The sequence below is a fragment of the Stenotrophomonas sp. KH_029 genome (genome assembly GCF_057839765.1).
In genome coordinates this window covers 2,687,420-2,914,686 of sequence record NZ_CM174498.1, presented here as the reverse complement: position 1 = coordinate 2,914,686, position 227,267 = coordinate 2,687,420, and the positions used below count along the sequence as shown (strand labels likewise).

The 227,267-nt window shown below is 67.2% G+C and carries 197 protein-coding genes, 8 tRNA genes and 2 pseudogenes (2 of these 207 running past the window's edge); 133 read left to right on the top strand and 74 right to left on the bottom strand.

Annotated elements, in window-relative coordinates:
• The 3 genes in view from AC3ITM_RS13215 to AC3ITM_RS13205 are tightly spaced (at most 58 nt apart) and all read left to right on the top strand, a layout consistent with a single transcriptional unit that may run on beyond the window.
• Nucleotides 1–4,887, top strand: the 3' portion of a protein-coding gene (locus tag AC3ITM_RS13215; RefSeq protein ID WP_489265588.1) for a DNA repair ATPase. 450 nt of this gene lie to the left of the window's left edge; the window shows 4,887 of its 5,337 coding nt (coding positions 451–5,337); its start codon lies beyond the left edge, outside the window; its stop codon occupies nucleotides 4,885–4,887.
• Nucleotides 4,884–5,606 carry a hypothetical protein gene (locus AC3ITM_RS13210; RefSeq protein WP_489265586.1) on the top strand — a complete coding sequence of 241 codons (723 nt, stop codon included), beginning with the start codon at nucleotides 4,884–4,886 and terminating at the stop codon, nucleotides 5,604–5,606. The genes AC3ITM_RS13215 and AC3ITM_RS13210 overlap by 4 nt, the downstream gene beginning before the upstream one ends.
• Before the next feature lie 58 nt (nucleotides 5,607–5,664).
• Nucleotides 5,665–6,762 (top strand): toxic anion resistance protein, encoded by a 1,098-nt coding sequence (locus AC3ITM_RS13205; RefSeq protein WP_489265584.1) that lies wholly within the window; start codon nucleotides 5,665–5,667, stop codon nucleotides 6,760–6,762.
• Between the two features lie 154 nt (nucleotides 6,763–6,916).
• Here the strand turns inward: AC3ITM_RS13205 and AC3ITM_RS13200 are convergent, their stop codons facing one another.
• A complete protein-coding gene (locus tag AC3ITM_RS13200) occupies nucleotides 6,917–7,807 on the bottom strand; it encodes a LysR family transcriptional regulator (protein WP_489265583.1) in 891 nt (296 codons plus the stop codon).
• Between the two features lie 95 nt (nucleotides 7,808–7,902).
• On the opposite strand from AC3ITM_RS13200, the gene trpB reads away from it, so the two are divergent.
• From trpB to glmM, 5 genes are all read left to right on the top strand, one after another.
• Nucleotides 7,903–9,120: a tryptophan synthase subunit beta gene (gene trpB, locus AC3ITM_RS13195; RefSeq protein ID WP_489265581.1), complete on the top strand. Its 1,218-nt coding sequence runs from the start codon at nucleotides 7,903–7,905 to the stop codon at nucleotides 9,118–9,120.
• Nucleotides 9,117–9,800 carry a hypothetical protein gene (locus AC3ITM_RS13190; RefSeq protein ID WP_489265579.1) on the top strand — a complete coding sequence of 228 codons (684 nt, stop codon included), beginning with the start codon at nucleotides 9,117–9,119 and terminating at the stop codon, nucleotides 9,798–9,800. The genes trpB and AC3ITM_RS13190 overlap by 4 nt, the downstream gene beginning before the upstream one ends.
• 7 nt (nucleotides 9,801–9,807) lie before the next feature.
• A complete protein-coding gene (gene trpA, locus AC3ITM_RS13185) occupies nucleotides 9,808–10,614 on the top strand; it encodes a tryptophan synthase subunit alpha (protein WP_489270106.1) in 807 nt (268 codons plus the stop codon).
• Between the two features lie 522 nt (nucleotides 10,615–11,136).
• On the top strand, nucleotides 11,137–12,027 hold the full coding sequence (gene accD / locus AC3ITM_RS13180; protein WP_489265577.1) for an acetyl-CoA carboxylase, carboxyltransferase subunit beta: 891 nt from the start codon (nucleotides 11,137–11,139) through the stop codon (nucleotides 12,025–12,027).
• Complete coding sequence (gene glmM / locus AC3ITM_RS13175) at nucleotides 12,027–13,394, top strand: phosphoglucosamine mutase (protein ID WP_489265575.1); 1,368 nt, start codon at nucleotides 12,027–12,029, stop codon at nucleotides 13,392–13,394. The genes accD and glmM overlap by 1 nt, the downstream gene beginning before the upstream one ends.
• 791 nt (nucleotides 13,395–14,185) lie before the next feature.
• On the opposite strand, the gene AC3ITM_RS13170 is transcribed toward glmM, so the two are convergent.
• From AC3ITM_RS13170 to AC3ITM_RS13160, 3 genes are read right to left on the bottom strand one after another with little or no spacing between them, the layout of a single operon-like run.
• Entirely contained in the window at nucleotides 14,186–15,040 is an 855-nt protein-coding gene (locus AC3ITM_RS13170; RefSeq protein ID WP_489265573.1) for a polysaccharide deacetylase family protein, read from the bottom strand.
• The gene (locus AC3ITM_RS13165) at nucleotides 15,027–16,178 is read right to left on the bottom strand and encodes a glycosyltransferase family 4 protein (RefSeq protein ID WP_489265572.1); all 1,152 of its coding nucleotides are present in this window, start codon (nucleotides 16,176–16,178) and stop codon (nucleotides 15,027–15,029) included. Before AC3ITM_RS13165 ends, AC3ITM_RS13170 begins: the two co-directional genes overlap by 14 nt.
• A gap of 34 nt (nucleotides 16,179–16,212) precedes the next feature.
• The gene (locus AC3ITM_RS13160; RefSeq protein WP_489265570.1) at nucleotides 16,213–18,078 is read right to left on the bottom strand and encodes a DUF3413 domain-containing protein; all 1,866 of its coding nucleotides are present in this window, start codon (nucleotides 18,076–18,078) and stop codon (nucleotides 16,213–16,215) included.
• Nucleotides 18,079–18,212: 134 nt separating this feature from the next.
• Between AC3ITM_RS13160 and AC3ITM_RS13155 the strand changes: the two genes are divergently transcribed.
• The 27 genes from AC3ITM_RS13155 to pnp all read left to right on the top strand — a co-directional run bounded on the left by AC3ITM_RS13155 (nucleotide 18,213) and on the right by pnp (nucleotide 47,069).
• Nucleotides 18,213–19,205 (top strand): isopenicillin N synthase family dioxygenase, encoded by a 993-nt coding sequence (locus AC3ITM_RS13155; RefSeq protein ID WP_489265568.1) that lies wholly within the window; start codon nucleotides 18,213–18,215, stop codon nucleotides 19,203–19,205.
• A 619-nt stretch (nucleotides 19,206–19,824) separates the two neighbouring features.
• Complete coding sequence (gene tpiA, locus AC3ITM_RS13150) at nucleotides 19,825–20,601, top strand: triose-phosphate isomerase (protein ID WP_489265566.1); 777 nt, start codon at nucleotides 19,825–19,827, stop codon at nucleotides 20,599–20,601.
• 39 nt (nucleotides 20,602–20,640) lie between these two features.
• Nucleotides 20,641–21,081 carry a preprotein translocase subunit SecG gene (gene secG, locus AC3ITM_RS13145; RefSeq protein WP_228884379.1) on the top strand — a complete coding sequence of 147 codons (441 nt, stop codon included), beginning with the start codon at nucleotides 20,641–20,643 and terminating at the stop codon, nucleotides 21,079–21,081.
• Nucleotides 21,082–21,145: 64 nt separating this feature from the next.
• Nucleotides 21,146–21,230, top strand: a tRNA-Leu gene (locus AC3ITM_RS13140).
• A 112-nt stretch (nucleotides 21,231–21,342) separates the two neighbouring features.
• Nucleotides 21,343–21,699, top strand: coding sequence for an NADH-quinone oxidoreductase subunit A (locus AC3ITM_RS13135; protein ID WP_228884514.1), 357 nt, complete (start codon nucleotides 21,343–21,345; stop codon nucleotides 21,697–21,699).
• A complete protein-coding gene (locus tag AC3ITM_RS13130) occupies nucleotides 21,690–22,244 on the top strand; it encodes a NuoB/complex I 20 kDa subunit family protein (protein WP_019182677.1) in 555 nt (184 codons plus the stop codon). Before AC3ITM_RS13135 ends, AC3ITM_RS13130 begins: the two co-directional genes overlap by 10 nt.
• A 32-nt stretch (nucleotides 22,245–22,276) precedes the next feature.
• Entirely contained in the window at nucleotides 22,277–23,029 is a 753-nt protein-coding gene (locus AC3ITM_RS13125) for an NADH-quinone oxidoreductase subunit C (RefSeq protein ID WP_489265564.1), read from the top strand.
• A gap of 89 nt (nucleotides 23,030–23,118) precedes the next feature.
• Nucleotides 23,119–24,348 carry an NADH-quinone oxidoreductase subunit D gene (locus tag AC3ITM_RS13120; protein ID WP_489270105.1) on the top strand — a complete coding sequence of 410 codons (1,230 nt, stop codon included), beginning with the start codon at nucleotides 23,119–23,121 and terminating at the stop codon, nucleotides 24,346–24,348.
• A gap of 94 nt (nucleotides 24,349–24,442) precedes the next feature.
• Nucleotides 24,443–24,970: an NADH-quinone oxidoreductase subunit NuoE gene (gene nuoE / locus AC3ITM_RS13115; protein WP_121038421.1), complete on the top strand. Its 528-nt coding sequence runs from the start codon at nucleotides 24,443–24,445 to the stop codon at nucleotides 24,968–24,970.
• A gap of 3 nt (nucleotides 24,971–24,973) precedes the next feature.
• Nucleotides 24,974–26,314, top strand: a complete 1,341-nt coding sequence (nuoF, locus tag AC3ITM_RS13110) for an NADH-quinone oxidoreductase subunit NuoF (protein ID WP_489265562.1) — start codon at nucleotides 24,974–24,976, stop codon at nucleotides 26,312–26,314.
• A complete protein-coding gene (gene nuoG, locus AC3ITM_RS13105; RefSeq protein ID WP_489265561.1) occupies nucleotides 26,311–28,560 on the top strand; it encodes an NADH-quinone oxidoreductase subunit NuoG in 2,250 nt (749 codons plus the stop codon). Before nuoF ends, nuoG begins: the two co-directional genes overlap by 4 nt.
• A complete protein-coding gene (gene nuoH / locus AC3ITM_RS13100; protein WP_489265559.1) occupies nucleotides 28,557–29,648 on the top strand; it encodes an NADH-quinone oxidoreductase subunit NuoH in 1,092 nt (363 codons plus the stop codon). The genes nuoG and nuoH overlap by 4 nt, the downstream gene beginning before the upstream one ends.
• Nucleotides 29,649–29,651: 3 nt before the next feature.
• Entirely contained in the window at nucleotides 29,652–30,140 is a 489-nt protein-coding gene (nuoI, locus tag AC3ITM_RS13095) for an NADH-quinone oxidoreductase subunit NuoI (protein ID WP_228884384.1), read from the top strand.
• Between the two features lie 6 nt (nucleotides 30,141–30,146).
• Complete coding sequence (locus AC3ITM_RS13090) at nucleotides 30,147–30,806, top strand: NADH-quinone oxidoreductase subunit J (protein ID WP_489265557.1); 660 nt, start codon at nucleotides 30,147–30,149, stop codon at nucleotides 30,804–30,806.
• Nucleotides 30,803–31,108, top strand: coding sequence for an NADH-quinone oxidoreductase subunit NuoK (gene nuoK, locus AC3ITM_RS13085; RefSeq protein ID WP_228884386.1), 306 nt, complete (start codon nucleotides 30,803–30,805; stop codon nucleotides 31,106–31,108). The genes AC3ITM_RS13090 and nuoK overlap by 4 nt, the downstream gene beginning before the upstream one ends.
• Before the next feature lie 7 nt (nucleotides 31,109–31,115).
• Entirely contained in the window at nucleotides 31,116–33,320 is a 2,205-nt protein-coding gene (gene nuoL, locus AC3ITM_RS13080) for an NADH-quinone oxidoreductase subunit L (protein ID WP_489265555.1), read from the top strand.
• A 23-nt stretch (nucleotides 33,321–33,343) separates the two neighbouring features.
• Nucleotides 33,344–34,852, top strand: a complete 1,509-nt coding sequence (locus AC3ITM_RS13075; protein WP_489265553.1) for an NADH-quinone oxidoreductase subunit M — start codon at nucleotides 33,344–33,346, stop codon at nucleotides 34,850–34,852.
• A gap of 36 nt (nucleotides 34,853–34,888) precedes the next feature.
• On the top strand, nucleotides 34,889–36,349 hold the full coding sequence (gene nuoN, locus AC3ITM_RS13070) for an NADH-quinone oxidoreductase subunit NuoN (protein WP_489265552.1): 1,461 nt from the start codon (nucleotides 34,889–34,891) through the stop codon (nucleotides 36,347–36,349).
• Between the two features lie 127 nt (nucleotides 36,350–36,476).
• Nucleotides 36,477–36,553, top strand: a tRNA-Met gene (locus AC3ITM_RS13065).
• 239 nt (nucleotides 36,554–36,792) lie between these two features.
• A tRNA-Met gene (locus AC3ITM_RS13060) sits at nucleotides 36,793–36,869 on the top strand.
• Between the two features lie 1,098 nt (nucleotides 36,870–37,967).
• Nucleotides 37,968–38,558 carry a ribosome maturation factor RimP gene (gene rimP, locus AC3ITM_RS13055; protein WP_489265550.1) on the top strand — a complete coding sequence of 197 codons (591 nt, stop codon included), beginning with the start codon at nucleotides 37,968–37,970 and terminating at the stop codon, nucleotides 38,556–38,558.
• A gap of 4 nt (nucleotides 38,559–38,562) precedes the next feature.
• A complete protein-coding gene (gene nusA, locus AC3ITM_RS13050) occupies nucleotides 38,563–40,074 on the top strand; it encodes a transcription termination factor NusA (protein WP_228884391.1) in 1,512 nt (503 codons plus the stop codon).
• Between the two features lie 95 nt (nucleotides 40,075–40,169).
• Nucleotides 40,170–42,809 (top strand): translation initiation factor IF-2, encoded by a 2,640-nt coding sequence (infB, locus tag AC3ITM_RS13045; RefSeq protein ID WP_489265548.1) that lies wholly within the window; start codon nucleotides 40,170–40,172, stop codon nucleotides 42,807–42,809.
• Nucleotides 42,810–42,934: 125 nt separating this feature from the next.
• On the top strand, nucleotides 42,935–43,360 hold the full coding sequence (gene rbfA / locus AC3ITM_RS13040; RefSeq protein WP_489265546.1) for a 30S ribosome-binding factor RbfA: 426 nt from the start codon (nucleotides 42,935–42,937) through the stop codon (nucleotides 43,358–43,360).
• Between the two features lie 119 nt (nucleotides 43,361–43,479).
• Nucleotides 43,480–44,391: a tRNA pseudouridine(55) synthase TruB gene (truB, locus tag AC3ITM_RS13035; RefSeq protein WP_489265544.1), complete on the top strand. Its 912-nt coding sequence runs from the start codon at nucleotides 43,480–43,482 to the stop codon at nucleotides 44,389–44,391.
• A 161-nt stretch (nucleotides 44,392–44,552) separates the two neighbouring features.
• On the top strand, nucleotides 44,553–44,813 hold the full coding sequence (gene rpsO, locus AC3ITM_RS13030; protein WP_038687260.1) for a 30S ribosomal protein S15: 261 nt from the start codon (nucleotides 44,553–44,555) through the stop codon (nucleotides 44,811–44,813).
• A 147-nt stretch (nucleotides 44,814–44,960) separates the two neighbouring features.
• A complete protein-coding gene (gene pnp / locus AC3ITM_RS13025) occupies nucleotides 44,961–47,069 on the top strand; it encodes a polyribonucleotide nucleotidyltransferase (RefSeq protein WP_489265541.1) in 2,109 nt (702 codons plus the stop codon).
• A gap of 94 nt (nucleotides 47,070–47,163) precedes the next feature.
• Here pnp and AC3ITM_RS13020 read toward each other — a convergent pair whose 3' ends face one another.
• Nucleotides 47,164–48,198: a tetratricopeptide repeat protein gene (locus AC3ITM_RS13020; protein WP_489265539.1), complete on the bottom strand. Its 1,035-nt coding sequence runs from the start codon at nucleotides 48,196–48,198 to the stop codon at nucleotides 47,164–47,166.
• 330 nt (nucleotides 48,199–48,528) lie between these two features.
• On the opposite strand from AC3ITM_RS13020, the gene AC3ITM_RS13015 reads away from it, so the two are divergent.
• The 4 genes from AC3ITM_RS13015 (at nucleotide 48,529) to AC3ITM_RS13000 (ending at nucleotide 52,026) form a co-directional block, all read left to right on the top strand.
• Entirely contained in the window at nucleotides 48,529–48,879 is a 351-nt protein-coding gene (locus AC3ITM_RS13015) for a GIY-YIG nuclease family protein (protein WP_489265538.1), read from the top strand.
• A 78-nt stretch (nucleotides 48,880–48,957) separates the two neighbouring features.
• Nucleotides 48,958–49,554 carry a DUF2239 family protein gene (locus tag AC3ITM_RS13010; protein WP_489265536.1) on the top strand — a complete coding sequence of 199 codons (597 nt, stop codon included), beginning with the start codon at nucleotides 48,958–48,960 and terminating at the stop codon, nucleotides 49,552–49,554.
• A gap of 55 nt (nucleotides 49,555–49,609) precedes the next feature.
• Nucleotides 49,610–50,533 (top strand): alpha/beta fold hydrolase, encoded by a 924-nt coding sequence (locus AC3ITM_RS13005; protein WP_489265534.1) that lies wholly within the window; start codon nucleotides 49,610–49,612, stop codon nucleotides 50,531–50,533.
• 308 nt (nucleotides 50,534–50,841) lie between these two features.
• Nucleotides 50,842–52,026, top strand: a complete 1,185-nt coding sequence (locus AC3ITM_RS13000; protein WP_489265532.1) for a glycoside hydrolase family 18 protein — start codon at nucleotides 50,842–50,844, stop codon at nucleotides 52,024–52,026.
• On the opposite strand, the gene AC3ITM_RS12995 is transcribed toward AC3ITM_RS13000, so the two are convergent.
• The 4 genes from AC3ITM_RS12995 to AC3ITM_RS12980 all read right to left on the bottom strand — a co-directional run bounded on the left by AC3ITM_RS12995 (nucleotide 52,014) and on the right by AC3ITM_RS12980 (nucleotide 54,647).
• Nucleotides 52,014–52,397, bottom strand: coding sequence for a VOC family protein (locus AC3ITM_RS12995; protein WP_489270104.1), 384 nt, complete (start codon nucleotides 52,395–52,397; stop codon nucleotides 52,014–52,016). The two genes, AC3ITM_RS13000 and AC3ITM_RS12995, sit on opposite strands and share 13 nt — an antisense overlap.
• A gap of 96 nt (nucleotides 52,398–52,493) precedes the next feature.
• A complete protein-coding gene (locus tag AC3ITM_RS12990; protein WP_489265531.1) occupies nucleotides 52,494–54,074 on the bottom strand; it encodes a PepSY-associated TM helix domain-containing protein in 1,581 nt (526 codons plus the stop codon).
• 10 nt (nucleotides 54,075–54,084) lie between these two features.
• Nucleotides 54,085–54,348 (bottom strand): hypothetical protein, encoded by a 264-nt coding sequence (locus tag AC3ITM_RS12985; RefSeq protein ID WP_489265530.1) that lies wholly within the window; start codon nucleotides 54,346–54,348, stop codon nucleotides 54,085–54,087.
• Nucleotides 54,348–54,647 (bottom strand): hypothetical protein, encoded by a 300-nt coding sequence (locus tag AC3ITM_RS12980; protein ID WP_489265528.1) that lies wholly within the window; start codon nucleotides 54,645–54,647, stop codon nucleotides 54,348–54,350. The genes AC3ITM_RS12985 and AC3ITM_RS12980 overlap by 1 nt, the downstream gene beginning before the upstream one ends.
• Nucleotides 54,648–55,040: 393 nt before the next feature.
• Here AC3ITM_RS12980 and thrS point away from each other — a divergent pair, with 393 nt between their 5' ends.
• From thrS to AC3ITM_RS12935, 9 genes are all read left to right on the top strand, one after another.
• Complete coding sequence (thrS, locus tag AC3ITM_RS12975; protein WP_489265526.1) at nucleotides 55,041–56,945, top strand: threonine--tRNA ligase; 1,905 nt, start codon at nucleotides 55,041–55,043, stop codon at nucleotides 56,943–56,945.
• Nucleotides 56,946–56,993: 48 nt separating this feature from the next.
• Nucleotides 56,994–57,533, top strand: coding sequence for a translation initiation factor IF-3 (gene infC / locus AC3ITM_RS12970; protein WP_228884516.1), 540 nt, complete (start codon nucleotides 56,994–56,996; stop codon nucleotides 57,531–57,533).
• Nucleotides 57,534–57,999: 466 nt separating this feature from the next.
• Nucleotides 58,000–58,197: a 50S ribosomal protein L35 gene (rpmI, locus tag AC3ITM_RS12965; RefSeq protein ID WP_017355265.1), complete on the top strand. Its 198-nt coding sequence runs from the start codon at nucleotides 58,000–58,002 to the stop codon at nucleotides 58,195–58,197.
• Between the two features lie 10 nt (nucleotides 58,198–58,207).
• A complete protein-coding gene (gene rplT / locus AC3ITM_RS12960; RefSeq protein WP_017355264.1) occupies nucleotides 58,208–58,567 on the top strand; it encodes a 50S ribosomal protein L20 in 360 nt (119 codons plus the stop codon).
• Between the two features lie 192 nt (nucleotides 58,568–58,759).
• Nucleotides 58,760–59,755: a phenylalanine--tRNA ligase subunit alpha gene (locus AC3ITM_RS12955; protein ID WP_489265523.1), complete on the top strand. Its 996-nt coding sequence runs from the start codon at nucleotides 58,760–58,762 to the stop codon at nucleotides 59,753–59,755.
• 77 nt (nucleotides 59,756–59,832) lie between these two features.
• Nucleotides 59,833–62,214: a phenylalanine--tRNA ligase subunit beta gene (gene pheT / locus AC3ITM_RS12950; RefSeq protein WP_489265521.1), complete on the top strand. Its 2,382-nt coding sequence runs from the start codon at nucleotides 59,833–59,835 to the stop codon at nucleotides 62,212–62,214.
• A 26-nt stretch (nucleotides 62,215–62,240) separates the two neighbouring features.
• Nucleotides 62,241–62,540, top strand: a complete 300-nt coding sequence (locus tag AC3ITM_RS12945) for an integration host factor subunit alpha (protein ID WP_005410432.1) — start codon at nucleotides 62,241–62,243, stop codon at nucleotides 62,538–62,540.
• A complete protein-coding gene (locus tag AC3ITM_RS12940; RefSeq protein WP_038687283.1) occupies nucleotides 62,521–62,877 on the top strand; it encodes a MerR family transcriptional regulator in 357 nt (118 codons plus the stop codon). Before AC3ITM_RS12945 ends, AC3ITM_RS12940 begins: the two co-directional genes overlap by 20 nt.
• Before the next feature lie 67 nt (nucleotides 62,878–62,944).
• Nucleotides 62,945–63,021, top strand: a tRNA-Pro gene (locus AC3ITM_RS12935).
• A 231-nt stretch (nucleotides 63,022–63,252) separates the two neighbouring features.
• Here AC3ITM_RS12935 and AC3ITM_RS12930 read toward each other — a convergent pair.
• The 3 genes from AC3ITM_RS12930 to AC3ITM_RS12920 all read right to left on the bottom strand — a co-directional run bounded on the left by AC3ITM_RS12930 (nucleotide 63,253) and on the right by AC3ITM_RS12920 (nucleotide 67,201).
• The gene (locus AC3ITM_RS12930; protein ID WP_489265511.1) at nucleotides 63,253–63,573 is read right to left on the bottom strand and encodes a hypothetical protein; all 321 of its coding nucleotides are present in this window, start codon (nucleotides 63,571–63,573) and stop codon (nucleotides 63,253–63,255) included.
• A gap of 311 nt (nucleotides 63,574–63,884) precedes the next feature.
• Nucleotides 63,885–65,774, bottom strand: coding sequence for an autotransporter family protein (locus AC3ITM_RS12925; RefSeq protein WP_489265510.1), 1,890 nt, complete (start codon nucleotides 65,772–65,774; stop codon nucleotides 63,885–63,887).
• Nucleotides 65,775–66,529: 755 nt separating this feature from the next.
• Nucleotides 66,530–67,201: an ArsR/SmtB family transcription factor gene (locus AC3ITM_RS12920; RefSeq protein WP_489265509.1), complete on the bottom strand. Its 672-nt coding sequence runs from the start codon at nucleotides 67,199–67,201 to the stop codon at nucleotides 66,530–66,532.
• An 87-nt stretch (nucleotides 67,202–67,288) separates the two neighbouring features.
• Between AC3ITM_RS12920 and AC3ITM_RS12915 the strand changes: the two genes are divergently transcribed.
• From AC3ITM_RS12915 to panB, 3 genes are all read left to right on the top strand, one after another.
• Nucleotides 67,289–68,284 carry an alpha/beta hydrolase gene (locus AC3ITM_RS12915; RefSeq protein WP_489265507.1) on the top strand — a complete coding sequence of 332 codons (996 nt, stop codon included), beginning with the start codon at nucleotides 67,289–67,291 and terminating at the stop codon, nucleotides 68,282–68,284.
• Nucleotides 68,285–68,335: 51 nt separating this feature from the next.
• Nucleotides 68,336–68,647, top strand: coding sequence for a hypothetical protein (locus AC3ITM_RS12910; RefSeq protein WP_228884409.1), 312 nt, complete (start codon nucleotides 68,336–68,338; stop codon nucleotides 68,645–68,647).
• Nucleotides 68,648–68,752: 105 nt separating this feature from the next.
• Complete coding sequence (gene panB / locus AC3ITM_RS12905) at nucleotides 68,753–69,604, top strand: 3-methyl-2-oxobutanoate hydroxymethyltransferase (RefSeq protein ID WP_489265505.1); 852 nt, start codon at nucleotides 68,753–68,755, stop codon at nucleotides 69,602–69,604.
• 341 nt (nucleotides 69,605–69,945) lie between these two features.
• Here the strand turns inward: panB and AC3ITM_RS12900 are convergent, their stop codons facing one another.
• On the bottom strand, nucleotides 69,946–70,425 hold the full coding sequence (locus tag AC3ITM_RS12900; RefSeq protein ID WP_489265504.1) for a hypothetical protein: 480 nt from the start codon (nucleotides 70,423–70,425) through the stop codon (nucleotides 69,946–69,948).
• Nucleotides 70,426–70,512: 87 nt separating this feature from the next.
• On the opposite strand from AC3ITM_RS12900, the gene AC3ITM_RS12895 reads away from it, so the two are divergent.
• Nucleotides 70,513–70,998, top strand: a complete 486-nt coding sequence (locus tag AC3ITM_RS12895) for a GNAT family N-acetyltransferase (protein WP_489265502.1) — start codon at nucleotides 70,513–70,515, stop codon at nucleotides 70,996–70,998.
• Nucleotides 70,999–71,106: 108 nt separating this feature from the next.
• Complete coding sequence (locus AC3ITM_RS12890; protein WP_228884412.1) at nucleotides 71,107–71,280, top strand: DUF1328 family protein; 174 nt, start codon at nucleotides 71,107–71,109, stop codon at nucleotides 71,278–71,280.
• 183 nt (nucleotides 71,281–71,463) lie between these two features.
• Here AC3ITM_RS12890 and AC3ITM_RS12885 read toward each other — a convergent pair whose 3' ends face one another.
• The 4 genes from AC3ITM_RS12885 to AC3ITM_RS12870 form a co-directional block, all read right to left on the bottom strand.
• Nucleotides 71,464–72,234, bottom strand: a complete 771-nt coding sequence (locus AC3ITM_RS12885; RefSeq protein ID WP_489265500.1) for a transporter — start codon at nucleotides 72,232–72,234, stop codon at nucleotides 71,464–71,466.
• Nucleotides 72,235–72,306: 72 nt separating this feature from the next.
• Nucleotides 72,307–72,732, bottom strand: a complete 426-nt coding sequence (locus AC3ITM_RS12880; RefSeq protein WP_489265498.1) for a hypothetical protein — start codon at nucleotides 72,730–72,732, stop codon at nucleotides 72,307–72,309.
• 43 nt (nucleotides 72,733–72,775) lie between these two features.
• The gene (locus AC3ITM_RS12875) at nucleotides 72,776–73,009 is read right to left on the bottom strand and encodes a hypothetical protein (RefSeq protein WP_489265497.1); all 234 of its coding nucleotides are present in this window, start codon (nucleotides 73,007–73,009) and stop codon (nucleotides 72,776–72,778) included.
• A 2-nt stretch (nucleotides 73,010–73,011) separates the two neighbouring features.
• Complete coding sequence (locus AC3ITM_RS12870; RefSeq protein WP_489265495.1) at nucleotides 73,012–73,752, bottom strand: MipA/OmpV family protein; 741 nt, start codon at nucleotides 73,750–73,752, stop codon at nucleotides 73,012–73,014.
• 207 nt (nucleotides 73,753–73,959) lie between these two features.
• Between AC3ITM_RS12870 and AC3ITM_RS12865 the strand changes: the two genes are divergently transcribed.
• The 6 genes from AC3ITM_RS12865 to AC3ITM_RS12840 all read left to right on the top strand — a co-directional run bounded on the left by AC3ITM_RS12865 (nucleotide 73,960) and on the right by AC3ITM_RS12840 (nucleotide 77,922).
• Nucleotides 73,960–74,634 (top strand): response regulator transcription factor, encoded by a 675-nt coding sequence (locus AC3ITM_RS12865; RefSeq protein ID WP_489270103.1) that lies wholly within the window; start codon nucleotides 73,960–73,962, stop codon nucleotides 74,632–74,634.
• Nucleotides 74,631–75,989, top strand: a complete 1,359-nt coding sequence (locus AC3ITM_RS12860) for a sensor histidine kinase (protein WP_489265493.1) — start codon at nucleotides 74,631–74,633, stop codon at nucleotides 75,987–75,989. Before AC3ITM_RS12865 ends, AC3ITM_RS12860 begins: the two co-directional genes overlap by 4 nt.
• A gap of 98 nt (nucleotides 75,990–76,087) precedes the next feature.
• Entirely contained in the window at nucleotides 76,088–76,237 is a 150-nt protein-coding gene (locus AC3ITM_RS12855) for a hypothetical protein (RefSeq protein WP_489265491.1), read from the top strand.
• A 357-nt stretch (nucleotides 76,238–76,594) separates the two neighbouring features.
• Complete coding sequence (locus tag AC3ITM_RS12850) at nucleotides 76,595–76,798, top strand: hypothetical protein (RefSeq protein ID WP_489265489.1); 204 nt, start codon at nucleotides 76,595–76,597, stop codon at nucleotides 76,796–76,798.
• Between the two features lie 181 nt (nucleotides 76,799–76,979).
• Nucleotides 76,980–77,543 (top strand): DUF3011 domain-containing protein, encoded by a 564-nt coding sequence (locus AC3ITM_RS12845; protein ID WP_489265487.1) that lies wholly within the window; start codon nucleotides 76,980–76,982, stop codon nucleotides 77,541–77,543.
• Nucleotides 77,544–77,718: 175 nt separating this feature from the next.
• Nucleotides 77,719–77,922: a hypothetical protein gene (locus tag AC3ITM_RS12840; protein ID WP_228884424.1), complete on the top strand. Its 204-nt coding sequence runs from the start codon at nucleotides 77,719–77,721 to the stop codon at nucleotides 77,920–77,922.
• Nucleotides 77,923–78,037: 115 nt separating this feature from the next.
• Here the strand turns inward: AC3ITM_RS12840 and dxs are convergent, their stop codons facing one another.
• The 4 genes from dxs to AC3ITM_RS12820 form a co-directional block, all read right to left on the bottom strand.
• Nucleotides 78,038–79,948, bottom strand: coding sequence for a 1-deoxy-D-xylulose-5-phosphate synthase (gene dxs / locus AC3ITM_RS12835; RefSeq protein ID WP_228884425.1), 1,911 nt, complete (start codon nucleotides 79,946–79,948; stop codon nucleotides 78,038–78,040).
• 112 nt (nucleotides 79,949–80,060) lie between these two features.
• Nucleotides 80,061–80,720: an HNH endonuclease gene (locus tag AC3ITM_RS12830; RefSeq protein WP_489265485.1), complete on the bottom strand. Its 660-nt coding sequence runs from the start codon at nucleotides 80,718–80,720 to the stop codon at nucleotides 80,061–80,063.
• Nucleotides 80,721–80,921: 201 nt separating this feature from the next.
• Nucleotides 80,922–82,715 (bottom strand): acyl-CoA dehydrogenase C-terminal domain-containing protein, encoded by a 1,794-nt coding sequence (locus AC3ITM_RS12825; RefSeq protein ID WP_489265483.1) that lies wholly within the window; start codon nucleotides 82,713–82,715, stop codon nucleotides 80,922–80,924.
• Between the two features lie 45 nt (nucleotides 82,716–82,760).
• On the bottom strand, nucleotides 82,761–83,249 hold the full coding sequence (locus AC3ITM_RS12820; protein ID WP_489265481.1) for an LEA/WHy family protein: 489 nt from the start codon (nucleotides 83,247–83,249) through the stop codon (nucleotides 82,761–82,763).
• Between the two features lie 807 nt (nucleotides 83,250–84,056).
• Here AC3ITM_RS12820 and AC3ITM_RS12815 point away from each other — a divergent pair.
• From AC3ITM_RS12815 to AC3ITM_RS12795, 5 genes are all read left to right on the top strand, one after another.
• Nucleotides 84,057–87,410, top strand: coding sequence for a TonB-dependent receptor (locus tag AC3ITM_RS12815; protein ID WP_489265479.1), 3,354 nt, complete (start codon nucleotides 84,057–84,059; stop codon nucleotides 87,408–87,410).
• Between the two features lie 61 nt (nucleotides 87,411–87,471).
• On the top strand, nucleotides 87,472–88,056 hold the full coding sequence (locus AC3ITM_RS12810) for an RNA polymerase sigma factor (protein WP_489265477.1): 585 nt from the start codon (nucleotides 87,472–87,474) through the stop codon (nucleotides 88,054–88,056).
• Nucleotides 88,040–89,041 carry a FecR family protein gene (locus AC3ITM_RS12805; RefSeq protein WP_489265475.1) on the top strand — a complete coding sequence of 334 codons (1,002 nt, stop codon included), beginning with the start codon at nucleotides 88,040–88,042 and terminating at the stop codon, nucleotides 89,039–89,041. Before AC3ITM_RS12810 ends, AC3ITM_RS12805 begins: the two co-directional genes overlap by 17 nt.
• Nucleotides 89,042–89,055: 14 nt before the next feature.
• The gene (locus tag AC3ITM_RS12800; RefSeq protein ID WP_489265474.1) at nucleotides 89,056–90,852 is read left to right on the top strand and encodes an amidohydrolase family protein; all 1,797 of its coding nucleotides are present in this window, start codon (nucleotides 89,056–89,058) and stop codon (nucleotides 90,850–90,852) included.
• A 47-nt stretch (nucleotides 90,853–90,899) separates the two neighbouring features.
• Nucleotides 90,900–92,354, top strand: a complete 1,455-nt coding sequence (locus AC3ITM_RS12795) for an amidohydrolase (protein WP_489265472.1) — start codon at nucleotides 90,900–90,902, stop codon at nucleotides 92,352–92,354.
• 18 nt (nucleotides 92,355–92,372) lie between these two features.
• On the opposite strand, the gene AC3ITM_RS12790 is transcribed toward AC3ITM_RS12795, so the two are convergent.
• The 4 genes from AC3ITM_RS12790 to AC3ITM_RS12775 form a co-directional block, all read right to left on the bottom strand.
• Nucleotides 92,373–92,912: a lipocalin family protein gene (locus AC3ITM_RS12790; RefSeq protein ID WP_489265470.1), complete on the bottom strand. Its 540-nt coding sequence runs from the start codon at nucleotides 92,910–92,912 to the stop codon at nucleotides 92,373–92,375.
• A gap of 92 nt (nucleotides 92,913–93,004) precedes the next feature.
• Entirely contained in the window at nucleotides 93,005–93,436 is a 432-nt protein-coding gene (locus AC3ITM_RS12785) for a DUF1579 family protein (protein ID WP_489265468.1), read from the bottom strand.
• A gap of 274 nt (nucleotides 93,437–93,710) precedes the next feature.
• Nucleotides 93,711–93,786, bottom strand: a tRNA-Phe gene (locus tag AC3ITM_RS12780).
• Between the two features lie 186 nt (nucleotides 93,787–93,972).
• Entirely contained in the window at nucleotides 93,973–95,148 is a 1,176-nt protein-coding gene (locus AC3ITM_RS12775) for a YbfB/YjiJ family MFS transporter (RefSeq protein ID WP_489265466.1), read from the bottom strand.
• 78 nt (nucleotides 95,149–95,226) lie between these two features.
• Here AC3ITM_RS12775 and AC3ITM_RS12770 point away from each other — a divergent pair, with 78 nt between their 5' ends.
• On the top strand, nucleotides 95,227–96,048 hold the full coding sequence (locus AC3ITM_RS12770) for an AraC family transcriptional regulator (protein WP_489265465.1): 822 nt from the start codon (nucleotides 95,227–95,229) through the stop codon (nucleotides 96,046–96,048).
• Here the strand turns inward: AC3ITM_RS12770 and AC3ITM_RS12765 are convergent.
• A complete protein-coding gene (locus tag AC3ITM_RS12765; protein WP_489265463.1) occupies nucleotides 96,038–96,436 on the bottom strand; it encodes a hypothetical protein in 399 nt (132 codons plus the stop codon). The two genes, AC3ITM_RS12770 and AC3ITM_RS12765, sit on opposite strands and share 11 nt — an antisense overlap.
• Nucleotides 96,437–96,644: 208 nt before the next feature.
• Here AC3ITM_RS12765 and AC3ITM_RS12760 point away from each other — a divergent pair, with 208 nt between their 5' ends.
• From AC3ITM_RS12760 to AC3ITM_RS12735, 6 genes are all read left to right on the top strand, one after another.
• Nucleotides 96,645–97,667 (top strand): NADP-dependent oxidoreductase, encoded by a 1,023-nt coding sequence (locus AC3ITM_RS12760; RefSeq protein WP_489265461.1) that lies wholly within the window; start codon nucleotides 96,645–96,647, stop codon nucleotides 97,665–97,667.
• Nucleotides 97,668–97,781: 114 nt separating this feature from the next.
• Nucleotides 97,782–99,086, top strand: a complete 1,305-nt coding sequence (locus AC3ITM_RS12755; protein WP_489265460.1) for an MFS transporter — start codon at nucleotides 97,782–97,784, stop codon at nucleotides 99,084–99,086.
• A complete protein-coding gene (locus AC3ITM_RS12750) occupies nucleotides 99,070–100,311 on the top strand; it encodes a TetR family transcriptional regulator (RefSeq protein WP_489265458.1) in 1,242 nt (413 codons plus the stop codon). The genes AC3ITM_RS12755 and AC3ITM_RS12750 overlap by 17 nt, the downstream gene beginning before the upstream one ends.
• A gap of 130 nt (nucleotides 100,312–100,441) precedes the next feature.
• Nucleotides 100,442–102,721: a TonB-dependent receptor gene (locus AC3ITM_RS12745; protein WP_489265456.1), complete on the top strand. Its 2,280-nt coding sequence runs from the start codon at nucleotides 100,442–100,444 to the stop codon at nucleotides 102,719–102,721.
• A complete protein-coding gene (locus tag AC3ITM_RS12740; RefSeq protein ID WP_489265454.1) occupies nucleotides 102,718–103,896 on the top strand; it encodes a Ca2+-dependent phosphoinositide-specific phospholipase C in 1,179 nt (392 codons plus the stop codon). Before AC3ITM_RS12745 ends, AC3ITM_RS12740 begins: the two co-directional genes overlap by 4 nt.
• An 88-nt stretch (nucleotides 103,897–103,984) precedes the next feature.
• Nucleotides 103,985–104,149: a hypothetical protein gene (locus AC3ITM_RS12735; RefSeq protein ID WP_489265452.1), complete on the top strand. Its 165-nt coding sequence runs from the start codon at nucleotides 103,985–103,987 to the stop codon at nucleotides 104,147–104,149.
• A gap of 57 nt (nucleotides 104,150–104,206) precedes the next feature.
• Here the strand turns inward: AC3ITM_RS12735 and AC3ITM_RS12730 are convergent, their stop codons facing one another.
• Both AC3ITM_RS12730 and AC3ITM_RS12725 read right to left on the bottom strand, forming a co-directional pair.
• Nucleotides 104,207–104,758 (bottom strand): DUF3011 domain-containing protein, encoded by a 552-nt coding sequence (locus AC3ITM_RS12730; RefSeq protein WP_489265450.1) that lies wholly within the window; start codon nucleotides 104,756–104,758, stop codon nucleotides 104,207–104,209.
• A gap of 190 nt (nucleotides 104,759–104,948) precedes the next feature.
• Nucleotides 104,949–105,419 (bottom strand): hypothetical protein, encoded by a 471-nt coding sequence (locus AC3ITM_RS12725; RefSeq protein ID WP_489265449.1) that lies wholly within the window; start codon nucleotides 105,417–105,419, stop codon nucleotides 104,949–104,951.
• A gap of 191 nt (nucleotides 105,420–105,610) precedes the next feature.
• On the opposite strand from AC3ITM_RS12725, the gene AC3ITM_RS12720 reads away from it, so the two are divergent.
• Nucleotides 105,611–106,195 (top strand): hypothetical protein, encoded by a 585-nt coding sequence (locus AC3ITM_RS12720; protein ID WP_489265448.1) that lies wholly within the window; start codon nucleotides 105,611–105,613, stop codon nucleotides 106,193–106,195.
• A gap of 69 nt (nucleotides 106,196–106,264) precedes the next feature.
• A complete protein-coding gene (locus AC3ITM_RS12715; RefSeq protein ID WP_489265446.1) occupies nucleotides 106,265–107,557 on the top strand; it encodes an XVIPCD domain-containing protein in 1,293 nt (430 codons plus the stop codon).
• A gap of 54 nt (nucleotides 107,558–107,611) precedes the next feature.
• On the opposite strand, the gene AC3ITM_RS12710 is transcribed toward AC3ITM_RS12715, so the two are convergent.
• From AC3ITM_RS12710 to AC3ITM_RS12700, 3 genes are all read right to left on the bottom strand, one after another.
• Nucleotides 107,612–107,687, bottom strand: a tRNA-Ala gene (locus AC3ITM_RS12710).
• 94 nt (nucleotides 107,688–107,781) lie between these two features.
• On the bottom strand, nucleotides 107,782–109,107 hold the full coding sequence (locus AC3ITM_RS12705) for an acetamidase/formamidase family protein (protein ID WP_489265444.1): 1,326 nt from the start codon (nucleotides 109,105–109,107) through the stop codon (nucleotides 107,782–107,784).
• Between the two features lie 105 nt (nucleotides 109,108–109,212).
• Nucleotides 109,213–109,650, bottom strand: a complete 438-nt coding sequence (locus AC3ITM_RS12700) for a hypothetical protein (protein WP_489265443.1) — start codon at nucleotides 109,648–109,650, stop codon at nucleotides 109,213–109,215.
• Between the two features lie 379 nt (nucleotides 109,651–110,029).
• On the opposite strand from AC3ITM_RS12700, the pseudogene AC3ITM_RS12695 reads away from it, so the two are divergent.
• Nucleotides 110,030–112,297: pseudogene (locus AC3ITM_RS12695) on the top strand (TonB-dependent receptor); the annotation flags it as partial.
• Nucleotides 112,298–112,438: 141 nt separating this feature from the next.
• On the opposite strand, the gene AC3ITM_RS12690 reads toward AC3ITM_RS12695, so the two are convergent.
• Together AC3ITM_RS12690 and rnd are read right to left on the bottom strand one after the other, a co-directional pair.
• On the bottom strand, nucleotides 112,439–112,951 hold the full coding sequence (locus AC3ITM_RS12690; protein ID WP_489265441.1) for a hypothetical protein: 513 nt from the start codon (nucleotides 112,949–112,951) through the stop codon (nucleotides 112,439–112,441).
• Between the two features lie 186 nt (nucleotides 112,952–113,137).
• On the bottom strand, nucleotides 113,138–114,217 hold the full coding sequence (gene rnd, locus AC3ITM_RS12685; RefSeq protein WP_228884446.1) for a ribonuclease D: 1,080 nt from the start codon (nucleotides 114,215–114,217) through the stop codon (nucleotides 113,138–113,140).
• A gap of 162 nt (nucleotides 114,218–114,379) precedes the next feature.
• On the opposite strand from rnd, the gene AC3ITM_RS12680 reads away from it, so the two are divergent.
• Both AC3ITM_RS12680 and AC3ITM_RS12675 read left to right on the top strand, forming a co-directional pair.
• Nucleotides 114,380–116,290: a formylglycine-generating enzyme family protein gene (locus AC3ITM_RS12680; RefSeq protein ID WP_489265439.1), complete on the top strand. Its 1,911-nt coding sequence runs from the start codon at nucleotides 114,380–114,382 to the stop codon at nucleotides 116,288–116,290.
• A 99-nt stretch (nucleotides 116,291–116,389) separates the two neighbouring features.
• A complete protein-coding gene (locus tag AC3ITM_RS12675) occupies nucleotides 116,390–117,292 on the top strand; it encodes a M48 family metallopeptidase (RefSeq protein WP_489265437.1) in 903 nt (300 codons plus the stop codon).
• An 11-nt stretch (nucleotides 117,293–117,303) separates the two neighbouring features.
• Here AC3ITM_RS12675 and xseA read toward each other — a convergent pair whose 3' ends face one another.
• Both xseA and queG read right to left on the bottom strand, forming a co-directional pair.
• A complete protein-coding gene (gene xseA, locus AC3ITM_RS12670; RefSeq protein WP_489265436.1) occupies nucleotides 117,304–118,644 on the bottom strand; it encodes an exodeoxyribonuclease VII large subunit in 1,341 nt (446 codons plus the stop codon).
• Nucleotides 118,645–118,692: 48 nt separating this feature from the next.
• Complete coding sequence (queG, locus tag AC3ITM_RS12665) at nucleotides 118,693–119,778, bottom strand: tRNA epoxyqueuosine(34) reductase QueG (protein ID WP_489265435.1); 1,086 nt, start codon at nucleotides 119,776–119,778, stop codon at nucleotides 118,693–118,695.
• Nucleotides 119,779–119,801: 23 nt separating this feature from the next.
• Here queG and AC3ITM_RS12660 point away from each other — a divergent pair, with 23 nt between their 5' ends.
• From AC3ITM_RS12660 to AC3ITM_RS12635, 6 genes are all read left to right on the top strand, one after another.
• Nucleotides 119,802–121,280 carry an NAD(P)H-hydrate dehydratase gene (locus AC3ITM_RS12660; protein WP_489265433.1) on the top strand — a complete coding sequence of 493 codons (1,479 nt, stop codon included), beginning with the start codon at nucleotides 119,802–119,804 and terminating at the stop codon, nucleotides 121,278–121,280.
• A gap of 2 nt (nucleotides 121,281–121,282) precedes the next feature.
• Nucleotides 121,283–121,765, top strand: coding sequence for a tRNA (adenosine(37)-N6)-threonylcarbamoyltransferase complex ATPase subunit type 1 TsaE (gene tsaE / locus AC3ITM_RS12655; protein ID WP_489265431.1), 483 nt, complete (start codon nucleotides 121,283–121,285; stop codon nucleotides 121,763–121,765).
• Between the two features lie 82 nt (nucleotides 121,766–121,847).
• A complete protein-coding gene (locus AC3ITM_RS12650; protein WP_489265429.1) occupies nucleotides 121,848–123,386 on the top strand; it encodes an N-acetylmuramoyl-L-alanine amidase in 1,539 nt (512 codons plus the stop codon).
• A 212-nt stretch (nucleotides 123,387–123,598) separates the two neighbouring features.
• Nucleotides 123,599–125,449, top strand: coding sequence for a DNA mismatch repair endonuclease MutL (gene mutL / locus AC3ITM_RS12645; RefSeq protein WP_489265428.1), 1,851 nt, complete (start codon nucleotides 123,599–123,601; stop codon nucleotides 125,447–125,449).
• 17 nt (nucleotides 125,450–125,466) lie between these two features.
• The gene (locus AC3ITM_RS12640; RefSeq protein WP_489270102.1) at nucleotides 125,467–126,399 is read left to right on the top strand and encodes a DUF1684 domain-containing protein; all 933 of its coding nucleotides are present in this window, start codon (nucleotides 125,467–125,469) and stop codon (nucleotides 126,397–126,399) included.
• 3 nt (nucleotides 126,400–126,402) lie between these two features.
• Entirely contained in the window at nucleotides 126,403–127,353 is a 951-nt protein-coding gene (locus AC3ITM_RS12635; protein WP_489265427.1) for a TraB/GumN family protein, read from the top strand.
• Between the two features lie 76 nt (nucleotides 127,354–127,429).
• On the opposite strand, the gene phaR is transcribed toward AC3ITM_RS12635, so the two are convergent.
• The 3 genes from phaR to gluQRS all read right to left on the bottom strand — a co-directional run bounded on the left by phaR (nucleotide 127,430) and on the right by gluQRS (nucleotide 129,858).
• Complete coding sequence (gene phaR, locus AC3ITM_RS12630) at nucleotides 127,430–127,966, bottom strand: polyhydroxyalkanoate synthesis repressor PhaR (protein ID WP_489265425.1); 537 nt, start codon at nucleotides 127,964–127,966, stop codon at nucleotides 127,430–127,432.
• A gap of 193 nt (nucleotides 127,967–128,159) precedes the next feature.
• On the bottom strand, nucleotides 128,160–128,900 hold the full coding sequence (phbB, locus tag AC3ITM_RS12625; RefSeq protein WP_489265424.1) for an acetoacetyl-CoA reductase: 741 nt from the start codon (nucleotides 128,898–128,900) through the stop codon (nucleotides 128,160–128,162).
• Between the two features lie 61 nt (nucleotides 128,901–128,961).
• Nucleotides 128,962–129,858 carry a tRNA glutamyl-Q(34) synthetase GluQRS gene (gluQRS, locus tag AC3ITM_RS12620; protein ID WP_489265423.1) on the bottom strand — a complete coding sequence of 299 codons (897 nt, stop codon included), beginning with the start codon at nucleotides 129,856–129,858 and terminating at the stop codon, nucleotides 128,962–128,964.
• A gap of 92 nt (nucleotides 129,859–129,950) precedes the next feature.
• Between gluQRS and htpX the strand changes: the two genes are divergently transcribed.
• Nucleotides 129,951–130,823, top strand: coding sequence for a protease HtpX (gene htpX / locus AC3ITM_RS12615; protein WP_228884460.1), 873 nt, complete (start codon nucleotides 129,951–129,953; stop codon nucleotides 130,821–130,823).
• Nucleotides 130,824–131,150: 327 nt separating this feature from the next.
• On the opposite strand, the gene AC3ITM_RS12610 is transcribed toward htpX, so the two are convergent.
• Complete coding sequence (locus tag AC3ITM_RS12610; protein WP_489265422.1) at nucleotides 131,151–131,978, bottom strand: inositol monophosphatase family protein; 828 nt, start codon at nucleotides 131,976–131,978, stop codon at nucleotides 131,151–131,153.
• 120 nt (nucleotides 131,979–132,098) lie between these two features.
• Here AC3ITM_RS12610 and AC3ITM_RS12605 point away from each other — a divergent pair, with 120 nt between their 5' ends.
• Genes AC3ITM_RS12605 through AC3ITM_RS12595 form a run of 3 tightly spaced genes read left to right on the top strand, consistent with a single transcriptional unit; the run spans nucleotide 132,099 to nucleotide 135,973 of the window.
• Nucleotides 132,099–132,866: an RNA methyltransferase gene (locus tag AC3ITM_RS12605; RefSeq protein ID WP_489265420.1), complete on the top strand. Its 768-nt coding sequence runs from the start codon at nucleotides 132,099–132,101 to the stop codon at nucleotides 132,864–132,866.
• Nucleotides 132,867–132,926: 60 nt separating this feature from the next.
• Complete coding sequence (locus AC3ITM_RS12600; RefSeq protein WP_489265418.1) at nucleotides 132,927–133,850, top strand: phosphate/phosphite/phosphonate ABC transporter substrate-binding protein; 924 nt, start codon at nucleotides 132,927–132,929, stop codon at nucleotides 133,848–133,850.
• Complete coding sequence (locus AC3ITM_RS12595) at nucleotides 133,847–135,973, top strand: putative bifunctional diguanylate cyclase/phosphodiesterase (RefSeq protein ID WP_489265416.1); 2,127 nt, start codon at nucleotides 133,847–133,849, stop codon at nucleotides 135,971–135,973. Before AC3ITM_RS12600 ends, AC3ITM_RS12595 begins: the two co-directional genes overlap by 4 nt.
• Before the next feature lie 70 nt (nucleotides 135,974–136,043).
• Here the strand turns inward: AC3ITM_RS12595 and epmB are convergent, their stop codons facing one another.
• Nucleotides 136,044–137,048, bottom strand: a complete 1,005-nt coding sequence (gene epmB / locus AC3ITM_RS12590; protein ID WP_489265414.1) for an EF-P beta-lysylation protein EpmB — start codon at nucleotides 137,046–137,048, stop codon at nucleotides 136,044–136,046.
• A 124-nt stretch (nucleotides 137,049–137,172) separates the two neighbouring features.
• On the opposite strand from epmB, the gene efp reads away from it, so the two are divergent.
• From efp to AC3ITM_RS12565, 5 genes are all read left to right on the top strand, one after another.
• A complete protein-coding gene (gene efp, locus AC3ITM_RS12585) occupies nucleotides 137,173–137,742 on the top strand; it encodes an elongation factor P (RefSeq protein ID WP_489265412.1) in 570 nt (189 codons plus the stop codon).
• Between the two features lie 203 nt (nucleotides 137,743–137,945).
• Nucleotides 137,946–139,289, top strand: a complete 1,344-nt coding sequence (locus tag AC3ITM_RS12580) for a TRZ/ATZ family hydrolase (protein WP_489265411.1) — start codon at nucleotides 137,946–137,948, stop codon at nucleotides 139,287–139,289.
• Between the two features lie 16 nt (nucleotides 139,290–139,305).
• Nucleotides 139,306–140,037, top strand: a complete 732-nt coding sequence (gene ubiG, locus AC3ITM_RS12575; protein WP_489265410.1) for a bifunctional 2-polyprenyl-6-hydroxyphenol methylase/3-demethylubiquinol 3-O-methyltransferase UbiG — start codon at nucleotides 139,306–139,308, stop codon at nucleotides 140,035–140,037.
• Nucleotides 140,030–140,710, top strand: coding sequence for a phosphoglycolate phosphatase (locus AC3ITM_RS12570; protein WP_489265409.1), 681 nt, complete (start codon nucleotides 140,030–140,032; stop codon nucleotides 140,708–140,710). The genes ubiG and AC3ITM_RS12570 overlap by 8 nt, the downstream gene beginning before the upstream one ends.
• Nucleotides 140,711–140,842: 132 nt before the next feature.
• On the top strand, nucleotides 140,843–141,550 hold the full coding sequence (locus AC3ITM_RS12565; protein ID WP_489265408.1) for a squalene/phytoene synthase family protein: 708 nt from the start codon (nucleotides 140,843–140,845) through the stop codon (nucleotides 141,548–141,550).
• A 70-nt stretch (nucleotides 141,551–141,620) separates the two neighbouring features.
• Here the strand turns inward: AC3ITM_RS12565 and AC3ITM_RS12560 are convergent, their stop codons facing one another.
• Genes AC3ITM_RS12560 through yidD form a run of 3 tightly spaced genes read right to left on the bottom strand, consistent with a single transcriptional unit; the run spans nucleotide 141,621 to nucleotide 144,059 of the window.
• A complete protein-coding gene (locus AC3ITM_RS12560; RefSeq protein WP_489265406.1) occupies nucleotides 141,621–142,454 on the bottom strand; it encodes a M23 family metallopeptidase in 834 nt (277 codons plus the stop codon).
• 11 nt (nucleotides 142,455–142,465) lie between these two features.
• Nucleotides 142,466–143,812: a dihydroorotase gene (locus AC3ITM_RS12555; RefSeq protein WP_489265405.1), complete on the bottom strand. Its 1,347-nt coding sequence runs from the start codon at nucleotides 143,810–143,812 to the stop codon at nucleotides 142,466–142,468.
• Nucleotide 143,813: 1 nt separating this feature from the next.
• Complete coding sequence (yidD, locus tag AC3ITM_RS12550; protein ID WP_489265403.1) at nucleotides 143,814–144,059, bottom strand: membrane protein insertion efficiency factor YidD; 246 nt, start codon at nucleotides 144,057–144,059, stop codon at nucleotides 143,814–143,816.
• A gap of 284 nt (nucleotides 144,060–144,343) precedes the next feature.
• Between yidD and dksA the strand changes: the two genes are divergently transcribed.
• Nucleotides 144,344–145,591: an RNA polymerase-binding protein DksA gene (dksA, locus tag AC3ITM_RS12545; protein WP_489265401.1), complete on the top strand. Its 1,248-nt coding sequence runs from the start codon at nucleotides 144,344–144,346 to the stop codon at nucleotides 145,589–145,591.
• Between the two features lie 420 nt (nucleotides 145,592–146,011).
• Here the strand turns inward: dksA and AC3ITM_RS12540 are convergent, their stop codons facing one another.
• From AC3ITM_RS12540 to cysS, 3 genes are all read right to left on the bottom strand, one after another.
• Nucleotides 146,012–147,265: an MFS transporter gene (locus tag AC3ITM_RS12540; protein WP_489265399.1), complete on the bottom strand. Its 1,254-nt coding sequence runs from the start codon at nucleotides 147,263–147,265 to the stop codon at nucleotides 146,012–146,014.
• On the bottom strand, nucleotides 147,262–147,711 hold the full coding sequence (locus AC3ITM_RS12535) for a SufE family protein (RefSeq protein WP_489265398.1): 450 nt from the start codon (nucleotides 147,709–147,711) through the stop codon (nucleotides 147,262–147,264). The genes AC3ITM_RS12540 and AC3ITM_RS12535 overlap by 4 nt, the downstream gene beginning before the upstream one ends.
• A 94-nt stretch (nucleotides 147,712–147,805) precedes the next feature.
• Nucleotides 147,806–149,392 carry a cysteine--tRNA ligase gene (gene cysS / locus AC3ITM_RS12530; protein WP_489265397.1) on the bottom strand — a complete coding sequence of 529 codons (1,587 nt, stop codon included), beginning with the start codon at nucleotides 149,390–149,392 and terminating at the stop codon, nucleotides 147,806–147,808.
• Nucleotides 149,393–149,599: 207 nt separating this feature from the next.
• Here cysS and AC3ITM_RS12525 point away from each other — a divergent pair, with 207 nt between their 5' ends.
• From AC3ITM_RS12525 to AC3ITM_RS12475, 11 genes are all read left to right on the top strand, one after another.
• The gene (locus AC3ITM_RS12525; protein ID WP_228884478.1) at nucleotides 149,600–150,163 is read left to right on the top strand and encodes a hypothetical protein; all 564 of its coding nucleotides are present in this window, start codon (nucleotides 149,600–149,602) and stop codon (nucleotides 150,161–150,163) included.
• Between the two features lie 360 nt (nucleotides 150,164–150,523).
• Nucleotides 150,524–151,534: an N-acetylornithine carbamoyltransferase gene (locus AC3ITM_RS12520; RefSeq protein WP_489265396.1), complete on the top strand. Its 1,011-nt coding sequence runs from the start codon at nucleotides 150,524–150,526 to the stop codon at nucleotides 151,532–151,534.
• Nucleotides 151,535–151,663: 129 nt separating this feature from the next.
• Nucleotides 151,664–152,857, top strand: a complete 1,194-nt coding sequence (locus AC3ITM_RS12515; RefSeq protein ID WP_489265395.1) for an argininosuccinate synthase — start codon at nucleotides 151,664–151,666, stop codon at nucleotides 152,855–152,857.
• A 149-nt stretch (nucleotides 152,858–153,006) separates the two neighbouring features.
• Complete coding sequence (locus AC3ITM_RS12510; protein ID WP_489265393.1) at nucleotides 153,007–154,095, top strand: acetylornithine deacetylase; 1,089 nt, start codon at nucleotides 153,007–153,009, stop codon at nucleotides 154,093–154,095.
• A gap of 73 nt (nucleotides 154,096–154,168) precedes the next feature.
• On the top strand, nucleotides 154,169–155,494 hold the full coding sequence (locus AC3ITM_RS12505; RefSeq protein ID WP_489265391.1) for an acetylglutamate kinase: 1,326 nt from the start codon (nucleotides 154,169–154,171) through the stop codon (nucleotides 155,492–155,494).
• Nucleotides 155,495–155,498: 4 nt separating this feature from the next.
• A complete protein-coding gene (locus AC3ITM_RS12500) occupies nucleotides 155,499–156,098 on the top strand; it encodes a GNAT family N-acetyltransferase (RefSeq protein WP_489265390.1) in 600 nt (199 codons plus the stop codon).
• Nucleotides 156,095–157,051, top strand: coding sequence for an N-acetyl-gamma-glutamyl-phosphate reductase (gene argC, locus AC3ITM_RS12495; protein WP_489265389.1), 957 nt, complete (start codon nucleotides 156,095–156,097; stop codon nucleotides 157,049–157,051). Before AC3ITM_RS12500 ends, argC begins: the two co-directional genes overlap by 4 nt.
• Nucleotides 157,052–157,121: 70 nt before the next feature.
• Nucleotides 157,122–158,417 (top strand): argininosuccinate lyase, encoded by a 1,296-nt coding sequence (locus AC3ITM_RS12490; RefSeq protein WP_489265387.1) that lies wholly within the window; start codon nucleotides 157,122–157,124, stop codon nucleotides 158,415–158,417.
• Between the two features lie 80 nt (nucleotides 158,418–158,497).
• Nucleotides 158,498–158,758 (top strand): YciI family protein, encoded by a 261-nt coding sequence (locus AC3ITM_RS12485; RefSeq protein WP_489265385.1) that lies wholly within the window; start codon nucleotides 158,498–158,500, stop codon nucleotides 158,756–158,758.
• Nucleotides 158,759–158,772: 14 nt separating this feature from the next.
• Nucleotides 158,773–159,921, top strand: a complete 1,149-nt coding sequence (gene proB / locus AC3ITM_RS12480) for a glutamate 5-kinase (RefSeq protein ID WP_489270101.1) — start codon at nucleotides 158,773–158,775, stop codon at nucleotides 159,919–159,921.
• Between the two features lie 90 nt (nucleotides 159,922–160,011).
• Entirely contained in the window at nucleotides 160,012–161,274 is a 1,263-nt protein-coding gene (locus AC3ITM_RS12475; RefSeq protein WP_489265383.1) for a glutamate-5-semialdehyde dehydrogenase, read from the top strand.
• A gap of 73 nt (nucleotides 161,275–161,347) precedes the next feature.
• On the opposite strand, the gene pgaD is transcribed toward AC3ITM_RS12475, so the two are convergent.
• The 6 genes from pgaD to AC3ITM_RS12445 all read right to left on the bottom strand — a co-directional run bounded on the left by pgaD (nucleotide 161,348) and on the right by AC3ITM_RS12445 (nucleotide 169,610).
• A complete protein-coding gene (gene pgaD / locus AC3ITM_RS12470) occupies nucleotides 161,348–161,827 on the bottom strand; it encodes a poly-beta-1,6-N-acetyl-D-glucosamine biosynthesis protein PgaD (RefSeq protein WP_489265381.1) in 480 nt (159 codons plus the stop codon).
• Nucleotides 161,824–163,071, bottom strand: a complete 1,248-nt coding sequence (pgaC, locus tag AC3ITM_RS12465) for a poly-beta-1,6-N-acetyl-D-glucosamine synthase (protein WP_489265379.1) — start codon at nucleotides 163,069–163,071, stop codon at nucleotides 161,824–161,826. Before pgaC ends, pgaD begins: the two co-directional genes overlap by 4 nt.
• Nucleotides 163,072–163,078: 7 nt before the next feature.
• Entirely contained in the window at nucleotides 163,079–164,974 is a 1,896-nt protein-coding gene (gene pgaB / locus AC3ITM_RS12460) for a poly-beta-1,6-N-acetyl-D-glucosamine N-deacetylase PgaB (protein ID WP_489265377.1), read from the bottom strand.
• A gap of 10 nt (nucleotides 164,975–164,984) precedes the next feature.
• A complete protein-coding gene (gene pgaA, locus AC3ITM_RS12455) occupies nucleotides 164,985–167,021 on the bottom strand; it encodes a poly-beta-1,6 N-acetyl-D-glucosamine export porin PgaA (protein ID WP_489265375.1) in 2,037 nt (678 codons plus the stop codon).
• 333 nt (nucleotides 167,022–167,354) lie between these two features.
• Nucleotides 167,355–168,566 (bottom strand): CynX/NimT family MFS transporter, encoded by a 1,212-nt coding sequence (locus tag AC3ITM_RS12450; RefSeq protein ID WP_489265374.1) that lies wholly within the window; start codon nucleotides 168,564–168,566, stop codon nucleotides 167,355–167,357.
• A gap of 192 nt (nucleotides 168,567–168,758) precedes the next feature.
• Nucleotides 168,759–169,610, bottom strand: a complete 852-nt coding sequence (locus AC3ITM_RS12445; RefSeq protein WP_489265372.1) for a LysR substrate-binding domain-containing protein — start codon at nucleotides 169,608–169,610, stop codon at nucleotides 168,759–168,761.
• A 170-nt stretch (nucleotides 169,611–169,780) separates the two neighbouring features.
• Between AC3ITM_RS12445 and AC3ITM_RS12440 the strand changes: the two genes are divergently transcribed.
• Complete coding sequence (locus tag AC3ITM_RS12440) at nucleotides 169,781–171,304, top strand: MFS transporter (RefSeq protein WP_489265371.1); 1,524 nt, start codon at nucleotides 169,781–169,783, stop codon at nucleotides 171,302–171,304.
• Between the two features lie 65 nt (nucleotides 171,305–171,369).
• Here the strand turns inward: AC3ITM_RS12440 and AC3ITM_RS12435 are convergent.
• The 5 genes from AC3ITM_RS12435 to AC3ITM_RS12415 all read right to left on the bottom strand — a co-directional run bounded on the left by AC3ITM_RS12435 (nucleotide 171,370) and on the right by AC3ITM_RS12415 (nucleotide 174,643).
• Nucleotides 171,370–171,446 (bottom strand) — tRNA-Pro (locus tag AC3ITM_RS12435).
• Between the two features lie 137 nt (nucleotides 171,447–171,583).
• A tRNA-Pro gene (locus tag AC3ITM_RS12430) sits at nucleotides 171,584–171,660 on the bottom strand.
• 56 nt (nucleotides 171,661–171,716) lie between these two features.
• Nucleotides 171,717–171,830: a cytochrome bd-I oxidase subunit CydX gene (gene cydX, locus AC3ITM_RS12425; RefSeq protein WP_228886797.1), complete on the bottom strand. Its 114-nt coding sequence runs from the start codon at nucleotides 171,828–171,830 to the stop codon at nucleotides 171,717–171,719.
• A 59-nt stretch (nucleotides 171,831–171,889) separates the two neighbouring features.
• The gene (cydB, locus tag AC3ITM_RS12420; RefSeq protein ID WP_489265369.1) at nucleotides 171,890–173,044 is read right to left on the bottom strand and encodes a cytochrome d ubiquinol oxidase subunit II; all 1,155 of its coding nucleotides are present in this window, start codon (nucleotides 173,042–173,044) and stop codon (nucleotides 171,890–171,892) included.
• Nucleotides 173,045–173,059: 15 nt separating this feature from the next.
• Nucleotides 173,060–174,643 carry a cytochrome ubiquinol oxidase subunit I gene (locus tag AC3ITM_RS12415; protein ID WP_489265367.1) on the bottom strand — a complete coding sequence of 528 codons (1,584 nt, stop codon included), beginning with the start codon at nucleotides 174,641–174,643 and terminating at the stop codon, nucleotides 173,060–173,062.
• A 229-nt stretch (nucleotides 174,644–174,872) separates the two neighbouring features.
• Between AC3ITM_RS12415 and cydD the strand changes: the two genes are divergently transcribed.
• The 14 genes from cydD to AC3ITM_RS12345 all read left to right on the top strand — a co-directional run bounded on the left by cydD (nucleotide 174,873) and on the right by AC3ITM_RS12345 (nucleotide 194,985).
• The gene (gene cydD / locus AC3ITM_RS12410; RefSeq protein WP_489265365.1) at nucleotides 174,873–176,603 is read left to right on the top strand and encodes a thiol reductant ABC exporter subunit CydD; all 1,731 of its coding nucleotides are present in this window, start codon (nucleotides 174,873–174,875) and stop codon (nucleotides 176,601–176,603) included.
• Nucleotides 176,600–178,291, top strand: a complete 1,692-nt coding sequence (cydC, locus tag AC3ITM_RS12405) for a thiol reductant ABC exporter subunit CydC (RefSeq protein ID WP_489265364.1) — start codon at nucleotides 176,600–176,602, stop codon at nucleotides 178,289–178,291. The genes cydD and cydC overlap by 4 nt, the downstream gene beginning before the upstream one ends.
• 182 nt (nucleotides 178,292–178,473) lie before the next feature.
• The gene (locus tag AC3ITM_RS12400) at nucleotides 178,474–179,715 is read left to right on the top strand and encodes an N-6 DNA methylase (RefSeq protein WP_489265362.1); all 1,242 of its coding nucleotides are present in this window, start codon (nucleotides 178,474–178,476) and stop codon (nucleotides 179,713–179,715) included.
• An 18-nt stretch (nucleotides 179,716–179,733) separates the two neighbouring features.
• Nucleotides 179,734–181,434: a P-loop NTPase family protein gene (locus AC3ITM_RS12395; RefSeq protein WP_489265361.1), complete on the top strand. Its 1,701-nt coding sequence runs from the start codon at nucleotides 179,734–179,736 to the stop codon at nucleotides 181,432–181,434.
• On the top strand, nucleotides 181,434–182,291 hold the full coding sequence (locus AC3ITM_RS12390; protein ID WP_489265359.1) for a hypothetical protein: 858 nt from the start codon (nucleotides 181,434–181,436) through the stop codon (nucleotides 182,289–182,291). Before AC3ITM_RS12395 ends, AC3ITM_RS12390 begins: the two co-directional genes overlap by 1 nt.
• 446 nt (nucleotides 182,292–182,737) lie before the next feature.
• On the top strand, nucleotides 182,738–183,355 hold the full coding sequence (locus tag AC3ITM_RS12385; protein WP_489265358.1) for a TetR/AcrR family transcriptional regulator: 618 nt from the start codon (nucleotides 182,738–182,740) through the stop codon (nucleotides 183,353–183,355).
• Between the two features lie 82 nt (nucleotides 183,356–183,437).
• Nucleotides 183,438–184,556, top strand: coding sequence for an efflux RND transporter periplasmic adaptor subunit (locus AC3ITM_RS12380; RefSeq protein WP_489265356.1), 1,119 nt, complete (start codon nucleotides 183,438–183,440; stop codon nucleotides 184,554–184,556).
• On the top strand, nucleotides 184,553–187,621 hold the full coding sequence (locus tag AC3ITM_RS12375) for an efflux RND transporter permease subunit (RefSeq protein ID WP_489265354.1): 3,069 nt from the start codon (nucleotides 184,553–184,555) through the stop codon (nucleotides 187,619–187,621). Before AC3ITM_RS12380 ends, AC3ITM_RS12375 begins: the two co-directional genes overlap by 4 nt.
• Entirely contained in the window at nucleotides 187,621–188,901 is a 1,281-nt protein-coding gene (fabF, locus tag AC3ITM_RS12370) for a beta-ketoacyl-ACP synthase II (protein WP_489265353.1), read from the top strand. Before AC3ITM_RS12375 ends, fabF begins: the two co-directional genes overlap by 1 nt.
• Nucleotides 188,902–188,916: 15 nt before the next feature.
• Nucleotides 188,917–189,483 (top strand): TetR/AcrR family transcriptional regulator, encoded by a 567-nt coding sequence (locus tag AC3ITM_RS12365; RefSeq protein WP_489265351.1) that lies wholly within the window; start codon nucleotides 188,917–188,919, stop codon nucleotides 189,481–189,483.
• 125 nt (nucleotides 189,484–189,608) lie between these two features.
• On the top strand, nucleotides 189,609–189,938 hold the full coding sequence (locus AC3ITM_RS12360; RefSeq protein ID WP_489265350.1) for a hypothetical protein: 330 nt from the start codon (nucleotides 189,609–189,611) through the stop codon (nucleotides 189,936–189,938).
• A 308-nt stretch (nucleotides 189,939–190,246) separates the two neighbouring features.
• Entirely contained in the window at nucleotides 190,247–192,910 is a 2,664-nt protein-coding gene (locus AC3ITM_RS12355) for a hypothetical protein (RefSeq protein WP_489265349.1), read from the top strand.
• Nucleotides 192,911–192,963: 53 nt separating this feature from the next.
• Entirely contained in the window at nucleotides 192,964–193,227 is a 264-nt protein-coding gene (locus AC3ITM_RS12350; protein ID WP_489265347.1) for a hypothetical protein, read from the top strand.
• Nucleotides 193,228–193,653: 426 nt separating this feature from the next.
• The gene (locus AC3ITM_RS12345; RefSeq protein ID WP_489265346.1) at nucleotides 193,654–194,985 is read left to right on the top strand and encodes a S41 family peptidase; all 1,332 of its coding nucleotides are present in this window, start codon (nucleotides 193,654–193,656) and stop codon (nucleotides 194,983–194,985) included.
• Nucleotides 194,986–195,071: 86 nt separating this feature from the next.
• Here AC3ITM_RS12345 and AC3ITM_RS12340 read toward each other — a convergent pair whose 3' ends face one another.
• A complete protein-coding gene (locus AC3ITM_RS12340; RefSeq protein ID WP_489265344.1) occupies nucleotides 195,072–196,004 on the bottom strand; it encodes a LysR substrate-binding domain-containing protein in 933 nt (310 codons plus the stop codon).
• Nucleotides 196,005–196,140: 136 nt separating this feature from the next.
• Between AC3ITM_RS12340 and AC3ITM_RS12335 the strand changes: the two genes are divergently transcribed.
• Genes AC3ITM_RS12335 through AC3ITM_RS12325 form a run of 3 tightly spaced genes read left to right on the top strand, consistent with a single transcriptional unit; the run spans nucleotide 196,141 to nucleotide 197,881 of the window.
• Entirely contained in the window at nucleotides 196,141–196,701 is a 561-nt protein-coding gene (locus AC3ITM_RS12335; protein WP_489265342.1) for a hypothetical protein, read from the top strand.
• Entirely contained in the window at nucleotides 196,694–197,020 is a 327-nt protein-coding gene (locus AC3ITM_RS12330) for a hypothetical protein (RefSeq protein ID WP_489265340.1), read from the top strand. The genes AC3ITM_RS12335 and AC3ITM_RS12330 overlap by 8 nt, the downstream gene beginning before the upstream one ends.
• A 9-nt stretch (nucleotides 197,021–197,029) precedes the next feature.
• On the top strand, nucleotides 197,030–197,881 hold the full coding sequence (locus AC3ITM_RS12325; RefSeq protein WP_489265338.1) for an MBL fold metallo-hydrolase: 852 nt from the start codon (nucleotides 197,030–197,032) through the stop codon (nucleotides 197,879–197,881).
• Nucleotides 197,882–197,961: 80 nt separating this feature from the next.
• On the opposite strand, the gene AC3ITM_RS12320 is transcribed toward AC3ITM_RS12325, so the two are convergent.
• The 13 genes from AC3ITM_RS12320 to ccmA all read right to left on the bottom strand — a co-directional run bounded on the left by AC3ITM_RS12320 (nucleotide 197,962) and on the right by ccmA (nucleotide 208,238).
• Nucleotides 197,962–198,900, bottom strand: coding sequence for a CPBP family intramembrane glutamic endopeptidase (locus tag AC3ITM_RS12320; protein WP_489265337.1), 939 nt, complete (start codon nucleotides 198,898–198,900; stop codon nucleotides 197,962–197,964).
• Nucleotides 198,901–198,984: 84 nt separating this feature from the next.
• Nucleotides 198,985–199,752 carry a hypothetical protein gene (locus tag AC3ITM_RS12315; RefSeq protein ID WP_489265335.1) on the bottom strand — a complete coding sequence of 256 codons (768 nt, stop codon included), beginning with the start codon at nucleotides 199,750–199,752 and terminating at the stop codon, nucleotides 198,985–198,987.
• Between the two features lie 104 nt (nucleotides 199,753–199,856).
• Complete coding sequence (locus tag AC3ITM_RS12310; protein WP_489265333.1) at nucleotides 199,857–200,207, bottom strand: DUF1294 domain-containing protein; 351 nt, start codon at nucleotides 200,205–200,207, stop codon at nucleotides 199,857–199,859.
• Nucleotides 200,204–201,316: a homoserine O-acetyltransferase MetX gene (gene metX, locus AC3ITM_RS12305; protein WP_489265332.1), complete on the bottom strand. Its 1,113-nt coding sequence runs from the start codon at nucleotides 201,314–201,316 to the stop codon at nucleotides 200,204–200,206. Before metX ends, AC3ITM_RS12310 begins: the two co-directional genes overlap by 4 nt.
• A gap of 67 nt (nucleotides 201,317–201,383) precedes the next feature.
• The gene (locus AC3ITM_RS12300) at nucleotides 201,384–202,403 is read right to left on the bottom strand and encodes a tetratricopeptide repeat protein (protein ID WP_489270100.1); all 1,020 of its coding nucleotides are present in this window, start codon (nucleotides 202,401–202,403) and stop codon (nucleotides 201,384–201,386) included.
• Nucleotides 202,397–202,831: a cytochrome c-type biogenesis protein gene (locus AC3ITM_RS12295; RefSeq protein WP_429000395.1), complete on the bottom strand. Its 435-nt coding sequence runs from the start codon at nucleotides 202,829–202,831 to the stop codon at nucleotides 202,397–202,399. Before AC3ITM_RS12295 ends, AC3ITM_RS12300 begins: the two co-directional genes overlap by 7 nt.
• Nucleotides 202,832–202,844: 13 nt before the next feature.
• Complete coding sequence (locus AC3ITM_RS12290; RefSeq protein WP_429000396.1) at nucleotides 202,845–203,369, bottom strand: DsbE family thiol:disulfide interchange protein; 525 nt, start codon at nucleotides 203,367–203,369, stop codon at nucleotides 202,845–202,847.
• Between the two features lie 111 nt (nucleotides 203,370–203,480).
• Nucleotides 203,481–205,394: a heme lyase CcmF/NrfE family subunit gene (locus tag AC3ITM_RS12285; RefSeq protein ID WP_489265330.1), complete on the bottom strand. Its 1,914-nt coding sequence runs from the start codon at nucleotides 205,392–205,394 to the stop codon at nucleotides 203,481–203,483.
• Nucleotides 205,395–205,856 carry a cytochrome c maturation protein CcmE gene (gene ccmE / locus AC3ITM_RS12280; protein WP_228886822.1) on the bottom strand — a complete coding sequence of 154 codons (462 nt, stop codon included), beginning with the start codon at nucleotides 205,854–205,856 and terminating at the stop codon, nucleotides 205,395–205,397. It abuts the gene before it with no gap.
• Nucleotides 205,853–206,038 carry a heme exporter protein CcmD gene (locus tag AC3ITM_RS12275; RefSeq protein WP_489265328.1) on the bottom strand — a complete coding sequence of 62 codons (186 nt, stop codon included), beginning with the start codon at nucleotides 206,036–206,038 and terminating at the stop codon, nucleotides 205,853–205,855. Before AC3ITM_RS12275 ends, ccmE begins: the two co-directional genes overlap by 4 nt.
• Entirely contained in the window at nucleotides 206,035–206,811 is a 777-nt protein-coding gene (gene ccmC / locus AC3ITM_RS12270) for a heme ABC transporter permease CcmC (protein WP_489265326.1), read from the bottom strand. Before ccmC ends, AC3ITM_RS12275 begins: the two co-directional genes overlap by 4 nt.
• Before the next feature lie 96 nt (nucleotides 206,812–206,907).
• Nucleotides 206,908–207,603 (bottom strand): heme exporter protein CcmB, encoded by a 696-nt coding sequence (gene ccmB / locus AC3ITM_RS12265; RefSeq protein WP_489265324.1) that lies wholly within the window; start codon nucleotides 207,601–207,603, stop codon nucleotides 206,908–206,910.
• Complete coding sequence (gene ccmA, locus AC3ITM_RS12260; protein ID WP_489265322.1) at nucleotides 207,600–208,238, bottom strand: heme ABC exporter ATP-binding protein CcmA; 639 nt, start codon at nucleotides 208,236–208,238, stop codon at nucleotides 207,600–207,602. The genes ccmB and ccmA overlap by 4 nt, the downstream gene beginning before the upstream one ends.
• A 161-nt stretch (nucleotides 208,239–208,399) precedes the next feature.
• Here ccmA and AC3ITM_RS12255 point away from each other — a divergent pair, with 161 nt between their 5' ends.
• The 3 genes from AC3ITM_RS12255 to AC3ITM_RS12245 all read left to right on the top strand — a co-directional run bounded on the left by AC3ITM_RS12255 (nucleotide 208,400) and on the right by AC3ITM_RS12245 (nucleotide 210,908).
• Nucleotides 208,400–209,548: a pyridoxal phosphate-dependent aminotransferase gene (locus tag AC3ITM_RS12255; RefSeq protein ID WP_489265320.1), complete on the top strand. Its 1,149-nt coding sequence runs from the start codon at nucleotides 208,400–208,402 to the stop codon at nucleotides 209,546–209,548.
• Nucleotides 209,548–210,381, top strand: coding sequence for an amidohydrolase (locus AC3ITM_RS12250; RefSeq protein WP_489265318.1), 834 nt, complete (start codon nucleotides 209,548–209,550; stop codon nucleotides 210,379–210,381). Before AC3ITM_RS12255 ends, AC3ITM_RS12250 begins: the two co-directional genes overlap by 1 nt.
• Nucleotides 210,382–210,473: 92 nt before the next feature.
• Nucleotides 210,474–210,908 (top strand): hypothetical protein, encoded by a 435-nt coding sequence (locus AC3ITM_RS12245; protein ID WP_489265317.1) that lies wholly within the window; start codon nucleotides 210,474–210,476, stop codon nucleotides 210,906–210,908.
• A gap of 264 nt (nucleotides 210,909–211,172) precedes the next feature.
• On the opposite strand, the pseudogene AC3ITM_RS12240 reads toward AC3ITM_RS12245, so the two are convergent.
• The 3 genes and pseudogenes from AC3ITM_RS12240 to AC3ITM_RS12230 form a co-directional block, all read right to left on the bottom strand.
• A pseudogene (locus AC3ITM_RS12240) lies at nucleotides 211,173–212,915 on the bottom strand (pseudouridine synthase); the annotation flags it as partial.
• Complete coding sequence (gene scpB / locus AC3ITM_RS12235; protein ID WP_489265316.1) at nucleotides 212,908–213,939, bottom strand: SMC-Scp complex subunit ScpB; 1,032 nt, start codon at nucleotides 213,937–213,939, stop codon at nucleotides 212,908–212,910. The pseudogene AC3ITM_RS12240 and the gene scpB, both read right to left, overlap by 8 nt.
• A gap of 15 nt (nucleotides 213,940–213,954) precedes the next feature.
• Nucleotides 213,955–214,863 carry a segregation and condensation protein A gene (locus tag AC3ITM_RS12230; protein ID WP_489265314.1) on the bottom strand — a complete coding sequence of 303 codons (909 nt, stop codon included), beginning with the start codon at nucleotides 214,861–214,863 and terminating at the stop codon, nucleotides 213,955–213,957.
• Between the two features lie 346 nt (nucleotides 214,864–215,209).
• Here AC3ITM_RS12230 and AC3ITM_RS12225 point away from each other — a divergent pair, with 346 nt between their 5' ends.
• The 9 genes from AC3ITM_RS12225 to AC3ITM_RS12185 form a co-directional block, all read left to right on the top strand.
• A complete protein-coding gene (locus AC3ITM_RS12225; protein ID WP_489265312.1) occupies nucleotides 215,210–215,509 on the top strand; it encodes a YciI family protein in 300 nt (99 codons plus the stop codon).
• Nucleotides 215,506–215,775: a BolA family protein gene (locus tag AC3ITM_RS12220; protein WP_489265310.1), complete on the top strand. Its 270-nt coding sequence runs from the start codon at nucleotides 215,506–215,508 to the stop codon at nucleotides 215,773–215,775. Before AC3ITM_RS12225 ends, AC3ITM_RS12220 begins: the two co-directional genes overlap by 4 nt.
• Before the next feature lie 149 nt (nucleotides 215,776–215,924).
• Nucleotides 215,925–216,953 (top strand): LacI family DNA-binding transcriptional regulator, encoded by a 1,029-nt coding sequence (locus tag AC3ITM_RS12215; protein WP_228886835.1) that lies wholly within the window; start codon nucleotides 215,925–215,927, stop codon nucleotides 216,951–216,953.
• 126 nt (nucleotides 216,954–217,079) lie between these two features.
• Complete coding sequence (locus AC3ITM_RS12210; RefSeq protein WP_489265308.1) at nucleotides 217,080–220,139, top strand: TonB-dependent receptor; 3,060 nt, start codon at nucleotides 217,080–217,082, stop codon at nucleotides 220,137–220,139.
• A 247-nt stretch (nucleotides 220,140–220,386) separates the two neighbouring features.
• Nucleotides 220,387–222,021, top strand: coding sequence for a glucoamylase family protein (locus tag AC3ITM_RS12205; RefSeq protein ID WP_228886837.1), 1,635 nt, complete (start codon nucleotides 220,387–220,389; stop codon nucleotides 222,019–222,021).
• Between the two features lie 33 nt (nucleotides 222,022–222,054).
• Complete coding sequence (locus AC3ITM_RS12200) at nucleotides 222,055–223,356, top strand: sugar ABC transporter substrate-binding protein (protein ID WP_489270099.1); 1,302 nt, start codon at nucleotides 222,055–222,057, stop codon at nucleotides 223,354–223,356.
• Complete coding sequence (locus AC3ITM_RS12195) at nucleotides 223,353–224,234, top strand: carbohydrate ABC transporter permease (protein WP_228886838.1); 882 nt, start codon at nucleotides 223,353–223,355, stop codon at nucleotides 224,232–224,234. Before AC3ITM_RS12200 ends, AC3ITM_RS12195 begins: the two co-directional genes overlap by 4 nt.
• On the top strand, nucleotides 224,231–225,067 hold the full coding sequence (locus AC3ITM_RS12190; RefSeq protein WP_489265305.1) for a carbohydrate ABC transporter permease: 837 nt from the start codon (nucleotides 224,231–224,233) through the stop codon (nucleotides 225,065–225,067). The genes AC3ITM_RS12195 and AC3ITM_RS12190 overlap by 4 nt, the downstream gene beginning before the upstream one ends.
• Before the next feature lie 17 nt (nucleotides 225,068–225,084).
• Nucleotides 225,085–227,267, top strand: partial view of a discoidin domain-containing protein gene (locus AC3ITM_RS12185; RefSeq protein ID WP_489270098.1) — the 5' portion only. The gene runs 976 nt beyond the window's last position; the window shows 2,183 of its 3,159 coding nt (coding positions 1–2,183); its start codon is at nucleotides 225,085–225,087; its stop codon lies beyond the right edge, outside the window.

The following is a 227,267-nucleotide window of genomic DNA, read 5'->3' as shown; positions in this document are numbered from 1 at the left end:
CACGCACGCCTGCTGCAGCTGATCGTGATCGGCGACAAGCTGCTGGCCGCGTTCCAGATCGGCGAACGCAGCAGCGACGTGCGCGTGTTCCGCTGGGCGCTGGCCCGCGATGGCGCGTTGACCTACCTTGATGCCCGCGGCGAGCGCGATATCGCCCTGCCGCCGCCATTCGATTTCGAATGGACCCGGGCCACCCGCGACATGGCCGTCAACGGCCGCCATGCGCACCTGAACATCCTCGACACCCTGTTCGTGGAAACCACCGGTGGCGATCTCACCATCAAGGTCGAGAACAACACCGAAAGCGGGCAGGGCGTCTACAGCGAACCGGTCGAGGACAGCACCCAGTCGCTGGACGATGCGCAGTTCGACTTCGCCCGAGTCGGCTCGCTGATCCTGCTCAAGGTGCTGCCGTACCGCGAAACGGTCTGGCGCGGCCTGATCTACAACACGCTGACCGGCAACATCATCCGCAACGATGCGATCGTGCAGGCCTGCGTGCAGCTGCCCGAAGACCACGGCATCATCTTCCCGGGCGGCTACTACCTGCAGAGCGGCGAGCACAAGGCGTTCGACGCGGCAATGGACGGCATGCAGTTCAAGCGTGCCATCCGTTCGCCCAACGGCGAGGACATGCTGTACATCTTCTACGAGCGCGAAGGCGGGCGCTCGGCGCTGTTTGTCTACAACACCATCCAGCGGGTGCTGCAGAACCCGGTGTTCGGCCATGGCTATGCGTTCCTGCACGACGGGCGCATGGTGCTGTTCCATGCCGAAGGCAGCGAGCCTACCCGCATCCACGCCATGCAGGTCTGGCAGACCCCGTTCAGCAGCGACGAGTTCGCCGCCAGCCGGCCGCCCGGCAATACGTTCATGGGCCGGATCGGCAACGCCGAACTGGTCCGCGGCATCTCCAACCTGTTCGACCTGGCCCGCACCATCGAAGGCGACGACGTCTCGGTGCAGCGTTACCAACGCTTGGTGCAGGACACCCGGCGGCTGTTCGACGCCCACCATTGGCTGGACGATGCGCAGTGCGGCGGCGCGGTCAGCCTGTTGCGGCAGATCAGCAGCACCGGCGAATCGGTGCTGGACGAATACGAGAAAGTGCAGTCGATCCGGCAGCAGTCGGCGCAGGCCATGGCCCAGGCCCAGGTCGCGCAGAAGGCGCTGCTGACCCGACTGCAGCCGGAGAATTGGACCCAGGTGCAGGAATTCGTCGAGGCGCTCAATGCGATCTCGACCCAGCGCGGCCAGTTGCTGACCATCCGCGACTACCGCTACATCGACACCGGCCTGATCGATGCAATGACCGCCGCGCTGCAGCAGGCGCACGACAGCATCGGCGCGGCCACCGGTGCGTTCCTGGCCGGCGACGCCGCGCTGGCCCCGCTGGGCGAGCGCCTGCAGGCGCTGGACGCCGCTGCCCAGCAGGCCGGGAGCGCGCGCGTGCTGGACGAGCAGTTGGCCGGCATGCGCGCCATGTCGGCCGACCTGGACATGCTGTCCGAGCTGATGGCCGGGCTGAAGGTGGACGATGCCACCGCCCGCACCCGGGTGGTGGAAGCGATCTCGGCGGTGTATGCGCGGTTGAACCAGACCCGCGCGCGCGCCGAACAGCGCCGCCGCACGCTGGGCTCGGCCGAGGCGGTGGCCCAGTTCGCCGCGCAGTTCGCGCTGTTCTCCCAGGCCATCACCAGTGCGCTGGCGATGGCCACCGATCCCGAGCGAGCCGATGAACAGATGTCGCGCCTGCTGGTGCAACTGGAGGAGCTGGAAAGCCAGTTCGGCGAGCACGAGCAGTTCCTCGGCGACATCCTGGCCAAGCGCGAGGAGCTGATCGAGGCGTTCGAAGCGCACAAGCAGATGCTGCTGGACGAGCGCCAGCGCAAGGCCCGCTCGGTGCTGGATGCGGCCACCCGCATCCTGGACGGGCTGGCCAAGCGCACCGAGCGGTTCGGCAACAGCGACGAACTCAATGCGTTCTTCGCCGGCGACCCGCTGATCCTCAAGCTGCGCGAACTGGCGCAGCGCCTGCGCGACCTGCGCGATAGCGTCAAGGCCGATGACATCGAGTCGCGCCTGAAGGGCGTGCGCGACCAGGCCGTGCGCGCGCTGCGCGACCGCAGCGAGCTGTTCGAGGCCGGCGGCAACGTGGTGCGGCTGGGGCCGCGGCACCGCTTCAGCGTCAACACCCAGCCGCTGGACCTGACCCTGCTGCCGCGTGGCGATGAACTGGCCATCCACCTGACCGGCACCGACTTCCTGGAGACCCTGCAGGATCCCGAACTGACTGCGCTCAAGGCGTATTGGCACCTCAGCCTGGATTCGGAATCGTCGTCCCTGTACCGCGGCGAATACCTGGCCGGCAGCGTGCTGCAGGCGGCCATGGAGGGCCGCGACGGGCTGGACCTGGCCGCCCTGCAGCACGCCGCCGCCGAGCCGGAGGCGCTGGACCGCCAGGTGCGCGACTTCGCCGCGCCGCGGTACCGCGAAGGCTATGAGCGCGGCATCCACGACCATGATGCCGCCGCCATCCTGCGCGCGCTGCTGCCGCTGCAGCAGGCTGCCGGCACCCTCGTGCATGCCCCGCGTGCGCGCGCACTGGCCATGTTGTTCTGGGCTGCACAGCAGCGCCGCGATGACGTGCAGCAATGGCCGGCACGCCAGGCCGGTGCCGATGCGATCGCCCGCCTGTTCGATTCGCGCGAAGGCCAGCTGGCCCTGCGCGCGGAAATGGCCGCCGCGCTGGCCGCGTTCAACCAAGACAACCAGCTGCCGTTCAGCGCCGCCGACCACGCCGCCGCGGCGGCCTACCTGGGCGAGGAAATGGCCGCCGGTGAACCGGTGTTCGCCAGCAGCCGCTATGCCCTGGCCTTGATCGAGGCGCTGGGCCAGCAGTTGCAGGCCGCCGGCCAGCGCGAGGCGCTGGAACGCGCGCTGCTGCGCGAGCAGGACGGGTTGGCGGCGCGCTGGGCGCTGGCCGGGCAATGGCTGCGCGCACTGTGCCGCATGCCCGGCCTGCTCGACCACGCCGGTTATGCCGACGAAGCGGCCGCGCTGCTGCTGGTGCAGCGCGCATTGCGTACCCGCGCCAGCGACACCGCACTGCTGGTCACCGTCGAGGGCCTGCTTGGCGAACACCCGCGCATCGTGCAGGGGCGGCTGTCGCTGGCGCTGGATGATTTCCTGGCCCGCCTGCAGCAGCACACCGGCGTGTTCGTGCCAGCCTTCCACGCCTACCAGGCGGTCCGCCAGCGCATCGTCAGCCGTGAACGCGATGCGCTGCGGCTGTCCGAGTTCAAGGCCAGGCCGCTGTCCTCGTTCGTGCGCAACAAGCTGATCAACGACGTCTACCTGGGCGTGATCGGCGACAACCTGGCCAAGCAGATGGGCACGGTCGGCGAAAACAAGCGCAGCGACCTGATGGGCCTGCTGATGATGATCTCGCCGCCCGGCTACGGCAAAACCACCCTGATGGAATACGTGGCGCACCGGTTGGGCCTGGTCTTCATGAAGATCAACGGCCCGGCGCTGGGCCATGAGGTGCGCTCGCTGGATCCGGACCAGGCGCCGGATGCCACCTCGCGGCAGGAGCTGGAAAAGCTCAATCTGGCGCTGGAGATGGGCAACAACACCATGCTGTATGTCGATGACATCCAGCACACCCATCCCGAATTCCTGCAGAAGTTCATCTCGCTGTGCGACGGTACCCGCCGCATCGAAGGCGTGTGGCGCGGGCGCACCCGCACCTACGACATGCGCGGCAAGAAATTCTGCGTGGTGATGGCCGGCAACCCGTATACCGAATCCGGCGAAGTGTTCAAGATTCCGGACATGCTGGCCAACCGCGCCGACATCTACAACCTCGGCGACGTGCTTGGCGGCATGGAAGATGCCTTCACCCTGAGCTACATCGAAAACAGCCTGACCTCCAACCCGGTGCTGGCCCCACTGGCCACCCGCGACATGGCCGACCTGTACCTGCTGGTCGAGCGCGCGATGGGCAAGGAGGTCTCCACCAATGCGCTCAGCCACGCCTACAGCGGCGCGGAGATCAACGAGATCGTGGCCACCCTGCAGCGCATGCTGCGCGTGCGCGACGTGGTCTACCGGGTCAACCAGCAGTACATCGCCAGCGCCGCGCAGGATGACCGTTACCGCACCGAGCCGCCGTTCCGGCTGCAGGGCAGCTACCGCAACATGAACAAGCTGTCGGAGAAGATCTCGCCGGTGATGAACGAGGCCGAGCTGCAGCAGCTGGTATCGGACCATTACCAGGGCGAGGCGCAGCTGCTGACCACCGGTGCCGAAGAGAACCTGCTCAAGCTGGCTGAACTGCGTGGCCTGCTGCAGGGTGCCGAGCTGGAGCGGTGGCAGCAGATCAAGCGCGATTTCCTGCGCAACAAGGCGATGGGCGCCGACGACAGCGATGTCGGCGGGCGCGTGGTGGCGCAGCTGGCCGATATCGCCGGCGCGCTGCAGTTGCCACCGCCCACCCCCTTGGCCTCGCCCGAGCCGGCGCCCTGGCCGGCCTTGCTGGCCGCGCTGGAGCGCCTGTCGGCTGCCCGCGCCACGCCGGCGCCGGTGGCTGCCGCCGCACCTGCGCCGGCCGAGCCGCTGGCGGCCGGCCTGCAGGCCGGATTGGCGCCGCTGCTGCAGTTGCTGGGGCAATCTCACCAGCAGCAGGTGCGCACCGGTGAAACCCTGGCGTTGCTGGCCGGTTGGGTGCGCCAGCAGATGGACGCCGAGCCGGTGGCCCGCCAGCGCCCGCGCGCGCGGCGCGCGACCACGCCGGAAGAACGTGCACTGGATGAAGCCTTGATGCGCCACTTCTACGGCGAGGCGGCGGGCACCGACACGCCGGTTGGCGACGATCCCCGATGAGCACGACGCTGCCGCCACCGCCTGCAGCCGCGCAGGCCGGCGCGCAGCCGGTGGCGGCCCTGGCCGCCTATGGGCAGCCGTTGCTGCAGGCCATCGCACAGCAGGCAGGCGGGCAGGGCGTGGCGGGGCCGAGCAGCGCCGGCGAGTTGATCGCGGCACTGGCGTCGATTGCACTGGCCCTGCAGTCGGCCGATCCGGCGCGGTTGCGCCGGCAGACCGGCTGGTGGGGCCGGCTGCTTGGCCGCGATGTCGAACGCCAGCTCGACGCCGATGCGCTGCAACCGCAGCTGGGCGTGCTGCTGGTACGTACGCAGGACAGCGCCGTCCGCCTGCAGGCCGGCAGCGCGCAGCGCCAGGGCGCGATCGCCGCCAGCGAACAGGCCGCGTGGGTACTGGAGCAGTGGATCGCCGCCGGCAACGCGCTGCTGCCCGCAGTGGCCGATGCACAGGCGCAGGCCGTGCTCGCACAGCGCCTGGACCACCTGCGCCGATTGGCCGCCCTGCAGCGCAGCGAAGCGGCCCAATGGCAACTGCTGCAGGCGCAGGATGAGGCCCTGCTGGCGCGCTTCCGGCGCATCGCCGAAGTGTTGCTGCCGGCCTGGAAACAGGCGGCGCTGGCCCGGCACGCACAGGACCAGGCCGCCCGCGACCGGCAGGCCGCGCAGCTGCAGGCGCAGATCGCCGACGAGGTGGCCGCAGCGCAGGCTAGACTCCCGTGAACCACTTGCCCTTACCGGTGCGCCATCGTCGGCCGCCACCCAGCATGGAGATCCACCGATGAGCCAGGACCCGCAGGACCATCCGGCGTTGCCGGTCACCGTTGCCGATGCGCTGGACGACAGCGCGCTGCAGGCGCTCGGCCTGGGCCGCGAAGACCTGCCCCGGATCGCCGAGATCGGCCGCAGCCTGGAGGATATCCGCCCGGGCAACCTGCAGGTGTTCGGGCGCGAGGCAGCCTCCAAGACCGCCGCGTTCTCCAGCCAGCTGCTGGACCAGGTGCGCAATCGCGACCTGGATGCCAATGGCGACAAGCTCGGCGAAGTGGTGCGTATCGCCCGCTCGCTCAAGCTCGATGGCCTGTCCGAACGCTCCCGGGTGCCGGTGATCGGCGGCCTGATCGACAAGCTGCGCGCGTCCAAGGGCGAGCTGGTGCAGAAGTTCAGCGACACCAACCGTCAGATCGAACAGTTGATGGGCGATGTCGGCACCCAGCAGGCGCTGATGGGCCAGCGCGTGGGCGAGTTCGACCGCATGCACGAGATCGTGCGTACCGAGCGCCATGCGCTGGGCCTGCACATTGCCGCCGGCAAGCGCCGCATCACCGAGCTTCGTACCGAACAGCAGGCCGCGCTGGGCCAGGACGACCCGCAGCTGCGGATCCGCCTGGGCGAGCTGGACAATGCGATCCGCCTGCTCGACAAGCGCGTCGGCGATCTGCTGGTGATGCAGCATGCAGCCGACCAGTCGCTGCCGATGATCCGCCTGATCCAGGCCAATGCGATCCTGTTGATCGAAAAGTTCAACACGGTCCGCGACATCACCATTCCGTCGTGGAAGCGCCAGTTCGCCATCCAGCTGTCGCTCAGCGAGCAGAAGAACGCGGTGGCGTTGTCCAACGCCATCGACGATGCGACCAACGAGATGATGCGCCGCAATGCCGACCTGCTGCGCCAGACCACGGTGGAGACGGCCAAGGCCAACCAGCGTGCGGTGATCGACGTGGCCACCCTGCGCCATGTGCACGAGCAGCTGATTGCCACGGTGGAAGAAGTACGCAGCATCCACCACGAAGGCATGCAGCAGCGGCAGCAGGCCGAAGTGGAGCTGGCGCGGCTGCGCGACGACGTCCAGCAGCGCCTGGCGGCCGGTACGTAAGCGCATTCGCACTTACGTCCCATGGTGGGCTGCGCACACCATGGGCCCCGGTTCATCAGCACCCACACCCTGCGCCTGTCGGCGCGCCCCCTGACTCAGGGGGCGGGCTGCTCCCACGATCCGGTAGATCCACGCCATGCGTGGATGCTTGTGGTTACCCCGCCAACTGCTGCTGCAACCACCCGGCCAGCACATCCACCCGTGCATCCACCGCCCCGTCGGGCGTGGCCAGCACCCAGAACCCGCCGGTGGCGCCAAATCCCCACGGGGCCAACAGGCGGCCGGCGGCCAGCTCGTCGGCCACCAGCGGCTCGGGCGCGATCGCCACGCCCAGCCCGGCCACGGCGGCCTCCAGCAGGTAATACAGGTGCTCGAACCCACTACCCAGCTGCAGCTGCGCCGGGTCCAGCCCATGCGCCAGCGCCCACGCCGGCCACGCCTGCGGGCGCGAGGCGGTATGCAGCAATGCTTCGCCGAGCAGGGCCGACGGCGGCTGCCGGCGCAACCGCGCCGCCGCCGGGTGCTGCGGGCTCACCACCACGCCCACCCGCTCGGGCGCCAGCTCGCGCACCTGCCAACCACGTGGCCACGGCGGCTGGGCCAGCAGCAGCACCGCGTCCAGGCCGCGCTGGGCGTCGGTGAAGCTGCCGTCCTGGGCCGACCAATGCAACGCCAGCTGCGGCAGGTCGCGCTGCAGCGCCGGCAGGTGCGGAATCATCCAGCGCGCCAGGATGCTGCCGCTGCAGCCCAGCACCAGCGCGTCCGGCCGCTGCTGGCGCTTGAGCGCGCCCACCGCCTCGCGAATCTGCCCGAACGCGCCCTCGCAGGCACTCTGCAGCTCGGCGCCGGCCCGGGTCAGGCGCAGCCCGCGCCCATCGCGTTCGAACAGGGCCACGCCCAGGTGGTCCTCCAGCACCCGCAACTGCCGGCTGATCGCGCCATGGGTGACATGCAGGGCCTGCGCGGCGCGGCCGACCCCGCCCAGGCGGGCGGTGGCCTCGAAGCTGCGCAAGGCGTTGAGCGGGGGCAGGGGCTGGTCGCTCATGTGAGTTTTCCTGACGGGTCGTCGCAGATATTATCGATATTCCCGTCATGACATGTGCGTTAAATTGGCAGCCTGTCTCCACCGGCTGTCGCGCCATGTCCGCATCCCCGATTACCGATTTCCACGCCTACCCCGACGCCCAGGGCCATTTCGGCCGCTACGGCGGCAGTTTCGTCGCCGAAACCCTGATCGGGCCGCTGCAGGAACTGGCGGCAGCCTACGATGAAGCGCGCCGCGATCCGGCCTTCATCGCCGCCTACGACAAGGACCTGACCCACTACGTGGGCCGGCCCAGCCCGATCTATCACGCCGAGCGGCTCAGCCGGCAGGTCGGCGGTGCGCAGATCCTGCTCAAGCGCGAAGACCTCAACCACACCGGCGCGCACAAGATCAACAACACCATCGGCCAGGCCCTGCTGGCCGCGCGGATGGGCAAGACCCGCATCATCGCCGAGACCGGCGCCGGCCAGCATGGCGTGGCCAGCGCCACCGTGGCCGCACGGCTGGGCCTGGAATGCGTGGTGTACATGGGCGCCACCGACATCGAGCGGCAGAAGATCAACGTCTACCGGATGAAGCTGCTCGGCGCCACCGTGGTGCCGGTGACCTCCGGCTCGGCCACGCTCAAGGACGCGCTCAACGAGGCCATGCGCGACTGGGTCACCAACGTGCGCGACACCTTCTACATCATCGGCACCGTGGCCGGCCCGGACCCGTATCCGCGCATGGTGCGTGACTTCAACGCCATCGTCGGCCGCGAAGCGCGCGCGCAGATGTTCACCGACTACGGCCGCCTGCCCGATGCGATCACCGCCTGCGTCGGCGGCGGCAGCAATGCGATCGGCCTGTTCCATGCCTTCCTCAATGACCGCGACGTGCGCATCGTCGGTGCCGAAGCGGCCGGCGACGGCATCGAGACCGGCCGCCATGCCGCCTCCATCGCCGCCGGCCGCCCGGGCGTGCTGCATGGCAACCGCACCTATGTGATCTGCGACGACGACGGCCAGATCACCGAAACCCACTCGGTCTCGGCCGGCCTGGACTACCCCGGCGTGGGCCCCGAGCACGCGTTCCTGGCCGATGCCGGCCGCGCCGAATACGTGGGCATCACCGACGAGGAAGCCCTGGCGGCGTTCCACCAGCTGGCGCACAGCGAAGGCATCCTGGCCGCGCTGGAGTCCAGCCATGCGGTGGCCCAGGCGATCAAGCTCGCGCGCGAGCTGCCCCGCGACAACCTGGTGCTGTGCAATCTGTCCGGTCGTGGCGACAAGGACGTGCATACCATCGCCGCGCGCGAGGGCCTGATCCTGTGAATCCACTGCTGCGCCAGGGAAGTGCGCTGCTGATGGTGGTCGGCCTGGGCGGCTGCACGCCGCCGGATCCGCCGTTGCTGGCTGCCGCCCCGGCGGCGCCGGCCATCGCCCCGGCCCGGGCGCCGGCCGGCGACGATGACGACATCGCCAACCGCCCGATCCAAGACGACCCGGCGCCGGCGGCCATGGCCGCCACCGGCGAGGCGGCGCCGTCGGTGGTATCGGTGGCCCTGGACCATGCCGGCGATATCGTGATCGGGCAGCGTTTCACCGCCGCCGATGCCGACGCCCAGTGGCATTCGGCCGGCCTGGGCGAGGCCGGGCCGGGCAGCTGCGAGTACTACGAGCGCGGCAGCCTGCCCGAAGGGGTGTCGATGATGGTCGAAGACGACCACGTACAGCGTTTCGACCTGACCACGCTGGACGGCTCGGACGAAACCATCACCCAGGCCGGCCCGTTCGGGCTGCGCCTGGGCATGTCGCGCGCCGAAGCACTCAAACGCCTGCCCGGCGGCAGCACCGAGCGGCCGCACGCCTACGACCCGGAAACGGGCGTGTACCTGACCTGGCAGGACCCCGGTTCGGATCTGGCGATCCGGCTGGAGATCTTCGACGGGGTGATCTCCACCCTGTACTGGGGCGCCAGCGGCGCCGTTGAATTGATTGAAGGATGTGCCTGAGATGAGTGTGGACCGTATCGATGCCTGTTTCGCCCGCCTGCGCGCCTCCGGCCGCAAGGCACTGATCCCCTTCATCACCGCCGGCGACCCCGGGCTGGACGCCACCGTGCCGGTGATGCACGCACTCGCCGCCGCCGGCGCGGACGTGATCGAGCTCGGGGTGCCGTTCTCCGACCCGATGGCCGATGGCCCGACCATCCAGCGCAGCTCCGAGCGCGCGCTGGCGCGTGGGGCAGGGCTGCGCTATGTGTTGGACACCGTGGCCGCCTTCCGGCGTGACGATGCCACCACCCCGGTGGTGCTGATGGGCTACCTGAACCCGGTGGAGATCCACGGCACCGCACGTTTCGCCCAGACCGCGATCGCCGCCGGCGTGGACGGCGTGCTGCTGGTCGACCTGCCGCCGGAAGAGGCGGCCGAAACCCGCGCCATCTTCACCGCCGCCGGGCTGGCGCTGATCCTGCTGGCCTCCCCCACCACCGCCGATGCGCGCCTGGACACCTTGTCGGCCATGGCCCAGGGCTACCTGTACTACGTCAGCTTCGCCGGCGTCACCGGTGCCTCCGAGCGCCTGGATAGCAGCGCCGCCAGCGCCCGCCTGCGCGACCTGCGCAGCCGCTCGACCGTCCCGGTCGTAGCCGGCTTCGGCATCAAGGACGCCGCCAGCGCCGCGGCCATGGCCGTCGAAGCCGACGGCGTCGTAGTAGGCAGCGCCTTGGTCGCCGTACTGGGTGAATCGGCCGATGCAGGCGCTGCCGCACAGACGGCAACGTCCTTCCTCGCGCCGCTGCGTGCCGCGCTAGACCAGGCCTGATCAAGCGGCGCCCCCGCTCTCCGATCCGCATACGTGAAACTGTGCAGAGGCAGGCGGGCAGCCGCGCCCGGGACCGTTGGGCGCCATGGGCCCGGCGCATGCGCCGGGCGGGTTGGGCAGGAGGCCCAACCCAGGTCTTGCCGTTTGTGCAGGACTGCACAAACGAGCAAGGCGCCCACGAGCCCCCAGGGGTGAAAGCGCATTGCTTGCGAGGCACTGCCTCGCATGCGTTCGAACGCCCAGCCGCCGGCGGCTGGGCCGGACCGCGGAGCGGGGTTTACGTGCGTGTCCCGGGCGCGGCTGCCCGCCTGCCTCCCACCTGACGACAGAGGCGCTACCGTTGGCTTGAGGTGATCGCAACAGTGCAGGTAGATCGCGGTCAACTTCTCCTAAACATACGTCACAGCACGGTTTTGCCGTCCACCACCGCACCCGGCAGGGGGTGCACGGGCAGGGAGGGGCTGAGCTAGACTGTCCGCCTTTGCGGCTCCCGGGCCGCCCTGAACGGAAGTAGCATCCCGCATGAGTTGGCTCAGCAAGTTGATGCCGTCGGGCATCCGCACCGACAATGTCCCCAGCAAGAAACGCAGCGTCCCCGAGGGCCTGTGGGAAAAGTGCAGCAGCTGCGGCAGCGCGCTTTACGGTCCTGAGCTGGAAGAGAACCTGGAAGTCTGCCCCAAGTGCGGCCACCACATGGCCATCCGCGCGCGCGCGCGCCTGGCCGCACTGTTCGACGCCGACAGCACCACCGAGATCGCCGCCCGCCTGGGGCCCACCGATCTGCTCAAGTTCAAGGACCAGAAGAAATACAGCGAGCGCATCAAGGCCTCGCAGAAGAACACCGGCGAGTACGACGCACTGATCGCCATGCAGGGCCTGATGAAGGGCCGCCCGCTGGTCGCCTCGGCCTTCGACTTCGCCTTCATGGGCGGCTCGATGGGCTCGGTGGTGGGTGAGCGTTTCGCGCTGGCCGCCGAAAAGGCGCTGGAGATCGGCGCGCCCTACGTGTGCTTCTCCGCCAGCGGCGGGGCGCGCATGCAGGAAGGCTTGTTCTCGCTGATGCAGATGGCCAAGACCTCCGCCGCGCTGGGCCGCCTGCGCGCCGCCGGGCTGCCCTACATCTCGGTGCTGACCCATCCCACCACCGGTGGCGTGTCGGCTTCCTTTGCCATGCTGGGCGATATCAACATCGCCGAACCGCAGGCGCTGATCGGCTTCGCCGGCCCGCGCGTGATCGAACAGACCGTGCGCGAAAAGCTGCCCGAAGGATTCCAGCGTTCGGAGTTCCTGCTCGAGCACGGGGCGATCGACCAGATCTGCGACCGTCGTGAAATGCGCGACCGCCTGTCCGAGCTGCTGGCCATGCTCGCCCGCCAGCCGGCACCGGCGGCGGACGCGGACGCGGCGGCCTGATGGGCGCGCGCAAGTATTTCGGCACCGACGGCATCCGCGGCCGGGTCGGCGAGGGGGTGATTTCGGCCGATTTCGTGCTGCGCCTGGGCAATGCGCTCGGCCGCGTGCTGATCGAGCGCAATGGCCATCGCCCGGGCCACCGCCCGGTGGTGGTGATCGGCAAGGACACCCGCATCTCCGGCTACATGTTCGAGGCCGCGCTGGAAGCGGGGCTGGTCGCCGCCGGCACCGACGTGCAACTGCTCGGCCCGATGCCGACCCCGGCCGTCGCCTTCCTGACCCGCACCCTGGGCGCCGATGCCGGCATCGTGATCAGTGCCTCGCACAACCCGCACTACGACAACGGCATCAAGTTCTTCTCCGCCGATGGCGAGAAGCTCGACGATGCCACCGAGCTGGCGCTGGAAGCGGCGCTGGACAGCGCCTTCACCACCGCCGAGTCCGACCGCCTCGGCAAGGCGATGCGCGCGCGCGACGCGGTCGGCCGCTACATCGAATTCTGCAAGGCCAGTGTGCCGCGCAGCTTCGACCTGCGCGGGCTGAAGATCGTGCTGGACTGCGCGCATGGCGCCACCTACCACATCGCCCCGCTGCTGTTCCGCGAGCTGGGCGCCGAGGTGGTCACCATCGGTGCCGAGCCCAACGGGGTCAACATCAACGATGGCGTCGGTTCGATGCACATCGACAACCTGGCCGCCAAAGTACGCCAGGTGCAGGCTGACCTGGGCATCGCCTTCGACGGCGACGGCGACCGCGTGCTGATGGCCGACGACCAGGGCAATCCGGTCGACGGCGACGACCTGCTGTATGTGCTGGCGCCGTCGTGGCAGCGCAACGGTCGCCTGCGCGGCCCGGTGGTCGGCACGCTGATGACCAACTTCGGCCTGGAACAGGCGATGGAGCGGCTGGGCCTACCGTTCATGCGCAGCAATGTCGGCGACCGCTACGTGCACCAGGCCCTGGTGGAAGGCGGCGGCGTGCTCGGTGGCGAAGCCTCCGGCCACCTGCTGTGCCTGGACCGCGCCACCACCGGCGATGCCATCGTCAGTGCGTTGCAGATACTGGAAGTGCTGCGCCGTGAAGGCCGGACCCTGCGCGAATCGCTGGCCGGGCTGGTCCGGGTGCCGCAGAAGACGGTCAACGTGCGCCTGGCCGGGGTGTCGGCCAAGGCGATCGTGCAGTCCGATGGCGTGCAGGCCGCGCTGGCCGCCGCGCAACAGGCGGTGAAGGGCCGCGGCCGCGCGTTCCTCCGCCCGTCCGGCACCGAGCCGGTGGTGCGCGTCACCGTCGAGGCCGACACTGCCGAGTTGATGCAGTCCACCCTGGACAGCCTGTCCAGCGCGGTCAAGGCAGCCGCTGCCGCCTGACGCTCGTTCGGCACGACCGTCGAGTTTGCCGACAAAAAAAAGCGCCCCGGGTTTTCGGGGCGTTTTTTTATGGTTCTTCGCCTATTTCCGGGGCTACAGCCCGTCAAATGCTGTGGCATTGCGGGGGGCATGCCACCGAGTAGGGCCGGCCGTTGTCCGGTTGTTGCCGCTGCTGTTGCCGCTTCGCGGATAACTTCAAAAGCGTTTCGTGCCCCTGCGGGGCGCGAGTCACTTTCTTGCTCGTGCAAGAAAGTAACCAAAGAACACGCCCGCGCCTCCGTAACAACGAATTTCCGCAGTGAAGAACGCGTCGCAACGCGCCCGTTCCCGGACGCATGGGATCGCGATGCTCGGCTCGCTCCAAGGGGGAGGTAGATCAAGATCACGGGCAACAGCAACAGCAACAGCAACAGCAACAGCAACAGCAACAGTAATCCGACCGCGGTCTGACGTTGCTCCAGGTCCTGGCAACCCCAGCACAGGTAGGTCCGACCCGTGGTCGGACACGCATCGTCTCGGCATCACGCTGTCCAAACGTGGCTCGGACCTACGCTTTCCCGTGCGTGCCAGCCATGTGTGGAGGGTTGGCGCGGCTGGGTTGGCGGGACTGTCGAAAACATGGATGTTTTCGCCAAGCCCCCACGGATGGGTTTACGGCGTGTCCCGCCAACCCAGCCGCGCCAACCCAATCAGCGCATATGTCGGTCATTGCCTTTGATCTGGGGCTTTAGTGCGCAACTTACTCCCCGCAAATCGGCGAAGAACCTTTTTTATTGCCGGCACGCAAATGCCTACGGCCCGGGCACCATCTTTTTCTGCCTGGCCTTGAACCGGTTGAATACCGGCGCGATCAACGGGTGGTAACTCCACGCGATGCGCTTGCGCAGCCAACTGGCCGGGCGGTTGCGGATCGCGAAGCGGTAGATGTGCTCCGGATCGCCGCCCACCACGTTGCGCCCGAACGGGTGGGTGGTGTGCAGGTAACGGAAACCCTGCTCGCGGGCGATCGGCAGGTAATCGGCGTCGAAATCACCGTACGGCCAGCACAGCGTGTCCGACACCTCGCCCAGCTGCTGCTGCAGCACGTGCCGGGCCATCGACAGGTCGCGGGTGATGCCCTCGCGCTTCTGCTCACGGCTGATGTCCTGCTTCAACCAGCGCGTATGCGTATGGGTATGGCAGTGCACTTCGAACGTGCCGGCGGCAATCATCGCGCGCGCTTCGCTCCAGCGCATCATCACATCGTCGGTGCGGCCCTCGCGCAGGATCGCCGCCTCGCAGCCGCGATGGTCCGGGGTGGCCGGCAACACCGCGCCGGCCTGGCCGGCATGCGGCCGCAGCGGGCCTTCGCCCATCCAGCCGGTGACCACGAACACCACCGCATGCATGCCGTACTTGAGCAGGATCGGGTGCGCGTACACCCAGTTGTCCAGGTAGCCGTCATCGAAGGTGATCACGATCGACTTGCGCGGCACCGGCTTGCCGGCCAGGAAACCGGCGTACTGCTCCAGGGTCAACGAGGTCCAGCCATTGCCGGCCAGCCAGGCGATCTGGCTTTCGAAGTTTTCCGGCGACACGGTGATCATGCCCGGCGAGGGCGACACGTGGTGGTGCATCAGCACCGGCACCGATCTAGCGTTGGCCATGGCCCAGTTCCTTCAACCACTGGTGGTAATAGTGTTCGGTCGCTTCGGTATGCCCGGCCGGGGTGAAGCGTTGCGCGCTGCGCATCCATTCCCAGCCGGCCCGGCCCATGCGCCGGCGCTGTTCGGGCTGTTCGACCAGCGTCTGCAGGGCCAGGGTCAGCGCGGCCCGGTCGCCCAGCGGCGCGAGCATAGCATTGCTGCCTTCGAGCACCATTTCCGGCACGCCGCCCACCCGCGTGGCCACGATCGGCACGCCCACGTGGGCCGCTTCCAGGAACACCGTGCCGGCCGCTTCCTTGTGCGTGGCCAGGGCGAAGATATCGAAGCCGGCCATCAGCCGGCAGGCGCCGTGCCGGTAGCCGAGCAGATGCACCTGGGCTTCCACGCCCAGCTCGCGGCGCAGGGCGATCAGGCGGTCCATCACCGGCTGGCCATCGCCGACGATCACCAGTTGCAGGTGCCGGTGCTGACGGCACAGCGGCGCGATCGCGTGCAGCAGCTCGGTGTGGCCCTTGGGCTCGCGCAGCACCGCCACGCAGCCGACCACCACCTGGCTGTCATCGAAGCCCAGTTCGCGGCGTACCTCGGCACGGGTGTCGCGCAGGCATTGCCAGGGGTCCTCGCTGTGGGCCCGGGTCCACTGCGGCGGCACCGCGATCGGCGGCACGATGCCGATGTGCGCATCGGCGATGCCGCGCGCCACCAGCAGCTGCTTGACGAAGCTGCTCACCGTCATCACCCGGTGCGGCAGGCCGGTATAGGTCAGCAGCGAATTGACCGGGCTCATCAGGTGCCGCGAGCGCACCACCAGCGGGGTGCGGCCCAGCCGCGCGCCGGCGGCGGCGATCAGGCTGTCGCGACGGCTGGTGGTGTTGACCACGTCGTAGCCCTGCGCGCGCACCAGCCGCGCCACCGTCCAGATGCCACGCAGCAGGCGCAGCAGGCCCCCCATCTTCAACCGGTGCACGGTGAAGCCGGCTTCGTGCGCGATCTCGCCCAGGCGTGCGCCGGGCTGGCACAGCAGCGAAACATCGTGGCCGCGCTCGCGCATCGCCAGCATGTGGCGGTAGATGTAGATCTCCTGTCCGCCAAGTCCCTTGGCAGCTTCGGTATGCAGGATCTTCAGGGGTTTGTTCATCGATGAACGTTCCATGTGATGGGCCGGCCGCCGGTCAGTGGCGGCGGAAGTGCGTCAGCGCGCCCCAGGCCGTTTGCACGGCGGCCGGGTCGGGTTGTTGGTTGATCAGGGGCAGGTAGCGGTGGTCCAGCGCGGTGGCATTGCCGAACTTGTCGAACACGTAGGTGTGCCCGCCCTGGCGGATGCCGCGCTGGGACCAGCTCTCCACCAGCAGCGCACGGTTGCCCGCGGCCGGGGCGAACAGATCCTGGCCGGTGCTGAAATCGGCCAGCGCGTTTTCGCAGCCCAGGCCGTGGCGCAGCAGAGTGGGGACGAAGTCTTCGTGGCTGCTGGGGGCGCCGTGCCGGCCGGGCGCGCGGCCGGGCCAGTGCAGCACGAACGGCACGCGGACCTGATGGTCGGAGAAATTGCCGTTGTGGCCCCAGTAATTCAGGCCCAGGTCGTTGAATTCCTCGGCGTGGTCGCCGGTCACCAGCACGATGGTGTTGTCGGCCTGACCGCTGTCGCGCAGGGTGGCCAGCAGCTCGCCGATCAGCGCATCGGCGTAGTGCACCGAGGTCAGGTAACGGTTGCGTTCCGGGCGGGGGTCGTGGTCGGCGTCCAGGGCCAGGAAGTCGATATTGGCGGCCATCGGCGTGGCCAGCGGCCGATAGCCCGGCGGCAGGTGGTAGGGGGCGTGCGAACTGTCCAGGAACGCCAGGCCGAACCAGTGGCCGGCGCCGGCGCCGGCAATGTCGGCGCGCAGCGCGTCGATGACATGGCGGTCGCGCGCGGCCACCGGCAGTGCCGACGGGGCGGTGTGCAACTGGTCGCGGACCTGGGCGAAGGCGGTGCGGTCGAACTCCGGGCTGGACAACGGGGCACTGCCGTACAGGTGCAGGGCGTAGTTCTGGCGGCGCAGCACATCGAACAGCAGCGAGCCGCGCTGCTCATCGAGCATGCTCTGCCAATAACCGCCGGGCAGCCCGTAGAGCAGCCCGAACAGGCCGTAGCGGGTGGCGTTGCCGGAGCTGTAGTGCTGCTCGAACAGCGCCGACTGCCGGGCCAGTGCCCAGGTATTGGGCATGGTGGTGGCGTCGAGGGCATCGTGACGCAGCGATTCGAGCACCACCACCAGCACGTTGGGCTGGGTGTTGCTCTGGCAACGCAGCGGCTGCAGTGGGTATTGCAGCTGGCTGTGGCGCGGGTCGGGCAGGCTGGCCTGGGGCAGGCTGCGCACGCCCAGCTGCAGCATGTGGCGCTTGGCGGTGATCGGCTGGGCCCAGGGCAGATAGGCCCACTGGCTGGTCACGGCGCGCTCGCCGCGGGCATCGTAGTAGGCGGTGGCGAGCTGGCCGATGCCCATCAGGGCCAGGCCGGTGGCCCAGGCCAGCAGCAGCGGGCGGCGCCGCGCGCCGGCCGGCACCAGGCGCCAGCAGGCCCAGGCCAGCAAGCCCTCGGCCAGCAGCACCGTGGCCATCACCGCCGCCGACTGCAGCCAGGTCTGCCAGGACAGCGCCACCTGGTCGCGCAGGGCGCCGCCGAACACCATGTTGAGCACCATGGCATTGAGGTGGAAGCGGTACAGGGCGAACACCTTGGCATCCACCAGCAGCAGGCCCAGCCACAGCGCCTGCAGCACCACGGCGCTGGCGACCAGCGCGCGCGGCGAGCGCCGCCACAGGCCCAGCAGCAACGGCAGCAGCGATACCAGCGCGCCGAAGGCAAGGAAGTGGCCGGGCAGGGCCACGGCCAGATAGCCCAGGCCCAGGGCGCCGCCCGGGTTGTCGCCCACGGGGGTGTTGCCCAGCGCGATGGCGATCGCCACCCCGGCATTGACCGCAGTGAACAGGCTCAGCCACGCTAGGCGCTGCCAGCGCGCGGTCGGGGGCGGGGTGGAACAGGGAGGTGAAACGTCCATGGCGTGGATCGGCGGCGCAGGAGGGGGAGGGGACGTGGCGGCGGCTGCGTCGGAAGACCGCCGATAGGCGGTCGGCGCGCATTGTATCGGCTTGTATCAATGTGTCGGGAGTGCCGATGGTCGGATCTGGCACAATGTTCAGCCGGGCCACAGGCGTGGCCTCGACCCATCCGAACAAGCCAGGAACCGCTGTGAGCCAGATCCCGACCCTCGACATCACCCGTTTCGACAGCGACCGCGAGGCGTTCGTCGCCGAGCTGGGCGCGGCCTACCGCGAATGGGGCTTCGCGGGCATCCGCAACCACGGCATTGCGCAGGTCGACATCGACGGCGCCTACGAGGTCTTCAAGGCCTTCTTCGCGCTGCCCGAAGCGACCAAACGCCAGTACCACGTGCCCGGCAGCGGTGGCGCGCGCGGCTACACGGCCTTCGGCGTGGAAACGGCAAAGGGCTCCCAGCACTTCGACCTGAAGGAGTTCTGGCACATCGGCCGCGAAATCCCGGACGACTCCAGGTACCGGGATGTGATGGCCCCGAACCTGTGGCCGAGCGAGGTACCGGGCTTCCGCGAGCGCGGCTATGCCCTGTACCAGGCGCTGGACAATCTGGGCTCGCGGGTGCTGTCGGCATTGGCCCTGCACATCGGGCTGCCGGAGGATTTCTTCGCCGACAAGACCAACCACGGCAACTCGATCCTGCGCCCGATCCACTACCCGCCGATCACCGCCGAGAACATCCCCAACGTGCGCGCCGGCGCGCATGGCGACATCAACTTCATCACCCTGCTGGTGGGCGCCAGCGCGGCCGGGCTGGAGGTGCAGTCGCACGAGGGCAAGTGGGTGCCGTTCACTTCCGACGCGGACACCATCGTGGTCAACATCGGCGACATGCTGCAGCGCCTGACCAACCACGTGTACCCGTCCACCATCCACCGCGTGGTCAATCCCCCGGGCGAGCAGGCGCGCCAGCCGCGCTATTCAGTGCCGTTCTTCCTGCACCCCAACCCGGACTTCCTGATCGACGTGCTGCCCACCTGCATCACCCCGGAAAACCCGAGCCGCTACCCCGAGCCGATCACCGCCCACGGCTTCCTGGAAGAGCGCCTGCGCGAGATCAAGCTGAAGTAAGGGGGGTATCGGCCCCGTGCCGATCCCGCCTGGTGGATGCCGACCCGTGGGTCGGCATGCCTGCGAAGGCCGCCGAAAGGCGGCCTTCTTTATGGTGCTTCTCCCCTCTGAGGGGAGCGTCTTGTTGCAGGCAGTCGCAGAGTGAGCACGACGCTATGCGGGTGGCCGGGTGTGCAGGCGCCGTTTGGAGCGGCTGGCGTCTTCGTTTGGGTCTGTCGCGAGCGTCTGGGCCCCGTAGCAGCTGGTAGGCCCCTGGCGCAAATGTCCCCCGGCCGCATGGCGGCCTCCTCCTTTACTTTGCCCAGGGGCCTACCGGCCGCTACGGGGCTCGGCTTGCGGCAAGCAAGTGGACGCGCGGCTTTTCTTGCTGCAGTCGGTGGGTCGGGCGCTGGGCCCCCATGCCCTTGGAGGCGAAGTAAAGGAGGAGGCGCCGGCCCGCAGGCCGACGCCGGGGGACATTCGCCGGAAAGGGTATGGGGGCCCAGCGCCCGACCCACCGGAATGCCCCGCCGTTCGCAACGACCTCCAATATCCATTTGAAATGTAAGCGTTTTCGCAGCAACCCCGATGCGTTTCATCCGGTATCATTGCCGGCTGATACCCAAACGGAGCCCCGCCCATGCGTCGCAAGATCGTCGCCGGTAACTGGAAGCTGCACGGCAGCCGCCAATTCGCCACGGACCTGGTCAGCGACCTGGTCGCCAGCCTGCCGCGTGACGGCGTGGACGTGGTCATCCTGCCGCCGCTGCCCTACCTGGGCGAACTGGTCGAGGAGTTCGACGGGCGGCCGGTGTTCTTCGGCTCCCAGGACGTCAGCAGCAACGAAAAGGGCGCCTACACCGGCGAAGTCTCCGCCGCGATGCTGGCCGAAGTCGGTGCCCGCTATGGCCTGGTCGGCCATTCCGAGCGCCGCCAGTACCACAGCGAGAGCAGCGAGCTGGTCGCCCGCAAGTTCGCCGCCGCCGTCCATGCCGGCCTGGTTCCGGTGCTGTGCGTGGGCGAAACCCTGGAGCAGCGTGAAGCCGGCCAGACCGAGCAGGTCATCGCCGCCCAGCTGGCCCCGGTGCTGGCCCTGGCGGGCCCGGCCGGCTTCCAGCACGCCGTGGTCGCCTATGAGCCGGTCTGGGCCATCGGCACCGGCCGGACCGCGTCCAAGGAGCAGGCCCAGCAGGTCCATGCGTTCATCCGTGGCGAAGTGGCCAGGCTGGATGCTAGAATCGCCGATTCGTTGCCGATCCTGTATGGCGGCAGCGTGAAGCCCGACAACGCTGCCGAGCTGTTCGCACAGCCCGATGTCGACGGCGGGCTGGTGGGCGGCGCCTCGCTGGTGGCCGCGGATTTCCTGGCCATCGTCGATGCGGCGGCTAAACAGTTAAATAGTAATGTTGCCGGCTGACAGCCGGCACTACATGACATGTCCGAGGACGGATTCGAAATGCTGATGTTGATCCTCAATGTGGTCTACGTGCTGGTGGCCGTTGCCATGATCGCGCTCATCCTGATGCAGCGCGGTTCCGGCGCGGCCGCAGGGTCGGGTTTCGGCGCAGGTGCCTCGGGCACCGTGTTCGGCGCGCGTGGCGCGTCCAACTTCCTGTCCAAGTCGACCAAGTGGCTGGCCGTGGTGTTCTTCGGCATCAGCCTGTTCATGGCCTGGTACGCCAGCCATGGCTCGCGGCCCGCCGCGCAGCAGGACCTGGGCCTGATGTCGGCCCCGGTGGCCACCACCCCGGCCGCGCCGGCCGGTGAACTCCCGGCCGTGCCCAAGGCCCCGGAAACCGCTGTCCCGCAGCCGGTTCCGCAGGCCACTGTGCCGGCTCAGGCGGCAACGCCGAAATCTGGTGAAGAAAAGCCTGCCGAAGGCACCCAGACTCGCTGAAGACGGTTACAATATGCGGCGCGATGACGGAGGCCGAGAGGCAATCCCGTCATCGCGAACGTAAGCCCAGGTGGCGGAATTGGTAGACGCACTACCTTGAGGTGGTAGCGACGCAAGTCGTAGGGGTTCGAGTCCCCTCTTGGGCACCATTTGTTTGTAAGCGGATTCGTCCGGCGCGCAAAGCGCCGGGTCTCGATATCCGTCCACTCCCCCATGCCAACACGCCTGCAGGCGTTGCGGCAGAGGCAAGAGAGAATCGCTGTGCTGGCCGAATATTTGCCGTCTCTGCTGTTTCTGATCGTTGCCACCGGTATCGGCGTATCGCTGATGCTGGTTGGCCGATTCCTCGGTCCCCGACGTCCTGATCTGCAAAAGCTCTCGCCGTACGAGTGCGGCTTCGAGGCTTTCGAGGACGCGCGCATGAAGTTCGACGTGCGTTACTACCTGATCGCGATCCAGTTCATCGTATTTGACTTGGAAATCATCTTCATCGTGCCGTGGACCCAGGTCTTCATGGAGCTGGGCGCACGTTCGCTGGTCACGATGGGCCTGTTCGTGGGCATGCTTTTCCTCGGTTTCATTTACGTCTGGAAGAAGGGAGCGCTGGAATGGGAGTGATTCAGACGCTCGACGGCCTGATGAACAACCCGGTCCCGGAAGGGCGGGTCGACGACATCCTGCGCCCCGAAGGCGACAACCCGCTGCTTGAAAAGGGCTACGTGACCACCAGCGTCGATGCGCTGTTGAACTGGGCGCGTACCGGCTCGATGTGGCCGATGACCTTCGGTCTGGCCTGCTGCGCGGTGGAAATGATGCATGCCGGTGCCGCGCGCCTGGACCTGGACCGTTACGGCGTGGTGTTCCGCCCGTCGCCGCGCCAGTCCGACGTGATGATCGTGGCCGGCACCCTGGTCAACAAGATGGCCCCGGCGCTGCGCAAGGTCTACGACCAGATGCCGGACCCGAAGTGGGTCATCTCCATGGGCAGCTGTGCCAACGGTGGCGGCTACTACCACTACTCGTATGCAGTAGTGCGTGGCTGTGACCGCGTGGTGCCGGTGGACATCTACGTCCCCGGTTGCCCACCAACCGCCGAAGCGCTGGTGTACGGGATCCTGCAGTTGCAGAAGAAGATCTGGCGTACGCAGACCATCGCCCGCTGACATTCCTCCTGACAAGAGCACGCCAAGCCCCCATGGCAGAGCAAGCACCTTCCTTCATCGACCGACTTTCCGCACGTTTCGCAGGTGCGCAGGTCTTCGTGGTCGAACCCCGCGGCGAAGTGACGCTGGAAGTGCCTTCTGCTGATTGGCATGCCACCGCCCTGGCGCTGCGCGACGAATTCGGTTTCGAACAGGCCGTTGACCTGTGCGGGCTGGACTACCTCGGCTATGGCAGCGACGAATGGGACACGGCCGATGTGTCGTCCCAGGGCTTCAGCCGTGGCGTCGAGGGCAACGCCGTCGGCCGTTTCGCCTGGGGTGAATTCCCCACCGGCGAAACCAGCGACGGCGCCCAGCCGCAGCCGATCCCGCTGCAGCGCTTCGCCGTGGTCGCCCAGCTGCGCTCCTACCAGCACAACCTGATGATGCGCATCCGTTGCTTTGCGCCGAACGAGGAACTGCCGGTGGTGGCCTCGTTGACCGATGTATGGCCGGGCCTGAACTGGTTCGAGCGCGAAGCGTTCGATCTGTTCGGCGTGATCTTCCAGGGCCATCCGGACCTGCGCCGGATCCTGACCGACTACGGCTTCGTCGGCCATCCGTTCCGCAAGGATTTCCCGCTGATCGGCAACGTCGAAGTGCGCTACGACGAAGAGAAGAAGCGCGTGATCTACGAGCCGGTGACCTCGGTGGAGCCGCGTGTCGGCGTGCCGCGCGTGATCCGTGACGACGCCCGTTTCCAGACCGCTGCCGGCGAGTCCGCGCAGTCGGAGGCAGTAAAGTGAATGCTGATCTGAGCAAGCGTGAACCCCAGGCCCACCAGGCCTTTGCGAGCAACCCGGCCGAACTGCGCCAGGAAATCCGCAACTACACCATGAACTTCGGTCCCCAGCATCCGGCCGCGCACGGTGTGCTGCGCCTGATCCTGGAAATGGACGGCGAAACCATCATGCGTGCCGACCCGCACGTGGGCCTGCTGCACCGGGGTACCGAAAAGCTGGCCGAGTCCAAGCCGTTCAACCAGTCGATCGGCTACATGGACCGCCTGGATTACGTGTCGATGATGTGCAACGAGCACGCCTACGTGCGCGCGATCGAAACCCTGATGGGGATCGAGGCGCCCGAGCGTGCGCAGTACATCCGCACCATGTTCGACGAAATCACCCGCATCCTGAATCACCTGATGTGGCTGGGTTCCAACGCGCTCGATCTGGGCGCGATGGCGGTCATGCTGTACGCCTTCCGCGAGCGCGAAGAGCTGATGGACTGCTACGAAGCGGTCTCCGGCGCGCGCATGCATGCGGCGTACTACCGTCCGGGCGGCGTCTACCGCGACCTGCCTGACCACATGCCCAAGTACAAGGAATCGCGCTGGCACAAGGGCAAGGCCCTGAAGAACCTCAACGCCTCGCGCGAAGGTTCGCTGCTGGACTTCCTGGAGAACTTCACCGTCGAGTTCCCCACGCGCGTGGACGAATACGAAACCCTGCTGACCGACAACCGGATCTGGAAGCAGCGTACCGTCGGCATCGGCGTGGTCACCCCCGAACTGGCCCATGCGTGGGGCATGACCGGGGTGATGCTGCGCGGCTCGGGCATTGCCTGGGACCTGCGCAAGAAGCAGCCGTATGCCAAGTACGACACCGTCCAGTTCGACATCCCGCTGGGCAAGGAAGGCGACTGCTACGACCGCTACCTGTGCCGCGTGGCCGAGATGCGCGAATCCAACCGCATCATCAAGCAGTGCGTCACCTGGCTGAAGGCCAACCCCGGCCCGGTCATGGTCAAGAACTTCAAGGTCGCCCCGCCCAGCCGCGAGGACATGAAGGACGACATGGAAGCACTGATCCATCACTTCAAGCTGTTCAGTGAAGGCTATTGCGTCCCGGCCGGCGAAACCTACGCCGCCGTCGAAGCGCCCAAGGGCGAGTTCGGCTGCTACCTGATGTCCGATGGCGCCAACAAGCCGTTCCGCGTGCACCTGCGCGCGCCGGGCTTTGCCCATCTGTCCTCGATCGACTCGATCGTGCGCGGGCACATGCTCGCCGACGTGGTGGCGATGATCGGCACCTACGACCTGGTGTTCGGCGAGGTGGACCGGTGACCGCAACCGCATGCACGATGCCTGACACCCGCCGGCTGCTGCCGGCGCTGCAGGTTCTGTTTTTCAACGATTTCGTATTCGCTGAGGTCGGCCGATGAAGGCGACAGGTAATTTCGAGGCGGCGCGCGACGTCGACCCGATGGTGGTCTTGAACGACAAGACCCGTGCGCACATCGATCATTGGCTGGCCAAGTTCCCGCCCGATCGCAAGCGTTCGGCCGTGTTGCAGGGCCTGCACGCCGCGCAGGAACAGAACGCAGGCTGGCTGACCGACGAGTTGATCGCCGGCGTCGCCAAGTACCTGGACCTGCCGCCGGTGTGGGCCTACGAGGTGGCCAGCTTCTACTCGATGTTCGAGCTGGAAAAGGTCGGCCGCCACAACGTGGCCTTCTGCACCAACATCAGCTGCTGGTTGAACGGTGCCGAAGACCTGGTCGCGCATGCCGAGAAGAAGCTCGGCTGCAAGACCGGCCAGTCCACCGCCGATGGCCGCATCTACCTCAAGCGTGAAGAAGAATGCCTGGCCGGTTGCGCCGGTGCGCCGATGATGGTCATCAATGGCCATTACCACGAGCGCCTGACCGTCGAGAAGGTCGACGAGCTGCTGGACGGGTTGGAGTAAGACATGGCACATCATCACGCACCCACTGGCCCGGTCGGTCCTGCGCCGCTGCCGCACCAAGTGGTCTACACCACCTTGCACTACGACACCCCGTGGTCGTACGAAAGCTACCTCAAGACCGGTGGCTATGCCGCCCTGCGCAAGATCATCGAAGAGAAGATCTCGCCGGAGCAGGTCATCGAGATGGTCAAGCAGTCCAACCTGCGCGGCCGTGGCGGCGCGGGCTTCCCGACCGGCCTGAAGTGGTCCTTCATGCCCAAGGGCACCATGCAGAAGTACATCCTGTGCAACTCGGATGAATCCGAGCCGGGTACCTGCAAGGATCGCGACATCCTGCGCTACAACCCGCATTCGGTGGTCGAAGGCATGGCGATCGCCTGCTACGCCACCGGCAGCACCGTGGGTTACAACTACCTGCGTGGCGAGTTCCACCACGAGCCGTTCGAGAACTTCGAGCAGGCCCTGGCCGACGCGTATGCCAACGGCTGGCTGGGCAAGAACATCCTCGGCAGCGGCGTGGACATCGACATCTACGGTGCGCTCGGCGCCGGCGCGTACATCTGCGGCGAAGAAACCGCGCTGATGGAATCGCTGGAAGGCAAGAAAGGCCAGCCGCGCTACAAGCCGCCGTTCCCGGCCAACTTCGGCCTGTACGGCAAGCCGTCGACGATCAACAACACCGAGACCTATGCCTCGGTGCCGGCGATCATCCGCAACGGCCCGGAATGGTTCGCAGGCCTGAGCCTGACCAAGAACGGCGGCCCGAAGATCTTCTCGGTGTCCGGTTGCGTGCAGAAGGGCGGCAACTTCGAAGTGCCGCTGGGCACCACCTTCGACGAGCTGCTGGAAATGGCCGGTGGCCTCAAGCCGGGCCGCACCCTCAAGGGCGCGGTGCCGGGCGGGGTGTCGATGCCGGTGCTGAAGGCCGAGGAACTCAAGGGCCTGCAGATGGACTACGACACCCTGCGTGCCCTAGGCACCGGCCTGGGGTCGGGCGCCATCGTGGTGCTCGACGACAGCGTGTGCTGCGTCAAGTTCGCCTGCCGCATCAGCCAGTTCTTCCACAAGGAATCCTGCGGGCAGTGCACCCCGTGCCGCGAAGGCACCGGCTGGATGCACCGTGTGCTGGAGCGCATCGTCGCCGGCAAGGCCACGATGGAAGACCTGCACCAGTTGAAGACGGTGGCCGGCCAGATCGAAGGCCACACCATCTGCGCGTTCGGTGAAGCGGCGGCATGGCCCATCCAGGGCTTCCTGCGCCAGTTCTGGGACGAATTCGAGTACTACATCGTCAACGGTCATTCGATGGTTGACGGCAAGAAGGTGGAGGCAGCCGCCGCATGAGCGCGCAACCCAACAACCCGGGCGTGGCACCGGTCGTCGTACCCGACGGCCACGTGACCGTCGAGATCGACGGCCAGTCGCTGGTCGTGCCCAAGGGCTCGATGATCATCCAGGCCGCCGACAAGGCCGGCATTCCGATCCCGCGCTTCTGCTACCACGAGAAGCTGCCGATCGCGGCCAACTGCCGCATGTGCCTGGTCGACGTGGAAAAGTCGCCCAAGCCCGCGCCGGCCTGCGCCACGCCGGTGATGGACGGCATGAAGGTCGCCACCCGCAGTGAAAAGGCGCTGAAGTTCCAGCGCTCGGTGATGGAATTCCTGCTGATCAACCACCCGCTGGATTGCCCGATCTGCGACCAGGGCGGCGAGTGCGAGCTGCAGGACGTCTCGCTGGGCTATGGCCGTTCGGTCAGCCGCTTCAACGAGCGCAAGCGCGTGGTGCCCGACGAGGACATCGGTCCGCTGGTGGCCACCGAGATGACCCGCTGCATCCAGTGCACCCGTTGCGTGCGCTTCACCGCCGACGTGGCCGGTACCTATGAACTGGGTGGCATGTACCGCGGTGAAAACCTGCAGATCGGCACCTACGACGGCAAGCCGCTGACCACCGAACTGTCCGGCAACGTCGTCGACGTCTGCCCGGTCGGCGCGCTGACCAACAAGGTGTTCCAGTTCCGCGCCCGTCCGTGGGAACTGACCGCACGCGAATCGCTGGGTTACCACGACGCGATGGGCTCGAACCTGTTCCTGCACGTGCGCCGCGGCGAAGTGCTGCGCGTGGTGCCGCGCGACAACGAGTCGGTCAACGAATGCTGGCTGTCCGATCGCGACCGCTATTCGCACCAGGGCCTGTACAGCGAAGACCGTGCGGTCAAGCCGCTGCGCAAGGTCAACGGCGAGTGGAAGGAAGTGAGTTGGGCTGAAGGCCTGGCCGCTGCCAAGGAGATCTTCGCTGCGAACCAGGGCGACGATCTCGGCCTGCTGGTGCATCCGTCGGCATCGAACGAGGAGGGCGCGCTGCTGGCCCGTCTCGCTGCCGGCCTGGGCACCACTCACATCGATCACCGCATCAACAACCGCGATTTCTCCGACGCCGCCACCGCCGAAGTCTTCGGCCTGCCGCTGGCCGAGATCGAAGGCGCGGACAGCATCGTCGTGCTCGGCAGCAACATCCGCCACGAGCTGCCGCTGCTGCATGCCCGCCTGCGCAAGGCGCAGACCACGGGCAACGCGAAGATCCACGCCGTCAATCCGGTGGACTTCGATTTCGCCTTCAAGCTGGCCAGCAAGCAGATCGTCGCCCCGTCGGCCTTCATCGACGCACTGGGCAACGCCGAGCTGCGTGACGCCGTGAAGGGCGCGAGCAACGCCGTGCTGATCGTCGGTGGCATCGCCGAAAACCACCCGCAGGCCGCCGCGATCCGCGCCGCTGCGCGTGATTTCGCCGCCGCCACCGGTGCCAAGCTGTGCCGCATCCCGCAGGGCGCCAATGCCGTGGGCCTGGCCCGCGCCGGCGTGCTGCCGGCCGGCAAGGACGTCAACGCCATGCTGGCCCAGCCGCGCAAGGCCTATGCCATCTACGGCATCGAGCCGGGCCTGGATTTCGCCGACGCCGCTGCTGCCCGCAAGGCGCTGGCCGGTGCCCAGGTGGTGGCTTTCAGCCAGTTCGCCTGTGCCTCGACCCGCGACGTCGCCGACGTGATCCTGCCGATCGGCGCACTGCCGGAAGTGGATGCCACCCTGACCAACCTCGATGGCCGCGAGCAGTCGGCCCGTGCCGGCGGCAAGCTGCCGGGCGAGGCGCGTGAAGGCTGGCGCGTGCTGCGTGCACTGGGCGGCGAGATGTCGCTGGCCGGTTTCGAGTTCACCGACCTGGTCGGCCTGCGCGCCAGCCTGGCCCCGGTCAGCGTCAACGTCTCGTCCTCGGCGGCCACGCCGGTGGCGGGCGAGGGCTTGGAAGTGGCTTCGGCCGCGGCGATCTACCGCACCGATGCGGTGGTCCGTCGCGCCCAGGCGCTGCAGTCGCATCCGCTCAACAACGCCCCGCGCATCGTGCTCAACAGCGCCGACGCCACCCGCCTGCAGTTGGTGGAAGGGCAGATGGCCAAGGTCGGCACCGATGCCGGCCGCGCCACCTTGCCGGTGGTGGTCGACGCCCGCGTCGCCGCGGGTGCCGTCTGGATTGAATCGGGCCACGGTGCAACCGCGCCGCTGGGTGCCGCACGCGTAACGGTGGTGGCCGCATGAACGAATTGCTGTTGAACGCAGTCGACCCGCTGCACCAGTGGCTGCTGTCACTGGGCGACATCGGCGCGCTGCTGTGGATCATCCTGAAGATCCTGGTGATCGCCATGCCGGTGATCATCTCGGTGGCCTTCTACGTGGTCTGGGAGCGCAAGCTGATCGGCTGGATGCACGTGCGCCATGGTCCGATGTATGTCGGCATGGGCATCTTCCAGGCCTTCGCCGACGTCTTCAAACTGCTGTTCAAGGAAATCATCCAGCCGGCCAGCTCGCACAAGGCGATGTTCATCCTTGCGCCGCTGATCACCCTGGGCCCGGCCTTCGCGGCCTGGTCGGTGATTCCCTTCGATGCAAGGCTGGTGCTGTCCAACGCCAACGCCGGCCTGCTCTACCTGCTGGCGATGACCTCGCTGGGCGTGTACGGCATCATCCTGGCCGGTTGGGCGTCCAACTCCAAGTACGCCTTCCTGGGTGCGATGCGCGCCTCGGCGCAGATGATCAGCTACGAAATCGCCATGGGCTTTGCCCTGGTCGGCGTGATGATCGCCTCGGGCAGCCTCAACCTGAGCAGCATCGTGATGGCCCAGGCCGGCAACGCCGGTCTGTTCGACTGGTTCCTGCTGCCGCTGTTCCCGCTGTTCATCGTGTACTGGGTGTCCGGCGTGGCCGAAACCAACCGCGCCCCGTTCGACGTGGTGGAAGGCGAGTCGGAAATCGTCGCCGGCCACATGGTCGAATACTCCGGTGGTGCGTTCGCGCTGTTCTTCCTGGCCGAATACGCCAACATGATCCTGATCAGCTTCCTGATCTCGATCTTCTTCCTCGGCGGCTGGCTGAGCCCGATCCAGGGCTGGATCACGGCGGACATCTCGCCGTGGATCGACTGGATCTGGAAAGGTGGCTGGCCGTGGCTGCTGCTGAAGGTGTTCTTCTTCGCCAGCTCCTACATCTGGTTCCGTGCCAGCTTCCCGCGCTTCCGCTACGACCAGATCATGCGTCTGGGCTGGAAGGTCTTCATCCCGCTCACCATCCTGTGGATTGCAGTGACGGCGTTGATGGTGTTTTACGGCGTGATCCAGAAGGGCGTCTAAGTGATGAATCGAATTACCCATTACTTCAAAAGCCTGTTGCTGCTTGAGCTGCTCGGGGGCCTGTGGCTGACCCTCAAGTACGCCTTCAAGCCGAAGTACACGATGATGTACCCGATGGAGAAGTTCCCGCAGTCGCCGCGTTTCCGCGGCCTGCATGCGCTTCGCCGCTACCCCAACGGCGAGGAACGCTGCATCGCATGCAAGTTGTGCGAAGCGGTGTGCCCGGCGCTGGCGATCACCATCGATTCGGCCAAGCGCGAGGACGGCAGCCGCCGTACCACCCGTTACGACATCGATCTGTTCAAGTGCATCTTCTGCGGCTTCTGCGAAGAAAGCTGCCCGGTGGACTCGATCGTCGAGACCCACATCCTCGAGTACCACTTCGAGAATCGTGGCGAAAACATCGTTACCAAGCCGCAGCTGCTGGCCATCGGTGATCGGCTTGAAGCCGAAATCGCCGAGCGTCGTGCCGCCGATGCCGCTTACCGCTGAGGTTGAATGATGGATTGGGTAAATATCAGTTTCTGGGTCTTCTCCATCGTGGCGGGCATCTCCGCCGCGGCGGTGATCAGCGTGCGCAACCCGGTGTATGCCGTGTTGTGCCTGATCCTGACCTTCTTCTCCGTGGCCTGCATCTGGATCCTGGTCGGCGCCGAGTTCCTGGGCGTGGCCCTGGTGCTGGTCTACGTCGGCGCGGTGATGGTGCTGTTCCTGTTCGTGGTGATGATGCTGGACATCGACGCCTCCAACCTGCGTGAAGGCTGGGTGCGCTACCTGCCGATCGGCCTGGTGGTGGCCGTCACCATGCTGGTGCAGATGCTGGTGCTGATCGGGGTGAAGGGCAGGGCGGTCAATCCGTTCCCGGCCGACAACGCCGCCGCGCTGGCCGCCGACAGCTCCAACATCACCTGGCTGGCCCGCAGCCTGTTCACCGAATACCTGCTGCCGTTCGAGTTCGCCGCCGTCATCCTGACCGTGGCCGTGGTGGCCGCGGTGATGCTGACCCTGCGCCGCCGCACCGGCCTGAAGACCCAGAACCCGACCGAGCAGACCATGGTCAAGTCGGCCGATCGCCTGCGCGTGGTCAAGATGGACGTCGAGAAGCCGCTGGTGCACACCGCTACCAAGCCGTCCAGCGACGGGGAGGCCACGCCATGATTTCCCTTGGCCATATTCTGGCGCTGGGCGCGCTGCTGTTCTGCATCAGCCTCGCCGGCATCTTCCTCAACCGCAAGAACATCATCGTGCTGCTGATGTCCATCGAGTTGATGCTGCTGTCGGTGAACATCAATTTCGTCGGGTTTTCGCGTGAACTGGGTGATACGGCCGGACAGCTGTTCGTCTTCTTCATCCTGACCGTGGCCGCGGCCGAGGCCGCCATCGGCCTCGCGATCCTGGTAACCCTGTTCCGTACCCGCCGCACCATCAATGTCGGCGAAGTCGACTCGCTGAAGGGCTGATCCGTAGATGGAAATCACTCTCTCCAAGAGTCTGCTGATCGCAGTGGTGCTTGCACCGCTGTTCGGCAGCATCATCGCCGGCCTGTTCGGCCGGCAGGTCGGTCGCATCGGCGCACAGACGGTCACCCTGCTTGGCGTCGCCGCCAGCTGCATCATGTCCAGCTACGTGCTGTACATGCTGCTGTGGGGTGGCGCGCAGCCGTACAACGAGAACATCTATACGTTCTTCGAAGTCGGCCAGTACTCGGCCCACGTCGGCTTCATGATCGACAAGCTGACCGCGATGATGATGGTCGTGGTCACCTTCGTGTCGTTCCTGGTGCACGTGTACACCATCGGCTACATGCAGGATGACCCGGGCTACCAGCGGTTCTTCAGCTACATCTCGCTGTTCACCTTCTCGATGCTCACCCTGGTGATGAGCAACAACTTCCTGCAGCTGTTCTTCGGCTGGGAAGCGGTGGGCCTGGTGTCGTACCTGCTGATCGGCTTCTGGTTCAAGCGCCCGACGGCGATCTTTGCCAACATGAAGGCGTTCCTGGTCAACCGCGTCGGCGATTTCGGTTTCATTCTCGGCATCGCCGGGGTGCTGTGGGTGTTCGGTACGCTGGACTACGCCACCGTGTTCGCCAACGCCCCGATCCTGGCCCACCCCGATGCGCAGCTGCAGATCTGGTCGGGCACGATCAACCTGTTCGGCAGCTCCTTCGAGGTGCTGAGCGACCCGGTGATCTGGTCGATCGCCACGGTCATCTGCATCTGCCTGTTCATTGGTGCGATGGGCAAGTCGGCCCAGGTGCCGCTGCACGTCTGGCTGCCGGACTCGATGGAAGGCCCGACCCCGATCTCGGCGCTGATCCACGCGGCGACCATGGTCACCGCGGGCATCTTCATGGTCACCCGCATGTCGCCGCTGTTCGAGCTGTCGCAGACCGCGCTGAACTTCGTGCTGTTCATCGGTGCCACCACCGCGTTCTTCACCGGCCTGATCGGCATCGTGCAGAACGACATCAAGCGCGTCGTCGCGTACTCCACGCTGTCCCAGCTGGGTTACATGACCGTGGCGCTGGGCGTGTCGGCCTATTCGGCGGCGGTGTTCCACCTGATGACCCACGCCTTCTTCAAGGCGCTGCTGTTCCTCGGCGCGGGCTCGGTGATCATCGCCATGCACCACGAGCAGGACATGCGGAAGATGGGCGGCCTGCGCAAGTACATGCCGATCACCTTCGTCACCATGTGGATCGGTACGCTGGCCCTGGTCGGTACGCCGTTCTTCTCCGGCTTTTACTCCAAGGACACCATCATCGAGGCTGCCAAGCACCACGCCGAGATTTCCTCCAACTGGGTGGCCACATATGGTTACTGGGCGGTGCTCGGTGGCGTGATCGTGACCAGCTTCTACAGCTTCCGCCTGCTGTTCCTGACCTTCCATGGCAAGGAACGTTTCCGCGATGCGCATGACGACCACGCGCATGGCCATGATGATCATCATGCCGACGCGCATGGCGCCGATGCACATGCTGCCGACGCCCACCACGGCGACGCGCATCATGACGACCACGGCCATGGTCACGGCCCGCATGAACCGCATGAAACCTCGTGGGTGGTCACCCTGCCGCTGATCCTGCTGGCGATTCCCTCGATCTTCATCGGTTACTTCAGCATCGGCCCGATGCTGTACGGCACCGACTGGAAGGGGACCCACGCCGAGCACGCGATCCCGGGACAGGTGCATTCGTTCTTCACCGGCATCGTTGATTTCTACGTCCCGGCGCGAGACACCATCGGTGCGCTGGCCGGTGAGTTCCATGGCCCGCTGGGCTTTGTCGGTCACGCCATGAAGGGCCCTGCGGTATGGCTGACCTTGGCAGGCTTCCTGCTGGCGGCGCTGTTCTACCTGTGGAAGCCGGAACTGGCCGGCAAGGCCCGCAAGACCTTCGCGCCGATCGTGTCGGTGCTGGAGAACAAGTACGGCTTCGACAAGCTCTGGATCGGCGGTTTCGCCGGTGGCGGCATCAAGCTCGGCAAGGTTTCGCGCGCGATCGACAGCAATATCGTCGATGGTGTGGTGGTCAACGGTTCGGCGCGCCTGATCGATCTGGCGGCCAACCTGCTGCGTCGCACCCAATCCGGTTTCCTCTATCACTACGCCTTCGCGATGATCATCGGCCTGATTGCCCTCCTGGGCGTCCTGATGCATTACCTGCGTTGATGACCTGTACGGAATAAGAAGACGTGTCGAACTGGCCCCTACTTAGCATTCTCATCTGGCTGCCGATCCTCGGCGGTGCCTTGATCCTTGCGATCCGTGACGCCCAAACCGCCCGCTGGGCGTCGCTGGGCGTGGCGGTGCTGACCTTCGCGGCCAGCCTGCTGCTGCTCAGCGGCTACGACGTGGGCAACGACGCGCTGCAGTTCGTCGAGACCCGCGCCTGGATCCCCGCCTACGACATCGGCTACAACCTTGGCGTGGACGGCATCGCCATCGCGCTGATCCTGCTGACCACGCTGGTCTCGGTACTGGCGCTGATCGGCGCCTGGAGCGCGATCGACAAGCGGGTCAACCAGTACGTGGCCGCCTTCCTGATCCTGGAAGGCGTCACCGTGGGCATCTTTGCCGCCACCGACGCGATGCTGTTCTACGTGTTCTTCGAAGCGATGCTGATCCCGATGTTCCTGATCATCGGCGTGTGGGGCGGCCCGCGCCGCATCTACGCGGCATTGAAGTTCTTCCTGTACACCTTCCTCGGCTCGGTGCTGATGCTGGTGGCGCTGATCTACCTGTACCTGAAGGGCGGCAGCTTCCAGCTGGCCGACCTGTACCAGCTGCAGCTGACCGGCAAGGAGCAGACCTGGATCTTCTTCGCGTTCCTGATCGCCTTCGCGGTCAAGGTGCCGATGTTCCCGGTGCATACCTGGTTGCCCGACGCCCACGTCGAGGCGCCGACCGCCGGTTCGGTGATCCTGGCCGCCATCGCGCTGAAGATCGGTGGCTACGGCTTCCTGCGCTTCAACCTGCCGATCGTGCCGGACGCCTCGCACGAGTGGGCCTGGCTGGTGATCGCGCTGTCGCTGGTGGCGGTGATCTACGTCGGCCTGGTCGCCCTGGTGCAGGACGACATGAAGAAGCTGATCGCCTATTCGTCGATCGCGCACATGGGCTTTGTCACCCTGGGCACCTTCATCGCGCTGTGGCTGGTGCGTGACGCGCAGAGCGCCGATGCGGCCCGCCTGGGCCTGCAGGGTGCGATGGTGCAGATGGTCTCGCACGGCTTCGTGTCCGGCGCGATGTTCTCCTGCGTCGGCGTGCTGTACGACCGCATGCACAGCCGCCGGATCGCCGATTACGGCGGCGTGGTCAACGTGATGCCGTGGTTTGCCACCTTCGCCATGCTGTTCTTCATGGCCAATGCCGGCCTGCCGGGTACCAGCGGTTTCGTCGGTGAGTTCATGATCATCATGGCCAGCTTCCAGCGCAATCCGTGGCTGGCACTGGCGGCGGCGAGCACCCTGGTGATCACCGCGGCGTATACGCTGTGGCTGTACAAGCGCGTGTTCTTCGGTGAAGTGGCCAATGCCCATGTCGCCGAACTGAAGGACATCAACGGTCGCGAATGGTTGGTGCTGGGTGTATTTGCCGTGGGCACCCTTGCCCTGGGCCTGTACCCCAAGCCGCTGACCGACCTGATGGAGCCCTCGATCGCGAAGCTGGCGATGCAGATTGCATCCAGCAAGCTGCTGTAATCGGGCCGTCGAGAGTATTGATTCCAGGATTTGATGATGACCACCTCGCCGCTGTTGCCACTGACCGCCGCTGACCTGCCGCCGCTCGCTCCCGAGCTGGTGCTGATCGCCAGTGCGTTCACCCTGTTGATCCTCGATCTGTTCATCAGCAAAGAGAACAAGATCTGGACCCATCTGTTGTCGGTCGCCGCGCTGGCTGCCGTGCTCTTCATGCTTGCCACCGGAGTGGGCGGGCAGGGGGAGGTGTTCCATGGCATGTTCGTCCGCGATACCGCGGCCGATGTGATGAAAACCGTGGTGGTGCTGTGCAGCGGCCTGACCCTGGTCTACGGCTGGAGCTACCTGCGCGAGCGCGATCTGTACCAGGGCGAGATCCCGGTGCTGATCCTGTTCGGCACCGCCGGCATGATGATCCTGGTCTCGGCCGGCAGCCTGCTGATGGTCTACCTTGGCCTGGAACTGCTGGCGCTGTGCTCCTACGCACTGGTGGCCAGCAACCGCGACAATGGCCTGGCCACCGAGGCGGCGATGAAGTACATCGTGCTCGGTTCGCTGGCCTCGGGCCTGTTGCTGTACGGCATGTCGCTGATCTATGGCGCCACCGGCACGCTGCACCTGGACGCGATCCATGCGGCGATCCCGCATACCGAAGAGAAGGTGCTGCTGCTGACCGGCGCGGTGTTCATGATTGCCGGCGTGGCCTTCAAGCTCGGTGCCGCGCCATTCCACATGTGGCTGCCCGACGTCTACCAGGGTGCCCCGGCACCGGTGGCGCTGTTCATCAGCTCGGCGCCCAAGCTGGCCGCCTTCGGCATGGCCTACCGCCTGCTGGAAGTGGGCGTTGGCCCGCTGTCGCCGGAATGGAAGTACCTGATCGGCGGTCTGGCGGCGCTGTCGCTGGTGATCGGCAACCTGATGGCGATCGCGCAGAGCAACCTCAAGCGCATGCTGGCCTACTCCACGGTCTCGCACATCGGTTTCCTGCTGATGGGCATCGCCGGTGGCGGCGAGCGTGGCTATGCCGCGGCGCTGTTCTATGCGCTGAGCTACGCGATCATGTCCACCGCCGCCTTCGGTGCGATCATCGCGCTGTCGCGCAACGGCTTTGAAGCCGAGAAGATCGAAGACTTCAAGGGCCTCAACGCGCGCAACCCGTGGATGGCCGGCCTGGTGCTGTGCATCATGGCGTCGATGGCGGGCATTCCGCCGTTCCTGGGCTTCTGGACCAAGCTGGCCGTACTCGGCGCGGCGATCAACGGCGGCATGCTGTGGCTGGCGCTGCTGGGCGTGCTCTGCGCGGTGATCGGTTGCTTCTACTACCTGCGCGTGATCAAGGTCATGTATTTCGATGAGCCGGTGGGCGAACCGCTGCCGGCCAACAACGACCGCGTGCTGGGCGTGGTGCTGGGCGTGAATGCCCTGGCGCTGCTGGCGCTGGGTCTGGCCTGGAACCCGATCATGGTGTGGTGCCAGCAGGCATTTGCACATCTTGCGTAAAAAACGATACAAAACTGCGCAATTAGTGTAATATTCGTTTCCTGAGTTGTTGATGCAGCGGTTTCGCCAGAATATCGTTGCGGTAGGTACCAGCCGCTGGTTGGTGCGCCAACTCATCCGCTTCTGCTGCGGGGTGGAGCAGTCTGGCAGCTCGTCGGGCTCATAACCCGAAGGTCGCAGGTTCAAATCCTGCCCCCGCTACCATATTGACCCGGTGCAAACCGGGTGCAGTGGACGAATCAGGCGATCCCGGCAACGGGGTCGCCTTTTTCGTTGCAGGCCCGGATGTCGTCCCTACGGATGATCGACGCGTGCGGGGCAGGGCTGGCCCCTGACCGCTTGCGTCGTCCCGATCACGCAGGCGATGGCGCCATGGCCATCAAGGTCAAATGTTTCAAAGGGCTTGCACGGGAGATCAAACTCCCTTACAATTCCGCTTCTGCTGCGGGGTGGAGCAGTCTGGCAGCTCGTCGGGCTCATAACCCGAAGGTCGCAGGTTCAAATCCTGCCCCCGCTACCACAGAAAATCTGCAGTGCAGATGCAGTAGACGAAGAAGCGATTCCGGAAACGGGGTCGCTTTTTTCGTTGTGGGGGTTGGGTTGTTTTTTTTTCGAGACAAGGGCGAAAGCAAGGGCAAAGGCTGAAGCCAGAGCAAAGGCTGAAGCCAGAGCACGATCAAATTCGGTGCGGGGGCATCTGGCAGGGCGCTGGCATGGGTGGGCCCGCGGGGCACGCTGCAAGTACGTCCGTGTAAGCTCCGCCAGCGCATCCATGCGCTGGAGGGCCCCGCAAACCCACCCATGTCAGCGCCTCCGTAGAGTGTCGGTGTGCAACGAAGATCAACGGCTGGCTCTGCTTTCGGTTTCTTTCGCCGTGTCGCCAGGTGCTGAGGTTTTGGTCGGGTGTGTTGTTTGATTTTGATGGGTGGGTGGTGGTGTGGGGTGGGGCAGGGATCTGGCTTGGTTAATGGCGCGTAGCGCTGCCTTGTTTGATCTTAATGGCTGGCCCATTTGCATCCAGGTGCCGGCGCGGGTGGGTTGGCGGGACCGTTGGGCGCCACGGATGGCGCCCACGAGCCTCCAGGGGTGAAGGCGCATTGCATGGGAGGCACTGCCTCGCATGCGACTGAACGCACAGCCGCCAGCGGCTGGGCCGGGCCGCGGAGCGGGATTCACGGCGTGTCCCGCCAACCCACCCGTGCCGGCACCCGCGACGGAGCCTGCCAGCCCCGACTTTGATCCACGCTCTGCATTGTCCAGTCTGTTCAGCTTTTGCAATAGCCAGGCCGCAACTACCCCAAGCCATTGCACCAGCGCGGTGCAACGGCTATCATCAGCGGCTTAGCGGACTGTCCATGCGTATCCTGCCAAGGGATGCGAATGGGTCCGCTACCGGCTTCCAGGAACGGCACCCTGTAACCAGGCCGCCGTGACCCCCGGGAGTCTGGGCTCGCCGCAACGCGCACCGCGCGCGTTGGGGCTACCGGAATCCAGCATGACCGGAGTTGTACCGGACAAGGGGCCCTGCGGGCCCTTTGTTGTTTCCGGAACATGTTCAGTGGGACCGGGCCAGTGATGCTGGCCACCCCGTACCTCTTTCAACGAATCAAGGCCGACTGTGAGCGACAAGGCAACTGAAATCGCGAATCTGCTCGCCCCCACCGTTCAGTCGCTGGGTCTGGAGCTGCTGGGCGTGGAATATCTCACTGCCCCGGGTGGTGCGACGCTGCGCCTGTACATCGACGTGCCGCTGGCCGAACAGCCCGAGCGCATCGTCAATATCGACGACTGCGAGCGCGTCAGCCGCGAAGTGTCCGCACAGCTGGACGTGGAAGACCCGATCAGCGCCAATTACACGCTGGAAGTGTCCTCGCCGGGCGTCGACCGCCCGCTGTTCACCGCCGAGCAGTTCACCCGCGCCATCGGCGAATCGGCCAAGGTGACGCTGAAACTTCCGCAGGACGGCCGCCGCCGCCTGCAGGGCGAGATTCTCGCCGTGGATCACGAACAGGGTACGGTCACCTTCAAGGTCGACAACTCCCCGTTCACCGCCGACGTCGAGAACATCGACAAGGCACGCATCATGCCGGATTGGGCCGCCCTCGGCCTGGCTCCGACCAAACCGACTGGCCCGGCCCCCAAACAGGGTGGCAAGGCGAACAAGAAACCATCCAACGAGCCGGCGGCCAAGAAGCCGCGCGCGGAGTGAGCCAATGAGCAAGGAACTTTTGCTGGTAGTGGATGCGGTCGCCAATGAAAAGGGCGTTCCGCGTGAAGTGATCTTCGACGCCATCGAGGCAGCACTGGCATCGGCAGCGAAGAAGCGTTACCCGGACCAGGAAGTGCTGGCCCGTGTGTCGATCGACCACAAGGACGGCACCTACGAAACCTTCCGCCGCTGGGAAGTGGTGGCCGATGACGTGGTGATGGAATCGCCCGATCGCCAGATCCGCCTGATGGACGCCATCGACGAAGCCGACGGCGTCGACGTGGGCGACTACATCGAAGAACAGATCGAAAACCCGGACTTCGGCCGTATCGCCGCACAGGCCGCCAAGCAGGTGATCGTCCAGCGCGTGCGCGAAGCCGAGCGCCAGCAGGTGGTCGATGCGTGGAAGGACCGTGTCGGCGAACTGGTCACCGGCGTGGTCAAGCGCGCCGAGCGCGGCAACATCTATGTCGACCTGGGCGGCAACGCCGAGGCCTTCATCCCCAAGGACAAGGGCATCCCGCGCGACGTCCTGCGTGCCGGCGACCGCGTGCGCGGTTACCTGGCCGAAGTGCGTTCGGAGCCGCGTGGCCCGCAGCTGTTCATCAGCCGCGCCGCGCCGGAATTCATGATCGAACTGTTCAAGCTCGAAGTGCCGGAAGTCGGCCAGGGCCTGGTCGAGATCAAGGCCTGCGCGCGCGATCCGGGCGACCGTGCCAAGATCGCCGTGCTGGCCCACGACGCGCGTACCGATCCGATCGGTGCCTGCATCGGCATGCGCGGTTCGCGCGTGCAGGCCGTGTCCAATGAGCTCAACGGCGAGCGCGTGGATATCGTGCTGTGGAACGAGAACCCGGCCAACTTCGTCATCAATGCGATGGCACCGGCCGAAGTGCAGTCGATCATCGTCGATGAAGAAAAGCACTCGATGGACCTGGCCGTGGCCGAAGAGCGCCTGGCCCAGGCGATCGGCAAGGGCGGCCAGAACGTGCGTCTGGCCAGCCGCCTGACCGGTTGGCAGCTCAATGTGATGACCCAGGACCAGGTGACCGCCAAGTCCGAGGCAGAGCAGGGCGTTGCCCGTCAGCTGTTCATGGACAAGCTGGAAGTGGATGAAGAAATCGCCGCCATCCTGGTGACCGAAGGCTTCAACACCGTGGAAGAAATCGCCTACGTCCCGGTCGGCGAACTGCTGGCCGTGGAAGGCTTCGACGAAGACATCGTCGAAGAGCTGCGTGCCCGTGCCCGCGATGCGCTGCTCAACGAGGCGCTGGCGGTGGAAGAAGGTCTGGAGGACGGTTCACCGTCGGAAGACCTGCTCGCCCTGGAAGGCATGGACGAGGCAACCGCCTACGCCCTGGCCGCTCATGGCGTGCGTACCAGTGAGGACCTGTCGGACCTGGCCGCCGACGAGATCCTCGAGTTCGGTATCGAGGACATGGACCAGGGGCGCGCCGCCGCCCTGATCCTTGCCGCCCGAGCCGAGGAGATCGCCCGCCTGGAGCGCGGCGAATGAGCCAGCGATGAACAGTGCCCTGACCCGCTCAGGGCTTAGACTCCGCGCTGCCTTCGCACGTTTCGAGGGAGCGCCAACCAGATCATAGGATCCGAATGTCGCAGCAAACCACCATCCGCAAGCTTGCCGAACTGGTCAACACCCCGGTCGATAAACTGCTCGTACAGCTTGCCGAAGCCGGCATGAAGTTCAGCGGTCCCGACCAGGTCGTGACCAGCACCGAGAAGGTCAAGCTCCTGGGCTTCCTTCGCCGTTCGCACGGCAAGACCGAGCAGCCCGTCGAGAGTACCGACGAGGCAGCCAAGAAGATCACCCTCAACCGTCGCAAGTTGCAGGAAGTGACCATCAGCGCCGGCCGCAGCAAGACCACCGTCAACGTCGAGGTGCGCCAGAAGCGCACCTACATGAAGGACGCCAGCGGCAAGCCGATGACGCCGGATGAGGAGCGCGCCGACATCCTGCGCAAGCTGGAGGAATCCCGCCAGCGCAATCTGGACGAGCAGCGTGCACTGGCCGAGAAGGACCGTGCGCGCGACGAGGAAATCGCACGCAAGCGCCAGGAAGAGGTCGACGCCAAGGAGCGCGCCGAAGCCGAACGCAAGGCCGCCGAAGCCGCTGCCGAAGCGGCCAAGAACGCACCGCCGGCCCCGGCTGCCGCCAGGCCTGCTGCTGCCGAGGCCCCGGCCCGCGCCGCGCGCCCGTCGGCGCCGTCGGCTGCGCGCCCGGCCCCGCGTGCGGATGACCGCAACTCGAACAACAACAACAACAACCGGCCGGGCGCCAAGCGCGACGACGATGGCGGCAACCGCTTCGCCGGCCAGCTGCACCTGTCGGCCGCCGACCGCGCCCGTCGTGGCAACAACAGCAACTCGCGCGGTCGTCCGACCGGGCGCGTGCAGCACGGCGGCCGCCGTGACAGCAACCAGTCGCGCAGCGGCGGTGGCAGCCATGGTTTCGAGCGTCCGACCGCACCGGTCGTGCGTGACGTCACCATCGGCGACACCGTCACCGTCGCCGACCTGGCGCAGAAGCTGGCCCTGAAGGGCGGCGACGTGGTCAAGGCGCTGTTCAAGATGGGCGTCATGGCGACCATCACCCAGACCATCGACCACGACACCGCCGCGCTGGTGACCGAAGAACTCGGCCACAACGTGATCCGTGCCAACACCAACGACGCCGAAGACGCGCTGCTGGCGTTGTCCGGCGGCAACCAGGGCGAGCCGGCGGCACGTCCGCCGGTGGTCACCATCATGGGCCACGTCGACCACGGCAAGACCTCGCTGCTGGATTACATCCGCCGCACCAAGGTCGCCACCGGCGAAGCCGGCGGCATCACCCAGCACATCGGTGCGTACCACGTTGAAACGCCCAAGGGCGTGATCAGCTTCCTGGATACCCCCGGCCACGCGGCGTTTACGTCCATGCGTGCCCGCGGTGCCAAGCTGACCGACATCGTGGTGCTGGTGGTGGCTGCCGACGACGGCGTCATGCCGCAGACCAAGGAAGCCATCCAGCACGCCCGTTCGGCGGGTGTGCCGCTGATCGTGGCGATCAACAAGATCGACAAGTCCGGTGCCGACCCGATGCGGGTCAAGAACGAACTGCTTACCGAGCAGGTCGTGTCCGAAGACTTCGGTGGTGACATCCAGATGGTCGAGATCTCGGCCAAGGCCGGCCTGGGCATCGACGACCTGCTCGACGCGATCTCGGTCCAGGCTGAACTGCTGGAACTGAAGGCCGTGCCCGATGGCCGCGCCAGCGGCGTGGTCATCGAATCCTCGCTGGACAAGGGCCGTGGCCCGATCGCCACCGTGTTGGTGCAGCAGGGCGCGCTCAAGAAGGGCGACTACCTGGTCTGCGGTATCCAGTACGGCCGCGTGCGTGCGCTGTTCGATGAAACCGGCAAGCAGCCCGAACAGGCCGGCCCGTCGATCCCGGTGCAGGTGCTGGGTCTGTCCGGCGTGCCCGATGCCGGCGACGACTTCGTGGTGGTCGAGGACGAGCGCCTGGCCAAGGAAGTGGCGCAGCAGCGCGAAATCAAGCGCCGCGAATCGCGCCTGGTGCAGTCTGCCGGCAGCCGCATGGAAGACATCATGGCGACCCTGGGCAAGGGCGATGGCCAGCAGGTGCTGAACCTGGTGATCAAGGCCGACGTGCAGGGTTCGGTGCAGGCGCTGAGCCAGGCGCTGGTGGCGCTGTCCAACGACGACATCCGCATCAACGTGATCCATTCCGGCGTGGGCGGCATCACCGAGTCGGACGCCAATTCGGCGGTTGCCTCCAAGGCCACCGTGATCGGCTTCAACGTGCGTGCCGACGCTTCGGCGCGACGCATCATTGAATCCAATGGCGTCGACCTGCGTTACTTCTCGATCATCTATGACGTGATCGATCAGGTGAAGCAGGTGGCTTCCGGTCTGCTCGGCGTGGAAATCCGCGAAGAGATCATCGGCATCGCCCAGGTCCGCGACGTGTTCCGCAGCTCGAAGTTCGGTGCGGTCGCCGGCTGCATGATCATCGAGGGCACGGTCAAGCGCAGCAAGCCGATCCGCGTCCTGCGCGACAGCGTGGTGGTGTTCGAAGGCGAGCTGGAATCGCTGCGTCGCTTCAAGGAAAACGTGGATGAAGTCCGCAACGGTACCGAATGCGGTATCGGCGTGAAGGCTTACAACGACGTCAAGCCGGGCGACCAGATCGAGTGCTTCGAGCGTATCGAAGTGCCGCGCACCCTGTAATGCCGGCGGTAGCACCCGACCGTTGGTCGGGTGTGCCGCAGCCGTAGCGCCCGACCGCAGGTCGGGTTCCGTATACCCGTAGCGCCCGGCCGTTGGTCGGGCGACACCTGAATCAAGAGCTCCCCGTGCCAAAGACCTTCCATCGAACCGACCGTGTTTCCGCCCAGATCCGCCGTGAACTGGGAACGCTCGTGCACAACGCGGTGCGTGAACACGGCCTGCCTTCGGTGAGCGTCTCGGACGTGGAGATCACCCGTGACATGGCCCACGCCAAGATCTTCGTCACCGCGCTGATGCCCGAACGTTCGGTGGAAGCGATGAAGGGCCTGAAGGAACTGGCCTGGGGCCTGCGCATGGAACTGGCGCGGGCGATGAAGCTGCGCCACGTGCCCGAGCTGCACTTCCACTACGATGATTCGGTGGACCGTGGCGAGCGCATCGACAACATCCTGCGCGATCTGCCCGACACGCTGGCGGCCGAGAAAAGCCGCGAGGGTGGGGACGGCGACGACGATGCCGGCGATGGCGACAGCGGCAACAAAACCGATTGATGGACCAACAGCCCGCAAGGGCTGTTGTCTTGTGGGGCGGTGCCCGGGTCGGCAAACGACCGCGCCGCCGGACGCCGGATTTCCCGGCCGCGCCGCAAGGCGCCGAGTGAACCGATGGCATGACTACCCGAATTTCCTTCCGTCGCCTGGACGGCATCCTGCTGCTGGACAAGCCGGCCGGCATGAGCTCCAACGCCGCGCTGCAGATCGCGCGCCGGTTGTACCGCGCCGAGAAGGGCGGCCACACCGGCAGCCTGGACCCGCTGGCCACCGGCCTGCTGCCACTGTGCTTCGGTGAGGCCACCAAGATCGCCGGCCTGCTGCTGGGCGCGGCCAAGGCCTACGACGCGCAGGTGGTGCTGGGCCAGACCACCGACACCGACGATGCCGACGGGGTGGTGCTGCGCGAACGGCCGGTGCCGGCGATCAGCGCCGACACCCTGGCCGCGGCCCTGGCCCCGCTGCAGGGCCACATCCTGCAGCGCGCGCCGATCTATTCGGCGCTCAAGCAGGGCGGCGAGCCGCTGTATGCGAAGGCGCGCCGCGGCGAGGCGATCGAGGCACCCGAGCGCCAGGTGCACGTACATGCCATTGAAGTGCTGGACCAGCAGCCGACCCGGTTGTCGCTGCGCGTGACCTGCGGTTCAGGCACCTATATCCGCAGCCTGGCCCGCGACCTGGGCGAAACCCTGGGCTGCGGTGCGCATATCGCCGGGCTGCGGCGGCTGTGGGTGGACCCGTTCGGCGGGGCCCCGATGGTCAGCCTGGAGACCCTGCGCGAGCTGGCCGGGCAGGGCGACGAGGCGGCCATGGACGCCCTGCTGCTGCCGCTGGACGCCGGCCTGGCGCACTATCGGCAGGTCCACCTGGATGCTGAACAGACCCGCCGCTTCTGCCTGGGCCAGCGCCTGCGCGATGCCGGCTGGCCCCAGGGCGCGGTTGCCGTATACGGCCCCGAGCAGGTGCTGCAGGGCCTGGGCCAGGTCGATCCGACCGGCCGGCTGGCGCCGCAGCGGCGGTTCAATCTCTGACCGGCGCCACCACCGGTCCTTGTCCCGGGAGGCTGCGCCCGTTACAATTTCGCGGCCTTTTCAGGCTTCCTGCCTGTGCGGGTTCATCCTTTCGTTAACGGCGAGTCGCGCGGTACGTCAATGGGACGTTTCTGCGGGCCACGCATCCAAGAGAAAACAAAATGTCGATCGACACCCAGAAAGTCATTGAAGACAACAAGCGCAGCGCCGCCGACACCGGCTCCCCGGAAGTCCAGGTCGCCCTGCTGACCGCCCGCATCGAGCTGCTGACCGGCCACTTCAAGACCCACAAGAAGGATCACCACAGCCGTCGTGGTCTGCTGCAGATGGTCAACCGTCGCCGCAGCCTGCTCGACTACCTGAAGAAGAAAGACGCTCCGCGTTACAAGGCCCTGATCGAAAAGCTCGGCCTGCGTCGCTAAGCACGAACCCCCACCGCGGCGCAGGAATGCGCCGCGGTTTTGTTTTGGCAGTACCGCAATAAACGCCTGGGCCGGACAACCGGTCACCCGTCGGCGGCAAGGGTCGCCTGCGGTCCATTGAAGAAAGCATCATCCAAGGAAACCCCCGTGGCAAAAATCACCAAAACCTTCCAGTACGGCAAGCACACCGTCACGCTTGAAACCGGCGAAATCGCCCGTCAGGCCGGCGGTGCCGTCATCGTCAAGTTCGACGACACCGTGCTGCTGGTCTCCGCCGTTGCCGCCAAGAGCGCGCGTGAGGGCCAGGACTTCTTCCCCCTGACCTGCGACTATCAGGAGAAGTTCTACGCAGGTGGCCGTATCCCGGGCGGTTTCTTCAAGCGCGAAGGCCGCGCGACCGAAAAAGAGACGCTGATTTCGCGCCTGATCGATCGCCCGATCCGTCCGCTGTTCCCGGAAGACTACAAGAACGAAGTGCAGATCATCGCCACGGTGATGTCGCTGAACCCGGACATCGATGGCGACATCGCTGCCCTGATCGGCGCCTCGGCCGCGCTGTCGCTGGCCGGTACCCCGTTCAAGGGTCCGATCGCCGCCGCCAAGGTCGGTTACAAGAACGGTGAGTACATCCTCAACCCGACCGTGACCGAACTGAAGGACTCGGAGCTGGAACTGGTTGTCGCCGGTACCGCCAACGCCGTGCTGATGGTGGAATCCGAAGCGGCGCTGCTGTCCGAAGACGTGATGCTGGGCGCCGTGACCTTCGGTCACCGCGAAATGCAGAAGGTCATCAACGCGATCAACGAGCTGACCGTGGAAGCGGGCACCAAGCCGTCGACCTGGACCGCGCCGGCCAAGAACGAGGTGCTGATCAGCGCCCTGCAGGAAGCCATCGGCCCGCGCCTGGGCGAAGCCTTCCAGGTGCGCGACAAGCTGCAGCGCCGTGACGCCATCTCGGCGATCAAGAAGGACGTGGTCGAGTCGCTGGCTGGCCGCGTGGCCGCCGAAGGCTGGAACCCGGCCGAACTGTCCAAGGAATTCGGCGAGCTGGAATACAGCACCATGCGCAACTCGGTGCTGGACACCAAGGTCCGCATCGACGGCCGTGCGCTGGACACCGTCCGCCCGATCGCCGTGAAGACCGGCATCCTGCCGCGTACCCACGGCTCCTCGCTGTTCACCCGCGGTGAAACCCAGGCGATCGTGACCATCACCCTGGGCACCGCCCGTGATGGCCAGGTCATCGATGCCGTCGCCGGTGAGTACAAGGAAAACTTCCTCTTCCATTACAACTTCCCCCCCTACTCGGTGGGTGAGACCGGCCGCATGATGGGCCCGAAGCGTCGCGAAATCGGCCACGGCCGCCTCGCCAAGCGCGGCGTGCTGGCAGTGATGCCGTCGCTGGAAGCCTTCCCGTACACCATCCGCGTGGTCTCGGAAATCACCGAATCCAACGGCTCCTCGTCGATGGCTTCGGTCTGCGGCTCCTCGCTGGCCCTGATGGACGCCGGCGTGCCGGTCAAGTCGCCGGTGGCCGGTATCGCCATGGGCCTGGTCAAGGAAGGCGAGCGTTTCGTCGTCCTGTCCGACATCCTGGGTGACGAAGACCACCTGGGCGACATGGACTTCAAGGTGGCCGGTACCGCTGAGGGCATCTCCGCCCTGCAGATGGACATCAAGATCGAAGGCATCACCGAAGAGATCATGAAGCAGGCATTGCAGCAGGCCAAGGCCGGCCGTCTGCACATCCTGGGCGAGATGGCCCATGGCCTGACCGCGCCGCGTGAGGAGCTGTCGGACTACGCGCCGCGCCTGCTGACCATCAAGATCCACCCGGACAAGATCCGCGAAGTGATCGGCAAGGGTGGTTCCACCATCCAGGCCATCACCAAGGAAACCGGCACCCAGATCGACATCCAGGACGATGGCACCATCATCATCGCCTCGGTCAACGCGATTGCCGCGCAGGCTGCCAAGGCCCGCATCGAGCAGATCACCTCGGACGTCGAGCCGGGCCGCATCTACGAAGGCAAGGTCGCCAAGATCATGGACTTCGGCGCGTTCGTCACCATCCTGCCGGGCAAGGATGGCCTGGTGCACGTGTCGCAGATCTCCAGCGACCGCGTCGAGAAGGTCGGCGACGTGCTGAAGGAAGGCGATGTGGTCAAGGTCAAGGTGCTGGAAGTGGACAAGCAGGGCCGTATCCGCCTGTCGATGAAGGCCGTCGAAGAAGGCGAGGGCGTCACCGCCGAGTAATCGGCCGGTACGTCCGGGTAGGCAATGACCGTTGGTCATTGCGCTTCCAGGCAAACAGAAAAAGCGGGCTTCGGCCCGCTTTTTCGTTGTGGCGCTATGCCTCCTCGGCGTCGCCTTGCGCGTCGTCGTCGCCAGGGCCACGCCACCACACCGTGCCGTCTTGCGGTGCGCGCTCCTCGCATGCCGGGCACTCGATCGCGTCCACGCTGCGCCCGGGCCCTGCGGCCACCCAGTTGGCCAGCAGCCGTTCCACCGCCGCCTTGCCCTGCGCGCCGATGCCCAGGTTGCGCTCCACCTGCCAGTCGTCATTGCTGGCCGCACCCTGGTCGTGCGCGCCATCGCTGTCGCCATCATCCTGGGCGTGCGCCACGCCGTAGCTGCAGCGCAGGCACAGCGAGACGATCGATGCGGTCCAGTCCTCCACGTAGCCGATGCCGGGCAGCTCTGCCTGCTGCAGCTGGTCCAGGTCATCGGCCGACGGGCAGCGGATGAACGCCACGTAGGTGCGGTGGTCCGAGCGTTGCAGGATCTGCAATGCGTTGAACACCGGCACCGTGCCATCGTCGAGCGCGCGCTCGCCGGTCTTGGCACCGTCGTGCAGCACGATGTCGAACAGGCGATGGCCCGATTCGGGCAACGGTACGTTCAACAGGCGTGCACGCACCACGTCGATGCGTCGTGCGAACACCGTCTCGCCCTCGGCCCACGGATTGAGGCGGACGCTGATCATCCCGAAGTCGTGTTCGATCGGGCCATCGCCATCGGGGAGGGTGATGCCGCACTGCGCCCATTGCCGCCGCGCCTGGGCCCAGTCGCCCAGCGCGGTGGCGGCGATGCCGGCGTTCCAGGCCGCGCCCTGGTCCAGGTTCGCGGACAGCGCCTGCGCGCGCAGGTTGTGCTGCAGCGAGGCCGGCCAATCGCGCAGGTACTTGTGGGCCAGGCCGCGCATGTAATGCAGATAGGGGACTTCCGGGGCGTGCTCGGCCAGCTTGCCGAACAGCGCGCTGGCCGTATGCAGGTCACCCTGGTCGAAGGCGGCATAGGCGCGTGCGTGGAGCGCATCCCGCGCGTCGTCGTCAGCGGCATCGGGCGTGTCGGTCAGGTCGGTCATGTCGGGCAGGGGCAGCAAATGTGCGCACACCTTACTCCGCCACCCAGGGCATGCACCACGCAGGGCATGCGCATCGTGGGGTGGGGACGACCGTGGGCGTGCCGCCGTCACATTGAAGGCCGGGCAACAACGCGTCCGTTCCAGCGTTGCCGGGCGGCAGTCGCGGGTAGATTTATACCCGGGTTTTATTGACACCCTTATTTATACCCGGGTATTATTTAATCACGCACTGCGCAAAAGCCCGCCAAGGTCACCGCCCGATCGCTGTTTGAACCAGGGAATCAGGAATGCCGCCTCGGTCCTGGTCTTCAAGAGCCAACGCGATACCTCAGACGCAAGGACAGCTGGATGGACAAGATGAAGCGAAAGGAGCTGGTCAACAGGTACAAGCTCTCGTTCCCTTCCATGGGAATTTTTTCCATCAGGAACAAGACGACGGGCAGGCAGCTGATAGGGCAGAGCACCAATTTGAACGGCGCATTGAATCGCCATCGACTGGAACTGCGTCAAGGCGTTCACCGGAATCGGGCCTTGATGGCCGATTGGCGTTTGCTCGGAGAGGACCAGTTCGCGTTTGAAATCATCGAACAACTCCGGCAACGTCCAGAGCCGGGCTTCGATTACGCCTCCGAACTGGACAACTGTATGGCAGCCTGGTGCGAGAAAGTGCCGCTTGGCTCGCCCGCTTCCTACCGCTGAGCGTGTTTTGCCCTGTGGCGGACACGTGCACAGGGAAAGCCCACCGCCTTGCGCCCATCACCACGAGCACACGCCGCCATGAGTGAATCAGTTCCAGCCCGCTACACAAGCTTCGATGCGCACCGACGCATCGCAACGGGGTCTCTGCAGGCGAACGCCCTGGCAGTCAAACGGGCGCGCGAGCGTGGGTCGGCCGGCCCGATGCTGATCTTCGACGACACGACCGGCCGTTCGGTCGACGTGGATACGCGAGGATCAGAGGCGGTGGTTGTCGCACGGCTGGCCGCCATTGCAGTGGAGCCCGCTGTTCAGAACGATGCATCGGCGCCCGCCGAACGCAGAGGCCGTGGCCGCCCCAAACTGGGCGTGGTGCCACGCGAGGTGACCTTGCTTCCGCGCCACTGGGAGTGGCTTGCCGAGCAACCCGGCGGAGCCTCGGTGGTGTTGCGAAAGCTGGTCGAAGAAGCGCGGCGAGCCAGCAGCGGGAAAGACAGGGTGCGCAAGGCACATGAGCGGGCCTATCACTTCATGCTTGCCATGGCAGGTGATCTGCCCGGATTTGAAGAGGCGACGCGGGCACTTTTCGCCAATGACCTGATCGCGCTTCAAGCGCTGATGACCGCCTGGCCTTGCGATATACGCGAGCATGCTCTGCAGATGGCATCGAGCGATTAGCCCCGCCTGCGATCAGGATGCCCCTCATCGGCCTCCTGCCCAGCGTGATGGCGTCATGTTTGAAAGGAACGACGTGCTGAAATTCATTGAGGCAAATGGCATCACCGTCAGCTGTGAAAGCTATGGTCGCGAAGATGCCAGCGCCCTTCTTTTGATCTCGGGCCTCGGCTCGCAAATGCTCCGCTGGCCGGCGTCCTTCTGTGCAGTGCTGGTGGAAAAAGGGTTTCGAGTCATTCGGTTCGACAACCGCGACGCCGGCCATTCGACGCACTTCACCGGCGTCACGCCGCCGGACTTCGCGGCGTTGGCGAGCGCGATCGCAGCCGGCCGCAGGCCGGAGGTGCCTTACACGCTCGACGATATGGTCGGGGATGCGATCGGGGTGCTGGATGCGTTGTGCATCGACCGGGCACATGTCGTCGGACGATCAATGGGCGGGATGATTGCCCAACTGATGTCCAGTGCGCACCCCGAACGCATCCTGTCACTGACGTCCATCATGTCCAGTACCGGGAACCCGGGCCTTCCTTCTGCTGCGCCGGATGTCATGGGCATGCTGACCAGGCGCGCGCCAGACCCACGCGAGGACGAAGCGGGCTTTCTGGAGCACAGTCTTGCCTTTGCCCGGCGCATCGCCAGCCCCGGCTATCCTTTCAATGCGGATGCACATCGGCGGCTGGTCCTGGAAGAAACCCGGCGTGCCTATGAGCCGGCTGCATTCGGCAGGCAGATCGCTGCGATCGCGGCAACCGGCGACATCCGCTCACGGCTTGCGCGGATCGTCGCTCCGGCCCTGGTCGTGCACGGCACCGAGGATCCCTTGATACCCCTGGAGTGCGGCAGGGATACGGCTGCCTCCATTCGCGGCGCCGAGTTCATGCAGATCGAGGGGATGGGGCACGATCTTCCGCCCGCGCTGTATCAGACCATGGCCGATGCGATAGACAGGACGGCGCGCCGACAAGACCCCAGGCTATAGGCCGCGCAGGGACGCCGATGGCGTAGTGGCTTGGGCGCGGCAGGGATTCACCAACAGGTTGCAAGGCGCCGCCGGTCTTTTCGGTGGGCGTCGATAGTGGAGCCCGGTCACCGTTGGCCGGCCTGCCCTGGATGCGCGGCTGGGCATGCGCTTTGTTGGCGCGTGCATGGCCGTCATGCAGGTCATGCCGGTGTCCGTTGTGACCCTGCGACAGGGCTGCCCGTGTCCGCCGGACAGGTTTGCAGGACTTCGGCTTCGGCGCCTTGCATGTCTGCTAACGTGGCCTCGCCTTTGATCGGGGAGATTCCATGTTCCGCCAGACCATGACTGTGATTGCCGTGCTGCTGGCCGGCGTGGTGCCGCTTGCTGCGCCTGCGGCCGAACCGCCGGCCAAGGTGATCGGTGCCTACTATCCCGGCGGTTCGGCCGAGCGTTATCCGGTGGCCTCGATTCCGGCCGATACGCTGACCCATCTGTTCTATGCATTCGCCACCATCGACCAGGGACGCTGCGTGGTGGACGCACAGGCCGGCGCCCACTTCAAGGCGTTGGCCACGCTCAAACGCGAGCATCCGCAGCTGCACACGCTGATTTCCATCGGTGGCTGGAACGCCGGCGGTTTCTCCGATGCCGCGCTCAGCGCCGACAGCCGCACGCGCTTTGTCGCCTCCTGCGTGGCGCTGTTCTTCGACCAGCACCGCGGCAGTTTCGACGGCGTGGATATCGACTGGGAATTCCCGGTCTATGGCGGCCCCACCGGGATCACCGACCGCCCCGAAGACCGCCGCAACATGACCCTGCTGGTGCAGGAATTCCGCCGTCAGCTGGATATGGTCGGCAAGGCGCGCAACCAGCACCTGCTGCTCACCGCCGCGCTGCCGGCCGGGCGCGTGCAGACCGATGGCCCCTATGATCCTGCGCGCAGCTACGAGCTGAAGGAACTGGGCGAACGGCTCGATTTCATCAACCTGATGAGCTACGACATGGGCACCGGCTTCTCCACGGTGTCCACCTTCAATGCGCCGCTGCACGAGGTGCCCACCGACCCGCTGGACCGGTCGCTGCGGCGCTGGAACAACGTTGCCGGCGCGGTGGCCTACTACCTGCAGCACGGCGTGCCGGCCGACAAGCTGGTGCTCGGCGTGCCGTTCTACGGGCGCGGCTTCCGCGTCACCCCCGCCGCCAACGATGGCCTGTACCAGCCCTACAGCGCCCCGTTCGACGCCGGCGACTGGCGCCGCATCCGCACCGAATTCCTGGACCAGCCCGGCTGGCAGCGGCATTGGCATCCAGTGGCCCAGGCGCCATGGCTGTACAACCCGGCCGAGCGCGTCTTCATCAGCTACGAAGACCCGGCCTCGATCGGCCTGCGTGCGGAGTTCGCCAAGGCCCGGCAGCTGCGTGGCGTGTTCACCTGGGAACTGACCGGCGACGACCCGCAGGCCAGCCTGCTGCAGGCGATGGCCGCGCCGTTCCTGCCTCAGTCCAGGTAACGCGCGATTTCGACCAGGTTGTGGTCGGGGTCGCGGAAGTACACCGACAGGATCGGCCCGGTGGCGCCGGTGCGCTGCACCGGGCCCTGTTCGACGGTCACCTGCTGTGCCTGCAGGTGGGCGAGGATCTCTTCCATCGTTGCGTAGGTGACCAGGCACAGGTCCGCCGAGCCGGGCGTGGGGCGCCGGGCCTTGGGCTCGAATTCGCGGCCCACGGCGTGCAGGTTGATCTTCTGCAGCCCGAAACGCAGGGCGGTACGCCCGCCGCCGAAGGTTTCCACGGCCATGCCCAGTACGCGGTGATAGAAGTCGCAGGTGGTGCCGATGTCGGCGACGGTCAGCACCAGGTGGTCCAGGCGCTCGATGTGCAGGTCGGTCATGGTCGTGCGCGAAGGCGGGGAGAAGGCACTTTACGCCCGCGGCGGAGGTAGCGCGGTGACCGGCGGCGCGGGATCACGCACCGCCGGTCAGGGAATTGTTGTTTCCGCCGGGCGCGACCACACGCTGTTGGGCTCGCCATGCAGTGCCCGCCGGCTGCTGGCTCGGGCCATCGCGCCAAACCCGATCGCCATCGCCAGGGCCACGCCATCCACCCAGAACAGCGGCCAGTAGCCGCGTTGCGCGCTGGTCCACAACCACAGCCCGCTCATCGCGCCATGCACCAATGGAATCAGCGCGGTGCTCACCGCCGCAGCCCACAGCAGCTCGCGTGCGGCCTGCCACGGCGCGCGCAGCGCCGCCCACAGGGCGCAGCCGCCCCAGACCAGGAAGCAGGCCCAGCGCATGCCGGCATCGGCGTGTGCCGGGGCCAGGTGTTCCAGCAGTTGCACGCTGACGAAGGCGGCCGATACCGCCACGCACAGGCCGATGCAGACCCCCACCGTGGCCCGCGCCATGTTGATCTGGACGCGGCCCTGCGTCTGCTGGCGGCGCTTGCGCCGCGATTCGATCCACAGCAGGTTGCCCGAATAGAACAGGAACGCCCCGCCCAGGCCGAGCGCGAAGTACAGCCATGGCACCAGCGCATTGCCGTACTCGCCGAAATGCAGCGCATACGCCGTTGCCAGGGTGGCGTGGTTGGCATCGCGCTTGCCGGGCAGCTGGGTGTGCAGCACTTCGCCGGTATTGGCGTCCAGCGCCACCGCACCCAGCGGGCCCAGCGACACCCCGCCGCCGCCGGTGATCTCGATCACCGCGTTGGCATCGCCGGCGTTGGCCAGTTTCAGATAGGCCGGCTCGAAGCGCGCCTGGCCCAGCTCGTTGGCCACCGCGATCGAACGGGCGTGCAGCATCGCCAGGCTGCCCGGGCGCACCGGCTCGCCGGCTGCGGCGCGGATCGGCGCGGTATCCATCGCCGCCGGCAGTGCCTGCAGCAGCTTGCCGTCGTAGATCAGCGGGTTGAGCGCGGCCATCTGCAGCAACACCAGGCACAGCAGCGCCCCGGTCACCGCAAACAGCAGGTGGAACGGCAGGCTGAGCACGCCGACCACGTTGTGCGCGTCCTGCCACATCTGCTTGAGGTTGCGGCCCGGGCGCAGCGCGAACAGATCGCCCATCAGCCTGGGCAGGTGGATCACCAGCCCGGACAGCAGCGCCAGCCCATACAGCAGGCTGACCACGCCCATCAGGTAGACCCCGGCCACCGGCAGGCCCAGGGTGTAATGCAGTTCGTTGACCAGCTCGGCCAGCCCGGCCTGGGGCGGGGTGGGGCTGCCGTCGAACTGGTCGGCCCAGGCGAACTGCCAGGTGCCCTTGGCGTCCTGCCAGTAGGCCACCGACTGCGGAGTCTCAGCGCCGGGGAAGGTCATGCCGACATGCGCGCGCGCCTGCGGATGCCGGGCCAGCACGCCGTCGAGCAGGCGCTGGGCATCGTCCAGGGTCTGCGCCGGCTGCTCCATTGCGTGCGGCGACTGCCACAGCGGCAGGTCGTGGTGGAACACGGTGATCGCGCCGGCATAGAACGCCACGAACAGCGCGAAGCCGGCCACCAGGCCGACCCAGGTATGCAGCGTGGTGAACGTACGCAGCGTCAGCGAACTGAATTTCATCGAAGCTCCTTCACTGCACCCAGTGCATGGCGCGCAGCAGCCACAGCAGCACGAACCCGGCCAGCGCGCTGCCGCCCAGCCAGGCCCATGCGCGCAGGCCGCCGCGGAAACTGAACGCCCACAGCGCGGCCAGCATCCACAGCGGGACGAAGGCGACCAGGCTGGGCACGATCGCGCGTTGCCAGGGGCCCGGCGGCAGCCAGGCGACCAGGCCGGTCACCGCGGCGGCGAGCAGGAAGCCGGCCAGCAGCGCGGCCGAGGCACGGGCCCACATCAGTGCCGATCCCCGCCGTCCGGCCGCGTCCATGCCGCCAGGTAGGGCAGCAGCAGCGCGGTCAGCATCCAGCCGCACAGGGTCACGCACAGCCCGGTGGCCAGGCCCAGCTGGCCCATCCACAGCCACAGCGAGGTGGCCGCGGCGACCAGCCCGATCTGCCGGCCCAGCCGCCCGGCGCGGCGCAGGCGCGGCCAGCGGCAGTGGGGCGAGGCGGCATAGAAGGCCAGCGCGGAGAACGCCGAGGCGGTGCCGGCGGTGCCGCAGTACAGCAGGCCCAGGGTGGTGGAACTCAGCACGGGGCGCAGGTGGCAGGGACAGCGGGAGCCATCGCAGATCCTTCGGGGGAGGTGTTGCCGGCACGCGTCCGGCGTGTTGCGCATGGTAAGCATTGCGGTTTTGCTCCGCCACAGTGGCCCGTTCAGGCGATGGCACGGTGCGGGCGGGAGAAAAAAGCCGGGCTTTGGTTTAAGATCACCCCATCCCCATCAAGGCAACAAGGTGGCCCGCGCCCCGCGCCGGCCCAGCGTGCGACATGAGCACTACCACCGCCCATTGCTGAACGCTCCCGACGGCCCCTGCAGGCGCCTTCGTGGCGCTTTTTTTATGGCCGGCCGCCCCGGCGCCGCTGCCCACCGCGTCCCATTCGATTCCCCGGCCTGCGTTGCAGGCCCACCAGAAAAAGCCCAGTCATGATTGCGATCACGCTCCCCGACGGCAGCCGCCGTGAGTTCGAAAACCCCGTCAGCGTCATGGACGTCGCCCAGTCGATCGGCGCCGGCCTGGCCAAGGCCACCATCGCCGGTTCGGTCGACGGCGTGCTGGTCGATGCCAGTGACGTGATCGACCACGATGCCCGCCTGCGCATCATCACCGCCAAGGACGAGGAGGGCGTGGAGATCATCCGCCACTCCTGCGCCCACCTGGTCGGCCATGCGGTCAAGCAGCTGTACCCGGATGTGAAGATGGTGATCGGCCCGGTCATCGCCGAAGGCTTCTACTACGACATCCATTCCGAGCGCCCGTTCACCCCCGAGGACCTGGCCGCCATCGAAAAGCGCATGGGCGAGCTGATCACGCAGGACTACGACGTGATCAAGAAGGTCACCCCGCGCGCGGAGGTCATCGAGATCTTCAAGGCCCGTGGCGAGGACTACAAGCTGCGCCTGATCGAGGACATGCCGGCCGACATCCAGGCCATGGGCATGTACTACCATCAGGAATACGTGGACATGTGCCGCGGCCCGCACGTGCCCAACACGCGCTTCCTCAAGGCCTTCAAGCTGACCCGCATTTCCGGCGCGTACTGGCGCGGCGATGCCAAGAACGAGCAGCTGCAGCGCATCTACGGCACCGCCTGGGCCGACAAGAAGCAGCTTGAGGCCTATATCAAGCGCATCGAAGAAGCCGAAATGCGCGACCACCGCCGCATCGGCAAGCAGCAGGAACTGTTCCACCTGCAGGAAGAGGCGCCGGGCATGGTGTTCTGGCACCCCAAGGGCTGGGCGCTGTGGCAGGTGGTGGAGCAGTACATGCGGGGCGTGTACCGCAAGACCGGCTACGGCGAAGTGCGCTGCCCGCAGGTGCTGGACGTGGCGCTGTGGAAGCAGTCCGGGCACTGGGACAACTTCAAGGACAACATGTTCTTCACCGAATCGGAGAAGGGCACCTATGCGCTGAAACCGATGAACTGCCCGGGCCACATCCAGGTGTTCAACCAGGGCCTGCACAGCTACCGCGACCTGCCGATCCGCTACGGCGAGTTCGGTTCGTGCCACCGCAATGAGCCCTCCGGTGCGCTGCACGGCATCCTGCGCGTGCGCGGCTTCACCCAGGACGACGGCCACGTGTTCTGCACCGAGTCGCAGATCGAAGCGGAAGTGACGGCGTTCCACCAGCAGGCGCTGGCGGTCTACACCACCTTTGGTTTCGAGGACATCCAGATCAAGATCGCGCTGCGCCCGGAACAGCGCCTGGGCGATGACGCCACCTGGGACAAGGCCGAAGGCGCGCTGCGCGCGGCGCTGGGCAGCTGTGGCGTGGAATGGCAGGAACTGCCGGGCGAGGGCGCCTTCTACGGCCCGAAGATCGAGTACCACCTCAAGGACGCCATCGGCCGTACCTGGCAGCTGGGCACCATGCAGGTCGATTTCATGATGCCCGGCCGCCTCGGCGCCGAGTACGTGGACGAAAACAGCCAGAAGAAGCACCCGGTCATGCTGCACCGGGCCATCGTCGGCTCGATGGAGCGTTTCATCGGTATCCTGATCGAACACCACGCCGGCTCCTTCCCGTCCTGGCTGGCCCCGACCCAGGTGGTGGTGGCCAACATCACCGACGCCCAGGCTGAATACGTGAAGGACGTCAGGAAAACCCTTGCAGATCAAGGGTTCCGGGTAAACGCCGATTTGCGCAACGAGAAGATCGGTTATAAGATTCGCGAGCATACGCTGCAGCGGGTCCCGTACCTGCTGGTGGTTGGCGACCGTGAGAAGGAAAATGGCGCCGTGGCCGTGCGTACGCGCTCGGGTGAAGACCTGGGCAGCATGTCCGTCCAGGCCTTCATCGAGCGGTTGCAGGCAGAACAGTCCGTGTAAGAAAGTCCCGGCCCTGCGGATGATCCGCTCAGGGCCGGTTTGATTCCTCTGGGAGATTGCAATATCAGTACCCCTGACAACAAACAGAACCGCAAGAATCAGGAAATCCGGGTGCCGCGCGTACGCGTGATCGGCAGCGACGGTGAAATGATTGGTGTGTTGACGCGTGACGAAGCGCTGTCGATGGCCGAAGACGAAGGTCTGGACCTGGTCGAGATTCAGCCGCAGGCTGATCCGCCGGTGTGCAAGATCATGGACTTCGGCAAGTTCAAGTTCGAAGCGCAGAAGAAGGCCAACGAGGCCAAGAAGAAGACCAAGCAGGTCGAGATCAAGGAAGTGAAATTCCGCCCGGTCACCGATGAAGGCGACTACCAGATCAAGCTGCGCAAGATGCGCGGTTTCCTGGAAGAGGGCGACAAGATCAAGGTCAACATCCGCTTCCGTGGTCGTGAAATGAGCCATCAGGAGCTGGGTCGCGAAATGGCCAGCCGGATCGAAGCCGATCTGGGTGAGGACATCGTGATCGAGTCCCGTCCGCGCCTGGAAGGCCGGCAGATGGTGATGATGATCGCGCCGAAGAAGAAGTAACCGGCCGTCGGGTCCCGCGGGGTGGAGCCGGGCCATGCCCGGCTGCAGACACCGCCGGCGCCGATTGCTTCCGATGCGCGCGACCGGCACGGGCGCCGTCTGGCGCCTTCTGTCGTTGTGCTGCGCGCGCGGCCTGGCCCGCGCGCCGGCCGGGCACGATGTCCGTTCAGGAATGTCGAGGCCCGGCGCCGCAGTGGCCGCGCCGGCGGCTGGCCCACCGGCCAAACCGGAGCCCGATCAAGCATTTGCAACTGACTGGTTGCACAGGCATAATGGGCGGCCCCGTTTTTCGGGGCGCTGTTTTGAACGGTTACCCGCCAGCCACTGGCGCGCTGTTTTACCAGCAACAGGACCGGCCTGGTTCCCATCGGGGATCCCGGGCTTACAAGCAGGCAAGGGCATGGACGGAAAGTGTGGCGAAAGCTGCCGCCCTGGTCAGTGACAAAACATCATCAAGGACATTGCAATGCCCAAGATCAAGACCAACCGGGCGGCGGCCAAGCGTTTCCGCAAGACCGCCTCCGGCAAGTTCAAGGCTGGCCATGCCAACCGTAGCCACATCCTCACGAAGAAGTCGACCAAGCGGAAGCGCAATCTGCGTCAGACGAACCATGTTCGTGCAGAAGACGCAGGCCGTTTGAACCGTATGCTTCCCTACCTCTGAGGACTGACCCATGGCACGAGTAAAGCGTGGCGTACAGGCGCGTCGCCGCCACAAGAAGATTCTGACCCTGGCAAAGGGTTACTACAACGCTCGCCGCAAGGTGTTCCGCGTTGCCAAGCAGGCCGTGATCAAGGCACAGCAGTACGCCTACATCGGTCGTAAGCAGAAGAAGCGTAATTTCCGTTCGCTGTGGATCACCCGCATCAACGCGGCTGCCCGCATCAACGGCCTGAGCTACAGCCGTTTCATGAATGGCCTGCTCAAGTCCGGCATCACCCTGGACCGCAAGGTGCTGGCTGACATCGCCGTGCACGACGCAGCCGGTTTTGCTGCACTGGCCGAAAAGGCCAAGGGCGCACTGGCGGCATAAGTCCCACCCCTGCGGTTGCCGTTCGCGCGCAACGGCAGTGGGTAAGGCAATGCATGGGGAAGGGCGCAAGTCCTTCCCCATTCTTTTTTGTGGAGGCGCAGGCACGCGGTGCCGGCGACCCGACAGCGGTGGCGACGGGGGTCGGCCCGGCGCGCATCGCGATGGCACACCGACGCGAGGCCCCGGCTATCCATGAGTGACATCCAATCCCTGACCACCCAGGCCCTGGCCGATGTGGCCGCCGCCGGCAGCCCCGACGCGCTGGAAGCCCTGCGCGTGGCCCTGCTCGGCAAGAACGGCAGCATCACCGCCCAGCTCAAGCAGCTCGGTGGCCTGCCCGCCGATGAGCGCAAGGCCGCCGGCGAAGCCATCAATCTTGCCCGCGACGCGCTGACCAGCGCGCTGGCGCAGCGCAAGGCGGTGCTGGAAGACGCTGCGCTGGACGCGCGCCTGGCCGCCGAAGCGATCGACATCACCCTGCCTGGACGCCGCGCCGAGCGCGCCGGCCTGCACCCGGTCACCCGTACCCTGGAGCGCATCACCGAGATCTTCGGCCGCCTCGGCTACGAGCTGTCCGAAGGCCCGGAAATCGAAGACGACTGGCACAACTTCGAAGCCCTGAACTTCCCGCCGCACCACCCGGCGCGCGCGATGCACGACACCTTCTATTTCGGCGACGGCCGCCTGCTGCGCACGCATACCTCCGGGGTGCAGGTGCGCTACATGGGCGAGCACGCCCCGCCGCTGCGCATGATCGCCGCCGGCAAGGTCTACCGCAGCGACAGCGACCAGACCCACTCGCCGATGTTCCACCAGGTCGAAGGCCTGCTGGTCGACGAGCATTCCACCTTCGCCGACCTCAAGGGCACGCTGGCCGAGTTCGTGCGCGCGTTCTTCGAGCGCGATTTCGACATGCGCTTCCGCCCCAGCTACTTCCCCTTCGTCGAACCCGGCGCGGAAGTGGACATCGCCTGGCAGCAGCCCGACGGCAGCACCCGCTGGCTGGAAGTGCTGGGCTGCGGCATGGTCCACCCCAACGTGCTGCGCAGCGTGGGCATCGACCCGGAGCGCTACACCGGCTTTGCCTTCGGCATGGGCGTGGAACGGTTTGCGATGCTGCGCTATGGCGTCAACGACCTGCGCGCGTTCTTCGAGAACGACGTGCGATTCCTGAAACAATTCGCGTAACGCCGGGCGCTGCCCGGCTGTGACGCAGAACGCATCATCACGGCCAGGCGCCTGCGCCGGCCCACCAGGGTGACACCATGAAATTCTCTGAAAACTGGCTGCGCAGCCACGTTCCCACCTCGGTCTCGCGCGATGAACTTGGCGCGGTGCTGACCGCCATCGGCCTGGAAGTGGAAGAGGTCACCGCGCTCGGCGCGGGCCTGGACCACGTGGTGGTGGCGCGCATCGTTTCGGCGCAGCGCCATCCCGAGGCCGACCGCCTGCAGATCTGCCAGGTCGACGCCGGCCACGGCGAGCACCTGCAGATCGTCTGCGGCGCGCCCAACGCGCGCCCGGGCCTGGTGGCGCCGCTGGCGCTGATTGGTGCGCAGATCGGCGAGCTGAAGATCAAGCCGGCCAAGCTGCGCGGCGTGGACTCCAACGGCATGCTGTGCTCGGCCAAGGAGCTGGGCCTGGACAGCGACGCCTCGGGCCTGTTCGAACTGCCCGACGACGCCCCGGTCGGCCAGCCGCTGGTGGAGTACCTGGGCCTGCCCGACGCCAGCATCGAGATCAAGCTGACCCCCAACCGCGCCGACTGTTTCAGCATCCGCGGCATCGCCTTCGACGTGGCTGCCGCGTGCGCCAGCGAAGTGGTGCCGTTCCATGCCGAGCCGGTGCCGGCGGTGGGGGCTCGCGAGCTGAGCATCGACCTGGCCGCCGGGGCCGATGCACCGCGCTACGTCGGCCGCGTCATCGAGGGCATCAACGCGCGCGCGCCCACCCCGCTGTGGATGGCCGAGCGCCTGCGCCGCAGCGGCGTGCGCCCGGTGTCGCTGCTGGTGGACATCACCCAGTACGTGATGCTGGAACTGGGCCAGCCGATGCATGCCTTCGACCTGGGCACCCTGCAGGGCAGCATCGGCGTGCGCCATTCGCGCGCCGGCGAAACCCTGAAACTGCTCGATGGCCGTGACGTGGTGCTGGACGACAGCTTCCTGCTGGTCACCGACGCCGACCGCCCGGTCGCGCTGGCCGGCCTGATGGGTGGCTTCGATACCCGCGTCACCGACGACACCACCGCGGTGTTCCTGGAGGCCGCCCACTTCGCGCCTGCCGCGATCATGGGCCGTGGCCGCAAGCTGGGCCTGCATACCGATGCCGGCCACCGCTTCGAGCGTGGTGTGGACCCGGCGCTGCCGCGCACCGCGATCGAGTACGCCACCCGGCTGGTGCTGGACCTGGCCGGCGGCACGCCGTCGCCGCTGACCGAGGCGGTACGTCCGGCCGACCTGTCGGTAACCGCGCCGATCGCCCTGCGCCGCGCGCGGATCGCCCGCGTGCTCGGCATCCAGATCAAGGATGCCGACGTGGAGCGCATGCTGCGCGCGCTGGGCATGGACGTGGCCGCCAGCGCCGACGGCTGGCAGGTCACCGCGCCCAGCCGCCGCTTCGACATCGCCATCGAAGAAGACCTGATCGAGGAACTGGCGCGCATCCACGGCTACGAGCGCATTCCGACCACGCTGCCCGGCGGCGCCTCGCGCATCGCCATGCCCAGCGAAACCGCGCTGGATGAGCGGAGCGTGCGCCGCCAGCTGGTCGCCCGCGACCTGCAGGAAACCCTCAACTACGCCTTCGTCGATGCCGGCCTGCTCGGCCAGTGGCAGCTGCACCAGGACGTGGTGGCCCTGGCCAACCCGCTGTCGGCCGAACTGGCGGTGATGCGCCCATCGCTGCTGCCGGGCCTGGTCGCCACGCTGGGCCGCAATGCCGCGCGCCAGCTCGGCCGGGTACGCCTGTTCGAGCTGGGCCGGGTGTTCCACCCGCAGGCCGGGGACGGCCAGCCGGCGCCGCTGGAAACCCAGCGCGTGGCCGCCGCCGTCTGCGGCGACGCCGACCCCCAGCAATGGGGCCTGGCGACCCGCAAGGTCGATTTCCACGACCTCAAGGGCGACCTGGAGTCGCTGGCGGCCGCGTCGGGCGCGGTGCTGGAATTCCAGCCCTCCCAGCGCCCCTACGGGCACCCGGCGCGTTCGGCCGAGGTGCTGCGCGACGGCGCCAGCCTGGGCTGGATCGGCCAGCTCCACCCGCGCCTGGCCAAGGCCATGGACATCGACGTGGACGTATTCGCCTTCGAGCTGGACCTGGCCCCGCTGGCCGCACGCGCCATACCGCGGGCCAGCGAGCTGTCGCGCTACCCCTCGGTGCGCCGCGACCTGGCCTTCCTGGTCCCCGAAGCGGCCGCCTGGGCCGACCTGGAAACGACCCTGCGCCGGGCCGTCGGCCCGCTGCTGCGCCAGGTCACCCTGTTCGACCGGTATGTCGGCCAGGGCGTCGAGCCGGGCTTCAAGAGTTTGGCTATGGGCTTGATTTTGCAGGACAAGTCGCGCACTCTGACGGACCGCGACGTGGATGCGGTAGTGGCCGAGGCGGTCGCTGCGATGGAGCGTGATCACCACGCCCGGATCCGCGGTTGAGCGGGAAGCATTGGGGGTAGCAGGCAATGGCATTGACCAAGGCTGAGATGGCCGAAAAGCTGTTCGACGAAGTCGGTCTGAACAAGCGCGAAGCCAAGGAATTTGTCGACGCGTTCTTCGATGTGTTGCGGGAAGCGTTGGAACAGGGACGTCAGGTCAAGCTGTCGGGCTTCGGCAATTTCGACCTGCGGCGCAAGAACCAGCGCCCGGGCCGCAATCCCAAGACCGGCGAGGAAATACCGATTTCCGCCCGTACGGTGGTCACCTTCCGTCCGGGCCAGAAGCTCAAGGAAAGGGTGGAGGCATATGCTGGATCCGGGCAGTAACCGCGAACTTCCGCCGATACCGGCCAAGCGCTACTTCACCATCGGTGAGGTCAGCGAACTGTGCGATGTCAAACCGCACGTGCTGCGCTACTGGGAAACCGAGTTCCCCAGCCTGGAGCCGGCCAAGCGCCGCGGCAACCGCCGCTACTACCAGCGCCACGACGTGCTGATGGTGCGCCAGATCCGCGGTCTGCTCTACGAACAGGGCTACACCATCGGCGGGGCGCGCCTGCGCCTGGAAGGTGCCGGTGCCCGCGACGAATCCACGCTGAGCAACCAGATCATCAAGCAGACGCGGATGGAGCTGGAAGAAGTACTGCAATTGCTCCGTCGCTGAACCATTTCGCCTTCAAACCCGTTATACTCGTCGGCCCGCTGCAAGGCGGGGACAGTGCCAGCATCATCGGGGCGTAGCGCAGCCTGGTAGCGCATCTGCCTGGGGGGCAGAGGGTCGTCGGTTCAAATCCGGCCGTCCCGACCATTGTTGGCAACAGATCAAGGGCTTGTGCAGCGATGCGCGGGCCCTTTTTCGTTGGGCGTCAGCCCGGCAGGAAGCCAACGTCGACAAGCGCCGGGTAGGTCCGAGCGATGCTCGGACTCGCAATGCAAGCGCCATGTAGTTTCGAGCCACGCCCGGATCTGGCGGCGCCGCCACCAGGCGCACGCGACCTAGGGGCATGCGTGCCGCTGCAGCTGCCTGCATCGCGCTGGTCTAGTCGCCAACGCCTGCGCTGAAAGGCGCATCCTGCGCGGATGCGGCATTCGATGCAGCCGCCCGGTACGTTTCGCAGTTGCCGCTGGGAAAGCGCGCCATGTATTCGGCGAAACGGGCGCCGGCGACCGCCTGGCGCGCGCTGCAGCTGGGGCAGCTCAGTACCGCGCCCCCGCCCTCGATGGTTTCCAGAACCGGCGGCTGGGTGGCCTTGAAAATGGCGCCGCAGCCGTGGCACTGCGCGCGGATGAATTCGATTTCCGGATAGGCCGCGCCAGCGTCCCGCAGGGGATGGCAGCACACCTCGAACAGATGGAACATACCGGTGTCCGGCATTGCTGCACCCTCTGCATGGGGCTCGACATGGATGCATGCCAGGCCGCTGCCTGATTGCCGCCCCGCGATGGGGCCGCTGGGGGCCAGTATGCGCCAGTTGGCGTTATGGGGTGGTGTTCTGGACGCTCGCAGCGAGGTTGTGCCAACGGCTTCCCGACGCTGAACCGGCCACGGCCCGGTCGCCTGGGCGGGAGGCCCTGGCGTCAATGGCGCAGCTCAAGACAGCGCAGCGCCGCATTCGCAGTGCAGCGATCAGCGGACGCCGTGCCAGGGCGCGGCGTCCGGATGCAATGCACTTACCAGCTCGCACGCAGCCCAAGCTGCACGGCCACATTGCGATACCCGCCCTGGCCCTTCTGTACACCCATATCGCCCCACGCCGTCCAGCGTTGGCCGAGCTGCAGCGCGGCACCGGCCTTGGCTTCGTAGCGGTCCTGTGGCACGCCGCCTTGCATGCGCTCGCCATCGAAACGCAGGCTGTTGTCGTCAGCGCCATGGATCCAGTTGAGCGCCGCGAACGGCTGCACGCGGTTGCCGACCGCACTATTGGCATGGCCGAACAGACGTACGCCCACGCGGCTGGTCAGGCCGCCGGCATCGCTACCGTCGATGACCGTGCCATTGCGTTCGACATGGCGGTCGGCGCTGAAGTCGGTATGGGTCAGCTGCAACTGCGGCTCCACAAACAGCGCGGTGCGGGCGCTGTCCAGTACCTGGAAGCCGTAGCCGGCCTCGACAGAGGCCGAGGTTGCGTCGCTGTCGTAGCGTTCGCGGGCCAGCGCATCGCCTTGCACGGTGTTCCTGAACTGTGCGTACTGCACCCAGCCGTCTACATACAGACCGGTGGTCTGTGCCGGATCCTGCAGCCAGCTGGCGTAGAGGCCAATGGCCTGGCCGTCGACCTTGCCCTTGGCGCTATAACCGGTCAGGCGCGAGGTTACCGTGTTGTTGGCGCGCCCGCTGCCGAGCATGACGCCGAACTGGCCACGGCTGTCGCCGCCCCAGCGGAGCAGGTCGGTACCCACCTGCAGCACCGAGCTGTCGCCATTGACTTGGAGCTGGTCGCCGACCACGCCATAGTCGGCCTGGTTGCGGCTCATGCGTGCCCAAGCGCCACGCTCTGAGCCACCGCGTGCGATGCCGCCGCTGCGGTCGTGCAGTTGCATGCTGAACATCTGCGTGGCGGCGGCCTGGTTGGCCAGATAGGCACCGGGCTCCGGGCGCAGCACCGGCACTGGCGGTTGGCATGCCGGCAGACTGGGATCGACCACGCACGGATCGGGCGCGGTGGGAAGCTCCGAGCGCAGATACCAGTTGCCGGCTGCAGCGGCGCTGCCCTTATGCAGGAAGTACTCGTACTGGCCACCCACCGCACGGCCGGCGAGGGTGAACACGCCATCGGAGGCACCGCCGACCTGGATCAGTTCGATGCCGTTGACGGTCTGCGCACCGACACCCCCGACGTTGTTGACCGCCACGTTGGTCTGGCCGCTGGTGCTGCCGGCAATGACCAGTTTGTCGCTGCGCGAGACGTCATCGCCGAGCACGGTGTTGAACAGCAGGGTGCCGCCGGCACCGGTGTAATCACCACGCACGGTGAGGGTGTTGAAGGCGGTGCCGTTGCCCAACGCGACGGTGCCGCCGCTGTTGAGGGTGAGCGCGCCCACATCCGAATCGCCAGCCAGCTGCCAACGGCCGCCACTGGCCAAGGTGGCCGCGCTGACGTTGGTGAACACGCCGGTGATGCTGGCGCTGTTGCCGAGGGTGACATTGGTGGTGGACGTGACGTCGTTGACGATATCGCCGCGCAGGGTGCTGCCCAGCACATTGAAGTTGGCGGTGGCGCCGCCGGTCACTTCCAGCACGCGGCCGTTGCCGCCGATCAGCTGCGCGTTGTTCTGGATGGTGATATCGGCAGTCATCGCTTCGCTGGTCTGGGCAACGTGGATGGCACTGCCGGTGCGTCCTTCCACCAGCGAGTTGTCGACCAGCAGCGTGCTGCCGCCATTGGTTGTGCCGCCGGCCGTCCAGAGGTTCAACAGCGCCCCGGTCCGATCGCCGCGCACCTCGCTGCGGTCGGCGATCTGCACCGAGCCGGCGATAACGGCAGCGCCGATGCCGCCGTTGCGGGGATCACCAACGGGATACCTGTTCAGATCGGCACCGTTGACCTTGGTGCGGACCATGCTAATGCTCCCGCCGCCTGTCGCATTGACGCCGCTTTCCATTCCGGAGATTGTCGAGTCGCTTATCGTGACGACGGAGCTAGCGTTGAACTGGCCCATCACGGCGCCGGTTTGTATGCCGGCGGCGTAATCGCTGCGAATATCGCTGTTGCGGATGTCCACGTTGGAGTCAACCGCCCAAACGCCATAGGAGGTTGAGCCGCCGTCCACACGGGCACCGTCGAGAAATACAGTTGAGCCAGTTTCCGTAGATATTCCCAATGTCTGGGCACCTGTGATCACGCGAAGCGTGCCCCCCTCGCGCACCTGCCATTCCTCCGCTGCATCGCCTGGAACGACGGTATGTTCACCGTCAACTGGCACGACGGCGGCCCGCGCTCCGGCCGTCATGCCGCATACGGCGATCGCACCCGCCAGCAATGAGCGGCGGAGGATTCCATGGCGGGGCAAATTGCGGCGTGAGGCAACAGAAGGGAGAGCATTCATCGGAGTGGCCTGTTCAAGAAGGGACGTATTCGTCGCCAGGGCAGCTGGGCATGCGACCGGCGAGGAGGCACTGATTGCGGAGAAGGATAGGAGCTACCTATCGGCCTCGCCATACAACAAATACGAGATATTCCAGATTCACCTTTACCGGTGGGGCTCTCTTCAGCTGCCCGTGCAGGGATGGCGAGTCTCTTCAGCGGCCGCCCGACGATGGGCGAAGGCTCGCCCTCATCTTGTGAGCGATTGGTGAAGAACGTGGTCGTAGGGGGCTACCTGAGCCAAGCCGCCAACACAGCCTCGCCCTGCGCGGTGGGCGTCAACACGCGCGAACCCGGTACCGGGCGGAGCAGATCCTGGTCACGCATCGCCTGCAGTACGGCCATGCCCAGTTGGCCGGCCAGATGAAAGCGCCGTTCGCTCCAGTCCATGCAGGCACGCAGCGCAGGGCGGCGCAGGGCCGGGTCGGGCAGGGCGATGCCCAGTGCCCGAAGCCCCTCGCATCCGGTCGGGGTCAGCTGCCATGCGCCGGCGTCGTCGAGGATCCAGCCCCGATCGTGCCAATGCTGGGTCAACTGCACCGCGATTTCGCCGGCCAGATGGTCATAGCAGACCCGCGCGCGTCGCAAGCCTGCGTCTGCCGGCCCCAGGCGATGGGCCGGATGCGGCGGCGCCGACAGGTTGAGCAGGGCTTCCAGTGCATGCGCCACGTCGGCATTGGCCAGCCGGTGGTAATGGTGCCGGCCCTGCTTCTGGATCGCCAGCAGGCCGCCATCGATCAGCTTGGCCAGGTGGGCGCTGCCGGTCTGCGGGGTCACGCTGGCTTCCCGGGCCAGTTCGCCGGCGGTCCTGCTGCGGCCATCCATCAACGCCGACAGCATCCGCGCACGGGTGGGATCGCCGATCAGGCGGGCAATGCTGGCGATGGGAGGCAGGGCGGTCATGCTTCGATACTGGCCGAAGCATCAGGTGATCGGCAAGACGGACACTGCACCATTGCCCATACCGGTGTACGAATGAAACGCAGAACGATGCTCGCCTGTTCCGGGCTTGCGCTGGGGGCCGGCATGATCGGCGCCGGTAATAGCCGCCCGTCGCCGTTGCGCACGGCGCAGGCCATCCGCTTGCCGTGGCGCCATCAGGGCGAGTTGTTGCCGCTGGCCCTGCATCGCCAGCCGGCGGCCGGCGAGGTGGTGCTGTACGTGCATGGCGCCACCTTCCCCAGTGCATTGGCGGTGGGCTGGAAGATGCACGGGGTGTCGTGGATGGATGACCTGCAGCGTGCCGGTTTCGATGCCTGGGCGCTGGACTTCGCCGGCTATGGCGGCTCGGCACGCCCGGCGGTGTTTTCCGCGCCGGCAGCGGCGGCGCCGCCGTTCGGCCGGAGCGAAATGGCGGCCGCGCAGATTGCCGCGGCACTGGCGCATATACGGCGCGAACGGCCGAACGTGCGCATCCATCTGCTCGCCCATTCCTGGGGCACGCTGCCGGCGCAACGCGCGGTCATCGACAATCCGGACGCGATATCGCGGCTGGTGCTGTTCGGCCCGCTGGTGCCGCGTGAAGGAGCGGCCGGCAGCGCCGGCCCGCACGATGCATGGACGTTGATGGATGCCGATGCGCAGCGGCCGCGGCAGCGCACCGGCATTCCCGATCATGTGCCCACCCCGGTCGATGCTGCCGAGCTTGATCGCTGGTGCAGCGCGTATCTGGCCAGCGACCCGACGGCCGGGCAAAGAACGCCGGCGTCGGCGCGGATCCCGAATGGACCGGCCGCCGATGTTGCCGCCTGCTGGGCGGGACGCTCGCTGGTGGACAGCGCCAGGATCCGGGCACCGGTGCTGATCGTCCGCGGCGAATGGGACCATGTCACCACCGATGACGATGCCCGGCGCCTGTACGCCGACCTGCGTGGTTGTTCGGACAAGCGCGACGTCAAGATTTCCGGTGGCAACCACTGGCTGCATCTGCAGCCGCGGCGCCTGGCGTTGTGGGCGGCTGTGCGCGGTTTCCTGCAGGGGGATTGAGCCAGGCGGCGCGCCGCACTTCCACGGTCGCTTCCGGGCTACCATGCCGCCATGAACACGCCCTCGGTCGATCCCAATGCCCCGCGCCTGCTCGGGTTCGATGTGCCCGACCTGCATGCGCAGGTGGACCATGCCCAGGACGAAGCGATCATCGCGATGCTCGATGTGGAGCCGTCGGCGCAATGGCTGCAGGTATTCGACCTGCACGTGGGCGCGTTGAAGGGTGAGCTGGGCCTAGCCGGGGTGGAGATCGACGGGCGCACGATCCGCTTCTTCGGCTCGATCACCGACAGCCGCCGGCTGGCCAATGAAATCACCGGGTTGATCAAGGACGTGGCGCAGAAACTGGTCAGCCAGGCCTGACGCATGCGGTCACCCGGATCGCCGACGGCGTCGCGCGGCCGATGGTGTTCGGGACGCTGCCGAACCACTACGATCTGATCCCCCCACATGCAACAAGGATCTGACGTGAGCGAACAACTGCCGCCCTACGCGAACCCCACCAGTCCGCTGGGCCAGGCCAAGCGCGTGCGCATTCCGCATCTGCAGCAGATGAAGGAACGCGGCGAGAAGTGGGCGATGTTGACCGCCTATGACATGTACACCGCGGCGATCTTCGAAGATGCCGGCATCCCGGTACTGCTGATCGGCGATTCGGCGTCCAACAACGTGTTCGGCAACGACAGCCTGCTGCCGGTGACGGTGGACGAGCTGATGCCGCTGGTGCGCGCGGTCAGCCGTTGCACGCGGCGCCCGCTGGTGATTGCCGACCTGCCGTTCGGCTCCTACCAGGCCTCGCCGGAGCAGTGCTTCCATACCGCGGCGCGTTTCATGAAGGAAGGCGGCGCGCATGCGGTCAAGCTGGAAGGCGGCATCGAGATGGTGCCGCAGGTGCGCAAGCTGGTGGAGTGCGGCATTCCGGTGATGGCGCATATCGGCTTCACCCCGCAATCGGAGCACCAGCTGGGCGGCTTCCGTGTGCAGGGACGTGGTGATGGCGGTGCCAAGCTGGTGCAAGCGGCGCGCGCGCTGGAAGCGGCCGGCGCGTTTGCGGTGTTGATCGAAATGGTGCCGGCCGAGGTGGCCGCGCGGATCACCGCCGCTGTGTCGGTGCCCACGGTCGGCATCGGCGCGGGCATCGATTGCGATGCGCAGGTGCTGGTGTGGCAGGACATGGCCGGGCTGCGCAGCGGGCCGCTGCCGCGCTTCGTCAAGCAGTACGCCGATATGCACGGCCTGCTGCACAAGGCCGCGCGCGACTTCGCTGCGGAGGTCGAGGCAGGCCAGTTCCCCACGCCGGAACATTCCTTCGCGTCGTGAGGCGATGTGGGTGGTGCGTTGCCCGGCCGTCCTAGCCGATGGCGCGCACCACTTCCTCGATCAGAACCGCGTAGCAGGCCAGGAAATAGACCTTGAGCAGGGCGGGGTGTTGCTTGTGCAGGAGCGCGCGCATGGGCGTGGGCTGGCTAGGTGGACGCCCCGATTGTGACGAATGCGTGAATTTGAGGCAATCATCACAATTTAAATGCAGTCAGCGACGTGAGGTCTGCCTGACCGCGCTGCCGGCCATCGCCGCAAACCCTTCTGGAACAAGGGTTTTTCGCGTCGCGTGGGGCTTCGGCAGGGGCGGGCACTGCGGATTCGGTGGGAGCCGGCCGGCACTACCGCAGCAGGGGCAGGGCGCGGGCCAGCCGGCGCAGGCCGACCGCAGCGACGGTGAGGGTCAGCAGCAGCGGCCATTGCTGCAGGAACAGTGCATGGGTGACTTCCCAGGCCGTCCAGGTGTCGCCGAACACGCGTGCATCCGGTGGCCCAATCCGGATCACCAGCAGCACGGCCAGTGCGAACACGCCATCGCCCCGCCATGGCGCGCGGCGCACCGGCGACAGCCGATCGACCAGCAGCAGGGCCGCCAGCACCGCGGCCGCGGCGAACACCGCGTGCAGCAACAGATCGCTGCGTTCGTAGGTATACGGCAGCGAGGGCAGTTGCCAGCCCAGGTGTCCGGTGCGGATCGTTGCGGTCAGGGCGCCGGCGTAGCCGATCGACGCGGCGGCAAGCAGTGCGACATCGGTGGCGATGCGCAGCAGGCGCTTTGGCCAGGAAAGTTTGTTGCATGGGGTGTCGCGCAGGTAAGGCATGGCCGGTGCGTGGAGACGGGCAGCAATCTCAACAGATCCATGCCGCGTTGTCGCGGCGTGTCCCATAGCGATACAGTCGATGTTCGGATGCGTCGTGCATTCAACACCAGGAGAAACAGCATGATCAGGCCTTTGCGTGCCGGCGATCTGCCTGCGGCCAGCGCACTGTGCATGGACGCTTTCACGCACGCGGTGGCCCCATCGCTGTCGGCGCAGGGGATCGCCACGTTCGCCGCGGTGGCAGCCCAGGCAGCGTTCGCGCAGCGGATGACGCTGGACAATGGGATGTGGGTGTTCGATCGGGACGGCACGCTTTACGGCGTCGCCGAGCTCAGGCAGGGTCGGCATGTGGGGCTGTTGTTCGTCGCTCCTAATTGCCAGCGGCAGGGCGTGGGCCGCGCGCTGATGGAGGCACTGCTTGCCCATGCACGCGCACCAGAGGTGACGGTAAGCGCATCGCTGAACTCGGTGCCGGCCTATCAACGCTATGGATTCGACTGTACCGGCCCGGTTGCCGAAGCAGCCGGGCTGGTCTACCAGCCGATGCAGCGCCCGCGGCTGTTGGCGGCATAAGCGACGCGGCAGCTTCACGCTTCCGCCGCACTGCGCTCACGGGCGCGCGACGGTGCCATCGCTAGCGTAGGGGCCTGACAGTCATCCCGTTTTCGGGAAAGGATCAACATGATCAAGTGGGCCATCATCTTCGCCATCATCGGCCTGATTGCCGGTGCATTGGGCTTCGGTGGCATCGGTGGCGCGGCCATCGGCGTGGCCAAGTTCCTGTTCTGGGCCGGCATCATCATCGCCGCGATCCTGTTCCTGCTTGGCATGACCATCGCCAAGAAGGTCGCCTAGCTGGCGCACTGACATACGGGTGTAGACATCAGGGCCTGCGCAGCGATGCACAGGCCTTTTTGTTGGTTGTTCGCCTGCGCGTGGAGAACAGGTGGGTCCGAGCCGTGCTCGGACAACGCGCTGCCGGAACCAAGCGCGTCCGAGCGTGGCTCGGACCTACCCACCCGGATGCATCATCGGCTGCTACCTGAAATAGAACGACACGCCCAGCCCGGCCTGCAGGTCGGGGCTGTCTGCGTCCAGGCCGAGGTCGAATGAAGCGTCCAGCTGCACGCGGCGGGCCACCATCCAGGTCAGGCCGGCACCGGCGATGGCGGTGGACGGCGCGCCCTGGGTGTGGGTGAAGCCGGCTTCGACGAAGGCGCCGACGTTCTCGCTCAAGGCCACGCTCAGGCTGGGCGACCAGCTCAGGCTTTGTTCGCCCGCGCCACGTACCGCATTGGCGTACAGCGCGCCGGACCAGCGGTCGTTGAAGGTGTATTCGTAGCTGGCGCCCAGCGCGTATTGCGGGCCGCCGGCGCTGAAGTCGCGCTCGCCGGTATCGAAGGTGGTGCTGGCCAGCAGCGCCCAGGCGTGCCGGTCCGATGCCGACGGCAGCGCGACCTTCAGTGCCACGCCGCTGTCGCCGGCGCCGCGAAGGGTGCTGGCCGGCTGGCCGCGTGGCGCCACCCGCAGCCGGTTCCAGGGCGTGCCGAAGGCCTGCAGTTCGACCCGCTCGCCAACGCCCACGCGCACGGTGACGTCGCTGCTGTACTGGGTGGACAGCACGCCCTCGCCATCGCGGTCGCGCGCCAGGCTGGGCAGGCCCAGCTCCAGGGCGACGCCGCCGCGCGGCAGGGTGGTCGGCGAGAAGCCCAGACCCGGGCGGTCGAACGCCGGGGCGTCGTCATCGCTGGCCACAGCCAGCATTGGAACGGTGCACAGCAGCAGGGCCAGGGCGGCGGGAGCGCGCATGGGGATCGTCGTTGCAATCAGGCATCACAGCCTAATCGACGCGCTGTCAACGCACCATGGCGATGGCTCCCTTCAGGGCTGCGGGCGGGTCAGTGCGAGCAGGCCATCGAGCAGGCGGTTGGCGCGCGGACGGCCGTCGGCATCGACCGGGTCGGCCAGCGATTGCAGCCAGAAGCCGTGCGCGGCGCGGCGCGCGGCGGTGAGGTGGTGATCCTGGCTCTCGCCGGGGTGTTTGAGCAGCTGTTCCTGGATCCAGCGTTTGAGTGCCTGCGCGATCTGCGGGTCCGGGCGGCCGCGGGGGGCGCCCGGGCCGGGGTCGTTGGGTGCCAGGCAGGCGTGGAAAATCGCGGTGACATAGGCACGCGAGAAGCGTCCGTGCGGCATCGGGTCCTGTTCGATCAGGGCCTGCACCGCCTGGTCGAAATCGACCAGGGCCTGGGCCAGCAGCGGATCATCGGCGTATCCGGCGCTGCCGATCATTGGAAAAGGGCGGCTCATGCGGGCTCCGTGGGGGCGTATCAAAAGGCGAAGGTGCCGGCAGCTAGTGCATGGCGCGTGCCTGCGGCAGCCGCGGCGGTGTACTGCCCGGCTGCAGCAGCACGTGGTTCAACAGTGCGATCACCCGTTCGCCCTGGCCATCGCAGGCCAGTTCGAAGGTGGTCTGCCCGCCCAGGGCGGGCAGGGGGGTATGCAGAATCCATTGCAGTACGACGTGGCGATCCGGCTCGATCTGCAGGGCAAGATCGGCGACACGTCGTACGATTCCCTGGCGCATGGTCAGAATCCGTAGCTGAGTGAAAGGGCGGCCGAGTCCATGTGGTCTGCGTCGGTCATCGGGCTGTCGTCCACCGCATCGGACAACAGGGTGCGGCGCAGCGACGCGGTGGCGGTCCAGCGCGGGCCCAGCGGCATCACCGCCAGCAGGTCGACATAGGGCGCCACACCGCTGCCGGCGCGGTAGCGGGCCAGCCCGCTGCGTGCCGCTTCGGCCGCGCCCACCCCGAAGTAGTAGTCGTTGAGGCGGCTGCTGGCATAGCTTGCGCCCACGCCCGGCACCAGGGTGACCCGGCCGACGGGCAGCGGGTAGGCGTACTTGGCATCGGCCGCCAGCCCGCCACCATGGCCGCTGATCTCGCGCTGCACATCGGCCTGCAGCAGGCCCCATGCCGCGTTGTGGCGTACCGCCACGCCGGCCATGGCCGAGAAGTTGCGGTTGGACAGCTGGCGCAGGCGCATGTCGTCGCTGTCGTTGTGCTTGAAGCGCATCATGTACGGCGACACCATCACCGACACTTCGGTGTGCTGGTTGTCCAACAGGCGGTAGCCGAGGGTGCCGCCGCGGAAATAGAACGACTTGCCCTCCCAGCTGCCGACGGGGGCGGCCAGGGTGTCGGTCCTGTAGCCGGCATACGGCGATTTGAGCGCCACCACTGCCACGCCCAGCGCGGTGCGTGGCTTGGTCGCGGCCGATTCGGCCGCCGTGGCGGCGGTGCCGGTGAGCAGGGCGGCCAGGGCCACGCACGCTGCGGCGGTACCGGCCAGGCGTGCCCGGGGACGCGGGGAGGGGCAGCTGCCTGCGGGGGAGTTGGGGGGATTGGAACGCACGCGCATCTACCTGCCAGACGGGAAAGCCAAGCGCGCATGGTGCCGGGGTTACATTGTCGGAACGTTGCGCCGGGCTGCGCGGTACCATCCACAGCTTCCGCCCCCGTGCCCACCATTGCCATGCGCATCCTGCTGCTCGAAGACGATCCCGAACTGGCCAGTGCGATCCAGGCCAGCCTGGGCCGGCACGGCATGGTGGTGGATGTGGTCGGCAGCATGGCCCGGGCCGCTGAGGCGCTCAAGCCGGCGCTGCACCAGATCCTGCTGCTGGACCGGCAGCTGCCCGACGGCGACGGTGCCGGCTTCGTGCGCATCGCGCGCAGCCTGGTGCCCAACCTGCCGGTGATCATGCTGACCGCACGCGATTCGGTGGCCGACCGCGTGGTCGGCCTGGACGTGGGCGCAGACGATTACCTGACCAAGCCGTTCGCGGTGGAGGAGCTGCTGGCGCGGATCCGCGCGATCTCGCGGCGGCCGTCGCAGATCGCGCTGCCGGTGCTGCTGCTGGGCCGTCTACAGTTCGATTTCGTCGCGCGCCAGGCCAGTGTCGACGGCGTGCTGCTGGCCTTGCCGCGCCGGCAGCTGCTGGTGCTGGAAGCCCTGGCGGTACGCCAGGGCCGCACGGTGGCGCGCGCGGCATTGCTGGAGGCGGTGTACGGCTTCGACGATGCGATCCAGTCCAATGCGCTGGACGCGCACGTGTCCAAGCTGCGCAAGGCGCTGGCCGAAGCCGATGCGCGGGTGGAAATCCACGTCATGCGCGGGATCGGCTACCTGTTGAAGGACGTCGCATGAAATTCCTCAAGCCCGGGTCGCTGTCGTTCAGCCTGGCCTGGAAGATCATCCTGATCCAGATCACCATGGTGGCCATGGGGCTGATCGGCATGATGCTGGTCTACGGCGATCGTGACGCGGCCTACATCGATTGGGGAATGAGCGAATCGATCGCGCGTGCGATCCATATCCAGGACGATGCGCTGCAGGTGGATTGGGCCGCGCTGGACGCGGCCGCGCAGGACCGCCCGGCCACGTTCTGGTTTGCCGCCGCCGATGAGAACGGACACCAGCTCACCCATGGCGAGGTGCCGGACATGTACCGGCCGCTGGTGGCACAGCTGCCGCACATCGAACCGATGGATGTGCGCACGCGTACCCGCGGGGTGGAACTGGCGATGCGGGTGTGGGTCACCGAGCTGCCCGAAGGGCGCGTGCACGTGATGATCGGCGGGCTGCCCTCGCGTGGCCTGTGGCGGCAGATGCAGGTGATGATCCGCTACCTGAGCGGCTGGATCACCCTGCCGTTGATCCTGATCACCCTGGTGGTGGCGCCCTGGGCGATCCACCGCTCGCTGCGCGGGGTCAACCGGGTCGCCGCGCAGGCTGCGGCGATCCAGATCAACGAGCGCGGCGGCGGCCTGGATACCCATGCGGTGCCGCAGGAAATCTTCCCGCTGGTGGATGCGTTCAATGCGGCGGTGCGCCGCATCGGCGAAAGCTACGATGCGCAGGATCGTTTCCTGGTCGGCGCCGCGCATGAGCTGCGCATGCCGATCGCGATCCTGGCCACGCGCATCGCCGACCTGCCGGCCGGGCCGGTGCGCTCGCGGCTGCAGCGTGACCTCAGCCGGCTTGGCAACATTGCCGAGCAGCTGCTCGACCTGCAGCGCCTGGACCATCACCGCAGCCAGTCCCAGCGCGTGGACCTGGCGGCGTTGACCGCCGAGGTGGCCGCCGATGTGGCGCCGCTGGTGCTCGATGCCGGCTACACCTTCGCGGTGGATGCACCGGACGCACCGGTGTGGGTGCGTGGCGACCCGCATGCGCTGCACCGGGTGGTGGCCAGCCTGCTGCAGAACGCGATCGCCCATGGCGGCGACCGCGGCATGATCAGCGTGGCGCTGCAGCCCGATGGCGTGTTGTCGGTCAGCGATGAAGGTTCCGGCGTGCCCGAAGCGGCACGCCAGGAAATCTTCGAGCCGTTCCATCGGCTGCGCCCCAGTGGCAGCGGCAGCGGCCTGGGCCTGTACCTGGCGCGCGAGATCATGCTGCGCCATGGCGGCAGCATCGCCGCCGAAGCGGCGGCAGGGGGTGGTGCGCGCTTCGTGGTGGCCCTGCCGGTGGACCGCGCGCCGCCGCCGGAACGGCAGTAGATCCGATCCATGATCGGATGCACCTGGGTCGGATGCGCTTGCCTGCGTACCGCGCGGCGTAGCATGTGCGCATCCCACCCGATCCAAGGCAGGTCTGCATGTCCGCTCCCGGTCCGTCGCTGTTTGCCCGTATCGGCCAGGCGTTGTTCGGCGGCAACATGCTGCAGGGCACGGCCAAGGCGATCATCTGGGTCGGCAGTTATGTGGGGCTGCTGACCCTGCTGCTGGAAGTGCTGCGGCCGGGCTGAGTGCCTGGTCGTATGCGCATGCCGGCTGTCCTGCGTGTCCGCGCGGCGGTGGGGCCCAAGATGGTCAGCTGGGCGCCTTTGCGTGCCTGCATTCCTGGCCTGGCTGCAGGTACAGGCGGCCGCCGGCAATTGACCGGGTAGCGGTGTTGCGTGCGCGGCGCCATCAGGCATCAGCCCGATAGTTGATCGGGATGACACCACTTTCAGACGAATCCTATTCAGCTGCCCCGGTGCCCGACCTATCGTGCACTCGAGGCTTGGACGCCTCACGTCATCAGACGCCATCGCGGCAGTGCCGGCCAACGCCGGCCGCCAGCCGTGTTGCCACCTGCCAGGGACGCCATCGAGGAGCCAACCATGCTGATCAAAGTGCAATGCCAGGACCGCCATTGGCACGTAGTCCACCCGGCCCAGCCCGACCCGGTCGCGTTCCTCGACGGTGCGCTCGCCTTTGATTTTGCCGACCGCCTGGCCCGCGAACACCACGACCGCACCGGTGCTGCCAGCGCGGTGCGGGTGGAAGCGTACGACGCGCATGTGGACGCGGTGCGCTACGGCTGAGGCCGGTGCCGGTCGTCGCCGAACGTGCGCCGGGCCGATGTGACCACGCCGGTGTCCATCCGGTCAGCCGCGCGTCGGTTACCTAAATAGGGGATGAAATCAGCGACTTCTGGCCTATGTCCGGATGCCTGCCGATCGCCGATGCTGTGCGCATTGACCACACAGCAACGAGGCAGCAGGCATGAGCAACAGGCAGAAGACGCAAGGAAAGCGGACGTGGCTGTGGGTGTTGGTGCCGTCGATGCTGGCGCTGGGCGCCACCGCCCAGGCGCAGCACTACGACGACCGCTACCGCGATGAGGGTTACAACAGCGGCCCGGTGCGCTGCGAATCGATCAAGGGCCGCACCCAGCAGTGCCCGTTGCAGGGGCGCGCGCGGCTGGTACGACAGATTTCCGGCTCGCCGTGCGTGGAAGGCGAAACCTGGGGCCAGGCCCGCAACGGGGTATGGGTGACCCAGGGTTGCCGCGCCGAATTCATCGCCGAGGGTCGCGGTTCGCACGGTGGCGGCTGGGGCGGCGGTGGCCATGGCAATGGCGGCGGCTGGGGCGGCGGACGCGGTCAGGTGATCAGCTGCGATTCCAACGACCATCGCCTGCGCCGCTGCAATGTCAGCATCCGACGCGATGCCCGGCTGGTGCGCCAGACTTCCAGGACGGCCTGCGTGGAAGGCCGCAGCTGGGGCTGGGACCGTGACGGGGTGTGGGTCAACGGCGGCTGCCGCGGTGAGTTCCAGGTCAACTGAGTTGCGGGCAAGCCCTGACTCACGAATCAGAAAAACCTGATACAGCGCACAGTTTGAATGGATTAACGTGCGGACGGGGCAGGCCCGCTGGGGCCTGCCTGGATGCAACGACGGCCGTCCGCAAGGCGCTGCCGTTGCCTGGCAGCCCCTGTTGTCTCACGGAGGAGGGAAGCGCATGTTGATCCGCCTGCAACTGGAGCACCGCCAATGGCGCGTGCTGCACCCGGACAAGCTGGAATCGTTCCGTTTCCACGACAGCGCCAAGGCGTTCGATTTCGCCGATGCGCTGGCCCGCCTGCACCACGCCGAAACCGGCCAGTGCAGTGCGGTGCGGGTGGAAGCCAGCGGCGCGTATGTGGAGGCAGTGCGCTACGGGTGATGGCGGCTGCCCGGCTGCTGTTGCTCCCGGGTGTACGTTTGCCGAGCGTGGCTCGGCACTACCATGCTCCCGGGTGTACGTTTTGCCGAGCGTGGTTCTACCGGCGCGCGTCCGCTCAGCCGGCTGCGCTGAGCGGCTGGCCCTGCCGGGCCAGTGCCGGCCAGCGCGCCAGCACTGCAGTGCGGATGCCGGCGGCGTCGATGCCGGCTTCGGCCAGCAGGTCTTCGCGGCTGGCGTGGTGCTGGAAGCCGTCGGGCAGGCCAAGGTGCAGGAACGGCTTGAGCACCTGCTCGGCATTGAACAGTTCGGACACGCCCGAGCCGGCGCCGCCGGCCACCACGTTGTCTTCGATGGTGACAAAGCCCTCATGGTGCTGGGCCAGTTCCAGCAGCAGGGCACGGTCGAGCGGCTTGATGAATCGCATGTTGACCACGCTCAGGCCCAGCTCGCGGCCCACCGCCTCGGCGGCCGGCACGGTGCTGCCGAAGGCGAGCAGGGCGATGCGGCTGCCCGGCACGCGCAGTTCGGCCTTGCCGATCTCCAGCGTGGACAGGTCGGTGCCGGCGGCCACGCCGGTGCCGCTGCCGCGCGGGTAACGCACCGCCGCCGGGCCGGTGTAGCGCAGGCCGGTGGTCAGCATCTGCCGGCATTCGGCTTCATCGGCCGGGGCCATCACCACCATGTGCGGCACGCAGCGCAGGAAGCTCAGGTCCAGATTGCCGGCATGGGTGGCGCCATCGGGGCCGACCACGCCGGCGCGGTCGATCGCGAACAGGACATCCAGTTCCTGCACCGCCACATCGTGCACCAGCTGGTCGTAGGCGCGCTGCAGGAAGGTGGAGTAGATCGCCACCACCGGCTTGGCGCCCTGCGTGGCCATGCCGGCGGCCAGGGTCACCGCGTGCTGTTCGGCGATGGCCACGTCGAAGTAGCGTTCCGGGTATTCCCTGCTGAAGCGGACCAGGCCGGAGCCTTCGCGCATCGCCGGGGTGATCCCGAGCAGGCGCGGTTCGGCGGCGGCGGCGTCGCACAGCCAGTCGCTGAAGACGTCGGTATAGGTCGGCTTCTTGGCCCCGCCCTTGGCGACCAGGCCCTTGTCCGGGTCGAACGGGCCGACCGCGTGGTAACCGATCTGGTCGCCTTCGGCGCGTTCGTAGCCCTTGCCCTTGGTGGTCATCACGTGCAGCAGCTTGGGCCCCTTGAGGGTCTTGAGCGTCTTCAGCGTGGCGATCAGCGCCGGGATGTCGTGGCCGTCGATCGGGCCGGTGTAGTGGAAGCCCATTTCCTCGAACAGGGTGGAGGGCACGAACATGCCCTTCCAGTGCTCTTCCCAGCGTTTGACGAAGCGCGCCGATGGCGATTTCTTCTTGTCGCCGAGAATCTTCTTGCCGCCTTCGCGCAGGGCGTTGAGGGTGCGGCTGCCGGTGGCGCGGCCGAGCATCTTGGTCAATCCGCCGACCGCCTCGGAGATGGACATGTTGTTGTCGTTGAGGATCACCAGCAGGTTCGGCTCGGGGTCCATGCCGCCGGCGTGGTTGAGCGCCTCATAGGCCATGCCCGCGGTCATCGCACCATCGCCGATCACCGCCACCACCTTGCGCTCGTCGCCCTCGCGCTGGCGGGCGATCGCCATGCCCAGCGCAGCGGAGATCGAGGTGGAGGAATGGCCCACCCCGAAGGTGTCGAACGGGCTTTCTTCGCGCTTGGGGAACGGCGCCACGCCGTCCTTCTGCTTGACGGTGTGGATCTCGTCGCGGCGGCCGGTCAGGATCTTGTGCGGGTAGGTCTGGTGGCCCACATCCCACACCAGCTGGTCGACCGGGGTCTGGTACAGGTAGTGCAGCGCGACGGTCAGTTCGATCACGCCCAGGCCGGCGCCGAAATGACCGCCACTCCTGCCGACCGATTCGATCAGGTAGGCACGCAGTTCATCTGCGATGGCGGGCAGTTCGGATTCTTCGAACCTGCGCAGGTCATCCGGTGACTGGATGCGCGACAGGCGGGGATAGCGGGCGGAGTCGATCATGTTTATCGCGCTTGTTCTGAGCGCCTATTTTCGCCCCCAAACCGGGGTGGGGCAAGCAAACCGCCTTTTCAGTGAGTAAACGGTGACGGGCCCTGCGTCAGTTGGTCGCAGGTCAGGCGGCCAGCTTGGAGCGTTTGGGCAGCTGCGCCTTCAGGAAGGCCATCTGGTCGGCCAGGATGTTGCGGTTGGACAGGATCATGTGTTCGATCCAGCTGGGCCGGTACGGCACGGCCAGCAGCGGCATGCCGGCCTGCTGCGGGGTGCGGTCGCTCTTGCGCGAGTTGCAGTGGAAGCAGGCGCTGACCACGTTTTCCCATACATCCAGGCCGCCCTTGGACAGCGGCAGGACGTGGTCGCGGGTCAACTGCGGGCGATGGAACTGCTGGCCGCAGTACAGGCACAGGTGCGCGTCGCGCGCGAACAGCGCCTGGTTGGACAGGTTCGGGGTGGGGTCCAGCGCACGCGAACGGGCATGGCCGCGGGCGGCGATGATCGGGTGCAGGTCCATGCCGCTGCGCAGGCCGGTCGAACGGCTGGTGCCGCCGTGGATGTGCAGGCAGGGGTCGCCCAGGGTCCAGGCGACGGCATCGCGGGCGTAGAGGCAGGCCGCATCCTGCCAGGTGATCCAGTCCAGTACGCGCCCGTGGGCATCCAGGGACAACAACCGGACGCTGCCGGGGCGGTGCGGGGAAATCACCGGCGATGCTTCGGCGACCGGGGCGGACATCGCTCCGGTATCGATCAGACCTAGTCGTGTAGTGTCTGTCTCCATCGGGAAAACAGCTTATACCCAATTCGCAACGATTCGGTTGGGCATTCCACCTGAACCCCGCGCCGTTGGCGCGCCCCCTTTAACAAAAAGGGGGCTTTTCTCCAGAAGGGGCGTCGATCGTGCCGACCAACGGTCGGCACCTACCGCGGCAGAACCGCCAGAGGTAGCCACCGGCCGTTGGCCGGTGGACCAGCCGGGCGCTCAGCCTTCGCCGAAATGCGCGTCTTCCATCGCCATCAGCGACTCGGCGCCGGCCTCGATCGCGGCGGCATGGCTCAAGGTGCGCGGCAGTACGCGGGCGAAGTAGAAACGCGCGGTTTCGCGCTTGGCCTGCTTGAACGCCTCGGTCTGCGCCGATGCGTCGGCGGCGGCCACGCTGCGTGCCCACCAGTAGGCCAGCACCACATAGCCCGAATAGAACAGGTAATCGAAGCTGGCCGCGCCCAGTTCATCGGGGTTGCCGGCCGCCCGCTGCAGGGTGGCCAGGGTCAGCTTGCCCCACTGGTCGGCCTTCTCGCGCAGCGGGGCGATGAATTCGGCCACTGCCTGGTTGCCCTCATTGGCCTGGGCGAAGGCCTCGATCTCGGCCAGCATCAGCTTCAGCCCGGCGCCCTGGCTGGAAGCGGTCTTGCGCCCGATCAGGTCCAGGGCCTGGATGCCGGTGGTGCCTTCATACAGCGTGGTGATGCGCGCATCGCGGGCCAGCTGTTCCATGCCGTGCTCGCGGATGTAGCCGTGGCCGCCGAAGCACTGCAGGGCGTTGTAGGTGTTTTCGATGCCCCATTCGGTCTGGCAGGCCTTGGAGATCGGGGTGAGGAAGCTGACCAGGGTGTCGGCGCGCTCGCGTTCGGCGGCATCCTCAGCGTGGTGGGCCACATCGATCAGGGTGGCCGCATGCAGCGCGAGCAGGCGGCTGCCTTCGACCAGCGACTTGATGGTCAGCAGCATGCGCCGCACGTCCGGGTGGACCAGGATGGGGTCGGCCGGCTTGTCCGGGTTCTTGGGGCCGCTCAGCGAGCGCGACTGCAGGCGTTCGCGGGCGTACTTGAGCGCGTTCTGGTAGGCGCGCTCGGACAGGCCGATGCCCTGCAGGCCCACCCCGAGGCGGGCGGTGTTCATCATGGTGAACATTGCCTGCAGGCCCTTGTGCGGCTGGCCGACCAGGTAACCCTGTGCGCCGTCGAAGTTCATCACGCAGGTGACCGAGCCCTTGATGCCCATCTTGTGTTCGATCGAGCCGCAGCGCAGGGCGTTACGTTCGCCGACGTTGCCGTCGCGGTCGACCTTGAACTTGGGAGTGACGAACAGCGAGATGCCCTTGGCGCCGGCCGGGGCGTCGGGCAGCTTGGCCAGGACCAGGTGGACGATGTTGTCGGTAAGGTCGTGCTCACCGGCGGTGATGAAGATCTTGGTGCCGGTGATGGCGTAGCTGCCGTCCGCGTTCGGCTCGGCCTTGGTCTTGAGCAGCCCCAGGTCGGTGCCGCAATGCGGTTCGGTCAGGCACATGGTGCCGGTCCAGCGGCCTTCGATCAGCGGCTTGAGGAAGGCCTCCTGCTGCCAGGCTTCGCCGTGCTGCTTGAGCGCTTCGATGGCGCCGTGGGAGAGCAGCGGGAAGTTGCCCCAGGCCAGGTTGGCGGCGTTGATCATTTCATTGAGCGGTACGCCCAGGGTGTGCGGCAGGCCCTGGCCGCCCAGTTCGGGGGCGGCGGTGAGGCCGGTCCAGCCGCCGTCGACGAACTGGGTGTAGGCCTGCTTGAAGCCGGGCGGGGTGGTGACTTCGCCGCTGGCCTGGTCGAGTGCGCAGCCGATTTCATCGCCGACGCTGTTCAGCGGTGCCAGCACGGTGCTGCTGAAGCGGCCGGCTTCTTCGAGCACGGCGTCGATCACATCGGCAGTGGCGTCGGCCAGGCCCAGGCGGGCGAACAGGGCTTCGGCCTTGAGGACGTCGTGCAGGGCGAAACGGATATCGGAAAGCGGGGCGGTGTAGCTGCTCATCGTCAGGTCTCGATCAGGTGCAAAGGGAGGCGGGCGGGCTGCCGGTCAGCGCAGCACGCCGGGCAGGCCGGGGGCCTGGTTGAGGGTGCTGCGGCTGTCGATGTCGAAGCTGCGCTGCTTTTTTTCCTGCGGGGTGGCGCTGACCGTGCCCTTGAGCGCATAGCCCAGGGTACGGTTGCTGGCCAGGGCATCTGCCATGAGCAGGCGGGCGCCGGAAGAGGGCTGCAACTGCAGGGTGATGACGTCGGCCGAGACGCCGCCGATCGACAGGGCCGGTTGGGTGGCCAGGGTGCCGGCGTCTTCGTCGCCGACCTTGAGGGTCAGTTTGACCTCGTCAAAGCGCATCGGCATGGAGCTGAAATTCTGCAGCCGCAGGGCCACGTCCCAACCGCCATCGGCGCGCACGGTCAGCTGCTGGACGCTGGCGGCCGGCGGCGAGACGCGTTTGACCACGCCGGTATTGCAGGCGGCCAGGGCCAGGGCGGAGCCGGCGACCAGGGCGACGATCAGGGCGGTACGGAAGCGGTGGTGCATGGGCGCAATCCTCGTGCGGGTGCTGCGTGAGCCAAAGCATACTACGGCGTATGGTGATTTTGCCGGCGTTGCGGCCGGCAGGTGAAGGGTAGTGGTTGTAGGGCGGGTTTGGGGTGCTGGGCTTGAAGCCGAAGCCGAAGCCGAAGTCGAAGTCGAAGCAAGAGCTTGGCAGCTGGCGGGTGGCCTGGGGTGGGCGGGCGTGGGTGGGTTGGCGGGACACGCCGTGAATACGTCCATGTAGGCTCGGCGAAAACATCCATGTTTTCGACGGTCCCGCCAACCCACCCACGCCCGCCCTTCCACACATGGCTGGTGTGCCGGGGAAGATCAAACGCAGCGCGATCGAAGGCAGTGGAGCGGGGCGCCAGCATTGGGTGGAGAGGAGTAGTGCCGAGCAAGCTCGGCACCTACCCACCAAACCTTCTTTGCTCCCCTCACAGGAAGAAACAGCCGGCTTTTCCCTTGCGCACCAGCCAATTGTCGGAGGGGCGGGTCGTATGGGTTTGCAGGACCGTCGAAAACATGGATGTTTTCGCCGAGCCTACAGGGACGTATTTACGGCGTGTCCTGCAAACCCATACGACCCGCCCCCACCAGCGACAGACAAGCAATGCCGCTTCGCTCTATCGCTCCAAAGCCTCAAAGCCTCAAAGCCGCTCCACCGCTTGCCCCGCCAAGCCCGTAAAGTCGGCCCAGGGAGCAACGAACCTCCACACCCGATGGCGGAACACGCGCGCCGGTGCATCTTGGTTGTTCAGGGGGGTACGAAACATCGCCGCTCATGTTCACTTTCACGGGGAAGTATCCATGCGTTCGTACAAGTTGCAGCCGTTGGCCCAGGCCATCCGCGGAGGCCTGTTGGTGTCGGCACTGGGCGTAGCCGCGCCCGCGCTGGCCCAGCAGGCCAGTTTCGATATCGCCGGGGGGCGTATCGAGCAGGCACTGCCCGAATTCGCCCGCCAGGCCGGGGTCCAGATCATCAGCCCCGCCGTGGGCGAGCGTGACGGTGGCATCGCCGTGGCCGGCCTGCGCGGCCAGATGGACGCGCGCCGGGCGCTGGAGCAACTGCTGGCCGGGACCGGGCTCAGTGTCGCTTCCGATGATGGCCGTACCATTACATTGCGCGCCGATCGTCCATTGCTGGCCTCGCTGGGCGGCAGCGCCGTACTGGCTGCGCAGGCCTCGGCCCCGGCCGTGGCGCCGCCGGCCGCCGAGCCGGCCCGCGACGCACCGGTCACCCTCGACTCGGTCACCGTGGTCGGCACCCAGATCAAGGGCGCCAAATCGGCCGCACTGCTGCCGGTGGCGACCCTGCAGGCCGAACAGATCGAAGCCACCGGCGCGGTCTCCGGCGATGAGCTGTACCGCTCCATCCCGCAGATGGGCGATGTCTCCTTCAGTGGTACCAACGGCGGCAACAGCTCCAACTACGCGCGTGGCGACATCGCCTCGGTCAACCTGCGTGGCCTGGGCGTCGGCAACACCCTGCTGCTGATCAACGGCCGCCGCACCGTCGTGCACCCCACCAGCCAGGCCGACGGCAACCTCGTCCCCGTGCTCGCCTACAACGCCAACACCATCCCGGTGGCCAACCTGCGCCGGGTCGAAGTGCTGCTCGACGGCGCCGCCGCCATCTACGGCACCGACGCGGTCGCCGGCGTGGTCAACAACGTGCTGCGCGACGACGTCGACGGCGGCACCATCAGCGTGCAGCGCGGCATCGGCGAAGGGACCAACCTGCGCGACGTGGGCATCAACGGCCTGGTCGGCAAGAACTCGGCCGACCTGCGCAGCAACGTCACCCTGGCCTTCAACTACTACGCCACCACCGGCCTGAACTCGCTGGACCAGGACTGGACCGGCAGCGCCGACCGCGCGGCGGATTTCGTCGGCACCGCGTTCGAAGGCCTCAGCGGCACCGACAACCGCAACAGCAACAGCCCGTGGGGCAACTTCACCGCGATCGGTCCGCGCGTCCGCCAGGGCACCACCTTCCTGACCACCGCCGCCGGCGCCTTCCACGTGCAACCGGCCACCAACACTGGCTGCAACGCCGCGCTGGCGCCGGGCCTGTGCGTACAGTCCGGCAGCAAGGCCACCGCCGCTGCCGACCGCAACCTGCTGGACAACCAGCAGGTGCAGTTCCCGCTGTCGATCACCCCCGACGTCCACCGTGTCAACCTGTTCCTGACCGGCAAGCACGACTTCGACAACGGCATCACCGCCTTCGGCGAAGCCGGCTGGTACCAGTCCAAGGCGCGCAGCGTGCAGTCCGGCGTCAACACCATCGCCGCGCTGCCGATGACCGTGGCCGCCAGCAACTACTGGAACCCCTTCGGCGCGGCGCGGTTGCCCGATGGCAGCGTCAATCCCAACCGCCTGGCCAACCTCAACGTGGCCGCCGGCGGCATTCCGGTCAGCATCAGCAGTTACCGCTTCGAGCGCCCCACCCAGATCGACGTCAAGAACACCCAGGTGCGCGCGCTGGCCGGCCTGCGTGGCTTCCACTTCGGCTTCGACTGGGAAACCGCCGCGCTGTATTCGGCGGCCAAGGTAGTCGACACCCAGGACGCGGTCAGCATGACCCTGTTCCAGCAGGCGCTGACCGACGCCACCAGCGCGGCCTACAACCCGTTCTGTGGCGGCTGCAACGACTTCAGCAAGCTCGATAGGTTCTTCTACAAGGCCGCCCGCCGCAGCGAGACCGAGCTGTATCTGTGGGACCTGAAGGCGTCGCGGCCGGACCTGCTGCGCACCTGGGCCGGCGACGTCGGCATGGCCACCGGGCTGGAAGTGCGCCGCGAAACCCAGCGCGATGACCGCGACGCGCGCGTGGACGGCAGCCTCACCTATACCGACCCCATCACCGGCATCGGCTACCCCAGCGACATGTACGGGGTCAGCCCGACCCCGGACACCGAAGGCTCGCGTACTGTGGCCGGCCTGTTCGCCGAGTTCTCCGTGCCGCTGGTCTCGCGCGAGATGGGCATCCCGCTGGTGCGTGCGCTGGACCTGCAGGTGGCCGGGCGCGCCGAGCACTACAGCGATTTCGGCAACGTCACCAAGCCCAAGCTGGCGCTGGGCTGGACCGTGATCGACGGGCTCACCGTGCGCGCTTCCTGGGCCAAGGGCTTCCGCGCGCCGAACCTGGAGCAGGTCAACGCCACCGTGGTCAGCCGCTCCAATACCCGCACCGATTACATCCAGTGCGAAGCCGACGTGCGCTCCGGCGCGCTGGGCTCGATCAACGATTGCGGCAGCACCTACCGCTCTTCCACCACTGCGCGGCGCTCGGGCAACCCGGACCTGAAGCCGGAAACCTCGACCAATACCAGCGCCGGCATCGTGTTCCAGCCGCAGTTCATCCCCGAGGATTTCGGCCGCTTCACCTTCGCGGTGGATTACTACAAGTACGAACAGGAAGGCATCATCGGCCTGTTCGGCGAAGGCAACGGCCTGATCCTGGACTACATGCTGCGCCAACAGGGCAGCAGCAACCCTGATGTGGTGCGCGCCGCGCCCACTCCCGATGACATCGCGCGCTTTGCCGGCAGCGGGCTGGAAGCGGCCGGCAAGGTGCTGTATGTCACCGACCAGTACGTCAACATGCAGCCGCAGACCGTGCGCGGGGTGGACTACAGCTTCGCCTGGAGTTCGCCGGAAACCCGCGTGGGCCGCTTCGACGTGGGCCTCAACGGCACCCGCCTGATCGAGTTCTACCGCGACCGCTCGCCGGCATTGCAGGCGTTGGAAGATGCCAAGGCCAGCGGCCTGGTCGATCCGTCCATCGCCATCAGCGGTGGCGGCGACCTGATCGGCGACGGTGGCAACCCGAAGTGGAAGTGGAGCGGCAACCTGACCTGGCGCTACCAGAACCTCACCGTCGGGGCGAGCGCGCGCTATGCCAGCAGCTACCACGAAACCAGCCTGACCCTGGCCGACGGCACGCCGTGGACGGTGAAGTCGCAGACCCTGGCCAATGCCTTCGTCAAGTACGACTTCCAGCAGGAAGGGCTGTTCAGCGGGGTGTCGGTGAAGCTTGGTGCCAACAACATCGCCGACAAGCGGCCGCCGGTATCCGATGACAGCTATGGTTATTCCTCGGCGATCTACCAGGCCTATCCGCGCTATTGGTATGCCAGCGTGACCAAGGCATTCTGAGCCGCGGTTATTTCCTTACACCGCTGCCCGGCCCGTGCCGGGCAGCGCAGCAGGAGTTTGAATGGGCGCGACATTGGCAGCAGAGCGGGCGTTGTGGTTGGCCGAGCACGTCCTGCCGTGCGAGCAGGGCCTGCGCGACTGGCTGCGCAGGCGCATGGCCCAGCCACAGGACGTGGATGATGTGATCCAGGAAACCTACGCCATCCTGGCCGCGCTGGCCGACGTATCGCATGTGCGCGCACCGCGCGCCTATGTGTACCAGGTGGCGCAGTCGGTGGTGCTGCAGCAGTTGCGGCGGGCCCAGGTGGTATCGATGGAAATGGTGGCCGAGTTCGATCGGCTGCCGATGACCGGTGAGGAAGCATCACCGGAACGGCTGGCGTCTTCGCGCCAGGAACTCAACAAAGTCACCGCGCTGATCGCGCAGTTGCCGGACAAATGCCGCCAGGCGTTCGTGTTGCGACGGGTCGAGGGTTTCTCGCAACGGGAAATCGCCGAACGCATGCAGATCAGCGAAAACACGGTGGAAAAGCACGTGTGCAAGGGTATTCGGTTGTTGATGGAGTCGATGAAACAGGATGCAGGCAATGCAGGGTCCACAGGGAAACCGGACAACAGGGAGGCGGTCCATGCACGGCGCCGTTGAAAACCCGATCGATGACGCCGCCGCCCGCTGGGTGGCGCGCGAGGACCGCGGCCCGCTCGATGCCGGCGAGGTGGCCGAGCGCGATGGCTGGCTGGCCGCCGACCGCCGCCACTTCGGCGCCTATGCGCGTGCGCATGCGGTGTATGCGCGCAGCGGGCGTGCCCGCGCGCTGGGCAGTGCCGACCGCGTGCCGGCCGCCCGACGTGCGCCGGGCAGGCCGCCGCGCCTGCAGTGGGCGATGGGGCTGGCCGCCACGCTGTGCCTGATGGCGCTGGGCGTGCACGAGCACACCGATGCCGGCGACTACCACCTGACCCACAAGGGCGAAATCCTGCGCGTGCCGCTGGCCGACGGCTCGGCGGTGACCCTGGATTCGGGTGCGGCGGTGCGCGTGCACTACACCGCCAAGCGCCGCGAGATCATCCTGCTGCGCGGCGAAGCCCTGTTCGATGTAGCCAAGAACCGTGCCCGCCCGTTCGTGGTGGTGGCCCGCGATACCGCGGTGACCGCGGTGGGCACCAGCTTCTCGGTCAGTCTCAACGAGCAGCGCACGCGCGGGGTGGAGGTGCTGGTGCGCGAAGGCATCGTCGATGTCGCCAATGCCAGCGGCGCGGTCGCCCCGACCCGGCTGCAGGCCAACCACCGTGCGCTGGCCAACCGCAACCATGGCATCCGCATCGAAAGCGTCGGCGATGACGACCTGGACCAGCAACTGGCCTGGCGCGAGGGCATGCTCTCGTTCAACGGCGACACCTTGTCGGTGGCTGCCGCGCAGTTCCTGCGCTACAGCGACGTGCGCATCATGATCGACGACCCGCTGGTGGGCAGCCGCCGCATCGTCGGCCTGTACTCGGCCAACGATCCGATCGGCTTTGCCCGCAGTGTCGCGCTCAGCCTGGGGCTGGAGGTGGAGCAGCAGGGCAACGCGGTCTGGCTGCGCAGCCACAACAATGCCCTCCACAGCGCGCCGCGCTCACTGCAATGAACCAGGACACCCGCATGCCGACCACCGTGACCCGTGCCCGCCGCCTGGCGCTGCTGACCACCCTGTTGTTGGCCAGTGGCCTGACCGGTGCCGCCGACAACGACGTGCTGATCCGCAATGCGATGGTGTTCGACGGCACCGGCCGGCCGGCCTATCCGGCCAGCGTGCTGGTGCAGGACGGCCGCATCGCCGCGATCGGCAACGCGCTCAAGGCGCCGACGGGCACCCGCCAAGTCGATGCCAAGGGCCAGGCACTGCTGCCGGGCCTGTTCGACCTGCACACCCATTGGACCCCCAACGCGCAGCCGGCCACGCTGCCGCAGATCGCCAACCGCTACCTGGCCGCCGGGGTGACCACGGTCAGCGATTTCCACCAGGCGCCGGAGGCGTATGCGCCACGCCGTGCCTGGCTGCAGAGCATCGCCGCACCGGAGGTGAAGTTCGCCGCGCGGATGAGTACGCCGCTGGGCCATGGCGCCGACTGGGGCGATGAGAACACCACGCGCTGGGTCAATTCGCCCGAGGCGGCCACCGCCGCGGTGAAGCAGCTGGCGGCCTACCAGCCGGACTTCATCAAGGCCTTCACCGACGGCTGGCGCTATTCCAATGCGGCCGACAACAGCAGCATGGACGAGGAAACCCTGGCCGCGCTGGTGGCCCAGGCGCACCGCCAGCAGCTGCGGGTGTTCACCCACACGGTGATGGTCAAGCGCGGCAAGACCGCCGCGCGGGCCGGCGTGGATGCGCTGGCGCACAGCGTGCAGGACGGGCCGGCCGATGCCGAACTGATCGCGCTGATGAAGCAGCACGGTACCCGCTACGCACCGTCGCTGGCGGTGTACCTGCCCGAGCGCGTGGACGGCAGCGGCAAGGCACGCGCCGACAGCGACGCTTACCGCCAGCGCGAGGCGAACTTCGCCAACGCCCTGCACAACGTCAAGACCCTGCATGATGCCGGCATTCCGATCGTGCTCGGCACCGATGCCGGCATGACCGGCACCCCGCACGGCACCTCCACCCTGCGTGAGCTGGAGTTGTTCGTGCAGGCCGGGCTGACCCCGAGCGAGGCGCTGCTGGCCGGTACCTCGGCCAGTGCCGAAGCGCTGGCGCTGACCGACCGCGGCACCATCGAGGTCGGCAAGCGCGCCGACCTGCTGCTGGTCAAGGGCCAGCCGTGGCAGCGCATCGGCGATGTGCGCAATACCCAACAGGTGTACGTGGCCGGGCGCCAGGTGGTGGGCAAGGGCGTGCAGCTGCCGGCCGGCAACCGCGCCACCTCGCTGCCGCCGCTGCGCATCCAGGCCCTGGTCGACGATTTCGAGCGTGCCGACCAGCGCACCGCGCTGGATACCCTGCGCACCGATGAGGCCGACGGCGGCAATGACCGCACCGTGCAGGTGACCACGGTGGTCGACCGCGAGCAGGGCGGCAAGGCGCTGTCGATGCAGGCCCGGCTGTCCAGCAAGGCGCAGGCGTATGCGGCGGTGATCGTGCCGCTCAGCCGTGGCTCGGTGGCGCCGGTGGACCTGCGCCGCTGGCAGGGCGTGCGCGTGGATGTGCGCGGTGCGGCCACGCTGCAGCTGGAAGCGCGTGGGCTGGACGGCCGCCGCTGGAGCGCGCCGTTGGCGGCGACCGGGCAATGGCAGACCGTGCAGATTCCCTTCGCTGCCCTGCAGGGCCAACCACCGTTCCGGGCCAAGGGCCCGCTGCCGGTGTGGCGCGGCGATGACCTGCAGCAACTGGTGGTCATCGCCAGCGGCGAACCGGGCGGCAGGATCTGGTTCGAGATCGACAACCTGCAGTTCTACTGAGCACTCTTCTGTCGGCGCCCAGGTGCCGGCCTTTGCCGGGAAATTCCATGAAGCTGCCCCGTTGTTGCGTGCTGTCGGTGCTGGCGAGCGCTGTGTTGTTGCTGCCGGGCATGGTGGCCGCCGCACCGCCCAGCGTGCTGGCAGCGGTGGATGGCTATGCCGCGCGCCAGGCCGAGGTCGGCCGCGCGCTGTGGGCGCAGCCGGAAATGGGCTACCAGGAAACCCACTCGTCGGCGTTGTTGCAGCAGGAACTGCGCGCGGCCGGTTTCAACATCCAGGCCGGGGTGGCCGGCATGCCCACCGCGTTCGTGGCCCGTTACGGGCGGCGCGGCAACGGCCCGGTGATCGCGTTGCTGGCCGAAATGGATGCGTTGCCCGGGATGGCCCAGGCCGCCGTGCCCACGCGCAGCCCGATTCCCGGCCAGGATGCCGGCCAGGCCTGCGGGCACAATCTGTTCGGTGCGGCGGTGGTGGGCGCGGCGCAGGCGGTGGCGCAGTGGCTCAAGGCCAGCGGCAGCGAGGGTGAGATCCGGGTCTACGGCACGCCGGCCGAAGAGGGCGGCAGCGGCAAGGTGTACATGACCCGCGCCGGCCTGTTCGACGATGTCGATGTCGCCCTGCACTGGCATCCATCGGCGGAGAACTCCGCCGCGCAGGGCACCAGCCTGGCCAACATCAGCGGCAAGTTCCGCTTCAAGGGCGTCGCCGCGCATGCCGCGCTGTCGCCCGAGCGCGGCCGCTCGGCGCTGGATGGGGTGGAGGCGCTGGACCACATGGCCAACATGATGCGCGAGCACGTCCCCGACGGCACCCGCATCCATTACGTGATCACCGACGGTGGCGCCGCACCGAACGTGGTGCCCGATGCGGCCGAGGTCTACTACTACGTGCGCCATGTCGATCCGGCGGTGGTGCGCGATGTGATCGGCCGCCTGCAGCAGGCCGCGCGCGGCGCGGCGATGGGCACCGGCACCGAGGTGGGCTTCGAGCCCACCGGCGGGGTGTACTCGCTGTTGCCCAATGATGTGCTGGGCCAGGTCATGCAGCAGGCCTTGCAGCAGGTGGGTGGGGTGGTCTACGACCGTGCCGACACGGCGTTCGCCGAACAGCTGCAGCGGAGCCTGGAGCGGCGCCCGGCCTTGTCCACGGCGGCGGCACTGGCGCCTTACCGCGCCGACCATGCCGGTGGCGCATCGACCGATGTCGGCGATGTCAGCTGGAATGTCCCCACGGTGGGCCTGAGTACCGCCACCTGGGTGCCGGGCACGCCGGCGCACAGCTGGCAGGCGGTGGCCGCCTCGGGCGCGCCGATCGGCGACAAGGGCGCGCTCAACGCGGCGCGTGTGCTGGCACTGGCCACGGTGGCGCTGCTGCAGTCGCCGCAGACCGTGTCCGCGGCCAGGGCCGAGTTCGAGCAGCGGCGGGGTACCGGTTTCCGTTACACGCCCCTGCTGGAGCGCAGCGACCCGCCGCTGGACTATCGCAGCAAGATCAAGCAGTAGCGGCGCAGCACGCCCGGCTCAGTCCAGCGGCGCCATCACCTTCAGCGGTGCCAGGTCGTAGCCCATTGCTTCGGCCCGTGACGTGATGCGGGCGAACAGCGCGCTGTCCATGCTGGGCGCGCGCGACAGGATCCACAGGTACTTGCGGTCCGGGTCGCCGACCAGCGCCCACTGGTAGTCCGGGTCCAGCGCGATCACCCAGTAGTCGGCCCACACCAGTGGCATCCACGCCAGCCAGTCCGGCGCAAAGCGCACCTGCAGCCGTCCGGGATGGCCCTTGACCGGCCGCGCCACGCCCTCGGCGGCAAGCCGCTCGCCCTCGGCGGTGCGGCAGACGTTGTGCACGCTGATCCGGCCTTCGGCGCGCAAGGCGTAGGTGGCGGTGATATCGCCGATGCACTTTTTCTGGAACGACACCGGGAGGTGCGCGATCTCATGCCACTTGCCGGCGTAGCGGCCCATGTCCAGCGTATCGACCGATGTCACCGGCGAGGCCGCCCACAGCGGCGCGCTGCCGAGCAGGGCAATCAGGACCAACCACGCGTTGCGCAGGCGCATCGACGGCACTCCGGACGGGACGGTCCGAGCTTAGGGGCAGGGCGAAGGCGGAATGTAAAGTTTCCGTCATGGCCTGACGAGGAGTGCAACGATCAGGCGCGGATCAGACGAAGTTGTATCCACGGTTGCCAGCCCGCTTTTCTACCCTTCAGTTCCCATAGACCGGTCAGCTCACTGTGATCTGCATTGAACGCGCCCTTGAACCGCACGGACGCACCGGTGATGGTCCAGCGCCTGCCTTTCAGTGCCACCTCGAACAGCTCGGTTGTTCCCTGGTCGTCGTAGGAACGGGCGAAATGCCGCTTGCCTGCAGCGTCGAAGCCGATGATTTCCATGGATCGGACAGGGTTGCCACTGAAGCGTGCGTCCACGTCATGCACGATGAAGTGCTTGCCGGGCAGCCAGCGGTAGGTGTCGGTGGCCGACAACGTGCTGGCCGGCGCATCCTCGGTCGGGAGTACTTCGCCGGTTGTGTTCCAGGTGCCAATGAATACACCCAGACGGGACATTCGATTCGCGCTCATGGGGTGAGGATGCCCATGCCTTGGCGAGGGTGCAACTCGCCTGGCGACGTAAGGCGGTGCTGGGGTGAGCTCTGTGGGCGCCATGGCGTGTTGAACGCTGTGCGGGAGGGATCGGCTACGCAAAGCCGATGCATGATGTTCGCCGCACAGGGTAGGGCCTTGACATGTCTTGCAGCGCGTTCGTTTCCCGCGTTCGCGGCTGCTGTTCTTCGACCCTGGCGTGGGCAGGAGGCAAAAAAAAATGACCTGCATTTCTGCAGGTCATTTGAATTTATGGTGGCCGAGGACGGAATCGAACCGCCGACACGGGGATTTTCAATCCCCTGCTCTACCAACTGAGCTACTCGGCCACTTCATCGCTGCGTTGCCGCTGGCGAGGACGCGAATAATACGGAGGTATGCAGGGTTCGGCAAGCCTTTCGCGGAAAAAATTTCACATTTGTTGCCAGGCCTCGCTGGCGCGCGCGCAACGGCCCGGTCGGCGTGCCCGTGCCGGCCTGCGCTGCGCATGAACATCGGTTCAGCGCGCCAGGCGCTCAGTGGGTGTCGTCGGGCATGCACCACAGCAGCACGATGCCGATCGCCATCACGATCGCCGCCAGCAGCAGGGAGGCCTGGTAAGAGCCGCTGTCGCGGGCGAGCGTGCCGGCCAGCGCGGGGGCCACGATCTGGGCCACGCCGTAGCTCAGGGTAAGGGTGGCCATTGCCTTGGCCGGGTTGTGCGGGTAATGGCGGCCGACCACGGTCAGGGTCAGGCTGACGATGCCGGCGAAGGTCAGCCCGAACAGCAGCGCGCTGCCCAGCCCGGCGGCCAGGCCGTCGCCCAGCAGCGGCAGCACGAACGACAGCGCCTGCAGCGCGAAGGCCAGCATCAATGCGCCGATCAGCCCCATGCGCGCGGCCAGCCGGTCCCAGACGAAGGTGGACGGCACCGCGGCCAGCCCGACCAGCACCCAGACCGCGCTGCCGTGCCCGGCGAACGCGGCGGTCTGCTCCAGGATGGCGACGATGAAGGTGGCGCTGACCACGAAACCGAAACCGGCGCAGAAATAGGCGGCCACCAGCAGCCGGCGCCAGCGTGGGCCCGGTGGCGCCGGTGCGGCGGCGGCCTGTGCGGTACTGGCCGGGGTGGGCGCGGGCATCCAGCCCCAGGCGGGCAACAGAAACAGCAGTCCCAGCGCGCCCAGCCACAGCCATTGCGCGCTGGAACCGGCATGGCCGGCCAGCGCGGCGGTGGCCAGGCCGGAGACCACGATGCCCAGCCCCAGCCCGGCGAAGTGCAGCCCCAGCCGCGGCCGCCGCTGCTGGCCCAGCAGCCAGTTCAGCACCAGCCCCGAGGCCAGCAGCAAGCCGGCGGTGCTGGACAGGCCGGCCAGCAGGCGCAGCAGGCTCCACAGCCACGGCGTGGTGGTGAGCCCCATCAGTGCGGTAGCGACCACCGCCAGCAGCAGGCCGATCCGGTAGAAATGGAATTTCTGCCGCATGTCGCCCACCCGCGCCACCAGCGCGGTGCCCAGCAGGTAGCCGACGTAGTTGAAAGTGGCCAGCCAGCCGCCCTGTGCGGCACTGAGCCCGGCGTCCACGCGCATCAACGGCAGCAGCGGGGTGTAGGCGAATCGGGCAAGGCCCACGGTGAGGACCAGGGCGCAGATGCCGGCGCTGATCACCTGCCAGGGCTGCAGGGGGGAAGGGGCGGGCGGGGCAGGGGGCATCGGCGGCGGGTTGCAGGTGGGGGCAGCCCCATCCTCCACGACCGTGGCCTGCGCTGTCTTTCGATAGAATGCCCCATCATGTCGACCAGCCGCCAAACCCGGGCCGTGCCTGCTACCGCCTCGGGACGCGAGCTGGCGGTGCCGCCGCTGCGCCGGTTGCCCGCGCCGGTGCTCACCCACAGCCGGCAGATGGCCGCTGGCGAGCACTTCCCGCCCCATGTGCACGCCTGGAACCAGCTGGCCTTCGCCACCGAAGGGGTGCTGCAGGTGACCGCGGCCAACGCGCGTTACGTGATCACCCCCCAGCAGGCACTGTGGGTGCCGACCGGCACGCTGCACCACACCCGCGCGCTGGGCAACACCGCGTTCCGCAACCTGTATGTGACTGCCGCCGCTGCCGCCGGCATGCCCGACCACTGCGTCGTACTGGAGGTATCGCCGTTGCTGCGCGCGTTGATCATCGAACTGGATGGCGTCCGTGCCGAAGATGATGCGCACTACCACGCCAGCCTGTGCACCGTGATTGGCGCGCAGCTGCTGCGCCAACCCCGTCACGCGCGGCATCTGCCCTGGCCGCAGGACGCGCGCCTGCAGCGGTGGTGCCAGGCCTTGTACGACCACCCGGGCGACAGCCACGACATGAACCACTGGGCGCGCCAGCTGGGTGCGTCCACGCGCACGCTGGCGCGCCATTTCGAACGCGACACCGGCATGGGCGTGCGCGCCTGGCGCACCCGCCTGCGCCTGCTGCGCGCGATCGAATGGCTGGCACAGGGACGGTCGCCTACCGTGATCGCCCACGAGCTGGGCTACGCGTCGGCGTCGGCGTTCAATTACATGTTCCGCATCGAGACCGGCATGAGCCCGCTGCAGTGGAAGCGCGCACGCCCTACGGCGTGACCGGGCACGCCAGGCTGACCAGGCGATCGTCCTCAAAGCGCGCGAGGATCATGCCGTTGCCGGCCTTGCTGTCGGGCCACTGCGCTGCGTTGCCGGCACCGGGCAGCGGATTGCCCAGGTGGAAATACACGCGCCCGCGGCTGTCGCCGGGCTTCACCTTCGCGCAGCCGGTGATGGGCGCGGCGCTCTGCCCGCAGTCGCCCTGCAGCAGGCACAGGCGCGTATGGCACTGGCCGGCCGCCGATGACCAGTGGCCTTGCGCGGCCAGGCAGCCTGGTTCGGTGCCCAGGATGGCAAACAGCAGCAGGCCCAACGCGGTAGTGGCCGATATCAACAGCAGCAGGTAGCGCGACAGGTGGCGGCGCAGGTGGGCGGGAAGCTTGGTCATCGGGCAATGATGCACCAGCGTTGTGCAACCTGCCGCGGCGACGCCGCTGGAATGCTGTGGCACCACCTGCAACATCGATCACCGTCGCGCAGGGCCTGCGCGCAGCGCAGCCACGCCCCACGGGTGGAACGCTGTTTTACCCCACGCCTGCACGGGCTGGCGGCGCGTACTGTCGCGGTTCCCTTTGCATCCCTCCGGAGTTCGTTCGATGAGCAAGATCACCGCTACCCGCATCGTGCTGGCCTCGCGCCCCAAGGGCGAGCCGGTTGCCGCCAACTTCCGCCTTGAGCAGGTGGACGTGCCCACGCCCGGCCCGGGCCAGGTGCTGCTGCGCAACCTGTACCTGTCGCTGGACCCATACATGCGCGGACGCATGGAAGAAGGGCGTTCGTACGCCGCGCCGGTGGCGCTGGATGCGGTGATGGAAGGGCGCACCGTGTCCGAGGTGCTGGCCTCGCAGCATCCCGGTTTCGCGGTGGGCGAGCGCGTGCTGGTGACGGGCAACTGGCAGACCCATGCGCTGGTCGACGGCGATGCGATCACGCGCCGGCTGCAGGACAATGGCCTGCCAATCAGTACCGCGCTGGGCGTGTACGGCATGCCGGGTTTCACTGCCTATGCCGGCCTGCACGAAATCGGCAGGCCGCAGCCCGGTGAAACCGTGGTGGTGGCCGCAGCCAGTGGCCCGGTTGGCGCCACCGTTGGCCAGATCGCCAGGCTGCAGGGCGTGCGCACGGTGGGCATCGCCGGCGGCGAAGACAAGCGCCGTTACCTGGAAACGCTGGGCTTTGACGTGGCGCTGGACCACCGCGCCGCCGATTTCGCCGCGCAGCTGCGTACTGCGGTGCCCGACGGTATCGATGTGTATTTCGAGAACGTGGGCGGGCATGTGTTCGAGGCGGTGGTGCCGCTGCTCAATGATTTCGCGCGCATTCCGGTGTGCGGCACCATCGCCACCTACAACGCGCGCGACGCGGTGCTGCCCGGCCCGGACCGCTTGCCCGGTTTCATGAGCCAGGTGCTGCGCCAGCGGCTGACCGTGCGCGGCTTCATCCAGTCCGATTTCCATGCTCTGTTCCCACAGTTCCTGACCGACATGGGCCAGTGGCTGCAGGACGGCCGGGTGCAGTACCGCGAAGACATCGTCGAGGGCCTGGCGCAGGCACCGGAGGCATTCTTCGGCCTGCTCAAGGGGCGCAACTTCGGCAAGCTGGTGGTCAGGCTGGCCTAGCCGCACCGGTGCGCCCACCGGGCCGCGGCCGCTGTCATCAAGCCATCATTACCGCCGCCCACACTGCCGCGCTGGCCGGCGGCGGTGGGGTGATGGGGCATGGCGGGTAGGGCGGTGCCCTTGCAGGGACAGGCGCGCGTGTTGTTTGGCGGCGATCGCCAGGCCTCGTTGGCCTATGCCACTGCCCATTTCGGCAAGAGCCTGTTCTGGCAGGCCGGTGAACTGCTGCTTGCCTTCTTCCTTACCGAAGCGGCCGGCCTGGCGCCCGCCGCGATGGGGGCGGTGATTGCGCTGAGCCTGCTGGCCAGCGCGGCCAGCGACCTGCTGGTGGGCCATGCGCTGCGTAACGCGCTGGCGTGCGTGGCAAGTGCCGCGCTGCTGCAGTTGCAGGGGGCGGTGGTCGCTGCGCTGGCGCTGGTTGGCCTGTTCACCACCGCGCATTTGCCGCCAGACCTGCGCCTGCCGTTCGCGCTGGGCATGGCGCTGCTGTTCCGCGTGGGCTACAGCGTGTACGACACGCCGCAGAACGTGCTGCTCAGCCTGGCCACGGCAGACCACGCCGGACGCGCGCGCGGCGCGGCGACCCGGATCGCGGTCAGTGGCGCGGCCGGATTGGGGCTGGCGATGGCGGTGGCACCGCTGCTGGTGGACGACGGCGTGCCCAGCCAGGCCACCCGCTTCCTGCTGCTGACCGTGTTGATGTCGGTGGTGGCGCTGGGCAGTGCGTACTGGCTGTGGCGGGTGCTGCGCCATGAAGGCGCACGCGCGCCGCTGCGCCTGCCCTGCGTGGCTGCCGCGCGGGTCACGCCGCCGTGGCCGTTGCTGGGCCTGTTCTTCCTGCTGCTGTCGAGCGTGCCGCTGTTCGGCAAGCTGGAGCCCTATTTTGCCGTGCACGTGCTGCGCTCGCCGGGCTGGGGCGGCGCGCTGGTGACGGCCAGCGCGCTGGCCACGATCGTGTCGCAGCCGCTGTGGCGGCGGCTGATCGCCGGGCGCGAATGGACCGGGCGGGTGATCGGCTTCGGTGTGCTGCTATTGGCGTGCGCGGGGTTGTGGCTGCTGGGCGCACGCCAGCCCTGGCTGGCGTTGTGCTGCGCGATCCTGCTGGGCATGGCCGGTGGCGGCTTGGGGTTGACCCTGTGGGTTGCCTATGCCGACGCCGCGGCGACCTTGCCGGGCGCGCGCATCGGCCTGGCGTACGCGGCGTTGACCGCCACCTCGAAGCTGGCGCTGGCGCTGGGGGCGTTGCTGCTGGGTACCGCGCTGGGCGGTTTGGACTATCGTGGCGCCGACAACGCGCGGATCATCTGGCTGATGGCGTCCGGCCCAGCCATCGGTGCACTGGGTTGCATCGTCTTCGCGCTGGCCTGGCGGTATTTTTCCGCAATACGGATGGAGAGGGTGCATGGCAAAACCTGTTGAGGCCAAGGAGCGCAGCGAGGGCGCGGCGGATGCGCCGGCCACCCAGGCCGACCAGTTGATTGCCATCGCGCGGCGCGAGCTGGCCCTGCAGGGCGCGCGTGCCTTGAGCTTCCGGCGCCTGGCCGCAGCCGGTGGGGTCACCCTGGCCACGTTGAGTTACCACCTGGGCAGCAAGGCCGACATCGTGCAGCGGCTGCTCGACGCCGAGCGCCAGCGCGACGCGCGTTGGCACGATGCCTGGCGGGTGCGGCTGGCCGCTGTGCGCCAGTTCGATCCGCCGACCCTGGCGGCCACGGTGGAGTTGTACCTGGACGACGCACAGCGCGACGCCGGCACCAGCGCAGCGCGCCTGACCAGCCTGATCTGGGCGGACCTGCTGCTGCGCGCCGGCGTCGATCCGGCGCTTGCGCTGCACCTGCGCCCCTGGCTGCAGGCGCGCCGCGATTTCTGGCGCGCGTTGTTCGATGGCCGCATCGCCGGCAGCGAGGCGTGGGCCGATGTGGTGTTTGCCTATGTCAGCGACGAAGGCGTGCATGGGCTGGCATTGGGGGCGGACGCGGACTACCGGTTGCTGCGGCGGATGGCGATCGGGCGGCTGGCGCAGCGGCTGGATCCGGCGCGGCGCGACGGACTTTCCAGTGGCGCCCTGTTCGACGCGCTGGTGCAGCGGTTGGACCCGCAGTTGGGCCTGCCCGGTCCGCAGGCCGATTCTGCGCTGCTCGAACCGGGCCGCCGCCGCGATATCGCGGTGGCCGCCTGCGAGGTGATCCTGGAAGAGGGGGCCGAAGCGGTGACCCACCGCGCGGTGGGCGAACGCCTGGGCATTCCGGCCTCTACCGTGGCCTACCACTGCCGCAGCGGTCGCGACCTGCTGTGGGCCGGGCAGGAAATGGTCTACCTGGTCGCGCAGGGGCGCATGCCGGCACCGGGCGTGGATTCGCCCGAACGCCGCCAGCGGGTGACCATGCGCGGCACCCTGGCGATCAGTCTGGCGGCGGCACGCGATCCCGGGTTGGTGCCCCAGGCGACCGACCTGCGCCGCCTGCGCGGCGAAAACCTGGTGCGCATCCTGCGCCAGTCCGGGCATGGGCAGGTGGATGGCCTGGACGGCCAGGTGGCCGCGCTGGTCGGCCTGGGGGGCTCGGCGCTGGCGGCGGTGGGTGGGGAGGCGGTGCGCGCGCCGGGCGCGCTGCTGGACTGGTTGCTTGTTGCACTCAGGGGCTGAACAAGTGTTTTGTGTCGACCATTGGATTGCCCGTATGTGTTGCCGGTGAGTTTCGTACAACCGTAATCCATCTGTCATTGCCTGCGCCTAGCATCGCCCCCGATCACGAACCGATCCAGGGGATTCCGGCATGTGCGCCACCTTCAAACCTTCCACGTTGTGCCTCGCCCTGCTGCCCTTGCTGGGCCTGCAGGTGTCTGAACAAGTGTCTGCCCAGGAGGCGCGCGCCAGCACCGAGGCCGCCACGCTCGATGCAGTGGTGGTCACCGCACAGAAGCGCGAGCAGTCGATCAAGGACGTGCCGATCTCCATCGCCGCTGTGACCGGGCAGGAAATCGAAAAGCAGAACTTCACCGATTTCGAGCGCCTGTCCACCCGCATTCCGGGCTTCTTCGTGCAGCAGCAGACCGACAGCTCGGCCAGCTTCGTGATGCGCGGCATCGAAGCAGGCAATTCCGGCGCGGTGTCCGAGCCCAGCATTTCCTTCTTCCTCAACGACGTGGATACCAGCCGCTCGCGCGGCATGCTCAAGGAACTGTTCGACCTGGAGCGGGTGGAAGTGGCCAAGGGGCCGCAGGGCACGCTGTACGGACGCGGCGCGCAGATCGGCGCGATCGCGGTATACACGCGCAAGGCCGATCCCTCCAACTGGGAATGGTCGATGGAAGGCCAGCTCGGCAACTACAACCTGTACAGCGCCACCGCAGTGTTGAACGCGCCGCTGGTCAAGGACGAACTGGGCCTGCGCCTGGCGGTGCGCAAGCGCGGGCGCGACGGTTACGTGCGCAACCTGGCCGGCGGCGACAAGCTCAACGATGACGATATGACCGCCGCGCGGATGTCGCTGCGCTGGCTGCCGCGCGATGACGTGAGCATGGACCTGATCGTCGACCACCAGGCCGACGACGATGGCTTTGTGATGACCAAGGCGATCAACATCGCCTCGCCGGGCGGCGACACCAGCCCGTATTCCGATGCCGCGCAGACCGCCTACAACCCGCCACAGCAGCGCCGCCAGACCGGCGTGACCCTGCTGACCGACTGGACCCTGTCCGATGTCTGGCAGATCCGTTCGATCAGCGCCTGGCGCGAAGTGGCGTTCGCCGAATCCTGGGACATGGACGGCACCACCTATCCCTTCCTGGTCGGGCGTAACTGGGCCGACGACCAGCGCATCCTCAGCCAGGAATTCCGCCTGGCCTACGATGCCGGCGGCCGCTTCCGCACCGCATTCGGGCTGGGCTACTACGACGACAAGACCTACAACCTGAGCCAGACCACCATCAACGAGCAGTACCTGCTGGCCGGCTTCCCGCGCAACACCACCCCGGTGACCCGGTTCCAGGGGCGGCCGGTCACCAGCGGCGTGTACACGCTCAACAGCACCCGCAACCACCGCGGCAGCGCCTCGGCCTACGTCAATGCGTCCTATGACCTGCAGCCGGCGTTGACCCTCGATGCCGGCGTGCGTTTCACCCAGGACCAGGCGCGGGTGCGCAATGCGGCCTCGGTCGGCACGGTCGATGGCATCGCGCCGATCGCGATGCCCAACGGGCTGGGCAATTCGCTGGGCCAGGAGTTCGGCACCCGCGCGGACTTCAGCATGGTGCAGCCGCGCGCCGCGTTGACCTGGCGCGCCAGCGAGCAGATCAACCTCTACGCCGGGGTGTCGCGCGGGCTGCGCTCGGGTTACCCGCAGATCAGCTTCGCCGTACCGGTCAACGGTGTGGCGCAGCCGGTGTTCGGCAAGCTGGGCACCGAAGAGGTACTGAACTACGAGCTGGGCGCCAAGGGTACGGTGGGCAAGCGCTTCTACTTCGATGCGGCGGCCTTCACCTACGACTACAAGGACTTCCAGACCCGCGCCACCGACCTCACCGTGGGCATGGTCAACGCCGGCAAGGCGTCGGCCTACGGGCTGGAGCTCAGCGGTGCCTGGCAGCTGACCCCGTCGCTGACCGTGTCCGGCGCCTATGCCTACCTGCACACCCGCTACGACAGCTTCTTCGAGGTGGTCAACGGCAGCCTGGTGGACCGCTCCGGCAATGTGTTCCGGATGGCGCCCACGCATACCGCCAGCCTTACCCTGGACTGGCGCGGTGCCGCGTTCGGGCGCTGGGAGGCGTTCGGCAACGCCAACTATGCCTGGCGCTCGAAGTACTACCTCAACAACGACAACCTCGACAGCGAGAGCCAGAAGGCCTTCGGCCTGGTCGACCTGCGTGCCGGGCTGGAGCGCAACGACGGCGCGGTGCTGGTCGAAGCCTATGTGGAGAATGCCTTCGACCGCCAGTGGGTGCGCGACGTCGGCAACGGCGGCAAATACTTCGGGGTGCCCACCGCGATCCGCGCCAACCCGCGCATGTTCGGCATCCGGGTGCGCTTCCAGGGTTGGGGGGAAGCCAAATGATCCGCGATGTCCTGTACGCCGGCCTGGTCGCGCTGGCGGTGAATACCACCGCTGCCGCCGCCGAACCGCGCCTCAACCAGATCCAGGTGGTGGGCACCCACAACAGCTACAGCCAGCCGGCCGACCCACGCGTGTTCGCGGTGATGGACCCGCTGCTGACGCCGTTGATCAGCGGCATGATGAAGCAGATGCCCGAGCAGATGCGACGCGACTTCGCCGACGAGCACCCCAACAGTTTCGAAGCGGGCCTGCGCCCGGCGCTGGAGTACCGCTTCCCGACCCTGGAGACCCAACTGCGCGCGGGCCTGCGCAGCGTGGAGCTGGACCTCAATGTCGACCACGACGGTGGCCGCTTCGTCGATCCGCTGCCCTATCGGCTGCTGCGCGCGCGCGGCGAGCGCGATCTGGAGCCGCTGTTCGACCAGGCGTTGCGCGAGCCCGGCCTGAAGACGCTGCATATGGTGGATGTGGATTTCCGCAGCAGTTGCCCGACCCTGCGCCTGTGCCTGCAGCAGATGCGGGGTTGGTCCGATGCCAACCCGGGGCATTCGCCGGTGTTCGTGCTGCTGGAGCCGAAGTTCGCCAGCTTCACCACCATGATTCCCGACGCCACCGCGGTGCAGCCGTTCGACGCGCGCGCCTTCGCCGAGATGGATGCGTCCATCGCCCAGATACTGGGCAGAGAACGGGTGGTCACCCCCGACGACCTGCGCGGCCGGCAACCCACGCTGGAAGCGGCGGCGAAAGCAGGGCAGTGGCCGGCGCTGTCGGCGGCACGCGGCAAGTTCGTGTTCCTGATGATCGTGCCCGGCCTGAACCTGAAGACCTTTGCGCCGTACCTGGATGGGCATCCCAACCTGGAAGGGCGCATGGCCTTCGTGCAGGGCCGTCCCGGGATGCCGCACGCGGCCTTTGTGATGATCGACAACGCGCTGACCCGCGGCGACGAGATCCGGCAACTGGTGGCGCAGGGCTACCTGGTGCGCAGCCGCGCGGACATCGACACCGGCGAAGCCCGCCGCGACGATACCCGTCGCCGCGACGCGGCCTTGGCCAGCGGTGCGCAGATCATCTCGACCGACTACCCGTTCGCGCCGAACATCTTCGGCAATGGCTACGTGGTGCCACCGTTCCCGGGCGGGTTGCGTCCCAATCCGGTGAATGCGGGCGAGTGACCGTACGGACACGGCGCGCACGCCACGGCGACCGGCGCATCACGGGCGCCGTGCGACGCTGGGTGCCACGTTCCGATGGGTACAGGGCATGACCAGCAACGACAGGCAGCAGGGCAAGCAGCAAGGCGTCCAGGAGAGCCAGCAGGACCGCAAGCAGGATGAAACCGCCAAGCAGCGGCCCGGCCAGACCGACCAGAAGATCCACGATGCCAATACCCGCCGGCCGCCGCGCAAGGATGGCGGCGCGGGGTGAGGATGGTGGCCCGTGCGGCGCTCGGCAGTCCGCCGGGCGCCTGCGGGCCGGTGGGGTTCAGTAGACCCGGAACTCGGCGCGACAGCCGTCGCTGACCCACACGCCGCGGCGGTCCCAGCCCCAGTTGCGGTCTTCGCGGCAGCGCGTGGCGGATTTCTGCTTGACCAACTGCACGCCGCGGCTTACGCGGACCTCGCAACGTTTCTCGCGCAGGTTGAAGGATTCGCAGCTGAGCACCTTGCCGCGCGCGCCATCCTCACGGCCCAGGTTCCAATCGCGGTCATGGTCGCGATGGCGCCAGCCACCTTCGTGCCGCCGTTCGGCGATGAACTCGGCGCGGCAGCCCCGGGTTACCCAGACCGCACCGCGCGCCTGTCCCCAATTCTCGTCTTCCACGCACTTGGTCAGCGACAGTTGACGGACCAGGCGGGCGCGGCCATCGATGGGGCACTGCTCGGTCTTGTTGGCATGCGATTCGCAGCGCACCGGCCCACGCCGGTCGTCATCATCATCGCCACGCGCATGCACGTTTGCGCTGATGGCCAGCAGCAGGGTGAACAGCAGGAAGGCGACGCGAGGTCGCGGGTGGGCAGGGGCAGTGGAGTGCATATACATCGCCATCAGAGTGAAGGGCTGGCGAGTATAGGGAGGCCGCGCGGGGATATTTTCCAGGCGCGCTTTCTGGATTAACTCCGGGTTTATCGTATGGATAAACAATAATAAACGTGATTACAACTGTTTACATTTCCGGGCCGTGCAGGTGGTGCAGCGCTGCCGCCGCGCAGCGTGCACCCCGGTATCACCAGCGCCAGCCGTAGCGCTTTCGGCGTGCCTCATGCACCGGTTTGTCATCGGCCACCGACGAATGCGGGCGGCCCGTGCCGTACCTGCCCCAGTGGGCGAACACGAAGGCCATCGACAGCGCCAGCACGGCACCGATCAGTGCGGTGGCGGACACCGACTGCAGTGCTGCGTATCCACAGAGCGCGGCTGCCACGACGCACAGCAGCGACGCGCTGAAACAGACCAGGCGGCGCAGCAACAGCCAGGCCAGTGCGGCGCGGCGTTCGGTGCTGGTGGGCGCATGGCCCTCGCGCGACCGGAAGTAGACGGCCACGGCGATCAGGGCTGCGGGAAACAGGAAAGGTAGAAAATCCAGCATGCGGGTATCGGCGCGGCCCCGGTGTCGGGGCGTCATCGACAGTGTTGGCGAAGCCTGTACGCCGGTCAATGGCAGGCCGGTTGCTTGAGCCAAAAGGTTCTTGACCAACGTGCGGGGCTACAGCCGGTCGATGCCGGCGCGGCCAACATCCAACCGCTCTGCCTGTCGCAAACCGCACTGGAACCGCGCACTGCGTTGGGCATAATCGCTTCCATGCGGCCGGCGTTGCGATAGTCGACCGGCCCTCGGTCAACGTTGCGTTCAAGGGAGTCGTGCCAATGCGTCGATGGCTGGGATTGATGGTGGTGCTGCTGCTGGCAGCCTGCTCGCCGAAGCTGCCGTTGAGCGACTACGGCGACCGCTTTCCGGTGGCCAAGCCGTTCGAGCTGGCCAAGGCGGGGGGCAGGGTGGAAGCCGATTTCGAATTGTCGGCACGGTCGGACGGAACCTGGCCACGCATGGTGTTCATCGGCTTCCGCACGGGTGGGGCGAAGGGGCGGCCGGATATGGAGACCGGTGACCATGATTACCTCGATTACGAGGATATTCCGCTCAAAGTGCAGCTGTGGCGGATCGAGGGGCAGCAGCGCATTCCGGTCACCCTGTTGGAACAGCATCTGGTCCGCGCAAGCGACGGCACCTACCCCTACGAGGCGAACACATCGCATGTGTTCACCCGCCATGGCGGTGTTGGCGTGGATGCCGAGACGCTGGAGGCCAAGGGCCGGTTCGACATGAACATGGCCTACGACTCGCACGAGATTGCCTTGATCTCTCCATCGCTGCCCGGGCGCTATCACCTAGAGGTGGAGAGTCTGCAGGGGCATCCGCAGATCAGCCACCTCAACTTCGAGGTGTTGGTAGCGTACTTCCACTACAAGTGAGGGACGGAGATGAACGATCGATTTGCTGACTGGCACCCGCATACGCGCGCTGACAGACCGGCTTATACCGTGACCATCTATCTCGCGGCGCCGGGCACGGTGATCAGGAAAGAAGGGCAGGAAGATCATCCGTCCAGTGCCGGGCATGCCTACTACTCCATCAGCAACGGCAGGGAAAGTGCCGGCTACGGGTTCTCTCCGATAAAGACAGGTATCTGGGGTCCGGGCCAGGTGGTAAAGAATGAGCACGTTTCCTATCAGCAGCCCGTCTACGCCCGCACGATGGAGATCACTGCCGAGCAATATCAGGCGTTGAGCGAGTACGGTTTGGCCGGCGCGGACAGGAAGGAGACCTTCTTCAACCTCTACTACAACGGCGCACACAACAGCTGCGTCGACTTCCTCTGGACCGGCCTGAACCGCGCCGGGCTGCATGCGCAGCTGCCGGCGGGTAACGGCCAGGCGTCGCCGGCCACCGGCTTCGAGGGAGAAGTGAAGGTACTGGACAACATCGACCGTATCCGCAGCATTCCGGCGCCCATCCCCGACAGCCCGTTGAACACGCAGGAACGCAACCCGCTGCCGGAGAACCGCAGCTGGCTGCAGAAGCGGCTGACCGAGCAGGATCAACCGCCTTCGCCCGGATCACCGCTGCCCGACTCCTTGCAGGATCCCGCGCATCCGGGCCACCCAAGCTATCGTCGGGCCCTGCTCGCGGTGGGCCGGATGGAAGTGGAGAACGGCATCGGCGGCGGTGCGCACAGTGAACAACTGGCTGCGGCCGTGGCGGCACGCGCCGAGCGCGAAGGGCTGGGATTGTCGGAGCTGCAGCTGAAGATGGCCGGCCAGGGCCGGATCCAGGTGACCGTGCTGGCCGGCACATCGCCGGAGCGTACATTCGCGCTGGACAGTGGGCAGGCCCTGCGCCAGTCCGTGCAGCAGCACAGCGCCGACTGGGTTGCCGCGCCGGCCGAACGGGCGCAGATGCTCGCCCGCGACGCCGAGGCCACCCAGGCCCTGCCGCTGCTGTCGGCCAACGACCGCGCGCTGTTCGAGCGCATCCGCGGGCAGGTGCCGGCCCAGCTGGGCGATGCCCACGTATTGGCGGCCACCGTCGCCGCGCGGCAGGGCGGTATCGGCCACGCCGGTGAGCTGGCCAACGTCACGCTGGCTGATGACCGCCTGTATCTGACCGGAACCACCCCGGGCTTCCGTGCCATGGTCGATGTCGGTCAGCCGGCACCGCCGGCGCAGGAAAGCCTGCAGCGCAGCGCCGGGATGGACCAGCAACTGGCCCAGCAGCAGGTGCACGATGCACAACAACAGCAGGATCTGGCCGGGCGCGGCCAGCGCATGGGCTGAGCGGCCTTCGACGCCGCAAAAAAAAAGCCACCCGGAGGTGGCTTTTCAAAATAGTGGTGGAGCCAAGGAGGATCGAACTCCTGACCTCGTCGATGCGAACGACGCGCTCTCCCAGCTGAGCTATGGCCCCACGGTGGTGCAGCATCCGCCGCTGCAGCCTGGCTGCGAATCGATCGGACCGGGCTAGTCTAGCGCTGCTGGGCGGTGCGTGCCAAGGGGGCCGTTCATGGTGCCGTTGCCGTTGCCGGTGCCGCCGCACGGCGCGGAATCTGCCCGAGCAGGGCCTTGTCCAGCTTGGCGGCCACCCCGACGCTGCGCCCGGCCAGGTTGGCGACCACGAACTTCACCGAACTGCCCATCACCTGGGCGGTCTCGGACAGGTCCAGGCCGTAATCCTGCTCCAGCCATTGCGCCATGCCGGCGGTGGCAGCGCGCAGGGCGTCGTCGAGCGAGCCGGCCTGGCCGAGCACCATCAACTGGGTGGCCGATTCGACCCGCGGCGCCGATTGTGGCCTGGCCTTGACCAGCTCGACGCGGAACTCCACGTCCATCGAGGTCTCCAGCGCGTACTGCGACGTCTCGCCATCGCCCTGCAACGCATGCGCATCGCCCAGGTACAGCAGCGCGCCGGGCTGGTACACCGGCAGGTAGACGGTGGCGCCCTCGCGGACTTCGTTGAAGTCCATGTTGCCGCCGTAGCGGCCGGTGTCGCCGGTGGACATCGGCGGGTTGCCAAAGCCCGGGGCGACCGCTAGCCCGCCGAGCATGGGCTGTACCGGCACCCAGAAACCCTTCAGTCGCCCGCTCGACTGCTGCGGTCGGGCGCGCCCGCGTTCGCGGTCCAGCTGCCAGCGCACCGGCTTGCCCAGCGCGGTGGCCTTGGCCGCCAGGGCCGGGGTCAGGGCGCGGCCGACGATGTCGTCCAGGCTGTCGGCGTAGTCGCGGTTCAAGCGCAGTTTGCTGATGTGCACGGCGAGCACGTCACCGGGCTCGGCATCCATCACGTAGAACGGGCCGGTCTGCGGGTTGCCGAACAAGGCGCGGGTCTTGCCCTGCGCATCCACCCCGCCCGAATCCAGCGTGGTGGTCTGCACGCTGTCGCCAGGCCACAGCGTCAACACCGGCGCGCGGTGCGCGGAGAACTCGTTGGACCAGCTGGTGGGCGTGAACGCATGCAGGCGCGCACCGCCGGCCGGGCGGCCAGGCAGGCGGCGCGCGCTGAAGGCGTGCTCGGCCCGGGCGCCGACGGTGTTGGTGTCGGGGTAGTCGGCGCTGCCCTGCAGCGCATCCCGGGTTTGCTTGCCCTGGAAACGGTAGCTCGCGCCATCGCTGCCGGTCACGGTGAAGTCCACCGCGTCACCCTGCCGCCGCCCCTGCAGCGGGTCGCCATCGAAGCGACCGCGCAGGGCGCCTTCGCTGTCGGGCAGGGTCAGCAACTGGTAGGCGGGGTTACCCCACAGGTCGGTGGTGACCAGCCATTGGGCATCGCCGGCCAGCGCGAACGGAGCAGGCAACAGCAGCATCAGGGGCAGCAGGGCGCGGCGCAGCATGGGCATCGGTCTTGATCGGATCAGGGCCTTCCTTCTCGCCCGGATCGCCGTATTGGGCAAGTGCCAAAGGCGGGCCTGCCCGATGGCGTGCGGCCCGGTGCCGGCTCAGGGCGAGGCGAAGGCGATCTGGGCGGGGTCGCCGACCTGCAGATGGGTCTGGTAGTAGTACTTGTCGGTTGCCTGGCCCTGGGCGGTAGTCAACTGGATGCGCACCCGCTGGGCCTGGCCACGGACACTGAGCCGGCGGTGCAGCAACGCCGGCACGTCAACGCCCAGCTGCTGCGCCAGTTGTTCGGCCACCCCGGGCGCCAGGACCACGGTCAGGCAGTTCTGGTTGCGATAGTCGCGTTCGGAATTGAGGAAGATCCGGTCGCGCTCGCCACCAATGGCCTGCACGGTCATCACGAAGGTGCCGGCAATGGGCCTGGCCGGCTCGACATTGGCCGCGCGCACTGCATCGGCAGCGTCGGTCCACGGGGCAGGGGTGAGGGTGGCGCAGCCGCTGAGGGCGGCAAGCAACAGCAAACTGTAAATACGGCGCACGTGGGTTCCTAGTGCTGGCAACGGGCAGCGCAGCGTGCCCGTGGGCATTGTCGATGCGATGACGGCCGGGCTCAAGTGCGCGACGCATTGCTCTCTTCCGGGCAGCCGGCCGGGCAGGCATAATCCGCGCCACGACTTCCGGCGGCATAGCCCTCAGGTCAGGGCAGGGGATGGACGGCCGTCCCCCGCAGCGCCCTGCAACCAACCTGCAACATCCACGACATAACGTGCTGCATCGCTGCGCAACCAGCGGTGCTGCCGTTGTTCATCCGCGTGCGCCGCACGCCACCCAGTTCAGTACTCCCCGAGACCCTGCATGCCTGCCAATCGCAACACCCCCGTGTCGATGCCGTCCCGCCACTCCCGCGCGCTGCCGCGCCGCCATGCACTGGCGCTGGCCTGCGCCACCGCCGCGCTGCTCGGCCCGGCCGGTGCCGCGCTGGCGCAGGACGCCTCGCCGACCGCGCTGGACGCGATCACCGTCACCGCCGACCACCGCGAGCGCAACCTGCAGGAAGTGCCGGTTTCGGTCGGCGTGGTGCAGGGCGAGAAGATCCGCGATTACACCGCCGGCGGCGACGACACCCTGCTGGCGCTGTCGGGCAAGGTGCCCAGTTTCTACGCCGAGACCACCACCGGGCGCATCTTCCCGCGCTTCTACATCCGTGGCCTGGGCAACATCGATTTCTACCTGGGCGCCTCCCAGCCGGTGTCGATCATCCAGGACGACGTGGTGCTCGAGCACGTGGTGCTCAAGTCCAACCCGGTCTACGACGTGGACCAGATCGAGGTGCTGCGCGGCCCGCAGGGCACGTTGTTCGGCCGCAACACCACCGCCGGCATCGTCAAGTTCGACACCATCAAGCCCAGCCAGGACTACAACGGCCGCGTGCAGGCCAGCTATGGCAGCTACGGCAGCGTGGCCATCGACGGTGGCGTGGGCGGGGCGATCAACGACATCGCCTCTTTCCGCGTATCGGCGCTGTACCAGCACCGCGATGACTATGTCGACAACACCTACGCCGGCCCCAGCGCCGATGGCACGGTGTCGCCGAAGAAGAACGCGATGGGCGGTTTCGATGACCGCAACGTGCGCGCCCAGCTGCTGCTGCAGCCCAGCGAGAACTTCTCGCTGCTGGCCTCGGCGCATGCGCGCGATTACGAGGGCACCTCGACCCTGTTCCTGCGCAACGCGGTGACCCGCGGCTCCAACAAGACCGACGCGCCGCGCGACCGGGTGGCCTACGATGAGGCCGACAACAACCCGCAGGCCTACAAGACCTACGGCGGCTCGGTGAAGGCGGTCTATGACTTCGGCGACCTCTCGCTGACCTCGATCACCGCCTACGAAACCACCTCCGGCTACAGCCGCGGCGATACCGATGGTGGCGCGGCGGCCAACTTCCCGGTCAATGGCGTGGCCAACGGCTTTGGCCAGTCGATGGGCCAGATCCGCGACCTGGACCAGTGGACCCAGGAAATCCGCCTCGCCAATGGCGATGACAACCGCCTGAAGTGGCAGGTCGGCGCGTTCTACTTCGACGGCCGCGACACCACCGATTTCTACCAGCGCGCCTGGTTCCTGCAGGGCAATGCGCGCAACCCGAACAACTGGGTGCGGCTGCGCAACGTCAACACCTCGTGGGCCGGTTTCGGCCAGGTCAGCTATGACGTCACCGACAAGTTCACCCTGACCGCCGGCCTGCGCCAGACCCGCGATGAGAAGCACACCCGCCTGCTCAAGACCGCCGACACCGCCGCCGGGGTGGTGACCTACAAGGGTCGCACCGACGTGGAAATGTCCGATACCACCCCGAGCTGGGACTTGAGCGCGATGTATGCGTTCAACCCGCAGTTCAGCGTGTATGCGCGCGTGGCCCGTGGCTTCCGCGGCCCGACCATCCAGGGTCGTTCGGCGGTGTTCAACGCCGATTTCACCACCGCCGATTCGGAAACCATCCTGTCCTGGGAAGCGGGCATCAAGAGCAGCCTGTGGGATAACCGCCTGCGCCTGAATGCCGCCGCGTTTACCTACGTGGTCAACGACATCCAGCTCAACGGCAACGATTCGGACGGCAACGGGGTGCTGTTCAACGCCGACAAGGCCAAGGCCTACGGCCTGGAAGCGGACATGGAACTGCGTCCGATCCCGAACCTGGCCCTGAGCGCCGGCATCAGCCTGCTGCACAGCGAGATCCAGGACAGCCGCGTCTACGCGCAGGTCTGCGCGCTGAACGGTGCGGTGGTGTGCACGGTGAACGACCCGACCATCAAGGTCGGCGCCAACACCTTCGCCCAGATCAACGGCAACCCGCTGCCGAACGCGCCCAAGTACAACATCAACCTGGCCGCGCGCTACGACGTGCCGGTCAACGACAGCGATGTGTTCTTCGTGTCCACCGACTGGAACAAGCAGGGCTACACCAGCTTCGTGCTGTACGACTCGGCCGAGTTCAACTCCAAGGGCAGCTTCGAAGGCGGCCTGAAGCTGGGCTATTCGGGCAATTACGGCGCCTGGGAAGTGGCGCTGTTCGCGCGCAACATCACCAATGAGAAGAATCTCAAGGGCGTGATCGAGAACTACATGGCCGCGGTGTACAACGAACCGCGCACCGTGGGCGTTTCGCTCAATCTCAACTGGCAGTAATCACGTCCCCGGCCGGTGCCGCAGCCGCGGTGCCGGCCGGTGATGGGGAGTACCGACAACGCCCTGCCTGTGCAGGGCGTTGTCGTATCTGCCGCCGGAACCACCGTGCACCAGCACCGGTCCCTGGCGGCCGGCGATGGATCAGGGGCGGGCCGTTGGCGCGCTGCAGTAGCGCGAGGTGTTCCGCGCTGCGGGCACATGCCAGATTTCTTCGCCTGCGTCATCGTCGCCCTGGTAGAAGGCGATGCGGCCGTCGTCGGTGTAGTGCAGGGTAGGGCTGAAGGTAATGCCCTTGCTGCTGCCGTCGGCGTGGATGAAACGGAGTTCTCCGCCACAGACGAAGTTTCCGCCCACCTCGGGGTTCAGTGCCGCGCAGGACAGTGATGAGGATTCGGCGACTGCGTGGCCTGGCGCTGCCGGGACGATCAGGCCGTTGTCCACCCGTTCGCAGAAATAGTCGGCGATGACGCTGCGCATCTGCGCCTGCGAGGGCATCCAGTCTGGACAGCTGTACGGATCAGGCGCGCAGCTGTTGACCGGCATGGTGTCGGCGCGCTCATCGGCGGGCTCGGCAGCGGCCGTACTGTGCAACACCACCAGCATCGGCACCATCAGCAGCCGCAGCAGCCGGCATCGCGGCTGTTCTGGAGACATGTAGCGCACCGTATGGGGAGGGAAGCGCCAGTATAGGGTGGTGCCAGGCGTTGCGAAGCGTTGGCAGCTCCAGAGCTTGTGGGACTGGGCCGGCCGCGTCTGGCAGCGTGTTGCTTGCAACCGTCGTTGAGGAACGGATGCAGTTCGGTGCCCACCGCGCCGCTGAGGCGGCGGGCACCGGTGCGCTTATGCCGCAGGCAACAGCGCCGACAGGATCGGTTCCAACTGCGCCTGACGCCAACCGGCCAGTGCGGTCGGCCACTGGCGGCTTTCCAGATAGCTTTCCAGGTGCTTGCGCGAGGCCAGGACGCCGTCGGGCAGGCCCAGTTCGGCGGTGCGCGCGCTGACCGCATCCTGCAGCCGCTTGAGCGCCTGCTTGTTGCTGTCGTTGGCCGGCAGCGCCAGCGGTGCGTCGGCCTCGTCGTCCAGCGGGGTCACCAGCGCCTGCCAGACCTGGCTGGCCAGCTTGCGCGGGGCCTTGGGGAAGCCTTCCATCAGCCGGTCCAGCGCCTGCGCATCGGCCGGCGGCGTGCGTGCCAGCGCTGCGGCCAGTTCGTTGTCCAGCACCCAGCTGCGCGGCTTGTCGCTGGCACGGGCCTGTACATCGCGCCAGCGCAGCAGGCGCAGCAGGCGCATCTGCGCCGGGCCGTCCATGAACTGCGCCGAGCGCATCGCCACGTGCGGCCAACGGTCCTCGTCGTGTTCGACGCTGGCCAGCAGGCGTTCGGCATCGTCGTGCAGCCATTGGCGGCGGTCCAGCTCGCCCAGCCGCGCATCGATGGTGTCGTGCAGCGTGAACAGGTATTCCACGTCATCGGCGGCGTACTCCAGCTGTGCCTCCGACAGCGGCCGGCGCATCCAGTCCGAGCGGGTTTCGCCCTTGGCCAGGGTGACCCCGGTGATCGCGGTGACCAGTTTCTGGTAGCCCATGCCACCGCCGATGCCGGCCAGCGAGGCGCCGATCTGGGTGTCGAACAGCGGCCGCGGCAGCACGCCGCAGGCGACCTTGAAGGTGACCAGGTCTTCGCTGGCGCTGTGCATGATCTTGAGGATGCCGGTATCGGCCAGCCAGGGCGCCAGCGCCTGGGTCATGCCGGGGATCAGCGGGTCGATCAGCAGGATTTCATCGCCGACCGCCATCTGCACCAGGGCCAGCTGCGGCCAGTAGGTGCGTTCGCGGATGAATTCGGTGTCCAGCCCGATCCGGGTGGGGCGCTGGCGGTAGCGCGCGTCCAGTTCCGCCGGGGTTTTGATCCAATAAGCCACGTGGGTTCCGATTACGGCAGGAGTTTGCTCAGGTGGGGGAGGATAGCGCGCCGCAGCGGAGCGGCGCGCCGTTATGATGAACACCTCGCCCCGCTGCGCTGCGGGGGCTGGCCTGGCAGCCGGCGGTGCCGCCCTGGCGCGGCCGGCAGCCAGGCCGGATCGATGCCTGCCCATGTCACACCGCAAGGAGCCCCATTGCCTACCCCCGGCCCCCGCCTGTTGTTGCTGGCCACGCTGACCGCCCTGCTGGCGGCCTGTTCGCCATCGCCGCCAGCGGCCGCGCCGGTGCAGCCGGCTGCGGCAAGCCCGGCCAAGGCCAAGGCCAGCAACAATGCGGTGGCCGCGCAGGTGACCATCGGCGGTGAGGATGCCGCCGAGACCGTGCAGCAGTGGCAGCCGCCGCGGGTGGAGATCGCCGACGACGCGGTCGCGCAGGCGCGCCGCGATGCCGCCCTGGCGCTCGAGCGGGGGCGGCTGTATGCCGATGCCGGATCGGCCATTCCATTGTGGCTGGCGCTGCTGCAGCGCGATGGCAAGGACCGCCAGGCCCAGGCCGGGCTCAAGCGTGCCCGGCAACGCCTGCTCGAGGAAACCTCGGCACTGCTGGAGCGGCCGTTGAAACAGCGCCAGGCGGTGGCCCAGGCCAGCGAGATGGCGCTGGTGCTGCTGGCCATCGCCCCCGACGACGCGCAGGTGCGCCAGCTGCAGTCGCGGGTGGAGCTCGCCCAGCGTGCCATCGCCTACAACCGCGCCGGTGAGGACGATCTGCGTGCCGACCGGATCGGCGAGGACGGCGATGGCGCCATTGGCAACTTCCGCGAGGCGCTGGCCCTGGACCCGGACAATGGCCGCGCCCGCCAGGGCCTGGCCGCGGCCGAGAGCGCGTTGATCCGGCGCGCCGAGAACGCCGCGCGCACTGCCGATTTCGCCAGCGCCGGCACCTGGCTGGCCGAGGCGGCCAAGGTGCGCGATTCGTCGATCACCATCGCCGATGCCTTCGAGCGCATCGAGCGGATCCGCGCCGATACGCTGGCCCGCCTGCGCGATGAGGGCCTGCGCGACCTGGCCACGCCGCAGGGGCTCAAGCCGGCGCGCGAGAAGCTCGAGGACGCGCTGCGCATCGCCCTGCCGGGCGACCCGGTGGTGGGCCAGCTGCGCGAGCGCATTGAACTGGTCACCCACTACGGCAGTTTCCGCCCGCGCCAGGTGTTCAGCGATGCGCTGCGCGATGGCGGGCGCGGCCCGCAGATGATCGTGGTGCCGCACGGTGGCTTCCAGATGGGCGCCGGGGAGGCCGAGCCCGGTGCCAGCGATGCCGAAAAGCCCGCGCACTACGTGCGGTTCGAGCGCGGCTTTGCGATGACGATCACCGAAGTCACCGTGGCCGATTTCCGTCGCTATGTGGAAACCAGCAAGGCCCGCCCACGCGCCACCCGGCGCGGTCATTCGATCGTGTACGACGAACGCAGCGGCAATTTCGTGCGCCACAGCGGGGTGGATTGGCGTTCGGACTACAACGGCGCGCCGGCCCTGGCGACCGCGCCGGTGATGCACGTCAGCGTGCGCGATGCCGAGCACTATGCGATCTGGCTGTCCGAGCAGACCGGGCGTTCCTACCGGCTGCCCAGCGAGGCCGAGTTCGAGTACGCCCTGCGCGCCGGCAGCAGCGGCCGCTACCCCTGGGGCGATGCCGGCACGCCGCCGCCGCAGTCGGGCAACTTCACCGGGGGCGACGATGTCTCCCCGTCCGGGCGGCGCTGGTTCAATGCCTTTGTCGGTTACGGCGATGGCTGGTGGGGGCCGGCCCCGGTGGGCAGTTTCGCGCCCAACGCCTGGGGCCTGCACGATGTGTCCGGCAACCTCAGCGAGTGGGTGGCCGACTGTTGGCATGCCAGCTACCGGCGCGCCCCGGCCGACGGCGCGGCCTGGTTCAACCCGGGCTGCCGGCAGCGGGTGATCCGCGGCGGCAACTGGGCCAATGCCCCCGAGCAGACCCGCGCGGCATGGCGGCAATCGCAGGATTCGGACACCACCAGCGCGCGGATCGGCTTCCGGCTGGTGCGCGGGATCTGAGCCGGGTGCGGCCGGCGGCCGTCACCCCAAATCACACCGCACCCACTAAGATGGCGCCGTGCCGGCCAGGGTGCGCCGGTCCTGCCAGGAATCTGCAACATGCGCAACGATCCATTCGGCGGTCAGCAACAGGGCCGGGCCCGGCGGCCGGGGTTGTTCGGCAACATCCGCTGGTGGGGGCTGCTGGCCTTTGCCGGCTATGCGGCGTACTACTGGTTTTCCAACCGTGGGGTGGACCCGTATACGGGCGAGCGGGTGCTGATCGACAGTTCGCTGGACGCCAGCCAGGAGAAGGCGCTGGGCCTGCAGGCCTACCAGGAGATCCTGGCGCAGGAGCGGCCGCTGGATCCCAATGCGCCGCAGTCGCGCGACATCCGCGCGATCGCGCAGCGGCTGATCGCCAAGGTGGACGTGGTGGAAACCGCGCTGGCGCAGGAGCATGGCCTGAAGCCGGCGCACTTCGCGCGGGATTTCGAGTGGGAGGTCAATGTGATCCCGTCCGAACAGGCCAATGCGTTCTGCCTGCCCGGCGGCAAGATGGCGGTGTATACCGGGCTGATCCCGGTGGCGCGCACCATGGATGCGATGGCGGTGGTGATGGGCCATGAGATCGCCCATGCGCTGCTGCGCCATGGGGCCCAGCGCATGGCGCAGCAGAAGCTGACCCAGATCGGGCAGATGGCCGGCGCGGCCAGCGGGATGGACCCGCAGCAGCAACAGATGATGATGTCGGCGATGGGCTACGGCTACCTGCTGCCGTATGCGCGCAGCCATGAGACCCAGGCCGACGAGGTGGGGTTGATGCTGGCGGCGGCGGCGTGTTTCGACCCGCGCGAGGCGGTGCCGCTGTGGGAGCGGATGGGGCAGGCCAGTGGCGGGCAGGCGCCGCCGGAGTTCTCCTCGACCCATCCCAATCCGGGCACGCGCATCCAGAACCTGCAGGCGCTGATGCCCAAGGCGATGGAGTACCGGCAGAAGTTCTGCGAAAGCGCGGGCGGCTGAAGGGGCCCGCGCTACCTGGCGGGCTCGTTGACGATGACGCTGATCTCGCCGTCCTGCACGCGCGCCTTGAGCGTATCGCCGGGCCGTACCTGCAGCGGTGAGCGCACCAGGCTGCCGTCGTCGTCGCGGGTCAGGATGGCGTAGCCGCGGGCGACGGTGGCCAGTGGGCTGACCGCTTCCATCGAGCGCGCCAGCGCGCGCAGGCGCAGGCTGTCGCCCTGCAGTTGGCGGGCGATGGCCGTCTCGGCGCGTGGCTGCAGGCGTTGCAGGCGTTCGCGCAGCGCATCCAGGCGGCGCTGCGGGTGGCCGTTGCGCAGCACCACCGCAGCGTGGCGCAGCTGCGCCAGGCGGCGTTCGTGCTGCCGTTGCCACAGCGCCGAAAGGCGCCGGCCCAGGTCCTGCTGGCGCCGCTGCAGCAATTGCAGGCGGGCATGCGGGCTGTGCGCGTTCAACCGCAGCAGGGCGCGGTCGGCGCGCTGCATGGCCTGGCCCAGGCTGTGCCGTTGCAACTGCGCCAGGCGCGCGTCCAGGCGGCGCACATGCTGGAGCAGATCGCGCTGGTCGGGCACCAGCAGTTCGGCGGCGACCGATGGGGTGGGCGCGCGCAGGTCGGCGGCGAAGTCGGCCAGGCTGAAGTCGGTTTCGTGGCCGACCGCCGAGACCACCGGGGTCTGGCTGGCGGCGATCGCGCGCGCCAGCTGTTCGTCGTTGAACGCCCACAGGTCTTCCATCGATCCGCCACCGCGGGTCAGCAGGATCACATCGTAGCGGCCGCTGGCATCGGCGCTGCGCAGCAGGGCGGTGATCTGCGCAGCGGCGCTGTCGCCCTGTACCAGGCTGGGCAGCAGGTCCACTTCCAGCAACGGGAAGCGCCGCTGCAGCACGCTGAGCACATCGCGTACGGCCGCGCCGGTGGGCGAGGTGATCACGGCCAGGCGGCGCACATGGGTGGGCAGGGCGCGCTTGCGCTCGGGCGCGAACAGGCCCTCCGCTTCCAGCCGTGCCTTGAGCTGCTCATAGGCGCGGCGCAATGCGCCTTCGCCGGCCTCTTCCATGTGGTCCAGCACCAGCTGGTACTCGCCGCGCGCCTCGTACAGGGTCAGCCGGCCACGCGCCAGCACGCGCATGCCTTCGCGCGGGACGAACTTCAACCACTGGCTCTTGGGCTTGAACAGGGCCGCGCGGATCTGCGAACGGGCGTCCTTGAGCGTGAAGTACATATGCCCCGATGCCGGGCGGGTCACGCTGCCCAGTTCGGCCTCGACCCAGATCAGCGGGAAGGCGCCTTCCAGCAGGTCGCGGGCCAGGATGTTGAGCTGGCTGGGCGTGAGAATCTGCGCGCTGCGGTCCATGGACGGGTCAAACGGTACGAACGGACGCCCATGGTCGCACAAGCGCCTTCACCGCGCGTCGCGCCCGGCGTGCTGCTGCAGCGCCCATTCCACGTGTTCGCGCACGATCGCCGAAGGATGGGCGCGGCGCGCATGCAGGGCGGCCAGCGTGTCGGCGTGGCCGGGTGCATTGCCCAGCGCCACGGCGATGTTGCGCAGCCAGCGTTCGTGGCCGCTGCGGCGGATCGGGCTGCCTTCGGTGCGGCGCAGGAATTCGTCTTCCTCCCAGGCGAACAGCTGCGCCAGCGAGGCGGTGTCCAGGTCGTTGCGGGCGCGGAAATCCGGCTCGTCGGTGCGCCGGGCGAACTTGTTCCAGGGGCACACCAGCTGGCAGTCGTCGCAGCCGTAGATGCGGTTGCCGATCAGCGGACGCAGCGCTTCGGGAATGGCGCCGTCGTGTTCGATGGTCAGGTAGGAAATGCAGCGGCGCGCATCCAGCCGCTGCGGGCCGATGATGGCCTGGGTCGGGCACACATCGATGCAGCGGGTGCAGGTGCCGCAATGCGCGCTGGCCGGGGTATCCACCGGCAATGGCAGGTCGATGTAGATCTCGCCCAGGAAGAACCATGACCCCCCCTGCTTGTCGATCAGGCAGGTGTGCTTGCCGATCCAGCCCAGCCCGGCGTTGCGCGCCAGCGCACGTTCCAGCACCGGTGCCGAATCGACGAACACGCGGTAGCCGAACGGGCCGATCTCCGCGGCGATGGCGTCGGCGCATTTCTGCAGGCGGTTGCGGATCAGCTTGTGGTAATCGCGCCCCAGTGCGTAGCGCGCGACATAGGCGCGGTCGCCATCGTGCAGGGTGTCCCAGGCCTGCACATCGTCCTTGTGGCCATAGTCCATGCCCACCGAAATCACCCGCACGGTACCGGGCAGCAGTTCGGCCGGGCGCGCGCGCAGCGTGCCATGGCGCGCCATCCACTCCATCGTGCCGTACAGGCCCTTGCCCAGCCAGTCGGCCAGATGCGCTTCGTCCTCGGCCAGGTCGATGCCCGAGATGCCGCAGCGCTGGAAACCGTGCGCGCGCGCGATCGCCGCGATGCGTTCGGCAGCGCGGGCCAGGTTGACGGGGGCGGGCAGCGGGACAGCGGACATGGCGACAAGTATAGAATCCCGGCATGCCCGAGCCCGCTGAACTGTTCGATATCGCTGCCGCGCGCCGGATCGACGCCCAGGCCAGTGCCCTGCTGGGCGATGGTGGTGCCGCGCTGATGGAGCAGGCCGGCCAGGCCGCCTGGCAGTGCCTGCTGCAGCATTGGCCGCAGGCACAGCGCATCTGCGTGCTGGTGGGGCCGGGCAACAACGGCGGCGATGGCTATGTGCTGGCACGTCTGGCGCGCCAGGCCGGCCGGCAGGTGCAGGTGCTGCGCCTGCACGACGCGGCGGCAGTCACGCCGCTGGCGCAGCGGGCGCTGGCCGCCTTTACCGCCGCCGGTGGCAGTGTGGCGGCGTTCAAGACCACCTTGCCCGATGCCGATGTGCTGGTGGACGCGCTGTACGGCCTGGGCCTGAACCGCGCGCCGGGCGCCGCTGCGCAGGGCCTGATCGAGGCGGTCAACCAGGCCGGCATCCCGGTGCTGGCGCTGGACGTGCCCAGCGGCGTGGATGCCGACTGTGGCGCGGTGCCGGGCGTGGCGGTGCGCGCCAGTGTCACCGTGCAGTTCATCGTGCGCCACCAGGGCCTGTATACCGGCGCGGCGCTGGAGCATGCCGGCGACCGCGAGTTGGCCGGATTGGTACTGCCCGATGCGGCTGCGGCCGCGGTCACCGCCAGTGCGCAGCTGTGGCAGCCGGCGCAGCTGCGCGCGGCGCTGCCGCCGCGCCGGGCCAATACCCACAAGGGCGAGTCCGGCCACGTGCTGTGCGTGGGCGGCAACACCGGCAGCGGTGGCGCGGTGCTGCTGGCCAGCGAAGCGGTATTGCGCGCCGGTGCCGGGCTGGTCAGCGTGGCGACCCAGGCCGCGCATGTGGCGCCATTGCTGGCGCGCCTGCCCGAGGCGATGGTGCATGCGGTCAGCGATGCCCAGGACCTGCGCGCGCTGCTGCCGCGCGCCGGGGTGGTCGCGGTCGGCCCGGGGCTGGGCCAGGACGACTGGGCGCATGAACTGTGGCGGCTGGTACGGGACAGCGGCAAACCGCTGGTGGTCGATGCCGATGCGTTGAACCTGCTGGCACGGGACGCCCAGCCGCTGCACGATGCGATCCTCACCCCGCATCCGGGCGAAGCGGCGCGCCTGCTGCAGACCACCACCGCCCAGGTGCAGGCCGACCGCTATGCCGCCGCGCAGGCGCTGGCCGAACGTTTCCATGCGGTGGTGGTGCTCAAGGGCGCCGGCACCGTCATTGCCGCACCGCAGGCAACGCCGCGGGTGATCGCCGCCGGCAACCCCGGCATGGCCGTGGGTGGCATGGGCGACCTGTTGACCGGCATCATTGCCGCCCTGCGCGCGCAGGGCCTGGATGCCTTCACGGCGGCCAGCACCGGGGCGCTGCTGCACGGACTGGCCGGCGATGCCGCCGCCAGCCAGGGCCAGCGTGGCCTGCTTCCCACCGACCTGCTGGTGCCGCTGCGCCGGCTGGTCAATCCGGACCGTTGAACATGATCGAGTTTTTCCTGGCGCAGAGTGAAGACACCGACCTGCTGGGGCAATGGCTGGCCGCCACCCGCCCGCCACAGGCGGTGATGCAGCTGCGTGGCGACCTGGGCGCGGGCAAGTCCACCCTGGCCCGTGCGCTGCTGCGCGCCCTGGGCGTGCAGGGCGCGATCCGCAGCCCGACCTACACCCTGGTCGAGCGCTATCCGCTGGCCGATGGACAGGAAGCGTGGCACCTGGACCTGTACCGCATCGGTCAGGCCGAAGAGCTGGATTTCCTTGGCCTGGATGAGGGCACCGCCTCGCTGTGGCTGGTCGAATGGCCTGAGCGTGGGGCCGGCGCGTTGCCGCCCAGCGACCTGATCGTGGCCTTGGAGATCGAGGGTCAGGGGCGCCGCGTGCGTCTCACTGCGGCTAGCGACGCTGGTCGCGAATGGCTCGCCCGGCTGCCCCAAGGGGGCGACTTGCAGGCCATATCTGTCGGCTGACACTAGGAAGGACCGGCAGGTTACGGATTATTAAGGGAAAAGGTGTTGCATTTCGTTCAGGGCGGTGATTGAATCCTGACCTATGCCACTGGGGAAACCGCTCACTGCCATCTGCGCCGCCGTCGGACTCTGTCTGGCGAGCGCCTTGGCGTGGGCCGGTGAAGTCCGCCAGGTCGCACTGGAGACCGGTGCCACCGGTACCCGCGCCGAGATCGCGCTGTCCGGCAGCGGCGGTTACAAGACGCTGTCGCTGGCCGGCCCGAACCGCCTGGTGGTGGATTTCCCCGACTCCAGTGCCGTGCGCAACCTCAAGCTGCCGGCGCCCAAGGGTGTGGTCACTGCGGTGCGTACCGGCCAGCCGGTGCCGGGCACGTTCCGGGTGGTATTCGACCTGGCCGAGTCGGTGGCGCCGTTCAAACCGCAGATGCTCAAGCAGGGCGAGGACTCCCGGCTGGTGATCGAATGGCCCGGCGATGCGCCGGCGGCCACCGCCAGTGCCGCGCCGGCAGCAAGCGTGGCCGTCCCGGCGCCGGTCGCAACCGCGCCCACGCCGACGCCAGCTCCGGCCCCCAGTGCCGCCGATATCGCGCAGGCGCGCAGCGATGCGGCGCGCGCCACTGCACTGTTGACCGCCTCGGTACGCCAGCAGGCCAGCGCGCCGGCGGCCACCCCGGTACCGACCGCAGCGCCCTCGGCCAGCGCGGCCGGCGCCGGCAATGCCGCATCGCCCGCGGCGATCCTGGCCGGACAGGCCACCGCCGTGGTGGTGCCTGCACCGACCCCGGTGCCGGTCGCCACGGCCGAGCCGCCGCGCCCGGTGATGCCCAGCGAGGCGTCGCGGATCAAGATGCGCGCGGGCATGCGCCAACTGGTGGTGGCGATCGATCCCGGCCACGGCGGCCAGGATCCCGGCGCGGTCGGCCCGACCGGCAAGCGCGAAAAAGACATTACCCTGGCGGTGGCGCGCGAACTGGCGCGCCAGGTCAATGCCACGCCCGGCCTGAAGGCCTACCTCACCCGCGATACCGACGTGTTCATTCCGCTGCCGATGCGCGCGCAGAAGGCGCGGGCGGCCAAGGCCGACATCTTCATTTCGATCCACGCCGACGCCGCCGAGAACCGCGCGGCCACCGGTTCATCGGTGTATGTGCTGTCGACCAAGGGCGCCTCGTCGCAGCGCGCGCGCTGGCTGGCCGACAAGGAAAATGCCGCCGACCTGGTCGGTGGCGTGCGCCTGCAGCAGACCGAGGGCACCTTGGCCAACGTGCTGCTGGACCTGGCCCAGAGCGGTTACATGAAGGCCTCCGAAGACGCCGCCGGGCATGTGCTGGGTGGGCTGAAGCGGATCGGCAAGAACCACAAGCCGAACATCGAACGCGCCAACTTCGCGGTGCTGCGCACCTCGGACATGCCGGCGATGCTGGTGGAAACGGCCTTCATCTCCAACCCGGACGAAGAGCGCCGCCTGATCGACCCGGCCTACCAGCGCCAGATCGCCGGCGCGGTGCTTGATGGCGTGCATACCTTCTTCAGCCGCCAGCCGCCGCCGGGCACGCTGTACGCCGCGCGCGCGCAGGCCGAAATCGACGCGGCCAGCACGGTGGCAGGCGGCAGCAAATAATCCGCCGAAGGCGGATTATTTGCGTAGATCCGACCCATGGTCGGATGCTCTCCCTTCCGACGCTGCGTTGTCCGAGCATGGCTCGGGCCTACCCTTTCCAGCGCCGCGCTGCCCGGGCATGGCTCGGACCTACGCTATCATCCCCGGATGATGTCGACCGCCCGATTCCCCCTCGCTTCCAGCCCTGTGTTCCTCCGTTGCCGGGGGCGCGCATGAGCATCCGCCAGCTGCCCGAGATCCTGATCAACCAGATCGCCGCCGGCGAAGTGGTCGAGCGCCCGGCCTCGGTGGTCAAGGAGTTGGTCGAGAATGCGCTCGATGCCGGTGCCACGCGCGTGGACATCGACCTGGAAGAGGGCGGGGTGCGGTTGATCCGCATCCGCGACGACGGCGGCGGCATCGCCCCGGAAGAACTGGCGCTGGCGGTATCGCGGCATGCCACCAGCAAGATCGCCAGCCTGGACGACCTCGAAGCGGTGGCCACGCTGGGGTTCCGCGGCGAAGCCCTGCCGTCGATCGCCTCGGTCAGCCGCTTCACCCTGGCCTCGCGCCGTCCCGGCGACGAACATGGTTCGGCGCTGCAGATCGAAGGCGGCAAGCTCGGACAGGTGACCCCGCGCGCGCATGCGCCGGGTACCACGGTGGAAGTGCGCGAGCTGTTCTACAACGTGCCGGCACGGCGCAAGTTCCTGCGCGCCGAACGCACCGAGCTGGGCCATATCGAAGAGTGGCTGCGCTCGCTGGCGCTGGCGCGCCCCGACGTGGAGCTGCGGGTGTCGCACAACGGCAAGCCGTCGCGCCGCTACAAGCCCGGCGACCTGTATTCCGATGCGCGCCTGGGCGAGACCCTGGGCGAGGATTTCGCCGCGCAGGCATTGCGCGTGGACCACAGCGGTGCCGGCCTGCGCCTGCACGGCTGGATCGCGCAGCCGCATTATTCGCGCGCCAGCACCGACCAGCAGTACCTGTACGTCAACGGCCGTTCGGTGCGCGACCGCAGCGTCGCCCACGCGGTGAAGATGGCCTATGCCGACGTGCTGTTCCATGGCCGCCAGCCGGCGTATGTGCTGTTCCTGGAACTGGACCCGACCCGGGTCGACGTCAACGTGCATCCGGCCAAGCACGAAGTGCGCTTCCGCGATGCGCGGCTGATCCATGATTTCGTCTACCGCACGCTCAAGGAAGCCCTGGCCGAAACCCGCGCCGGGATGACCGCCACCGCCGGCAGTGCCGATGCGCAGGCGGTGCCGGCGGGCGAGGCCGGCCAACGCCTGGCCGGCAGCGGCTATGCGCTGGCCGGTGGTGGTGGCCTGCCGGCATCGTGGCGCCCGCAGCAGTCGCCGCTGGGCCTGCAGGTGGCCGATGCACCGGCGGCGTATGCGGCGCTGTACGCCGCGCCGGCGGCGGCCGGGATGGCGGCCGGGCTGCCGCCGATGCCCAGCCAGAACGGCCTGCCGGTCACCGCCGCCGACAGCGGGGTGCCGCCGCTGGGGTATGCGGTGGCGCAGCTGCACGGCATCTACATCCTGGCCGAAAACGCCGAAGGGCTGATCGTGGTGGACATGCATGCCGCGCACGAACGCATCGGCTACGAACGGCTCAAGACCGCCCACGACGGCATGGGCCTGCATGCGCAGCCACTGCTGGTGCCCATCACCCTGGCGGTGGGCGAGCGCGATGCCGATACCGCCGAGCGCGAAGCCGATACGCTGACCGCGCTGGGCTTTGAAATCACCCGTTCGGGGCCCGGTTCACTGCATGTGCGCAGCATTCCGGCGCTGCTGGCCAATGCCGAACCGGAGGGCCTGCTGCGCGATGTGTTGACCGACCTGCGCGAACACGGCCAGAGCCGGCGCATCGCCAGTGCCCGCGACGAGCTGTTGTCGACCATGGCCTGCCACGGCGCGGTGCGCGCCAACCGGCGGCTGACCGTGCCGGAAATGAACGCGCTGCTGCGCGACATGGAAACCACCGAACGCTCGGGGCAGTGCAACCACGGGCGGCCGACCTGGGCACGTTTTTCGCTGGCGGAAATCGACCGCTGGTTCCTGCGCGGACGTTGAGGGGAAAGGGCATGCGGATGTGGGCAAGGGGACTGGGCGCGGCGCTGCTGGCGCTGGGGTTGGCCGGCTGTGGCGACAAGGACGCGGCACCGGCGGCGCCGGCCGCGGTGGATCCGGCTTTCGCCGCCGCGCAGCAGCAGTGGCGCCAGCAGCGTTACCAGGAACTGCATGCGGCCGATGGCTGGACCAGCCTGGTCGGCCTGCACTGGCTGGAACACAAGGCGCACTACATCGGCAGCGGCGCCGGCAGCGGCATCCGCCTTGCGGTGGGGCCGGACAAGCTGGGCATGGTGGCGCGCCAGGGCGAGGGGCTGTGGTTCACGCCCGAGCGCGGCGTGGCGGTCAGCGTGGATGGCGCGCCGGTCACCGGCCGCATCCGTTTCTTCAGCGACCGTGACCCCCAACCGACCCTGATCGCCTTCGACGGCGGCAAGGGCCAGTTGAGCCTGATCCACCGTGGCGAGCGCGACGCGCTGCGGGTCAAGCATGCCGACGCGCCGTCGCGCGCCAACTTCAGCGGACTGCAGTACTGGCCCGGTGGCCCGTCCTGGCAGGTGCAGGCGCGCTTCCTGCCGCACGCGCCGGGCAAGACCCTGCCGATCGTGGACATCACCGGTTTGACCACGCCGATGCCCAACGCCGGCGCGCTGGAGTTCGAACGCGATGGCCGGACGTGGCGGCTGGAAGCGATCGGCGAACCCGGCCGCGCGCTGTTCGTGATTTTCGCCGACCGCACCAGCGGCCATGGCAGCTATCCGGCCGGGCGCTACCTGGACGTGGCCGCGCCCGATGCCACCGGCCAGGTGCTGATCGATTTCAACCACGCCTACAATCCACCGTGCGCGTTCACCCCCTTTGCGACGTGCCCGTTGTCGCCCCCGGAAAACCGGCTGGACCTGCGCGTGGACGCCGGCGAGCAGGCCTACCATGCCCCTGAAGGAGAGGCCTGAACCATGTCGATGTTGTCGCGTCTGCTGACCCCGCTGTTGATTGCCGCCAGCCTGTTGCTGGCCAGCCCGCCTGTGCAGGCGCGTGGCGATGCCCCGCCGGCCAAGGCCGCCGCGCCGGTGCCGCTGTTGTGGAAGGTGACCGGGCCGGGCGACAGCCGGGTCTATCTGCTGGGCTCGTTCCATCTGCTGCGTGCGCAGGACTATCCGCTGTCGGCCGATGTCGAGCAGGCGTTCAGCGCCTCCAGGCGGGTGGTGTTCGAGCTGTCGCCGCAGGACATGCAGTCCCCGCAGCTGAGCCAGAAAATGCTGCAGGCGGCGATGCGCAGCGACGGCAGCGAACTCAAGCGCGACCTGGATGCGGCAACCTGGACCAAGCTGCAGGCCTACGCGCGCGACAACAACCTGCCGCTGGCCCAGCTGCAGGGCATGAAGCCGTGGTTCGTCGGGCTGACCATCACCCTGAGCCAGTTCACCAAGCTGGGCCTGGACCCGGCGCTGGGACTGGACCGTCATTTCATGACCCGCGCCGCCGCGGCCGGCAAGCCGACCTCCGGCCTGGAGGACATCGATACCCAGGTGGCGGTGTTGTCGGGCATGTCGGCGCAGGAGCAGCAGCAGATGGTGGCCGAGGCGCTGGACCAGGCCGACCAGGCCGATGCGATGGCGCGCAAGCTGCATGACGCCTGGCGCCGCGGCGATGACAAGCTGTTGTGGAACGCGATGGCGGCGGAAATGCGCGGCCAGTACCCGCAGCTGTACAAGCGCATCAACACCGATCGCAACGATGCCTGGGTGCCCCGGCTGCAGCAGCACCTGCAGGCCGGGCAGGGCGGCACCCTGGTGGTGGTGGGCACGCTGCACCTGCTGGGCGACGATGGCGTGGTCGACAAACTGCGCGCCAAGGGCTACCAGGTCGAGCGGGTGTGTACGGCCTGCGCCAAGCCCAAACGCTGAAGCCCCGGGCGGATCTGCAGGCACAAAAAAAGGCGCGGCCGGCAGGCTGCGCCTTTTTCATTGCACCTGCGGCCGGTCAGCGGCGGGTCTTGCCTGCGCCCGGTGCCGGGGCGTCGGGCTTGGCGGTGCTGGAACCGGCGCCGGTGCCGGTCGAGGTGCCGCCCGGACGGGGGCCGAAGCCGCTGCCCATGTTGCGCTGGAAGTCCTGCCACAGTTCCAGGTTGCGCTCGGTCAGCTGGTTCATCATCGCCCACGGGGTCTGGCCGAGCAGGTTGCCCATCTGCTGACGGAACTGCTGCTGCTGGTCCAGGAACACCTGCATGCTGCGCTCCAGGTAATTGCCCATGAAGCCCTGCAGGGAATCGCCGTAGAAGCGGATCAGCTGGCTGAGCAGCTGGGTGGACAGCATCGGTTCGCCGTCCTGTTCCTGGTCGGCGATGATCTGCAGCAGCACCGACCGGGTCAGGTCGTCGCCACTCTTGGCGTCACGGACTTCGAAGTCTTCCCCGTCCAGGATCAGCTGGCGCACATCCTCGATGGTGATGTAGCTGGAAATCTCGGTGTCGTAGAGCCGGCGGTTCGGGTATTTCTTGATAATGCGGTTCGCAGCCATGAAACGGTCACTCATCACACAGTAGGCGCGCAGCATGGCGCAGTGCAGCAGGCGTTGCAACCTCATTTGGTCATGAAGCTGGATTCTTCATGTTGCGCAGCAAAGGTGCAGCAATTCCGGGTGGTCGCGGCGCCTGCTGCGCTGCGCGCCCACGCTTTGCTGCGCACAACGTGGGGGCGCAGGGGTGTAACCGTTACCACCCCATATGGTGGCCGCCGTTGATGTCCAGGTTCGAACCGGTGATCCAGGACGCTTCCTCGTTGACCAGGAAGGCCACCGCATAGGCGATTTCCTCGGGCTTGCCGAGGCGGCCGGTGGGGATGTCGGCGATGATCTTGGCGCGCACTTCGTCCGGTACCGCCATGACCATGTCGGTGGCCACATAGCCCGGCGAGATGGTGTTGACGGTGATCCCGAACCCGGCGTTCTCGCGTGCCAGGGAGATGGTGAAGCCGTGCATGCCGGCCTTGGCGGCGGCGTAGTTGGCCTGGCCGTACTGGCCCTTCAGGCCGTTGATCGAACTGATCTGGATCACCCGGCCCCAGCCGCGCCGGCGCATGCCTTCGATGACCGGGCGGGTGACGTTGAACACCGAGTTGAGATTGGTGTTGATCACATCGTGCCACTGGTCCGCACGCATGCGGTGGAAGGTGGTGTCGCGGGTGATGCCGGCGTTGTTGACCAGGATCTCGACCGGGCCCATGGCGGCTTCGACCGCATGCACCATGGCCTCGGCGGTGTCCGGATCGGACACGTCGCCGGGGAAGATCGCCACATCGCAACCGCGCGACAGCATGGTCTGGCGCCAGGCCAGGGCCTTGGCCTGGTCGCGGTAGTTGGTGGCGACCCGATGGCCCTGGTCGGCCAGGCGTTGGCAGATGGCAGTACCGATGCCGCCGGTACCGCCGGTGACCAGTGCGACGCGAGATGTCATGAGCAGCTACTCCGAAAGGCAGGGCCAACAAGGGGAAAGGGATTCTGCAACATCGCCGGCCTCAACGGGGCGGCAGCGGCGCGCACGCCGGCAGCCGCAGGTCGGTGCGCGGCAGGCGGGCCGGGTCGAAGCCGGCCTGCGCCGCGGCCAGCGTGGCCGGTACATCGGTTGCCGCGGCGATCACCTGCGGGTCCTGGCCCAGCTGGGCCCAGGCCTGGCGCAGCGCCGGCAGCGGCCGGGCCGGGTCCAGCGGCGCGGCCGCGTCGGATTTGGACAGTTTGCGGCCGTGCGCGTCCAGCAGCAGTGGCAGGTGCAGGTAGGCCGGGGTGGGCAGGCCGAGCGCGCGTTGCAGCAGGATCTGGCGCGGGGTGGAGTCGAGCAGGTCCGCGCCGCGGACCACGTCGGTCACGCCCTGGGCGCCGTCGTCGACCACCACCGCCAGCTGGTAGGCCCAGTAGCCGTCGGCGCGGCGCAGCACGAAATCGCCGAGCTGGGCATGCACGTCCTGTTCGATCCAGCCACGCAGGCCGTCGTCGAACCCGACCACGCTGCCCGGTGCCACGCGCAGGCGGATGGCCGCCTGGGACCGTGTGGTGCGCGCCACGCAGCGATGGTGGATGCCGTGCTGGCCGGCCAGGTCGCGGCGGCTGCAGGCGCAGGCGAAGGCCTTGCCCTGGGCCAGCAACCGGTCCACGGCAGCCTGGTAGAGGGCGTCGCGCTGGCTCTGGCGGACGATGGGACCATCGCCGGTCAGCCCCAGCGCGGTCAGCGCGGCCAGCTGCTGCTCGACCGCGCCGGGCACGGTGCGGGGCGGGTCGATGTCCTCGATGCGCAGCAGCCAGCGCCCGCCGGCATGCCGGGCCAGCAGCCAGCTGCCCAGCGCGGCCAGCAGCGATCCGGGGTGCAGGGGGCCGGTGGGCGAGGGCGCGAAGCGGCCGCAGTAGGGAGTCATGGACATGAACTATGAATCGTCGGTCAGTTTGCAGCTTGAATTCAAGCCAAAGTCACCGCAGATTTGTCTCCATCAACCTCCAATGAGCGTTTTCCCCCATGTTCAGTCGCATTGCGCTTTTCCTTCTGACCAACCTTGCCGTGCTGGTACTGGCCGGCATCGTGATGTCGGTGCTGGGCGTGAACCCCGGCCAGATGAGCGGCCTGCTGGTGATGGCGGCGATCTTCGGCTTCGGTGGTTCGTTCATTTCGCTGCTGCTGTCCAAGTGGATGGCCAAGCGCTCCACCGGTGCGGTGGTGATCACCGAGCCGCGCAATCCCACCGAGCGTTGGCTGCTGGCCACGGTCGAACGCCAGGCGCGCGAGGCCGGGATCGGCATGCCGGAGGTGGCGGTCTATGACGGCCCGGAAATCAACGCCTTCGCCACCGGCGCCAACCGCAACAAGGCGCTGGTGGCGGTGTCCACCGGCCTGCTGCACAACATGAGCGAGGACGAGGCCGAAGCGGTACTGGGCCACGAGATCGCCCACGTCGCCAACGGCGACATGATCACCATGGCGCTGCTGCAGGGTGTGCTGAACACCTTCGTGATCGTGCTGGCACGCATCGTCGGCGGTTTCATCGACAGCGCGCTGTCGGGCAACCGCGAGGGCGGTGGCCGCGGTTTTGCGTACTACATCATCGTGTTCGTGCTGGAGATGGTGTTCGGCGTGTTCGCGACGATGATTTCGATGTGGTTCTCGCGCCACCGTGAGTTCCGCGCCGATGCGGGCGGTGCGCACCTGGCCGGCCGCCAGAAGATGATCGCCGCACTGGAGCGGCTGAAGCTCAACCACGGCCAGAGCACGCTGCCGACCCAGATCGCCGCCTTCGGCATCGCCGGTTCCACCGCCAGGAAGCTGTTCATGAGCCACCCGCCGCTGGAAGAGCGCATTGCCGCGTTGAAGGCCGCGAGCAACACCGTGGCGTGATGCGGTGGTGGTTGGTTTAAAAGAAGCGCCCGGCCTGTTGGTCGGGCGTTTTTGTTTGGGGGCATTGGTAGGTGCCGACAGTTGGTCGGTGCGCAATGCAAAAAGCTTTCGCGTGCTGGCCTTCCCGCTCTGGGAACCACTAGCGTTTTCGTTCTCTGCGCGCGGGGGGAGCGGGGTGGAGGGGGTAGCGGGGCACGCGTGTCCGGCCAGGGCATCCCCGTCCTCGACCTGCGCAGGAAAAATCGAACAGCCAGCGCTCTACGCGCGGACCCAAACAAAAAAAACGGCGCCCGAAGGCGCCGTCGCTTGAATCTCACATCAACCCGATCAGAACTTGGCGTCGAACTCAGCGGCGTAGCCGGTGTTGACCAGCACCTTCTGCAGCGCGTCGGTGTTCTTCACGTTGCCGGCCACGATCTGCTGCGTCTCCGGGCCCCGGCTGTCCATCCGTGCCGGGGTGGCGCCCTTGTAATCGCAGACCCGGCCACCGGCCTCGCGCACCAGCAGCACGCCGGCGGCGATGTCCCAGGCCTTCACGCCGGCCTCGAAGTAGGCATCGGCACGGCCGCAGGCCACATAGGCCAGGTCCAGCGCGGCCGAGCCGGTGCGGCGCACGTCTTCGGCATGCACCAGCAGCGCATCGACCGCCTTGAGCTGGGCGCTGGCGCGCTCGCGCTCGCGCGGGGCGAAACCGGTGTGGATCATCGCACCGGCCATGTCCTTGCGGTCGGCCACGCGGATGCGGCGGTCGTTGAGCACCGCACCGGCGCCGCGGCTGGCGGTGAACAGTTCATTGCGGAGCGGATCGAAGATCACCGCGTCGATCGGCTCGCCGTTCTCGACCAGGGCGATGGACACACAGTAGTGCGGGAAGCCACGCAGGTAGTTGCTGGTGCCGTCCAGCGGGTCGATCACCCACATGTAACGGTTCGCCCCCTGCACGCCACCCTCTTCGGCCATGATCCCGTACTCGGGATAGGCGCGCTTGAGTTCCTTGACGATGACCTTTTCCGCATCCGCATCGACTTCACTGGCATAGTCCATGCGGCCCTTCTGCACGACGTTCAACGCCTCGAGCTTGTTGATGTTGCGCAACAAGACATTGCCGGCGAGGCGGGCGGCCTTGACCATGACGGTGACGGCGGGTTTCTGCATGGCGAAAAGCTCCCGGAAAGGCAGAGTAGGGGGATTGGCGGGGGAAAAGAGCGGTCCCGGCGCAGAGGCCGGTCGCACAGTTTACCATCTGTGGCTTGTCTGCTCGCGTTTGGCCTGTTCATGTCCATTGAAACCGCTCCTTCCCGCATCCGATTCGTCCTGGTCGGCACCCAGCACCCGGGCAACATGGGCGCCGCCGCGCGGGCCATGAAGACCATGGGCCTTGGCCGGCTGGTGCTGGTGGCCCCCGAGAAACCGCTGGATGACGAAGCGTTCCGGCGCTCGGCCGGTGCCGAGGACGTGCTCGGCGACGCCCCGGTGGTGGCCACCCTGGCCGAAGCGGTGGCCGACTGCACCCTGGTGCTGGGCTGCACCGCGCGTGCGCGCCGGGTCCAGCTGGAAGAGCTGCTGCCGGCGGTGGCCGCCCAGCGCGCCCTGGCCAAGGCTGCCGAGCCGGCCGAGGTCGCCATCGTGTTCGGCCGTGAGCGCACCGGGCTGACCAACGAGGAACTGCAGCTGTGCCACCTGGCCGTGCATATCCCGTCCAACCCGGATTTCAGCTCGCTGAACCTGGCTGCGGCGGTGCAGGTGCTGGCCTACGAACTGCGCATGGCCGCACTGGGCGGGGTTGCCGCCGCCGCGCCGGCCGACCCGGAGCATCGCGAACAGCCGGCCAGCCACGCCCAGGTCGAAGGCCTGTTCGGCCAGCTCGGGCAGGCGCTGGACGACATCGACTTCCACAAGGGCCGCGCCCCCGAATCGGCGATGCGCAAACTGCGCCGGCTGTTCCTGCGCACCGGCTTGAGCGAGCAGGAAGTGCGGCTGCTGCGCGGCATCCTGTCCGACGCGCAGCGGATGGCACGATTGGCGACCCACAAGCCAGAATGAGCTGACGCAGTTCTCATTTTTTCGGGTAGGCTGTCCGGATTCCTTGGGGGGAGTGATGGAGTGCCGGGACTGCGATGGCTGCTGCAGGGAGGTCTGCTGTATCTGGTCATCGCCTTGGTGTCCGGGCCGGCGGCAGCGGGCCCGCACAACGTCCTGGTGCTGGGCCGGATCAGCGACAACCCCAAAGCACACTATGCGCAACTGCAACCCCTGCTTGATTACGTGGTCCCGCGCATGGGCGAAGTCGGTATCACCGAAGGACGCATCCTGATGGCACCCGATGCCCCGCAGATGGCCAGCTACCTGCGCCGCGGCCGGGTCGACTGGGTCACCGAAACTTCCGGCACCGCGGTGGCGCTGGGCCTGCGCAGCGGCGCCCAGCCGCTGCTGCTGACCGAGCGCAGCGGCGTGCGCGACTACCACACCGTGTTCTTCGTGCGCCGCGACAGCGCCATCACCGGCCTGGCCGATCTCCGGGGCCGGACCCTGGCGTTGCAGAACGCGGCCTCCACCAGCGCCTACCTGGTGCCGGTGATGACCCTGCTGCAGCAGGGCCTGACCCCGGAGATCCTGTTGTCCGCGCGCGATACCGCCGCCCCTGATACGGTCGGCTACGTGTTCGCGCGCTCGGAGGGCAATATCGCCACCCTGGTGCACAAGGGCGTGGTCGATGCCGGGGCGGTGAGCAGCGTGGACTGGTCCGACGGGCACCGGGTCCCGGCCAGCTTCCTACGCGATTTCCGCGTCATCCACCGCACCGAGCCGTACCCGCGTGCGGTGGAAATGGTCCGCGCCGGGATCGATCCCAGGGTCCGCGACCGCCTGCAGCAGGTGCTGCTGCAGGCCGCGTCCGACCCGCAGGCCGGGCCGGCGTTGAAACAGTTTTTTGGTACGTCCGGGTTCCATCGGGTGGATGCGCAGATGCAGCACCGGTTGGATGAATTGAAACAAGGGCTGGCACGCGTGCGGATGGAAGTGGAATGAGGCGGTTGGGTTCCGGAATACAGGCGCGTTTCGTCCTGGCCATGACAGGTGCCATGCTGGTGGTGGTGGTGATCGTGGCGGTGGTGCTGGGGCGCCAGGCCAGCATGCAGGACGAGGTCCAGCGCCTCAGCGGCACGGTCATCCACGATCTGTTCGACCGCAGCGTGCGCAGCCGCGGCGAGGCCTTGGCGCGCGAGTTGTCCGATGCGCTGGCCAACCCGCTGTACTACAACGACCTGGAGCAGGTCGGGGCCCTGGTGCGCAACACCTCCCGGCAACAGGTGGTGCGCTATGTGCTGGTGTTCGACGAAGACGGCAAGCTGATCCACGACGGCTCCGCCGAGGTGATCGACTTCGGCCGCCCGATGGGCGACCCGCTGGCCGCCGGGGCGATGGCCGCGCGCACGCTGGTGGTGCAGCAATCGCCCAAGGTGCTCGACAATGCCATGCCGATCATGATCGGCAACCAGCGCATCGGCGGGGTCCGGGTCGGCATGGCGCTGGACGATGTGCAGAGCATGGAACGGCGCGCCAACCAGACCCTGGGCGAGCGCCTGCAGCAGGTCGGCAAGCGCCACCTGGGCTGGCTGCTGCTGATGCTGGGCCTGCTGATCGCCATCGGCGTGGTGGTCATCATCTACGTGCAGCGCACCCTGGTCGCCCCGATCCGCGGGCTGGCGGCGGCCGCGCGCCAGATCGAGGCCGGCGATTACCGCCCGCAGCTGCTCCAAAACAAGCGCCACGACGAAGTGGGCGAGCTGGTGCGCGCATTCGGCCGGATGAGCGAGGCCATTGCCCGGCATGACCGCGAAGTGCGGCATATGGCCTATACCGATGCCCTGACCGGGCTGACCAACCGCCTGGCGTTCCGCGAGGCGCTGGACCACCGGTTGATGGCCGCGCGCGGCTCCAACCAACGGCTGGCGCTGTTGTTTGCCGATATCGACGATTTCAAGCGGGTCAACGACACTCTCGGCCACGAGGCCGGCGATGAAGCCCTGCTGCAGTTCGCCCAGCGCATCAGCACTGCGGTGGCCCAGGCCGGTGGTGACGAGGCGCTGCTGGCGCGGTTTGGCGGCGACGAATTCGTGATCCTGCTTGGCGAGGGCGATGTGGCCGGCGGCGCGCGCCAGCTGGCCGAAATCCTGGTGCGCGAACTGGGCAAGCCGCTGGTGGTGCAGGGCCGGGAGCTGTTCCTGGGCACTTCGATCGGGGTGACCCTGTTCCCCGACGATGCCGCCGACGCCACCACGCTGCTGAAGAACGGCGACATCGCCATGTACCAGGCCAAGGTGGCCGGCAAGAACTGCTACCGCTATTACAGCCGGGCCATGGACCATGCGGTCGAACGTCGCGTGCACATGGAACAGGAACTGCGCGGGGCCTGGGAGCGCGGCGAGTTGCGGCTGGTCTACCAGCCGATCTTCCGCACCCGCGACCGGCGCATGGTCGGGGTGGAGGTACTGCTGCGCTGGCAGCACCCGGCCCTGGGCACGATCCCGCCGTCGGTGTTCATCGACGTGGCCGAGCAGAGCGGGCTGATCGAGGTGATCGGGCCCAAGGTGCTGCGCGCGGCCTGCATGGAGGCGGTGCAGTGGCCGCATGGGGCCGATGGCGAGGGCCTGTTCGTCTCGGTCAACGTGTCCCCGCGCCAGCTGCGCGGCGGCGAACTGCCCAGCCTGGTCGCCGACTGCCTGCGCGACACCGGGCTGCCGGCCTCGCGGCTGCACCTGGAGCTGACCGAAACGGCGGTGATCGGCGATGAAATGCTGGCCGCGGCGCTGCTGGAAAAGCTGCACCGCACCGGGGTGAAGGTGTGGCTGGACGACTTCGGCACAGGTTTCTCCGGCCTGAGCCACCTGCGCCAGGTGCCGGTGGACGGGGTCAAGATCGACAAGAGCTTCGTGGCCGACATGCAGCGCGACCCGGACGACCTGGCCCTGACCACGGCGATCATCGCCATGGCCCATGCCCTGGGGATCACCGTGGTGGCCGAGGGCATCGAGCAGGAAGTGCAGTTCGACCTGCTGTGCCAGCGCGGCTGCGACCTGGGCCAGGGCTATTGGTTGAGCCACCCGGTCAGCGCCACCGAGGTGGTGGCGCTGATCGAATCGGGGGTTTGAGCGCCGCGCAACGACCAATGGTCGTTGCCTACCGCACCGGTAGGCGACCACCGTTGGTGGTCGCATGCGCTTAGACGGGCCGTTTGCTGCTGTCGCCGGAGATCTCGCGGACCAGCTTGGGCACCAGGTAGCCGGACAGTCGCGCGGTCAGCTGTGCGTGCAGGGCCTTGGCGGTGGCATCGTCCACTTCGAAATGGGCCACGCCCTCGACCCGGTCGACCTGGTACAGGTAATACGGCAGCACCCCGGCGGCGAAGCTGCGCTCGCTCAGGTCCTGCAGCGCCTGCAGGTTGTCGTTGACCCCGCGCAGCAGCACCGCCTGGTTGAGCACGCTGGCGCCGGCCGCGCGCAGCCGCGCCATCGCCGCATCCACGCTGGCGTCGAACTCGTTGGCATGGTTGGCATGGATGACGAACGCCAGCGGCCAGGGCAGGCTGGCCAGCCACTGCGCCAGCTCCTCGTCCACCCGTTCGGGCAGCACCACCGGCAGGCGGCTGTGGATGCGCAGCCGGCGCAGGTGCGGGATCTGGCGCAGCGCATCGGTCAGCTCGACCAGCTTGTGGGTGGCCAGCGACAGCGGGTCGCCGCCGGACAGGATCACCTCGTCGATGTCCGGATCCTGGGCGATCGCCGCCACCGCCTCGCGCCAGCCCTCGCGGGCCGCGTTCTCGCTGCCATAGTCGAAATGGCGGCGGAAGCAGTAGCGGCAGTTGATCGCGCAGCTGCCGGTGGCCACCAGCAGGGCCCGGCCGCGGTACTTCTGGATCACCCCGGTGGCCTTCCTGGCCAGCCCGTCGCCGACCGCATCCAGGCTGAAGCCGGGCACCACCTGCATTTCATCGTCGACCGGCAGCACCTGGCGCAGCAGCGGGTCATGGCGGTCGCCATGGCGCATCCGGGCGATGAAGCCGGCCGGCACGCGCAGCGCGAACTGGCTGGCCGCCTCGGCCGACAGCGGCAGCTGGTCCGGGTCCAGGCCCAGCCGCGCCAGCAGCTCGCGGGGGTCGCGGACCGCCTCACGCCAGAGCTGTTGCCAGCGCACGGGGGTGGGCAGGGGCGTGGCGGAAAGCTGCATGGAATGGGGGCCTGCGGTTATCATGTCGGTCAGAAAAACGAGTCACCCCACCGGTGCCGGTGGGTTTTCCATTCTATCCGGCTCGCCGCGCCTGCGCGGCGTTTGCCCATTCAGGAGTTTCAACATGGCCACTGTTGGCATGAATGACGTCAAGAACGGGATGAAAATCCTGATCAACAACGAACCGGCGGTCATCACCGAGACCGAATACGTCAAGCCGGGCAAGGGCCAGGCCTTCACCCGCATGAAGTACCGCTTCATCAAGTCCGGCCGCGTGGTCGAAATGACCATGAAGGCGACCGATGACGTGGAAAAGGCCGACGTCGTGGACACCAACATGAACTTCATGTACGCCGACGGCGAGCATTGGCACTTCATGGATCCCGAATCCTTCGAGCAGGTCCAGGCCACCAAGGCCGGCATGGGCGGCGCCGACAAGTGGCTCAAGGGCGAAGAGTCCTGCATCGTCACCTTGTGGAACGGCGAGCCGATCTTCGTGCAGCCGCCGAACTTCGTCGAACTGAAGATCACCGAGACCGACCCGGGCGTGCGCGGCGATACCTCCGGCGGCGGCGGCAAGCCGGCCACGCTGGAAACCGGCGCGGTGGTACGCGTGCCGCTGTTCGTCAACCAGGATGAAATCATCAAGGTCGACACCCGCTCGGGCGAATATTCCGCGCGCGCAGGCAAGTAATCCGGTGAAGCCGGATTACGTGTAGAGCCGACCGTTGGTCGGCTGCTGTTGACGGCCAAAGGTCGGATTACGTGCAGAGCCGAGCCATGCTCGGCTTTGCTCGGCTTTCCGGGCGCCGCGCAGCCGAGCATGGCTCGGCGCTACCCCCAGACATACCCGGTCGCCCACGCCTTCGGGTCGTCCGCCCAGCACAGTGAGCCCGCATGACCGACACCGCCCGCATTCCCGAAACCTGTGACCTGTTGATCGAAGCCGGTTACGTGGTCCCGATCGAACCGCATGCGGTGGTGCTGGAAGACCATGCCGTGGCCGTGCGCGCAGGCGAAATCATCGCCATCCTGCCGCGTGCCGAAGCGCGCGCGTGCTTTGCGCCGGCCCAGACCGTGTCGCGCCCCGAGGCGGCGTTGATGCCGGGCCTGGTCAATGCGCATACCCACAACCCGATGACCCTGCTGCGCGGGGTGGCCGACGACCTGCCGCTGATGGTGTGGCTGCAGCAGCACATCTGGCCGGTGGAAGCGGCGGTGATCGGCCCGGAATTCGTGGCCGATGGCACCACCCTGGCGATCGCCGAAATGCTGCGCGGCGGCACTACCTGCGCCAACGAGAATTATTTCTTCTCCGACGTCCAGGCCGCGGTCTACAAGCAACACGGCTTCCGTGCGCTGGTCGGTGCGGTGATCATCGATTTCCCCACTGCCTGGGCCAAGACCGACGACGAATACTTCGACAAGGCCGGGCAGCTGCACGACCAGTGGCGCGGCGATCCGCTGATCGGCACCTCGTTCGCCCCGCACGCGCCGTATACGGTCAACGATGCCAACTTCGAACGCGTGCGCATGCTGTCCGACCAGCTGGACATGCAGGTGCACCTGCACACGCATGAAACCGCGCAGGAAATCAGCGACTCGATCAAGCTGCACGGCCAGCGCCCGCTGGCGCGGCTGGACCGGCTGGGGCTGGTCAACGATCGCCTGATCGCGGTGCACATGACCCAGCTGACCGAGGCGGAAATCCACCTGTGCGCCGAGCGCGGGGTCAGCGTGGTGCATTGCCCCGAATCCAATCTCAAACTGGCGTCGGGCTTCTGCCCGGCCTGCGCCCTGCAGCGCGCCGGGGTCAACCTGGCGATCGGCACCGACGGCTGCGCCAGCAACAACGATCTGGACATGTTCAGCGAGAACCGCACCGCGGCGATCCTGGCCAAGGCCGTGGCCAACGACGCCACCGCGCTGGACGCGGCCACCACGCTGCGTGCGGCCACCCTGGGCGGCGCCCGCGCGCTGGGCTTCGGCGAGCGCATCGGCTCGATCGAGGTCGGCAAGCAGGCCGACCTGGTCTGCGTGGACCTGTCGGCGCTGGAAACCCAGCCGTTGCACCACGTGCTGTCGCAGCTGGTATATGCCGCCGGCCGCCACCAGGTCAGCGATGTCTGGATCGCCGGCCAGCCCAAGCTGGTCCAGCGCGAGCTGGTCGGCATGGACACCGCGGCGATCGTCGCCAACGCCCGCCAGTGGCGCGAGCGCATCCGCCATATCCGTGCTTGATGCACCAAGGATCCCCATGAACGCCCCGCACGCTTCCACCAATTTCGACCAGGCCGAACTGGACAAGTTCGCCGCGCTCGCCAACCGCTGGTGGGACGCCGATGGCCCGCAGAAGCCGCTGCATGCCCTCAACCCGGTGCGCCTGCAGTACGTGGCCACGCGCGTGGCCCTGCGTGGTGCCCGCGTGCTCGATATTGGCTGCGGTGGCGGCCTGCTCAGCGAAGCGCTGGCCAAGGAAGGCGCGGAGGTCACTGCGATCGACCTGGCCCCGGAGCTGCTCAAGGTGGCGCGCCTGCACAGCCTGGAGTCGGGGGTGACGGTGGACTACCGCCTGCAGGCCGCCGAGGACCTGGCCGCCGAACAGCCGGCCAGCTTCGATGCCATCACCTGCATGGAAATGCTTGAGCACGTGCCGGACCCGGGCGCGATCATCGCCGCGTGCCACCGCCTGCTCAAGCCGGGCGGCCGGCTGTTCCTGTCCACCATCAACCGCACCCCGGCCGCGTTCGCGGTGGCCATCGTCGGCGCCGAATACGTGGCCCGGCTGCTGCCCAAGGGCACCCACCACTACCAGGATTTCATCAAGCCGGCCGAGCTCGGCAAGTGGCTGCGGCAGGCCGATTTCAACCTGCGCGATGTCAGCGGCATGGCCTATGAGCCGTGGCGCAACCGTGCACGCCTGAGTGCACGCACCGACATCAATTACCTGGCGCACGCGGTCAAGCCCAACGAGGCGGCCGGTGTCTGAGTCCGGTTTCCCGCAGGCGGCGCTGTTCGACCTGGACGGCACCCTGCTGGACAGCGCGCCGGACATGCTGGCCACCGTCAATGCGATGCTGGCCGTGCGCGACCGTGCCCCGATCCGCCTGGACGCCCTGCGCCCGGTGGTATCCAAGGGCTCGCGGGCGATGCTGTCGGTGGCCTTCCCCGAGCTTGGCCAGGTCGAGCGCGACGCGCTGGTGCCCGAGTTCCTGGCCCGCTACGAAGCCCTGATCGGGCAGCATGCGCGCTTGTTCGACGGCGTGGCCGGCATGCTCGACGCGCTCGATGCGGCCGGCTGTGTGTGGGGCATCGTCACCAACAAGCCCGAGTACCTGGCGCGGCTGATCCTGCCGCAACTGGGCTGGGAAAGCCGCTGCAAGGTATTGATCGGCGGCGACAGCCTGGCCCAGCGCAAGCCGCACCCGCTGCCGCTGCTGGCCGCCGCGCAACAGCTGCAGATCGCCCCGGCCCACTGCATCTATGTCGGCGACGACGAACGCGACATCGTCGCGGCCAACGCGGCCGGCATGGCGTCGGTGGCGGCGCTGTGGGGCTACCGCCTGGACGCCGACGACCCGCTGGCGTGGGGCGCCGAAACCATGGTCGAACAACCCGCGCAGCTGCAGCGCGCCGACGCCTGGCCCCCGGCCCGCGGCTGACGGCGCGACGCGGGCAGGTAGCCACCGTTGGTGGCTACGCCACCACCGGCAGGTAACCACCGTTGGTGGGTACGTCAACCAACCCGGCAGGCACCCACCCCACGTGGGCACCCCCCATTGCAAGGATTACCCGTGACAACTTCCAGCGCCCTCGACAGTTTCCTGGACAAGTGGCGGACCCGCTGGCCGGAATGGTCGGTGGCCGAGCCGTTCGTGCCGCTGGCACAGCGCAACCTGGTGGTGGCGTGGTTCACGCTGCTGCAGGAGTTCGACGACATCCTCAATACCAGCGGCGACCCGATGCCGGCCGACGCCAAGCTGGCCTGGTGGGGCGAGGAACTGCGCAGCTGGGCCGGGCAACGCTCGCGGCACCCGCTGGGCCGCCTGCTGGAGCCGTTGCGCGCGCCCTGGGCCGAACTGGCGCAGGCGTTGCCGGCGCTGATCGACGCCCGCGCCGCGCCGCTGGGCCCTGCGCAGGCGATGGCCGGCCTGCAGGCCTATGCCACCGCCGTGGCGGCGGTGGAGGCGGTGGTGTTCGATACCCCGGCGCGCGGCGACGTGGCCGCCCCGGTGCTGGTGCAGACCCTGGCCCAGCGCCTGCATGAGGCCGGTGTCGCCGCCGTGCCGCGTTCGCTGCTGGACGCCGGCCATGGCGATGCGGCGCAGGTGTGGGCCCAACAGTTGCTGGCCGGCTGGCCGGCCCGTGTGGCCGGCCCGCGTCCGCGCCGCCTGTATGCCTCGCTGGCGCGCAGCCGGCTGCAGGCCCGTGCGCAGGGCCGGGAGCTGAAGGTCACGCCGGTGCGCACCTTGCTGCGCACGTGGTGGGCCGGAAGGGGTTGATCCACGCGCGCCGCGCGGCATCCACGCATGGCGTGGATCTACGACGGTACGCGTTTTGGCCGCGCGCCGATTACTTGCCGCGTTCGAGCACCAGCAGCGGATCGATCCGGGTGTCGAACCAGTTCATGCCCCAATGCAGGTGCGGGCCGGTGGCGCGGCCGGTGGCGCCGACCGCGGCGATCACCTGGCCCTGTTCGACCCGGTCGCCGACCTTCACATCGATCCGCGACAGGTGCAGGAAGTTCGAACTGATCCCGAAGCCGTGATCGAGCAGCAGGGTGCCGCCGGTAAGGTACAGGTCCGGGCCGGCGAAGGTCACCACACCGGCGGCCGGGGCCTTGACCGGGGTGCCGGTGGGCACGGCGATGTCCATCCCCGAATGGCCCGCACCGGGCTGGCCGTTGTAGACCCGCGCATTGCCGAAGCGGCCGCTGATGCGGCCCTGCACCGGCCAGATGAAGGCCTGGGCGAAGTCGGCGCGGTTGTCGTCGCGGGCGCGCGCGGCGGTCACCTGGGCCTGCTCGCGCTTGATCCGTTCGGCGATGGCCGGCGGCGGGTTGACGGTCTTGGGCGGCACGCCGTTGACCCGTTCGGTCGGCCAGTCGCGCGCGGTCACCGCGATCTGCACCGTCTGGCTGCCGCCATCGGGGCGCTGGACCTGGATCTGCAGAGGACCTTTCTCGTCGCGCCCGATGCCCAGTACCACGCTGCCATAGCCGCTTACCCGCAATGTGCGGCCGGCGTACTGCACCGTGCTGCCGGCCGGGACCTTGCCGATCACCATCGCGCCCTGCGAAGCGCTGGCCGGGAATGCCACGCGCGCATCGGCCTGCGCCACGGCGGGCGCGGGCAGCAGGCTGGCCGACGCCACCACGCCGGCGGCCAACAGCCCCAGGCCCAACATCCGCGCCCGCATCAGCGGTCGTAGCTCAGGCGCTGGCCGTTCGGCGCGCCCACCAGCTTGTCGCCATCCCACGCCAGCTGGCCGTTGACCCAGGTCGAGGCGATCCGCGAGCGGAAGGTGGTGCCCTCGAACGGCGACCAACCGCACTTGGACAGTACGTCCTCGCGCTTGACCGTGAAGGGCACGTCTTCGACCAGCACCAGGTCGGCGAAATAGCCTTCGCGCAGGAAGCCGCGCTGGCTGACATCGAACAGCTGGGCCGGGGCATGGGCGAACTTCTGCACCACCTGGGTGATCTCCAGCTGGCCTTCATGCACCAGTTCCAGCGCGGCCACCAGGGCGTACTGCACCAGCGGCAGGCCCGATGGCGCCTGCGCGTAGGGCTTCTGTTTTTCTTCCCAGGTGTGCGGGGCGTGGTCGGTGGCCAGCACGTCGATCACGTCCTCGACCAGGGCGCGGGTCAGCGCCTGGCGGTCGCTGGCTTCCTTGATCGCCGGGTTGCACTTGATCAGGTTGCCCAGCCGCGCGTAGTCGCTGCGGTCAAAGCGCAGGAAGTGGATGCAGGTTTCGGCGGTGATCTGCTTGCGGCTGCCATCGGCGCGGATCAGCGGGCCGCGCTCGAACAGCGCCAGCTCGTCGGCGGTGGAGATGTGCAGCACGTGCAGGCGGGTGCCGTGCTTCCTGGCCAGCGACACCGCCAGCTCGGAGGACTTCAGGCAGGCCTCGCGCGAGCGGATGTCCGGGTGCTGCTCGGCACTGAGGGCATCGCCATACTTTTCGGCGTACTCCTTGGCCTTGGCATCGATCATCGGGGTGTCTTCGCAGTGCGTGATGATCGGCGTGGGCGCGTCGCGGAAGATCGCGTCCAGGGTTTCCGGGTTGTCCACCAGCATGTTGCCGGTGGAGGCGCCCATGAACACCTTGATGCCCGGCGCGGTCTTTGGGTCCAGCGACTGGATGTGGGCCAGGTTGTCGTTGCTGGCGCCCATGTAGAAGCCGTAGTTGGCCCGCGCGCGGCCGGCCGCGGCGTCGTATTTGGCCTGCAGGGCCTCGGCGTTGAGCGTGGGCGGATTGGTGTTGGGCATGTCCATGAAGCTGGTCAGGCCACCGGCCACCGCGGCGGCCGATTCGGTGGCGATATCGCCCTTGTGGGTCAGCCCCGGTTCGCGGAAATGCACCTGGTCATCGATCATGCCCGGCAGCAGCCAGCGGCCGGCGGCGTCGACCACGGTCTCGCCCGGACGGGCCTCCAGGCCGGCGCCGATCTGCGCGATGCGGCCGTTCTCGATGCGCAGGTCGCCTTCGGTGATGCGGCCTTCGTTGACCAGGCGGGCGTTGACGATGAGCGTGGAGGACATTTCAGTGTTTTCCTGTGCAGCGGCAGGTGGCCTCGCCGGTGGCGCGCGGCGGCACCTCGTCGATACCACCGGGATGGAAGGGATGGCAACGGCCAAGCCGGCGCGCGGCCAGCCAGCTGCCACGCGCCGGGCCATGCAGGGCGATGGCCTGCATGGCGTATTCAGAACAGCTGGGCATGAAGCGGCAACGCGGCCCCAGCAACGGGCTGATGAACCGCTTGTACAAGCGCAGCAGGGCGATGAGCATGCGTGAGATCACCTTTCTATCTTAGAGCAGTTGGCATGAAGGCCGCATTTGTCGCAGGATGGGGCACTGGACCCGTCCGCGCCCACGCGCGTGGCGGACCACCCCGGCGTTGTTGCCGGGTCAGGTTCCGAACTGCGCACCTCGGCCCGCCCGCCAGGCGGACCGGTCGCACCCCTGGCGACTCCGGGACTGAACGGAGCAGGCGGTGTGGTTGCTGCTGCTGGTCGGGTAGGCTATAAAGGCCCGCTTTCCCGGGCCCCGGGGAATCCAAGGAAGAGCGTTTCGTGGCTGCTAAAAAAACTGCAAAGAAGGCCGTCAAGGCCGCCAAGAAAACCGCCAAGCCTGTTGTAAAGAAGTTGGCGGCCAAGACCGTTGCCAGGAAACCGGCCACCAAGCCGGCTGGCAAGCCTGCATCCAAACAACCGGCGGCCAGGACGGCACCCGTAAAGAAATCGACGGCCAAGGCCCCGGCCAAGGCGGTCAAGAAAGCCGTGGCCAAGAAGCCGGTCGTCGCCAAGGCGCCGGTGAAGAAGGCGGCGGCGACCAAGCCGGTCGCCAAGAAGGCGGTGGCCAAGAAGGCTGCCGTGGCCAAGCCGTCCAAGCCGGTCGCCAAGGCGCCGGTGAAGAAGGCCGCCGCCAGCAAGCCGGTGGCCAAGAAATCCGCGAAGCCGGTCGTTTCCAAGCCGGCCTCCAAACCTGCACCGGTCAAGAAGGTGGCGGCCAAGCAGCCGCCGGCCAAGCCGGTAAAGGCCAGCAAGACTGTGGCAACCAAGCCGGTCGTCAAGCCGGCTGCAGCACCCGTAGTGAAGTCCGCACCGAAGCCGGCTCCGCCGGCGCCGGCCAAGTCTGTCCCGGCCAAGTCCGCGGCCAAGCCTGTTACCCCTCCGGCCTCCGCGCCGGCGCCGGTAGCGGCAGTCCCCGCCTCGAAAGCCCCGCAAAACAAGAATCCCGTGCCCGTTTCGAAATCGCCTGCAAAAACCCCCGCCAAGTCCGAGTCCGCCCCCAAGTCCGTGCCGCGTCCGGTCGGCAAGGTCGCCGTTGCCGTGGCAGCACGTTCGGCCGCCCCGGCCCCGCGCACCAAGGTCAAGGTGGTGGAGTACAAGACTGACGAAGCCACCGGTCGTCCGATCCTGCCCGACGGCTACAAGCCGAGTGCGGAAGAGGAATACATGAGCCCGCTGCAGCTGGAGTATTTCCGCCAGCGCCTGCAGCACTGGCGCAATGATCTGGTCGAGGAATCCAAGCAGACCATCGCGAACCTGCAGGAAGAAGTGCGTGATATCGGCGATGAAGCCGAGCGCGCCACCCGCGAGACCGAGAACTCGCTGGAACTGCGTACCCGCGATCGTTACCGCAAGCTGATCGGCAAGATCAACAGCACGCTCAAGCGTCTGGAAGACGGTGACTACGGCTACTGCGTGGATACCGGCGAAGAGATCGGCCTGGACCGTCTGGAAGCCCGTCTCACCGCCGAGCGCACCATCGACGCCCAGGAGCGTTGGGAGCACCTGCAGAAGCAGCAGGGCGACTGATCGTCTGGTCGTTGATCGAATACAGGACCCGGCTTCGGCCGGGTTTTTTTGTGGCCGTCGATTGACGCTCTTCGTTCCGGCGCCGCGATGTCCCAGCGTGGCTCGGACATCGCTGCACTTTTTTCCTTCCCGTGCGTACCGACCAACCGTCGAAGGGGCGGCGGGTATGGGTTTGCGGGGGTATCGGCGCCATGGATGGCGCTGCTAAGCCTACAAGGACGTACTTGCGGCGTCCCCCGCAAACCCATACCCGGCGACCCCAACCAGGCACATGTGCAAACCAGGGCTTCGGCGTTCGCTTTGGCTCTGGCGAAAGCGCACCGACCAACGGTCGGCACCTGCCGACTGCAACGGCAACGAAATAGCAACCGCAGCGGCAACGGCAGCCGGCCAGCGGCCGGCACTACCGGGTGCGCGCGGCTATTGCAGGTCGCGCAGGTTCAGGCGGCGCAGGGTGGGGTTTTTCCAGGCGGTGATGCCGGCCACGCTCAGTACCGCAAAGCCGCCCAGCACCACCGCCGGGACCAGGCCCAGCAGGCGGGCCATGGTGCCGGCGTAGAACGCGCCCAGCTCGTTGGAGGAACTGATGAAAATGCCGTTGATCGACGACACCCGCCCGCGCATTTCCTCCGGCGTGGCCAGCTGCAGGATGGTCGAGCGGATCACCACCGACACCCCGTCGAAGGCCCCGTAGAACAGCAGGATCAGCGCCGACAGCCAGAAACTGTGCGACAGCCCGAAGCCGATCACGCACAGCCCGAAGCCGGCCACCGCCAACAGCAGTACCCGCCCGGCATTGCGCTGCAGCGGGCGCCGCGCCAGCCACAGGCCCACGCATACCGACCCCAGCGCCGGTGCGGCGCGCAGGATGCCCAGGCCCTCCGGCCCATAGTGCAGGATCTCCTTGAGGAAGGCCGGCAGCATCGCCACCACCCCGCCCAGCAGCACCGAGAACATGTCCAGCGCCATCGCCCCGACCATGATCCGGTTGCCCAGCACGAAGCGCGCGCCCTCGGCGATGCTCTTGAAGATCGGCGCGGCCGGCCCGCTCTGCACCGGCTCGGATACCTTCAGCGCCGCCAGGCAGCCGAGCGCGATGGTCGCCACCGCCACTGCCACCGCGTAGGCCACCCCCTTGCCGCCCCAGGCCACCAGCAGCCCGCCCAGCGCCGGGCCGAGCACCATCCCGGCCTGGAACACCACCGCGCCCAGCCCGGCGCCGCGGGCGTACTGCCGGCGCTCGAGCACCCGCGCAAACAGCGCGTTGTAGATCGGCGACAGGAACGCGCGGACCATCCCGGTCAGGGCGATCGCCGCATAGATCGGCCACACCCCGTGGAACGGCAGCCAGCCCTGCGTCACGGCGGTCAGCACCACCGCAGTCAACACCAGCCCGCTGGCCGCGGCCATGCCCAACCGGCGGCGCGGCAGATGGTCCACCAGGTACCCGGCGAACGGGGCCACGCAGAAGAACGGCAGCACCTCGGCCAGGCCGACCAGGCCCAGCGAAAATGGATTGCGGGTCACTTCATAGATATGCCAGCCCACCGTCACCGCCACGATCTGGTAGGACAGCATCGCGCAGATCCGGTAGGCCAGCAGCAGCGCAAAGCCGGGCCGGGCCAGCAGGGTGAGCGCGCTGTCCTCGCGGTCGGTCGGACTGGCCGGGCTCACGGCTGGGCGGGCTGCGACTGCGCGGTGTCGCGGATGAAGGCCAGCATCGCCGCCACGCCATTGCTGCGGGTCGGCGACAGGTGGCGCGACAGCCCGATGTCCTGGATGTAGCTCGGCTCGGTGGCCAGGATCTCGGCCGCCGAGCGCCCCGAATACACCCGCAGCGCCAGGTAGATCAGCCCGGAAACGATCGCCGAGTCACTGATCGCATGGAAGCGCAGTGCCTGCGCATTGCCTTCCGGCACGATCCAGACCATCGACTGGCAGCCGAGCAGCCGGTGCTGTTCGGTCTTCCATTCCTCGGGGAAGGCTGGCAGCTTGCGGCCAAGGTCGATCAGGTACTGGTAACGCTCGGACCAGTCGCCGAAGAAGGCGAATTCCTCGGCGATGGCAGCCTGGGCGTCGGCGGCGGTGGGTTCAAGCGGAAACGGGGATGCGGTGGTCATGGGGGCTCCGGGTCGGTGTTCGCCGTCCGTGGGTGACCTGCAGTTGCGGGGGATGCAGCCCGGCCGTCCGTGGCCGGGCGTATGTCGTGGGGAATCAGGCGCGCCTGCGCGACCAGCGAACCCCTTGGGCGGTGTCTTCCAGCACGATGCCTTCGGCGGCCAGCTGGTCGCGGATCGCATCGGCGCCGGCGAAGTCGCGGGCCTGCTTGGCGGCACTGCGCGCGTCGATCAGGCCCTGGATGCGGGCGTCATCGTCGGCATCGCCGGGCGCGTTGCCGAACCATGCGGCCGGATCCTGCTGCAGCAGGCCCAGTGCCAGGCCGGCGCCGACAACAGCGGACTTGGCCTGCGCCACAGCCTCTGGTGAAGTTCGCCATTGGCTCAAACTAGCCTTCAATTTGCTAGCGATTTCCGTGGGATCCAGCCCTTGGATTTCCTGTTCAAATTGTTGCTTCTCGTCTTCACCCAGTGCGCCGACTTTGACAAGCAGACCTACGTTGACCAATGCATCAACTCGCGTCAAAGCCGAGAACTTTTCGGCGATCCGTTCATGCTTCTCGACCCAAGTCCTCCGGTGATGCAGCTTGGAGGCCCTATCGGCATACGACGAAAGTTCGGCCAGGGCCTGCGGGGTATTGAGGTCGTCGTCCAGCGCCGCTTCGATCTCGGCCGGGATCGCGGCGGTGGCCTGGACATCGGCCAGGTCGCGCAGGGTGCCGTACAGCCGGTCCAGGGTGCGCACCGATTGTTCGATCAGGCCATCGGACCATTCCAGCGGCTGCCGGTAATGGGCCGACAGCAGCGCATAGCGCAGGGCTTCGGGCGCGTACTTGCGCACCAGGTCATGCACCCGTTCGATGTTGCCGACCGACTTGCTCATCTTGGCGCCGCCGAAGTTGAGCATGCCGTTGTGCAGCCACACCGTGGCGAAGGTCCTGCCGCCGTGCGCGCATTCGCTCTGCGCGACCTCGTTTTCGTGGTGCGGGAACTGCAGGTCGACCCCGCCGGCATGGATGTCGATGGTTTCGCCCAGGTGCGCGGCGGCCATCGCCGAGCACTCGATGTGCCAGCCCGGGCGGCCGCGGCCCCAGGGCGAGTCCCAGCCGGGCAGGTCGTCGCTGGACGGCTTCCACAGCACGAAGTCGCCCGGGTCGCGCTTGTACGGGGCCACGTCCACCCGCGCCCCGGCCAGCATCTCATCCAGCGAACGGCCCGACAGCTTGCCGTAGTTGGCGAAGGAGGCCACCGAGAACAGCACATGGCCCTCGGCCACGTAGGCGTGCTGGCCGGCGATCAGCTGCTCGACCATGGCGATGATCTGCGGGATGTGCGCGGTGGCCTCCGGCTCCAGGTCCGGCGGCGTCACGCCCAGCGCCGCCATGTCCTCGCGGTAGGCCGCGGCGAAACGGCCGGTGATGGTGGAGATCGGCACGTTCTGTTCGCGCGCCGCCGCGTTGATCTTGTCGTCCACGTCGGTGATGTTGCGGGCGTAGCGCAGCCCGCCGAAGCGGCGCCGCAGCAGGTCGGCCAGCACCCCGAACACCACCGGGCCGCGTGCGTTGCCGATATGCACGTAGTTGTAGACCGTGGGGCCGCACAGATACAGGGTCGGGCAGGTCGGATCGAGCGGGATGAACGGTTCGAGCGTGCGTGTCCGATTGTTGTGCAGGTATAGGGTCATGGGGGCCGTGGCGGGAGGGAAGGGGGCAAGCCCTCGATTTTAGATCACATCGGCCGCCAGCGCCGGGCCGGGCGGCCGTCCCGGGTACCCGCCGGGGTACCCCCGGTCGGGCCGGGCTATGGGCAGATGCGTCGCGGAAGGGTAATGTTCAGCCCCTTGTGCCCGCCACTGCCTAAACTATCCCTCTTGTCCTCTTTCCGGTTGCCAATGAAATCCGCTTCGTTGTTGACGCTGGCCTGCCTGCTGGGAGGTGCCGCCTTCATTGCGTGCGCCCAGGACGGCGAGGTCCGTAACCGGGTGGTGATCGTCGAGAACGTCAAGTTCGACTATGCGCAGGTGCTCAACGTCGAGCCGGTGTTCCAGACCCTGCGTGCCACCCGCACCGAAGAACATTGCGAGCCGGTCTCCACCCGCACGCTGGCGCCGGTCAATGTGACCGGCGAGGAGCCGCAGGAGGACAAGGGCCGCCTGGGCCGCTTCATGGACTCGGTGCGCTCGATCTTCCGGCGTGAAGACGGCAGCGAAGAGGACGGCGTGGTGGTCGAAACGCCGGCCCCGGCCGCCAACCCCGGCCCGCTGCTGACCCGCGAGTGCCGGATCATCCCGGTCGGCCGCGAGTTCCGCCGCCCGATCGCCTACGACGTGGACTATGTCTACAAGGGCACCAAGTACCGCTCGCGGCTGCCCGAGGACCCGGGCAACCGGCTCAAGATCCGGGTCTCGATCACCCCCTGGATCGGCGCCGAGCAGGGCGCTCCCGCCAATCCCTGAGCCGGCATGCCGGCCCGCACTGGGTTGGCTGCCGGTTGGATTTCCCTCCAGGCCTTGCACCCACCCCGGGTGCATGCAAAGATGGGCGGCCATGAAACTCACCGACTTCCAGCACGACACCAGCGCCGCCCGCATGGCTACGGGCATGACCTCGCGTGCCCGCCGACCGGAACCCCACATTTTCGCTGGGTAACCGGAGCTTCGTGCTGTCTGTTCGGAAAACCCAGCCCCCGCGCTGGGTTTTTTCGTTTCTACGATTTGAAAGTTTCATCTGTATACGTTTTGTTGAGCCCTGAACGCGCCCCGGCGCCCCCAACCTCCGCCGGAAACGGTGGAAAACCAGCCGCAAAGGATCGATCGATGTCCCTGAAGCACTTCCTGAACACCCAGGATTGGAGCCGCACCGACCTGGATGCCCTGCTGACCCAGGCCGCGCTGTTCAAGCGCAACAAGCTGGGCGACGAGCTCAAGGGCAAGTCGATTGCCCTGGTGTTCTTCAACCCGTCCATGCGTACCCGCACCAGCTTCGAGCTGGGCGCGTTCCAGCTGGGCGGCCACGCGGTCGTGCTGCAGCCGGGCAAAGACGCCTGGCCGATCGAATTCAACCTGGGCTCGGTGATGGACGGGGACACCGAGGAGCACATCGCCGAAGTGGCCAAGGTGCTGGGCCGCTACGTCGACCTGATCGGCGTGCGCGCCTTCCCGAAGTTCATCGACTGGAGCAAGGACCGCGAAGACGAAGTGCTCAAGAGCTTCGCCCGGTACTCGCCGGTGCCGGTGATCAACATGGAAACCATCACCCACCCGTGCCAGGAACTGGCCCACGTGATGGCGCTGCAGGAACACTTCGGCACCCAGGACCTGCGCGGCAAGAAGTACGTGCTGACCTGGACCTACCACCCCAAGCCGCTCAACACCGCCGTGGCCAACTCGGCGCTGACCATCGCCACCCGCATGGGCATGGACGTGACCCTGCTGTGCCCGACCCCGGACTACGTCCTGGACGAGCGTTACATGGGTTGGGCCGAGCAGAACGTGGCCGAAAGCGGCGGTTCGCTGCAGGTCAGCCACGACATCGCCAGCGCCTACGCCGGTGCCGACGTGGTCTATGCCAAGAGCTGGGGCGCGCTGCCGTTCTTCGGTAACTGGGAACCGGAAAAGCCCATCCGCGACCAGTACAAGCACTTCATCGTCGATGAGGCCAAGATGGCGCTCACCAATAATGGCGTGTTCAGCCACTGCCTGCCGCTGCGCCGCAACGTGAAGGCCACCGACGGGGTGATGGATTCGGCGCAGTGCATCGCGATCAACGAAGCCGAAAACCGCCTGCATGTGCAGAAGGCGATCATGTCGGCGCTGGCAGGACGATAAGCAGCACGGCGGCCGTAGAGCCACGCCATGCGTGGCTTCGCGGTGCCCACCTGGGAGCAGCCACGCATGGCGTGGCTCTACCCGCCCCAACACAGATTCTTACCGCATTCCCACTTGGACCTGACCCCCATGAGCAAGAAAGACATCGTCCTGGCCTTCTCCGGCGGACTCGACACCAGCTTCTGCGTGCCCTACCTGCAGGAACGCGGTTACAACGTGCACACCGTGTTCGCCGACACCGGCGGCGTGGATGACGAAGAGCGCGATTTCATCGAGAAGCGTGCCGCCGAACTGGGCGTCACCAGCCACGTCACCGTCGACGGTGGCCCGGCGATCTGGAGCGGATTCGTCAAGCCGTTCGTGTGGGCCGGCGAGGGCTACCAGGGCCAGTACCCGCTGCTGGTCTCCGACCGTTACCTGATCGTGGATGCCGCGCTCAAGCGCGCCGCCGAGCTGGGTACCAACATCATCGCCCACGGCTGCACCGGCATGGGCAACGACCAGGTCCGCTTCGACCTGGCCGTGAAGGCACTGGGCGATTACCAGATCGTCGCGCCGATCCGCGAAATCCAGAAGGAACACACCCAGACCCGCGCTTACGAGCAGAAGTACCTGGAAGCGCGTGGCTTCGGCGTGCGGGCCAAGCAGCAGGCCTACACCATCAACGAGAACCTGCTCGGCCTGACCATGTCCGGTGGCGAGATCGACCGTTGGGAAGCGCCGGGCGAGGGTGCCCGCGGCTGGTGCGCCCCGCGCAGCGAATGGCCGGTCGAGCCGCTCACCGTGACCGTGAAGTTCGTCGAAGGCGAAGCCGTCGAGCTGGACGGCAAGGCACTGCCGGGCGAGCAGATCCTGGCCAAGCTCAACAAGCTGTTCGCCCCGTACGGCGTAGGCCGTGGCGTCTACACCGGCGACACCGTGATCGGCCTGAAGGGCCGCATCGTGTTCGAAGCGCCGGGCCTGGTGTCGCTGCTGGCCGCGCACCGCGCGCTGGAAGATGCGGTGCTGACCAAGCAGCAGAACCGCTTCAAGCCGGACGTGGCGCGCAAGTGGGTGGAGCTGGTGTACGAAGGCTTCTACCACGACCCGCTGAAGACCGACATCGAGGCCTTCCTGAAGTCCTCGCAGAGCAAGGTCAACGGTGAGGTGGTGCTGGAAACCCGCGGTGGCCGCGTCGATGCGGTGGCGGTGAAGTCGCCGCACCTGCTCAACACCAAGGGCGCCACCTACGCGCAGTCGGCCGACTGGGGCGTGGAAGAGGCAGAAGGCTTCATCAAGCTGTTCGGTATGAGCTCCACGCTGTACGCGCAGGTGAATCGCTGAGGCGATTCACCGTGGTGCCGGCCGCTGGCCGGCGCCTGGCAGGGCTGATTGATGGTAGTGCCGGCCGCTGGCCGGCTCGTGGCACGGCTGGATCATTGCAGAGCCGGCCAGCGGCCGGCACTACCCCCCACTGATGGATTTCTACGCGCATGCTTGAACAGACACTCGATCACCTGCAGCAGCTCGTGTCCTTCGACACGCGCAATCCGCCGCGTGCGATCACCACCGGCGGCATCTTCGATTACCTGCGTGCGAACCTGCCCGGGTTCAACGTGGAGGTGATCGACCATGGCGATGGTGCGGTCAGCCTGTATGCGGTGCGGGGTACGCCGAAGTACCTGTTCAACGTACACCTGGATACCGTGCCGGACTCGCCGCATTGGACGGCCGACCCGCACGTGATGCGGCGCGCGGACGATCGCGTGATCGGCCTGGGCGTGTGCGACATCAAGGGCGCTGCGGCGGCACTGGTGGCCGCAGCCAACGCCAGCGAAGGCGATGCCGCGTTCCTGTTCTCCAGCGACGAGGAAGCCAACGATCCGCGGTGCATCGCAGCCTTCCTCGCACGTGGCATTCCGTATGAAGCGGTACTGGTGGCCGAGCCGACCATGAGCGAAGCGGTGCTCGCCCACCGCGGCATCAGCTCGGTGCTGATGCAGTTCAGCGGCCGCGCCGGGCATGCCTCGGGCAAGCAGGATGCCGCGGCCAGTGCGCTGCACCAGGCCATGCGCTGGGGCAACCGCGCGCTGGACCATGTGGAATCGCTGTCGCATGCGCGCTTTGGCGGGCTGACCGGGCTGCGCTTCAACATCGGGCGCGTGGAGGGGGGCATCAAGGCCAACATGATCGCCCCGGCCGCCGAGGTCCGCTTCGGTTTCCGCCCGCTGCCGTCGATGGACATCGACGCGTTGCTGGCCACCTTCGCCAGCTTGGCCGAACCGGAGGCCGCGCTGTTCACCGAAACCTTCCGTGGTCCCAGTTTCCCGGCCGGCGACATCGCCGAAGCGGAAAACCGCCGCCTGCTGGCGCGCGACGTGGCCGACGCGCTGCATATCCCGATCGGCAACGCGGTGGACTTCTGGACCGAAGCCTCGCTGTTCTCGGCCGGGGGCTACACCACCCTGGTATACGGCCCGGGCGACATCGCCCAGGCCCATACCGCCGATGAGTTCGTCACGCTGGAGCAGCTGCAGCGTTACACCGAGTCCGTGCACCGCATCATCGCGCACGGCGCCTGATCGAATGACGCCGTCGTGGCCTGCCACTGACGGAACCTCCATCGCGGCCACGGCCGCCTGTGACGATACCGAAATGCCTTCTTCCCAGCCCCACCGCCAGACCCGCCAGACCATCGTGCGCCTGCTTTCGAGCATGGCCAGCGCCAAGGAAATCAGCCAGTACCTCAAGCGTTTCTCGCAGCTGGACGCCAAACGCTTTGCCGTGGTCAAGGTCGGCGGCGCGGTGCTGCGCGACGACCTGGACGCGCTCACTTCCTCGCTGTCGTTCCTGCAGGAAGTCGGGCTGACCCCGATCGTGCTGCACGGCGCCGGCCCGCAGCTGGACGCCGAGCTGTCGGCGGCCGGCATCGTCAAGCAGACCGTCAACGGCCTGCGGGTGACCTCGGCCGAAGGCCTGGCGATCGTGCGCCGGGTGTTCCAGGCCTCCAACCTGCAGCTGGTCGAAGCCCTGCAGCAGAACGGCGCGCGCGCCACCTCGATCACCGGCGGGGTGTTCGAAGCCGAATACCTGGACCAGGCCACCTACGGCCTGGTCGGCGAAGTGAAGAAGGTCAACCTCGCCCCGATCGAGGCCAGCCTGCGCGCCGGCTCGATCCCGGTGATCACCAGCCTGGGCGAAACCCGCTGCGGGCAGATCCTCAACGTCAACGCCGACTTCGCCGCCAACGAGCTGGTGCAGGAACTGCAGCCGTACAAGATCATCTTCCTGACCGGCACCGGCGGCCTGTTGGACGAGGAGGGCAGGCTGATCGATTCGATCAACCTGTCCACCGAGTACGACGCGCTGATGCAGCAGCCGTGGATCCACGGCGGCATGCGGGTCAAGATCGAACAGATCAAGGCCCTGCTGGACCGCCTGCCGCTGGAATCGTCGGTCTCCATCACCCGTCCGGCCGACCTGGCCAAGGAACTGTTCACCCACAAGGGCTCGGGCACGCTGGTGCGCAAGGGCGAGAAGGTGCTGCGCGCCACCGCCTGGAGCGAGCTGGACCTGCCGCGCCTGAAGCAGTTGATCGAATCCAGCTTCGGCCGCACCCTGGTGGCCGATTACTTCGACAAGACCAGACTGCTGCGCGCCTACGTCAGCGAGAACTACCGCGCCGCGGTGATCCTCACCGACGAAGCCGAAGGCGTGTACCTGGACAAGTTCGCCGTGCTCGACGATGCGCAGGGCGAGGGCCTGGGCCGGGCGGTATGGAATGTGATGCTCGATGAAACCCCGCAGCTGTTCTGGCGCTCGCGCCACGGCAACCCGATCAACCACTTCTACTACGCCGAATCCGATGGCTGCTACAAGCAGGGCCACTGGAAAGTGTTCTGGTTCGGTGCCGACGGCTTCGAGCGGATCAAGACCTATGTCGATCACTGCGCCGTGCGCACCCCCAGCCTGGAGGGCTGAACCGATGAATCATGCCGATTGGACCCGCGTTCCCACCCTGGCCGGGACGCACGCGCGGCTGGAGCCGCTGCAGATGGCGCATATCGACGGCCTGCGCGGTGCATTGGGCGATGGCGCGCTGTCCGGCCTCTGGTACACCCAGGTGCCCAGCGCCAAGACCATGACCGGCTATGTACAGGCCGCGCTGCAGGCCCAGGCCGACGGCAAGGTGCTGCCGTTCGTGGTGCTCAATGCCGCCGACGAGGTGGTCGGCACCACCCGTTATTACGCCATGGAAGAAGAAGTGCCGCGCCTGAGCATCGGCTACACCTGGTATGGGCAGGCCGCGCAGCGCACCGGCATCAACACCGAAACCAAGCTGATGCTGCTCACCCACGCCTTCGAGCGGCTGAACTGCCTGAGCGTGGTGTTTGAAACCAGCTGGTTCAACTTCACCTCGCGCACCGCCATCGCGCGGCTGGGCGCCAAGCAGGACGGCGTGCTGCGCAACCACAAGCGGCATCCGGACGGCACCCCGCGCGACACCGTCATCTTTTCCATCATCGATGCGGAGTGGCAGGGCGTGAAGCGCCACCTGCAGCACCGCCTGGACGCACACGCATGAGCACCTCCACGCCGTTCACCGTCGGCATCGTCGGCGCCCGCGGCCATACCGGCGCCGAACTGATCAAGCTGATCGCCGCGCATCCGGGCCTGCAGCTGGGCTTTGTGTCCTCGCGCGAGCTGGCCGGGCAGCGCGTGGCCGACCACCACGCCGACTGGCACGGTGACCTGCAGTTCGAAAACCTGGACGCCGACGCCGTCGCCGCCAAGGGCATGGACGCGGTGATCCTGGCGTTGCCCAATGGCCTGTCGGCGCCGTTCGTCGCCGCGCTGGATGCGGCCAGCCCGGGCACGGTGATCGTGGACCTGTCGGCCGATCATCGCTTCGACGGCAGCTGGTACTACGGCCTGCCCGAGCTGACCCGCGGCGGCTACCTGGGCCAGAAGCGGATCAGCAACCCCGGTTGCTACGCCACGGCCATGCAGCTGGCGATCAGCCCGCTGCTCACGGAACTGGCCGGCCCGCCGCAGTGCTTCGGGGTGTCCGGTTACTCCGGTGCCGGCACCAGCCCGTCGGACAAGAACAACCCCGAGCTGCTGCGCGACAACCTGATGCCGTATGCGCTGACCAACCATATGCACGAGCGAGAAGTCACCGCGCACCTGCGCGTACCGGTGGAGTTCATGCCGCACGTGGCGCCGCATTTCCGCGGCATCACCATGACCGTCAACCTGTGGTTGCAGCAGGCGGTCAAGCGCGAGGACGTGATCGGGCGGTACCAGGCGTACTACGCCGGCGAGCCGCTGATCGAGGTGCTCGATGAAGCGCCATGGGTCAGCCGCATCGCAGGCCGCCATGGCGTGCAGATCGGCGGCTTCGACGTGGCCCCGGGCGGCAAGCGGCTGGTGGTGGTGGCCACCCTGGACAACCTGCTCAAGGGCGCGGCCACCCAGGCCATGCAGAACCTCAACCTGGCGCTGGGCCTGGACGAACTGGCCGCGATCCCGCACTGAACCCTTCCGGCGTGCACCGGCAGCGGTGCGCGCACAACCCGGCGGAGCGATTCCGCCAACGGAGCAAGACATGGCAGACCTTCTGTGGCAGAAGCCGGGCGTCGCCGTCGACGCCAAGATCCAGACCTTCCTGGCCGGCGATGACGTGATCCTGGATCGCGAGTTCTTCCTGTATGACGTTGCCGCCAGCAAGGCGCACGCACAGGGCCTGCAGCACATCGGCATCCTGTCCAGCGACGAGCTGGATGGCCTGCTGCGCGAGCTGGACGTGCTGGGTGCCGATTTCCGCAGCGGTGCATTCGTGCTGGATGAGCGCTTCGAGGATTGCCATTCGGCAATCGAAGCCCGCCTGACCGAGCGCCTCGGCGATGCCGGCCGCAAGATCCACACCGGGCGCAGCCGCAACGACCAGATCCTGGTGGCCACCCGGCTGTGGCTGAAGGACAAGCTGCTGCAGGTGGCCGGCCTGAGCCGCGAGATCGCCAAGGTCGCGCTGGACCGGGCCGAGGCCGAGAAGGACCTGCCGGTGCCCGGCTACACCCACATCCAGCGCGCCGTGGTGTCCTCGGCGGGCATGTGGTGGGCCGGTTGGGCCGAAGCCTTCATCGACAACGCGATCCGCGCCGGCGATACCTTCGCGCTGATCGATGCCAACCCGCTGGGCACCGCCGCCGGCTACGGCGTCAACCTGCCGCTGGACCGCGCCCACACCACCGCCGCGCTCGGCTTTGCGCGCCTGCAGGTGTCGCCGATCTATGCGCAGCTGTCGCGCGGCAAGTTCGAACTGGCCGCGCTGGAAGCCCTGGGCGGGGCCACCCTGGACCTGCGCCGGATCGCCTGGGACCTGTCGCTGTTCACCAGCGGCGAGTTCGGCTTCGTCGCGCTGCCGGCGCAGTACACCACCGGCAGCTCGATCATGCCCAACAAGCGCAACCCGGACGTGATCGAACTGATGCGCGCCACCCACGCCAGCGTGGCCGCCGCGCGCACCGAGATCGAACAGCTGCTGTCGCTGCCGTCCGGCTACCACCGCGACCTGCAGAGCAGCAAGGGCGCGATCGTGCACGGTTTCGGCCGCGGCCTGGCCGCGCTGGAGCTGCTGCCGGCGTTGCTGGCCAACCTGGAATGGCGCCAGGACAAACTGCGCGCGGCGATCGACTCGGGCATGTATGCCACCGACGTGGCCGTGGAAGCGGCCGTGGCCGGGGTACCGTTCCGCGAGGCCTACAAGGCCGCTGCGGCCGGTGCCGACAGTGCAGGGCAGGGGCGCACGCCCGAGGGCAGCCTGGCCGCGCGCGTCTCGCCCGGCGCGGCCGCGGACCTGCGGCTGGACGACCTGCGCGCGCGCTGGGCCGCATTGGTGTAATCACGACGGCGGCCGCAGGGCCGCCGTTTCTGCATGCAACGCCGGGCGCGGCCCGGCAATTGAAACTCCAAGGAACCCACATGGAAACCTGCTACCTGGTCCTGGTCAAACGCACCCCGGCCTTCCGCGATGACGTCGGCGCCGAGCACGTACGCTTCCTCGACGACCTACGCGCCCGCGGCCAGCTGGGGCTGACCGGCGGCTTCAGCGACAAGAGCGGCGGCGCCTATGTGCTGCGGGGCATCGCCGACCTTGCCGCCGCGCAGGCGCTGGTGGCCACCGATCCGTTGCTGGTGCACGGCAGTGCCACCGCCAGCATCCACGAATGGAACACGCGCTGAGGCATGCCCACCTGATGAGCCCGACCGTGCAATCGCCGTTTCCCGAACAACCCGTGCCGAACTGGAAGCGCGCGGTGCTGAAGGTGGGCAGCAGCCTGCTGGCCGCCGATGGCGGCGGGTTGTCGCCCCGCCATGCGCTGGGCCTGGCCCAGTTCGTCTCGGCCAATGTGCTGGCCGGGCGCGAGGTGGTGATCGTGTCGTCGGGCGCGGTCGCCGCCGGCCGCGCGATCGTGCCGCGCGCGCTGGAAGCCGGCGCGGCGATGGCCGCGCGCCAGGCCCTGGCCGCGCTCGGCCAGGCGCAGCTGATCGGCCTGTGGCAGCGGTTCTTCGAGCGCCCGGTGGCGCAGGTACTGCTGACCCATGACGACCTGCGCAACCGCCGCCGCTACCTCAATGCGCGCGCCACCCTCAACGAGCTGCTGCGGCTGGGCGCGTTGCCGGTGGTCAACGAGAACGACACCGTGTCGGTGGATGAGCTCAAGCTCGGCGACAACGACAACCTGGCCGCCACCGTGGCCGCGCTGATCGATGCCGACGTGCTGTTCATCGCCACCGACATCGACGGCCTGTACAGCGCCGACCCGCGCCGCGATCGGCAGGCTCGACCGATCCATGACGTGCCGGAGCTGACCGTCGAGGTACTGGCGATGGCCGGCGGCGCCGGCAGCGGGGCCGGCACCGGCGGCATGCACACCAAGCTGGAAGCGGCGGCCAAGGCCGGCCGGGTCGGTATCGATACCTGCCTGTTCAACGGGCGCAACAGCGATGTGGTGCGCGCGCTGGCGCAGGGCCGGCTGTTCGGCACGCGCATCCATGCCGGGCAGACCCGGGTGGCCGCGCGCAAGTACTGGCTGCGCCATGCGCCGCTGGAGCCGGGCGCGATCCTGGTCGACGACGGCGCCGCCAACGCGCTGCGCGACAAGGGCGCCTCGCTGCTGCCCGGCGGCGTACGCGGTGCCGACGGCGACTTCCGCCGCGGCGACATGGTCGAAGTACGCCTGCGCGATGCCGGCGGCGAGGTGCGGCTGGCGCGCGGGGTCAGCCAGTATTCGGCCAGCGACATCCGCCGCATCGCCGGCCGCCACTCGCGCGACATCGAAAGCGTGCTCGGCTACAACTACGGTGGCAACGTGATCCACCGCGACGACCTGGTGCTGCTGTGACCGGTGTCCTGCCGGGGACGCCTGGGCACGTTCGACATCCCGCAGCCACGCATGGCGTGGCTCTACCCTGCTTTTCCCGAGGATATTGAGATGGACGCCAGTTCGCAACACGACATCCGCACCCAGGCGCTGGCCTGCCGGGATGCTGCCCGGCAACTGGCGCAGCTGTCGTCCACCGCCAAGACGGCGCTGCTGGAGGCGATGGCCGCCGCGCTGGAAGCCGATGCCGATGCGATCCTGGCGGCGAACCAACGCGACCTGGCGGCGGCCGCGCAGAAGGGCGTGGGCACGGCGATGCTCGATCGCCTGGCGCTGAACCGGCAACGCCTGGCCGGCATCGCCGCGGCATTGCGCGAGGTGGCCGCGTTGCCCGATCCGGTCGGTCAGGTCACCCGCGACGAAGTGCGCCCCAACGGCATCCGCGTGCAGAAGGTGCGCGTGCCGCTGGGGGTGATCGCGATGATCTACGAAGCCCGCCCGAACGTGACCGCCGATGCGGCCGCGCTGTGCATCAAGGCCGGCAACGGGGTGATCCTGCGCGGCGGTTCGGAGGCGATCCACTCCAATACCGCCATCGCCGCCGCGCTCCGGCGCGCGCTGCGCCAGGCCGGGGTAGCCGAGGCCGCGCTGACCCTGGTGGAGGATCTGCGCCGGGAGACCATGCTGACCCTGCTGCAGCTCAACGACCTGGTCGACCTGGCGATCCCGCGCGGCGGCGAGGGGCTGATCCGTTTCGTGGCCGAACACGCGCGGGTGCCGGTGATCAAGCACTACAAGGGCGTCTGCCACCTGTACGTGGACCGCGCCGCGGACCTGCAGCGTGCGCTGGGCCTGCTGGTGGACGGCAAGTGCAGCCGGCCGTCAGCCTGCAATTCGCTGGAAACCCTGCTGGTGCATGCCGACATCGCCGCAGGCTTCCTGCCGCTGGCCGCGCAGGCGCTGGCCGGGCGCGGCGTGCAGGTGCGCGCCGATGCGCGCGCGCGCGCGTGGCTGCCCGATGCGCAGCCGGCCACCGAGGAGGACTACGCGGCCGAATACCTGGACCTGATCATCGCGGTGCGCGTGGTCGATGACCTGGACCAGGCATTGGCGCATATCCAGCAGTACAGCTCGGACCACACCGAGGTGATCGCCACCGAGGATGCGCGGGCCGCCGAGCGTTTCGTGCAGTCGCTGCGGTCGGCGGTGGTGATGGTCAATGCGTCGTCGCGGTTTTCCGACGGTGGCGAACTGGGCCTGGGCGCGGAGATCGGCATCTCCACCACCCGCCTGCACGCCTATGGCCCGATGGGCCTGGAGGCGCTTACCGTGGAGCGGTTCGTGGTGCGTGGGGACGGGCAGACGCGGGTGTGAGCAACCGCGCCGGCGGCCGCAACAGCCGGGCAGGGCCCGGCGCTACGGCAGCCACTTCCTGCGCGGCGCGGCTTCAGCCGGCCGCCAGCGCTTGCGTGGTCAGCCCCACCGGCCGGGCATGGTCATCCATGTGCAGGGTGACCGACTTGCTGCCGGCCAGGTGCGCAGCCAGCGCCGGGCTGGCGCCCAGGTCGCGGGCGATATCGGCCAGCGGCGCGTCCTGATGCGGCAGGCGGCGTTCCTTGCCGGCAAAACGCAGCCGGTTGTACTCGGCCCAGGCGATCAACAGCGCGGCACAGCACACCAGCATCACCGGCAGGGCGATCAGCACGAACGGGTCCACGGCCTGCTTGTACTCATACAGCTGCAGCCAGGCCAGGCGGCCGCCGAGCAGCCAGGACAGCAGGGTCACCAACGGTGCCCACAGGTAAAAATAGAAGCCCCAGAACGCCAGGGTCACAAAGCCCCAGGCAGTGCGCTGCAGCCGCGGCTGGCGGTGCGGTTTCTGGATCAGGCGCGAGTCGAAACGACGGGTGGATTTGACGGTGTTCATCGGATACCCCGGTCAGGACTGACCCAGACCGCCCGCTTGCCACGGCGCTTTAACAGCGTCTTGGGGAAGGCCACCAGGGTCGTGAACAGGCTGATCAACCAATACGCCATCGGGTACCAGATCACCCAGAAGTAATTGCGCCCGATATGGGTTTCGTAACGACGGTCGATGATCAGGCTGCTGGCGAACTGCAGCAGGCATACCAGTGCCAGGACCACCCCATGCCACTGCGGCAGCAGGGTGGCGATGTACAGGTCCGGCGGCATTGGCAGGAACTTGCCCAGCGCCCACAGCACGATGATGGCCAGCATGGTGTAGGCCCACAGCACGCTCAGGATGTACTCCAGCAGCACGCCCCACATCCGCCGCTTGCGCCAGTCGAACAGCGAGCGGCCATGCCGCAGCAGCACTTCCACGCCGCCCTGGGCCCAGCGCAGGCGCTGCCGCCACAGGCCCCTGAGGGTTTCAGGCATCAGGATGAAGCACAGCGCATTGGGTTCGTAGCGGATGTCCCAGTGGTCCAGCTGCAGGCGCCAGCTGATGTCGATGTCCTCGGTGACCATGTCATCGGCCCAGTAGCCGATGCGGTGCAGCGCGGTGCGGCGGAACCCGGCGATCACCCCGGAGATGGTGAAGATGCGCCCGTATACGCGCTGGGCGCGCTTGATCATGCCGATGATCGAGGAGAACTCGGCCACCTGCAGCCGCCCCAGCAGGGTGGAGCGGTTGCGGATGCGCGGGTTGCCGGTGACCGCGCCCACGCGCGGGCCGCTGGTCAGGTGCCAGACCATCCAGTGGGTGGCGTATTCCTCCAGCATCGCATCGCCGTCGATGCACACCAGGTATTCCGAACGCGCCGCCAGCGCGCCCATGCGCAGCGCATTGGCCTTGCCCAGGTTGCGGTCCAGGTGCACCACGCGCAGCCGCGGGTGCAGGGCGGCCATGGCATCCAGGCGCGGGCCGGTATCGTCGCTGCTGCCATCGTTGATGGCGATCACTTCGAAGTCCGGGTAGTTCTGCCGCAGCGCCGCGCCCAGCGTGTCGGCCAGGTTGTCGGCCTCGTTGTGGCAGGGAATCAGGATCGAGGCGAATGGGTAGGCGGCCATCGGCGGCGGGTCGCTGCGGTCGCGCGCCTTGCGTTCGCGCCGGAAGAAGTAATACAGCCCGCCGGACATCCAGAAGAACGCCATCACCATGGGATAGAAGAAGGCGAACTGGAACAGGGCATAGAGGAACGGATGCATGGCGGCCTCACTTTTCCTCGTACGGGAAGCTGCGCGAGGACATCGCCGCGCGCGCGTCGGAAGTGGAAGGATGGCCGGCGATGAAGTCGTCCGGGTACCAGGCGAAATGGCGCACGCCCTGCGCCTGCAGGCGGCGGATCTGCGCGCGCAGGCGCGCACCGGGGATCGGCTTGCGGGTGTGCCAGTCCACCGTCTGCAGTTCGAACAGGGTCTGCGCCAGCTGCGGGTCGTGCTGGCGCACCGCCACCACCAACCGGTCCAGCCAGCGTTCGGGATTGCGGCTGCCTTCCATCCACGGCATGGCCATCAGTGCGGTGTGGTCGTAGGCCTTGTTGAACAGGTCCAGGCGCTGGGCGAACCAGCTGGCGCTCTGCGGCTGCAGCACCGGCTGGGCGTACAGGTTGCGCACGGTGGCCAGCTTGGGCCGCCAGCGCTGGGCCGAGGCACGCAGCTCCAGGGTGAAGTCGATCAGCGCCTGGGTACGCGCGCCGTCCTCGCCTTCGGCCGGCAGCTGGGTCAGTTCGGTGTCGCGCAGGTAGGCATCGTCGTGGAACAGCAGGCCTTCGAAGTAGGAGTTGATCGCCAGGTCTTCGTAGATGTCGGCGATGATCCGGCGCACCTGCGGGCGGGTGAAGTCCAGCCGGAAGATGCCGTCGCGTTCGGGGCTGGCGATGGCCAGCGCCTTGCGGATCTGCGGGTCCTTGAGTTCATAGCCCAGCACCGGCAGCCAGGCGAACACTTTGACCTCGGCGCGGGTCTTGAGCTGCCAGGCCACGCGGTTGAACAGGTCCGCGCGCATCGGCAGGTGGCGGTTGGGGAAGTACAGCGCATCGGCCGAGCCATTGCCGTCCGGGTCGGCGAAGGCCTGCAGGAACACGTGGGTGGGGCCGATCTTCTTGACCCGCTCGATCAGCGCGTCCAGGTTCTTGCCCTGCTGCACCGGGTCGGCGTCGTAGACCGCGTCCAGGTCGATCTGCAGGGCGCGCATGCCGTCGCGCTCGACATCGCGGCGCAGCTCGTAGGCCAGTTCGATCACGGTGGGGTTGTCGGTCACCAGCAGCCGCGCCAGGCCGTGCAGGTCGCGCGTGACCGGGGTGCTGCGGCCTTCCAGGTCGAAGGACACTGGCATGCCGAGCTGCTCGGCGATGTCGTTGCTCAAGGCGTTGTAGGCCGCATACGGCCACACGATCGCCTTGGGCGACACCCCGACGTTGCGCTGGATGCGCTCCACGCTGCGGCTCAGGTCGGTGCGCAGCCGGGTTTGGTAGTCGGCCGCGCTTTCATAGCGTTTGGCCACCGGGTCGTAGATGCGGGTGATCACCGCCGGGGTGGAATTGCCCTGCGGGTTGGACTGCACGCCGTGGTGCAGGTTGTCGGTATGGCTGGCCAGTTCGATCAGCCCGCTCTTCTGCATTTCGCGCAGCTGCTCCCAGCTGAGGAAATCATCGCGGGTGAACGGACGGTAGCCGTAGTCGATCTGCCGGCCGGCCGGCATGTCCACGTAGTCGGTGATCACCGCCACCAGCGCCGGGTAGTTGTACGCGCGCAGCAGCGGGAACACCTTGCTGTAGACGCTGCGCAGGCCGTCATCGAAGGTCAGCAGCACCGGCTTGGGCGGCAGCGGCGCGCCGCCCTGGGAGGCGGCGATCAGCTGGGACAGCGACACCGGGTGGTAACCATGGGCCGACAGCCAGTCCAGGTGCGCGGCGAAGTTCTGCGTGCTCACCGCGTAGGCGTCCGCATCGCCGGTGGTGGCCACATCGTCGCGGACGTCGTGGTAGCTGAGCACCAGCAGGCCGTTGTCGGCCGCGTCCAGCAGCGCCGCCCGCGGCTGCGCCCCGGCCGGGGCCACGACCGCCAGCAACGCCAGCAGCACGCACAGGGTCCATCGTTTCAAATCCATGTGATGCATCTCATTGTCCCCAGCGCAGGCCGACGTCCAGCCCGATATGTCGTTCACGTTGTCCGTCGTACACCGGCCGCGACCAGCTCACGCCGTACTCGAAGATGCGCCCGACGCCGAACTGCCATTCATGGCGGTATTCGGCCGAGGGCACGATCGCGCTGCCATAGCCCTGCTGCCAGTACTGGCCCACCGACACGGTGAGGCGGTGGCGGAAGTGGCGTTCGTAGTGACGCCACAGCTGCTGGTCCACGCGCAGCCCCAGTTCCACCGAATGGTCTTCGGAGGGGTTGAAGTAGGGGGCGTCGTTGCGGCTGCCACGGCTGGCGTACGCGCTGCCCAGACCATCCAGCAGCAAGGTCGGGCGGGTCAGCAGGCGCTGTTCGATCGCGGTGTTGACCGTGTCGCGGCGGTTGCCGTCGTCGTAGCGGAACTGGCTGGCGCCGATGCTCCAGTGGGTGCGTTCGTTGCGCTTGTAATCCACCGCCACGGCCACGCTGTCGGCACTGATGCCGGCCACGCGGGCCTGCATCGAGGCATCGGCGGCGTTGCGCGCGGCGGTGATGCCGGCATGCCACTGGTCGTTGAACTGCCAGCCGACGCCGGCGCTCAGGCCGGTGTCGCCGACATGATCGTTGGCGCGGTCGACGAAGGCCTCGGCGTCGGCGCGGCCGAAGCGGTAGCGCGTGCCCAGGCCCAGCCGCAACGGTTGGATGGTCCGGTCCTGGAAATCGACGCTGCGGCGGTCGGCGAAGGCGACCACGCGCCAGCGGTCGTCGATCACCGGCGACTGCACTTCCACGCCGTAGCGGCCGTCGTTCTTGCCCAGCGGCGAGGCACCGTCACCGCCGGCACTGCGCCCGCCTTCGGCATAGGCATGCAGTTGCCAGCCGCGGTGGGCGCGCCAGCTGCGCTCCATGCGCTGCACCGCGGGCTGGCCGGGGTAGCGCTGCATCAGGGTATCGTGCAGCGGGCGGGCCAGGTCGTCGCGCTGCAGTTCCACGTAGGCATCCACCTGGCCCAGCCGCGCCGGCACGTCGCGCGGGTCCAGGGTGTTGGCCATGCTGTAGCGTTCCAGCGCCTGCCGCGGCCAGCCGCGCATCATGTAGATGTTGCCCAGCGAGGATTGGGTGCCGGTGTTGCCCGGGGCGATCTCGATCATCGTTTCCAGCTCGCGCTGGGCGGTGGGCAGGTCGCCGCTGTAGGCGCGCACCATGGCCAGGTTGAGGTCGGCCTCGTAACGCGGCCAGTTGGCGTGCGGGGTCTTGGCCCCGTTGCTCCAGCGCCATGCCGGTTGGTCGGCCTGCCACTTCTTGAGCAGGGCGATGGCCGCCTCGGGCTGTTCGCTTTCCAGGTAGGCGTAGGCCAGTTCCGAGCGCACGTCCGGCGCGTCGGGGTCGGCCTGGAGCGCCGCGGCGAGCACCGGAATGGCCTCGCGCGGGTGCTCGGTGGCCATCAGCGAGTCGCCGATGGCGGCCATCAGGTAGTTCGGCACCGGATGGCCCTGGGCCAGCAGCGTGCGGTATTCGTCGCGCACCTGGGCGTGGCGGCCGAGGCGGTTGAGCAGGATCAGGCGGTCGTGGCGGATCCGCAGCGGGGCGTCCTGCGCGCTGCTGCCGTCGCGGTCCAGGTACTGCTGCATGCGCGCCAGGGCGTCGTCGGCTTCATCCAGGCGGGTGTCTTCGCTGGTGCCGTAAGCCAGGCTCCAGCCGGCCAGCTTGGCCAGGTAGTTGGTTTCCAGGCGTTGCTGCTGCCCGGCGTCGAACAGTTGCGGGCGGGCCTGGTAGAGCTGCCAGGCCCGGTAGGCGTTGCCGATGTCGGCCAGGGTCAGCACCTGCAGCTTGTACAGCAGCTCGTCCTGTGGCGCGCGCAGCTGCGCCCGTTCGATCGCGGCCAGCGCGTCGAGCCACTGGGCGTGGTCGCGATACTGGCCGATTTCGACCAGGGGGTCTGCCGGCGTGGGCGCCGCATGGGCGCTGGTGCTGGTCAGACAGAGTGTGGCGCATGCCAGGCTGACGCAAAGCGCCAGCGGCCGATGGTTGTGCATGGAACCCCCGAGCATCCTTTCAGTGATGTGATCTGCGAAACTGTGACGCACATCACATGCCAATCCTGCCTGACTTTTATGGTGTATACAAATCGTTAAGGCGTGAGTTCAGCAAAGCGGTCTATCGACCTGCGCGCACAACAGCGCGCAATGCCTTGATTGCAAAGGTTCTCCGGCCGCCGCCACGGCGAATTCCGGAAACGTCATCCGCCCTGAAGCCGTTCAGTGGAGCATCCGCGGCCGGCGGCCGCAGTGGGCTGCCTGCCGTTGCCGGCAGGTCAGTTAGTGACACGCTACGTCAGCAGATGCGCAGGGCGCGTGTAGATGTGCCGTTCACCACTGGTCTTCGAGCTTCTGCGGTTTGCAGGCCACCCAGGAGGCGCTGAGCAGGACCACCGCGCAGACCACCAGGAAGCCGAACGGCAGGTACCAGCCGCCGCTGAGTTCGTGCAGCCAGCCGAACAGGAACGGGCCCAGGCAGCTGAAGGCGTAGCCGACGCCCTGCATGAAGCCGGACAGGGCCGCAGAACCGGCGGGGGTGCGGGTGCGCAGGTTGATCAGGGTCAGCGCCAGCGGGAAGGTCGACGGCCCCACACCGAGCAGCACCGCCCACAGCCAGGGCGCTTTCATCGGGGCGAACAGCAGGCCGGCAAAGGCGATCAGGAACGCGGAAAAACCGATCAGCACCAGCGGGAACGGGTTGCGCAGGCGCACCGCCAGGGCCGGCATGGTCAGCGAGGGCAGCAGGCCGCAGGCGGCGAAGATGGCGACCATGATGCCGCCGAAGGCCGGGGTGGCACCGGCTTCGACGACGATGCGCGGCAGCCAGGTGAACATCGAGTAGGTCATCAGCGAGGTCATGCCGAACATCAGGGTCATGCCCCAGCCCAGCGGGGTGCGCCAGACCTTGCCGTGCGGCTGGGCCGCGGGGTCGGCGGCGGTATCCAGCGGGTCCGGGTGCGGGCGGCGGCGGGCCAGCATCATCCAGGGCAGGGCGGCGGCCAGGGCCAGGATCGCCCAGATGCCCAGCGAGACGCGCCAGCCGGCGCTCTGGGCCAGCGGTACGGCGAGCAGGGCCGGCAGCATGGTGCCGATCTGCAGGACGGTGATGTACAGGGTGCTGACGGTGCCGACGCGGTTGGCGAAGTAGCGTTTGACCAGCGGCGGGACGACCACGTTGCCGATGCCCATGCCGGCCAGGGCGACCACCGAGCCGAACAGCAGGCTGCCGACGCCGCCGGCCATCGAGCGCAGCAGCAGGCCGACGGCGGCCAGGACCATGGCCAGCAGGGCGGTGCGTTCCAGGCCGATGCGGCGGGCCAGCAGCGGGGTGGTGACGCCGAACAGGGCGAACGCGGCGGTGGGCAGCATGCCCAGCACGCCGGTCATGGTGGTGCCAAAGCCGAAGGTCTGGCCCAGCAGGTCCAGCAGCGGGGTGACCGAGGTGACGGCGGTGCGCAGGTTCAGTGCGGCCAGCAGGATGGCGGCAAAGGCGAGCACGCGTCCGCGCAGCAGGGACGAGGCGTGGGGATCTGGGTGGGTCATGGAGGTGGATCTCGTGCAGGTGGCGCAACACCGTGGGGGCGGAGGTGCGTAAACGCAGAACCCGGCCAGCGGCCGGATTCTGCAGGGTATCAGCGGAGCAGGATGGGAATGGAGTCGCGCGCGTCCTGTGGCGCCATTGTACCTGCGGCACCTTGCCGGCGATGAACCGGCCGCGCGGTGCGTTCGGCCCTGTCAGGTGGCCGACATGTCGGCCAGCAGCTGGCCGAATGCATCGGCCGCCGCGCTGCTGCCCAGCGCACGCCGGATCAGCCGGAACTGCGCTGCCGGCAACGCGGGCAGTCCGTACTGGCCGTCCACGACGACCATGCCCGGCTCCAGGTCGCCTTGCGGCAATGCGGTGATGGCCAGGCCGGCCAGTACGGCGGCGCGCAGTCCCTGCTGGCTGGGCGAGGTGAACACGATGCGCCAGTCCACCCCGGCGGTATCCAGCGCCTCCACCCCCACCTGCCGGTGCATGCAGGGCGTTGGCGAGAAGGCAAGAGGCAATGGCTGGCCCGCATCGAAGTCGACGGCCTGTGCCGCCGCCCATACGAACTGCGTGGGCCGCAGCAGGGTGCCGCCATCGCCGCTGCCGGGCAACGACATGACCACCGCCAGGTCCAGCGCGTCTGCCGCTACCAACGCGCGCAGATCAAGGTAGGTGCCCACGGTCACCTCCAGGCGAACGGCCGGAAACAGCCGCGAGAAACGCGACAGCAGCGACGGCAGGCGCTCGCCCATGAAGTTCTCGGGCACGCCGAAGCGCACGGCCCCCGACAGCGATGAGCGGTGGAAGCGATGGGCCAGCGCGTCGTGCGCGGCCAGGACTGCGAGCGCGTGGCGCAGGAAGTCCTCGCCGTCCTCGGTCAGCGATAACCGGCGGGTAGTGCGCACCAGCAGCGCAATGCCGGCTTGTGCCTCAAGCCGGCGAATCTGGTGGCTGATCGCCGATTGGCTCAGGTGCAGCCGTTCGGCCGCGCGGGTAAAACCGCCGGTGTCGGTCACCGCGACAAGCGCGCGGAGCAGGGCGGGGTCGTAGTCCATGGCATCAATGATGATGGAAATTGATCAATCCCACAAAATTTAATCATTTCCATCATTTCCAGTGGGCTTCCAGAATGGCGCACCGGTTTGATCCCGCCCCTTTCTGCCTGCCTTCGGGCCGGGCGGCCGGGGCGTGGCCAGACATTCCCACCCCTCCCCGGAAGGCCTAGATGCCACTCTCCACTTCGCAGAAAAACCATTTCACCCTGGCCGGTGTATGCCTTGCTTCCCTGATGTTCGGCCTGGAGATATCCAGCGTGCCGGTCATCCTTCCCACGCTGGAAACCGTACTGCACAGCGACTTCAATGACCTGCAGTGGATCATGAATGCCTACACCATCGCCTGCACCACCGTGTTGATGGCAACGGGAACGCTGGCTGATCGCTATGGCCGCAAGCGGCTGCTGGTCGGCAGCCTGGCGTTGTTCGGTATCAGTTCGATGGCGTGCGGCTGGGCAGGCAGCGCCTACACCCTGATCGGCGCCCGCTCCCTGCAGGGCATGTCCGGTGGGGCCATGTTGATCTGCCAAGTGGCGGTGCTCTCGCACCGTTTCCCGGCAGGCATGGCCAGGGGCAGGGCATTTGGCACCTGGGGCATCGTCTTCGGGCTTGGCCTTGGTTTCGGGCCCATCATCGGTGCTGCGATCGTCGCGCTGTCCAGCTGGCAATGGGTATTCCTGGTGCATGGCCCACTGGCCGTGCTCGCCCTGGTGCTGGTGGTGGCGGGCGTGGACGAGTCGCGTGACCGGCAGCATCGCCGGCTGGACCTGCTGGGCATCGCGTCGCTGTCGCTGGCGGTGTTGGGCATCGCCTGGTACATCACGCAGGGACCTGCGCTCGGGTTTGCCAGTGTGCCGGCGCTGGCCAGCCTGCTGGTTGGCGGCCTTGCCATCGCTGTTTTCATCTGGGCCGAACGCCGTCATGAAGATCCGATGTTCGACTTTTCGGTATTCCGCATCCGTCGCTTTTCCGGCGCGCTGTCCGGATCGGCCGGCATGAATTTCAGTTTCTGGCCATGCATGATCTTCCTGCCGCTGTATTTCCAGAACGCGCTGGGCTACGACGCACTGGGCAGTGGCCTGTCGTTGCTGGCCTATACGTTGCCGACCCTGCTGTTCCCGCCCGTGGGCGAACGCCTTGCGATGCGCCATGGCGCCGATCGCATCATTCCCCTGGGCCTGTTCACCATCGGCCTGGGTTTCATGATGATGGAATGGGGGAGCAGCGCGCCGCACGCCAGTGGGTTGACCATGCTGCCGGGTAGCCTGCTGGCCGGCATCGGCCTGGGCCTGACCAACACGCCGGTCACCAACACCACCACGGCGGCGGTGCCCGGCGACCGGGCGGGCATGGCGTCCGGCATCGACATCAGTGCGCGCATGATCAGCCTTTCCCTCAACATCGCGCTGATGGGCTACCTGTTTGTCCAGGGCACGCTGGCGGCGTTGCGGGCCTCCCTGCCGCAGGTACCGGCGCACGCGCCGTTGCATGCGCTGGCCGAACGCCTGACAGCAGGCAGTGCCGCGGCCGATGGCATGGGGGCGGTTCCGGCAGTGGTGGCCCGGGCCGCGCTGGCGCAGGGGTTCGGATGGGTGCTTCTGTACGGCGGCATCGCCGTGTGGGTATGGGCCGCGCTCAGCCTGCTGGCATTCGGGCGCCGCCCGTCCACGCAGGGCATCGCGGTCCGGTCATAGCCGCCGCGCGGACACAAAAAAGCCCGGAGGACGTTCGTCTTCCAGGCTTCAATGTGACCATCAAATGGTCGGGGAGACAGGATTCGAACCTGCGACCTCTACGTCCCGAACGTAGCGCTCTACCAGACTGAGCTACACCCCGTAAGGAGCCGCCTATTGTAGCCATCCCCGCTTCCGGCGGCAAGGGGGATGTTGCATTCACCTTCGGTGCCGTGCTGCCACGGCCCCTGCAACAAAAAAGCCTGGAGAAGGTTCCAGGCTTCAATGCGACCACCGAAGTGGTCGGGGAGACAGGATTCGAACCTGCGACCTCTACGTCCCGAACGTAGCGCTCTACCAGACTGAGCTACACCCCGAAGGAGCCGCCAAGAATACGGCGTGAAGACCGTATCGGCAACCTTTTTTTACGGTTTCAGCGCAGTTCGTCGTCGGCGCGGTTGCTCTCGCGGGCTTCGAACCACATGCCGTTGAGGATGGCCACGACCGAGGCCAGCCCTGCGCCGAGGATCCAGGCGAAATACCACATGGTCAATCTCCTAACTTGATGACGGGGGCGGTGCCGGCCATTGGTCGGCACCCGGGCAATCAGTACGCGTTGGGGTTGTCGCCCATTTCCTCGGCGGTGGTCTTGCCCTTCATCACCCGGTACACCCAAGTGGTGTAGCCGATGATGATCGGCAGGAAGATCGCCGTGGCCAGCAGCATGATCCACAGCGTCAGGTGGCTGGACGAGCTGTCCCAGACGGTGAGGCTGGAAACGGGTTGGCTGGAGGAGGGCAGCAGGAACGGGAAGATCGCAAAGCCGACGGTGAGGATGATGCCGGCGATGGACGCGCCCGAGGCGAGGAAGGCCAGGCCGCCGCGACGGGCACGCAGCAGGAAGGCGCTGGCCAGCGCACCGAGCAGGCCCACCAGCGGGAACACCAGCGTGGCCGGCATGCTGCTGTAGTTGCGCAGCCAGCCACCGGCCGCCGCGCCGATCTGGGCGGTCTTCAGCAGCGGATTGGTCGGGCCGTCGGTCACCACCTGCGAGGTGATCTGGTAGCCGGGCAGGCCGAAGGCCACCCAGGCGCCGGCAGCGGCGAACAGCACCACGCTGGCCAGCGCGGCGATGCTGCCGTAGCGGGCCGAACGCTCGGCCACCGGGCCGTCGGTCTTGAGCACCAGCATGGCCGCACCGTGGGACACCAGCATGGCCACGCTGACCAGGCCGGCCACCAGCGCGAACGGGTTGAGCAGGGCGAAGAACGAACCGGTGTAGAAGATGCGCATGCTGTCATCGAAGTGGAACGGCACGCCCACCAGTACGTTGCCCACCGCCACGCCGGCGATCAGGCCCGGCAGCAGGCCGCCGACGAACAGCACCCAATCCCAGGTATCGCGCCAGCGCTTGCTGGGCATCTTGCTGCGGTACTTGAAGCCGACCGGGCGCAGGATCAGCCCGAACAGCATCACAAACACCGCCAGGTAGAAGCCGGAGAAGCTCACCGCATACAGCGGCGGCCAGGCGGCGAAGATCGCGCCGCCGCCCAGCACCAGCCAAACCTGGTTGCCTTCCCAGACCGGGCCGACGGTGTTGATCACCAGCCGGCGCTCGTCGTCGGTGCGGGCCACGAACGGCAGCAAGGTGCCCACGCCCAGGTCGAAACCGTCCATGACGGCCCAGCCGACCAGCAGGATGCCGAGCAGCAGCCACCAGATCACGCGGAGCGTGGTGTAATCAAGTGCAATGAATTCCATCTGGATTCTCCTGCCTCAGGCTTGGCCGGGGGCGGCGGCAGTGTGGGGGGCGGGGCGCATATCGGCCTGCAGCGAGGGCAGGATGTCGTCGGGGCCCTTGCGGATCGCCTTCAGCATCAGCTTGACCTCGATCACCAGCAACACCGTGTACAGCCCGGTGAACACCGCCAGGGTGGTCAGGATTTCGTGCAGGGCCAGGCCCGATGCAGCGTAGAAGGTGGGCAGCACGCCATCCACCGCCCACGGCTGGCGGCCGTACTCGGCCACGAACCAGCCGCATTCGATCGCAATCCACGGTGCCGGCAGCGACCACACCGCCAGCTTGAGGAACCAGCGCTTGTCCTGGAAGTTGTGCCGGCAGGAGAAGTAGAAGGCCAGCGCGAAGAAGGCGATCAGGTAGAAGCCCAGCCCGGCCATGATGCGGAAGGTCCAGAACAGCGGTGCCACGCGTGGCACGGTATCCATGGCCGCCTTGGAGATTTCTTCCGGGGTGGCGTTGAGGATGTCCTCGCGGTAGCGCTTGAGCAGCAGGCCGTGGCCCAGGTCCTGCCAGTGGCGGTCGAACATCTCGCGCGCCTGCACATCGTTCTTGTCCTTGCGCACGCGCTCCAGCGCACCGTAGGCGATCTGGCCGCCGCGGATGCGGTTCTCCGCGCGCCCCACCAGTTCCAGGATGCCCGGGATCGGCTGGTCCAGCGAACGGGTGGCGATCAGGCCCATCAGGTAGGGGATCTTGATCGCGTAGTCGTTGGTGTGGGTGGCCTGGTTGGGGATGCCGAAGGCGGTGAAATCGGCCGGGGCACGCTCGGTTTCCCACATCGCTTCGATCGCGGCCAGCTTCATCTTCTGGTGTTCGCTGGCGGCGTAACCGCTCTCGTCACCCAGCACCACCACCGACAGCGAGGACAGCAGGCCGAACGCGGCCGCCACCGCGAACGAGCGCCGGGCCATGTCCTTGTGCTTGTTGCGCAGCAGGTACAGCGCGCTGATGGACATCACAAACACCGCGCCGGTCACATAGCCGGCACTGACGGTGTGCACGAACTTGGCCTGGGCCACCGGGTTGAACAGCACCGCGGCGAAGTCCACCACTTCCATGCGCATCGTTTCGGGGTTGAACACCGCGCCGGTGGGGTTCTGCATCCAGCCGTTGGCGATCAGGATCCACACCGCCGACAGATTGGTGCCCAGCGCCATCAGCCAGGTCACGGTGAGGTGCTTGACCGGGCTCAGGCGCTTCCAGCCGAAGAAGAACAGGCCGATGAAGCTGGCTTCCAGGAAGAACGCCATCAGCCCTTCGATGGCCAGCGGTGCGCCGAAGATATCGCCGACGTAGTGGCTGTAGTAGGACCAGTTCATGCCGAACTGGAATTCCATCACGATGCCGGTGGCCACGCCGATGGCGAAGTTGATGCCGAACAGCGTGCCCCAGAACAGGGTCATCTGCCGCCAGACCGGCTTGCGGGTCATGACGTACACGCTCTCCATGATGGCCACCATGAACGACAGGCCCAGGGTGAGCGGGACGAAAAGGAAGTGGTACATCGCGGTCAGGGCGAATTGCAGCCGTGACAGTTCTACGACTGTCTGATCGATCATGGCCTGGCTACCTCGTTGGGTTTTGCCGTTACAGGTGGCGGGAAGGGGGTCTACAGCGCAATTCTGTGACCGACAACTTCAAAAGGCCTTGATCCAGATCAATGTACAAACGATCCCGCGAAGGAATCGTATGCAACCGGGCCGGGCCTGCGACCGAGTGCCGCAGCGGCCCCGCCCCGGGAGCCCCTACAATCGACCGGAACCTCCCCGTGGCCGCCAGTGACCTGTTTTGAGCATACCCCCTGACGCCACCGCCGTTGAAACGGCCACCTTGCGCCGCCAGCGCCTGCAGTGGCTGGGCGGGCTGGGGCAGGCCGCGCGCGGCCGCCAGCGCTGGGCGGCAGTGAGCATCTGCCTGTCCGGGGCGCTGCTGATCGGCCAGGCCGCGGCGATCGCCTGGCTGATCCAGGCAGTGCTGGTGCAGCACCGCCCGCTGGGCCAGGCCACCCCGGTGCTGCTGGGCCTGCTGGCGGTACTGGTGGCGCGCACCCTGCTGGGCAGCGCCACCCAGGCTGCCGCCGGCGACGTGGCCGATGCAGCGCGGCTGGCGCTGCGCGAGCGGGTCTACCGGCGGCTGCTCGGACGCGGGCCGCTGTGGCTGCGCCAGCAACGCACCGGCGAGCTGGGCGAGCTGATGCTGGCTCATGCCGATGCGATCGAAAACTACTACGCCGGCTACCAGCCGGTGCGCATCGAGGTGGTGGTGGTGCCGCTGCTGATCGTGCTGGCGGTGGCCTGGACCGATTGGGTGGTGGCGCTGATCCTGGTGTTCACCGCGCCGCTGGTGCCATTCTTCATGATGCTGGTCGGCTGGGGCGCCGAAGCGGCCGGGCGCGCGCAGCTGGGCGAACTGGCGCGGATGAGCGGGCATTTCGCCGACCGCATCAAGGGCCTGGGCCTGCTGCGCCTGTACGGACGCGGCCAGGCCGAACTGGCTGGGGTGGAGGCCGCCGCCGAAGGCGTGCGCGAGCGCACCCTGAAAGTGCTGCGCATCGCCTTCCTGTCCTCCACCGTGCTGGAGTTCTTCGCCTCGGTCAGCGTAGCCATGGTGGCGCTGTACCTGGGCCTGAGCTACCTGGGGCTGATGTCGCTGCACGCACAGGTGCCCACGCTGGGCGTGGGCATGTTCTGCCTGCTGCTGGCGCCGGAACTCTACGCACCGCTGCGGCGGCTGGCCGCGCACTACCACGACCGCGCCAACGCGCTGGCCGCCGCGGCCGAAGTGGAACGCCTGCTGGACGAGCTGCCGGCGGCCGGCGCGGCCAGCGAGGTGCCGGCCGCGCTGCCGCGCGCGCCCGAACTGCTGGAACAGCATGCCCCGCCGGTGCAGGTGCGCGAGCTCAGCCTGCGCCCGCTGGGCGCACCGCACGATGTGGTGCAGCAGCTGTCGTTCCAGATCGAAGCCGGCCAGCGCGTGGCCCTGGTCGGGCCCAGCGGCAGCGGCAAGAGCACCCTGCTCGAAGCCCTGGCCGGCTGGCTGCCGCCACGCTCGGGCAGCATCGTGCTGCGCCCGGGCCTGGAAATCGGCTATGCCGGCCAGCGCCCCTACCTGTTCCACGGCAGCATCGCCGACAACCTGCGCCTGGCCGCCCCCGGCGCCACCGACGCGCACCTGCACGCGGTGGCCGAAGCGGCGCAGGTGATGCGCTTTGCCGCCGCGCTGCCGCGCGGCCTGGACACGGTGATCGGCGAGCGCGGTTTTGGCCTGTCCGGCGGCGAAGCACGCCGCATCGGCCTGGCCCGGCTGCTGCTGCGCGACCCGCAGTTGCTGCTGCTCGACGAACCCACCGCCTTCCTCGATGCCGACACCGAAGCCGACCTGCTGCGCACCCTGGCCGCCTTCGCGCGCGGGCGCAGCGTAGTGATCGCCACCCACAGCGAAGCGGCGATGCGCTGGGCCGATACCCGCCTGACCCTCACCGCCAGCGGCGCCCGCCACACCTCGGAGCTGCCGGCATGAACACGCAACCCACCCACCGGCGTGGCATCGACACCCTCAAGGACGTGTTCACCCGCCACCGCGCTCGCCTGCTGCTGACCGTGCTGCTGCTGTGGACCACCATGCTGGCCGGCACCGCGCTGCTGGGCCTGTCCGGCGGCTTCCTCACCGCCGCCGCGCTGGCCGGCGCGGCCGGGCTGGGCAGCGGCTTCAATTTCTTCTCGCCCTCGGCCGGCATCCGCGGCCTGACCATGGCGCGCATCGTCTCGCGCTATTTCGAAAAACTGGTGGGCCACGACGTCACCCTGCGCATCGCCCGCGACCTGCGCGTGTGGTTCTTCCGCCGTGCGCTGCCGCTGGCCCCGGCGCGGCTGGCCGGCATCCGCACCGGCGAACTGCTGGCGCGGCTGATGTCGGACATCGGCGAAGTGGACGGCCTGCTGGTGCGCGCGATCGGCCCGTTGCTGGCCTTGGCCGGCATCTCGCTGGTGGCCGTGGTCTCGGCCGGCATCATCTACCCGCCCGCCGCCGCCCTGCTGGCGGTGCTGGCGCTGCTGATCGGCGTCGGCGTGCCCTGGCTGACCGTGCGCGGCGCCGGCGAACAGGAACGCGACCGCGCCCTGCATCGGGCGCAGCTGCGCACGCAGTCTTTCGAAGGGCTGGAAGGTACCGCCGATCTGGCCGCGCTGCAGGCCGGCGAGCACTGGAACCAGCGCGTGCTGGTAGCGGCCAAGCAGCTCAAATCGCGCGACCGCCGCCGCCGCTGGCGGCTGATCCGCGGCAACGCGCTGCACGGCCTGTGCGCCGCCGCCGGCCTGGTGGCCATGCTGTGGCTGGCCCTGCACGGTTTCCAGCAGGGCGCCATCGACGCCGCGCTGGCCGCAGCGCTGGTGTTCCTCACCGTGGCCCTGCTGGAACTGTGGGCCGGCATCGGCCTGGCCTGGCAGTCGTGGCTGTCCGGCCGGGTGGCGGCGGTGCGGCTGGAAACCATCGTCGACCAGGCCCCCGGCGTGGCCGAGCCGACCGACCCGATTGCGCTGCCGGCGCGGGCCGCCACGCTGAGTTTCGACAACGTCGCCTTCCGCTGGCCGGGCCAGGCGCGCGCGCTGCTGCAGGACGTGCAGCTGCAACTGCAGCCGGGCGAACGCATCGCCATCGGCGGCGACAGCGGCAGCGGCAAGACCACGCTGTCGGCGCTGCTGCTGCGGCTGTGGGACCCCGACGCCGGCCGGATCCGCTACGGCGGCATCGACATCGCCGACTTCGCCCAGGACCACTGGCACCGCCAGATCGCCTGGCTGCCGCAGAACGCCCCGGTATTTGCCGGCAGCATCGCCGACAACCTGCGCCTGGGCGATCCCGACGCCAGCGATGCCCGCCTATGGCAGGTATTGGCCGACGTGCGGCTGCAGGGCTGGGCCGAGCAACTGGGCGGCCTGCAGGCCTGGGTGGGCGAAAACGGCGCCACCATGTCGGCCGGCCAGGCGCGGCGGCTGGCATTGGCGCGCGCGCTGCTGCGCGACGCGCCGATCCTGCTGCTGGACGAGCCCACCGAGGGGTTGGATGTGGATACCGCGCATGCGTTGCTGCATGACATGGTGGCCGCGCTGGGCGGGCGGAGTCTGGTGATCATTACGCACGACCAGTTGCCGGAGGGGATCGTGCACCGGGCCACTCGATTGAGTTGTGGACGGCTGATTAATGTTTAGGCAAACTCGTTCAACTAGCTCAGAATAACGTGATCCAGTTGCGGGTCGCATAGGCATCTCCTCTCAGATGGTCACTTCGCGATCCAAGGTTCGGATGACTCAAGGGGCGGATGCGACACCCAGTACTGCATTCTGCATCGGAAGTATGGCCGTTCGATTCCAAATTGTTTACGGGAGCCTGGGTGGATAGTTGTTCCCAAAAGCTATCGAACTCCGACAGACTTGGGCGATATTACACCGCTCAAGACGTTGGCGCGTTGTTGGTAAGTCAAATTGATTTGGAAGCGCCTCGCCATATTATTGATTTGGGGGCGGGTGGGGGGGCGCTCTCAATGGCGGCGGCTGCCCGGTGGGCTGAAAGCGATATCATTACTGTTGATGTTGACGGTTGGTCCAGAGATGCTCTCAACAGGACTTTCGCGCAGAGCGGAAGACATCGACACATCAGAATGAGTGCGCTCAGTGCCCGTCTCCCTGAACGACTTCGCGAAACTAGCGGAGCTCAGTTTGGCGGTAGGGTCGATGCGGGCGTGTGTAACCCTCCGTTTATCCTGCCAAAATGGCGTGACGAGTATCTTGATATTCTTAATGATGCTGGTTTTGATTCCGTTCCGGTGATTCCTGGCTGCATTGAGGCACCTGCAATATTTCTCGCGCAAAACATGAGGGTGATTTCTAACGAGGGGCAGCTGGGAATTATACTTCCAGACTCACTAATGTCTGCCGCCAGATATAGGTGGTTTAGAGAGTCCTTGTTGACGAAGTATTCAGTTCGGCGCGTAATTAAGCTCCCTCGTTATTCTTTCAAGGGGACTGATGCGCTCGCTCATATTGTGATCCTGCAGAAAAGGGCTCCCGAGTCTCGCCATGTCGAACTCGCGAACTTTGTTGGCGGCCGTGTTGTTGCCCAAGGCACAGTTAGCTTCGAACAAGCTTCTGATCGAATGGATGGTGATTATCATAACTCCATTTCTTCGCGTGGCTCCCGGGCTGCTTTAAAGGTTGAGCTGGGCCATATTGCGGAGGTCAGTCGAGGTAGTGTCGAGTATAGCGTCGCCAGGGCATGTGAAATAAATGTTCTTCACACGACAGGTATAGGTGTCGAGAGTTTGGGCCTTTGGGTTGATCTGCCCACATCATTTTTGTCTTCGAAATTGCTACGAGCCAGCTGGATTCGGGCATGTCCCGGGGATATTTTAGTTGCCAGAGTTGGCAGAAATTTTGATGCCAAGATTATTGGCATAAATTCAGGGGGCGCGGTTCTTACCGACTGCGTGTATCGGATCAGGGTTCCTGCACGATATCGCAAACGCCTGCTTAACGCGCTCTCGTCCGAGAGCGGGCGCCATTGGCTGCGAAACCAGGCATATGGAGTAAGCGCAACCCAATTGACGAAGGGTGCGCTTCTGAAGTTTTGCTTTTAGTTATCAGGTGGGTGACAAGTGACGGAATTTGAAGAGCGAGCTGATCAGCTTGCATTGTCTGACATCGAATCCACTCTGTCGGATGGACAGATATTTAGGTCTGCTCGTAAGAAGTTATTGAGTCGCGGCGCGAAGCTACTGGTTGGTCCCCGTGGCACGGGTAAGACGCACCTGATGCGTTATACATACATTCAGGCGATGAGGGATCCAGCCTCGCCTCTTGCAGCTTATGCCAACTTCAGCCGTTACTTGAGTCTTGAGCCACTGCTGAAGAAGTCCCCTGACGCGCTTAAGCGATTTCACTCATGGGTGGTTGCACGCCTGCTAATAAGTGCTTTCGATCTCATTCACGACATGTTACCGGAGCACCCGTCAATCGACTCCGACTTCATGGTGCGCCATAGTCCTTTGCTGGATGAAGAGCGCCTTAGAGAGTTCGTAGCGTTACTTGAACGCGGCGGAGGCGCGGCCGAATATGATGTCTTCGGAAAGTTGCTTACTGTGGCGCTTGTCGTGGATGTTTTTTCTCTTTTGTGCAAAAAGTATCGGCGCTCTCGCGTCGTTCTTTTGCTTGATGACGCAGCTTTGAGTTTGGCTGACCAGTACTTGATCGCATTCTTTGAGGTGTATCGTCTGCTTAAAACAGAAAATATTGCGCCAAAAGCATCGGTGTACCCAGGTTCGACACAGTATGGTCCTACCTTCCATGCTTCGCATGAGGCACAGGAAGTGGAATTGTGGTTGTCCGTCGAGGATCCCGAGTACTTATCAATCATGGGGGATATTGGTGACCGGCGTCTTGCAGATGTCGTTTCAGGGATTCCCTCAGAGACGCTAAATCACTTCAAGTATGTCGCGTTTGGTAGCCCCCGTGCATATCTTCGTATGATTCGAGAGTACTCTGAGGCTCAATCATCGAGTGCGCAGAGTCGTGTCAACAGAATTACCGAAAGGCATGTCGAACTCTTATGGTCTGAATACGACTCTCTAGCTATTAAACTTAGGCAGTTTGCATCCGTTATCCGAACTGGCCATAGTTTCATTGATGCGTCGGTTCGGCATATCTCATCCGGTCAGGATCATGATTGGAGTGAGCGCAACGTCGTGCTTGGGTTGCAGCAGGACGTGGATCGTTCCACGTTGGCGGAGCGGATGCTCCGCTTCTTGGTTGAGGTTGGATTGCTCTACCCCCTGAACAGCCCGGTCTCTCACGGACGTAACAGGCGCTATGACCGATACATTGTTCATTTGGCATTCCTTCATGCTGCCGGCGTTTTTAGGCAGGGGCGCGGCTCCTCACCGCGGGATCTACCTGCTTATATGCAGCGCGCGGCCGGCAAGCACCCTATTCGGGCACAACTCGGAACGTTGCTAAGTGCTGATGAACTCGCTCACCTAGTGCTTGATTCTCCTGTTTGTCAACGTTGTGGTGCGGCCCGGATCAGTGAATCCCAGCGCTTTTGTCACAACTGTGGAGAGCAGTTGGTGGCGGCATCTCTGTTTGATCAGTGCATGCAACTTCCACTAAGTAACGTGCCCGGAATTAGTTCGGCGTTGATAGGGAGGTTGATTGCGGAGACGCGAATGAGAACGGTGGGAGACGTGTACTCGTCTCAAAGTCCTGGCGCGGATCTTCAGAAGGCAAGTTACATCGGGCCGAAAAGGGCCGGTGGTATCATAGACGCGGTCTCCGTGGTGGTTGGGGAGTTCTTGTCCTGATGGCTAAAGAATTTCGCTCTAACATCGAAGTTACTACTACGCCTGGTTCGCCGGAACTGGAGACACATACCCTGTTTGATCGGGGCTACGCCAATTTCAGGGGGTCCGCAATTGACGAGTTCACTAAGCGTCTTCGTTCGTTGAATTCGCTTGCGCCTATGCCAGACAGATTTGATCCCTACATGGGGCAGCTAGTGCTGCTGGGCGCTGTTGCAGCTGTTGAAAGTTACCTGCGGACCGTATTCAGGCGATCTATATTCTTGGATCCTATATGCCGTGAAGCTGCTATGAAACGAGATGTGTCTTATGCAGCTGCGCTGCATCTCAAGGCTGATCTACTGCCCGAAGCTCTTCTGGAGAGGATTAGCTTTACCAGTAAAGATAATATTGAGAGGGCTTGTAGGGACCTTTTGGGATATTCTGGTGATTTTCCAGAGGCGTTTAAGTTGGTGGTAGGAGGCTATGTTCGTGTCTGTCATTTGAGACATTGCGCAGTGCATAGGTTTGGTAAGTTGGGTGCGAGCAATGCTGTTCACTTAGGGATTGACAAACACGTAGGGTTGCTTGAGAAGCCACTTGCACTCGACTATGCGTCGCTACAGAGCGCCATCGCAATTGTCACTGCATTCGTGCGAGTATTCAATTCGTTCTTATTTAATGCGTTGATCTCAAGGCTGCCCGATGGCTACCTTACTGGAGTTTATACTTCTGATAGGTCTAGGTTTATTAAGTACTATTCCTTGTTTCAAGATAAGGAGAGCCTGCAGCGCTCTCCTGCGCCAAAAAGTGCATATTTGCAGTTCGTGCGAGAGCGAGAAGCCTTTCGAAATCCGCGTAGGCAGCCTAGGAACCAGTGACTCCAAGAGAGAGTGGTGCGAGCGTGCTTTTTACGGCGCCCTAACGGCGCCCTAGTGGCCCTGTCGACCGCAGCGCAAGCGATTTTTCTTCACTTTGTGGATTGCATGCCGCTATCGAGAGCCAGAGAAATCCACACGAAACATCAAGCTGGGCTTCTTGCGTCAGCAGGGATAGCACTGCCGTCCGTTCGGTCGCGATTGACCATTGCCGGAACGCGGCAGGTCGGCGTCACGGCACGGTTAGGCAGTTGGGTTCGCCCCATGCATGGAGTCAAAAGAGAGTCCGGACCGGTAGCCCGACTCGCCTCACCGGCTCGCTGATCGGGAAACCGGATCGGGCGGGGCTTGATCCCTGCAGCCGCGCCTGGCTACGTCCCTATTTGTGTGACTAGTATTCTAAACGGTCACTATTTGCCCGCTTTCCCGGGCGGCGCTACAGTAGCCGCATGAACACCGAAACCGACATTCAGCCCGCCGCGCGGGGCCCTGGGGACCATGAGGTTCGTGACCAGATCGTTGCCGCCGCGACCGAGCATTTCAGCCACTACGGGTACGAGAAGACCACCGTGTCGGACCTGGCCCGGGCGATCGGCTTTTCCAAGGCCTACATCTACAAGTTCTTCGCCTCCAAGCAGTCGATCGGCGAGGCGATCTGCCATACCTGCCTGCGTGGGATCGAGCTGCAGATCGAGGCGGCCATCGCCAGCACCGACAGCGCGCCGGAACAGTTGCGGCGCATGTTCCGCGTGGCCGTGGAAGCCAGCGTGGCCTTGTTCAACCAGGACCGCAAGCTGTACGAAATCGCCGTGGCGGCCGCCTCCGAAGGCTGGCCCACCGCCGTGGCCTACGAGGCCCGCGTGCGCGGGCAGCTGCAGAAGATCCTGGAGCGGGGCCGGCTGGCGGGCGACTTCGAGCGCAAGACGCCGCTGGACGAAGCCGCGCAGGCCATCTACCTGGTGATGCGCCCCTACCTGAACCCGCTGCTGCTGCGGCAGAGCCTGCAATACAGCGAGGATGCGCCGGTGCAGCTGTCCAGCCTGATCCTGAGGAGCCTGTCACCCTGACCAGAGAGTTTAGTGACTATTGACATGATTAGTCACTAGGAACAACAATGCCGGCCTGACCAGTCCCTTCCCGGGTGCTCCCATGCTGCGGCATCGTTCTTCAGGCTTTCTGTCCCTTTCCGTCCTTGCCCTGGCGCTGGCCGCCTGTGGCGGCACCCCGCCGGCCGATCCGCGCACCCAGCCGCCACTGGTGAGGGTGGAGGCGGTGCGTGCCGGTACCGGCCAGACCCGTGCCTTCACCGGTACCGTGCAGGCCCGGGTGCAGAGCGACCTGGGCTTCCGGGTATCCGGCAAGGTGCTGGCGCGGCTGGTGGATGCCGGCCAGCCGGTGACGCGTGGCCAGCCCTTGATGCGCATGGACCCGGCCGATCTGGAACTGGCCGCAAGCGCGCAGCGGCAGGCGGTGGCCGCCGCCCAGGCACGCGCCACCCAGGCCGCGCAGGACGAACTGCGCTACCGCACGCTGGCCACCAGCCAAGTGGTGTCACGCTCGGCCTATGACCAGATCAAGGCTGCGGCGGAGACCGCGCAGGCGGAGCTGCGCGCGGCCAGGGCACAGGCAACGGTGGCGGCCAACGCCAGTGGCTATGCGCTGCTGCTGGCCGACGCCGATGGCGTGGTGTCGCAGACCCTGGCCGAGCCGGGGCAGGTGGTGGGCGCCGGCCAGGTGGTGGTGCGGCTGGCGCGTTCCGGCCCCCGCGAGGCAGTGGTGCAGCTGCCGGAAACCCTGCGCCCGGCGCTGGGTTCGGCCGCCACGGCCAGCATCTTCGGCCACGCCGGTCCGCCCATTGCGGCGCGTCTGCGGATGTTGTCCAGCGCGGCCGATCCGCTCTCGCGCACCTTCGAAGCACGCTACGTGCTGGACACGCAGGGAGAGCCGGCGCCGCTGGGCGCCACGGTGATGCTGGAACTGCCTACGCCGGGTACTGCGGCGGTGGGCAACGGCGTGCGGGTACCGCTGGCCGGGCTCAACGATGGCGGCAAGGGCACCGGCGTATGGCGGATCGACGGCCAGCCGGCCAAGGCAAGCTGGCGGCCGGTGCAGGTACTGCGCATCTCCGATGACAGTGCGTATGTAAGCGGCAACCTGAAGGATGGCGACCGCGTGGCCGCACTGGGCGCGCACCTGCTGCGCGAAGGCCAGGCGGTACGCGTGCTTGAGCGCACTGCCGCGGCACCTGCCGGAGCGCCGGCACCGTGAGCGGTTTCAATCTCTCCGCGCTGGCCGTGCGCGAACGCTCCATCACGGTGTTCCTGATCCTGCTGGTGTCGCTGGCCGGCATCGTCGCGTTCTTCAAGCTTGGCCGCGCCGAGGATCCGGCGTTCACGGTGAAGGTAATGACGGTGGTGACCGCCTGGCCGGGCGCCACTGCCCAGCAGATGCAGGACCAGGTGGCCGAAAAACTGGAGAAGCGGCTGCAGGAGCTGCGCTGGTACGACCGCAGCGAGACCTTCACCCGCCCCGGCCTGGCGTTCACCACGCTGAGCCTGCTCGACAGCACGCCGCCGGCGCAGGTGCAGGAAGAGTTCTACCAGGCGCGCAAGAAACTGCAGGACGAAGCGGCCAACCTGCCGGCCGGCGTGATCGGGCCGATGGTCAACGATGAATATGCCGACGTCACCTTCGCCTTGTTCGCGCTCAAGGCCAGGGGCGAGCCGCAGCGCGTGCTGGTCCGTGATGCCGAAGTGCTGCGCCAGCGCATGCTGCACGTGCCGGGGGTGAAGAAGGTCAACATCATCGGCGAGCAGCCCGAGCGCATCTTCGTGGAGTTCTCGCACGAGCGCCTGGCCACCCTGGGCATCAGCCCGCAGGAGGTGTTCGCCGCGCTCAACGGGCAGAACGCGCTGACCCCCGCCGGTTCGGTGGAAACCCACGGCCCGACAGTGTTTGTGCGCCTGGATGGCGCGCTGGACGAGCTGGACAAGATCCGCAACACGCCGATCGTTTCCGCCGGCAAGACCCTCAAGCTGGCCGACATCGCGACGGTGAAGCGCGGCTACGAGGACCCGGCCGGCTTCCTCATCCGCAACGGTGGCGAGCCTGCGCTGCTGCTGGGCGTGGTGATGCGCGATGGCTGGAACGGCCTGGACCTGGGCAAGGCGCTGGACGGCGAAGTGGCGCAGATCAATGCCGAACTGCCGCTGGGCATGTCGCTGGGCAAGGTGACGGACCAGTCGGACAACATCAGCTCCTCGGTCAACGAGTTCATGGTGAAGTTCTTCGTGGCGCTGGTGGTGGTGATGCTGGTGTGCTTTGTCAGCATGGGCTGGCGGGTGGGGGTGGTGGTGGCCGCCGCGGTGCCGCTGACCCTGGCGGCGGTGTTCCTGGTGATGGCCGCCACCGGCAAGAACTTCGATCGCATTACCCTGGGCTCGCTGATCCTGGCGCTGGGCCTGCTGGTGGACGATGCCATCATCGCCATCGAGATGATGGTGGTGAAGATGGAAGAGGGCTTCAGCCGCGTGGCCGCGTCGGCCTATGCATGGAGCCATACCGCCGCGCCGATGCTGTCGGGCACGCTGGTGACCGCCGTGGGGTTCATGCCCAACGGCTTCGCGCGTTCCACCGCCGGTGAGTACACCAGCAACATGTTCTGGATCGTCGGCATCGCGCTGATCGCCTCGTGGGTGGTGGCGGTGGTGTTCACGCCGTACCTGGGCGTGAAGCTGCTGCCGCAGCTCACCCCGGTGGAAGGCGGCCATCAGGCGCTGTACGACACCCCGCGCTACAACCGCTTCCGCCGCCTGCTGGGCCGGGTCATCGAGCGCAAGTGGCTGGTGGCCGGTGCGGTGGTGGTGCTGTTCGCGCTGGCCATTGCCGGCATGGGCGCGGTGAAGAAGCAGTTCTTCCCGATCTCCGACCGCCCCGAAGTGCTGGTGGAAGTGCAGATGCCCTACGGCACCGCGATTGCCCAGACCAGCGCGGCCACGGCGAAGGTGGAAGCCTGGCTTGCCAGGCAGAAGGAAGCGCGCATCGTCACGGCCTATATCGGCCAGGGCGCGCCGCGCTTCTTCCTGGCGATGTCGCCGGAGCTGCCCGACCCGGCGTTCGCCAAGATCGTCATCCGCACCGACAGCCAGGAGCAGCGCGAAGCGCTCAAGCACCGGCTGCGCGAAGCGGTGGCCGCCGGGCTGGCGCCGGAAGCGCGGGTGCGGGTGAGCCAGCTGGTGTTCGGTCCGTATTCGCCGTTCCCGGTGGCCTACCGCGTGAGCGGCCCGGACCCGGCGGTGCTGCGCACTGTCGCCGACGCGGTGGAAGCACAACTGCAGGCCAGCCCGATGATGCGCACGGTCAACCGCGACTGGGGCGTACGCACGCCCGCGCTGCACTTCAGCCTGGACCAGGACCGCCTGCAGGCGGTAGGCCTGAGCTCCAGCAGCGCGGCCCAGCAGCTGCAGTTCCTGTTGAACGGCGTGCCGGTGACCACCGTACGCGAGGACATCCGCACGGTGCAGGTGCTTGCGCGCTCCTCCGGCAGCACCCGGCTGGACCCGGCCAGGGTGCAGGATTTCACCCTGACCGGCGCCGCTGGCCAGCGCATTCCGCTGTCGCAGATCGGCACGGTGGAGGTGCGCATGGAAGAGCCGGTGATGCGCCGCCGCGACCGGGTGCCGACGATCACCGTGCGCGGCGACATTGCCGAAGGCCTGCAGCCACCGGATGTGTCGGCGGCGATGACGGCGGCCCTGGCGCCGTTGCGTGCAACGCTGCCCAAGGGCTACAGCATCACCGAAGCCGGTGCGATCGAAGAGTCCGGCAAGGCGATGGCGGCGATGCTGCCGCTGTTCCCGATCATGCTGGCGGTGACCCTGCTGATCATCGTGCTGCAGGTGCGCTCGATGTCGGCGATGGTCATGGTGTTCCTGACCAGCCCGCTGGGCCTGATCGGCGTGGTGCCGACCCTGCTGCTGTTCCAGCAGCCGTTCGGCATCAATGCGCTGGTCGGGCTGATCGCGCTCTCGGGCATCCTGATGCGCAATACGCTGATCCTGATCGGGCAGATCCACCATAACGAGCACGAAGGCATGGGCCCGCGCCAGGCGCTGGTGGAAGCCACCGTGCAGCGGGCGCGGCCGGTGATCCTCACCGCGCTGGCGGCCGTGCTGGCCTTCATTCCGCTCACCCATTCGGTGTTCTGGGGCACGCTGGCCTACACCCTCATCGGCGGCACGATCGCCGGCACGGTGCTGACCCTGGTGTTCCTGCCGGCGATGTATTCCATCTGGTTCAAGATCCGCGCCGACGTGGCGCAGGGAGCGAAGTGATGCCAACCGCCAACAATGTACGGATCGTGGTGACCGGCATCGGCATCGTTTCGCCGCTGGGCGCCGGCACCGACGCGGTATGGTCGAAGCTGTTGGCCGGCGCTTCGGGCATCACCGCGCTGCCGGCCGAGCTTTGCGAAGGCGTGGGCGTGGCCATCGGCGGCCGGGTGCGTGGCGTGGACGAAGACCCGTTGACCGGCTACAACCGCCGGGCCAGCATCAGCGACAAGGACCTGCGCAAGATGGACCGCTTCATCGAGTTCGCGATCATCGCGGCCGAGGAAGCGCTGGCCCAGGCCGGGTGGATGCCGGCGACCGAGGCCGAACGCAACCGGACCGCAACCGTGATCGCCTCGGGTATCGGCGGCTTCGGCGCGATTGCCGAGGCGGTGGAAACCACCCGGCTGCGGGGGCCGCGCCGGCTGTCGCCGTTCACTGCGCCGTCGTTCCTGGGCAACATGGCTGCCGGCCATGTATCGATCCGCAACGGCTTCCAGGGCCCGCTCGGCGCGCCGGTCACCGCGTGCGCGGCAGGCGTGCAGGCCATCGGCGATGCGGCGCGGATGATACGCGCCGGTGAGGCCGATATCGCCGTCTGCGGTGGCACCGAGGCAGCGCTGCATCGCGTGTCGCTGGGCGCATTCGCGGCCGCCAAGGCACTGTCCACCGGCTACAACGACAACCCGCAGGCCGCGTCGCGACCGTTCGACCAGGGCCGCGACGGCTTCGTCATGGCCGAGGGCGCCGGGCTGCTGGTGATCGAATCGCTGCAGCACGCGCTGGCCCGCGGCGCCACGCCGCTGGCCGAACTGGTCGGCTATGGCACCAGCGCCGACGCCTACCACCTCACCGCCGGGCCCGAAGACGGTTCGGGCGCGCGGCGGGCGATGGCCCAGGCGCTGGGGCAGGCGGGCATCGATCCGGCGCAGGTGCAGCACCTCAACGCGCATGCCACCTCGACCCAGGTCGGCGACCGCGCCGAGCTGGCCGCGATCCGCGCCCTGTTCGGCGCCGCCCACGGGCTGCACATCACTTCCACCAAGGGCAGTACCGGGCACCTGCTGGGTGCGGCCGGCGGCATCGAAGCGGCGTTCACCGTGCTCGCGCTGCGCGACCAGATCGTGCCGCCCACGCTGAACCTGGCCGTGCCTGACGCGCTGGCCGAAGGCTTGAGCATTGCCGGGCCGCATGCGATGCCCGCTGCGATCGAACATGCGTTGTCCAATGGCTTCGGTTTCGGCGGGGTCAATGCCAGCGTGCTGTTCAAGCGCTGGCCCTAGCCGGAGCCGGCGTCGATGGCCCTTGAACCCCAGGCGCAGCGTTGGGACCGCATCCGCACCGAGCGTCGCGAGCAGATACTGGCAGCCGCGTCGCGTGCGTTCGCCCGGCACGGCGTGGACACCTGCAGCATGGGACGGATTGCAGCGGAGTGCGAGGCCACCAAGGTCACCCTCTACGCGCACTTCCGCAGCAAGCAGCTGCTGGCCGCAGCGGTCCTGCAGCGTTGGCTGGCAAGCGTCGAACGCGCGGTGGGCGCGATCGGGTCAGATACCGCCGGTCTGCACGATCTGCTGTGGTCGATGGCCCAAGGCCTGGAGCAGGTCACCCGCAGTGACGCCTACCGGGCCCTGTCCCGTGCGGTCCACCGGGGCGAAGCGGTTCCCGCGCACATCATGGCGGGATGGGAGCGCCGGTTTGATCGCCAACGGACGCAGCTGGAGGCGGCATTCGCAGCGTCGGGTTCGCCCGATGCCGGCCTGCATGCCGAAGTCTTTCTGACGCTGCTGGACCGGGTTGACCCGCCGCGCGGCGTGGGGGCGATCGTCAGGCTCTTCCTCGCCGCCTACCGAAAGCCCGGGTAAGTGCGCTTGCGTATCGCGATGGGCCGTGTCCGGTTCTGGCCGATAGCGGACCATCGGTCCGCCATGGCAACATTCAAAAGACGGAAGACGCTTGGGAAGGCCTGGCGTCATGAGACACGGCGAAGATGAACTCGGTTATTGCCAATGAAGTGATCTGGGGGCAGCGCCCCGATGAGGATGCGTTCATGATCAACATCCAGATTGGCACGCCATATCAGGTCGCGGATGATCCCATGGAGTGGGCTTGTCCGGTGGCAGTATTGCCACTTTATAAGAAGCTCCATGACGCCCATGGGGCCAGCTCGCTTCATGCCCTTTGCCTTGCCTCCTCGTTGGCGCTTGATTTGCTTCAAGGTTTCAAAGAGAAGGGCGGCGTTCTGTTCTATTCGCCCGGCGAGGACTTCCCACTCGAATCCTATGCGTTTGGAATTGCGATGAAGCAGGATAGCTGCTGATGGGTGCTTGAAACTGCGGCCGCATAGCTGTTTGGCCAGGGCCAAAGAATGATTCCTTGTGGCCGCAAGTAGACGCGTGCATCTCGATAAGGCTGTCGTCCGCGCCATGTGTCCGTTTCCGGCCAGGAGCGGACGACCGTAGCGGCTGACGACGGTCTAAAAACCGGGGCGATTCAGCGTAGTGTGACTCTATTCACAGAACCACCGCAAGGAACCTGGAGCGTTCCAACCAGTGCAATACTGTGGAAGCATTGACGCGGCCAATGCAAAGGAAGAATTGGAAGCCGCTTACTTACAAGGAAAGCGCAATGAAGCGATCAAGTATATCGCGGCCGGGAGCGGCCGCCCTCAGTATGGCGCTGGGCTTGGGTTTCCTGCAGGCAAGTGGCAGTGCCCAGGCATTCTCGGTCAGCGTGCATGCTGACATAACCAAGACGGAGTTGGCTGAAATACAGGGCCAGGCAGGCGCTGGACTGGTATTCCAGTGGGACGATCTGGCGCTGCAGCACATCGCCAACGAGAATCGCAAGGTTGATGACATCATTGATGGCTCGGCTGCCTTGTTCAGCCCAGAGCGCCACTTCACCAATGAGGATGTGTCTGCCGCCAGCGAGCGCATCATTGAGCTCCGTCGGCGCATCATCCAGACCGCACGAACCACTGGTGCGATACCCAGCGGCGCACGGCCGGGCTCCCGGGTGATCCGGGAAGACTTGGGAAAGGCTCTCCATACCATCCAGGACTATTACTCCCATGGCACATGGGTGGAGTTGGGAAACACCGACATCGATCGCCGGCTTGGCGTATCGGTGATTCCCCGCGTTCCCACATCTGTGGCGCCTTGTCCCTCCAATCCCAACGTCGTTGCGCCTACCGCAGGTGGCGCGTTGAGCACGTCGTACTTCGTTGGAATTGGTTCGCGGGAGACGTTCGGTTGTGATGTCCAGCAACTTCCGGCCAACAAGTGCTTTCACGGCAACTATCGCCCCACCTGCATGGGCATCAACAAGGATCTGAGTGCGCACGACGCCGCATCAGAAGGGGTCGCGCAGAATCCACGGCACGGCGCTGCGCGTGCACTCGCCGCCGAAGCAACCCGCGAGTTCGTGCAGGGCATCGTCGACGAGCTGGAGAATGACTACGATGCGCTGCGACAGTTGTTCAACGTGCGCTCGTCTTTCGTTGCAGTCATTGACCACACCACCAGCATGTCCGCCAGCATAGCCGGTGCAAAGGACCTTGTTGGGCAGATGGTCAATGCAGCGTCGCAGAGCTCGGAACTGGCGCCAGAGAACTACATCCTGGTCAGCTACGGCGATCCAGACGTAGACGCTGCGATCATCACCGTTGATCCGCAGATGTTCCTATCCCACATCAACGGAATCTCACTGCATGGTGGTGGCACCGACTGCCCGGAACTTACCAACTCCGGCATCCTGACCGCCGCCAATGCGGCATCGTTTGGCGCGGATATATGGGTGTTCACTGATGCCACATCCAAGGATCGCGACAAGCTCAATGCGCTGACTGCCTTGGCCAAGTCGAAGGGGCTCAAGATCAACTTCGCACTGACTGGCAGCTGCTCCCCGACCGATCCCGGCTACATCCAGCTGGCCAGCGACACCGGTGGCCAAGTGATGCGGGTGCAGCCCACGCAGATTGCGCAGCTCGCCGATGCCATCATTCCCGCAATGGGATATGGGCGTGGCGAAGTCCTCAACGTCAGCAAGGTGCTGGCCAGTGGAAGCGTTGACCGTCACAGCCTGCCGGTGGAGACCGGCATGCGCGAACTGACCATTGCACTGTCGGTACCACCGAACGATGTTCCGGCCAACCACAGTGTGGTGCTCACTGACCCCCAGGGTGCGGCCGTAACATCCGGCCCCGGCGTGGCGATCAGGAACTTCAACGGCAACTACACTGCCCGCATCACCGCACCGGCACCAGGGATGTGGTCGGTGGCTATTTCCGGAAATGGTCCGTATGCGTTGACCGCTGGCGGCATCGGCGCTGTCCAGTTCCCCCTGTTTGAATTCGTGGAGGTGAATGCAGATATCCACGGTGGTTTGTTCCCGCGGGGTGGATTCCCACTCGTCGGGGAGGATGCGCTGGCATCGGCTTCGCTGTTTGGCCCGGTCACCGGCGTGACCTTCGAAGGCATCGATCTGGCAGGCAATGCGCTGTTCCCCGTACCGATGTCGAAGCAAACACCGATGGAAGATGCGGACAACTATATTGGATCCGTGCCGGTATCCGGCACCCCCTTCCGGATCCGTGCCCGTGGCGTGGATGACCAAGGGAGAGCCTTCATGCGCGTGCATCCGGCGGTGTGGTCGGCACGCACCTTGGCGGTCCGTCGCAGCGAGCAGATTCCTGTGGAGGGCGCGGCGGGGCATGCAGTGGCGGTTCCGTACGAGGTCACCAACAGCGGCGCGGCAGGGCGCTTCCAGCTCACTGCGGTGGTCGACAACGGCTTCGGCGCGCAGGTAGAGCCAGCGCAGATGGACGTTGGGTCAGGCCAGACAGCGCAGGTTCTCGTAACATACGCCATACCCGATGAGTCAGTCCTGCTGGAGACCGCCGAGGCAGTCGTCACGGCCACGCGCGTGGGTAACGAACGCGACTACAACAGCGTCTCCACTCAGGTTTCCTCCAACGGTGTCGCCATTCGCAGCATCGCACCGGGTGAAATTGTGGGTGGCTTGAGCGGGGCGGCGGGTGATGTCATTGCCTTCCGTGTACCACTGCCAGCTGGAAAGACGTCGCTTAGCGTGATCAGCTACGGCGGTACAGGCGATATGTCGCTGTTCGGTGCCGATGGCCGGCCGGCCTCACGCGAGTCCTACGATGTGTTCTCCACGCGCCAAGGCAATAGCGAGACGATCCGCTTTACGGGCTTGGCGGGTAACGCGGTGTACTTCATAGTTAGCGGTGAGGCTGCGTTCTCGGGTGTGTCGGTGCGCGTTCAGTAAGCCACTTGCCCGGCTGCGCTGTGCAGCCGGGCACTCCCTCTGGAGCAGATTGGATGAAGACGGCTTGGCGTGTATTGGCGGCGATGTCATTGCTGTGCGCCACGCTCTCTGCGTGGCTGCTGTTCACTTCCGCAGCCGGTACAAGGATGTTTGCGGCGGGACAGCTATTCATCGCGGGAGCGTTGGCGTCCGTGGTGTGTGCAGTTATTTCGGCTTTACTCGTCGACATACGGCAACGGGTGATCAGCGTGGCGCTGCTCGCCGGCTATGGCGTGGCGTTGCTGGCGTTCGTGGTGGCAATGGGCAGCGTTCGTTGAGTAGCCGCCAGGCTTCCGCACATGCCCAGATTGCTTGGGCGAAAAGCTGGCAATGAATCAAACCCAGTCTCGGACGCATGCGCCTTGGCTCCGAATTCCCGACACCGGCTCGCTTCGCCCTGGACCATTTCCGGCCGATTGGGTACAAGTTGATCGTCTACCTTTCAGAGGTGGAAATGGATGACGTACCTATAGGCAGCCTAATCCGGGAGGCTTGAACGAGAGGACCGCTGCTGACCGGATCCGGTTCCAATGTTAGTCCGGAATCGAGTAACCCCGGAACGAACCTATCGGGCGCCAGGTCGCCAAGGTATGGGTCTTCAGGCCGTCGCCGCGATTGCGGCGCACCAAGCGCCCGCACGCCACTTGGCGAGTGCAATAGGCTTGAACTAGGATGCCGGTTCAAGGCGAACAAGGATGTTGACCATGTACCGTACAGCGGTATTTCTATTTCTGGCGCTCTCCAGCGGTGGCGCGTCGGCGGACACCGTCTGGAATGGCACCAGCGCCAGTTCGATCACCGCCGGTTCGGGCGATATTCTGAAGACAGGTGGTGCGGCACTCACCTTGTCCGCCGAATCGACCGGCACAGAAAAGTTTGCAGGCGCTATCACCTCACTGGATGCCGGTCCCTTCCAGGGGCGGGAAGTGCGCCTGGCCGGCACGGTCCTGGTCAAGGATGGCGCAGGCACCGCCGCGCTCTGGGTCCGAGCGGACGGCGCCCAAGGACGGTTGGCTTTTGCGAACTCGGCTGGCGCGCCGGTGCATGCCGGCGCGGGTCCACAAGCCAGGGAAGTGCAGCTCTACATTCCTTCCGGAACGACCACGCTCAAGCTTGGCGTGACATTGAGCAGTGCCGGCCGCGTGGATGTCGAGCACCTGGTGCTGACCGCGGAGCCTGCGGCTTCGGGCGCGGTATCTGCCTATGACATGGTCGAGTACGCCCTTTCCACCATTCGTGCCAATGCGCTGAACGCAGGCAGCGTGGACTGGGCAAACAGGCAGGAGGCGCTGCTGACGCCCGAGCTCAAGGAACTGCCCGCACAGGAGGCCTACGGCCGGATAGGGGAGGTTCTGGATGCGCTGGCAGATCGCCACAGCTTCCTTCAAGCTCCCAGGGAAGCCTTGGCGTACCGCCAGACCGCCGTTGCAACGAGGCCTATCGAGGCCAGGCAGATGCAGGACATCGGTTATGTACTGGTGCCGGGCCTGCGCGGAACCGATGCAGGCGCCGGCGAAGCGTTTGCCACCCAACTTTGTGAGCAGGTGGCAAGACTGGCGCCGACATCATCCAGGGGCTGGATCATCGATCTTCGTCAGAACACCGGCGGCAATATGTGGCCAATGCTCCGCGGGCTGCATTCACTGTTGGGTGATGGCGATATTGGTGCAATCCGTGATCGCAAGGGCGTGGCGACACCTTGGCGTGCACGGGGCTCCCGGACCTGTGGAGTCGACCTTTCCCGCAGTCGCGTGGCCGTCCTCGTGGGCCCGAAGACCGCAAGCTCGGGAGAGGCGGTGGCCGTAGCCTTCAGGGCCCGCCCTGGAACCCGATTCTTCGGGCAGCCGACCGCTGGGCTTGCCACCTCCAACCGCGCCTATGCGCTTCCCGACGGTGGTGCGCTTCGGTTGACGACGGCGGTGATGCTCGATCGTTCGGGAGCGGCCTATCTGCAAGGCATAACGCCCGAGAGTCTTGTTTCCACCGATCAGGATGCGATCGACGCAGCGGCAGTGTGGCTGCGCTCATCGCCTTGATATTGCGGCCTATGCGGAGTATTTCGCTCCTGGCCGAGAGCGGAAATGCGTCATTGCATTGATGCGTCCAACGACATCGGCGCATGTCATGCCGGCGTCCGGGTGTGTTGGTCGCCTATGCCATTTCCCCCTCGGGCCTTGTTGGCCTCCTCCAGCAACCAGTGCGCAAACGCCTGTACCGGCCCGGTAGTCAAGCCGATCGGCTCGGGCAACACCAGGCAGAACGTCTTGGACACTGCGCTGCCCTGTGGCCAGGGCGCGACCAGCCGGCCTTGCGCCAGCTCCGCGTCCACGTACATGCGTGGCACCAGCGCGACCCCGAGGCCAGCCAGCGCCGCTTCAATCAGCATCGCGTGCAGGTCGTAGCGCGCGCCCACCGCCGGATTGGCGAGGGCGACGCCCGTGTCCTGGGCGTATTGCTGCCAGGCATCCGGGCTATGCCGCCGGTGCAGGCGAGGCAGCGTTTCCAATACAGGCGCGCGCTTGCGCCCGTTGACGAGCGAGGGATGGCAGACCGGCAACAGCACTTCCTGCAGTAGCCGGTAGGTCCGCATGCCCGCCCACGCCGGGTGCTCGAAGTGCACGGCGGCATCGAAGCCGCTTCCGACCAGCGCGAACGGCTCGGTGCGCTCGGAAAGGTGCACGGTGATATTGGGATGCAGCCGGGTAAAGCCCGGCAGGCGAGGGATGAGCCAACGCAGCGCGAATGTTGGCGTAGCGGCGATGTCAAGGCTGGCCGCGTTGTCCGGCTGGCCCATCAGGTACTGGCTGTCCCGGTCCAGGCGGTCCAGCGCCTCGCGGACCTGGGCCGCATAGCGCTGGCCATTGGGCAGCAGGCGGACGCGGTTGCCAACCCGTTCGAACAACCCGACCCCAAGGAACGACTCCAGCCGGCCGATCTGGCGGCTGATGGCCCCTTCGGTCAGGGAAAGCTCCTCGGCCGCCCGGGCGAAACTGCCGTGGCGGGCGGCCGCCTCGAAGGCGATGAGGGCGGTGCTGCTGGGAATCTTCCTGCGCATGGGGCACTCCACTCAGCTTGATCTTTCATCACTGAAGCATACCGAACAATCGATTTGATGGCCGAAGATGCAGGGCTAGCATGATGGAACATCAACGAAGGAGGCCGGCGCGAGACGCCCGGCCAGGAGTATTGCCGTGATCTACACCGTCGAATGCAGCTTCGCCGATCCCACTTGCGAGATGGAGTGGAACGGCTTCTACAGCCTGCACAAGCTGCCCGCGCTCATCTCCGTGCACGGCTTCCATACGTCACAGCGGTTCAGGGCATGCGGCGCCGGGTGCCCGACTTACCTGGCCCTGCATTCCATCGATGGCCTGGATGTCCTGCAGGGCGAGGAGTATCGCCAGAAGGGCGGCGGCAACTTTGCGCGCTGGCAGCAGCACATCACCGACTGGCATCGCAATCTGTACGACGGCCTGGATCGGGCTCCGGCGATCGGGCAGGGCGAGTATCTGCTGGTAAGTCGCGTCGGTCCCGGGCCGCTCACCGCCATGGGAACTACGCCACAGGCAATGCATGCGGTCGCACTCGACCGTGTTCCTGCGGCAGTCTGGCTGGCACGACTGCGGCATGGCGTGGATCCCGGCGTGGACCGGCTTCCAGCGGGCGTGCACGCGTACGCGCCCATGACCCCGCAGCTGCACAGCCCGCACGCTGCAGCATGCCCGCTGCCGGAGCAGCACCGCGATGCCTAGCCTCACGATCTATTTCACCGAGGACCGCATGCCTCTGGAAGCGCACCTGGCAGCATTGACCGAGCGAAGCGCCCGATTGTGCGGCGAACTGCTTGGCGCGGCTCAGGACAAGGTGCACATCCACTACGTGGCGGTACGCCACGGACGAGGCCATCTGGCATGCGCGGAGCTGACATACCGCCTGCAACCGGAGAGGACGCCCGCGATCATGGATGAATTCACCCTGCAGCTTGATCACGCCATCCAGCATCATGCCGGTCTGAGGGCACGCATTCGCTGCTTTGGCTACCCCGCCACGTCGCTTCACGCACGGAACTGAGCATTGGCCATGAACCCATCCATCATTGAACCGGGCCTGCCTGCGCGGCAGATCGGTGACTTCCTGATCCAGGCGATCAGCGATGGCCACCTGACAGCCCGCTTGGACCTGCTTTCCGCCATCGACCCGGCCGAGGCAACCCGGTTGCAGTTGCAGGCCGGGGCCAGCGATCCCTGCTCGATCCATATCAACTGCTACCTGGTGCGTGGAAGGGGCCGCACGATGCTCATCGATGCAGGCGCTGGCGGCATCAAGGGATGGGGTGGGCAGCTGAAGGCGAATCTGGCGCGCGCAGGTGTGCAGCCCTCGGATGTGGATACGATCCTGCTGACCCATGCGCATCCGGACCATATCGGGGGCCTTCTCGATGCTCAAGGCCAGGCAGTCTTTCCCGGCGCGGAGCTGCTCATCCATCCACGCGAACTCTCCTTCTGGGAGGATGACGGCAACCTTGCCCGGAGCAACGAGCGCGCACGCGGGAATTTCCTGCTTGCGCGTCAGGTGTTCGCCGGGTATCGCCGCAATCTGCGCTTGTTGGTGCAGGGGGATGTGTTGCCGGGCATAAGCGTGGTGCCGCTTGCCGGCCATACGCCAGGCCACACCGGCTATCGCCTCGAGTCGGAGGGGAGCAGTGCATTGATCTGGGGTGACATCGTGCATTTCCCCCACATACAAATCGCCAGACCCGAAGTATCCATCGCATTCGACCAGGACCCTGGGCTTGCCGCTGTCGCAAGGTCAAGGCTTCTGGATGTTGTCAGCACCGATGGGCTGCTGGTCGCCGGTATGCACCTGGGCGAGTTGGGGTTCGCGCACATCCAGCGCAAGGGAAAGGGCTACGCAATCACCTACCGTCGTTGAAGAAGCTCATTATCCATAAAATTCCCCAAGTTCCTTTTCGCGATATCCATGCCATGGGCCGCGCTGGCACCGCCGGCAGATCAAGCCGACGTGCCCAACGCAATCGCTGCAAAGGCGATGAGATTCAGCAGCATGTGCGCCAGTACGCACAGGACCAACGAGTTGCACCGCACCCGGACCACGTAGATCGCCAGCGAGAAGGCGACCAGCGACACCAGGCGGATGGGCTCCACGTTTCCGGATTCGCCCAGGAAATGCATCCCGACGAACAGCGCTGTTCCCAGCCCCGCTGCGCCAATGACATCCACCCGCCGGCTGAGCAGGTCGAAGACCACGCCACGATGAAGCAGCTCTTCCAGTACCGGTGCCACCACCACGATGGCAATGAACATCGGTAGCAGGTACTCGCGCGCCGCCGGAAATGCCATCGCGGAGGCCGGGGGGACTACCTCCATCATCAGGTAGGTGACCGTCGCCAGACAGAAGGAGACCGCCGCCGGAAGCAGGAGTGCCACGGCGGCGGCTTTCCGGTGCGCGCAGATCCACTGAAGCTCCCGTCGCCATCGCTGGCGGTCGCGCCAGCTCCAGGCCAGCCCCAGTATCAACGCGAGTAATGCGGCAACCAGGTAATGCACCCAGGCCCCACCGATGGGGCGCATGACGACGTTTGCGGCCGCTCCGTCCCACGTGAGCCCACGCGATTCCAGGTAGTCCGTGCCAAAGGCGGATTCCTCGGCAGCGAACTTGCAACGGATCCACCAGTGCCCATCGCCCATGGCAGCCGATGCATCCGAGCAGGTGATTCCGTGCCGGGCGTCTGTGCCATAGACCGCGCTGCCATCGCGGACGCCCGGCTTGCCCGCCGGCTCGGCGATCTTGAAGGTCAAATCCATCGAGCGGACGCCGCCGATCATTGATGCCACCATCAACGCCATGGACACCGCGAACACCATAGCGATGGAGAGGCCCATCGCGGCGGCAAAGCGAAACACAGGCATGATGCGTGGCAGTCGGTCCATGATTACATTCAGCATTATTTCAATAGTCCATTTGAAATGCCGGGAAGCGTGAGGGTCATTGAGTCGACCGAGGCTCTGTCATCATCATATGACCATGGGGGCCAACGGTCGCTCGAGCCCATGGCGCCGTTCCGTTTGCGGCTCATATGCGCTTCCAGTCGTAAAGGCTGAGTTGCGAGATGGTGTTTTTCCCAGGACAAGCTTCACTTTGAGGCCTGTCATTTTCTCAATTTCCGCAGCGGCAGGCTGATAGCTGTCTTCATCCATGCCTTGAACCCATATCTCAATCAAGCCAAGCTCAGGGCGCCCATCTACGCTGGTAGCGTCCGGGATGAGTTCGGCAACCTTGGGTACCGCCCTTTTCATAATCGCGATGAACTCTTGTTCCGTGTATGCGTATCCTTCCTCAAATTCAACCCTGATGTTCGATCCACCGACGGTGATGCGCTGAGTGGATTCCACTGCGCTTCCTTTCAGACCAACCACCAGGTGTTGATCGGGGAGATGCGCTATCGAAACAAACGCAACCCTTTCCCTGTATCGCGCCTTCAGGCGCTCTATATGCGGCGGGAGCTCGGATTCAATCTGGATCCGCTGCTGGGCGGTCTTGGGCGAAACGCCCGTATCCCGCATGTAGGATCTCGCGGCAGCATCGGATTCAGCCGTCGCCATCGATGGGGAGATAGCCATGCTTTGTGCCGAAGCGATGACAATAATCAGGGAAATCAGCGACATCTGTTGTTCCTCCTTGGCTATCTCAATGCCGGAACCATCGTTGGTTCCATACAGCAGCGTAGCAACACCCGGCTTGGTCCGGCAGCGTATGCGTCCGTAGTTTTCTGTGACTGACATCGCTCATCGTGTTGCTGGAAACCAAGCGACGCGCCCGCATGTCCTGCCGTTGCCGGGCAAGGAACGACGATGATCATTGACACGCCACGACCAACGGTCGTGGCCTACCGGTTGCCGAATTCGCGCAGCAGCACCACCAGCGAGGCGATATTGGCCACCACGCACAGCGCGAATACCCACTGGAATGCGGTCTTGCGGTGCTTGTGGGCGAACACCGATTGGCCCAGCAGCGCGCCCGGCCAGCCGCCGGCGAAGGCCAGTAGCTGCAGGGTGCGTTCGGGCGTGCGCCAGCGGCCCAGCCGCGCGGCGCGCTTGTCGTGCCCGTACAGTGCGAATGCCACCACGCTGGCGAGGGCGTACCAGGCGGCCAGCCACGCTGGCAGCCAGCCGCTGACCGCCGCGCCGGCCAGGGCGCCGGCGGCGGCCAGTGCCAGGTAGCGGCGGCCGTGCCTCACAGCGTGACGAGGAAGTCGCCCACCGCCGGCCCGAACCGTGCGAAGTCCACCAGGAACGCATCATGCCCCTGCGGTGAATCCAGTCCGATGAACTGCGCATCGGCGCCGCCGGCGCGCAGGCCGTCGGCGATCTGTTGTTGCTGCTGGACCGGGAACAGGATGTCGGTGTTGGCGCCGATCGCCAGCGCCTTGCCCACCTTGATGCTGGCTAGGCCGGCCAGTACGTCGCCGTCGGCATATTCGGCCAGGTCGAACCAGTCCATCGAGCGGCTCAGGTACAGATAGCAGTTGGGGTCGAAGAAGCGCACAAAACGCCGGGCGTGGCCTTCCAGGTAGCTTTCCACCTGGAATTCCAGGCCGAACGGATCTTCGTCGGTCTGGTCCGAATCCAGCCGCACGCGGCCGAAGCGGCCATCCCATTCCAGCGCCGAGCGGTAGGTGATCACGCCCAGCTTGCGCGCCATGCGCATGCCCGATTCGGGATAGCTGTCGTCGCTGTAGCGGCCGGCGTCCCACTTGGGATCCAGGCGGATCGCCTCGCGCTGCAGCGAGCGGATCGCGATGGAGAACGGCAAGGCCTGGGCGCTGCCGGAGATGTTGATGTGGCTGCGGGCGATGCCCGGGTGCAGCAGCAACACGGCCAGCGCAGTCATGCCGCCCATCGAGTTGCCGATCACGCAGGCCAGTTCGCTGATGCCCAGGGCGCGCACTACTTCTACTGCGGCGCGCGCGCCGTCTTCGATCGACAGTTCCGGGAAGCCCAGCCGGTACAGCGCGCCGGTGTCCGGGTCGATGCTGGCCGGGCCGGTGGAGCCCTTGCAGCTGCCCAGCGAATTGACGCAGACCACGAACCAGCGGTCGGTGTCGATCGGCTTGCCCGGGCCGAGCATGGCTTCCCACCAGCCGGGGGCCGGGTTGTCGGCGTTGGCGGCGGCATGCGCATCCGGGGACAGCCCGGTGACCAGCAGGATCGCGTTGGCGGCCTGCGCATCCAGGGTGCCCCAGGTTTCATAGGCCACGTGCGCGCCGTGCAGGGCGCCACCGCGCTTGAACGGGAAGGGGGAGGGCAGGGCGTGGTAACGGGTGCCGGCCGGAATGAATTCAGTCATGCGGCCATTTTAGCCCGGCCGCAGGCCGCGGCCGAGGGGGCGCCCGCCGAGCCCTGTAGTGCCGGCCCTAATGCGGATCCGGCGCGCCCAGTACCAGTTGCACCGTTCCGGCATGCGGCAGGCGCACGCGCACCGGCGCCGAATCCAGGTCGCCGTCCTGGCGGCTGGCGTTGCCGGAGACGGACAGGCGGGCAAACACCTCCACTTCGGCGTGCGCCGATAGCGGCTGGGTCGGCATCGGGCTGTCGGCATGGTCCAGGCTGAGCTGCAGCGGCAGCGCACCGAGCGGGTGTTTTTCCACCGCCACCGGCATCGGCGGGCCGCCCGGCACGCGGGCGATCACGAACACGCTGGCATCGGCGGGCAGGGACGCGCGCGCGGCAAATGCCGGGTCCAGCCGGACCTGCACGGCCACGGCAGTGCTGGCCGGTGCGCCGGTGTCGGCGGTTGCAGCCGGCAGGCCGGCCTTGTCGCGGGCGATGGCGATCTGTTCGCGCAGCGCGGCTGCCGCGCCCGGGTCCAGGCGCGGCAGCAGGGCCTCCCAGATGCCGGCCGCTTCGGCGTCCTGGCCGCGCTGGCGCAGGGCGATGCCGAGCAGCCAGCTGGCGCGCTCGGCGTCGGGGGCCAACTGCCGGGCGTGGCGCAGCCACTGCACGGCGGTGTCGTCGAACTGTTTGCCGGCATCGGCTTGGGCGCGCGCCTGCGCGGCTTCGACCAGTACGCCGGGATCATCCGGGGCCAGCGCCACCGCCCGCGCGAACGCATCGGCCGCCGGCTGGTGCTGGCCCAGTTCGGTGCGCGCGCGGCCGAGCAGGGCCCAGCCGTCGGCGCGCTGCGGGTCGCGCTGCAGGGCCTGCTCCAGCGCCTGCACGCCCTGGCGCATGTCGGTGGGCGCGGCGGCCACGGCGGCCGATGGCGCCTGCGGCTGCCCGACCAGCAGGTACAGGCAGGCACCGGCCACGCCCACGGCCAGCACCATCGCGATGAAGGGTACGCGCCCGCCGCTGCGGCGCAATGGCCACAGCACCAGCAGCGCGGCCACGGTCGCGGTCAGCGCCGCCAGCGCGGGCAGCCACGCGCTCACCAGCCGTCCCCGGTGGTGTCGATCGGCTGGACCTGCCGGCTGCGCCGGCGCACCACCCAGACCAGTACCCCGGCCCCGGCCAGCAGCAGCACGGCCGGGCCGAACCACAGCACGCTGTTGCGCGCATCCATCGGCGGGCGGTACAGCACGAACGGGCCATAGCGGTCGACCAGGAACTGCTTGATCTGCGCATCGTCATGGCCCTGCTGCATCAGCAGCAGTACTTCACGGCGCAGGTCATGGGCGATCTGCGCGTTGGAATCGGCCAGCGACTGGTTCTGGCACTGCACGCAGCGCAGTTCGGCGGCCAGCGCGTGGAAGCGTGCTTCCTGCGCGGCATCGCGGTAGTGCAGCGGGGTAGGGTCGGAGACCGCCTGCGCCGGGGCCAATGCAGGTGCCAGCAGGGCCGCGGCCAGGACCGCCGCGCGCAGCACCGGCAGGCGCCTACGGCGCGGCCGGCAGGGAACTTGCAGCATCGGCATTGGCACGCTCCACCTTTTCCAGTTCGGGAATCAGCCGGGTATCGATCACCTGCTGGGTCAGCGCGCCGCTGTACTTCCAGCGCACCACGCCACTGGCGTCGACCAGGAAGGTTTCCGGCGCGGCGGTGACGCCCCAGTCGATCGCGGTGCGGCCTTCGATGTCGGTGAGCACCAGCACGAACGGATTGCCCAGCTGTTCCAGCCAGCGCAGCGCATCGGCCGGTTCGTCCTTCCAGTTGTAGCCGATCACGCGCACGCGCTTGGTTTCGGCAAAGCGGGTCAGCACCGGGTGCTCTTCGCGGCAGGCCGCGCACCAGCTGCCCCACACATTGAGCACGTAGGGCGCGCCGCGCAGTTCGCTGCTGCTGACCTGGATGCCGGGGTCATGCAGTACCGGCAGGGTGAACGCCGGTGCCGGCTTGCCGATCAGCGCCGAGGGCAGGATGTCGCGATCGGGCGCGCCGGACTTCATCACCCCGTACACCATCAGCCCAAGCAGCCCGAAGAAGAACAGCACGCCGATGACGATGGCCACCGGCGGCAGCGGACGGGAAGCGGGGCGGGGGTCGGACACGGGGAACTCCTGGACGGCAGATGGCTAGGGACGGCGGAAACGACGGTCGGCGGCGGTGACAAAGCCACCCAGGGCCATCAGCAGGGCGCCCAGCCAGATCCAGCGGACGAACGGTTTGATGTGCACGCGCACCGCCCAGGCATTGTTGCCCAGCGGCTCGCCCAGCGCCACGTACACATCGCCGCGCACGCGGGCCAGGATGCCCGCTTCGGTCATCATCTGGCCGCCGCTGGCGTACTGGCGTTTTTCCGGGTGCAGCAGGGCCAGTTCGCGGTCGTGGCGCAGCACGCGTACATGGCCGCGGTCGGCGCTGTAGTTCGGGCCGAGCTGGTGGTCCACGCCTTCAAAGCGCAGTTCATAGCCGCCCACCTGCAGGGTCTGCCCGGGCGACAGGGCGACCTCGCGTTGTACGTTCAAGGCTTCCACCAGCAGCGCGCCGGCCAGGAACACCGCCACCCCGCCATGGGCGAGGAGCATGCCGACCATTTCCGCATTGAAGCGGCCGTTGCCGCGCAGCCGGGTCCACACAAAGCGCGCGGTGCCCAGCGCCACCCAGGCCGCGCCGGTAACGCCGGCAGCGGTCTTGAGCGCGCCCTGCGGCGCCGTGAAATACGCGATCGCGCCCAGCAGCAGTGCCAGCCCGGCCCAGGGCGCCAGCAGCGCCAGCGCGCGGCGCGGCTGGTCGCGCTGCCAGTTGACCAGCGGGCCGAACGGCAGCAGGGCTACCAGCGGGACCATCAGCAATAGGAACAGCGTGCCGAAGTAGGGCGGGCCCACCGATACCTTGCCCAGCCCCAGCGCATCGGCCAGCAGCGGGTACAGCGTGCCCAGCAGCACCATCGCGCAGGCCGCGGCCAGCAGCAGGTTGTTGGCCAGCAGCAGGGTTTCGCGCGAGGTGGGCAGAAAGCCGCGGCGCGGGTCGTCGTTGCCCAGCGCACCGGCGCGCAGCGCATACAGCAGCAGCGCGCCGCCGATCACCAGGGCCAGGAACACCAGGATGAAGGTGCCGCGCGAGGGATCGGCGGCGAAGGAATGCACGCTGGTCAGCACGCCCGAACGGACCAGGAAGGTGCCCAGCAGCGACAGCGCGAACGCGGCGATGGCCAGCAGCAAGGTCCAGCTGGCGAAGCTGCCACGTTTTTCGGTGACCGCCTGCGAATGGATCAGCGCCGCCCCGGCCAGCCACGGCAGGAAGCTGGCGTTCTCCACCGGGTCCCAGAACCACCAGCCGCCCCAGCCCAGCTCGTAGTACGCCCACCAGCTGCCCAGCGCGATGCCCAGGGTCAGAAAGCCCCAGGCCACGTTGGTCCACGGCCGGGTCCAGCGCAGCCAGCGCGCATCCACCCGGCCTTCCAGCAGCGCGGCGATGGCGAAGGCGAACGGCACCGCAAAGCCGACGTAGCCCACGTACAGCATCGGCGGGTGGATGATCAGCCCGGGGTCCTGCAGCAGCGGGTTGAGGTCGCGGCCTTCCAGCGGCGCCGGGATCAACCGCGCGAACGGGTTGGAGGTGAAGATCAGGAAGGCCAGGAAGCCGATGCTGATGATGCCGAGCACGCCCAGCACGCGCGCGCAAACCTGCGCCGGCAACCGCTGCGACCACAGCGCCACCGCGCCGCTCCACAGCGCCAGCACCAGCGCCCACAACAGCAGCGAGCCCTCATGGGCGCCCCATACCGCCGAATAGCGGTAGGCCAGCGGCAGCAGGCTATTGGAATTTTCGGCCACATAGCGCACCGAGAAATCCTGGCCGACAAAGGCCGCAGTCAGTACCGCAAAGGCGCCCAGCAACAAGGCCAGTTGGGCGAACGCGGCCGGGCGCGCCACCGCCATCCATGCCTGCTGCCCGCGCTGGGCGCCCCATAGCGGCAGCACCGCTTGCAGCATGGCCATCAACAACGCACTGACCAGCAGCACCTGGCCCAGTTCGGGCAGCACTCAGGGCGCTCCGGCCGGCGCCACCGGCACATCGTGCTTGCGGTGGGCCTGGCCCATCTTGTCGGCCACTTCCTTGGGCACGTAGTTTTCATCGTGCTTGGCCAGCACTTCATCGGCGATGAAACGGCCGTCCTGCAGGCGGCCGCTGGCGACCACCGCGGTGCCTTCGCGGAACATGTCCGGCAGAATCCGCGAGGTGCTCACCGGCAGGGTGGCATCGCCATCGGTAACCACGAAGTGCGCCTCCAGCGAACCGGTGGCGCGCTGGAACGAGCCCTTCACCACCATGCCGCCCAGGCGGAAGCGCGATTGCGGGTCGACCTCGCCGCGCAGCACTTCGGCCGGCGTATACAGATAGGCGATATTGCGCTGCAGGGCGAACGCCACCAGGGTGGTGGCCAGCGCCGAAGCCAGCAGCAGCAACAACACCCAGATCATGCGGCGGCGTTGTACCGGGGTCATCGGCTCAGCTCCGGCGCCAACGGGGTGCCGGTTTGCGGCTGGGCGCGTGCCTGCAGCCGTTGCTGGCGGCGCAGGGCCTGCCGCCGCGCCAGGCGCAGGCGCAGCCACGACCCCAGCGCATCGCTGCCGAGCACCAGGAAGAACACCGCGTAGGCGGCGATGATGAAGGGCAGGTGGCTCATCGCGGCGCATCCTCGATCGGGGCCGACGGGGTGCCGGCCAGTTGCCCGCCGACCCAGGCCTTGCCGGCTTCGCGGCTCAGGTTGTCGGCGCGCGCCTTGGCCAGCAGCGAACCGACGAACCACAATTTGGTGGCCACCACCATCCACCACAGCGGCGCGATCAGTTCATCGCGCACCGCGTTGGTGCCAAAGACATTGATCGACTGGCGCTGGTGCAGGCCGCCGAACCAGTCCACCGAATAGCGGATCACCGGCAGCAGGCCGACCCCGACGATGGCCAGCAGGCCGGCTGCGCGCGCGGCGCTGCGGCGGTCTTCGATGGCGTGGTACAGGCCGATCACGCCCAGGTACAGGAACAGCAGGATCAGCTCGCTGGTCAGGCGCGGGTCCCAGTCCCACCAGCCGCCCCAGGTGCCCTTGCCCCAGATGCTGCCGGTGAGCAGGGTGATCAGGGTGAAGCCGGCGCCCATCGGGGCACAGGCCATTGCCAGGATTTCGCAGATCTTGATCCGCCAGACCAGGGCGATGACCGCATAGAAGGCCATCAGCGCGAACACGAACAGGCTCATCCAGGCACTGGGCACGTGGATGTAGATGATCCGGAAGGCATCGTTCTGGGTCTGCTCGGGCGGCACCACGAACAACCCCTGCCAGACGCCGATCAACAGCACCGGCAGCGCGGCCACGTAGAACACGCGCGACCAGCGCGCGGCAAAGCGGTCGAAGGTGGGCGGCGAACCGAGTTGGTGGAACCAGCGGACGATAGTGTGCATGCAGCGGTGGCTATCCAACGAAGGGCGACGATTCAACGGACGTGACGCAGCTGGTTGAACGATGACGCTGGAAACGGTGGTGCGGTGGACCAAGCCTCAATTCAATGAAATCCGGATCGCCGCGGCGGTGATCAACGGTGCCAGCACCAGGGCCACCACCAGCCCGGCGCCGAGCAGCAGCAGCGGGCCGATCGGATCCTGCCCGCCTGCCGCTGCCGCCACGCTGCCCGCACCGAACACCAGCACCGGTACATACAGCGGCAACGCCAGCAACGCCACGAGAATACCAGAGCGCCGGATACCGACGGTCAGTGCGGCCACCACGCCGCCGATCAGGCTCAACAACGGGGTTCCCAGCAGCAACGATGCCAGCAGGATGGGCAGTTGGTCATGTGGCAGATGCAGCATTTCGGCCAGCAGCGGGGTCATCACGATCAGCGGCAGGGCGGTGCTGGCCCAATGCACCAGCACCCGTACCAGCACCAGCCAGGCCAATGGCACCGGGGCCAGCAGCCATTGTTCCAGCGAACCGTCCTCGGCATCGCTGCGGAACAGCGAATCCAGCGCCAGCTGACCGGCCAGCAACACCGCCAGCCACAGCACCGCGGCGGCCACCTGCGCGATCAGCGCAGGTTGGCGGCCCAGCGCCAGCACGAACAGCGCCACCACCAGCACCGCAAACATCAGGGGCTGCAAGGCGTCGCCGCGCCGCCGCCAGAGCAGGCGCAGATCGCGGCGGACCAGCGCGCAGGCGGTCTGCCACAGGCCAGGCTGGGTACCGTGGGCGATCATGCCGCGCTCCCGGCACGGGCCAGGCGCAGCAACCGGGTCTGCACCGGCGGGGCGGCGTAGGCGCCGTGGGTGGTTACCAGTGCGGCGCCGCCACTGCGCAGATGCGCGGAAATCATCCGGTTCACCAGGTTGATGCCGTCCAGGTCGAGGTTGGCATAGGGTTCGTCGAGCAGCCACAGCGGTGCCGGCGACAGCCAGATCCGGGCCAGGGCCAGGCGCCGTTTCTGGCCGGCCGAGAGCTGCCGCACCAGGGTGTCCTCATGGCCGGCCAGGCCGACGATGGCCAGGGCGTTGCCCGGCATCTGGCGCGCGCGGCGCCCGTGCAGGCCGCACAGGAAGTCCAGGTTTTCCAGCGTGCCCAGGTCGGCCTTCAGCGCCGGCAGGTGGCTCAGGTAGGCCACGAACTGCGCCCGTTCCGTGTGCCCGGCCGGGCGACCATCGATCTGCACCTGCCCGGCATCGGCGCGCAGCAGGCCGGCCAGCACGCGCAGCAGGGTGGTCTTGCCGGCACCGTTGTCGCCCTGCACCAGCAAGGCTTCGCCGGCATCGATGTGCAGGTCGAGCGGGCCGAACACCGGTTCATCGTTGCGACTGAAGGCCAGGCCCTGCGCGGCCAGCAGCGGAGGAGGGTTCAAGGGCGGGTCTTTGCGATGGATGGGGCCGACAGTGTATCGGGGGTGGGGCGACGTGGTGGGGCGAATGCGCGAATGCGGGTTCACCCCTACCCACCAACGGTGGGTACCTACCGCCAGGTTGCGTACACTGCGCTTTCCCCCTTTCTTCTTTTTTCCGGCCGATGCAACCGCAGACCAAGCTGCCCAAGGTGGGCACCACCATCTTCACCGTGATGTCCCAGCTGGCCGCCGAGCATGGCGCCGTGAACCTGGGCCAGGGGTTTCCGGATTTCTCCGCGCCGCAGCGCCTGCTCGATGCCACCGTCCAGGCCATGCAGGGCGGGCTGAACCAGTACCCGCCGATGACCGGGGTGGCGCCGCTGCGCCAGGCCATCGCGCAGAAGTCGTTGGACCTGTACGGCGCGCAGCTGGACCCGGACAGCGAAATCACCGTCACCAGCGGCGCCACCGAGGCGATCTTCAACGCCATCCACGCGGTGGTGCGCCCGGGCGAGGAGGTGATCGTGCTCGACCCGGCCTACGACTGCTACGAGCCGGCGATCGAGCTGGCCGGCGCGCGCGCGGTGCACGTGCCGCTGGACCCGCAGACCTTCGCGGTGGACTGGGACCGCGTCCGCGCGGCGATCACCCCGCGCACCCGTCTGCTGATGGTCAACACGCCCCACAACCCGTCCGGGGCGATGCTCACCGCCGATGACATGCAGGCGCTGGTCGAAGTATTGCGCGGCACCGATATCTACCTGATCTCCGATGAGGTCTACGAGCACATCATCTACGACGGCCGCCGGCATGAATCGGCGCTGCGCTATCCGGAACTGCGCGGGCGCACGTTCGTGATTTCCAGCTTCGGCAAGACCTACCACTGCACCGGCTGGAAGATCGGTTATGCGATCGCCCCGCCGTTGCTGAGCGCCGAGTTCCGCAAGGTGCACCAGTACAACACCTTCACCAGCTTCGGCCCGGCCCAGCATGGGTTTGCCGCGATGATCCGCGATGAGCCCGAACACCATCTGCAACTGGGCGCGTTCTACCAGGCCAAGCGCGACCGTTTCCGCGAACAGTTGCTGACCACCCGGCTGACCCCGCTTCCGGTGCCGGGCGGCTACTTCCAGCTGGTGGACTATTCGGCGATCAGCGATCTGCCCGACCATGAATTCGTGAAGTGGCTGACGATTGAAAAGGGCGTGGCTGCGATTCCGCTGTCGCCGTTCTATGAGACCGCGCCGCTTGGCCAGCGCCTGGTACGGCTGTGCTTTGCCAAGAACGACGCCACCCTGGACGCGGCAATCGACCGCCTGCAGGCGCTGTGATGGACGCGCCCGTCCACCGCAGCGACCTGCGCGTCTCCCTGGTCCAGGGCGACACCCGCTGGCACGACCCGGCCGGCAACCGCGACCATTACGGCGCGCTGCTGGCGCCGCTGGCCGGGCAGACCGACCTGGTGATCCTGCCGGAGACCTTCACCAGCGGATTCTCCAACGCGGCCATCGACAAGGCCGAAGACATGGACGGCCCGACCGTGGCCTGGATGCGCGAACAGGCCGCGCGCCTGGGCGCGGCGGTCACCGGCAGCGTGCAGCTGCGGGTGGGGCAGGGCGTGTACAACCGGCTGCTGTGGGCCACCCCGGACGGCGCGCTGCGGCACTACGACAAGCGCCACCTGTTCCGCTATGGCGATGAGCACCTGCGCTATGCCGCCGGCAGCGAACGCCTGTGCGTGGACTGGAAGGGCTGGCGGATCAACCCGCAGGTCTGCTACGACCTGCGCTTCCCGGTGTTCTGCCGCAACCGCTACAACGTCGAGCGCGCCGACGACCTGGATTTCGACCTGCAGCTGTTCGTGGCCAACTGGCCCTCGGCGCGCGCCTACCCGTGGCGCACGCTGCTGCGCGCGCGGGCGATCGAAAACCTCTGCTACGTGGCTGCGGTCAACCGCGTGGGCGTGGACGGCAATGGCCTGCACTATGCCGGCGACAGCGCGGTGATCGATTTCCTCGGCCAGCCGCAGCTGGAAGTGCGCGAGGTGGAGCAGGTGGTGACCACCACCTTGTCGGCGGCGGCGCTGGCCGCGCACCGCGCGCGCTTCCCGGCCATGCTCGATGCCGATGCGTTCACCCTGGGCGGGCCGGCCGGCGCTGGCTGAACGATGGCCTGACGCGCGTGGGCGGCCTCATCCAGGCCACACGCGCACGCTGCTAGATTCCAGTCATTCCCATTGCGTACGAGCGGACCTGCATGAAGACGTTCTCCCTGGCATTGATCGCACTGGCCGGCATCAGCGCGGTGCCGGCGGCCCAGGCGGCCGGCAACATCGACTGCGAACTGCACTACAACCTGGCCGGCTGGTCGGTGTTGTACAAGACCGCCTCGGGTACCGGCACGATCAGCTGCGACAACGGCGCGCGCATTCCGGTCAAGATCACCGTCAAGGGCGGTGGGCTGACCGTGGGCAAGTCGAAGATCGTCGACGGCAAGGGCCGGTTCTCCGGCGCCTATTCGCTCAACGATCTGCTCGGTTCGTATGCCTCGGTGGAGGCGCACGCCGGTGCGGACAAGTCCAGCAATGCCCAGGTGATGACCAAGGGCGATGTGTCGCTGGCGCTGGCTGGCACCGGCAAGGGCTGGGACCTGGGCGTGGGCCTGGGCAAGTTCACCATCGAGCGGCGTTGAAGCAAGGGCGTCCACGCCCCACGCCAAGGCATCCACGCATGGCGTGGATCTACGCGCTGCGGTGGCCAGCACCACGGCCACCGAACGACCACAAAAAACCCCGGCCGAAGCCGGGGTTTTTTGATCTCAGCGTATCAGCGATCAGGCGCCGCGCGGGCCGCCACCACGATGACCGCCGCCACCCGGGCCGCGGCTGCCGCCGGGGCGACCGCCCGGGCCGCCGGGGCCGCGTGCACCGGGGCCACCCGGGCCACGGTTGCCACCCGGGCCGCCGGGACCGCGTGCGCTGGGGCCACCCGGGCCACGGTTGCCGCCCGGGCCGCCGGGACCGCGTGCACCGGGACCACCGGGGCCCCGGTTGCCGCCCGGACCGCCGGGGCCGCGTGCACCGGGACCACCCGGGCCACGGTTGCCGCCGGGGCCACCCGGACCACGTGCGCCGGGACCGTTGCCGGCCGGCCGCGCGCTGCCGTACGGGCTGAAGCCCGGGTTGGCGTGGTCGGACGGGAAGCTGGGGGCATTGCCCGGGTGACCATAGGGATGGCGGGACGGACCCTGGCCGCCCTGGGCGCCGCGGTTGCCACCGCCGCCCGGACCGGCCGGACGGCCCTGGCCGCCGTAGCCGCCACGGCTTTCCCCGCCGTAGCCGCCGCCACCGCCTGCACCGCGGCCTTCGCCGCCGAAGCTGCGACCCTGGCCGCCGGCGCCGCCTGGACCCTTCGGCTTGCCGTACGGACGGCCCTGGCCACCGGCGCCTGCGCCGGCACCCGGACCGCGCGCACCCGGGCCACGGGCAGCGCCCGGGCCGGCATTGCGGTGGTTGCTCGGGCCGGTGCTGACACCGTCAGGCACGTACCAGCTGCGGAACGCGGCCGGATTGCCTTCCGGCAACGCGCGGTTGCCCTTGTCCGGGCGCGCCTTGAACGGGCGCTGGGACTGCTTGGCCGCCGCTTCGCCGCTGACCGTCAGGCCACCCTTGAAGCCGCCGCCATTGCCGCCGCGGCCACGGCCGCGCTCTTCGCGCACGTTGTCGAAACGGCGCAGTTCGCGGCCTTCGTCGGCCGAATTGTGGCCGTTGACGTAGGCGTTGCCGCGGCCACCCTCGCGCGACACGCGCACGGTGGTCTTGGCCGCGCGGCGCTGGCCGATCACCGGCTGCAGGGTCAGCGCCGACGGCGCGCCTGCTTCCAGGTTCAGTTCGGCGCGCAGGGCTTCAACCTGCTTGACCGGCAGTTCCACCGACTGGCCGCGCAGCAGTTCGCGCGGCAGCGACACCTTGCCGTAGCGGGTGCGCTTGAGGCGGCTGACCTGGCAGCCCTGCGATTCCCACAGGCGGCGCACTTCACGGTTGCGGCCTTCCTTGACCACCACGCGGAACCAGTCGTGCGAATCGGTGCCACCGATGCGTTCGATCTCGTCGAACTTGGCCGGGCCGTCTTCCAGCGCCACGCCGCGGGCGAGGCGGTCGACGATGTTGTCGGGCACCTTCTCTTCGCCTTCCGGGGCGCGCACGCGCACCACGTACTCGCGTTCGACCTCGTAGGAGGGGTGCATCATCGCGTTGGCCAGCTCACCGTCGGTGGTTGCCAGCAGCAGGCCGGTGGTGTTGATGTCCAGGCGGCCGATCGCGATCCAGCGCGCGCCCTTCAGGGCCGGCAGCGCTTCGAACACGGTCGGGCGGCCTTCGGGATCTTCGCGGGTGGTCACTTCGCCTTCGGGCTTGTTGTAGGCCAGCACGCGCGAGGTTTCGGTCAGCGCGGTGGCCACGAAGCCACGGCCGTCCAGCTCGACCTTGTCGCCGCTCTTGATCGACATGCCGGTCTGCGCGACTTCACCGTTGACCTTGACCAGGCCATCGGCGATGCGCTGTTCCAGCGCGCGGCGCGAGCCGAGCCCGGCCTGGGCCAGCACTTTGTGCAGGCGTTCTTCCAGCTTGGGCTGGTCGGTGGCGGTTTCGCGCTTGAGCGAAAGCTTGTTCAAAGACGGCTTGCGGGGGGTGTCACTCATTCACTTGGCTCCGGCCGGCGACGGGTGCGTCGGCCTCTGGTTCGGGATCGGCTTCGTCAACAGCCACGGTCGTCGTCGCGACGGCGTTGTCTTCGGTTTCGTTCTGGGGCGCCGCGCGCTCTCCCGGCGCGGTATCGGGTTCGCCATCGCTGGCGGTCGTATCAGCGTCGTCGTCGGCAGGCGGCAACGGCGCATCGAATGGGGTGTCGGTGGCATCGGCATCGGCCGGGCCCCGGGTATTGTCCGCATCTGCGGGCGGGTCCGCCAGTCGCGCCGCCGCCAGTGCGGCGCGGGCCGCCAGCCGGGCAGCGGCGGGTTCGGGCGGGTCGACCGGCGCCGCATCCGCGTCGTCCTGGTCCTCGCCGGCCGCCGCCGGCAGGCCGCCGTCGTCGTTGGCCGCATCGCCGTCCAGCTCGCCTTCCGGGCTGGACGCGCCGGCGGGCAGGCGGCCGGCCAGCTGGCCGTGGTTGTCCAGCGGCAGCTGCGGTTCCAGCTCACCCAGGTCGCGCAGCTCGGACAGCGGCGGCAGTTCGTCCAGGCGCTTGAGTCCGAAATAATCCAGGAAGCCCTTGGTGGTGCCGAACAGCGCCGGCTTGCCGGGCACGTCGCGGTGGCCGATCACGCGGATCCATTCGCGCTCTTCCAGGGCCTGGATGATGTTGCTGCTGACCGCCACGCCGCGCACCTGTTCGATTTCGCCGCGGGTGATCGGCTGGCGGTAGGCGATCAGCGCCAGGGTTTCCAGGGTGGCGCGGGTGTAACGGGTCTTGCGCTCGGTCCACAGCCGGGTGATGTAGGCATGGACCTCACCGGTGACCTGGAAGCGGAAGCCGGAAGCGACCTCGACCAGTTCCACGCCGCGGTCCTGGCAGCCCTCGCGCAGCAATTCCAGCGCGCGTTCGATGCTGCCCGGCGGGGCCGGCTCCTCTTCCGGGAACAGGCCCTGCAATTGCGCCAGGGTCAGCGGCTGGCTGGAGGCCAGCAGCGCGCCTTCGACAATACGGTTGATCAGCGGTTGATCCATGCGAGGGTCGGGTGCTCAGTCGGTTTCGTTGGCGGCGTCGGCGGGGTCGTCGAATTCGCTGTTGAACTGCAGCGGTTCGTTGGTGTTGCCGGCGGCCAGGGACTTGACGTAGATCGGCGCCAGCGGGGCTTCCTGGACGATGTCCAGCAGCTGTTCCTTGGCCAGTTCGAGCAGGGCCAGGAAGGTCACCAGCACCCCCAGCTTGCCTTCTTCGGCGGTGAACAGCGTTTCAAAACGGTAGAACTTGCCATCTTCCAGCCGGCCCAGCACTTCGCCCATGCGCTGGCGCACGCTCAGGGCTTCGCGCTTGATCGCGTGCCCGGTGAACAGCTCGGCGCGCTTGAGCACGTCGTGCAGCGCCACCAGCATTTCCTTCAGGTCTACCGGCGGCGGCAGCTTGATCGCGGCCCGGTCGGGGACGAAGGCATGTGCCGGACTGGTGTCGCGGTCCTGGCGGGGCAGGGCGTCGATGTCCTCGGCGGCCTGCTTGAAACGTTCGTACTCCTGCAGCCGGCGTACCAGTTCGGCACGCGGGTCGGCTTCCTCGCCCTCGATGCTGGGCGGCCGCGGCAGCAGCATCCGCGACTTCACTTCGGCCAGGATCGCCGCCATCACCAGGTATTCGGCCGCCAGTTCGAAGCGCAGCTCCTGCATGACATTGATGTACTCGACGTACTGGCGGGTGATCTCGGCCACCGGGATGTCCAGGATGTCCAGGTTCTGCCGGCGGATCAGGTACAGCAGCAGGTCCAGCGGGCCCTCGAAGGCATCCAGGATCACTTCCAGCGCATCCGGCGGGATGTACAGGTCCTGCGGAATCTGCAGGACCGGTTGCCCATGCCACACGGCCAGCGGCATTTCCTGCTGCTGTGGGGCGGTCGGCCGGATTTGCGGGTTCGCGTCGAGCGCGAGTTCGGAAGTCATCAAGTTGACGTCAGTATTGCAACGGACCGGTCGCCGCACCGTGCCAGCGGCCGGAGCGTTCCGGGCGGCAAGATGGCAAGCCATGACACGCCTGTGTCGGCGTGGTTCCACACTTCAAACAGCAAGGCGCGCCGCGATGGGCAGCGACAGAACTACGGGAGGTCGTCTACGTGCGCTGGTGTGGGGCAGCGGGTCAATCGTCGGTCGGGTGGTGAAGCCGGTTGCCGACGGGGCTGCTGCGTCCAGCCACGTGCAATGGGGACAAGAGTACGGGTTCAGGCCGGCAGTGTCCAGCCGGGCGGGCTAGAATCGCCAGGTTCGTTTAGTTGAGCCTTGGGAGTTGCCTGTGTGGTATGTGATTGAAGGCTATGACGGTGCCGATGTGCTGGCGGCCCGGTTGACGGCGCGCGCGGACCATCTGGCCCGGCTGACTGCGCTGCGCGATGCCGGCCGGCTGCTGCTGGCCGGGCCGTGCCCGGCGATCGACAGCGAGGATCCGGGTCCGGCCGGGTTCAGCGGCAGCGTGGTGATCGCCGCGTTCGACTCGCTGGAGGCGGCCCAGGCCTGGGCCCAGGCCGATCCCTACGTGGATGCCGGGGTGTATGTGCGGGTGCAGGTGCGCCCGTTCCGCAAGGTGCTGCCATGAACCGGGTCGAGCGCATCCGCGCGGCCCTGCAGCAGGCGCTGGACCCGGTGCAGCTGGAGGTGGAGGACGACAGCCACCGGCACGCCGGCCATGAGGGCGCCCGTGACGGCCGCGGGCATTTCAACGTGCACATCGTCAGCGCCGCCTTCGAGGGCAAGCTGCCACTTGCGCGCCACCGGGCCGTCTATGCCGCCCTGGGCAGCATGATGGACACCGATATCCATGCGCTGTCCATCCGCGCCGAGACACCGGCCAGAAACAGCTGAAACCCTTGTCCTGCCTTGTCCTGGCGAGTCCCGAAGGGGGCCGCCATGGACAGCTTTGCGTTACCGCCGTACGACATATGGCTAACGCAGTGTTTACATTCAGGATTGAAAACGCTTACATTCCGCGCCAAGCCCCAAATCTCTAAGCCGTGGAGGGCGGCGAAGTGAACAAGGCAGCCATCACAATCAAAGATGTAGCCCGCGAAGCCCGCGTCTCTGTGGCGACGGTCTCGCGTGCCCTGAACGGCCATGAAAATGTCGCCGAGCCCGTGCGCAAGCTGGTGCTGGAGGTGGCTGCGCGCCTGCGCTATACGCCGCATGCCGCCGCCCGCAGCCTGAGCAGCCGCCGTACCAACACCATTGGCGTGGTGCTGCCGGACCTGTACGGCGAGTTCTTCTCCGAGTTGATGCGTGGCATCGACGGGGTGGCCCGCGAGCGCCGCCAGCACCTGCTGGTGTCCAGCTACCACGGCGACCAAGAGCAGCAGGGCGCGGCCCTGCGCGCCATGCGTGGCCGGGTGGACGGCCTGCTGGTGCTGTCCCCGTACGCCGAGAGCCCGGGGTTCCTCACCGACAACCTGCCGCAGGCACTGCCCACGGTGCTGATCAATACCTACCTGCCCGAGCAGGACCATCCGGTGCTGAGCATCGATGACCATGCCGGGGCGATGACGATGACCCGCCACCTGCTGGATGTCGGCCACCGCCGCATCGCATTCATTTCCGGTCCGGACCTCAACTTCGATGCCCGCGAGCGCCTGCGTGGTTTCCGTGACGCGCTGGCCGCGTTCGGTGCCGGCGCTGCCGGCATCGAGTTGCCCGGCGACTTTGACGAAGCTTCCGGCCACCGCGCCGGGCAGGAGCTGCTGGCCGCCGGCACGCTGCCCGATGCCGTGTTTGCCGCCAACGACATGATGGCGCTGGGCTGTCTGTATGCGTTCGCGCAGGCAGGCGTGCGGGTTCCGGCCGATGTCGCCCTGGCCGGCTTCGATGACATTCCGCTGGCGCGTTTCGTTCACCCATCGTTGACCACGATGCAGGTGAGCATTGCCGATCTTGGCGATAAGGCGATGACGCGTCTGTTGCAGTTGATGGACGGCAACAACACGGAAGTGGCCGGTGACAAGCAGACGCTTGTGCCGAGCCTGATCGTGCGTGATTCAAGCGGTAGGTCGTGACCGTTGGTCATGACGCAATACAAGGTAGTGCAGCAGGTCACGACCGTTGGTCTTGACGCATCCAAACCACGCAATCAAAAAAACGACAGGGGCCGCAAAGACGGCCACCACCACCCGGAGATTTACATGACGTATTCCAATCACCGCACCCGCGTGCCGGCCCGTAGCCTGCTGACCAGCGCGCTGGTCAGCTGCCTGCTGCTCGGCGCCGCCCCCACCCTGATGGCGCAGTCGGCCACCTCCTCGCTGCGTGGCCAGGTCGCCCAGGCCGAAGCCGGCACCGAAGTGACCGCCACCAACCTGGCCAGCGGCTCGGTGCGCCGCGCCACCACCCGCGCCGACGGCAGCTACTCGCTGATGGGCCTGGACCCGGGCACCTATGACGTGGTGGCCAATGGCCAGACCCAGAAGGTGACCGTGACCGTGGCCTCCACGGCGACCCTGAACTTCAGCGGCGCGCCGGCCAACGGCGGCACTGCCAATGCCACCAACCTGGACACGGTCAACGTGATCGCGCCGACCCTGCTGCAGGAAGTGCGTACTTCCGAAGTGGGCAAGACCGTCAGCCTGCAGCAGATCCAGACCACCCCGCAGGTGTCGCGCAACTTCCTGGAGTTCGCCGACGCGGTGCCGGGCATGATCTTCACCCGCGATGCCAAGGGCAACACCTCCCTGCGCGGCGGTGCCACCAATGCCGACGGCACCAACGTCTATATCGACGGCGTGGGCCAGAAGAGCTATGTCAAGGGCGGCGGCGTGGCCGGCCAGTCCGGCAGCGCCGGCAACCCGTTCCCGCAGCTGGCCATCGGCGAATACAAGGTGATCAGCGGCAACTACAAGGCCGAGTACGGCCAGGTGTCCAGCGCGGCGGTAACCGCGGCCACCAAGTCCGGTACCAACGAGTTCAAGGGTGAAACCTTCTACCGTTACACCAACGAGGACATGCGCGCCAAGACCCCGGCCGAGCGCCAGGGCGGCAAGGACAAGATGGTCTCGGCCGAGAAGGAATACGGCTTCGCGCTGGGTGGCCCGATCATCCAGGACAAGGCGCACTTCTTCGTGACCTATGAAGCCAAGCGCTTCGACCTGCCGGTCACCATCGCGCCGGACGGCGCGGTCACCGGTGCTGCCAGCCTGCTGCCGCCCGACGGCGCCGCCGGCCTGGGCCCGGCCAGCCAGCCGTTCCAGCAGGATCTGATCTTCGCCAAGATCGACTTCGAGCCGACCGACAACGATCGCATCGAGCTGACCTTCCAGGACCGTGATGAAACCCAGTCGCAGTTCAGCGGCCAGACCGCACCGGAAGCCGGCCGCGAAGTGGTCAACACCGACCGTCGTTATGCCCTGCGCTGGAACCACAGTGGCGAGCGTTACTACAACGAGCTGATGGTCACCCATGAAGATTCGTTCAACAACCCGACTCCGCTGACCCTGGCCAACGGCATCACCTACACCGCACCGGACGGCACCGAAGATCGCACCGTGGTGAAGATCGGTGGCGCATCGGCGCTGGATTCGCAGGTGAAGGGCCAGAAGGGCTGGTCGATCGAAGACAACCTGACCCTGGACGGCATCCAGTGGGCCGGCGACCACACCATTAAGATGGGCGTGAAGTACAAGGAAATCGATCTGTACGCATCGGATGCGGCACAGATCAATCCGGCCTTCACCTACAGCCTGGGCGATGCGGACTTCCCCGATTCCATTCCGTACAAGGCGCAGTTCGTCAAGCCGGTGACCGGCGTGTCGGGCGTGTCGGGCGAAGTGCGTTCCAAGTCCAAGCAGGTCGGCCTGTTCATCCAGGACGACTGGCAGGTCAACGACCACCTGCAGCTGAACATCGGCCTGCGCTGGGACTACGAGAAGACCCCGTCCTACCTGGACTTCGTGACCCCGCAGCAGGTGGTCGACGCGATCTACTCGCAGGATCCGCGCGCGCCCGCCGGCCAGACCTACGCCGATTCGCTGGCGCTGGGCGGTCTGGACATCAGCAACTACATCAGCACCGGCCACAACCGCAAGGCGTTCAAGGATGCCTGGCAGCCGCGCCTGGGCTTCTCGTATGACATCAACGCCGACGAGCAGCACGTGATCCACGGTGGTGCCGGTCGTTCTTACGATCGCGACCTGTTCGACAACCTGCAGCTGGAAACCACCAAGCTGGCGCTGCCGCAGCCGACCATCTACTTCCGCAACCCGGCCACCGGCACCTGCATCAACGGCCAGGCCGCCTGCTATGACTGGAACCCGAACCTGCTCAACGGCATCGGCAACCTGCAGGCACTGGTCGGTGCGACCAGCAATGCCGGTCTGGAAGTGGACCTGCTGAACAACAACCTGAAGGCCCCGTACTCGGATCAGTTCAGCTTGGGCATGAGCAACCAGGTTGGTGACTGGCTGACCGATGCCACCATCTCCCGCACGCTGAGCTACGACGGCTTCGCCTTCACCCTGGGCAACCGCTACCCGACCGGCCAGTTCTTCGATGACCCGCGCCTGTGCGGTGGCACCGACCCGGGCCTGAGCCAGGCCTGGAGCTGCAACGTGCCGGGCTTCGGCAGCCTGATCATCGGCCAGCAGGGCATCAAGACCCGTGCGACCCAGGTGCTGCTGTCGGCGCAGAAGCCGTTCACCCAGGAAAGCGGCTGGGGTACCTCGATCGCCTACACCTGGACCACCGCGCGCCACAACCGCGACATCAACGAGAAGTACGCGTTCGACCGCGGCCTGATCGAGGACTACCCGACCATCCGCTCCAACGGCGCGCCGCGCCACCGCCTGGTGGTCACCGGTTCGTACGCCGGCTTCTGGGGTATCACCTTCGGTGGCAAGCTCACCCTGGCCACCCCGACCGCCGTCAACGACTGGTACGGCATCCCGCAGGCCAGTGGCTATGACCTGCCGACTCCGCAGGCGGCTGTGCCCAACGCCAATGGCAAGTTCCTGCTGGGTGGCAAGATCTTCGGCTACCGTTCGGTCGATCTGCAGGCGACGAAGACGTTCAAGATGCCGGGCGATACCGAGCTGTACGCTCGCCTGGACATCATCAACGTGTTCAACTTCGACAACTTCTCCAGCTACAACTACGTCAAGTCCAACGGCAAGCTGCAGGCCAGCTACAACGAGACCGGCGACATCATCGGTACTCCGCGCCAGGTCAAGGCCGAAGTCGGCTTCCGCTTCTGATCGCAGCGGTACAGGCATGACCCGGCGCCGCCCTTGTGGGCGGTGCCGGGGCAGCACCGCCGGCCGGCTTGGGCCGACCGGCGGAACTGCACAGGCGCTTGCCCGTCGGTGATCGGCAAGCGCGTGTGCGGTGGGGTGCCCCTGGGGGTACCGCCCGCGAACTCCCCCTTCCGCCCCCGCGGATTTTTTTGGCCCGGAATCTGTAAACGATTTCAGCCCGGTTGAGGCTATGCTCTCCAGCACGAACATGCGCAGAAAGAGGTGGTCGGTGAAAGCACATCGGATAGTGGCGTTGGCGGTATTGTCGTTGGCGCTGGCTGGTTGCCAGCAGCAGGCGCCGGACGAGCCGGCCAAGCCGCGCCCGCCGGTGATCCTGATCGAGGCCGACGCGCCGCCGCGCCCGATGAAGCCGGAGCTGCCGCCGCTGTTTGACGATATCGAGCGCCGCACCTTCCAGTTTTTCTGGGATACCACCAACGAAGTCAACGGCCTCAGCCCCGACCGCTATCCGTCGCGCCCGTTTGCCAGCATCGCCTCGGTCGGCTACGCGCTGACCGCCTATCCGATCGGCATCGAGAACGGCTGGGTCAGCCGCAACCAGGCGATCGACCGCACCCTGCTCACCCTGAAGTTCTTCCGCGACCTGCCGATGGGCCCGCAGCGCACCGGCAAGGGCGGCTACAAGGGCTTCTACTACCACTTCCTGGACATGCAGCAGGGCCGTCGTTACGACAGCTGGGTGGAGCTGTCCAGCGTGGATACCGCGCTGCTGATGATGGGCGTGCTGTTCGCGCAGTCCTATTACAGCGGCGATGACCCGCGCGAAAAGGAAATCCGCCAGATCGCCGATACGCTGTACAAGCGCGTGGACTGGACCTGGCTGCAGCAGCGCGCACCGCTGATCTCGATGGGCTGGTTCCCCGAAAGCGGCTTCATCGACCACGACTGGATGGGCTACAACGAGGCGATGATGGTCTACATCCTCGCCCTGGGCTCGCCGACCCATCCGGTCAGCCCGGATGCGTGGACGGTCTGGACGCGCACCTACGACAACGACTGGGGCGTCTACCAGGGCCAGGAATACCTGTCCTTCGGGCCGCTGTTCGGCCACCAGTACACCCACGTCTGGGTAGATTTCCGCGATATCCAGGATGCCTACATGCGCGAGCGTGGCAGCACCTATTTCCTCAACAGCCGTTCGGCCGCACTGGCCCAGCGCGAGTACGCCATCGCCAACCCCATGAACTGGAAGGACTACGGCCAGAACGTGTGGGGGCTCACCGCCAGCGACGGGCCGCAGAACACCACCCAGGAATACCGCGGCGAGCAGCGCCAGTTCCGCCATTACTCCTCGCGCGGCGCCGGCCTGCGCGAGAACTTCGACGACGGCACGATCGCCCCGACCGCGGCGATCGCCTCGGTGGTGTTCGCCCCGGAAGAAGTGATCCCGGCCACGCTGGAGATGCACAAGCGCTACGGCGACTACATCTATTCCAGCTACGGCTTCCTGGATTCGTTCAACCCCAGCTTCAACTACGACATTCCGATCAAGACCGGGCGGTTGGTGCCCGACCGTGGCTGGGTGGCCAGCGACTACATCGGCATCGACCAGGGCCCGATCCTGACCATGATCGCCAACTACCGGAACGATTTCGTCTGGGACGTGATGAAGAAGAACGCGCATATCCGCAAGGGCCTGGAGCGCGCCGGCTTCAGCGGCGGCTGGCTGACCCCGGAAGGGGAGGACCAGCCGCTGGAACTGCAGAAAGATGAAAAGGCGGCCTCGGCACGCTCGGTCGGCATCGCCGAATCGCGCGCGGCCGCCGCCCAGGAACAGAAGAACAGCTCCACTTCGAACCGCAACCAGCCTCAAGGGAAGTAAGCAGTGCCATTGTCGTCGCGCCCCAAGCTGGGTCTGAGTCTGTTGCTGCTGCTGGTCGGCAGCCTGCTGTTGAGTGCCTGCCGCAAGGAGCCCGAAGGGGTGACCGTGCGGTTCTGGGCGATGGGCCGCGAGGCCGAAGTGGTCAGCGGCCTGATCCGCGAGTTCGAGGCCGAAAACCCCGGCATCCACGTCGATGTGCAGAACATCCCGTGGACGGCCGCGCACGAGAAGCTGCTGACCGCCTTCGCCGCCGAGGGCCTGCCGGACGTATGCCAGCTGGGCAATACCTGGATCCCCGAGTTCGCCGAGCTCAACACCCTGACCCCGCTGCAGCCGTACGTGGCCCGGTCAAAGGTGGTCGACCCGGCCGACTACTTCCAGGGCATCTGGGATACCAACGTGGTGCACGATGAGCTGGTCGGGGTGCCGTGGTACGTCGACACGCGCCTGCTGTACTACCGCAAGGATCTGCTTGCCCAGGCCGGCTTCGACCACCCGCCGCGCACCTGGGCCGAGTGGAACACCATGATGGCCGCGATCAAGAAGATGCAGGGCCCCACGCGTTACGCGGTGCTGATGCCGATCAACGAGTTCGAGCAGCAGCTGTCCTTCGCCCTGCAGCAGCCCGACCCGCTGCTGCGCGACGATGACACCCGCGGCAACTTCAGCAGTCCCGGCTTCCGCAGGACGCTGGGCTTCTACGAAAACATGTTCGCCCAGGGCTGGGCGCCGCGCATGTCCGAGACCCAGATCTCCAACGTCTGGGACGAGTTCTTCCGCGGTTTCAACGTGTTCTACCTGTCCGGCCCGTGGAACATCCGCGAGTTCAAGAAGCTGCAGCCCAAGGAACTGGAAGGCAAGTGGGGCACCGCCGCGCTGCCGGGCCCGGATGGCCCTGGCGCGGGCATCGCCGGCGGCACCAGCCTGGTGATCTTCCGTTCCTCGCAGCAGAAGGAAGCCTCGTGGAAGCTGATCGAGTTCCTGTCGCGCCCGGCCATCCAGGAACGTTTCCATTCCATCATCGGCGACCTGCCGCCGCGGCGCAGCACCTGGGAATACCCCTCGCTGGCCAACGACCCGCTGGCGCAGCCGTTCCGCGACCAGCTCGAGCGGGTCAAGCCGACCCCCAAGGTGCTGGAGTGGGAGCGGATCGTGCAGGAAATGCGGATCATCACCGAACAGGTGGTGCGTGGTGGCCTTGATCAGGATGTGGCAGTGAAGGAACTGGACAAGCGCGTGGACAAGGTCCTCGCCAAACGCCGCTGGATGCACCAGCAGCAGGCCGCTGCGGCCGATGCCGATGCCGCGGCGCCGGCCACGGAGGCCGCGCCATGAAGCAGCGTTCGCTTGCCGGCTGGATGTTCGCCGGCCCGGCCATCCTGGTCATCGGCGTGTTCTTCGGCCTGCCGGTGGCCTCGGCGCTGGCGCTGAGCATCACCGACTTCGACCTGTACGCGCTGGCCGACGGCGCCAACCTGCGCTTTGTCGGACTGGGCAACTACATCGACCTGCTGCAGACCCCGATGTTCTGGAAGTCGCTGTGGAACACCACGTATTTCGTGATCGTGGGCGTGCCGATGTCGATCGCGGTGTCGCTGGGCGCGGCGATCCTGCTCAATGCGCCGGCGGCGCGCTTCAAGGCGTTGTTCCGCACCGCGCTGTTCGCCCCGGTGGTGACCACCCTGGTGGCGGTGGCGGTGATCTGGCGCTACCTGTTCCACACCAGCTACGGCCTGGTCAACTACGGCCTGGGCCACCTGGGCATCAGCCCGATCGACTGGCTCGGCGACCCCAACTGGGCGATGCCGACCATCATGCTGTTCGCGGTGTGGAAGAACTTCGGCTACAACATGGTGATCTTCCTGGCCGGCCTGCAGGCGATCCCGCACGACCTGTACGAGGCCGCGCGCATCGACGGCGCCTCGCGCTGGAAGCAGTTCCTGCACATCACCCTGCCCATGCTCGGCCCGGTGCTGCTGGTGGTGGGGGTGATCACCGTGTCCGGTTACTTCCAGCTGTTCGCCGAACCCTACGTGATGACCCGCGGCGACCCCCTGCAGAGCACCGTGAGCGTGCTGTACTTCATGTTCGAGGAAGGCTTCAAGTGGTGGAACCTGGGCCGCGCCTCGGCGGTGGCGTTCCTGTTGTTCCTGATCATCCTGGCGGTGACCAGCGTCATGCTGCGTTTCGGCCGCAAGAGGCAGTTGGTATGAGTCGTGAAATCGGCCAGTCGCGCTGGCATGCATGGTGGGTCAACGGTGGGCTGAGCGTGCTGGCGCTGGTCAGCCTGGCCCCGCTGCTGTGGATGCTGTCGGTGTCGTTCATGCCCACCGGCGAGGCGGCGCATTTCCCGCCGCCGCTGCTGCCCTCGGCGCTGACCACGGCCAACTACCACGAGCTGTTCGCGCGGACCGGGATGGGCAACAACTTCGTCAACAGCCTGCTGGTCTCGCTGGCCATCACGCTGGGCTCGCTGCTGCTCAACACGATGGGCGGCTACGCTTTTGCCAAGCTGCGCTTCGCCGGCCGCGAGCGCATCTTCCAGATGCTGCTGGCCGCGCTGGTGATCCCGGCTCAGGTGGCGATGCTGCCGCTGTTCCTGCTGATGAAGCAGCTGGGCCTGGTCAACAGCTTCGGCGGGGTGATCGTGCCGGCGCTGGCCAGCGTGTTCGGTATCTTCCTGGTGCGCCAGTACGCGCGCTCGATCCCCGACGAGCTGCTGGAAGCGGCGCGCATCGACGGGGCAGGGGAGATGCGGATCTTCTTCCAGATCGTGCTGCCGATGCTCAAGCCGGTACTGGTGACCCTGTCGATCTTCACCTTCATGGGCGCCTGGAACGATTTCATGTGGCCGTTGATCGTGCTGACCGACCAGGAGCACTACACTTTGCCGGTCGCCCTGGCCACCTTGTCGCGCGAACACATCATGGACGTGGAGATGATGATGGCCGGCGCGGTGGTTACGGTGGTACCGGTGCTGCTGCTGTTCCTGGCATTGCAGCGTTATTACATCCAGGGTCTGCTGTTGGGGAGTGTCAAAGGGTGAAGCATGCTGCGGCGGTGATGGGTCTGGGTCTGGTCTGGTCACTGGCGGCCTCGGCCGCTGCGCCACCGCCGTTGCCGGCACCGAAGCTGCTGGACAGCTTCGACGACATGGCCCCGTGGAAACTGGTGCTGTCCGACCAGGTCAGCGGTTCGCTGCGCAGCGTCGCCGGCAACGGCGGCGGCCGCGCCCTGTGCGTGGACTACGACTTCCACGAGGTGTCCGGCTACGTGGGCATCCGCCGCGAGCTGGGCATCGAGTTCCCGGAAAACTACCAGCTGGGCTTCCAGCTGCGTGGCGACTCGCCGGCCAACGACCTGCAGTTCAAGCTGATCGATGCCAGCGGCGACAACGTGTGGTGGGTCAACCGGCCCGGCTATGCGTTCCCCAAGACCTGGACCGGCGTGCAGTACCGCGCCCGCCAGATCGACAAGGCCTGGGGCCCGGATGCGGACAAGACCCTCAAGCGCAGCGCGGCGGTGGAGTTCACCATCTACAACAAGGTCGGCGGCAAGGGCACGGTGTGCTTCGACCGGCTCACTCTGCAGGGCCTGCCGCCGATGGACACCTCGGCGCTGGCACCGTCGGTGATTGCCGATACCGCCACCGCGCTGCAGAGCCGCATCGCCGATGGCAAGGCCGACACGGTCTGGATCAGCGGCGGGGTGCCCGACCAGACCATCAGCCTGGACCTGCACAAGCTGCGCGAGTTCGGCGGGGCGGTGATCCAGTGGCTGCCCGGGCTGGAGGCCACCCGTTACGTGGTGCGCACCTCGCAGGACGGGCGCAACTGGCGGCAGGTGCGCGAAATCACCGCCGGTGGCGGCGGCCGCGACTGGCTGGCGCTGCCCGATACCGAGGCGCGCTACCTGCGCTTTGATCTCAAGGGCGGCCCGAGCTGGCGCTACGGCATCCGCGACATCAGCCTCAAGCCGCTGGAATTTGCCGCTACCCCCAACGATTTCATCCGCTCGGTCGGCACCGACCTGCCGCGCGGCTTCGTGCCGCGTGGCTTCAGCGGCGAGCAGCCGTACTGGACCCTGCTGGGTCTGGATGGCGGCCGCGAACAGGCCCTGATCGGCGAAGACGGCGCGCTGGAAGTGGCCAAGGCCAGCTTCAGCGTGGAGCCGTTCGTGCTGGTGGACAACAAGAAGCTGCTGAGCTGGGCTGAGGTGAACAGCCGCCAGTCGCTGCAGGACGATTACCTGCCGATCGCCAGCGTGGATTGGAGCCACGACAAGGCCGCGCTGCAGGTCACCGGTTTCGTGCAGGGCACGGCCGACAAGGCGCAGCTGGTCGGCCGCTACACCCTGCGCAATCCGGACAAGGTCGCCCACGACTACACCCTGGCCCTGGCGGTACGCCCCTGGCAGGTCAACCCGCCGACCCAGTTCCTCAATACCGTCGGTGGCTTCAGCCGGATCGACAACCTGGCCGTGAGCCCCACCCAGGTGGAGGTCAACGGCAGTCCACGGGTGTATGCGTTGCAGCCGGCCGACGCCGCCTTCGCCACCGCTTTTGACAGCAAGCTGGAGGTGGAGCACCTGGCCGACGGCACGCTGCCGGCCACCGGCGAGGTCGCCGACGCCACCGGGCTGGCCTCCGGCGCGCTGCTGTACCGCTGGCGGCTGGAGCCGGGCCAGAGCCGTGAGGTGGCCATCGTGCTGCCGCAGACCGGCAACTGGGCGATGCCTGCGGACTTCGATGCGGGCAGGGCGCAGCAGGCGGTCGCCTCGATGTGGCGGACCAAGCTGGACCAGGTGAGCCTGCAGCTGCCGGCGGCCGGCAAGCCGTTGGCCGATACCCTGCGCACGGCGCTGGCGCACATGCTGATCTCGCGGATCGGGCCCAGCCTGCAGCCGGGCACGCGCTCGTATTCGCGCAGCTGGATCCGCGACGGCGCGATGATTTCCGAAGGGCTGCTGCGCATGGGCCGCAGCGATGCGGTGCGCGACTACGTCAGCTGGTATGCGCCGCACCAGTTCGACAACGGCAAGGTGCCGTGCTGCGTGGATGCGCGCGGCAGCGACCCGGTGCCGGAGAACGACAGCCATGGCGAGCTGATCTTCAACATCGCCGAATACTGGCGCTACACCGGCGACAGCACCTTCCTGGAAGCCATGTGGCCGCATGTGCAGGGCGCGTACCAGTACATGGAGCGGCTGCGCCTGAGCGAGCGCACCGAGGAAAACCGCGCGCTCAA

What these genes read in the sequence shown, in the direction of transcription:
- AC3ITM_RS13210 (WP_489265586.1), top strand. Translation starts at nt 4,884, where the DNA reads ATGAGCACGACGCTGCCGCCACCGCCTGCAGCCGCGCAGGCCGGCGCG.
- AC3ITM_RS13205 (WP_489265584.1), top strand. Translation starts at nt 5,665, where the DNA reads ATGAGCCAGGACCCGCAGGACCATCCGGCGTTGCCGGTCACCGTTGCC.
- AC3ITM_RS13200 (WP_489265583.1), bottom strand. Translation starts at nt 7,807, where the DNA reads ATGAGCGACCAGCCCCTGCCCCCGCTCAACGCCTTGCGCAGCTTCGAG.
- trpB (WP_489265581.1), top strand. Translation starts at nt 7,903, where the DNA reads ATGTCCGCATCCCCGATTACCGATTTCCACGCCTACCCCGACGCCCAG.
- accD (WP_489265577.1), top strand. Translation starts at nt 11,137, where the DNA reads ATGAGTTGGCTCAGCAAGTTGATGCCGTCGGGCATCCGCACCGACAAT.
- glmM (WP_489265575.1), top strand. Translation starts at nt 12,027, where the DNA reads ATGGGCGCGCGCAAGTATTTCGGCACCGACGGCATCCGCGGCCGGGTC.
- AC3ITM_RS13170 (WP_489265573.1), bottom strand. Translation starts at nt 15,040, where the DNA reads ATGGCCAACGCTAGATCGGTGCCGGTGCTGATGCACCACCACGTGTCG.
- AC3ITM_RS13165 (WP_489265572.1), bottom strand. Translation starts at nt 16,178, where the DNA reads ATGAACAAACCCCTGAAGATCCTGCATACCGAAGCTGCCAAGGGACTT.
- AC3ITM_RS13160 (WP_489265570.1), bottom strand. Translation starts at nt 18,078, where the DNA reads ATGGACGTTTCACCTCCCTGTTCCACCCCGCCCCCGACCGCGCGCTGG.
- AC3ITM_RS13155 (WP_489265568.1), top strand. Translation starts at nt 18,213, where the DNA reads ATGTTCAGCCGGGCCACAGGCGTGGCCTCGACCCATCCGAACAAGCCA.
- tpiA (WP_489265566.1), top strand. Translation starts at nt 19,825, where the DNA reads ATGCGTCGCAAGATCGTCGCCGGTAACTGGAAGCTGCACGGCAGCCGC.
- secG (WP_228884379.1), top strand. Translation starts at nt 20,641, where the DNA reads ATGCTGATGTTGATCCTCAATGTGGTCTACGTGCTGGTGGCCGTTGCC.
- AC3ITM_RS13130 (WP_019182677.1), top strand. Translation starts at nt 21,690, where the DNA reads ATGGGAGTGATTCAGACGCTCGACGGCCTGATGAACAACCCGGTCCCG.
- AC3ITM_RS13125 (WP_489265564.1), top strand. Translation starts at nt 22,277, where the DNA reads ATGGCAGAGCAAGCACCTTCCTTCATCGACCGACTTTCCGCACGTTTC.
- AC3ITM_RS13120 (WP_489270105.1), top strand. Translation starts at nt 23,119, where the DNA reads ATGAACTTCGGTCCCCAGCATCCGGCCGCGCACGGTGTGCTGCGCCTG.
- nuoE (WP_121038421.1), top strand. Translation starts at nt 24,443, where the DNA reads ATGAAGGCGACAGGTAATTTCGAGGCGGCGCGCGACGTCGACCCGATG.
- nuoF (WP_489265562.1), top strand. Translation starts at nt 24,974, where the DNA reads ATGGCACATCATCACGCACCCACTGGCCCGGTCGGTCCTGCGCCGCTG.
- nuoG (WP_489265561.1), top strand. Translation starts at nt 26,311, where the DNA reads ATGAGCGCGCAACCCAACAACCCGGGCGTGGCACCGGTCGTCGTACCC.
- nuoH (WP_489265559.1), top strand. Translation starts at nt 28,557, where the DNA reads ATGAACGAATTGCTGTTGAACGCAGTCGACCCGCTGCACCAGTGGCTG.
- nuoI (WP_228884384.1), top strand. Translation starts at nt 29,652, where the DNA reads ATGAATCGAATTACCCATTACTTCAAAAGCCTGTTGCTGCTTGAGCTG.
- AC3ITM_RS13090 (WP_489265557.1), top strand. Translation starts at nt 30,147, where the DNA reads ATGATGGATTGGGTAAATATCAGTTTCTGGGTCTTCTCCATCGTGGCG.
- nuoK (WP_228884386.1), top strand. Translation starts at nt 30,803, where the DNA reads ATGATTTCCCTTGGCCATATTCTGGCGCTGGGCGCGCTGCTGTTCTGC.
- nuoL (WP_489265555.1), top strand. Translation starts at nt 31,116, where the DNA reads ATGGAAATCACTCTCTCCAAGAGTCTGCTGATCGCAGTGGTGCTTGCA.
- nuoN (WP_489265552.1), top strand. Translation starts at nt 34,889, where the DNA reads ATGACCACCTCGCCGCTGTTGCCACTGACCGCCGCTGACCTGCCGCCG.
- nusA (WP_228884391.1), top strand. Translation starts at nt 38,563, where the DNA reads ATGAGCAAGGAACTTTTGCTGGTAGTGGATGCGGTCGCCAATGAAAAG.
- infB (WP_489265548.1), top strand. Translation starts at nt 40,170, where the DNA reads ATGTCGCAGCAAACCACCATCCGCAAGCTTGCCGAACTGGTCAACACC.
- truB (WP_489265544.1), top strand. Translation starts at nt 43,480, where the DNA reads ATGACTACCCGAATTTCCTTCCGTCGCCTGGACGGCATCCTGCTGCTG.
- rpsO (WP_038687260.1), top strand. Translation starts at nt 44,553, where the DNA reads ATGTCGATCGACACCCAGAAAGTCATTGAAGACAACAAGCGCAGCGCC.
- AC3ITM_RS13015 (WP_489265538.1), top strand. Translation starts at nt 48,529, where the DNA reads ATGGACAAGATGAAGCGAAAGGAGCTGGTCAACAGGTACAAGCTCTCG.
- AC3ITM_RS13010 (WP_489265536.1), top strand. Translation starts at nt 48,958, where the DNA reads ATGAGTGAATCAGTTCCAGCCCGCTACACAAGCTTCGATGCGCACCGA.
- AC3ITM_RS13005 (WP_489265534.1), top strand. Translation starts at nt 49,610, where the DNA reads ATGTTTGAAAGGAACGACGTGCTGAAATTCATTGAGGCAAATGGCATC.
- AC3ITM_RS13000 (WP_489265532.1), top strand. Translation starts at nt 50,842, where the DNA reads ATGTTCCGCCAGACCATGACTGTGATTGCCGTGCTGCTGGCCGGCGTG.
- AC3ITM_RS12990 (WP_489265531.1), bottom strand. Translation starts at nt 54,074, where the DNA reads ATGAAATTCAGTTCGCTGACGCTGCGTACGTTCACCACGCTGCATACC.
- AC3ITM_RS12985 (WP_489265530.1), bottom strand. Translation starts at nt 54,348, where the DNA reads ATGTGGGCCCGTGCCTCGGCCGCGCTGCTGGCCGGCTTCCTGCTCGCC.
- thrS (WP_489265526.1), top strand. Translation starts at nt 55,041, where the DNA reads ATGATTGCGATCACGCTCCCCGACGGCAGCCGCCGTGAGTTCGAAAAC.
- rpmI (WP_017355265.1), top strand. Translation starts at nt 58,000, where the DNA reads ATGCCCAAGATCAAGACCAACCGGGCGGCGGCCAAGCGTTTCCGCAAG.
- rplT (WP_017355264.1), top strand. Translation starts at nt 58,208, where the DNA reads ATGGCACGAGTAAAGCGTGGCGTACAGGCGCGTCGCCGCCACAAGAAG.
- AC3ITM_RS12955 (WP_489265523.1), top strand. Translation starts at nt 58,760, where the DNA reads ATGAGTGACATCCAATCCCTGACCACCCAGGCCCTGGCCGATGTGGCC.
- pheT (WP_489265521.1), top strand. Translation starts at nt 59,833, where the DNA reads ATGAAATTCTCTGAAAACTGGCTGCGCAGCCACGTTCCCACCTCGGTC.
- AC3ITM_RS12945 (WP_005410432.1), top strand. Translation starts at nt 62,241, where the DNA reads ATGGCATTGACCAAGGCTGAGATGGCCGAAAAGCTGTTCGACGAAGTC.
- AC3ITM_RS12940 (WP_038687283.1), top strand. Translation starts at nt 62,521, where the DNA reads ATGCTGGATCCGGGCAGTAACCGCGAACTTCCGCCGATACCGGCCAAG.
- AC3ITM_RS12930 (WP_489265511.1), bottom strand. Translation starts at nt 63,573, where the DNA reads ATGTTCCATCTGTTCGAGGTGTGCTGCCATCCCCTGCGGGACGCTGGC.
- AC3ITM_RS12925 (WP_489265510.1), bottom strand. Translation starts at nt 65,774, where the DNA reads ATGGTCCGCACCAAGGTCAACGGTGCCGATCTGAACAGGTATCCCGTT.
- AC3ITM_RS12920 (WP_489265509.1), bottom strand. Translation starts at nt 67,201, where the DNA reads ATGACCGCCCTGCCTCCCATCGCCAGCATTGCCCGCCTGATCGGCGAT.
- AC3ITM_RS12915 (WP_489265507.1), top strand. Translation starts at nt 67,289, where the DNA reads ATGCTCGCCTGTTCCGGGCTTGCGCTGGGGGCCGGCATGATCGGCGCC.
- AC3ITM_RS12910 (WP_228884409.1), top strand. Translation starts at nt 68,336, where the DNA reads ATGAACACGCCCTCGGTCGATCCCAATGCCCCGCGCCTGCTCGGGTTC.
- AC3ITM_RS12900 (WP_489265504.1), bottom strand. Translation starts at nt 70,425, where the DNA reads ATGCCTTACCTGCGCGACACCCCATGCAACAAACTTTCCTGGCCAAAG.
- AC3ITM_RS12895 (WP_489265502.1), top strand. Translation starts at nt 70,513, where the DNA reads ATGCGTCGTGCATTCAACACCAGGAGAAACAGCATGATCAGGCCTTTG.
- AC3ITM_RS12890 (WP_228884412.1), top strand. Translation starts at nt 71,107, where the DNA reads ATGATCAAGTGGGCCATCATCTTCGCCATCATCGGCCTGATTGCCGGT.
- AC3ITM_RS12885 (WP_489265500.1), bottom strand. Translation starts at nt 72,234, where the DNA reads ATGCGCGCTCCCGCCGCCCTGGCCCTGCTGCTGTGCACCGTTCCAATG.
- AC3ITM_RS12880 (WP_489265498.1), bottom strand. Translation starts at nt 72,732, where the DNA reads ATGAGCCGCCCTTTTCCAATGATCGGCAGCGCCGGATACGCCGATGAT.
- AC3ITM_RS12875 (WP_489265497.1), bottom strand. Translation starts at nt 73,009, where the DNA reads ATGCGCCAGGGAATCGTACGACGTGTCGCCGATCTTGCCCTGCAGATC.
- AC3ITM_RS12865 (WP_489270103.1), top strand. Translation starts at nt 73,960, where the DNA reads ATGCGCATCCTGCTGCTCGAAGACGATCCCGAACTGGCCAGTGCGATC.
- AC3ITM_RS12860 (WP_489265493.1), top strand. Translation starts at nt 74,631, where the DNA reads ATGAAATTCCTCAAGCCCGGGTCGCTGTCGTTCAGCCTGGCCTGGAAG.
- AC3ITM_RS12855 (WP_489265491.1), top strand. Translation starts at nt 76,088, where the DNA reads ATGTCCGCTCCCGGTCCGTCGCTGTTTGCCCGTATCGGCCAGGCGTTG.
- AC3ITM_RS12850 (WP_489265489.1), top strand. Translation starts at nt 76,595, where the DNA reads ATGCTGATCAAAGTGCAATGCCAGGACCGCCATTGGCACGTAGTCCAC.
- AC3ITM_RS12845 (WP_489265487.1), top strand. Translation starts at nt 76,980, where the DNA reads ATGAGCAACAGGCAGAAGACGCAAGGAAAGCGGACGTGGCTGTGGGTG.
- AC3ITM_RS12840 (WP_228884424.1), top strand. Translation starts at nt 77,719, where the DNA reads ATGTTGATCCGCCTGCAACTGGAGCACCGCCAATGGCGCGTGCTGCAC.
- dxs (WP_228884425.1), bottom strand. Translation starts at nt 79,948, where the DNA reads ATGATCGACTCCGCCCGCTATCCCCGCCTGTCGCGCATCCAGTCACCG.
- AC3ITM_RS12830 (WP_489265485.1), bottom strand. Translation starts at nt 80,720, where the DNA reads ATGGAGACAGACACTACACGACTAGGTCTGATCGATACCGGAGCGATG.
- AC3ITM_RS12825 (WP_489265483.1), bottom strand. Translation starts at nt 82,715, where the DNA reads ATGAGCAGCTACACCGCCCCGCTTTCCGATATCCGTTTCGCCCTGCAC.
- AC3ITM_RS12820 (WP_489265481.1), bottom strand. Translation starts at nt 83,249, where the DNA reads ATGCACCACCGCTTCCGTACCGCCCTGATCGTCGCCCTGGTCGCCGGC.
- AC3ITM_RS12815 (WP_489265479.1), top strand. Translation starts at nt 84,057, where the DNA reads ATGCGTTCGTACAAGTTGCAGCCGTTGGCCCAGGCCATCCGCGGAGGC.
- AC3ITM_RS12810 (WP_489265477.1), top strand. Translation starts at nt 87,472, where the DNA reads ATGGGCGCGACATTGGCAGCAGAGCGGGCGTTGTGGTTGGCCGAGCAC.
- AC3ITM_RS12805 (WP_489265475.1), top strand. Translation starts at nt 88,040, where the DNA reads ATGCACGGCGCCGTTGAAAACCCGATCGATGACGCCGCCGCCCGCTGG.
- AC3ITM_RS12800 (WP_489265474.1), top strand. Translation starts at nt 89,056, where the DNA reads ATGCCGACCACCGTGACCCGTGCCCGCCGCCTGGCGCTGCTGACCACC.
- AC3ITM_RS12795 (WP_489265472.1), top strand. Translation starts at nt 90,900, where the DNA reads ATGAAGCTGCCCCGTTGTTGCGTGCTGTCGGTGCTGGCGAGCGCTGTG.
- AC3ITM_RS12790 (WP_489265470.1), bottom strand. Translation starts at nt 92,912, where the DNA reads ATGCGCCTGCGCAACGCGTGGTTGGTCCTGATTGCCCTGCTCGGCAGC.
- AC3ITM_RS12785 (WP_489265468.1), bottom strand. Translation starts at nt 93,436, where the DNA reads ATGAGCGCGAATCGAATGTCCCGTCTGGGTGTATTCATTGGCACCTGG.
- AC3ITM_RS12775 (WP_489265466.1), bottom strand. Translation starts at nt 95,148, where the DNA reads ATGCCCCCTGCCCCGCCCGCCCCTTCCCCCCTGCAGCCCTGGCAGGTG.
- AC3ITM_RS12770 (WP_489265465.1), top strand. Translation starts at nt 95,227, where the DNA reads ATGTCGACCAGCCGCCAAACCCGGGCCGTGCCTGCTACCGCCTCGGGA.
- AC3ITM_RS12765 (WP_489265463.1), bottom strand. Translation starts at nt 96,436, where the DNA reads ATGACCAAGCTTCCCGCCCACCTGCGCCGCCACCTGTCGCGCTACCTG.
- AC3ITM_RS12760 (WP_489265461.1), top strand. Translation starts at nt 96,645, where the DNA reads ATGAGCAAGATCACCGCTACCCGCATCGTGCTGGCCTCGCGCCCCAAG.
- AC3ITM_RS12750 (WP_489265458.1), top strand. Translation starts at nt 99,070, where the DNA reads ATGGCAAAACCTGTTGAGGCCAAGGAGCGCAGCGAGGGCGCGGCGGAT.
- AC3ITM_RS12745 (WP_489265456.1), top strand. Translation starts at nt 100,442, where the DNA reads ATGTGCGCCACCTTCAAACCTTCCACGTTGTGCCTCGCCCTGCTGCCC.
- AC3ITM_RS12740 (WP_489265454.1), top strand. Translation starts at nt 102,718, where the DNA reads ATGATCCGCGATGTCCTGTACGCCGGCCTGGTCGCGCTGGCGGTGAAT.
- AC3ITM_RS12735 (WP_489265452.1), top strand. Translation starts at nt 103,985, where the DNA reads ATGACCAGCAACGACAGGCAGCAGGGCAAGCAGCAAGGCGTCCAGGAG.
- AC3ITM_RS12730 (WP_489265450.1), bottom strand. Translation starts at nt 104,758, where the DNA reads ATGCACTCCACTGCCCCTGCCCACCCGCGACCTCGCGTCGCCTTCCTG.
- AC3ITM_RS12720 (WP_489265448.1), top strand. Translation starts at nt 105,611, where the DNA reads ATGGTGGTGCTGCTGCTGGCAGCCTGCTCGCCGAAGCTGCCGTTGAGC.
- AC3ITM_RS12705 (WP_489265444.1), bottom strand. Translation starts at nt 109,107, where the DNA reads ATGCTGCGCCGCGCCCTGCTGCCCCTGATGCTGCTGTTGCCTGCTCCG.
- AC3ITM_RS12690 (WP_489265441.1), bottom strand. Translation starts at nt 112,951, where the DNA reads ATGTCTCCAGAACAGCCGCGATGCCGGCTGCTGCGGCTGCTGATGGTG.
- AC3ITM_RS12680 (WP_489265439.1), top strand. Translation starts at nt 114,380, where the DNA reads ATGCCTGCCCATGTCACACCGCAAGGAGCCCCATTGCCTACCCCCGGC.
- AC3ITM_RS12675 (WP_489265437.1), top strand. Translation starts at nt 116,390, where the DNA reads ATGCGCAACGATCCATTCGGCGGTCAGCAACAGGGCCGGGCCCGGCGG.
- xseA (WP_489265436.1), bottom strand. Translation starts at nt 118,644, where the DNA reads ATGGACCGCAGCGCGCAGATTCTCACGCCCAGCCAGCTCAACATCCTG.
- queG (WP_489265435.1), bottom strand. Translation starts at nt 119,778, where the DNA reads ATGTCCGCTGTCCCGCTGCCCGCCCCCGTCAACCTGGCCCGCGCTGCC.
- AC3ITM_RS12660 (WP_489265433.1), top strand. Translation starts at nt 119,802, where the DNA reads ATGCCCGAGCCCGCTGAACTGTTCGATATCGCTGCCGCGCGCCGGATC.
- tsaE (WP_489265431.1), top strand. Translation starts at nt 121,283, where the DNA reads ATGATCGAGTTTTTCCTGGCGCAGAGTGAAGACACCGACCTGCTGGGG.
- AC3ITM_RS12650 (WP_489265429.1), top strand. Translation starts at nt 121,848, where the DNA reads ATGCCACTGGGGAAACCGCTCACTGCCATCTGCGCCGCCGTCGGACTC.
- mutL (WP_489265428.1), top strand. Translation starts at nt 123,599, where the DNA reads ATGAGCATCCGCCAGCTGCCCGAGATCCTGATCAACCAGATCGCCGCC.
- AC3ITM_RS12640 (WP_489270102.1), top strand. Translation starts at nt 125,467, where the DNA reads ATGTGGGCAAGGGGACTGGGCGCGGCGCTGCTGGCGCTGGGGTTGGCC.
- AC3ITM_RS12635 (WP_489265427.1), top strand. Translation starts at nt 126,403, where the DNA reads ATGTCGATGTTGTCGCGTCTGCTGACCCCGCTGTTGATTGCCGCCAGC.
- phaR (WP_489265425.1), bottom strand. Translation starts at nt 127,966, where the DNA reads ATGGCTGCGAACCGCATTATCAAGAAATACCCGAACCGCCGGCTCTAC.
- phbB (WP_489265424.1), bottom strand. Translation starts at nt 128,900, where the DNA reads ATGACATCTCGCGTCGCACTGGTCACCGGCGGTACCGGCGGCATCGGT.
- gluQRS (WP_489265423.1), bottom strand. Translation starts at nt 129,858, where the DNA reads ATGTCCATGACTCCCTACTGCGGCCGCTTCGCGCCCTCGCCCACCGGC.
- htpX (WP_228884460.1), top strand. Translation starts at nt 129,951, where the DNA reads ATGTTCAGTCGCATTGCGCTTTTCCTTCTGACCAACCTTGCCGTGCTG.
- AC3ITM_RS12610 (WP_489265422.1), bottom strand. Translation starts at nt 131,978, where the DNA reads ATGCAGAAACCCGCCGTCACCGTCATGGTCAAGGCCGCCCGCCTCGCC.
- AC3ITM_RS12605 (WP_489265420.1), top strand. Translation starts at nt 132,099, where the DNA reads ATGTCCATTGAAACCGCTCCTTCCCGCATCCGATTCGTCCTGGTCGGC.
- AC3ITM_RS12595 (WP_489265416.1), top strand. Translation starts at nt 133,847, where the DNA reads ATGAGGCGGTTGGGTTCCGGAATACAGGCGCGTTTCGTCCTGGCCATG.
- epmB (WP_489265414.1), bottom strand. Translation starts at nt 137,048, where the DNA reads ATGCAGCTTTCCGCCACGCCCCTGCCCACCCCCGTGCGCTGGCAACAG.
- efp (WP_489265412.1), top strand. Translation starts at nt 137,173, where the DNA reads ATGGCCACTGTTGGCATGAATGACGTCAAGAACGGGATGAAAATCCTG.
- AC3ITM_RS12580 (WP_489265411.1), top strand. Translation starts at nt 137,946, where the DNA reads ATGACCGACACCGCCCGCATTCCCGAAACCTGTGACCTGTTGATCGAA.
- ubiG (WP_489265410.1), top strand. Translation starts at nt 139,306, where the DNA reads ATGAACGCCCCGCACGCTTCCACCAATTTCGACCAGGCCGAACTGGAC.
- AC3ITM_RS12560 (WP_489265406.1), bottom strand. Translation starts at nt 142,454, where the DNA reads ATGTTGGGCCTGGGGCTGTTGGCCGCCGGCGTGGTGGCGTCGGCCAGC.
- AC3ITM_RS12555 (WP_489265405.1), bottom strand. Translation starts at nt 143,812, where the DNA reads ATGTCCTCCACGCTCATCGTCAACGCCCGCCTGGTCAACGAAGGCCGC.
- yidD (WP_489265403.1), bottom strand. Translation starts at nt 144,059, where the DNA reads ATGCTCATCGCCCTGCTGCGCTTGTACAAGCGGTTCATCAGCCCGTTG.
- AC3ITM_RS12535 (WP_489265398.1), bottom strand. Translation starts at nt 147,711, where the DNA reads ATGACCACCGCATCCCCGTTTCCGCTTGAACCCACCGCCGCCGACGCC.
- cysS (WP_489265397.1), bottom strand. Translation starts at nt 149,392, where the DNA reads ATGACCCTATACCTGCACAACAATCGGACACGCACGCTCGAACCGTTC.
- AC3ITM_RS12525 (WP_228884478.1), top strand. Translation starts at nt 149,600, where the DNA reads ATGAAATCCGCTTCGTTGTTGACGCTGGCCTGCCTGCTGGGAGGTGCC.
- AC3ITM_RS12520 (WP_489265396.1), top strand. Translation starts at nt 150,524, where the DNA reads ATGTCCCTGAAGCACTTCCTGAACACCCAGGATTGGAGCCGCACCGAC.
- AC3ITM_RS12515 (WP_489265395.1), top strand. Translation starts at nt 151,664, where the DNA reads ATGAGCAAGAAAGACATCGTCCTGGCCTTCTCCGGCGGACTCGACACC.
- AC3ITM_RS12510 (WP_489265393.1), top strand. Translation starts at nt 153,007, where the DNA reads ATGCTTGAACAGACACTCGATCACCTGCAGCAGCTCGTGTCCTTCGAC.
- AC3ITM_RS12505 (WP_489265391.1), top strand. Translation starts at nt 154,169, where the DNA reads ATGCCTTCTTCCCAGCCCCACCGCCAGACCCGCCAGACCATCGTGCGC.
- AC3ITM_RS12500 (WP_489265390.1), top strand. Translation starts at nt 155,499, where the DNA reads ATGAATCATGCCGATTGGACCCGCGTTCCCACCCTGGCCGGGACGCAC.
- argC (WP_489265389.1), top strand. Translation starts at nt 156,095, where the DNA reads ATGAGCACCTCCACGCCGTTCACCGTCGGCATCGTCGGCGCCCGCGGC.
- AC3ITM_RS12490 (WP_489265387.1), top strand. Translation starts at nt 157,122, where the DNA reads ATGGCAGACCTTCTGTGGCAGAAGCCGGGCGTCGCCGTCGACGCCAAG.
- AC3ITM_RS12485 (WP_489265385.1), top strand. Translation starts at nt 158,498, where the DNA reads ATGGAAACCTGCTACCTGGTCCTGGTCAAACGCACCCCGGCCTTCCGC.
- proB (WP_489270101.1), top strand. Translation starts at nt 158,773, where the DNA reads ATGAGCCCGACCGTGCAATCGCCGTTTCCCGAACAACCCGTGCCGAAC.
- AC3ITM_RS12475 (WP_489265383.1), top strand. Translation starts at nt 160,012, where the DNA reads ATGGACGCCAGTTCGCAACACGACATCCGCACCCAGGCGCTGGCCTGC.
- pgaD (WP_489265381.1), bottom strand. Translation starts at nt 161,827, where the DNA reads ATGAACACCGTCAAATCCACCCGTCGTTTCGACTCGCGCCTGATCCAG.
- pgaC (WP_489265379.1), bottom strand. Translation starts at nt 163,071, where the DNA reads ATGCATCCGTTCCTCTATGCCCTGTTCCAGTTCGCCTTCTTCTATCCC.
- pgaB (WP_489265377.1), bottom strand. Translation starts at nt 164,974, where the DNA reads ATGGATTTGAAACGATGGACCCTGTGCGTGCTGCTGGCGTTGCTGGCG.
- pgaA (WP_489265375.1), bottom strand. Translation starts at nt 167,021, where the DNA reads ATGCACAACCATCGGCCGCTGGCGCTTTGCGTCAGCCTGGCATGCGCC.
- AC3ITM_RS12450 (WP_489265374.1), bottom strand. Translation starts at nt 168,566, where the DNA reads ATGACCCACCCAGATCCCCACGCCTCGTCCCTGCTGCGCGGACGCGTG.
- AC3ITM_RS12445 (WP_489265372.1), bottom strand. Translation starts at nt 169,610, where the DNA reads ATGGACTACGACCCCGCCCTGCTCCGCGCGCTTGTCGCGGTGACCGAC.
- AC3ITM_RS12440 (WP_489265371.1), top strand. Translation starts at nt 169,781, where the DNA reads ATGCCACTCTCCACTTCGCAGAAAAACCATTTCACCCTGGCCGGTGTA.
- cydX (WP_228886797.1), bottom strand. Translation starts at nt 171,830, where the DNA reads ATGTGGTATTTCGCCTGGATCCTCGGCGCAGGGCTGGCCTCGGTCGTG.
- cydB (WP_489265369.1), bottom strand. Translation starts at nt 173,044, where the DNA reads ATGGAATTCATTGCACTTGATTACACCACGCTCCGCGTGATCTGGTGG.
- AC3ITM_RS12415 (WP_489265367.1), bottom strand. Translation starts at nt 174,643, where the DNA reads ATGATCGATCAGACAGTCGTAGAACTGTCACGGCTGCAATTCGCCCTG.
- cydC (WP_489265364.1), top strand. Translation starts at nt 176,600, where the DNA reads ATGAACACGCAACCCACCCACCGGCGTGGCATCGACACCCTCAAGGAC.
- AC3ITM_RS12390 (WP_489265359.1), top strand. Translation starts at nt 181,434, where the DNA reads ATGGCTAAAGAATTTCGCTCTAACATCGAAGTTACTACTACGCCTGGT.
- AC3ITM_RS12385 (WP_489265358.1), top strand. Translation starts at nt 182,738, where the DNA reads ATGAACACCGAAACCGACATTCAGCCCGCCGCGCGGGGCCCTGGGGAC.
- AC3ITM_RS12380 (WP_489265356.1), top strand. Translation starts at nt 183,438, where the DNA reads ATGCTGCGGCATCGTTCTTCAGGCTTTCTGTCCCTTTCCGTCCTTGCC.
- fabF (WP_489265353.1), top strand. Translation starts at nt 187,621, where the DNA reads ATGCCAACCGCCAACAATGTACGGATCGTGGTGACCGGCATCGGCATC.
- AC3ITM_RS12365 (WP_489265351.1), top strand. Translation starts at nt 188,917, where the DNA reads ATGGCCCTTGAACCCCAGGCGCAGCGTTGGGACCGCATCCGCACCGAG.
- AC3ITM_RS12360 (WP_489265350.1), top strand. Translation starts at nt 189,609, where the DNA reads ATGAACTCGGTTATTGCCAATGAAGTGATCTGGGGGCAGCGCCCCGAT.
- AC3ITM_RS12355 (WP_489265349.1), top strand. Translation starts at nt 190,247, where the DNA reads ATGAAGCGATCAAGTATATCGCGGCCGGGAGCGGCCGCCCTCAGTATG.
- AC3ITM_RS12350 (WP_489265347.1), top strand. Translation starts at nt 192,964, where the DNA reads ATGAAGACGGCTTGGCGTGTATTGGCGGCGATGTCATTGCTGTGCGCC.
- AC3ITM_RS12345 (WP_489265346.1), top strand. Translation starts at nt 193,654, where the DNA reads ATGTACCGTACAGCGGTATTTCTATTTCTGGCGCTCTCCAGCGGTGGC.
- AC3ITM_RS12340 (WP_489265344.1), bottom strand. Translation starts at nt 196,004, where the DNA reads ATGCGCAGGAAGATTCCCAGCAGCACCGCCCTCATCGCCTTCGAGGCG.
- AC3ITM_RS12330 (WP_489265340.1), top strand. Translation starts at nt 196,694, where the DNA reads ATGCCTAGCCTCACGATCTATTTCACCGAGGACCGCATGCCTCTGGAA.
- AC3ITM_RS12325 (WP_489265338.1), top strand. Translation starts at nt 197,030, where the DNA reads ATGAACCCATCCATCATTGAACCGGGCCTGCCTGCGCGGCAGATCGGT.
- AC3ITM_RS12320 (WP_489265337.1), bottom strand. Translation starts at nt 198,900, where the DNA reads ATGGACCGACTGCCACGCATCATGCCTGTGTTTCGCTTTGCCGCCGCG.
- AC3ITM_RS12315 (WP_489265335.1), bottom strand. Translation starts at nt 199,752, where the DNA reads ATGTCAGTCACAGAAAACTACGGACGCATACGCTGCCGGACCAAGCCG.
- metX (WP_489265332.1), bottom strand. Translation starts at nt 201,316, where the DNA reads ATGACTGAATTCATTCCGGCCGGCACCCGTTACCACGCCCTGCCCTCC.
- AC3ITM_RS12290 (WP_429000396.1), bottom strand. Translation starts at nt 203,369, where the DNA reads ATGGTGTACGGGGTGATGAAGTCCGGCGCGCCCGATCGCGACATCCTG.
- ccmE (WP_228886822.1), bottom strand. Translation starts at nt 205,856, where the DNA reads ATGACCCCGGTACAACGCCGCCGCATGATCTGGGTGTTGTTGCTGCTG.
- AC3ITM_RS12275 (WP_489265328.1), bottom strand. Translation starts at nt 206,038, where the DNA reads ATGAGCCACCTGCCCTTCATCATCGCCGCCTACGCGGTGTTCTTCCTG.
- ccmC (WP_489265326.1), bottom strand. Translation starts at nt 206,811, where the DNA reads ATGCACACTATCGTCCGCTGGTTCCACCAACTCGGTTCGCCGCCCACC.
- ccmB (WP_489265324.1), bottom strand. Translation starts at nt 207,603, where the DNA reads ATGATCGCCCACGGTACCCAGCCTGGCCTGTGGCAGACCGCCTGCGCG.
- AC3ITM_RS12255 (WP_489265320.1), top strand. Translation starts at nt 208,400, where the DNA reads ATGCAACCGCAGACCAAGCTGCCCAAGGTGGGCACCACCATCTTCACC.
- AC3ITM_RS12250 (WP_489265318.1), top strand. Translation starts at nt 209,548, where the DNA reads ATGGACGCGCCCGTCCACCGCAGCGACCTGCGCGTCTCCCTGGTCCAG.
- AC3ITM_RS12245 (WP_489265317.1), top strand. Translation starts at nt 210,474, where the DNA reads ATGAAGACGTTCTCCCTGGCATTGATCGCACTGGCCGGCATCAGCGCG.
- scpB (WP_489265316.1), bottom strand. Translation starts at nt 213,939, where the DNA reads ATGGATCAACCGCTGATCAACCGTATTGTCGAAGGCGCGCTGCTGGCC.
- AC3ITM_RS12230 (WP_489265314.1), bottom strand. Translation starts at nt 214,863, where the DNA reads ATGACTTCCGAACTCGCGCTCGACGCGAACCCGCAAATCCGGCCGACC.
- AC3ITM_RS12220 (WP_489265310.1), top strand. Translation starts at nt 215,506, where the DNA reads ATGAACCGGGTCGAGCGCATCCGCGCGGCCCTGCAGCAGGCGCTGGAC.
- AC3ITM_RS12210 (WP_489265308.1), top strand. Translation starts at nt 217,080, where the DNA reads ATGACGTATTCCAATCACCGCACCCGCGTGCCGGCCCGTAGCCTGCTG.
- AC3ITM_RS12205 (WP_228886837.1), top strand. Translation starts at nt 220,387, where the DNA reads ATGCGCAGAAAGAGGTGGTCGGTGAAAGCACATCGGATAGTGGCGTTG.
- AC3ITM_RS12195 (WP_228886838.1), top strand. Translation starts at nt 223,353, where the DNA reads ATGAAGCAGCGTTCGCTTGCCGGCTGGATGTTCGCCGGCCCGGCCATC.
- AC3ITM_RS12190 (WP_489265305.1), top strand. Translation starts at nt 224,231, where the DNA reads ATGAGTCGTGAAATCGGCCAGTCGCGCTGGCATGCATGGTGGGTCAAC.